Origin of the sequence: Arenibacter hampyeongensis, assembly GCF_002909255.1 — a bacterium.
Classification (GTDB): domain Bacteria; phylum Bacteroidota; class Bacteroidia; order Flavobacteriales; family Flavobacteriaceae; genus Arenibacter; species Arenibacter hampyeongensis.
The window spans coordinates 115,344-346,029 of sequence record NZ_PIOB01000005.1; the positions used below are offsets into that span (position 1 = coordinate 115,344).

Sequence of the window (230,686 nt, forward strand, 5' to 3'; positions counted from 1 at the left end):
GGCGGACTTACAAGAGTTGGACATTCCAACTGGGAATAAGAGACCAAGCCGAATAAGGCTAACGGTAGGTAAAATAATATTTTTAGCATTCCACATCGATCAAGTTATACAATATACTGGAAATACCTCATTTTGAAACCGATAATGCTTGTTATATTAAGGAAATATTTGCCTGTGGTCTTAATTTGGATTAATTCAACTTCTTTATGAATGAAGGTGTCGACTTTTTAAATTATCCTAAATACTTTAGGTATGGCTATGTGACCTTAACTTTTTAACAAAGAAAATTTACAAATGGTTTGGTCCACTTGCAACTAAGGATTTAGGTTTTGGCAATTAATTCTCTTTGGGTAGGCCCTTGAAATTTGAACTAGATATATAATTTGTTAATTTTGGCTATAAATAATTCCAAGGTATTAATGAATTTGAAATTTCAGGTTTTAATTTTTAGTTCAATCTTTTTTCTGGGCCTTCCCCAATTGAAGGCGCAGACCCAAGCTCTTGATACCATGAGTACAGGGAAAATGTTGGGCTATGATGGGGCGAGTGCCTTTGGAGGATTGAAACATGCCTACTCAAGACCATTTCATTGGGAAAAAGACGATTTTATAACCGCAGGGGCCATTATCTTGGGAACTGGGGCCTTGTATGCGTTTGACGAAGACAGCTCCGAGTGGTTTCGGAATCAGGAAGAGGACGTTCCAGGGATATTCAAGGAGACCGGTTATTACCTTGGAAAACCACTTTATAACTACTCCATCAATGGAGGGGTGTATTTAATTGGGCTTTTGACGAAGAATGAAAAATGGAGAAAAACAGGGGTACTCTTAATTTCCTCGGCCACCACGGTAGGATTAATTCAATCTGTGAGTAAAACCTTTGTTGGGCGGGCCAGGCCTATAGCCGATGTGGGAAAAGGAAGCTTTAAACCATTTAGCAATGAAGCTGCCTATCACAGCTTTCCATCGGGGCATACTATATTGGCCTTTACTACATTTTATGCCATAGGCAAGCAATTTAAAAATCCATGGGCCAAAGGTGGGTTTTACGCATTGGGGCTTCTTTCCCCGGTTACAAGGCTTTGGAGCGGCGCCCATTGGCTAACGGATGTGGCCTTGAGTGTGGCCGTAAGTGTTGTGGTGGTAGACTCAATAGATAAATACCTTAATAAGGAACGTTATCCTGGGATTATGTCAAAGGACAAGATAAGTTGGAGACTTCAAGTTGGACCGGGAACCATAGGCCTAAGAGGGACTTTTTAGTTTTTTAAAAAGTGTATTCTTTTTAATTAAAACATGGTGTTTGCTGGTTTTGTATATTACCATCTATTTCAACATCAACACTAATCCGCCAAGTAAGTAAGATGAAGCTTATAAAACAGTTTTTTTATAGTCTATCCTTTTTAGGGATAGTAATTTTAAGCGTAATGTGCAAGGACGAAAAGAAAAAGGAAGTAACCCAAAAGATTGAAAAAGTGAGCATTCAAAAAAGCGAATTTGGGACTGCGCCTGGTGGTGGGAAAGTGGACCGCTATACCCTTAAAAATAGTTCAGGGATGACCGTGGATATAATAACCTATGGTGGAATTATTACTTCCATCAAAGTTCCAAACAAGGAGGGTGTTTCAGAAGATGTGGTTTTAGGGTATAACAACTTAGATCAATATATAGAGAGTAGCCCGTATTTTGGTGCAATTATCGGCAGATATGGAAACAGGATAGCCAAAGGAAAATTTTCTTTGGACGGAATGGAATATAGTTTGGCCGTTAATAATGGAGAAAACCATTTGCATGGAGGAATTAAAGGTTTTGATAAAGTGGTTTGGAAGGCAATCGAGGAAACAGGCGAAAATTATGCTGCCTTAAAATTGGTGTATTTGAGCAGGGATATGGAAGAAGGCTATCCAGGCAATTTGAATATTACAGTTACTTACACGCTTAAGGAGGACAATTCTTTGGATATGGTCTATGAGGCAAGCACGGATAAAAAAACAATTGTAAACCTTACCAATCACAGTTATTTTAACCTTTCAGGGGATTTTTCCAAAACCGTTCTTGATCATGTGCTTAGTTTGAATGCCGACAATTATCTTCCGGTAGACAATACGTTAATCCCCACAGGGGAATTTGCTGATGTGGAAAACACTCCGTTCGATTTTAGAAAACCTACATCTATCGGAAGCAGGATAGAAGAGGACGATGATCAATTAAAGAAAGGCGGCGGTTATGATCACTGCTGGGTTTTAAATGGTCAGGACAAAGGACATCGATTGGTTGGAACAGCCTTTGATCCGGAAAGTGGCCGGGTTTTGGAAGTGTTCACGAGTGAACCGGGCGTACAGTTTTATTCGGGTAATTTTCTGGACGGTACCCTTCCTGCCAAGCATGGGGGAACCTATAAAAAAAGAAGTGGATTTTGTTTGGAGACACAGCACTATCCGGATTCACCAAATCAATTGGGTTTTCCATCGGTGGCACTAAATCCAGGAGAGAAGTATAATTCAAAAACAACCTATAAATTCTCTATTAAATAAGGGAAACATTGTTGTTAAGATTGTGGTTGTTTACCATTAAAACGTCACCTTCTTGAATTAGGAATCAATTTATTAAACAGGGAAATGCCTATAAATCTAAATTTATGGAAGCTTTGATAATCTCTTCTTGGTGTGGAGTAAGATAGTATGTGAAATATAGAAAAGTAAGGGGAAGTACATAAAACCCTACTCCCCCTTTAATAATTATTAATAGGTCCTTCTTTTAATTATTTTGTAGGTAATTAACGCTAGGGCTATAAGCAGACAAAACACAATAGAGATGAAGGGGTTATTGTCTATAAGCTTTACAACAGGGGCAACTATTTCCATAACATATAATGATTTCTTATTATCAAACTATTAGATCAACTATAAACGATTTTTTTACTTAGATATTTTATCTGTACAAAGGTTGCTCCAAAACTTCTTAAATAAATTTCAAAACAATCCCAATCTTTGTTAAAACTGACTCTTAAAGGGTTTTTGACGAAGTTTGGGAGTGGTGCGGGGAATAGTTATTAAGTCGCGTAAAATGCGGCTATTGCTTTTATAGCCCAAGAATAGGTTCATAAAAAAATTGGTGACTTTCGACTGGTCGGGCCTCAGTTCAGCAACCTATTTCTTTTGTCCTTTTTCATGACTTTGGTGACCAATTTAAATAGGCGCGATTTAAGTTCCCTGTAGTGAACCGAGTAGCTGTTCATTTCGGTATTCAATTCCCAATGGGTTTCCGTATATTCTTTTTCCAATTTCAACTGATCTATTTGATCCAGCATTATTTCCAATTGGTTTTCATGGGCCTGGACTTTTTTCATGAGTATGATTACCTCTTTTTCGGCAGTGGTTATGGCTCCAATAATTTCCTTGCTTTCGGTGAAAACTTCGGAATCCGTCAACTGTAAGGTATATGATTTCACCAAATCATTTAAGAACAGTTGTTCGTCCCTGATAAATTTTAATTCTGACATCCATTTCAGACTAGCCTCGTGCATTTCGTTGGGGTCAAGCCATTCTATCATTTTGTTTTTATTAATTGCAGCGCTCATAATTATGTGTTTTAAATTAATAAATGACTCTTTAGGTTTTGATATACCCAATATTTACAAGCTTAATTTTTAATTCTAAAAGCTGGTATTGGATAAAAAATGGTTGGTAGTTGCAAATTTTTATACCTGCAACCTTAAAGTTAAGAAATTGAAAAGCGCGGCTAAATGATATTGGTCATTTTTAGGATTGATATTATCTTTTTTTATTCTTAACTCTGGGCTTCCTTATTGCTCGTGTCTTCGAAAGGTTTTGGCTATTATTTACCTTGGTGGTGAACAATAAAAGAATGAAATTTTATTACTTTTTAAATTCACTTTCAAATCAAGAACTGTTGTTAATTAGTGGAAAATCAATAAATTAGATAAATTTTGAGAAGTATTAACAAATTCTTACCGTTTCGTATTTTACGGTAATGGGTAAGTATTTTTAATTTTGACGTACAAATTATAATAGATCATTTAATATGAAAATCTTGAAATTAACAACTGTACTATTTGTGATGTTGGTCTCGGTTTCAATAACATCGCAGACAAGAACGGATAAGCGGATTATTAGTGATGCTTCCAAGGCTAAAAAGTCCTTGTTAAAGGCTCATTCCGGACTGCAACAGCTATTTGACACCTCTGCAGGATATGTAATTTTCCCGAACGTAGGTAAAGGTGGTTTTGTTGTTGGGGCAGCCTCGGGTAATGGTGCGGTTTATGAGGGTGGTAAACTTATAGGTATGGCCGGACTTAAAAAGTTGAATGTCGGCTTTCAAGCAGGTGGTCAAGCGATAATTGAAATTATTTTTTTCGAGGACAGTGCTGCTTTAGACGAATTTAAGGAGGGTAATTTTAGCTTTGCGGCCGAAATTTCGGCGGTGGCCCTAAAGTCGGGAATTGGACTCAATGCCAAATACAAGGATGGGGTGGCAGTGTTTGTACTGCCCAAGGCGGGTCTTATGGCCGATGCCACTGTGGGAGGGCAGAAATTTAGTTTTCAGGCCTTTTAATGCACAGTAACCAAAGTGTTTTGTAATTGCAATTTATTAATTGGAATACTTAAATCAAAAACAGGATGAAATACCTTTCTAGATTTAAATTTCTCCCTTTTTATGCCATATCCTTACTGCCGATGTGGGCTCTTTATAAGGTCTCGGATATTATGTATTTTTTGGTATATCATGTAGTTGGCTACCGAAAAAAGGTAGTATTCAATAACTTAAGGAATTCTTTTCCCTCTAAGAGTGATGATGAAATAAAACAAATAGCCAAAGATTTTTACAGGCATTTCTGCGATATTGTTTTGGAATCCTTTAAAAGGTTGACAATAGGGGAGAAGGCCATAAAAAAGCGTTTGCTCATTAAAAATCCCGAGCTGATCCAGCAATATGTTAACGAGGATAGAAGTATTCTCATGTATACAGGCCATCAAGGCAATTGGGAATGGTTGGTTTTTTTGCCCTTGATGTTCCCCTATAGTTCAAATACGTTTTACAAGCCTATCAAAAACAAATATTTTGAGGAGTTATTCAAAAATATGCGGGAAAGGTTTGGTGTTAATTGTGTGGAATCGGACAGGGGATTTAGGACTATTATAGACAATCATCAAAGGAAGGTACTTACCTTGAATTGTATGATCGGTGATCAAAGTCCAACTAAAAAAAGTTCCAAATACTGGTATAATTTTCTAAATCAGGAAACCGCATTTTTTGTTGGAGCCGATAAGATTGCCAAAAAAACAGACCAGGTGGTACTATTTCCGTTCTTCAAAAAATTAAAAAGAGGATATTACGAATTGGAATTTCGGATTATTGAGGATCACCCACAAATAAGGAACAATTTTGAAATTTTGGAGAAATACGCCCAAGAATTGGAACAAGCCATTGTCAGTGCTCCCGAATTGTGGTTGTGGAGCCATAGACGGTGGAAGTTAAAAAGGGAAAACGAGCCCGTTTTACAGGAATTGGAACATATCCCTAATTAGGGGCCTACATAGTCTATGACCCGTTCTTTTTCGTTTCATTTTTTGACCCATATTAAACTGGATAACGACTGGGGCCATGGGTGAGCTGAAAACTCTATTTTTTACGACCCTTATGTTTTTTATCCTTAAATATCAGGCTAAATACATATCCAAAAACAAAACAGGATACCAATCCAAAAAAGGCGTACATTAAAAAGTTTATTGTGGTGTAGTTACTAATATAGTAGATTAATAGCCCACTGAATACAAATCCGATCAGCGTCCCTTTGGCATTTGCTTTTTTCGTCAACATACCCAAAAGGAACATACCGCCAAGGCCTCCCGTAAACAACCCTAGGTATCTGTAAAATTCATCCCATAAGGATTTTATGTTGGAACTCGCCATCCATAGTGCAAACAACACCCCTAAAATACCTGTGGTTATGGTAGCCACCCTTGCAATGCGTAGGAGGCGCAAATCGGCTATTTCGGGACGGAAGTGCTTGTAGAAGTCGCTGCAGAATGCCGTGGAAACCGAGTTTAAACTACTGCTGATGCTGGACATTGCCGCTGAAAAGATTCCTGCCACAAGCAGTCCTGACACTCCTAGAGGAAGCTCTTTAACAATGTACCACGGAAAAATGGAATCGTTGTTGGTGATGGATGGGGATAAGCGATCGGGCATCTCAGAATAAAATATAAATAATAAGGTTCCAATACCAAAGAATATTATGGTTGCCGGTAGGGTCATAATGGCGTTGGTGTAGACGGTTTTCTGTGAATCCTTGATATTTCTACTGGTCAAGTAGCGTTGAACAATGGTTTGGTCCGTTCCTTGGGTGACCAGAGCAGAAGCCAATCCTCCAATAAAAACCACCCAAAAAGTGGAGTCGGTAAAATTGAGTTGCATGTTCATAATGTTGAACTTATTTTTGTTTGATGCATAATCTATCATTTCACTGAAGTTAGCCTCTGTATGCAGCATAATCCAGATAATAGCCAAAACACTACCCCCCATTAAAACTATCACCTGCAGTACATCTGTCCAAATTACCGCTTCTATCCCTCCGAATGCAGTATATATTATGCAGAGTATACCCATTAATAAAATACAGGCCTCAACGGGTATTCCTGTAACTATGGATACAGCCAATGATGGCAGCAATAGGACAATCCCGATTCTGCCCAATTGAAACAATATAAAGGAAAGACTGCCCAATGCCCTGGCCGTGTAATTAAACCTATTCTCCAGAAATTCGTATGCTGTGGATATCCGTAGTTTGGCAAAATATGGAATAAATATATAGGCAATTACAGGGGTAATCAAAATGGCGGTCATATTGAGCATAAAATAGGACCAATCTGTAATAAAGGCTTTGGCCGGTATAGCCATAAAGGTTATTGCGCTCAGCAAGGTTCCAAAAACACTGAGTCCTGAAGCCCACCAGGGGATACGCCCACCTCCGGTAAAGTAGTCTTCAGTAGAGCGCTGTTTCCTGGAGAAATATAGCCCTATAAGGACGGATATGCACAAATATGCCGCCAATATCCCATAATTTAGCAGCCCAAAAGGATGTGCAGCTTCCGCAATTTTGAACGCTTGTACTTTCGGCGTGCGTATTCCGGGAGATATTTCACCTGAGACGATGATGAAATTGTCCTGGTCGCTGAAAGATAGGGCCGTAACCGGAATTTTAATGTCCAGACTATCATGGACGAACCATTTTTTGGTAATAGTGTTGTAGGCCAAAATGTCCCTGCTAAAACCGGGATGTGTATTTAATATATTATTTCTTGATCGAATTAAATTTTGCCTTATGGAATCATTGTTCTCTTTGGAAATTTGTAACCCATATTGCTCCAATTGATTGAAAAGTATTTCGTCAGAACCACCGTAAATCATTAAATGCATAGATCCCATGGCTTCGGCGGAGGCCCCCATCAATACCCTGGGCTTTTGGTCTATAAGTACTTCACCTTCTTCTTGCCAAGTATTGTTTTTGAGATTATAGGATAAATAGGTGCGGATTACTTCCGAAAGTTTTCCCTTAACTTCATTCCTTCCGCCAACCACAAATATCTTTTTAGCTTCAGTGGCTTCTTGGACCACTGCCGTATGAAGGCCCCTGGGGGGACCCGGGAAATCCGGAAGCCGTTCCCAGGAAGTTTTGGTTTTTAGATCCAGTCTTAGAAAAGCGTTGGTGCTCTTACCATTATTGATGCCCCCAATAACATAAACATAATCTCCGTTGATAACGGCGGCAGAGTTGGATAGAGGTTCTGGGAGGTCCGGGTAGTTTATTATGGATATGTCCGAGGTATTTTTGTCGTAACTCATAAGAAAAACAGCATTACTGGTTTCTTCATTATTGTTACCGCCAATGCACAGAATTCCATTGGGAAGATTTACCGATGCTCCGTAGGCTAAAGGGTAAGGCAGAGAAGTTTTTGCTAATTGCCATATGTCATCTTCGAGGATATATATGGCACTGCTCCATTTTTTTTGTCCACCTTCCCAGGGAAGGGCATCGGGGAAGTTGGCTCCTCCTGCTGCGATCACTACTCCATTATGCACGCCCCCCAACATCCCTGCGAAGCCGAAGGCCTTTGGCTGATCAGGTTCGGCCGGAAGATTGGGATAATCTTGAATGGAAAGCTTAAGGCTGTCTTGGGCAAAAGCTGGGAATGTGCCCAGGAGCACGATTATAATTATAAAAAGCTGTTTTAATATCCGCATGTTAGATATGTGTCTTGGTTGGGCCAATATACTTAAAATAATAGTATTATGTATGACATATTCACAAGATTTTAAATTTTAACAACTTTATTATTCGTGATGGTGGTATGGCTGTTAATATATGGTTACTCGTACATATCATCAACATCGATTTCATGGAGTTCCACTAAAAATTTGGCAATAGAAGCTGTCACTGCCTTATGGAAGTTGGCTCCATTTTCTGGGCTGGCCATTTTTGGATTTCCCACGCCGGTATCTTTGGTGACGGCCGTCCATTTACGTTGGGCGGAAACCCATCCCTCCTTTAATCCTTTTATTTTGAATGTTTTAGCGTTTCCATCTCCGGCTTCATTCAAGGGCAATACCAAATTTGGGGTTAAATGCATTACAACGGCGGTTTCCAATTCCCCGGCATGGTCCCCTGGTTCTTGAAAATAGTGGGAAGCCTTGGCGGCCTGCCACCAATTTAGGGAGCAAACGAAGACTGTAGGATGAATTATGCTCAGTTCCCTGATCATCTGTTTGAAATTATTGCCCCCATGTCCGTTTACGATGACCAATTTCCGAATATCATTGGCCTCCATAACCTGGACCAAATCTTTTAATACGGCCATTTGGGTACTTGGGTTCATATTTAAACATAGATCAACATCTATTTGTCCCGTATTTACACCAAAAGGGATGGTGGGCAGAACAATCACTTTAGCACCTTGGGTCCAGGCAATTTCGGCCGATGCCAAGGCGGCGTTCTCTGCCAGAATATTGTCGGTTCCATAAGGCATATGGTAATTGTGGGCCTCGGTGGCACCCCAAGGTAATATAGCAACGGTATACTTTTGCTCCTTTACAGTTTTCCAGTTGGTTTCTGCTAAAACGTAGGGTCTTGGACTTGTATTCATGTGTTTGTTTTTATCGTTTTTATTTGTTGAGACTAATTTAGGTAGCCGAATGCCTATATTTCTTGGTATTTGTGTTGTGAAATGTACTTCATATTTTTTAGTTATATGTATTACATAAAACATTTTGTATGTAATTAACTTAAAATAGTCGTAATATTGTCATAAATTACACAAAATTGGGCAACCTGCGAAGTCAATTAAATATGGTTGCAATTTAACTCTAATGTTAGTAAAGCATGAGTACATTTAAGAAGATCGAACCTTTGGAAAACCTGTCTTTGGTGGATAAGGCGGAAATTAGAATTCTTAAGTTTTTTAAGGAGAACAATTTAAAGCCTGGGGATGCCATTCCAAAGGAATTGGAATTTTCCGAAGCTTTTGAGGTTAGTAGAACAGTTGTGCGGGAAGCTCTCTTGCGTTTAAGAACGCTAGGGATTGTTGATTCCAAAAAGCATCGCGGCATGATTTTGACCCAGCCCGATATTATAAATAATTTTGAACGTATCCTTGACCCCACTTTACTCGGCGATGATACCCTTAGAAACTTATTTGAGATTCGATTGATAATGGAAATGGGAATTGCGGATTTTCTGTTTGAATACAAAACGCAAAAGGATATGGATGAATTGGAGCGAATTGTGACTTTGGAGGAAGAAACAAGTTATGAAAAGGATCGCTTTTCTTTGGACCGCGAAATCGCATTCCATGGCAAGCTTTATCAAATGTCCAACAACGCCACTGTACAAAGGTTTCAAAATCTGTTATTGCCCGTTTTCGAGTATGTGTATTTGGAAGAATCCAAGAAAAACAAAACTGATTATCAATATTCTTCCGGACAATTTGTTACACATAGAATGCTAATGGACAACTTAAGGGTAGGTACCCCCGAGACCTATAGGAGTGCCATGCGCCGTCATTTGGAACCCCATTTTGATCATGCGTTAAAAAACGGAAAGAAATAGTAGAAGCCAGGGCCCAGTAACATTAGGAGGAATAAAGCAAAGGAAAAAATTTTCCCTCCATCGTATTGCCTTTGGGTACTTTGGGAACCCCGGCCAAGAGCTCGTCGTCCGTATTGCTTATAGTGCCATCGGCAAATACGTTGAGTACAAATGCCCTTCTGCTTCTTTCCGATTTATTCTCGTAAGAACCATGCACCATTAAGGGATGATGAAAAGTGGCGAAACCCTTTTTCAATTCAATGGCCGTGGGCTTAAACTCTTTTTTTTGATCCTCATTAAGATATTTCATGAGGCCATCCATATCACCCGCAAGGGAAGGGGCATCCAAAAGCCCCCATTTATGGCTTTTGGGGATATAATGAAGGCAACCATTTTCCGTTGTGGCATCATCCAATCCTGTCCAGCAGGTAAGATGTTGCATGGCTATGGTTCTGGTCCAATAGGAATAGTCTTGGTGCCAAGCTACTACACCACCATGCCGGGCTGGTTTACAAAATAATTGGTCGTGCCAAAACCTAACGGATTTGGTGTTCAACAGCTGATGGGCCGCCATAGTAAAGGCAGGGTTCCAAAGAACGTCGTGAAATCCTGGAGTAATACGCCAATGTCCAAGGGAATGGAATAAAACCGAATTGGGGTCCTGGGATTCATTACTGTGGAATTCATAGAACAAATGATTCCCGGGATGATCCGGGTCCATTATTTCCGCCAATTCTTGGTTTAATTTATCAACCTGCCATTCCTCCAAGAGCTTTATGCCCGAGACATAGCCAAATTCATGAAAGTGCGCCAGCTGTTCATCGGATAATTTGTATTGCTCCCATTCTGCCTCCGATTTTGGCGGTTTGAACATATCCGAAACGGCGTGGTCAAAATTGGCTAGATCTCTATTAATGGACATAGGTCAGTTTGTTAATTAATACGGTCAAACAATATAAGTATCTACAATTCCATAGGGCGTAGTTTGTTATAAATGTATCCAATATTTTTCAATTGACAAGAACCCCTATTAGATCATCGTTATAATGGATGTATAATTTGTCTTAAAAAGCTATTCTTACTTTTTGTTTTTAGGTTTTCTGTATTTATCTTTTCCATCTGTCAGCCATTTTAGAGAAAAGCTTACGAAAGGATTTTTTTGGTAATCATCCTGTTCAAAAAACAGCCCAATGTCGCCATTTTTCATTATGGTCATGGACGAATAGGCCGATTCCCCTTTGTAAATGGTTTTTCCTTCGGACCAGGTTTTGCCCTCATCATAACTTATTCTAACGGTCATGTTAACGCGATCTTTTTCACTTTTGGCATTGGAAAACAACAATCTGTTTTTTCGGTAACCATCCTCGGTGGAGGTATAGCGGACTATACTGGCATTACAGCCTGGATCTATCAAGGCAGGTTCGGGTTGGGTTACCCAGCTTTTTCCTTCATCACTGGAAATATGTACATATCTTTTTCCCTCTTTATTGGCCCTGGCATTGATCATCCAATCCCCATTGGCCAACTCTATAATTTTGGATTCGTCCGCAGGACTTACGGGAGTGTCTATAAAAAACCAGGATTTTCCATGGTCCTTACTGCCAAAAACATGTAGTCCGCTATTTAGATTTACCATGCAATGGAGTAGGGTGCCAGATCGGGTCTGTATGCCTCGGCCAGAGGTTATAAACTTAAAATCGGTATGCCATTCTTTCTTGGCAATTTGAGGGGTAATATCTTCGGGTTGGCTCCAGGTCTTGCCGTTATCTGCACTTTTTACCATATGTAAATAGTACACGTCCTTTTCCTTATCCAGATCCATATAATTGTAAAAAAGAAAAATTTCATTGGTAATGGCATCTACGATCATAGAAGGATCCGAAGCTGATTTGCCTAACGGAAAATCCACAATTTTTTCAATTGCTGACCAGGTTTTGCCATTGTCGCTACTTCGCCTTATCACAATGTTGATATCCTTGCTCCATTTTAGGTCGCCACAGGAAGGTACCCGTTCGTCTATGGCGGCGATCAGGTCGCCATTTGGGGCGGTAGTCAAGGCAGGGATGCGATAACAGGAAACATCCTGGTTCATAGTGGTGTTGAACAGATCCTGATGGCTTATAACCCCATCGGCAATCTCGAAGCTTTCCTGTTGTGCAGTAACATTATAGGTTACGAGCAGAAGTGCTAAAAATGTATTTTTCATGTCTTATAAATTTACGATAATTTCTGTTTTATTATTCCTTTATTCTCCATTCTCTCAAAGGCTTTCCAACATTGGAGCATGGCTCTTGGCACATGAAAGCATCCCTTCCATTTGCCTCCTTTGAGGTTTAACAATACTTCCCCCCTTCGATTTAGATACCCAAACCATTCTCCGTGTTGTGGGTCTGAAAAATGCTGCCAGCTATAGTCGTGCACCTTGGTGTACCAAGCGGAAATTTCCGGGTTTTGGGTTTGTTCATAAGCCTTTGCAAGGGCTACCAAAGTCTCCAAATGCACCCACCATAATTTTTGGTCCCATTCCAATTGTTGGGGCGGATGACCCCTTGAATCCATAAAATAAAATATTCCGCCATATTCTTCATCCCAGCTGTATTCCAAAATTTTGATGATGGTCTCAGTAGCCTTATTTATTAACTCCCGGTCATTCCTTCTCACGGCAATATCGATCATAAACCACATGGCTTCTATGCCATGACCGGGATTCAGCAAACGGCCGTTAAAGCTGTCTTCCAAACTGCCATCTGGCTTTGTGAATTCGTAGATTATACCGGATTTCCCATCCAGAAATACTTCCATAACCTCTTGAACCGCAAAATCTATGGTTCGCTCCACTTCATTGGGTTCCAATATGTCTTCCAGCTCCAGAACCAAATTGGACAAGATCATGGGCAGGGCAAAACTTTTTAAAGGTCTGGCCAATGTTCCTTTTTCATATTTTCCCTTGGGGTTATCCTTTCTTTGAAGAATATTTAGATACGTTTTTTTGGCGAGTTCTTTATATTCCTGATCTTCTGCCGCTATTCCATATTGGGCAAAAGCCATGGCCGCAAAACAATCCGAAAAAATGTTATAGGGTTGTACCAAGGGTTGTCCGTTTGCGGTTAGGGAAAAATATACATTGCCTTGTGCATCCATTCCCTTATGTCTTATAAAATCGACCCCACTTTTGGCAATTTCCAACCAATTTTCCTTTGGTTCCACCTGGTTGTACAAGGTAGAGAACATCCACGCCTGTCTTCCTTGCAGCCACATAAATTTATCGGTGTCGTAAACCTTACCTTCCCTATCCAGACAGGTAAAATAGCCGCCGTTTGTACGATCAAGGGAATGCCTTTCCCAAAAGGGGATGATATTGTTCAATAAGGCATCTTTATAGAGTCTACTTTGTGGTATCATGAATTCCTATTATTAATAATTTTGAATGTATTTTTAGATTTTATTGGTTCATTTTAGTGCTGTAGCCATGGAGGAACTGAATTTTAAATCGTTAACCTCTTTGACGTTTCCTTTCGTCCTATTAATGGGGACACAACTAAACATCCATTTCCAGGAATTGCCTCCATGTGGAATCTTTAGAAGAATGTTGTTCCATCCTTTTTTTAAGGGAACTACTGTTGGTGTCCTATAAAAATAATCCTCGTCCACAAAGCCTATTTCAGGGGTTTCCACTCCTAAATTGGGTTGTTGCCAGATAGGAGGGGCCACTAGGGATCCATTGACCCATATTTTTGGATGTGTGTAATGCCATTCACCTAGGTTGGGGGTAGGACCGCCTCTTCTTCCGCCAGACCTGGACCAGCCCTGAAACCCGATCCAAAATTCCTGTTCACGGGCCTCGGGCGAATATATTTTGGTATGGGCATAGAAAGTACCACTTTTTTCTTCTGTCAAGGCAGGGAAGCCAAAGAAGTGCTTTAAATGAATGGTAGCACCAACATAGGGGCCGTTCCATGTAAACATTTTATCATTTATGGTGTAGGATTCCTTCAAAACCTTTTCCACTTCAAAAATTTTGCCTACCTCCCCCTTATGGTCAAACGGGCCTATAATTTTCCACTCTATATCCGTTTGTTTTACATAAGGAAATTCCTTTTCGTTAAAGTAGAGATCCCTGTGAAGCAGTACTTTTTCCTCAAAGGCTTGAAAAGCTTGTAGTTCAGGACTGTTTTTTTTCGGTAAATTGGCCCAGTATTCTGGATAGTTCTTGTCTTTTCCCTTCCAAACGGCATCAGAATAGAACAGTATGGAAGGATAAATTGGGTTCTGTCTTAGAATGTCCCGTTCTTGGTTTACATTGTTGTCCGGCCAGGTGCATAGAATGCCTCCCATAGCCAGTTCATCGCCTTGAGGTTGCCTACAGGGTTGCTGGAAAAATAATCTTGCCATGCCCGCAAAGGGATCCAAATGATTAATGTAGTTGGCCCGTGAATCTATAAAGCGATGTCCTTCCATAGGGCTATGTTGGGCCCATAGTTGATTTATGGAAGTTGAATCTTCCTCAATTTCTATACCTTCCTTCCAGACAATTATTTCCCGGCCCTGTTTCTTGATATGATCCATAAGGGTTAGGATCATCTGGTTGTCCACGTATTCTTCCTTGTTTCGCACTTCATCCGTACCCATATGGATATAGGGCATTGTATCTTCATTGCCTAGGGATATTAGTTCGTCAAAAAGATCCATAAGTATGGGCAAGACCCTTGGGTCTGCCATGGATTCCAAATCGAATGCCCTTCTAAAGGCTGCGGTATGGCCCGGGATGTCGAACTCGGGAATAAGGGTAATTTGCCTATCCGCACAGTATTCTAAAATCTCTTTGAACTCTTCCTGGGTATAGAATTTTCCTTTCCCCCGTGCCGTGGCCTTATCCGATTGTAATTCCGGATACTTTTTACTTTCCAAGCGCCATCCAGGGTCATCGGTTAAATGCCAGTGAAAAACGTTCATTTTATATTGGGCCAACACGTCTATCTGCTCCTTTAATTGCGCCACGGATTGAAAGTTTCTTCCCGTATCGTGCATAAAGCCACGGATCTTAAAGGCGGGCCAGTCCACTATTTTTATTTCTGGAAATGTACCAAGTCGGTTTTGTTTACGGAACAATTGCTTTAAGGTCTGAATTCCATAAAAAATGCCTTTTTCGGTTGTCGCCGAAAGGGTAATTGTACTGTCGATGTTCAATGAGTAGGCTTCCTCATTGTCTATTTGAGGAAGTGCTTTTCTGACCAATGTAATTTTTATACCCTGTTGATCCGGGCTTATATTGTTTTCTTTAAAAAAATCGGTCAGTAAATTTCCCTCCTTTTTAAATTCAGTATCGGCAATGGAGATATATTTAAAGGGCAATAAGTTTTTTCCAAAGGTAATTTCCTGGGGAGTAGGGATTAAGGGAAAGCTATTTTCTTGGGATAGGGCCATCTTTTGATCTTGCTGGCAACCTATGCCTATCCATAGCAAGGTCAGTGGTACAATCCTTATAAGGTCTTTAATTTTATAGTTCATCTTGATCATTTATATTGGAAAATGTTGAAGTTGGCCACCCTTCCCCGTTTATCAAATTAGCATTGGTATAGGGAGAATAACCATATTTAACATATCTTGGCTTTTTTACGTTATGGGACCATATCCTTAAAGTGCCATTTTTAATTTTACTTTGAGCAGGGAAGAAAATTTTATCCATTCCGGCAATTTGAATATCATTCACCTCTTTCTGGTCTTCAGTCCTTAACCCGTCCGAATTTGTAAAATGGACTTCCAAATAATCGCGTTCAACATTTACATAATCCAGTAATGGACCCGAAAATGTTATGTCTCGGTCGTAACTATTGGCCAGGGCAATTGATGCCAATCGTTGGCCAATGGCCCATTTTTCTTTGGGATGGACATCGGTTGGGTGCCCTAGGTCCGATGATACCGCCATTCCGGTGTAGGGAATAGATAAAAGCCTTCTTTGTGAGTCCCTAAAATGGCCCCAGCCAGATCTATTGAGACTGCTTAACTGGACAAAATTAAAAGCTAAGTTAGGTCTGCCCCAATGCGTTCGCCAGTCTTTTATCAATAACTTGAATAATCTGGAATGCAATCCCGGGCGTTCGGCATTGGATTCTCCTTGGTACCAAATAACTCCTTTTATGGTGTAGGATGTAATGGGCAGTATTCCAGCATCAAAAAGTAGGGTTGGATCAAAAGGATGCCTTGCTTTTATATGGTATTCGTCCATGTTTTCAAGGTTCCTCTCCTTTCTTTTGGAAACCCAGGGCTGTACCATGGGGTTCAGATGGGTGTCATTTAACAGATCAATAGTTTCATGGGTAGTTTCCATGGTTTTCCGACTAATCCAACTTTGGGTGGTGGACCCCCCTACGGCATTGCATATAATCCCAATGGGTACCTTTAATTCTTTTTGTAGATTGAATGCGAATGAGTAGCCGATGGCTGAAAAATTTTCCCGTACTTCCCCAGTTGAGTTGCTCCATCCCGAAAATTTAAAATAATCATGGGCATTGCACGAAAGAAGTTCTTCTTTGGTAAATTGATGATCCGAAGGAGATGCTTTGCCGTCCATGGAAAATAAGAATATGTTGGAATTTAGGGAATCCTTCAAAACCGTATCGGCATTATTCATATCCCTAACCCTAAAATCCATGTTCGATTGACCGGATGCCAACCAAACCTCCCCGATAAAAACCTTTTTAATGGTATGGCGGCCAGAAGTTTTTGTTTTGATAGATAGCTCGTGCGGTCCTCCGGCAGCCATAGCAGGAAACCCTATTTTCCATTGCCCATTTCTATGCACAATGGTCGAGATGGAACGATGGTTGAAAACCACGGAGACCGTATCATTGGCATTTGCGGAGCCTTTAATAACAATGGGTTCATTTCTTTGTAACACCATATTCTCCCCGTATAATGGGGGCAACTGCAATCCGCCGTAATCCCCACTAATAAATTGGTAGGTTTTTTGGGCAAGAATAGTGGCCCCTTTCCCTGTAGGATGGAGGTTGTCCGAGTATAATTCCGGAAATCGGTACAAAGGTTCGGATAAGTCTATAATGGCTACTTGAGCCTTTGTACCAATTTCCATTATTTTTGCCTGAACCTTCATATAGTTCTCCCGCATTCCTTCCTCGAACCAATGATGTCCGGAAAATGAGGGAGACATTTTACATATAACTACTTTTGGTTTAGACGGTAACGACCTATAGGCTTGAATCATTTCCAAATAATCCGAAACAAATTTGTCCTTGTGTTTGGGCCAATTGTTGTTTCCCTGGTCATTTAATCCCAAATGGATAAGGACCAGATCGGGCAAGAATATCATGGATTTGGCATATTCGGGAGTTAGCCAATATGGTTTATGCCCGTTTTTAAGAAGGGTAGCGCCAGGATGGCCAAAATTGCCTATTTCATATGAGGTTCCCAGTAATTTTTGTAATTGTGCCGGATAGGAGTTTAGGCTTCTATCCTTTATGGTCGTGCCATAGGTTACACTGTTGCCCACACAAGCTACTTTGATTTTTTGGGCCACCATTAGTTGTGAAAACAAGAATAATAATATGCATAATTTTTTAAACATCTAAATGGGAGAGGTTAATATTAAGGAATAGTATTGCCCACGGCCAAGCGGCTGGTATGGTCCATGATTCCCAAGGCATTCAAGGCCGATCTTGCTTCTTCCAATTCTTTTGGCGAAAGGGTTGCATGTGGAAATCTACTGGGGCCACAATCCACGCCCAAGACCTTCATAAAGGATTTGGCCGCCCCATTAAAACCACCTTTTGCATTTAGGGTATCCACGAACTTCATGGATTTTTCCTGAAGGGCCGCAGCCAACTTATGGTCGTTGTTTTGGAAGGCCTCTATGATGGATAAATACAAGGGCGCCAAATGGTTGTAGGTGCTACCTACCCAGCCTTCGGCTCCCAAAGGAAGACTCGCCAATAAGATTTCATCAAAACCAAACAGAATATTATAGGCGCCATTATCAAAATCCTTACAATATTTATAGTCTATCAGGTTATTGTTGGTAAACTTGATCCCTGCAAAGTTTGGAATTTCCTGGGAGGCCAATCCCAAAAATTCGTGCATGAGGAAATTGGCACCGGTCAATACCGGTATGTGATAGTAATAAAAGGGAGTGTTGGGAGCGCAACTCGCAATCTCTTTGCAGTACTCCAACAAACTTTTTAACGAACTAAGTCTAAAGTAATAAGGGGCCAATGCTGCTATGGCATCTACCTTTTGGGCAGAATGTGTTGCCAAGGCTTTGGCTTCCTTTAAACTATTATGTCCAACGTGGTTTACCAGAAAAAAGTCGTTTGGTTTGTTCGCGGCCCATTCAGTGATAATATCTTTCCTTTCTTTAGTGGTTAAAGAAACAAAATCGCCGGTGGATCCGTTTACAAAGGCCCCTTTGACCTTGTTGTTTTTCAAAAATTGGCCGTATTCGGAGATTATACCCAAATTTATTGAGGTATCCTTATGCATAGGTGCATAGGTAGCGGCTATTAATCCTTTCATTTATTTAGTTTTTATTATGTATTACAAAATACAATTACGCACAAAGATTTCATTCTCCCAAAATAAATTAATCAACACTTGGCATTTGGTTTAATCAATTTGGGTAATTTTTATTGGATGGTTTTAATTGTGGAATTAAAGCTTAAAAAGGATTCCAAAAAAAATGGAACCCTTTTTTCAGCAAACAACTCAATTCAAACTAACTCAATATTTTAATTGTATCCCGGAGTTTGTTCCAGTAAAGGGTTTCTTCCGATCATGTCCAAGGTTATAGGCAATAACAGTTTGTATTCGTCCCCTGGATTTAAGAAGTCTATATTATCCAAAACATAACTATCGCCGGCTCTTCTTAGATCCCACCATCTTTTGCCTTCGGCCAGAAACTCCTTATAGCGTTCTTCCAAGATGGCATTGGTGTTCTCGGTAGGTGTACCATTGCTATATCCATGTATAGCTCCAACATAATTAGCGCCATAAGCTCTTTGTCTGACAAGGTTTATTTCGGTTGAAGGGTCCTGGTTCAAATAGTTTTTTGCTTCCGCAATCATTAAAAGAACATCGGCATATCTATATAAGGGAACATCATTGTCTGAAATCCGTATGCTGCCATCTACAGTACCTGCAAACTTGTTGATTACCGAGCCAAAGTATTTGGAGGCATCATAAATTGGATATCCGAGTCCCCCATTGTCATCGGTATACAATCTGATAAAGGTAGCATTTTTTCTACTGTCCAAATTGTCGTCCGTTAGTAGTAATACTTCTTCCGACGGTCCATATCGGTTTCCGCCGTTTACCACAAAATCGGCCATGGAATTTCCATTGTTATCAAATTGCGGCTGTATTTCTGTACTCCTACCGGTTAAAAGGCTGTAGAAATTAGTAGACTGATCCTGTTCGTATTGTACGGCAAAAATAAATTCGGAATTGTTTTCATTCTCGGTAGACCAGAGATCCGAAAAGTTGGGTTCCAAGGAGACGCCCATACCGGCAATTTGTTGTAAGGCTCCAATAGCAGTATTATAATCTGCAGTGCCGCCTCCTAATAAGTTGCCCGACCAAATAAAAACATCGCCTTTTAAAGCCATGGTTGCAGCTTTTGACCAATACACTTTTTTGCCTTTCCAAAAGGAATTATCGGGGCCAAAGGCATCCAAGGAAGCCTGTAGGTCTGCTTTTATCAAAGTCATAACCTCAGATTGTGGGGCTCTTGGTTTGCTCAAGCCTTCTGGGTCCGTAGTGGCCAAAGGTTCCGTAGATATCGGTACATCTCCCCAAGTCTTCAATAAGGTATAGTAATATAGGGCACGTAGGCCGTAGGCTTGTCCGAGCATATGATTTCTTTCTGCATTGTCTTCAAATTCTATGGAAGGAACATTGATCAAAAAATCATTTACTTGATGGATTTTGGTGTACAAGCCGGCCCATCCACCAAATGGTGCAGTGGACTCCGTTATATTGGATTCGATCAATTCAAGATTTGCAGGGGATTCAAAGGTTTGTCCTCCCCAAACATCACTTCGTATTTCACCCAATAGCCACATAGTACTATTGGCACCTCTTAATGCACCGTATAGTCCCGTATGGGCAGCACGGGCACCGTTTTCACTATCCCAAAAACCGGATGAGGTAAGTTCACTGGGCGGGTTGAGTTCCAATTCATTGTCGCAGGCACTAAATAGGGCCAATGTTAGTATGATATATAAATATTTCATGTTGTTAAGTTTTAAAATGTTAGATTGAGACCAATGGTGATGGTTCTTGGTACTGGAAACTCTCCGGCCTGATAGCCTCCTTCCTCAGGAGTATCGCCGCTATAACTTTTAAAGTAATGTAAATTACTTCCCGTTAGGTACAGGCTTAGTTGACTTATTTTGTCGTTAAAGGCTTTTGTGGGAAGATCGTAGCTTAGGGTGACTTCCCTTAAGGCCAAATAATCTCCCTTTTCCCAAAAACGGCTGTTGACCGTAGCTTCATTTCCCCTGAAGATATTTCGTTGGGCATCTACAAAGACAAAACGGGGTATATCGGTATTGGTGTTTTCTGGAGTCCACGATTTTAGGATCAGGGCATCCTGATTTAGGTTTCCTTGGGTCTGTGCGAGACCTTTACCTCGAATATGGTTGTATATGATATGGCCAGTGGCAAAATCTGTTTTTACAAATAACCCGAAGTTTTTGTATTTAAAGTTTGAGGTAATTCCCCCGATGAAATCTGGAGTAGTCCTGCCAATGACCTTTTTGTCGAAACTATTAATAGTATTGTCATTATTGGTATCTACCCAGGCAACATCCCCAGGGTATCGTTGGGTGCCATTTGGCAATAAATCGTCCTGTCTTCCGGCATGGGCATCTACTGCAGCTTGATCGGCATAGATGTAATCCTGGACATAAGTAATTACCAAATCTTGACCAACCCTTTGTCCTTCCTGTAGGCCGCCTACCCATTCCAGCTCCCCGGTTTTGGGATTATTGATCTGTACCCCTCCCTGTCTGTTCAATTCATTGTCGTTTTCGGGAAGTGCTACCACAAAGTTTTTGCTATGGGATACGGTAGCTCCAATTTGCCATTGTGTATTTTCATTTCTGATGACATCGGCGTTTAATTGTAGCTCAAAACCTTTATTTCTTAAGGTACCGTTATTGGTTCTTATAGATCCATAACCGGTCCAGTAAGGAAGGGTAAGGTTAGATATCTTATTTTTTACATCCCTAATAAAATAATCTCCCAATACGCTTATGCGGTTGTTGAAAAAAGAAACATCCAAACCGGCATTGAAGGTGGTAGAACGCTCCCATTGAAGGTCCAAGGTAGGTAGGCCTGTATTGGCATATCCTGTTTGTCCATCATATATCCCTTGGTTGCCATAGGAACCATATACCACATAATTGGCCGATCGGGGGTTATTTTGATCTGGAGCCAAGGATTCCAAGTTTCCGTTTACCCCATAGCTCAATCTTGGTTTAAAGTTGGAGATTACCTTTGCAAGGGATGAATTGGCAAAGAAATTTTCATTGTGTGCGTTCCACCCCACGGATACACCAGGGAAGAACCCATATTTATTGTTCGCCAATTGGGAAGAACCGTCGTATCTATAGGTGAATCCGACTAAGTATTTATCGGCGAAATCATAGTTAAGGCGACCAAAGGTAGAAATAATCACGTTCTCAGTTTCAAAGCTGCTAGGAGTACCTACAGCTTCACTACCGGCATTCATCGTATAGATCAGATCGGTAGGGGAATTTTGGGTAGCTGCGGACAGACTAAAGAAGTTATCCTTGTAGTATTCGCCCCCTAACAACAAATTAAAACTGTGGTCATTTATTGCTTTGGTGTAATTTAAGGTACCGGTAAGTTGATTGCGTAGGGTTCTTCCCAAGCTTGCCGAGGCATTTCTGGTCGTGATCAGCGTATTTCCATTAAGGAAGGCCTTGTTAAACGCTTCATTGTGATTGTTAATGGTGAAATGGCTTCCTATTATAGAGGCTGTAAGATCCGAATATATCTTCCAATCCAATCCTACCGATGCGGACAAGCGCTGTTCCAGATTTTTTCGGATGAATTTGTCCTGATAGTATAGAGGGTTGCCAAATCCGCTATTGGTTCCCTGATTTAATTCTGTAGACAAACTACCATCTTCGTTGTTGTTGTAGGTCCTAGAGGTGGGAGCCTGACCAGCAAATCTTCTAAAAACCGTGTCATCACCACCCAAGGGACTTCGATTCAAATTGGAATGGGAATATAGGATGTTGGAATTCACCTTTAATTTCTCCGAAATATTGTATGAAGCGGTAAATTTTCCCGAATATCTCTTGAACCCTGAACCCAATATCAACCCTTCATTGTCCAAATAACCCAATCCCAAATAATAACTTCCCTTTTCATTGCCACCATCAAAAGAGAGGTAGTGGTCAATAGATTGGCTGCTTTGGTAAATATTATCGCTTACATCATTTTCCAAGAATAGAATCTCCCTACTTGGATCTAAAGGATCTGTTACGGTACCCCATCCTGGATAGTTGAGCAGATAACTATTGTTGTTATCCAAAAATTGGGTGGTAAAGGGGGAATTGGTGGTGTTGCCTCCAGTTCCAAAGGCGGTTGCCCCATCTATAAATGCTCCAAATCCAGTGGGTTGGTTGGTGGCTTCCCTATAATATTGAACTGCTTGCCTATTATACTTAATAAAGTCAGCAGCACCTATATAATCCGGAGTTTCCCGTTTTCTGTTAATACTGTATTTTTGTTTATAATTTATACTACTTTTTCCTATTTGGCCGGTCTTGGTAGTTACAAGGATAACCCCGTTGGCCGATCTGGCCCCATAGATTGCAGTGGCTGCGGCATCTTTTAGTACTTCTATGGATTCTATGTCGTCTGCATTAAGTGCATAGAAACTTCCGGGGATACCATCAATTAAAACAAGGGGAGAACCGGAACCGTCAAAATTGGTACCCCCACGTAGGATAATGGAAGGAGTGGATCCGGGCTGTCCGGTATTATTGGTTACCCTAAGTCCTGCAATGGTTCCTTGCAGGGCCGTTGCCGCATTGGATCTTGTGGACGTTTCCAATATGCGGGTGTCCAATTTGGCTACCGAAGTGGTCATTTTGGCCCTGGATTGGGATCCGTAGCCGGTAACGACCACTTCGTCCAGTAGGGCAGCGTCTTCTTGTAGGACTGCATTTATTGTGGATTGATCGCCTACGGTAATAGATTGTGATGTGAATCCTAAATAGCTAAATATTAGAACATCGCTTGTACTGGCCATAATGATGTAGTTGCCATCAAAATCACTTTGGGTCCCTGTTGAGGTCCCCTTGACCAAGACATTGGCTCCGGGTAGCGGTTGTCCGCTTCCGTCGGATATGGTTCCAGTTATTTCTTTTTGCTGGGCAAAGGTTAGGCCAAAGGTCAGTAAAAGAATAGAAGTGAATACCAAAGAAGGGGACTTGGTTGTTTTTTTGTTTTGAACGGACTTGGTAGTAGGTCCATTTCCTGTCCATGGTTTTTTAAGATGCTTCATAAAAAGGATGTGTTTGAGTTATCATATCTGTTAGATTTTGGGCAATATATAAATTTTATATTATTATGTTATACATAATGCATATAAAAATTACAATTTTAACATATATAAATGATTTTTATGCTATTCTATTTTAAAATATAATTTTTAGGCATAAATAATATATAATTATGTTTATGTAATAGAGGTCCTTGTTTTGCCAAGGTTGAGTTGGCTGGGTTTTGGGAGAGCAGGATAATTGTAATTTATAGGTGTCGTGGGGGTATTGAGTATACGCAGATTCTAAACCTTGGCATACTGCGGGGCAGGATAATGAGCATTCCCACAACCTTTTTTGTAGGTTTTACAACAAAAATATGGTCTAGAATAAAGAAGATTCTAGATTTATACCAAACCAAAATAAAAACCAACATTTATGAAAAAAGTACTTGTAACCCTTGTTTTTGCACTTTTGGGAATGGGATTGTTTGCCCAAAAGGGTTTGAAATTGGGAATTCACGGGGGGCTGCCCTTGGATGAATTTCAAGATGAGCTTAGCCTTGTTGCCGGAGTGGATCTGGGATATAGATGGGGATTGAGTGAAATTATAGACCTTGGGGTTATGGTAGGTTTTGTAAATGGTTTCCCGGAGAAATATGATCAGGAGCTCTTCGCTGAGGATTTGCCCAACATTCAATTTATGCCCCTTGCCGCCTCTGTTAGATTTTGGACATCCAATTCGTTCTCTCTAGGGGGTGATATTGGTCAGGCTATCGGAATAAACGATGGTAATGAAGGTGGATTGTACTATCGGCCAATAATAGCTTATTTAATGGGGGCCCAAACCGAAGTTAATTTATCTTATACCGGTATTGCCATGGATGGTGCCACGTGGTCGACCATTAACTTAGGGGTGCTCTATACTTTCGATTTTTAAAAGGTTCCTGGTTCTACCGGGGTTTATACCGTATAGTTACCCTTGTCCATATTGCTATTATTCCTTATCTAGTCAGCATTAGGTTGAATAGGACGACTTTGCTTTTCGTCGGCCTAGCTTTGCAACGGTCCTACCTATGTTAAGTTATGGTTACCGAGCTATAAAATGTCAATTGGTGCTGTCCAGGAATTTCAGCATATTAATTTCCTATGTATATGTTTATCTAAATACTTTGTAATCAGCTATATATATAAAAGAATTCTTTTGTTGTTTATAACTCTGGTCAAATTTATTTCTTCCTTTTACCTATATATGTTGCTCTGGAAAAGAATCCTGGATCAAAATAGAGAACCGGTTATTAAAATGTAAAGCCAAGGTAAAATCATAAAATCGCGCCATTTTCATAACGGCATTTATATAGTTTTGCCGCGTATAACCAATTCAATTAATTAATCGGTACTCTAAATTTAGGAGCAAAGTAAAGGACTGTAGTTTTTTTCCAAGGGAGGAAAGGAGTTAAATCAGCTTAATCACAACATGTTTTTGTGTCAGTAAGAAATTTCCTCCAAATCTATTGGTGTGCAAACCTTTGCATTGTTTTTTAACACCTTTCGATTCCGATATCGTTAATTATGTGTTAATTTGGTTAAGACAAAACTAATTTAAACCTTAAAAATATGAAGAAACTGAAATTTTTGATGTTTGTCTTTTTGATAGGCACATCCATGACAGCATTGGCACAGACCACGGTTAGTGGTACGGTGTCCGATGAACAGAATATTCCCTTGCCCGGTGCAACAGTGCTGGAAAAAGGAACTACTAATGGAACTACGGCTGATTTTGATGGTAATTTTACTATACAAGTATCGGACGAGAGCGCAATTCTCGTTATATCCTTTTTGGGATATGCAAGCAAAGAGTTTTCGCTTAACGGTCAAACCAATATAAGTGTAGCATTGCAGGAAGATTCATCCTTATTGGACGAGGTGGTCGTTGTAGGTTATGGAACCCAAAGAATTAAGGACGTAACTGGTGCGGTGAAACGGGTTACCAGCGAAGACTTTAATAAGGGAGTCGTTAATAATGCGGGCCAACTTATACAGGGTAAGGCTGCGGGTGTAAATGTTACCTCCTCAAGTGGTGAGCCTGGAAGTGGTCAGCGTATTGTGATCCGTGGACAAGGAACTATTCGTTCGGGATCTGGGCCATTATTTGTATTGGATGGATTTCCATTGGGCTTGGCAGGTACAGGTTCAGGGGAAAGCCCTTTGAATTTTATCAATCCAGATGATATAGAATCCATCGATGTATTGAAGGATGCCTCGGCAACTGCTATTTATGGTTCAAGAGGAGCCAACGGTGTTGTAATCATTACCACGAAAAATGGAAAGGCCGGTGTTTCAAAAATATCGCTTTCTACCAATGTAGGCGTCTCTACATTGGCTCGTAAACTGGATGTTTTCACCGCTGATGAATTCCGTAGGGAAGTGGCTGCAATTCCAGGGAGTGAGCTTATTGATGGAGGAGGTTCCACCGATTGGCAGGATGAATTGACCCGGGCTGCCATTACTCAAAACCACAACTTGGTTTTATCAGGGGGTACCGAAAAGGTCAATTACTATGCTTCCTTAGGTTTGCAAGATCAGGAAGGGATTGTTTATAACTCAGGTCTCAAAAGGACAAGTGCAAGGATTAATGTGACCCAAAAATTGTTGCAAGATCGATTGAAAATTGATTACAATTTAAATACTACAATTACCGAGCAATCCAGAAATAATAATCTGGGGTATTCTACCAACCCTACCTTTGATGCCTATACGGCTGATGGGGAAATTAACAACCCTCTTAATTGGAACAATCCATTGTTGTCCAATAAATATAACGGTGACTTTTCGGAATCTAGAAGGATTTTAATCAATATTGCACCTTCCTTTGAAATTTTGGATGGTCTGGTGTATAAATTAAACGTAGGTTATGAGAATAGATCATCGGATAGGGATCAACAAACGATTGCCAATAGTGATCGGAACGATTTAGGTTTTTTAAGACAGTCTTTTGGGAAGTATGAAAATAATCTAATTGAAAACTACTTGACCTATACCTTTGATGTTGGAGACCACAACCTAAGTATTTTAGGGGGTCATTCCTATCAAAAAACATTTTCAAGAAGTAGTAGTTGGTCTATTGATGAATTTCCGGCCGACACTGGTATAGATCCTCGTAACAACCCTGGTTTGGGTGGGGATACCAATATAGTTGACCATAGACCTTCGGGCAGTACATATGAAGACGAGTTGCAATCCTATTTTGGTAGGGCCAACTGGAGCTTTAAAGATCGTTACCTGTTTACTGCAACGGTTAGGGCCGATGGTTCCTCTAAATTCGGGGGAAACAACAAATATGGTGTGTTCTCTTCCTTTGCAGGGTCATGGAGAATCATAGAAGAGGACTTCATGGAGGGGTCTATTTTTAGCGATTTAAAATTAAGGGCGGGCTGGGGCCAGACCGGTAACCAGGAAATTCCCGGAAAAATCACAAAAGCCTCTTTTAGGGTTAGTAACTCCAGCAATGTGAGTTATCCAATTGATCAGAATGGTCCTTATCCCGTGGGATCCGAGTATACCCGTTTTGCCAACCCGGATATTCAATGGGAGGTTTCTACCCAATCCAATGTGGGTGTTGATTTTGGATTGTTCGATGGAAGTCTAACAGGTACCTTGGATTATTTTCATAAAGTATCCGATAATATCTTATTGGAGGTTACACCTGTAGATCCAATTGTACCGGCTCCTACTTATTGGACAAATGTTCCTGGCATGACAATTACCAACAAAGGGCTTGAAGTTGCGTTGGATTATTCCAAGCAGAACCCAGACGGTCTTTCCTACGGCTTTGGAGTAAATGCCACATTTATAGATAATTTAGTGGAAGATTCTCCTTTTACCATTGTAACAACTGGATCCGCTTCTGGTCAGGGGCTTACAGATGCTACCATTAACGGATTTGTTAGTGGAGAGGCTATCGGGGCCTTTTATATGCAGACATTCACAGGAATTGGTCCTGATGGTCTTTCGCAATTTGCGGACAATGACGGGGACGGTGAGATTACCGAAAAGGATAGAACCATTGTTGGAAGTGCTTTGCCCGACATGACCTATAATTTTTATCTAAACTTGAAGTACAGAAGGTTTGATCTTAATGCCAATTTTAACGGGGTATCCGGAAATGAAATATATGACCATACCGCTATGGGGAGTTTTTACAAAACCTTGTTGAGCAAATCTAACAACACAACAGCAGCTGCCATAGAGTATCCTGAAGAAAGTATCATAAATTCGGCAGCCGTTTCCACACGTTATTTAAAGGATGGTTCTTATTTGAGATTAAATAATTTAACCTTTGGATACTCTTTCGATACAAAATCCATGTCATGGGCTTCAAATTGGCTCCAGGAATTTAGATTGAGCTTTACTGGTCAAAATCTATTCGTTATTACGGATTATGACGGTTATGATCCAGAAGTGAATACGGATAGTTCTACCAATGGGATTCAATCCTTTGGTATTGATAAGTTCGCCTACCCTAAGGCAAGAACATTTGTTTTTGGTTTGAATGTATCCTTTTAATAAAAAATAAAAATAGATATGAAAAACAATATAAAATTAGCACTGTTGTTAGGCAGCATGTTACTGAATTGGAATTGTACGGATCTTGAGGAGAATATATTGGACGAATCTTTGAATCCCAGTACAGAAGGAATTGATGAAGCTGTGGCAGCTATTGCCCCGGTTTATGCAAATGCAAATAACAATATTTGGAGGCATACGAATTATTTTTCCATGCAGGAAATCTCTACGGATGAAGCTATATTGCCCTACAGGGGTGGTACCGATTGGGGTGATGGAGGTAAATTTTCGGATTTGTATCGTCATGCCATGACTCCTGGTAATCGTATTATGAGCGATGTATGGAACGGGGTTACCAGACATATAGCAAGATCGGTTAGTGCCATAAATGCTCTGGAACCTCTGGCAGAAACAAATCCCCAAGCAATTGTCTACTTAGCGGAAGCCAAGGCCATGAGGGCCCTGTTTAACCATATTTTATTGGACGCATTTGGTTTGGTATTCGTTAAGGATAATATTGATGATCAGTCAGTTATACTAAGAGGTAGTGAGGCAGTGGATTATTTAATAAGTGAATTGAAAGCAGCTGAACCCGATTTATCTACAACGACTGCCGTTGGACCGGGTAGAATGACAAAGACAGGTGTTCAGGCATTGTTGGCGAGAATATATCTGAATGCGGCGGTATATAGGGATCCTTATGGGACACCTAATTTTACTGCAGCAGATATGGATGCGGTTATCCAATATACCAACCAGGTAATTAATTCAGGCGAGCATGCTCTATCTGCAGAATATTTTGAGATTTTTGATGATGAAAACCATACCAATAAAGAGTTGATTTTTGCTATAGATCAACGTCCAGATTTGGATGGTCACAATCGTATGGCCTATTTCTCTATGTCTGGAGATTTTTACCCCTTGCCAGAATTTCCTAGTGCCAATGGTACCGATGCCGCGGCAATTACTCCAGATTTCTATCAGACCTGGGTAGATGCTTATGGTGATGTAGATCCGGCAGATGCAGATCCCAGATTCCATAAGGATAATTTGATCAATGAACCCGGATGTGTGAGTGCCGAAGATTTTGAAGTGGATAGGGGTATTTATAGAGGCCTATTGTATGGCTTACAACACGATCAGGGCGGAGATCCCTTTGAGCGATGCGATGGCGACAATTACGTAGTGGACTTGGTTGTAAACCGTAGGTCCGAGGTAGGTGATCCTGTTTTTCATTCCTTGGAAATCGACTTTACTACCAATAGTTCGCATAGTAATGGATATAGGGTATTGAAGTATGAGTTCAGTAAGACTTCGGACTCTGGAAGAAACAAAGGACAGGCAGATCTTGTAGTTTTGCGCTTGGCCGATATGTACCTGATGCGTGCGGAGGCAGCATTAAGAAAGGGAGATGCTGGTGCCGCTCTTGCCGATGTTAATTTTGTTAGGGCTTCTAGAACCGCTAGGCATACGGCTCCTGCACTTGATGAAATGAACCTGGATTTACTATATAGAGAGCGTGGATTTGAGTTTTATTGGGAATTCCAAAGACGTACGGATATGATTCGTTTTGGAAAATATGAGGACTCTTATACCGAAAAAACAAATTCAGATCCTCAGAAACGCCTTTTTCCAATACCACAAAGTGCTGTTGATGGAGCCTCTATCCTTGATGGGTACTTGGTTCAAAACGCAGGATACTAGGAAGATTAAAAGGAATTGACTTTTGAAAAGGGTGGGCAAATATTTGCCCACCCTTTTTTTTGGGCTTGCGGGCCGTTACCTCAAGTAGTTGTAGTGTATTTTGTTTACAAGTTCCAATTGCCTAATTTCGGAATATAATTGCCTAAATAATAATTAGTAGGTTCTAAGGGTCCACACCGTGTAATAAATTGGAAAATGAAAAGGGAAGTTAGGATTGTAAATAGGGACTTTTTATGAAGAAGGGCCGCGTTACCATTAAGGACATTGCACGGGAGCTCAATATAGCTCCCTCTACTGTTTCCAGAGCCTTGAACGATCATCCGGCCATAAAAAAAGAGACCAAGGATGCCGTTAAGGCACTTGCGGAAGCATTGGATTATCAACCCAATCTTTTAGCGTTGAACTTACTGCAAAAAAAATCCAATACCATTGGAGTGATAGTGCCAGAAATTACGGGCCATTTTTTTTCCGCAATAATTACTGGGATACAGGACGTAATTGTTGATTCCGAATACAATATTATGATCTGTTTGTCCAACGAATCCTATGAGGAAGAGTTGACCATTGTAAAGAGGTTATCAAAGATCCAGATAGATGGGGTCCTGGTATCTCCCTCCTCGGAGACCAAGAATTTTGATCATTTTCGAAGGCTTCAAAAAAGCGGTATCCCTGTGGTGGTTTTTGATAGGGACTGTCCTGGACTTGAGGCCGATAAGGTATTGGTAGATGACTATTTTGGGGCTTTTCAGGCTGTGGAATATTTAATCGGAACAGGTTGCAAGAACATTGCCCACCTTGGGGGGCCCTTAAACTTGAGCACTACCGATCATAGGTTGCAGGGTTATCTGGATGCCCTTGAAAAAAATAACATTGAGGTAAACAAGGAGTACATTGTTCACGTCCCTGGGTTTAACCACAAGGATGGAATTAAGCCCTCAAAAAAAATACTGGAACTTAAAAAACGTCCCGATGCTATTTTCGCCTACAACGATAATATCGCCATTTCGGCCATGCATGTCGCCAAAAAATTTGGTTTAAAAATTCCGGAGGATATCTCTATTATAGGATTTGATGATGAACCGCATTCCAATTTTATTACACCTTCTTTATCTACTGTTTGGCAACCCGTCTATAGTATGGGAATGCTCTCCGCTAGAATATTATTAAGTCATTTGAACGACAAGAATACCGCCTTAAAGTTTCGTAGGGAAGTCTTTAAACCAGAGCTGGTTATAAGGGCTTCTTCACGTTAATGTTAATTGGATATGACTGAAAAATGAAAATGTATTGCTTTACATTTGAAAGGTGTGTTCGGGATACATAAATATTTGTTCCTACATTTTGTGGATTAGAAGTGCCTCCTGTGCTATGCTACAATTCTAGCCTTTTATTAATTATTCTCTTTATTGCCGGCAATGGTATTGTCATGGATATTTATGGGAAACTAAAAAAACAACTTCCTAGACCAGAAGTTTTTGCTTTTCAAAGTAATACATGATGAAGTGTACTTACCAGCCTAGTCCAATATTTAGTAAAGCCTACCTTGTAATATATGATAATTGCAAATTATATCTTCTATACGCAGTATGAACTTCCATTGGATTGCCATTTTGTTATAAGGCATTCATTTTATTTTTAAAGGCCAATATGATTGTTTTCATAATGAAATGAAATTGGCCCCTAACTTTGTTCATAGTTGAACAAATTTATTTACAAAAACATTACTTGTCGGCAAAATACAGTTAACAAAAACTTATTAATATTGGCAGTACAGATTTCAAACAGAATTGAAAGCTATTTTTATATTATAAATATCAACCACCTAAAACCAATAAAAATGAAATCGAAGTACTTGAAAATTAGGATATATTTAATTCTATTGTTGATAGGTATTTTTTGTTCTTCCCATTTTGCTTATTCCCAGTCCCAGAACAAGGGATTTATTAAGGGCACTGTAAAAGATATGGAATCACAGAATCCATTGCCTGGTGCAAATATAAGAATAGTAGGCTCTTACATTGGTGCAACCACAAATTTTGACGGTGAGTATTCACTTGCAGTTAATTCAGGTAATTTTGAAATAGAAGTTAGCTATATAGGAGAAAAGACTAAAACTTTAAGCGTTGAGGTGGGAGCCGGGGAAACCAAAGTGGTCAATATTGAACTGGAAATGGAGGCAACCCAATTAAACGAAATAATTCTGGCAGGTTCCCTGGACGGACAAATGAAGGCGTTAAACCAGCAGAAATCTGCCGATAACCTTAAAAATGTTGTCTCTTCCGATCAAATGGGGAAATTTCCTGATCAGAATTCAGCGGAATCCCTTCAAAGGGTAACTGGAGTAAATCTTCAGCGCGATGAAGGGGATGGACGATTTATTCTAGTACGGGGATTGGCTCCACAATTCACCAATATTAGTATAAATGGGGAACAAATTCCTTCTCCGGAAGGGGATTCGCGCTTTGTGGCATTGGATGCCATACCCTCCAATCAGTTGGCCTCAATTGAAATTACAAAATCCATCACACCAGATATGGATGGAGATGCAGTGGGAGGTTCTGTCAACCTAAAAACTCCAACAGCCTATAAAAAGGAATTGGAGGTTTCAGGTTCCTTGGGAGGGGAATATAACAATTCTTCGGAGAAGACAACTGCACAAGGGAATATTACCTTGAGTAAACGAACCAACAATGACAAGTTTGGGATTATAGTTGGGGGTAGTTACGCGCCTAGCGAAAAATTTTCTGAGAGATATTCCTTTGATGGTTGGGATAAGGATAATCCGGAAGGATTGGATGAGGTGGAGATTACAAGTTATGAGGTTTCTAGAAAACGTATTGGGGCCAATGCCACTTTGGACTACAAATTCAATGATAAAAATCAGATATATTTTAGGACTTTGTACAGCGAATTAAGGGAGGTGGAACAAAGAAGAAGGCTTCTTCTGGAATCGGAAGAGGACGAGGATATATTGGAATATGGGGTTTCCAAGGAACTCAAATATCGTCCGGAGAACCAGGGGGTGTATAGCTTTAATCTTGGCGGAAATTACTCTGGGGCGAAGGTAATTTTGGATTATGAAATAGCATATTCCGAGGCATTTCAAAAAACTGAGGCAAACGAAAAATCGGTGTTTGAAAACGCAGAGGACGTTACATGGAGCCTTGACATCTCCGATCGTTATAGTCCAAAGCTCAATAGCTTCACCTACGATGCGCAAAATGCTCAGGTAGGCAATGCGGCCCTTTTAGGATTGGATGAGTGGGAAAATGAAGTGACTACTGCCAGGGACCATAATACTACCGCTAAAATAAATGCAGCTTTTCCTTTGAATATTTCTGAAAAGCAAGGCGAACTGAAAATAGGAGGTAAGCTTAGGTTCAAAGACAAAAATTTTGTTGTAGATAAATTTGAAAGTTATGGGTACGAGGGAGATGATGATCTTTTCTTAAGTGACTTTGCGGATAATCATGTGTATTCCGGGTTTATGGATGGAGAATTTAATCAGGATTTAGGACCTTTCACTGATAGAAATAAATTCAATTCATACTTTGATAGTAATATAGGGGACTTCGAAGCCGATTTTGCAAAGGCTGCCGAAGAAAAGGCCTTACAGGAATACCAGGCAACAGAAAATGTGTTTGCCGGATATGTTCAGGGCAAAATACAATTGAACAGACTTATGATACTAGCCGGGGTACGTTACGAAAAAACCAATTTTGATTATGCCTCTGGACAATGGGACGAAGATACTGAAGAAGCTGTGCCGGTAAGTGGGACCAATGATTATGGATTTCTTTTACCCATGTTTCACCTTAAATACAATATAAGCGATAACGACATTTTGCGTGCTTCCATTACAAAATCCTATTCCAGACCTAATTTCCAAGATCTTGTTCAAGGAGCAACTTTTAACGGAGAAGAAGCATCAATTTTTAATCCGGACCTTAAACCGGTAAGGGCTACGAACCTCGATATTTATGGAGAGCATTATTTTGGCACACTGGGACTACTGTCCGGAGGCGTTTTTTATAAAAAATTAAATGATTTCATTTATCAGCAAACTACAGATCAGACCTTTAGGGGCATACCGGACATAGAGGTTACCCAATCCGTTAATGGTGATGATGCCTCTTTACTAGGTTTTGAAATAGGATATCAACAGAATTTAAGTTTTTTGCCTGGCGTACTTAAAGGCCTCGTGGTTTATTTAAATTATACGCATACGACTTCCGAAGCCAATGTTGCCAATTTTGCACAAGGGGCAGATCTGAGCGAGATAGACTTGCCAGGGCAAGCGGATAATATTGGTAATGCTGCCCTTGCCTACAATATTGGAGGATTCAAGGCAAGATTGTCATTTAATTATAATGGATCCTATATCAATGAGTTTGATGGTGGAGATATAATTAATGTGGAAAGTAGACATCAGTGGGATTTTTCCATGAGCCAATCATTTAGTAAAAATAAACTGACAGCTTTTCTGGAGTTGGTAAACCTAACTGATGAGGACGAAAGGGAATTTTACAATACTAAAAATACACCTAGTTTTAGGACAAGATATGGATCTTGGGGCAGATTGGGTATAAGGTTTAATTTCTAATATATTCTCCGCCATTTTTAATTTATATTTTATGAAAAGCATTTGGAATAAGCTTACGCCGATATTTCTGCTATTACTTTTTGGGTTTAGTTGTAGCGCCACTAAGGTAGATGGGAATGATATGCCTTTGTGCGATAACTATAAAGTAACAGATAGTCTAGTGGTTATGAAGGATGCGTTACACTTCCTAGTGATTGGGGATTGGGGCCGAAAAGGCTATTATAACCAACAACATGTTGCAGATAGAATGGAAGAAGCTGCCAAAACACTGGACGCGGAATTTGTCATAGCCTTGGGCGATAACTTTTACCCTAATGGTGTGGCGAGTATAGACGACCCCAACTGGGTGGCTTCCTTTGAAAATATTTATAAAGGATACCATCTTGAAATTCCGTGGCATGTAGTTTTGGGCAATCACGATTATAGGGGAAACCCTCAGGCCCAAATAGACTACACATATAAAAGCCAACGGTGGAATATGCCATCACGTTATTATGACTACGGTTTTACTGATGAAGACACTGGTTTAAATGTTCATTTTCTATTTTTGGACACCTGTCCCTTTGAAAAGAAATATTATACTGAAGAGGCCTATGCTAATGTTAAGACCCAGGATTCCACACAACAGATAAAATGGATAGATAGTATTATTTCTTCTAAGCCAAAAGCAGATTGGACAATTTTTTCGGGCCATCATCCATTATATTCCGGAGGTAAACGGATTGAGGACACGGAACAAATAAGAAATTCACTGCAACCCATTTTGAAGAGAAGTAACGCAGATGTATATTTTGCAGGTCATGAGCACGATCTACAATATATTAAACCGCAAGGAAAGACCCATCATTTTATTTCAGGAGCAGGTTCTGAAGTCAGAAAAACAGGTATGATAGATGGCATATCAAAGTTTGCCGCTTCTGTTCAGGGGTTTATGGCGGTTTCTATAACTAAAAGTCAAATGTTGGTGCAGGTCATAAATTATAAAGGCAATGTAATCTACACCACGGAAATAAAAAAGGAGTGAAGTTTAATTAGTTTTGTCAGTGACCAAGAGGTTAGATGCATATCTAGCCTTTTTTCTTTACTTATTATTTATAAGGGTCGAATTATTTCATACTTTTCTAATCAACATAATATAAAATAAGAGGTAACAAACTAGCATGAAATTATTAATTATAGAAGACGAACAAGAAGTTCAGGATGACTTAATCGAATTCCTTAAAGGGGAAAATTTTTTATGCGAGGCGGTATCCACTGCCTCATTGGCCAAAGAAAAAGTATATATGCATGAATATGACGCGATTATTTTAGATATTGGCCTTCCAGATGGCTCTGGGCTTGAAGTTTTAGAATATCTAAAAAAATTAAACAAGGATACGGGTGTCATTATTCTAAGTGCCCATGGCGCCATAGATGACAAAATTTCTGCCTTAAATATTGGAGCTGATGATTATCTTACAAAACCATTCGATTTTAATGAGCTTAATGCCAGAATAAAATCAATAATTAGAAGAAAACAGTTTCATGGCAACAATACAATAGATTTTGGTGACATTAAAATAAATACTGTCTCTCATGAAGTTGTAGTAAACAATAAGAACATTACCCTAACCCAAAAAGAGTATCAAATGTTACTTTATTTTATAAGTAACGAAAACAGGGTCATAACCAAGGAATCAATAGTGGAGCATTTATGGGGGGATGATACTGATATGTTCGATTCTTTCGATTTCATTTATGGTCATATAAAAAATTTAAGAAAAAAAATAGTCAATGCAGGCGGTAACGATTATCTCTCAACCATTTATGGGGTGGGGTACAAATTCCAAAAAATTTGAAATTATTAGTCAAAACATCACTTTATTATGCCATGGCTTCGTTGCTTTTTTTTGCCGTTGCCGGTTTTATTATCCTCATTAATTTTAATAATGTCATTGATAATGATATCAATGATTTTCTAGTAAACAGGGAAGAAATTGCCACTACACAAATAGTCAATGATATTCCTATTGAAGCCTTGAACAACTATGAGCAAATAATTAAGATTTCAACGAACCAGGAAGAAATAGATAATTTAATGTTCACAGACACCATAGTCTATGATATTATTGATGATGAATTTCATGCCTATAGAAAATTAAATGTCATTCGCAAAATAGGAACAGCTTTTTATGACATCACCATCTTCAAGTCCTTAATAGAATCGAAACTTTTGGTGGTAGAGATATTAAAACCAATGTTATTGGTTTTTTTAGGGTTGCTTACCTTTCTTATACTTGGTAACCTTTTTATTTCAAGGGGTTTATGGCGGCCTTTTAAGGAAACACTTATCACCCTAAAGAATTATGAACTTGGAAGTACACGATCTATAAATTTCAGCAAGACGAATACGCAAGAATTCAATCAGCTTAATAGTATGTTAAATACTATGATTAAAAAAATTCATTATGATTATCTCAATCTCAAAGAGTTTACCGAGAATGCTGCACATGAGATCCAGACCCCATTGGCCATAATTCGCAATAAATGCGAAATGCTTTTACAGTCCGAAAAACTAACCGATGTTGAGTTGAAGCCTCTTAAATCTATTTACAATAGTTGCTTGCGGTTATCAAAAATAAACCGCGGTCTTACATTATTGGCTAAAATTGAATCTGGTGCTTATGATAATTCTGAGAAAATCGATATAACGGAAGTGGTAAAGAGCCAAGTTCAGCACTATATAGAAGTTATTGAGCTCAATGGGCTAATGATTAAAATGGATTTAAATCATCAAATGCACTTTGTCATCAACCCTGACCTTATAGAGATTTTAGTATCAAATTTAATAAGAAATGCCATTAAACATAATACTACAAATGGGAAAATACATATAATTACTTTGCAAAATTGTATTAGGTTTTCAAATAGCGGAAATCAATCTAAAATGGATACCGGTCAATTTAGAAGGTTTAATAGATCAAACAAAAATTCGTTGGGCTTAGGGCTGTCTATTATAAATAAAATTTGTTTGGCCTATAATATTCAGCTAAAATATAGCTATGAAAATGGACTACATAATTTTGACTTGAACTTTTGATTTTATAGACAGATTCTCTACAGAATTAACCCATAAGTTTACTAAACATAAAATATGAAGCAGTTAATTATAATAGTAATTATAGGGTTTATGGTTTGTTCATGTAACAAGGAAACTGTTCCAAGAGAGGTTCAACTCAAATTCTTGGAACTTGAACCGTCAGCTCACAATATTGAATGGAGTCTGAAAAGAGAACTATATAGGTTGCATTACACCTTGGACGGCTTCAATTACACTTCTTATTTTGATAAAGCGGGGAACTGGCTTGAAACTGAATTGGAAATTGATGAAAGTGAACTTCCAGTAGCCATATCCAATACGATAGCTGAAAAATTAAGTGATTACTCAATTATAGATATTGAGTTGGTGAAAACAGCGGATAATCAAATATTTTATGAAATAGATCTTAAAAAAGGAGATAAAATTTACGATATACTTTTTAACGATTCAGGAAAAATATTAAGAAAAAAGATTTAACATTATGAAGATTACAAACCCGGCAGCCAGTCTATTAGGTTTATTAGGCGTTATTTTAATTAGTGCTTGCGAGTCAAAACCAGCGATTTCAGAGAACGCCATAAAACCAAAAATCATAACACAGGTCACAAAACATGATACTGATGATGCGGCCATTTGGGTAAATGAGGAAGACCCATCACAAAGCTTAATACTAGGAACGGATAAAAATATGGACGGTGCCTTGTATGTTTACGATTTAAAAGGCAATATCATTGAAGATAAAACGGTTAGGGGTTTAAAACGTCCGAACAATGTGGACATTGAAGAATTTGAACTAGGTGAGGAGGAATTTTCCATTGCAGTTGTTACCGAACGCCTTACCAATAAAATAAGAATATTTAGGCTTCCAGAAATGACACCTTTGGACAATGGGGGCATTGAAGTTTTTGAAGGTGAAGAGCAAAGGGACCCTATGGGGGTTTCATTATATAAAAATCCGGAAGACAAGGTATATGCCTTTGTTGGAAGAAAGTCTGGGCCACTGGATGGGTATATTTGGCAATATGAATTAAAAGGAGATGAAAACGGAAATATCATTGCCGAAAAAGTACGGGCTTTTGGAAAATATAGTGGAAAAAAGGAAATTGAGGCCGTAGTAGTTGATGATGAATTGGGTTATGTTTATTATTCGGATGAAGGAGTAGGGGTTCGTAAATATTATGCCGATACGGACAAGGGTAATGAGGAGTTGGCACTTTTTGCGACAGAAGGTTTTACAGGAGACCATGAGGGGATTAGTATTTATACAACGGATATTGGCACTGGTTATATAATCGTTTCAGATCAACAAGCCAATAAATTTCAATTATTCTCCAGAGAAGGAAGTGTAGATAATCCACACCATCATGTATTGGTAAAATCTATCGATGTTTCAACAATGGAGAGTGATGGCTCAGAAGTTATAAACGCATCATTGGGCGATCTGTTTCCCAAGGGATTGTTTGTGGCTATGTCAGATGATAAAACCTTTCAATTATATGCTTGGGAAGATATTGCTGGTGACGATTTAATAATTGCACCAGATGGTCTGCCTCAGCATACCAAAAACGCTATACAACCTAAGTATATAACGGAAAAGGTTGTTTTTGATACGGATGATCCTGCTATCTGGGTAAATAAAAATGATCCAGCCCAGAGCTTAATAATTGGTACCGACAAAGAAGATGGTGGAGGTTTATACGTTTTTAATTTACAAGGAAAAATCATTAAAGACAAAAGTATTCCAGATCTTCAAAGGCCAAACAATGTAGATATTGCTTATGGGTACAATTTAAATGGTAAGCCTATTGATATTGCTGTAACGACGGAAAGAAGCAAAAATCAATTACGGATTTTTAGTGTGCCCGATATGAAACCCATAGATGGTGGTGGGATGGCTGTTTTTGAGGACAGAGAAAAGAAAGATCCAATGGGAGTTGCATTGTACAAAAATCCCAAAGATGGAATTGTATACGCTATTGTTGGCCCTAAAGATGGGCCGTCAAAGGGATATCTATGTCAGTACCGAATAGATAATGACGGTAAAGGCAAAGTGAAGCTGACTAAGATTAGAGATTTTGGAAACTATAGTGGAATAAAAGAAATTGAAGCTATTGTTGTTGATAATGAATTAGGCTATGTGTATTGTTCAGACGAAAATTTCGGGATTCGTAAATACCATGCAGATCCTGCCAAAGGGGATGAAGAATTGGCATTATTTGGAACAAAGGAATTTGGCAGGGATATCGAGGGTATTAGTATTTATAAGAAGGACAATGGAACAGGCTATATTTTAATATCTGACCAACAACAAAATACCTTTAATATATTTTCTAGAGAAGGTTCTGAAGGAAACCCGCATAATCACAAGTTTATTAAATCCGTAGAATTAATGACTCTTGAAAGCGATGGTTCAGAAGTAACTTCGGTTAGTTTGGGCGATGAATTCCCCAAAGGAATGTTCGTTGCAATGTCTACAGATAAAACATTTCATATATACGACTGGCGCGATATAGCTGGAGACGATTTAAAATAATCTAGTGTATTTAAATAATATTAAACCTCATTTAAACATGCGTGGTCTAACTAAACATTCCCTATTCATAATATTATGTTGCCTCATTTCAGTAAACAGTTTTTCGCAACAACCCCAAGCAAAAACAAAACTTGTTGTTGGCGTTATTGTGGATCAAATGAGAGCAGAGTATCTATACAGATTTCAAGATAAATTTTCCGATGATGGCTTTAAACGCTTAATGAATGATGGATTTGTTTGTAGAAATGCAAATTACAATTACATTCCCACTAAAACAGCCCCAGGACATGCATCAGTTTATACGGGTACTACCCCAAAGTACCATGGTATCATTGCAAATGAATGGTACGATCGAACTTTAAAAAAGGAAATTAATAATGTTGACGATTATAGCACGCAAACCGTAGGAGGAGAAGGGTCTAGTGGGCAACGTTCACCTCATAAAATGTTGTCGACAACAATTACCGATGAATTGCAATTATCAAATGATGGTAAGTCGAAGGTGATAAGCATTTCTTTAAAGGATAGAGGTGCCATTTTACCGGGCGGACATATGTCCGATGGGGCATATTGGTACGATGCTGAAAAGGGAAACTTCATAACAAGTACTTATTACAAGCAAGAACTTCCTGCATGGGTTGAAAAATTCAATAAAGAAGGGTATGTAAAATCATTGTTGAAAAATGGGTGGCATACTATACGGCCCATTGGCAGCTATACTGAAAGCACTATTGATGAGCAAGCCTATGAAAAAGTTTTTCATCATAAAAACAATGCCTCCTTCCCTTATGAATTTAAAAAACTATCCGATGAAGACCAATTCGATATTTTACAAGAGACTCCTTTTGGAAATACAATAGTAGCACTGATGGCTTATGCAGCTCTTGAAAATGAAAAATTAGGAAAAGGTGAGGAAACCGATTTTCTGGCAATTAGTTTTTCGAGTACTGATAAAATTGGGCATGCATTCGGTCCTCATTCCATAGAAATAGAAGACACTTATATACGATTAGATCAAGACATTGCTTCCTTATTACGTAAATTGGATGCACAAGTAGGCAAAGGAAATTACACTTTCTTTTTAACTGCGGATCATGCCGCGACAGATGTCCCGCAGTACTTGAAAAATAATAAAATTCCGGCTGGATATTTTGATAGCGATACAATTGTAAGCAGTTTAAATATGTATTTAGACGCTAGGTATAATGCAAAAGATTTGATAGAAAATATGTCTAATGGTCAGCTCTTTTTCGATAAGGAAAAAATAGAGGCGATGCAACTAAATTTCAATACTGTTTTGGAAGAAAGTAAACAAGAACTATTAAAAATAGAAGGTGTTTTTCAAGTATTGCTGCGTACTGATCTTGAAAAATTTGAATATACTCAATTTGAAATGGGCATGGTACAAAGAGGTTTTAATATAAAACGCTCCGGAGACATTGTTGTGTTGTTTAATCCTTCTTGGAGTAAATACAGAAAATATGGAACTGAACATGGAACAGGTTATAGCTATGACACCCATGTGCCATTGTTGTGGTTTGGAAATAAAATACCTAAAGGGTCCTCTACAAGGAAATATAGCATTACAGACATAGCACCATCGATTTCCATGCTCTTGGGAATAAAATTTCCGGGTGCCTGTATTGGTGTGCCTATCGAGGAGTTGTTTAAGGAGTAGGTAAATGGCTGTGTTAATTGTTCTTGTAAAGGGTAATTGACTTTAGCTTGGCTTAAAGGTTTTTTCTTTATGTATTTACCCAGAACCTCTTCAAGACGACTATGCACAATCTATAATCCCTTGATCAGGGAATTTTACACATAATGCAAACCTTTGCATGTTTTTTTAGCATTAATAGTTTTCTAAAGGGAGATTTTTATTGTTTATTTATAGTAGTATGATTCGTTTGCATTTTAAATATTTATATTCTCATGCACCTTTCGCCCAAGATATTTTATGATCAGTGTTATGGCAAATATGCCATAGCAGCGGTCAATGTTTTTACCATGGAACAGGTTCTCGGGCTTTTTAGTGCGGGAGAAAGGGCAAATGCCCCTTTTCTTGTCCAAATTACACCAGCGGCAAGGAATTATGCCCATCCCGAAATGCTCATTGGGATGATCCGTGCTGCTTCCAGAATATACCCCAAGGCAGTGTACTCCGTTCACATGGATCATGGGAACGAGGAACATGCCTTTAATGCAATACAATCCAACGATTATGACTCCATTATGATCGATGCCTCCCATGATAATTTTGATGGGAACGTAAAAAGGACCAAAGCAGTAGTGGAACAAGCGCACAAAAAAAATATTGTTGTAGAGGCAGAACTGGGAGTGCTGAGCGGTGTTGAAGATGATTTGTCCATAGACGAAAAACATGCCAAATATACCCAGCCCTCGGAAGTGCAGGAATTTGTGGAATTAACGGAATGTGATAGTTTGGCGGTAGCAGTAGGCACCAGTCATGGAGCTTATAAGTTTTCCGGCGGAAATGGTATTCAGTTTAAAATATTGGAGGAAATTCAGCGGAGATTGCCTAAATTCCCTATAGTGTTGCATGGCGGCTCTGCCGTTAATTTTGAGGAAATAGAACGGATCAATAAGGCAGGAGGGCATTTGAATGAAGGTGCCTCCGGGGTTTCGCCGGAAGAGATTGTGAAATCCATTGCCTATGGGGTGTGTAAGATCAATATAGCAACAGATACCAGACTATTGTGGACCAGGGTGCATAGGGAATTCTTCAGGGATACTCCAGAGCTTTTCGACCCCGTTATTCCAGGGAAGACCTATATGGGCGATTACGAAAAATTTATGCTGGAAAAGTTCGATCTATTGGGTGCCACCGGGAAAGTAAGCGACTTAAAATTTTAAAATTAAAAATTATGGAACATAATTCACATTTGCAGATAAAACCAAAATCCAAAACTGGAGTATATCATCAAATTACACCCGCATCGGCTAAATGGGAATATCTGAATTTTGGGACGAGATTAATGACCAAAGGTGAAACTTGGCAATACGATACCAAGGATAACGAAATGGTAATAGTGTTGTTAAGTGGCAATTTTAAAGTGGAAAGCGATAAAGGAAACTGGGAAACAAAAAATGGAAGAATAGACGTTTTTAGCGGGGTGGCACATACCCTTTACCTATCCCGAAATAGTAAATTTACGTTAACGGCTACTAGCAATACTTTGGATATAGGGTATGGTTGGTGCAAGGTCGAAGAAGATTTCCCTGCTAAATTCGTCACCCCAGAGGACACTCCCGTAGTTATTTTTGGCGGTGACAATGCTACCCGCCAGTTCAATGATCTGGTGCCACCGGGTTTTGGTTGTAGCAAAATAGTGGTGCGTGAAGTATATACGCCCTCTGGGAATTGGAGTTCCTTTCCGGCCCACAAACATGATGAACGCATTGTAGACGCTGAAGGTACCGTTTTGGAACCGATACAAGAAGAGACGTATTTCTATAAATTTCAAAAACCGGAGGCATATGCCATACAGCAGGTCTATACCAAGGACAGGTCCTTGGATGAGATAGTTAGGCCTAGACATAATGACGTGGTGATGATTCCCAAAGGTTTTCATCCTGTGGTAGCAGAACACGGATTTCATTGCTACTACCTTAATTTCTTGGCAGGAACGGACCAATGTTTGGCCAATACCACAGACCCGGACCATGAATGGATTTATGATTCCTGGACCTCAAAAGACAAAAGATTACCCTTGGTAACAGCGGAAATGAATAAACAACAATAGGAAATGAGCGATAAAAAGTTTGATGTAATCACGTTTGGGAGATCTAGTATTGACCTTTATTCACAGAATATAGGTTCGCCATTTAATGATATTAAGGGGTTTGATGCCTTTGTGGGGGGGTCTCCACTTAATATAGCTGTGGGATGTGCAAGATTGGGTGTAAATGCCAGCCTTTTGACCGCGGTTGGTAATGACAAAGTGGGAGAGTTTATACTAAATTTCTTAAATGGGGAAGGGGTAAATACCCATGCTATACCTGTAAAAAATGGGACTAGGAGTAGCGCGGTTGTTCTGGGAATAGAACCTCCGGATAAATTTCCCTTGGTGTATTACAGGGATAACGCGGCCGATAGTCAGGTGGATATCGATGACGTGGACAATGCCAATATTCCACACTACAAAATATTGTTGATCAATGGTACTGCCCTCAATATAGAACCTACCAGGAGTGCAACTTTTTATGCCACTGAAATCGCTAATAGAAATGATGTCGACGTAGTTCTCGATCTGGATTTTAGAGCGGACCAATGGCACGATTACAGGGCGTTTGGATTAACCGTTAGGGCTATTTTGCCCAGGGTTAAAATGGCCATTGGTACGGAAGAGGAAATTCTTGCCGCCACGCTGATCAATTCCTCGCAAGTAACCATTAAGGAACAACAGATTTCCGCCCCGGAAATTAAAGGTGATATAGAGGTGTCCATTAAGCAACTGCTTGCCTCGGGCATAGAGACACTTATAGTAAAACGGGGAGAGAAGGGTGCCAGTATATACCAAAAGGATGGTTCCAAAGAGGATGTTCCAGGGTTTCCAGTTGAGGTTTTAAATGTGCTGGGCGCAGGGGATGCCTTTGCCAGCGGATTTCTATACGGAATACTACAAGGGTGGGATTTAAAAAAGGCGTGCAGAATGGGCAATGCCAGTGGTGCGCAAGTGGTAACTAAAAAGGGTTGTGCCAACTTTATGCCCACCTTGGAAGAATCCATGGATTTTATAAATCAGAAGGGCGGATTTTAATTTTATAAGCGATGAAAACAAAAAGACTTACGGTGGCCCAGGCCACAATTGAATATCTTAAGAACCAATATGTAGAACGCGATGGCGTTCAGAACAAATTTTTTGCCGGTTGTTTCGGAATTTTAGGGCATGGGAACGTAGCGGGAATAGGACAGGCACTGCATCAGAATCTGGATTTTCCATATTATGTGGCCAGGAACGAGCAGGGAATGGTGCATGCTGCGGCGGCCTTTGCCAAAGTAAAAAATAGATTACAAACCTTTGTCTGTACTTCCTCTATAGGGCCCGGAGCTACCAATATGCTTACCGGCGCTGCGGCAGCCACTATTAATAGGATTCCTATCCTTTTGATTCCTGGTGACATATTTGCCACAAGACAGGTTGCGCCGGTATTGCAGCAATTGGAATCCAATGTTACCCAGGATATATCGGTCAATGATTGTTTTAAGCCCGTTTCCAAATATTGGGACAGAATAAATAGGCCGGAACAATTGATTACCTCCTTGCCCGAAGTAATGCGGGTACTAACTTCACAGGCAGAAACAGGAACTGTTACCTTGTGCATTCCACAGGATGTTCAGGCGGAAGCCTTTGATTTTCCAGTAGAAATGTTCCAAAAAAGAGTTTGGCATATAGGTAGGACCATGCCAGATCAAACGTTATTGGCAAGGGCAATTGGACAAATCAAAGAAAGTAAAAGACCAATGATCATTGCCGGGGGTGGTGCTATTTATAGCGATGCCACGGCAATTTTAAAAAAATTGGTCAATAGAACGGGGGTTCCCGTTGCGGAAACCTTTGCGGGAAAGGGCGCCTTGGATTACAACGAACCACAGAACCTGGGAGCAGCTGGTGTAACAGGAACACCTGGGGCCATAGAGATAGCAAAAGAGGCCGATCTGGTCATTGGGGTCGGCACAAGATATAGTGATTTTACTACCATATCCAAATCCGCATTTCAAGATCCCAATGTCCGTTTTATCAATATAAATATAACGGAATTCGATTCCTTTAAACATGGAGCACTTCCTTTGGTAGGGGATGCCAAGGCCATATTGGAAACTTTGGACAAAGAGCTGTCCAATTTTAAAGTAAGCGCGGATTATAGTGGGAAAGTAGAAAACTTTAATAAGAGTTGGGATCAATTTGTAGCGGATATCTATGCCGAAAAGAATGAAGTGCCCGCATTTCAAGGGGAAGTGATCGGAGCTGTAAATTCATTTTCGAACCCAGAGGATATAGTACTTTGCGCCGCAGGTAGCCTGCCCGGAGACCTTCATAAATTGTGGAGGACCAGAAACCCCAAGGGCTTCCATCTGGAATACGGGTATTCTTGCATGGGTTATGAGATAGCCGGTGGATTGGGTGCTAAAATGGCACGGCCCGAAAGTGAGATATATGTAATGGTGGGCGATGGTAGTTACCTAATGATGTCCCAAGAAATCGTGACCTCAATTCAAGAAAAACAGAAACTGACAATTATTTTATTGAACAACGATGGCTATTCCAGTATTGGAAGCTTGTCCAGTTCTCTTGGAAGCGAAGGTTTTGGAACCTATTATAGGTACAGAAATGAGGACACCGATCAATTGGACGGAGGATTATTGCCTATAGATTATGCGGCCAATGCCGCGAGTATGGGGGCACATGTGATTAAAGTGAAAAATGTAAAGGAATTAAATGCAGCCCTTGAAAAGGCAAAAACCATAGACAAGACCACGGTAATCTATATTGAGGTGGACCGTAAAAAAGCTGTCCCAGGATTTGCCTGGTGGGATGTAGCGGTAGCCGAAGTGTCAGAGAAAAGTGGCGTCAAAAAATCTTTGGAAACCTATAGGGAAAATAAGAAAACCCAAAAATATTATTTATAGACCATAACCAACCAGCCTTATGAATTCCGAACTCATTATTATTTTAACGTCTTTCCTTATTTTTACTGGAGGGGTTGCCTTTTTTACTTGGTACAGTCTTAGAAAAACCAATTTAACATCCTCCGACGGCTATTTCTTGGGAGGTAGAAGTTTAACTGGAATCGTAATTGCGGGTTCCATGTTGCTGACCAATATTTCCTCGGAACATCTTATTGGGATGAACGGCAATTCCTATGTCAATGGTTTTATTGTAATTGCCTGGGAGGTTACCTCTTCTATAGCCCTAGTAATTGCCGCCATTTTTTTTGTTCCCAAATATTTAAAAATGGGACTGACCACTATACCACAGTTTCTGGAAAGTAGATTTGATGGGTTAACAAGGACTATGGTAGCCGCCATTCTGATCTTTTCATTTGTGGTTACTTTGTTGCCTATTGTGTTGTATTCTGGTGCAATAGGTATCGAAAGTTTGTTTGGTGTTTCGGAGGCTCTTGGGGTGAGTAAATCCGAAGGGCTATGGATAACAGTAGTCATTATTGGGGTCATAGGGTCCATATACGCCATATTTGGAGGTTTAAAGGCCGTGGCCTATTCCGATACCATTAATGGATTTGGACTTTTATTGGGAGGTCTATTAATACCAATATTGGCGTTGATGGCCATAGGAGATAACAACATTTGGGACGGATTGGTAAAGGTATATGACTATGCCCCCGAGAAATTCAATGTGGTAGGGGCAAGGGACTCTGTATTGCCTTTTGAAGTTTTGTTTACGGGATTGATCATTAATCAGCTCTATTTCTGGGGAATGAACCAGACAATTATCCAAAGGGCTTTGGGGGCGAAAAATCTGAAGGAAGCCCAAAAGGGACTTTTAATAACCGGTCTTTTTAAGATCTTGATTCCCTTGATAATTGTGTTGCCCGGGGTAATTTGTTACTATTATTTTCAAGATACTTATTTTGACCAGCAAGACTCCGTGTACCCCCAATTGGTTAAAAAAGTCTTACCTGTTTGGTTGATAGGCTTTTTTGCAGCCGTAATCATGGGAGCGGTATTGAGCACTTTTAATTCTGTTTTAAATTCTGTTGCTACCTTATTTAGTATGGACATTTATAAGAAACATATAGCCAAAAATGTAAGTGACACCAAATTGGTGAAGATTGGAAAAATAACCTCTGCCATATTAGCCATTATGGCCATTTTTGCCGCTCCAATGGTGGCCAATGCCTCAGATGGACTGTACCAATTGTTGCAAGAACTGAACGGAATATTTTTTATTCCAATTGCCTCCATTTTATTGGCGGGTTTCTTTATGAAAAAAGTCTCGGCAATGGGTGCTAAAGTGGCCCTGATTTTCGGACTAAGTTTTTATGTTTTTATGACTTGGGGCTATACCAGTCATGGCATTCATTTCGTACATTTATGGGGGATAGAATTCTTGTTGAACGTGGCCATAATGTATTCTGTATCCTACTTCTATCCAAATGAGAACAAGTACGAAATTACGGATGTCGGAGCAGTAAATCTGACTACCTGGAAATATACCATACCCATGTCCATTGGGTTATGCGCTGTTACTATTTTAATCTATGTTTTGCTCTGGAACAATCAGTAGGAGCACTATAATCAAAAATATTAAATATTTAAAAAAATGGAAATTCTAAAAAATTATATCGATGGTGTTTGGACTCCAAGCACCTCAAAAGAAACAAAGGACATCGTAAACCCGGCCACGCAAGAGGTCTTGGCAAAGGTTCCCTATGGCAAGGGAACCCAAAAGGATGTTGATTTGGCTGTTGAGGCAGCATCAAAGGCTTATAAGGAATGGAGCAAAGTTCCTGTGTTAAAAAGGGTACAGGTGCTGTATCGCTTAAAAACACTCATGGAGGAAAATACCGAGATACTCGCTGAGATTATTACCAAAGAGTCCGGCAAAACTTACGGGGAATCCGTGGGGGAAATTCAGCGTGCTATAGAAAATATCGAAGTGGCATGCGGAACGCCCATGCTTATGGCAGGTGATGTTATTGAAGATATTGCTACGGGAATAGACGAAATGATGATAAGGCAACCCTTAGGTGTGGCAGCTTGTATAACTCCGTTCAACTTTCCCAGTATGATCGTTTTCTGGTTCTTGCCCTATGCAATTGCTACGGGTAACGCTTTTGTAGTAAAACCTTCCGAGAAGGTGCCTTTGACCATGATGAAGATATTTGAGTTTTTAGATCAATTGGATATTCCAAAGGGTCTTGTAAGCTTAGTTCACGGCGGTAAGGATTCCGTAGATGCCATTCTGGAACACCCTTCCATTAAAGCAGTGAGTTTTGTGGGGAGTACTCCGGTAGCTAGATATATCTATTCCAAGGGCACGGCCAATGGTAAGCGGGTTCAGGCGCAAGGGGGAGCCAAAAATCCAGTGGTGGTACTGCCAGATGCGGATATAGAAATGTCTGCCAAAATAATAGCGGACTCCGTTTATGGTTGTGCAGGACAAAGATGTTTGGCGGCTTCCACAATTATAACTGTAGATGATCAAAAAAGACAGATTAAGGATGCCCTTTACGAAACCGTTAAATCCAGAACTACAGGTTATGGTTTGGATAGGGAGATAAATATGGGACCGGTAATTACTCCTGAAAGTAAGGCAAGAATTACGGGATTGATCCAAAAAGGAATTGATGAAGGGGCCAAAGTGCTTTTGGACGGACGAAATGCTTCCATTTCGGGATATGAGAAAGGAAACTTCCTGAACCCTACTATTTTGGAGGACGTGGCCCTGGATAAGGAACTTATTGGAACTGAAATTTTTGGTCCCGTAATGAGTTTGATATCCATGAAGAATATAGATGATGCCCTGAAATTTGTAAATGGCGGGAATTATGGTAACATGGCTTGTTTATTTACCGGTAGTGGTGCCAATGCCAGAAGGTTTAGAAATGAGGCCGATGCTGGAAATATTGGTATAAATATAGGGGTTGCTGCCCCAATGGCCCAATTCCCGTTCAGTGGTTGGAAAGATAGCTTTTTTGGAGATTTGCACGGCCAAGGCAAGCATGCCATAGAATTCTTTACACAGACCAAGGTAATAATAGAAAGATGGCCGAACATTTGGTCAAGAAAATTTTAATCAGAAAAAGGAATGATGAAAATTGCTAATGCTCCTTGTTCATGGGGCGCCTTGGAATTTGACCTGGAAGAAAAATCCGAAGAGATTGGCTTTGAACAGGTATTGGATGAAATTAAGGAAACAGGATATATTGGCACTGAACTGGGCGATTGGGGATACATGCCCACCAACCCCGTCCAATTAAAAGCAGAATTGGATAACAGACACTTGGATCTGCTGGGAGCTTTTGTCCCAGTAGCTTTGGCCCAAGTGGACAATCATGACAAGGGTGTTGTATCTGCCTTAAAAGTGGCCGAGCTTATGTTCAACGCCGGTTATAAGAATTCTTTTATTGTATTGGCCGATGACAATGGATCGGTTCCTGAACGCACCAAAAATGCCGGAAGAATTAAACCCGCTATGGGGCTTACGGATGAACAATGGAAAGTTTATGCTGCCGGAGCTGAAAAGATTGCAAGGGCTGTGAAGGATGCGTATGGTATAAGAACAGTGTTCCACCATCATTGCGCGGGTTATGTAGAAACCCCTGGGGAAATAGACAAGCTTATGACTTTGACCGACCCGCAAATATTGGGATTGTGTTTGGATATGGGGCATTACGCCTTTGGTGGTGGAGATCCGGTCACTGCCCTAAAAAAGTTTGGGAATAGAATATGGCATGTTCATTTCAAGGATTATAGTCCCGAAGCGGCCCAGGCTTCGCAAAAGGTAAACGGGGATTACTTTGATGCCCTTAAAAGAGGGGTGTTTTGTGAACTGGGAAAAGGATCGGTAGATTTTCAATCCATTGTAAAAATATTGGAAGAAATGAAATACAACGATTGGATCGTTGTAGAACAGGATATTTTACCTGGTATGGGAAACCCAAAAATATGTGCACAGGCCAATAGGGATTATATAAAATCCTTGGGGCTTTAGTTAATTGAATTTTCAGAAAACGATCATTAAGAAATATAAAACGATGACAAAAGTTAGATTCGCCGTAGCAGGATTGGGAAGGATAGGAAAGATCCACTTGGAAAACTTACTTCAGATGGAACATGTGGAAGTAGTTGCAGTTATGGACCCAATGGAAGAATGTAGACAATATGCAAAGGCAAAGAACATACCCCATATCACAAATTCTTATGAAGAGCTGTTGGCTGTTGCCCCTTTCGATTCTGTTGTGATTTGTTCCCCAACGGATACCCATGCCGATTATGTTGAAATGGCAGCGAATGCTGGTATCCATGTTTTCTGTGAAAAACCTTTGGACCTTTCCATGCAACGGGTGGTTGAGGTGTTGAAAGTGGTAAAGAAGGCCAATATTAAGTTGATGTTAGGTTTTAACCGTAGGTTCGATAAAGAGTTTAGAAAGGTTCATGAACTAGTAAAACAGGGTGCCGTAGGTGAGCCCCACTTGGTAAAAATTACAAGCCGAGATCCGGGTGCACCACCTGTAAGCTATATTGAAAAATCAGGAGGACTCTTCCTGGATATGACCATTCACGATTTTGATATGGCCCGCTTTGTTGTAGGCAAGGAAGTAGAGGAGGTATATGCCAAGGGAGCTGTTTTGGTGGATGCCGCCATAGGTAAGGCAGGGGATATTGACACCGCAGTTGTTACCTTGACCTATACAGACGGTACTATGGCTGTTATAGACAACAGTAGGGAGGCCGCATATGGTTACGACCAAAGAATAGAAGTATTTGGATCTAAGGGAATGGCACAGGCAGATAACAATTATGAAAACTCGCATCGCCTTTATACAAATAAGGGAATCCAAGGGGCACTTCCCCTTCATTTCTTCCTGGAGAGATATGCTGAAGCGTATAAAACGGAAATGGCCAGCTATGTAATGAGTTTAAAAAATGGCGACGCCGTCCCTGTGGATGGAAATGATGGGTTGATGTCACTTCAAATTGGATTGGCGGCCATTAAGTCATTAAAGGAAAAAAGACCGGTGAAAATTGCCGAAATAGGCAATTAGATTCCCAAAAATTATGAAGGCCCAAAATCAATATCGATTTAAGATTTAAGGAAACCCAATCTTTGGTAAAATTATAATAATTTGTTAAATTGGGATGATATTAAAATTCCATCTATTTAAAATCTGCAATAAAAGTACGTAATATTGGATGTTTTTTTATGGAATTTATCAGAAGTAAAATTGATTGCACCTAATATATAATTATAGCTTTAATAGAACGGCGATGAGGAAAAATTAGTTGAATCCGTAGGCCACATGCCATTGTAAAAAGTACAATTGCCATGGTAGGTTAAAAGGTTTAGCCTAGAGTTTAAATCCATTGATAAGTTGAAAAAGAGTCAACCTAATGTCAACAATGATTTTTTTCTTTCCCTTTTGGAAAAGGGAGAGAAATGTGCATTTGAGACCTTGTTTAGACTTTACTACTCCAAACTTGTACAAATTGCCAAGGGATATTTAATTTACCACCAAGAGGCAGAAAGTATTGTCCAAAATGTATTTCTAAAAATTTGGGAAAATAAAGGGACACTTAAGGAAGTGACCAATATTAATAGTTACTTATATACCATGACCAAGAATTCATGCTTGGACCAATTAAGGCATGAAAAGGTTAAAAGAAATTTCTTAGATCAACGTTTTCGAATTAAGTCTGAAATTCAATACCAATTCATTCAAGATGACGCGGCCTCCCTTTTGCTGGAAAATGAACTGGAAAGCAAAATTATTCAGAGCATAGAATTGTTACCGGAAAAGTGTAAAAATATTTTCAAAAAAAGTAGATTCGAGGGGTTGAAGCATGGTGAAATAGCCTCGCAGATGGGCATTTCACATAAGACCGTAGACAACCATATTGCAAATGCCCTAAGGCATATGAAGCTTCATTTACGGGAGTTTATTACCATTTCCCAATAAATTTTTTAGTTAGTACTAGGTGTAAGTCCTTTTTGAATCGTCTTAATACTATACTTTGGATGATGATGGATAAAAAAATTTCCAATTACCTTAGGGGTACGGCTACTTCTACAGAAGTAGAGGAGGTTGAGGCTTGGATTACATCCAATGATCAAAATGCCAAGAAATTCTACTCTTTCAAAGCCAAATATATTGCTTCCACGATGGATGAAACGGAGGTAGATTTGAATTCTTTTTACCATACCAATATCAATTCCAAAAATTCAACTACCAAAAATAAAGGTCGCGTTCTATTTACTATTTTGAAATCCGCTGCTGTTTTGGCACTTCTCGTAGGGGTAACGTATATTTTTAAGGACAATATTAATGATTCGGGTTCTACTCCAATAATATCCAAAGATGCCATTACCCTGCAATTGAGCGATGGAACTGTAGAAATTATTTCAGAGGATGGGACGGCCAGAGTTGTGGATTCTGAAGGCAACGTGCTAGGGTCTCAGCGAGGGTCACAGTTGGTTTATAAAACGAACGAAACTTCAAAAGAAGAATTGATCTATAATACCCTCACTGTTCCTTATGGTAAAAGGTTTGATATAGTATTGTCCGATGGGACCCAAGTAATTCTAAACTCAGGAACATCCCTTAAGTATCCGGTACAATTTTTAGATGGGGATAACAGACAAGTTTTTCTAAATGGGGAAGCTTTTTTTACTGTTGCCAAAGACTTGGCGAGTCCATTTATAGTTAATACCAACGAACTTAACGTAAGGGTGATGGGGACTAAATTTAACTTGTCCTCCTATCCTGAGGATCAATTTATCAATACCACACTTGTTGAGGGATCTGTCTTGGTTTATAATAGTAATGGCACCTTTGATTCTTCCAAAGCTGCTCCATTGGAACCTGGGTATAAAGCGGAATGGAATAAATTCAATCAGCAAATTATGATTGAAGCGGCGGATATAGCAATGCATACCGATTGGCTGAATGGAAAAATTATATTGAGACATGTGCCCTTTAAGAACATAGTCAAAAAATTGGAACGACATTATAATGTGGAGATTACCAACAATAATCTAAAACTGGATGAGGAATTGTTTACGGCCAGTTTTGATATTGAAACCATTGATCAAGTTTTTAGAACTTTCAATGAGACCTACGAAATGGATTATAAGATCAACAACAGACAAATAGTTATTAACTAATAAACCAGCGGCCAATGAATTGAACCTTCTTAAATTTAAATAAATCACAGTATTAGCTTAAACGCTTAAATTATTATTTTAATCAGGGCATAAGGGCAAAAAAAAATCGGAAAGTGCGCCAACACTCCCCGATAGAACGTGATTAAATTAATTAACCACTAACACACTACAAAAATATGAAAAACCTAATTAAGCTGGAGAGGGAATCCTGTTTCCGGCTACAATATGATTTGAAAATGAAACTTACTACATTAGTTATATTAATTGTTTCGCTTTTTCAAATTCATGCAAACGAAACTTATGGTCAAAAGACCAAGATTACATTGAATCTCGAAAATGTAAGTATCGAAAATGTATTGAATAAAATTGAATCACTTACAGAATTCAAATTCATGTACAACGATAAGGAGGTAGATTATAAGAAAATTGTCTCTGTAAGTGCGGATAAGGAATTGGTAACTGCCATTTTGGAAAGGCTTTTTTCCAAGATGGATATTACTTACGAGGTATTGGACAAACAGATTGTTCTAAAACCTGAAAAAAATGATAGATCACAAATCAAAGATGTTGTAAAGAAGGTTGAAGTCTATCAGCAGTTCGTAGTAAATGGGAGTATTGTTGATGGTGAAGGGAATATGTTGCCGGGGGCAAACGTACTGGAAAAAGGAACTGCGAACGGAACCCAGTCCGATTTTGATGGTAATTTTACTATTGATGTAAATAGTCAAAATGCTGTTCTTGTGGTTTCCTATATTGGATATACAACTAAGGAAGTTTCCGTAAATGGGCAGGCGAATGTCTCCATAACTTTAGAGGAGAGTGCCACTGGCTTAAGCGAGGTAGTAGTTACCGCCTTAGGAATTAAACGGGAAAAGAAATCCTTGGGATACGCATCTCAGGAGCTGGATGCCGATCAGGTTTCCTCCTCAAAGGAACCAAATCTCTTAAATGGTATATCCGGTAAAGTTGCAGGATTACAGATTACCAACAGTCCTTCAGGACTTGGTGGTTCTGCCAGAGTATCAATACGAGGCGATGCCTCATTGAACATTAATGGTAACTCCCCATTGTTCATTGTGGATGGAACTCCGATAAGTAATTCAATTGTTGGATCTAGCGGCTCCGGTACCCAGGATGTGGATTATGGCAATGGAGCTTCAGAAATAAATCCTGAAAATATAGAATCGATCAACGTACTAAAAGGACCTGCCGCTGCGGCATTATACGGTGCTAGAGCAGCAAACGGTGCAATTATTATAACCACGAAGAAAGGAAATAGTAAAAAAGGTCAATTAGGTGTTTCCATTAATTCTGGTATTACAATGGAAAGTGTTTTGCTATTACCGGATTGGCAAAATGAGTATGGTCAGGGTAACAACCAACAATTTGCATTTGTAGATGGTAGTGGAAGTGGTATTGCGGATGGAGTGGATGAAAGTTGGGGCCCTAGACTCGATACAGGATTAATGATTCCTCAATTCGATTCGCCTAGAGCTGATGGTACAAGAGGAGGAGATTATTTGGTTAGCAACTCGCCAATTACTCCTACGCCTTGGGTTTCCATGCCTGATAATACGTTGGATTTCTTCAATACCGGTTATACGAAGACCAATAGCATTGCCATTTCTAAATCCGGCGACTTGGGAAATATTAGGTTTTCCTATCAAAATTTGGATCAAGAAGGTATTGTTCCCAACACGGATCTTACGAGAAATACCTTTAACCTAAGTACAGGGCTTAACCTGACCGATAAATTAACAATTAACACAAATGTTAATTACATTAAGGCGGATAGTGGTAACAGACCATCCTTGAGTTATGGTACCGAAAGCATCATGTATCTGTTTATTTGGTATGGTAGGCAATTGAACACCAATAGCATGCGCGATTATTGGATGCCTGGAAGAGAAGATTTACAGCAGTTTAACTATAACTACAATTATCACGACAACCCATTCTTTAATGTTTATGAGAATACAAATTCACAAAATAAGGATAGGGTATATGGTAATATCAGCGCCAATTATGCCATAAACGACAATTGGAATTTAATGGTAAGGACAGGTAGGGATTTCTACCGCGATTTAAGGACCAAGAAAAGAGCGTTTAGTACCCAACGTTTCCCCTTAGGGTATTATAGGGAGGACAATGTGTTTTTTGAAGAGTCCAATACAGACTTTCTTTTGTCTTATGATAAAACGTTCAACGAAAAATGGAACGTAAATATATCCGCCGGGGGAAACCAATTTCGGCAAAGACAGGATTATACACAAACGGTGGCCCCGCAATTGATCAACCCTGGAATCTATTCTTTTAATAATACAAGAAAGCCATTGGAAGTGAATACCAACAATCAACAGAAGAGAATTAATAGTCTCTACGGTTTTGCCAGGTTTGCTTATGACAATTTACTTTTCTTGGATATTACTGGTAGAAACGATTGGTCCAGTACTCTGCCTACGGATAACAATTCCTATTTTTATCCTTCTGCTACATTGAGCGCCATTGCGAGTGATATGTTTGAAATGCCATCATTCGTGTCCTTTGCAAAATTAAGGGCGGCATATGCCGAGGTTGGTAACGATACGGACCCTTATAAACTTTCAAGTTTTTTCACCAATGAAACACCCTTTGGGGATAATCCCATTTTAACGGAATCTTCATTGATTCCCAATGCCGTTTTGAAACCTGAGATTACCTCATCCTATGAAATTGGAGCCGATATTCGTTTGTTTCAAAGTAGGGTTAATTTGGACGCCACTTATTATGACGGTAGAACCAAAAACCAAATTATTCCTATCAGTACGGATATTTCCAGTGGATATACCAGTAAATTGATCAATGCCGGGGAAGTGAGGAATTATGGTTTTGAGGCAATTCTAAATGTTGTTCCGATAAAAACTGCTAATTTTAGTTGGAACACCATGTTCAACTATTCCCGAAATAGAAGTGAGGTTACCGATTTGGGAGGTATAGATTATACACTTACGGAGAGGAACAGTGTTTTTATTCAAGCCAGGGAAGGTGGATCTATAAGTGCTATTTACGGTAGGGGCTTTCAACGTGTTGAAGATCCCAATAGCCAATATTTCGGACAAAAAATAGTTAATTCAAATGGTATCCCTATTAGAACGGACGGGTTAGTGTACCAAGGGGATTATGCACCTGATTATACCCTCGGAATACTGAATAGTTTTAAATATAGGTCTTTGGATTTCGGTTTTATGTTCGATATTAGGCAGGGAGGAATAGTAGTATCCAGAACCAAGACTATTGGTTCAACTGCCGGGCAATTAAAAGAGACCTTGGAAGGAAGGGAAACTGGGATAGTGGCCGAAGGTGTTGTGGAAACCTCTCCTGGAGTGTATACTCCAAATACGACCAATGTGGATGTAAGGACCTACAACAACCGCTATTATGAAAGGGATAATGTGGAGGCTGCCAAATACGATGCTTCCTATACCAAATTGCGTGAAGTTTCTTTGGGCTACACAGTACCCGCAAGAATTATAGATAAACTGCCCATTAGCAAGGCAAGATTATCACTTACTGGTAGAAATTTGGTGCTTTGGACAGATAACCCGCATTTTGATCCGGAAACGGTGGCCGTTGCCGGTGGTACTTTACAGCCGGGTATAGAAAATATGTCTTATCCCAGTACTAAAACATACACGCTAAATTTACAAATCGATTTTTAATTGCATAAAAGATGAAAAACATACATATTTCAAAACAGGGTTTCTTCATGATGTTTCTTTTGGCGGCTTTTATGGGTTGTACGGAAGACTTCGAAGAAATAAATAAAAACCCGAATTTTCCTGAGCAAGCTTCTTCGGAATTGCTTTTGCCAGGGGTTTTAAGGCAAATGGCCTACAATTGGGGGAATCAAGGATGGGAAGAAGGCTTTACCGTAGTACAGTACGGAGCTCGACTTCAATTTACTTCAGGTGATAGATACAATTGGTCGCCTACAAGTGACCCTTACAATTCATGCTATGACGGTTTAAGGGATATTGAGAATATTATTCGCGATAACAAAGAGAATCCTGACCGTCAAAATTATTATGGCGTTGGGCTGATCGTAAAATCTTGGATCTATTCCTATTTAACGGATGCCTATGGAGATGTTCCATACACAGACGCCATAAAAGGAATTTCTGATGATAATATTACACCTGAATTTACACCACAACAGCAAATATACGATGGTATTTTGGCCGACTTAAAAGCTGCCAATGCAGCCTTGACTGGAGCAGATAATATATCGGGAGATATATTGTACGGTGGGGATGTGCTAAAATGGAGAAAATTTGCCAATTCGCTCCGACTTCGTTTGTTGATGAGGATCAGTGATGTTGATAATTCAAAGGCTGTTGCCGGCATGTCAGAGATTATGGGCGATTTAAGCACTTATCCCATATTTGGCAGCAATGCGGATGCAGCATTGTTACAATGGAATCCGGATAATCCTCAACCCAAATATGATACCCGTTCAGGGAGTTTTGATGAGGTTAGATTAAGTCTTACCTTGGAAACTAGACTCAAGGAGCTAAACGATAGAAGACTTATCGTTTTTGCACAACCCACTTCCAATTCGGGAAAAGGTATATATTCCGATAATATAGATGATTATGTAGGCATGCCAAATGGCTTGGACGATGAAGCGGCCTTAAGTTATAGTCCCTCTGGAAACCCCGATGAAGTTGGGTCTAATTTCATTTCCAGAATTGGGATTCTTTTAGGATGTAGGGCGTGTAATGTAGAGCTGGCTTCGGCAACGGCCTCCCAAACCATAATAATGGATTATTCTGAGCTTCAATATATTTTGGCTGAAGCAAGGGAAAGAAATTTCATTACCGTTGGTGATGCCGCAACTTACTATGAAAATGGTATTAGAGCCTCATTTTCCTATTATTTGGATAGGATCAATGCTGGTGGTTGGAATGAAATTGCTGCCGATCTACAAGCTTTTGACTTGGATGCTTATATAGCACAGACTACTGTGGCTTACTTGGGAACAGCGGGGGAAAAGTTGGAAAAGATTGCCTTGCAAAAATGGATCTCCTTATTCTATACCGGCTTTGAAGCTTGGTCGGATTGGAGACGTACCGGAATGCCGGAAGTTATTCCCGGTGTAGATGCAGGTAATGATAAATTGGTCCCAGTAAGGTTTCAATTTCCTAATGAGGTTAAATCAACAAATAATGCCAACTACCAACAAGCAGTCACAAGAATGGGAGGAGATGACTTAAATACCAGACTTTGGTGGGATGTTGCCAGTAATAATTAAATGTATAATTAAGTAAAGTTTATTATGAATCTTTTAGACCATAGGGATTCCTTCCCTATGGTCTTTTTCTTGAAAATATTAATCCTTATTGAAGTTTATGGGTCATATTTTCCCTATTTCATAGTTATCAACTTAGCAATTTATAAATAACCTAAACCAAGATCAATTGATATGAGCAAAGGCGTGAAGTACAAGAAAATGGACAAATCCTATTTTGAATCCAGGGAACTTAAACGCCATGCGGGTGTTTGGTCATTATGGGCCTTGGGGGTGGGTGCGGTGATATCTGGACATTTTTCCGGATGGAACTTGGGACTGGCTTCAGGAGGGTGGGGCGGTATGTTCGTTGCAACCTGTATTGTAGCCATAATGTATGTCGGGCTTACCCAGAGCGTAGCAGAAATGTCCCCTGCACTGCCACATACGGGAGGCGCGTATTCTTTTGCTAGATCTGCCATGGGACCCTGGGGTGGATTCTTTACAGGACTGGTGGAAAACTTGGAATTTATTCTTACACCCGCCGTTATTGTTTTTTTTCTCAGTAATTATATGCAGGGTATCTTTGAAACTGCGCCCGAAATGTTGCCTTTTTGGTGGTTCGGATTTTATACCATCTTTACCCTGTTGAATATAATAGGAGTGGAGCTTTCATTCAAATTCACTGTCACCCTCACTTTATTGGCTTTGGGTTGTTTGGGTATTTTTTGGGTATCATCTATCGGAAGTGCCGATTTTACTACCTATGCGTTAGATATTAAAGCAGGTGCTGATGGTTCTGCTGAGCATTTGCCCGGTGGAGGAGGTTCATTATTCCCCTTGGGATGGGAAGGAGCATTAAAAGCCATGCCCTTTGCGGTATGGTTATTTTTGGCCATTGAACAGTTGCCTTTGGCAGCCGAGGAGTCGGTAGATCCCAAAAAGGATATGCCAAAGGGATTGACCTATGGGATCATTACTCTGATTATTTCTGCTTTTTTAATCCTTTGGCTCAATGCTTCAATACCATTGGGGTCCTTTGCCCTATCCCAATCCGGAGAACCTTTATTGGACGGATTTAAAGTGCTGTACGGGGACAACATAGCCAAACTTTTAGCTTTGGTGGCTTCAATTGGACTTTTGGCCTCATTCCATACCATTATCTTCGCTTTTGGGAGACAGATCTATTCCCTATCTAGGGCAGGATATTTTCCTGTAATGCTTTCCCTTACCCATAATAAAAGAAAAACACCTTATACCGCATTAATTTTGGGATCGGTTATTGGTTTTGTGGTTTTAATGGTCACCAAATTTTTGGCGGGAAACGAAAGTGAGGTTTTTATTGGAGGAGCTTTGTTGAACATCGCTGTTTTTAGTGCCATGTTATCCTATATTTTACAATGCGGGTCCTTTTTGTTATTGCGAAAGAACAAGCCGGATCTGGAAAGACCCTATGTTAGTCCTTTTGGGAAATTCGGAGCTTGGACCACTATTTTGCTGGCCAGTGTGATTATCTATTTTCAGCTTCAGGATCAATCCTATAGAACGGCAGTTTTTATTTCCATAGGCTATTTGGTAATAGGATTGGTATATTTTGGACTTAAAGGAAGACATCGATTGATACTCTCCCCTGAGGAAGAATTTGCCTTGGAGCACGAAACAAAAAAAGCTCAAGTAAAAAACTAAATTTTATACCTCTAGATGGGCATTAATGAATATTTTTATAGAAGATACTCTTGTCGATATATGTATTGGAAACCTGGATTTGCAACAACTGGGATAATATAAATATACCAGTGTCCTAAAATCATACCTTAGAGTCTAATAATCAACCATATAGTAGTCAAGTAAAACTTTATTGTCCAAGACGTAAGTTTTATCCGGCCTATAGAAAACAATAATAATGAACCTATGAAATGAGCATAAACAAAATTAATTTTTTGCATACCAACCGAAATAACTAAATTTTTTTTATGCGAAAGCGTAGCGGTTGTTTTATGCATAAAATTATTATTACGCTTTTTTTCAGATTAATAAAAATTTTAAATAGATGAAAAAGGAAGATCCTATAATAACTCCGGAATCGGTTAAGAAATATATTAAGGAACATCAAATTGAAAATATAAAGTTGGCCGTAGTAGATGTAGATGGCGTGCTACGTGGGAAGTATGTAAATTCTAAAAAATTCCTTTCCGCTTTGGACAAGGGATTCGGATTTTGCAGTGTAATCTTTGGCTGGGACTCCAATGATGTTTTGTATAAGAATGATTCTTTCACCGGTTGGGCAGATGGTTTTACGGATGCCAATGCTACTATAGATGCCTCCAGTATGAGAGTTTTGCCAACGGAAGATTATAAATCGGTCATATTTTTGGTTGATTTTTCCGAGAGCAATGCTTCCAGTGTGTGCCCCAGATCTGTACTGCGTAAAACCTTGGATAGATTAGGGAATATAGGGTATACGGCAAGCGCATCTTTTGAGTTCGAATTTTTTCTGTTCAATGAGACACCGAAATCTATTCGCGATAAGAACTACCATAATTTGGAGCCTATGACGCCCGGTAATTTTGGATACTCCATATTGAGAAGCTCTACCCATGCCAATTTTTACCACGAAATAATGAGTCTTGCCCAGGAGATGGGCATGCCTTTGGAAGGTCTGCACACCGAGACCGGGGCAGGGGTGCTAGAAGGTGCTCTTGAATATTCCGAAGCGCTAAGGGCAGCCGATAATGGGGCTTTGTTTAAAAACTTTGTGAAAGTATGGGCACAACAGAACAGTTTAATGGCCTCTTTTATGGCCAAATGGTCTTCCAGTTATCCAGGACAATCCGGACATATCCACATTTCTTTGCAAAATAAGGATGGTTCATCTGCCTTTTATGATAAAAGCAAGGAACATGGAATGTCAGACGTTATGCGCTGGTTTATAGGAGGTCAACAAAAATTAATGCCCGAATTGCTGGCCATGGTGGCCTCTACCTGTAATAGTTATACGCGACTCATTCCTGGTTTTTGGGCTCCTACGGCTGCCTCATGGGGTATGGACAACAGAACTTGTGCCCTTAGGGCCATCCCTGGATCGGAAAAATCCCAAAGAGTGGAATACAGGGTGTCTGCAGCCGATATTAATCCATATTTGGCGCTGGCAGCGGCTATTGGTTCCGGAATTTGGGGCATAGAGAATAAAATTGAACCAACCAAAGCTGTGGATGGTAACGCCTATGATGTAGATTTTCCTCAGGAGCTTCAGTTGCCCAGGACCTTATCACATGCCGCCGAGAAATTTAAGAATTCAAAAATTGCACGAGACTTGTTTGGTGATATATTTGTGGATCATTATGCGTATACCCGACTATGGGAAGATCAACAACAACTGGGAGCCATAACAGACTGGCAATTAAAACGTTATTTTGAAATAATATAAAAATGATAAAAACCATATCACCTATAGACAACAGTATTTATTATACTGCTGAAGAACATGGCCCAAAGGACATTGAGCAGGCCTTAAGTTTAGCACAAAATGCTTTTTCATTGTGGTCCGATTTATCTATTGCAGAACGAGCAAAATATATCACATCTTTTGTAGAGGCTATTGTTCAGGATAAAAATGAAATTGCCCTCGAAATTACTTGGCAAATGGGTAGGCCATTGGGCCAATCGCCTGGGGAGATAAAGGGATTTGCAGACCGAGCCCATTATATGATCGGTGCTGCTGAAGAGGCTCTAACCGATTATAAGGTGGTAGATAGCGCGAATCCGGATAAAAGATGGGTAGAACGTGTACCCATTGGCGTAGTTGGCGTGCTAAGCCCTTGGAATTATCCTTTCCTGACCTCTGTAAATGCTATTGTTCCCGCTCTAATGGCAGGAAACGTGGTGGTGTTAAAGCATTCTTTTCAGACACCTTTGGTTGCGGAACGATATGCCAAGGCAGCTGTGAAGGCCGGCTTACCGAAGGGTGTTTTTCAAATATTACACCTGAATCATAAAAATGCGGCCCAATTAATTGCCGATACCAGAATTGATGGGGTGTACTTTACAGGTTCTGTACAAGGGGGAATAGCCGTTCAAAATTCATTGCTGAATAAGTTTATTCCCTGTGGTTTGGAACTGGGAGGGAAAGATCCCGCCTATGTAATGGCCGATGCCTCTTTGGACAACAGTGTAGAAAATTTGGTGGACGGGGCATTCTTTAATAGTGGGCAATCCTGCTGTGGTATAGAAAGGATTTATGTCCACGAATCCCTGTACGACAAGTTTGTTGATGGATTTGTAGCGTTGACAAAGCAATACAGCTTAGGAAATCCTTTGGATGCAGGGACCAATCTTGGACCAATGGTGAAGACAGATGCGGCTAATTACGTAAGGAAACAAATAGAACAGGCATTGGGTAAGGGGGCAAAGTCCTTGGTGGCCGAATCTCTGTTCGCAGCTTCCAAAAGAGATACTCCCTATTTATCCCCTCATGTGCTGGTGAATGTGGATCATAGCATGGACGTAATGAGCGAGGAAAGTTTTGGACCTGTTGTTGGAATAATGAAGGTAAAGAACGATGAAGAAGCATTGCGGTTAATGAATGATTCCCAATACGGACTTACCGCTTCCTTATGGGGCAATGACATGGATAGAGCCTTTAATCTGGGAAGGAAAATAGAAACTGGTACTGTGTTTATGAACCGCTGTGATTATTTGGATCCTGCCTTGGCTTGGACGGGTGTTAAAAATTCAGGAAAGGGCGTTACACTGTCAAAAATTGGCTATGACCATGTTACACGGGTAAAGTCGTTTAACTTTCGAAAAGGGAAATAAGATTTATAAATCAATTTATTGAATTAAAAAATAAGAATTAATGCAGTTAGCAAATACAAATTGGAATTATCCTACCACCATCTGGTTTGGAAATGGCAGAATAAACGAGATATCACAGGCTTGCAAAAAATTGGGGATCAAGAACCCTTTATTTGTTACCGATGAAGGTCTGGTAAAATTGGATATAGTAGAAAAAACTATAAATATTTTAAAAAAGGACGGATTAAAATTTACCGTGTACAGTGATGTACAGGGAAATCCTACTGAAAAAAATGTGGTCGATGGAGTAGCCCATTATTTAAAAAATAAACATGATGGAGTTATTGCCTTTGGTGGTGGTTCTGCCATAGATGCAGCCAAGACAATCGCATTTATGTCAGGACAGACAAAGTCTCTTTGGGATTTTGAAGATGTGGGCGACAATTGGAGTTATGCGGACCTCGCAGGTATTGCTCCCATTATTGCTGTCCCGACTACTGCCGGCACAGGGTCTGAGGTGGGTAGGGCATCGGTAATTTTGGATGAAAAATTACACACCAAGAAAATCATTTTTCACCCTAAAATGTTACCGGCTATAGTGATATCCGATCCTGAATTGACTTTGGGCTTGCCTCCCCATATTACTGCATGGACAGGGGTAGATGCTATGGTACATGCCATTGAGGCATATTGTGCTCCGGGATATCATCCGATGGCCGAGGGTATTGCTATTGAAGCCATCCGTATTATTGCCAAATATTTGCCGATTGCTGTTAAGGACGGAAAAAATTTGGAAGCTCGGGGACAAATGCTGGTAGCTGCTTCTATGGGAGCCACAGCCTTTCAGAAAGGATTGGGCTCCGTGCATTCCGTGGCCCATCAATTGGGAGCCATATACAATAAACAACACGGTTTACTAAATGCTATAATATTACCATATGCCTTAAAACAGAATAAGGCAGCTATTGAAGATAGAATGGTGCATTTAAGCAAAGTCCTTGGATTGGAAAAGTTAGGTACCGAGGCTATTATCGATTATATAATAGGGCTGAGAAAGGAATTGAACATTCCCCATACGCTAAAGGAAATAGATATTAATGCTGATAAGGCCAAGGAAATAGGTGAAATGGCCTTTAAAGACCCATCAACACCTTCCAACGCCAAACCTGTTAATGCAAAGGATTTGGAGCAACTTTTTAGAGCTGCTGTATCCGGTGAAATAAAAGGACTGTAAAGGTGAAATTATTAATAGTAGAAGGCAATAACGAACAAACACGCTTACTTAGGGGAACCTTTGGGATACCACCATATCATCTAATGTTCCAGGAAATGTTAAGGGGCCTGGTTCCAGGAGCAAAGACAGATTTTGCCTTTCCGGCAGATGTTGACAGTGAATTGCCCACTGATGCACAGTTGAAAAATTATGATGGTGTATTGTGGACCGGCAGCTCTCTTAGTGTCCTCGATGACATCCCTGACGTTCAACAGCAATTGAATTTTGCCGATGAGGTTTTTAAGAGCGGTGTACCATTTTACGGCAGCTGTTGGGGTATGCAGATAGCCACTGTAGTTGCTGGGGGCAAGGTGGCACTTAGCAAGAACGGTTTGGAGTTTGGTGTCTCCAAGCCCATTGAACTTACCGAACTTGGTAGGCAAAGTCCATTGTTCGCAGCCCGTAAATCTGCTTATTCTGCCCTGTGCATTCATTTTGATGAGGTGTCTGAAATTCCTAAAAATGCCCATGTTTTAGCCAGTAATTCCCATTCCAAAGTGCAGGCCATGACATTTGATTATAAAAAAGGTTCATTCTTTGGGGTGCAGTACCATCCAGAATTCAGTACCTCGGATATGGCCATGATAGCTTCATTTTTGTCGCAAAAACTGGTTGATAACCATGCTTTTAAATCCGTCACGGAAGTACACGAATTTTGTCTTTTATTGAGGGAGCAAAACGGATTTCCACCTGAAATTAGCGATTACCAACTCCATACCCAAGAAATAATGGCTTGGTTGAAACTTATTTCAAGCATGTAATTGGAATATACTAAATAACAGAATGAGGATGGGTCAAACTATGGGAACCATCCTCATTTTTTTTTTTATTGAAACCACAACGAAGGCTTTTAAATAATAATGTTCTCCTTTTTAGTTGTTTATAAAAGCGTTTGCATTGGGGCTTTTTCCCATTTCAAATTCAAGGACATTGCCGTTCATTATTTGGGTATAGGTGATAAAAGGTTCATCCAATATCTTCCCATCCAATTTTAAGGATTGAATGTACATATTCCCTTCTGATAGGTTATTGGCTTTTATTTTAAATGATTTTACTTCACCATTCTTGCGCAAGTTAAGGGTGAATTCTGGAAATTGCGGAGCCCCAATAGCAAATATTTCAGTTCCTGGAGTGACAGGGTAAAATCCCATTACACCAAAAACATACCAGGCGGACATTTGTCCACAATCATCGTTTCCGTTGATTCCCAAAGGGTGATTTCTATAATTAATGGTTGAGGTATGCTTACGAATAAGCTCTTGGGTTTTCCAAGGTTGCCCTGCATAGTTGAATAGGTAGGCATAATGATGCCCCGGCTCATTATCATGGCGGTAATGCTGTCCATCAAAATTTTCGTTTAATTTGGCGGCATACTTATCCTTTCCACCGAAGAGTTCAATGCTTCCTGGTATGTCGTGCATGGCTCCAAATAAATAGGTCCATCGTCCCCCTTCGGTAAAACCTTCCTGTACATTTTTGTCCCAATCACCATTGAATAGTCGCGCGTTAAGAAATCCGGTCTCCTTGTTGTAAAGGTTTTTGTAGTTTTTACTCCAACCCATTAATCGCTCATAATCTTCCATTTTGCCCAAATCTTTGGCCATTTGGGCAATGCTGTAATCGTCTATGCCAAACTCAATGGTCCTTGTAACGGATTCCCGTGTCTTATCTGCTGCTACATATCCTAAGGAATGATAGTAGGTTAGTCCGCCTCTTGCTTCATATAAAGTACCTTCATCCCGATCGCCCCAAGGCTTTTCGGTATCCCTATAAGGTGGGTGCATGGCATTTTTTCTCACAGCTTCATAGGCCAGATCCAGGTCGTAATCCCTGAAGCCCTTTATATAGGCATCTGCAATTACGGCGTCGGCATGGGTCCCCGTCATAATATTGGTATAGGTGGGATTGGGCCATTTTGGCAGCCACCCTCCCTCTTGGTACATCTGCAGCAAGGATTGTATCATGGGACTTACCCGTTCTGGATGTGTAAAATGTAGAAGGGGGTGTAGGGCCCTAAAAGTATCCCAAAGAGAATAATCGTTATAAGAAACCCCTTCATGGACCTTGTCATCGAACGGACTGTAATAACGGCCATACTCAGAAAACTCCCTTGGAAACAACATGGTGTGGAACAAGGCGGTGTAGAAAATACTTTTCTGATCTTCCGTTGCTCCATTTACTTTTATTCTGGAAAGATTTTCCTGCCAAATATCCCGAGTATTTTCCACTACTTTATTAAAGTCCCAATCCGGAATTTCCTTTGATAGGTTTTCACGGGCCTGTTCCAGGCTTATAAACGAAGTGGCAATTTTGACTTTTACTTTTTCATTCTTTTCTGTTTTGAAACTTATATATCCGCCCATTCTGGCTCCCGTCTGCTCCCTACCCATTTCTTTGATATCGGGCTCTGTCCTAAAGGAATTCCAAGTTCCAAAACGCTCAAAAGATTTGTCAAATTGAATTATAAAATAGCCTTTAAAGTTTTTGAGTTCCGGTCCTAAATGGGAAGACATCCGCTCAGGGTTATATCCAGCAATTTCCCTTTTATCTTCATCTATATTGATATAGCCGTGAAACGCCTTTTTGTTTTCCGTGATATTAATACCCTGTATAATGATATGGGATTCATCGGACTTCGGGAATGTGAATTGGAAGATGCCACATCGCGATGCAGCGGCTATTTCTCCTTTTATCCTTTGTCCTTTATCACCCATGGAAACACTGTAGTAATTGGGTTTGGAAATTTCATCCTTATGGGTAAATGGCAAGGCCCGATCTTTGGGGAGAAGCTTAAGCTTCCCCACTTGCGGCATTACCGATACATAGCCATAATCGCCCATCCAGACCGTAGGTTGGTGCGTTGCCATAAACCCTTGAACAGTATTGTCCTCATAGAAATAAGGCATTTCACTGATCTTATTTTCCCGGGTTTGGACTACAAAATTGGTCATGGCAAATGGCGTTCCCACGCATGGCATGGTGCCTCCTCCGTCCCTTCCATCCATGAAGCCAGAGGAAGGGGTTCCAATCAAAGGGTTCACATAGTCAACTTCTATTTTGTTTTGGGCGGACAGCACTGTTATCCACAATAAAAGTAAAAGGAAGGGGTGCAAGGATTTCTTATTCGTTTTCATATAATAGATAAATAAGCTTAAACTTTTGGGCAATCCTAAATATGAATTGCATAGGGTGCTAATCAAAAAAACAATAAAATATTGATAATGGGAAAGATATGGAAATTAATATTGTGCAAAGGTTTGCATTATTTGAGAAACTGTTGCAAAACGTTTTTATGATTTTATATATGAGAAAGAACGGGGAAAACATAAAGGAGTACCGTTCAGGAAACGTAGAATTTACAGATTTTATGCCAACTTAACCAGCTGTTCTTAAATATGTAGCATACCCTGTAAATAAGGGTTGCGTTTGGTGATTCTTGAAAATATGTAGGAAAGAACTCTAAAATTCATGAATTTTAGAGTTCTTTTTTCTTTAATCCGCAACTTTCCATTTTTCTTAGGATACATTTAACAATTGTATGCAATTGCTTTTAACTCGGCTTGGCATGCGAATTCAAAAAAACAATTAACTAACTAAAAATCATTTATTTATGAAGATTACACTATGTAAATGCCTATTGCTTGTGGGAACATTTTTATGTTTCGGGCTGGCAGAGGCACAAACGGTGACGGGGAGTGTTTCGGATCAATCCGGACCCTTGCCTGGGGCGAACGTATTGGTAAAAGGTACAACCAACGGAACGCAAACAGATTTTGACGGTAATTTCACATTGGAAAATGTGAATAGTAATGCCACTTTAGTTTTCAGTTATATAGGTTTCAAAACTTTGGAAATACCTGTAGGCGGAAAAACCACAATTAATGCTGTATTGGAAGAAGATGCCAGCGAATTGGAAGAAGTGGTGTTGATTGGTTACGGTAGTCAGAGGAAATCGGATTTAACAGGTTCGGTTGGACAAGTTGATACCGATCAGCTGAAAGAGCGCCCAGCTACATCGCTTAACCAGGCTTTATCTGGTAAGATTGCCGGTGTACAGGTAAACACCAATTCGGGTCGCCCGGGTGGTAAATCGAATATCAGGGTTAGGGGTTTTAGTTCCATAAACTCTTCCAACAACCCGCTATACGTGATAGATGGGGTGCAGTTACCCCAAGGTAATCAAGCTAACTTTAGTTCAGCTATAGATTACTTAAACCCTAATGATGTAGTATCTATTGAAGTGTTGAAGGATGCTTCCTCAACGGCGATATACGGTGCACGTGGTGCTAACGGTGTTATTTTGGTGACTACTAAAAGAGGTCGCGCTGGTCAGGGTAGGGTGACTTACGATGTTGACTATAGTGTAAACCAATATGGTCCAAACAGGGCTAAGGCATTAAATTCCGAACAGTATGCCATGATAGAGCAACTTTCTTGGGAAAACACACAAAAATTTGATCCTGCTGGCTGGGCTGCTGGGAACTATGCCCAGTATGAGCCTAGGCTTAAAAGAGCCAATCCCAATGTGGCTTATCTTTTCGATAGTGATGGTAAGGCAATCTATGATACCGATTGGTCCAAAGAGGTGGTACAACATAAATTATCACAAAACCATCAGTTGGGTTTCTCAGGGGGTAATGAAAGAACAACATATGCCATCTCACTTGGAATTAGGGATGATCAAGGTCTTTTCAAAAATACCTACCTCAAGCGTTATTCAGGAAGGTTTTCAATTGATGATCAAATAAAAACGTGGTTAAAGATCGGTGGTTCTTTGAGCTATAATAACCAAACTGAGAATTTGGCCGATACCAATGACCAAGTGCCACGTAGAATGGTTGAAGATTACCCTTTTTACCCTGCTCCTTTTCATACGGGCGGTCCATTGGAAGGTCTATATGCCAATAACAGGGATTATCCCTTTGCGGAGGGTACCCGAAATTCGGTGAACTGGCTTGACAATAATGAGTATATTTTAAATACTCAAACAACGGCAGGAAGTTTTTATACCAATCTTAACTTTACCAAGGAATTGGAAATGAGAACGGTTATTGGGACAAATGTACTTACCCAGGAGAACAATGAATTCCGAAATAGTGTTCTGGATAATAATGCGGTGGCCAGGGCACAATCTAGCAACGAAAAGCAGACATTCTGGTCAATTGAAAACTACTTGACCTATAATAAGAAAATCAATGAAAACAATTCATTGACGGCATTGTTGGGTTTATCTTGGCAACAGTCGAACCAATTCTTTGTCAACGCTGATTCTAGAAACTTTCCCACTGATTTCTTTCAATTCAACAACTTGGGTGCAGGATCTGATAATATAGCGGTACAATCCTTTGCAGACAGGGAAGCATTGAACTCCTATTTTGGAAGATTGAACTATAACCTAATGGGCAAATATTTGTTTACGGTTACCGGTAGGGCCGATGGTTCGTCGAAATTTGGTGATAACAATAAGTTTTCCTTTTTCCCCTCAGCAGCGGTTGCCTGGAGGATTTCGGACGAGGATTTTCTTGTAGATAACGCCCTAATTTCGAACTTAAAACTTAGAACAAGTTATGGGGTTACAGGTAACTCCGAAATACCACCTTATTCTTCCTTATCTCTATTAAGCTCCAATTATGCCGCAATATGGAACGATAGTCGTATTGGCGGAACTGGTTTGAATAGGTTGGCGAATCCGGATTTGAAATGGGAAAAGACCGCACAGTACGATGTTGGTTTGGAATTAGGCCTATTTGATAATAGAATTAGCTTGGAAGCGGATTATTACTACAGAAAAACCACCGATATGCTCTTGGATGCCCCTGTTCCACAATCTAGTGGGTATGCCACCATAAGAAGAAATGTGGGTTCCATGGAGAACAAGGGTCTTGAACTTGGGTTATCAACCAAGAATATAGTAACCGCTGATTTAACCTGGACTTCCTCCTTCAATATTTCTATGAACAGAAACAAAGTACTTTCCTTGGCCACACCCTCGGATATCTTTGGGGTAGGTGGACCTGGAATTACCAACGAAACCAGTATTATAAGGGTCGGTGAACCCGTAGGTGCCTTCTGGGGTCTAACCAGATTGGGTGTTTGGGGAACTGACGAAGCCGCTGAAGCGGCTAGTTTCGTAAGCTACCGAAACGGTCTTACTATTCTTCCTGGTGATATCAAATACAAGGATTTTAACGGCGACAAAATTATAAATGATGAGGATAGATCTATCATCGGTAATGGTTACCCAACAGCTTGGGGGTCATTTACAAATTACGTGTCCTATAAAAATATTGATTTCACCTTGGAACTTCAATATTCTTGGGGTAATGATGTAATGGATATGAACTTGCACTCCAGCGAGGACAGACAAGCGCTAGCCAATAGTTATACTACAGTCTTGGATGCTTGGACTCCTGATAATCAAGATACAATGATTGCCCAGGTAAGGGATACGCGTGCTGGTTATGTAACCAATGTGGATTCTCATTGGGTAAAGGATGGTTCCTTTGTTCGTGGTAAGAATATCATGCTAGGGTATACTTTTGATCAAAACTTGGTTGAACGTATGCATTTGAATAAATTGAGATTGTACGCTTCGGCACAAAATTTCTTTTTGTTGGTAAATGATGAACTACTTGGTGATCCCGAGGTAACTCCTATTCGTGGTGGTGAGGGTAACAATGTCTTCTCACAAGGAATGAAATGGCATGAATATCCAAAATCGACAACATTTGTAATTGGTCTGCAAGTCGGTCTGTAATTAATAAAATTTAAAATAAGATATTATGAAATTTGATATAACAAAACACATAGGAAAGTTTTACCTCTGTTCGCTAATGTTGCTGACAACGGTGGGTTGTTCCGATTTTTTGGATGAATCCGATCCATCAAACCTAACACCGGACAGCTTTTACACTACAGCCAAACATGCCGAATCGGCCATTGCTGCCGTTTATGCTGATGCTAGGTTCGTGGGAGACGGCGCGGGTATTTTCTCGTCCAATTGGCAATTATTGGAAGCAGTTACTGGAACTTCCACTACCCAAACGGCACAGAACTCGGATTTAAACAACTTGTATTCCTTATCCTACGATGCAAATACATTGCATATTCGTAATTGGTGGCGTGGAGCGTATAAAGTCATAGCCAACGCCAACTTAGTTCTTGAAAATGTACCTGGTATAGAAATGGACCCGGCACAAAAGAACAAAGTATTGGGAGAAGCGCGATTTTTTAGGGCTTGGGCTTACTTTTACGTTGTTAGACTTTGGGGAGATGTTCCTTTGATTACACTTCCACAAAGTGCCAATTCCGAAGACTTTAACCCTACCCGTAGCCCTCAGAAAGCGGTTTATGATCAAATTGTGGCTGATTTGGTAGAGGCGGAAGGAGCAGGATTGTCATGGACAGATACTAGTGGACGGGTATCCCAAGCTGCTGTCAAATCCTTATTGGCAAAGGTATATCTTACCATGGCCGGAAATCCCCTTAATGAAACCGCACGCTATGCCGATGCTGCCAGTAAGGCCAAGGAGGTTATAGACAATGCAGGACCAATAGATCTTTTTGATACTTATGCTGAGGTTCATGATGAAAGTCTGGGCAATATGGTAGAGCATATCTTTAGTCTTCAATATAATGATGAGGTAGCTGGGAACCCTATGGGCAACATGTTTCCTAATTTCCAACCGGTAACCTATCGGGGACCATCTGGAACAGGAAGTTCAGTGCCAGAAATTGAATTTTACAACTCATATGAGGCGGGAGATCTAAGAGCAGTGGATCGTGAGGGTTGGTTTTATAGCAGTTACTATACCAATGGTAGCGGAGCGCTTTTTGATTTGGGCGCACCTTATATCTTTAAGCATTTCAATGTTACTGCCAACGGTACGTTCGGTGTTCCTGGTACGGCTAAAGACAACTTAAATATGCCTATTATACGTTTTGCCGAAATATTGTTGATCTACGCAGAGGCATCCAATGAGGCAACAGGGCCCAACCAAGATGCAGTTGATGCTTTAACAAGGATAAGAGATCGAGCACAGTTGACAACTCCTGCCCTTGGTGCATTTACCCAAGCATCCTTAAGAGAGGCAGTTTGGAAAGAGAGATGGTACGAGCTTAGCTACGAACAAATTACTTGGTTCGACATGGTACGCCTTAGAAGAGTGCTTAACAGTGAAACGGGTGCCTTTGATAATTTTGTTGGGCATGTTAACCTGAGCTCTGATCAGGCGCTTCAAGATAAACATTTGTTGTTTCCACTTCCAGAACAGGAAATGATCAACAATCCAAATTTAACACCTCAAAACCCGGGGTATAATTAATAAAAGACCTATAAAATTAAATTCACAAGATTTTAAGGATATGAGTTTAGTTTGAGTAAATTGGTTTTTAGTAATTTGAAAAGGCAGTATCCAGTTCGGGGTACTGCCTTTTTGCTTTGATACACCTCATATAATATACCAATGTCAACCCTAGGAATAAGTTAGCCTAGTTTAGGTCAATTTCCTGACCATTTGCGGGCTTGCTAAGCGGTTAAAATGAGCAGGATCTGGGCAAAGTACACAGTGTGGGAATACCAGTATAAAAGTAAACAGTACCTCAAGTAATTTGAAAGGTAAAATGGAATTCTTAGCCTATCTTTTTTAAAGTATATGTAGTTGCCTTGGTTTTGTTCTTAATTTCAAAGGAGTTGTTAAGCTCATTGATAAAGTTTGAAGGTAGTATTCCCAATCTCTTTTTAAACGCAGCATTAAAAGTATTTAAGTTATTATATCCCAAAGAAAAGGCGATATAACTCAATTTGCTGTTCCTAAATTCAATATCCTTAAGTAATTTTGGTAGCAAATAGTTTATTCTTAATTCGTTGATATAGTTGTTGAAATTCGATTTTTTTTCCTGATTTATAACTTGGGAAAGGTATTTGGGATTGGTTTTTAATTGCTCAGAAAGCTGATGCAAATTACATTGTGGGTCTAAGTAAAAATTTTCCTTTTCCAGTTTCTCCAGTTTGGTCATAATAATATTCTTAATATCCTTGTCAATTCTGGGCTGTGTCTTGGGGATATCTGCACTTTTTCTTTCAAGGGACCATTGGGTCTCCATGTGTTGTATTCCATTTAGTTTCTCGCTCATACGCAGCTGTATTTCTGCAAGATCGATGGTTCTTTGAAGTAACAATTTATTTTTCTTTTTTACTTTGAGGTAGGAAAAAAGGGAAATACTGCTTATAACCAATAGTAAAACAAGAAAAATGATAATACCTTTAAATTGGGCTCTCTGGGCTACATTTTCCAATTCTAGGATTTTTTTCTTCTGCAATACTTCTTTTATTTTTCTTTTGGTCTCCAGAATAACAATTTTTTGCTCTTTTTCATTGGTAAAGAGAGAGTCGCTTATGGCTTGGTATAAGACTTTATAATCGTTGGACTTGGAAAGCTGGTTTGTTTTTGCGTATAGTTTACTTAAAACCAAGCTATTGCGTTTTATAACATCGAATGCATCTATGCTTTCTGCAGCTTCAATACTGTTTTCATAATTTAGAATTGCCTCGGCAGTGTCCTTGGTCTGCAAATACAATTCAGCTTGTACCGTTAAAGCTCTTGGGATTCTAAAACGATAATTATTTTCGAAATTAATTTCCAATGCCTGGGAGATATGGGTCAAAGCCTTATCATGCTCCCCTATGGACATATAAATATTTGCAATATTGCTGTGAACGGACGCAAGTATATAACTACCTGCGGGCGGGAGCTTTTTTTCTATCTCCAGAAAAAACGCATATACCTTTAAGGCGCCTTTTGGGTCATTTAAATTTGCAGTCATTTTAGCAATTTCATCTATTTTCGGATAGATGTATTCCGTTTTTTTGAGCTTAAGAATGTAATGGAGCCCTTTTAGACAATAACTTAAAGATTTTGAATAATGCTCTATTCTTAAGTAGTAATGTGATAAGGCCGCATTGGCCTTCATTAAAAGATAATCATTTTTGCTTTTTTCTGCATTGTCCAACAGTTTTAAACCCGTTTCAAGAGCATTGTCGTATTCCCCTCGTTCTGTGAAAATGTCAGATTTTAAGGTAGCTATATCCCCATATATTTCTGGATAGCTGGTAGTTCCCACCAATTTTTGAATCTCAAGCGCCATTTTCATGGACTCATCAAAATTGCCCTTTACAAATAAAAGATATGCCCTATTGTATTTGGCCTTTAGAACACCTTCCTTAAATGCAATTTTCTCTGAAAGCGCTATGGCCTGATCGTTATAATTGCTGGCCAATTCTGCAGATTTGTGAATATATGCCGTGTATAAATTTAATAGGGTGTTGACCTTATCCTTACCTTGTGTACGTCCTATTTTGGCTAGTAAAAATTCGATGTCCAAAAATTCTTCCTTAAAGTTGTCTTTATTTTTAATTAGGCTATGTACATCATCCAAATAAGAATCCACAGAATCTTTTTGGGTTTCATTGGCGCTTAAATGATTAAACAAGAATAAAATGGTCAACAGAAATGCAATCTTGGTTAAGTTATTCATGGTTTATTTTTTTAATACTTGTTGCCTTTGGGGGTTTTTGTATTTAAGGGTCCAAGGTTCGCAATTTTAGCTTTTGGTAATATAAAAGCTAAAATTGAATTGGGTCCTTAATCAAAAGGGCAATAAAATATTGATAAATATAAATATAGATAATTAAATATTAATGGAAATTTAAGAATAGGAGCGTATTGGTTGTGCAAAGGTTTGCATGAACACCTATTTAGCAAAGTATCGGTTTACTGTTCAACGGATATGGAAAGTTCTGTGGTTTGTTTTTGACTAGGCCTATTAAAGGAGTTGGCTAAAACTGGAGGAAACCAAAAAGAGCCTTGCCGGTATGGCAAAGCTCTTTTACGAGAACACTATATGAAAATGAAAAAATTACTTTATCTATTATTACATTGTAAATATACCCGGTTGTAGTGCGTCTGGAAAATTATTGTTGTGAAGTGGATTGATTTTGAGGTGTCTCCATTAAATTTTGATGTTTGGAGAATAATTCCTGCTTCAAATCTAAAAATATGCCGATATTTAATTTTTGAAATTCATGTTTCCCTTTTATACGGGAAATGATCATGTAGAATGTAATTTAAGATGTATGCATCAATTAGAGAGATTAGACGAGTTTAAAAAATCGGTACATAACAAGTTCAATATTTATAATAGCTTGTTCCTTAATTTGCCGTATCAAAATATTGAAAATGTAGGGATGCTTATTCCATTATTACTGGATCAGGCGGAAAAAGGGTTAAAATCCGGGAAGAATCCACAGGAAATTTTGGACGGTTTTTTTCAAAACTATGCAAAGATCGATTCTGAAAAAGACAGAATAGATTTTATGTTCCGGATTATTCAGTATGTGGAAAGACAGGTGGTGTTATATGACAGTGTTGAGGATGCAGCCTTTCCAAAGCTACAGAAACACAGTAGTTCGTTGACTATTGGTGATTATTTTCAGCTTGTCGACAAAAATAAAAGTTGGGACCAGATTTCAGAAAAATTGTCCACATTCAGTGCTCGTATAGTTTTGACGGCACATCCCACCCAATTTTACACTCCTGCTGTGCTAGATATCATTAGTAATTTAAGGAGTCTTATTTTGGAAAATAAAATTAATGATATTGATCTTGTGCTCCAACAATTGGGACTAACCTCTTTGATCAATGCCAAAAAGCCTACTCCCTTGGATGAAGCCAAAAATATAATATACATTTTAAGAAATGTATATTATGATGCTGTTGGTGACTTATATGCCTACATCAAGGATAATATTGGTGATATGGATTTTAATAATCACAATATCATGAAATTAGGGTTTTGGCCTGGTGGGGATAGGGATGGAAACCCTTTTGTGACATCCAGTATCACCAAGGATGTTGCCGACGAGCTGCGTATTACGCTAATGAAATGCTATTATCACGACGTAAAGAACTTGCAGCAAAAATTGACTTTTAGGGAGCTTCAGGATGTAATGGCCAATTTAAGGGAAAGGTTGTACAATACCATGTTCGACGCCAGCAAGGTGTTGCGTTACAATGAAATTATTGAGCCGCTTCTGGAAATGAGGTCGATATTGATTGATAAATACCATAAGCTATACCTAAAGGATTTAGATCATTTAATAGATAAGGTAAAGATATTCAGAACTCATTTTGCCACCTTGGATATTAGGCAAGACCACAGTGTCCACAAACAAGTGGTTGAAGCCATTCTTAAGGAGAACGGATATATTTCTGAAAACATTGATGAACTGGATAAGCAAGAATTAATAGATATTTTGCTTCATAAGGATATCAACCTACAAAAGCAGAAATTTGAGGAAGATATTGTCCAAGAAACCATTCAGAATATCTTACAGTTAAGGGGGATTCAGGAGAAAAATGGCGAAGAGGGATGCAACCGTTATGTTATCAGTAATTCCGAGAATATTTTTTCAGTTCTATTCGTATTCGGACTATTTAGATGGTGTGGTTGGAAATCGGATAAAATTACCTTCGACATAATTCCTTTGTTCGAGACTATGAAAGGAATGGAAAGTTCTGAAAATACCATGAATGAATTGTTTGATCTCCCTGCTTATATAAAGCATGTAGAACAACGCAGAAACAAACAAACCATAATGCTTGGTTTTTCAGATGGCACCAAGGATGGCGGATATGTAAAAGCCAATTGGGAAATTTTCAAGACGAAGGAAAAATTGTCTGCAGTATGTGATCAAAATAATATTAAGGCTATATTTTTTGACGGTCGTGGAGGACCACCGGCCCGTGGAGGAGGAAAGACCCATAGATTTTACGCCGCACAAACCAAAGACATCGCAAATAATGAAATACAATTAACCATCCAAGGGCAGACCATAACAAGTACCTATGGCACCAAAGAGCAGTTTATTCACAATTGCGAACAATTATTGACAGCAGGTCTTTCCAATAATTTGTTTGGTAAGGAAAATGTAATTTCCAAAGAGTCGAGACAATTATTGGAAGCGCTGTCCGATCTAAGCTTCGAAAAATATGATGACCTAAAGAATCATGATAAATTTATCCCGTATTTGGAAAATAAGAGTACTTTAAAGTATTATCAAAAAGCAAATATAGGCAGTAGACCAGGTAAAAGAGGTCATAAGAAAAAATTGGAACTTACAGATTTAAGGGCCATTTCATTTGTGGGGTCTTGGAGTCAGCTTAAACAGAATGTCCCTGGCTATTTCGGTATTGGAACTGCTATTAAGATTTTAAAAGATCAAGGGAGAATTGAGGATGTGAAAAAGTTATTCAAAGAAGTTCCATTGTTTAAGGCTCTGATGCTCAACAGTATGATGTCATTGGCCAAATGTTATTTTGAATTGACCAGCTATATGAAGGAAGATAAGGAATATGGCGATTTCTGGAAGATCCTATATGAGGAATATCTACTGTCCAAGGAAATGTTATTGCTTATTTCAGATTCCAAGATATTGATGGAAAAGGAATCAGTTTCTAGGGAGTCGGTTAAAATCAGGGAAAATATTGTGTTGCCATTATTGGTCATCCAGCAATTTGCCCTCCAACAAATGAGTAGGGACACCGAGTATAAGGATTTATATGAAAAAATAGTAATTAGGTCTTTATATGGTAATATAAATGCAAGTAGGAATTCTGCCTAATGTCATAAATAAAGGTATATAGGAGTGCATAGAAGGATATAAAAAAGGATAGCCTAACATGGTAGGAAATGCTGGGAGGTTTTTCAAATAACCTATCTTTTTTTGTGTCCTTTTCCCGCTTTTTATATGAGATGGGTAATTTCTTAAGTGAATATTGTTTTAAGCCAGATATACCTTGTCAATTTTGAAATCGTTTTAGTTAACGGTTTCTTTGTTTATATTTGGGGATATACTGGTTTCTCAAATACATTATGTCTATAGCGATCGGGAAAAAAGTCACGACTACTAGGTATTCCCCCCTCTCCTTTTAAGCGGCATATAATGGCGTGCAAACTGTGCGGCACAACTATGCTGGGTAATTTTGATTTAAGCGGGGTTAATTTTACCTGCTGGTCTTAAGCACTAAAATTTCGGATGCAATTAGGTGTATAGGAGGTTTAAGGAAATGATTACATTTAAAATAGGAGGATTATATGCCAATAAATAATAAGAATACCTTACAACATGAATTTGGCGATCTATTAAAAAAGGAAGGGGATTTTTTAAGTCCCAACCAAGAAAATTTTACGGATGGCATATGGTGTTGGAATTTAAAAAATCCAGAAAAGGGTGGTATTAGTTATAAATTGTCAGAATTACTCGGTTATACTTCAACATCAAAAAAGGTTATAGGGGTCAATTTTTTATCATTGATCAATATGAAGGATCTAGTTCTTATCCAAGACGCCTGTAAAAGGCATATTAACGATTCTGCAAAACACCCTTTAAATATTGATATAAGATTGAACCATTTAAAGGGTTATTCCCTGTGGTTCAATTTAAGAGGTAATTTGATATTGGACGAATCTGGGGATGCCCATGCACTTTTGGGGTCTGCCTTCAGTATTGAAAAATACAAAGAAAATGAAAGACAATTAACGGATTGGAAGGAACATTATAAAAATGTTGTAAAGGGGGCCAATATTGGGATATGGGAAGGTAATTTAAAAACCGGAAATATAGTTTGTAATGAAAGATGGGCCGAAATGTTCGGATATACATTGGCAGAGCTGGAACCATTAAACTATGGCACTTTTTTAAAGCTGGTCCACCCGGAGGATAATAAGTTGATAGATATTTCTTTGGAAAACCATGTTAAAGAAAGTGGTATATATGAGGTGGAATTTAGAATGCAACATAAAATGGGGCATTGGGTATGGGTCTTAAGCCGTGGAGAGATTTCCAAATACAATGCAGAGGGCATAGCCGAAATCGTATCAGGCATTCATTACGATATAAGTAGTCGTAAGGCCAATGAAATCTTGTTGGAAAAGTATAAAAATCTATTTGAACGGTCTAGTGAAGCTGCAAAAATTGGGTATTGGGAAGTGGACCAACAGGAAAATATTGTTTTTTGGAGTAAGGTCAATAAGCAAATACACGAGGTTTCGGAAGATTATACACCAACATTGGAAGCAGGCTTGGATTTTTATTTGAAGGGTGAAAATCGTGAACGTATAAAGAAGATTGTTTCTCAATCTCTCGAAAAACCTATTGAGTTTGATGAGCATTTGCAAATAAAGACGCAGAACGGTAACTTGAAATGGGTGAGGGTAATAGGTGTTTCCGAGCATATAGCCAATAAGTGTGTAAAGTTGTATGGACTCATACAGGACATTGATGAAATTAAAAAGGTACAATTGGAAATTAGGTTTAGGGAGGAGCAATTTAGGCAAACCTTTAACCACTCTGCAATGGGAATGGCTTTGATTGATGGTAAAAATAAATTGATAAAGGCCAACAAAAGATTTTGCCATATTTTCGGTTATACGGAGGCTGAATTACAGCGGATAGATCTTGAGCTTATTGCATATCCAGACGACTTAAAATTAAACAGAAGCTATATAAAAGAATTGTTTCTTGGTAGGCATAAATATATAAGGTTAGAACAAAGGTTTATACACAAAGAGGGATCTGTTATCTGGGCCAATATATCCATGTCCGCAATACATAATGACCAGGGGGACATTATTCATTTTGTATCCCAAGTACAAGATATAACAAAGCGTAAACAGAATGAAATTCTATTGGCCCATAACACGGACATAATGAAGCGCATTAATGAAGCTGCCAAAATTGGTATCTGGGAGCTGGATTTAGGAACCAATACTGTTTATTGGAGCCCTACCATAAAAAAAATGGTAAAGGTACCTGAGGATTATGTCCCTGCCTTAGAAGAAGTATATCCTTTTTTTCAGGAAGGGGAGCACAGGGAAGTCCTTATAGAGGCTATAAAAACGGCCACCGAAAAAGGCGAAGGTTTTGATCTTGAACTACAGGTAGTTTCTACGGATCAAACCGTATTTTGGTCCAGAACAATTGGGATTGCGGAAATGGTAAATGGGGTCTGTACAAGATTATATGGTTTTTTTCAGGATATTGATGAAAAGGCCAAGGCTACAAGAGAATTGGCGGTCAAAGAAGAGGAGTTCAGAAGGTCTTTTAAACATGCCGCAATTGGTATGTTGGTTATAGATTTGCAGGGAAGGTTGAGTAAGGCCAACCCTAGAATATGTGAAATATTGGGATATAGTGAGACCGAAGTTCTTGAAAAAACAATATTTGATTTGGCACATCAAGAGGATATGGGTAGACTTAAGGGCATGTTGGTGGAAATTGAATGTGGGGGACAAGTGTCGTTTAAGTTGGAGAAGCGTTGTGTGCATAAAAATGGGGACTATGTTTGGGTAAATGCAGCAATAGCCGCCGTTAAAAATGACGCTGGTAAGGTTACTCATTTGGTGGCTCAGATTCAGGATATTTCAGATAAAAAACAATTGACCGAAAATCTTACGGAGCATAACAACCGCCTGATCAATTTTGCCCATATTGTTTCGCATAATTTAAGATCACACACTAGCAATATTTCCATGTTGTTGGATTTGGCATTTCAAGAGGATCCCAATGTAATTAAAAATGAATACTACCGCAATATTAAGGTAGTTTCGGATAATATGAACGAAACTATTCACCAGTTGAGCGAGATTGTGGAGATAAATTCACAAGTGAGTTCAACCTTATCCTCTCAAAACTTATTAAAAAGGGTCCATAAGGCAATGAAAACCGTTGAACCTCTAGTTAAGAAAAACAAGGCGATAATCCATGTGGATGTGGCGGACAATATTAATGTATTGGCAGTACATGCCTATCTGGAGAGTATTATTCTAAACCTTATAACCAACGCTATAAAATATAGATCTCCCGAACGTTTGCCAGAATTGAAAATAGCCGGTGGGATAAATGGAGAATATGCTTTTTTAAGTTTTGAGGATAACGGACTTGGTATCGATTTGGAACGATACGGTTCAAGGCTTTTTGGGATGTACAAAACATTTCATAGTCACCCGGAAGCACGTGGCATCGGACTTTTTATCAGTAAGAATCAGATAGAAGCCATGGGTGGCAGGATCGAGGTAGAAAGTGAATTAAATAAAGGCACTAAATTCACGGCATATTTTAGATTCGTTTTATAAAATAGGGTCATTTTTATTATTTGCTGATAGCGATTCTGAAAGAGCATTAAAGCAGTTATGTTTACTATATAACAATTTGTTAATAATCATTAGAAGTTCTAATTAAGAAAAATAAATTATTTTAGTAAAGAACAAATCCTATAGGGTAACAAGAAATGAGTTTTTTAAGTGAATGATAAACAAGATATACAGGAATGAAGATTAATACAATATGCATAATTGATGATGACCCTATTTTTGTTTTTGGATCTAAGATACTTTTAAGGAATAATAATTTTGCCTCCGATTTTCTTGTTTGCCAAAATGGGCAGGAAGCTCTTGATGTAATTACACCTCTAATTGAATCTGAAGAGGGGTTGCCCGAGCTTATATTCTTGGATTTGAACATGCCTATAATGGACGGATGGGAGTTTTTGGACGAGTTTGCCAAATTACCCTTGGAAAAGAACATTAGGCTATATATTTTGAGTTCTTCCGTAGATTCTAGAGATATAGAGCGTGCCAAAAAATATGGAACTGTAAATGGTTTTATTGTCAAGCCCTTGACAGATGCTAAAATTAAGGAATTGGCCCAAGAAATTGATGGATAGAGTTCCTTCTTCCATCTGATATCTAGTTTTGATACACTATTCAAGGTATGCACGTTGTGTTTGTCGTTGACTTGGCTTTGGAACGGCATTTGTTAATTCATTAATATTCTCCAAATAAATAGAGTATTGTTCGGATAGCCTGTTTTTTGCCAAATATATATTAATCCATTAGTATTTTAATTGCCCCTGCATTATTTTAGTGGCCTTTTCAAGTTTAAAGAATACAAACTACTTTAATTAATGAGATTACTTTTTTGTTTTTTCCTTTTTCTTTCCTTTACCGTAATATCATGTAAACCATCCTTTGATGAACCTAGGATATCACTGGAGGATTACAGGGTTGAAGAAGGTTTTGAGTTGGAAATGGTGGCGTCCGAACCTCTTTTGACGGCACCGGTCGCTATAGATTTTGATTCTAAGGGCCGGATTTGGGTAGCTGAAATGGCCGGATTTATGGTCAATTTGGACGGCGATGGGGAAGACTTGCCAAGTGGATCTATTAAAATTCTCGAGGATCTTGACCAAGACGGAGTTATGGATCACGCCAAAATCTTTTTGGATAGTTTGGTGATGCCTAGAGCATTGGCACTGGTTTACGGTGGACTTTTGTATGCCGAATCGCCCAACCTATGGTTTGTTGAAATTGAGAATGATAAGCCTGAGAATAGGGTGCTGGTAGATTCACTTTATGCCACTGTGGGTAATCCGGAACATCAGCCCAATGGCTTAATGATGAATTTGGATAACTGGATCTACAATGCTAAATCCAATTTCAGGTATCAGCGTAAGAATGGGGTGTGGATAAAAGAACCTACTACCCAGAGAGGGCAATGGGGTATTTCCCATGATAATTTTGGAAGACTTTATTACAATAATAATTCCACTCAGTTGTTGGGAGATCATATATTACCAAATAGATTGGTCCGGAATAAGTATTTTGTTCCCAAAAAGGGAGTCGATGTGGCCTTGACCAAAGATCAACGTGTTTATCCACTTCATGCAGCCTCTGTAAACCGTGGATATGAAGAGGGGGTTTTGAACCAAGATAGTCTATTGGTAAATGTTACTGCTGCCTGTGGCCCATTGGTATATAGGGGAGGAATGTTTCCCGTTGGTTACGATCAAAATGTTTTTGTTTGCGTTCCAGAGGTCAATTTGATCAAAAGGAACATTCTGTCTTTTTATGGAGATCGGATTGAAGCCAAACAGGCGTGGCAGGGAAAGGAGTTTTTGGCTTCCACGGATGAAGGGTTCCGTCCGGTAAATCTAGCTAACGGACCCGATGGAAATATGTATGTTGTAGATATGCACCGCGGTGTAATACAACATTATGCATTTTTGAGCCCTTATTTGAAAAAAATATCAGCCCAGAAAAAATTGGACACTATATTGGATTATGGTAGGATTTTAAGGGTTCGAAGCAAAGACAAGCCAGCCAGGAGCATTCCTGATCTTGAGACTTTTTCAGGATCCCAGTTGGTTGAATCATTGAAGGATACCAACGGGTGGGTACGAGATCGTGCCCAACAATATTTGATACATAAAAATAATAGGGAAACCCTGCCAGAATTAAAGGAATTGGCTTTGGACAATAATAGTCCTTTGGCACAATTGCACGCACTCTATGTGTTAAAGGGACTAAATGCCCTATCTTTCGATTTCTTAATAGACATGATTCAAAATGCAGGTCCTGAGGCATCATCACATGCTATTGTCCTATTGGAGGATTTCGCTTCTGAAATTAATGTACCCAGAGCTAAGATACTTTTCAGTGAGGCGATGAATAGAAATGAGCCTATGCTTGATCTGTACCTTTCGTCAACATTGGGGATTTGGGCCAAATACGATCAGGAAGTATTTTTTCCTTTAATTTATAATTTGTCGAGTAAATACAGTGATAAGAAAATATATCAGGAAGCCATTGTCAGTGGATCGGAAGATGTTATAAACTCCCTTGATTCCCAACTTGGACAATTTGAAAGCCTTAAGAATTCTGACTTCGCCAGTCTAACAACTGAAAGTATGGAACGTAAGGTAAACGACAAGCCAAATTATATTTATTCTTCAAAAATTGCAAGGGCGGATTCCAGGACCAATGGGGCTATTCTGTTCCGACAAATATGTGCCTCCTGTCATTCGTCTAGCGGTGAGGGTATCCAAGGCTTGGCACCACCACTCTTGGGCTCCGAGTATATTTCCACCCATTTGGAACAATTGGGGCTTATTATTCTTCATGGCTTAAAAGGTCCTCTGACAATAAAAGGGGAATTGTATGATGAGAACCATCAAATGCCAGGCCTTAAGTACAATAAGAATCTTTCCGATAAGGATATCTCCGATATAATATCTTATGTGACCAATGCATTTTCTGTTAACCCCAAGGGTTTAAAACCTGAAAAAATAAAGGAACTTCGGGAGATCAAGTCAAAAGACGGGATGGAGTATACGGAAGAGGAATTGCATAAGCATATTGGAAAATAACCTTAGATAGTAGAAGGGCATTCAATGATAAAGTTCGTAGATTAAGAATTATATTAAATCAGGTACAAGGATGAAGACTTTTATAAATGATGATTTTCTATTGCAAAGCGACTTTGCAAAAACTTTATATCACAATTATGCAAGGGAGCTGCCGATAATCGACTACCACAATCATCTTCCTCCCCAAGAAATTGAAGAGAACCGGGTTTTTAAAAATATAAGTCAGGCCTGGCTGGCCGGTGATCATTATAAATGGCGTGCCATGCGCGCTTTTGGGATAAATGAGCATTATATAACTGGAGATGCCACAGACAAGGAAAAGTTTATTAAATGGGCGGAAACAGTACCGTACACGGTAAGAAATCCTTTGTACCATTGGACGCATCTTGAATTGCAACGTTATTTTGGGATTCAAGAGTTGTTGGGACCGGATAATGCAGAGGAAATTTACGATAGGGCATCGGCCATGTTACAACAACCTTCACATAACACCATAGCGCTTTTGAAGCAGCAAAAAGTGGAGTCATTGTGTACCACGGACGAGTCCGTGGATACCCTACAATTTCATAAAAGCATAAAGCAAAAAGGAATAACTCCAAAAGTTTTTCCAACCTTCCGTCCAGATAAGACATTTGCCATAGAACAGGGTGGGTCATATGTTGCCTATATGGAGAAATTAGGGGAAGCATCCAATATCAACATTACATCTTTTAATGATTTATTGGCTACTCTGGAAAATAGGATCAACTACTTCCATGAGCAGGGCGGTAGGCTGGCTGACCATGGTTTGGAGCAATTGTATTATTTCAAGGAAGGCACCTATGATGCTGAAAGCCTATTTAAAAAAGTTTTGGATGGTAAGTCGCTAACTGTGGAAGAAATACAATATTTTAAGTCCCAGGTATTGCTGTTTTTAGGAAGGTGCTATCATAAAAAAGGATGGGTGCAACAATTTCATATAGGAGCCATCCGCGATAATAACAAAAGGTTGTTGTCCAAATTAGGACCGGATACCGGGTTCGATTCTATTGGGGATTTTTCCCAGGCACGTGCATTGAGCGGTTTCTTAAATGAGTTGGACGGAACAGATCAATTGGCCAAAACGATAATCTACAATCTTAACCCCTCCGATAATGAAGTTATAGCTACAATGGTGGGTAACTTCAATGACGGCAGTGTACGTGGAAAGGTACAGTTTGGTTCAGGATGGTGGTTTTTAGATCAGAAGGACGGAATGGAAAAACAAATGAATGTACTTTCCAATATGGGGCTTTTAAGTTGTTTTGTGGGAATGTTGACCGATTCCAGGAGCTTTTTGTCTTTTCCTAGACATGAATACTTCAGAAGGATCTTATGTAACTTGATAGGAAATGATGTTGTAAATGGCGAGTTGCCGGCAGATGAAAAATTGTTGGGAAAGATTGTATCGGACATTTCCTATTACAACGCCAAAAACTTTTTCGATTTTAACAAATAGGACTTTTTAAAGTGGCTATTTAAGTCCATCACTTACTTATGGCAAGGAATAAAAAATGCGCATCTTTTTTTATGATGCGCATTTTTTACTGATGTTATTGAATTGATAAGGGGTCGGGTCAAGGTCTTCCAATAGGGCTATCGTCACATTTAAGATCGCCAACCACGTATTGCATACCATCTAAAAAGAACTGCAGCAATTCCGGATTGTCCATGCTCTGTGCGTTATGTGAAGGGGAGCTATAAAACACCCTGCCTTTGCCATGTCGTTTTATCCACGACACGTAGATAGTGTTGTCCGTGACTTCTTTTTTAACACCTTCCAGTTTATCTGCCTCAATGTACAATAGAGGTCTAAAATTATAATCCGAATAGGCATTGTTAAAGAAATAGGGTTCATCCGCGTGGGTAAATCCCTTCCCTTTAAAGGCCTGCACCATGGGATGATTGGGGCTGACCTCTTTAAGGTGCATTTCCTGTTGTTTTGGATGGTAGTCAAAGCTACCTCCTACCATCTTGCTGAATTCCTTGGAGTTGTTCTGAACCGTGATCGCCCCATGCATGATCATTAGACCTCCGCCTTTGGCCACATAAGCCATAAGATTTTTTTCATATTCGGCCGCCATTTTGGCAATGGTATTATCATCCAAGCTACTGTTCTTTTTTAGTAGGTCCCAGAACAAGTCCCGTTTAGGTCCGGCCGGATTGGAATTGTTTAAAATTATGGCATCGTATTGTTTTAGATTTTTTTTATTAAAACTATCTATGTCATGGGCAATGGTCACTTCAAATGCTCCCGATTTCCTCGCTAGGATTTTCAGCATTTCGTCGTTGTGTGGAATGGTCCAATGGTAGAATCCGGTATGCTGCGAAAAAACCAATATTTTTTTGGTTTCTGCCTCAACTCTTGGTGCGGAAGGAGCAAGCGATTCAATTTTGGCCAGCCATTGTTCGGTTATGGGAAATTCTTCGAGTCCTTGGGCGAAAATTGTTCCAACAAAAAGAAATGTCATTAGGGTGTAAACTGTTTTGTTCATCGTAAGTAATTATTTAAGTGTAGATTCTCTTTTTATTAAGTTATGTCTTAGGGTGATGGAATTTGCCGAATGGAGGTCGATACTTCCGTTCAACTGGCTAATGACACTTTGACCCGCCAAAACACCCATTTCGTAACCGGGGTAATTTATGGTGGTTAAAGTGGGAGTGATCAATTCGGAAATGGGGTCATTGTTAAAACCGACTATTTTTATGTCTTGGGGAATTTTATAATTCTCTTTTTTAAGTGCTTTCATGATATGGGCCGCAAAGTTATCGCTGGCTACGAAAAGTCCATCTATTGGTTTTTTAATATTCACAATGTGCTGTGTTACAGATTCCACATCATCAGGATTAAGATTGGTTTCCAAGAAATGGGTTTTGTTAAAATCCAATTGATGCTTCTCTAGAGCGTCCTTAAATCCCTGTAACCGCTCCGAGTATACATTACGTTTTAAGTTTCCTCCTATATAGAGAAGGTTTTTGCAACCTTGGGCTATTAGATGTTCGGTAGCTTCAAGCCCGGCCAATCTGTTGTCGATTATTAGATTGGAACAATTGGTTAGATCCTGCACCCTATCTATAAAGATTAGAGGTATTTTGTTTCTAATGTAATTAGCAAAATGATCAAAGTTGGAAGTGTCATATGCCAAGGACACCAAAAGGGCATCTACCCCGCTATCGTATAGGGTCTTGGCATTTATTATTTCCTTTTCAGTGGATTCCAAGGATTGACTTATAATTAAATTATAGCCTGCTTCGTTGGCTATTTTTTCAATACCAGCCAAAAGAGTGGACATGAAATTGGAATTTAGTTTTGGGACAATAACTCCTATAGTATTGGACTTTTGTTTGCTTAGGTTTACCGCAAATTTATTGGTTTTGTAGCCGAGTTCATTGGCCTTGGAAATTACGCGATCCTTGGTTTTTTGGCTTATGGATTGATGGTCGTTTAGACTCCTACTTACGGTTCCGGCAGAAACCCCTAGTGTTTTTGCTAAATCGTAAATTGTTATTCTCTTGTCCATATAAATATTGTTGCACAAACTCTGCAACAATATTACAAATAAAATTTAATTATCAAAGTGTATTTTGAGGTGAGTGATGAATAATGCGAATTTATTGGGATATCACGACAAATATTTAACAAAAATGATTTTTTTAGTTAAAAATTACCAACTTAACAACGCAATCGGTTGCGTAATAAAATGCAATTATTTAGATTTGTCCAGAATGTGATCATGATCTGGTTTTCCATTCGTGACAAAAATTCATTAACTAACCAACTTTAAACATTTATGTATGAGAAATTTATTTAAAAATGTGAGGTGCAGAGTGTTATTACTGCTTACACTTCTCTGTACACTATTTTCAATGAACGCTTATGGGCAAGATGGTTTTGGCGTTTCGGGCACCGTAGTAGATGAGTTTGGTGTTCCACTACCTGGAGCATCCATTATTGAAAAAGGAACAACCAATGGGGTGGTTTCGGATTTTGATGGAAATTTTAGTTTTGAGGTGGCCAGCCAAAATGCCACATTGACTATTAGTTATATTGGTTTTGAAGAGCAGCAAATACCAATTAATGGCAATGCTCTAATTGATGTTACTATGCAATCTACTGCATCTACCCTGGATGAGGTGGTATTGGTGGGTTATGGCGCAGTGAAAAAGAAGGATTTAACCGGGGCTATTTCACAAGTTGATGCGGCCGCACTTTCCGACCAATCTACCAACTCGGTGACCGATGTGTTGAGAGGGAATGTGGCTGGCCTTAGCATTGGGCTTTCTGCCTCTCCTAAAGGTACCAGTCAAATCCGAATCCGAGGGAATAACAGTCTTAGTGCAGGTTCAAGTCCATTGATAGTAGTGGACGGAATGATCTATAATGGGGACCTTTCGGATATTGCTCCCTCGGATATTGATAAGCTGGATGTAATGAAAGATGCCAGTTCTGCCGCCGTTTATGGAGCAAGGGGGGCAAGTGGTGTTATTTTGGTGACCACAAAAAGAGGAACCAGTGATAAGCCTACCATTAATATCAATACTAGTGTGGGAATGGCATCTGATGCCTATAAGGAGCGGCCATACGACGCACAAGGGTATGTAAACTGGAGAACTGAAGTATTCAAAAGTATCAATCCACAGAATACTATAGATAATCCGGGAAGATATAATGACCCCAATAACTTGCCATCTGGGGTAAGCTTGGATCAATGGTTGGCCTATGATGGATCTGCTGGTGACCCCACTAGGGCCTGGTTGAACAGAATAGGGTTTCAGGACGTAGAAATAGAAAATTATTTAGCTGGGAACAGTATCAATTGGTACGATAGGATAATGCAGAAAGGTTTTCGAAATGATATCAATACCAGTATCTCCGGACGAAATGGTGGATTGAATTATTATTGGTCCATTGGTAGAACCTCTAATGAGGGTATAATCAACGGTGAAAAATTTGAGGCATTGCGATCACGATTAAATTTGGATGCCAAGATTACCGATTGGCTGACTGTTGGGATGAATACTCAATTTGCAAAACGTAATGAAGGTTTTATAGCCGCAGACCGCGGTCAGATAGAAAGATCTTCACCCTGGGGTTCTGAATTTGATGATGATGGTAATATACGCCTAAGTCCTCAGGACGATAACGGCGCGGGTGCTGTTAACGCATTTTTGGCTCAGAAGTTTAATGATCGTATAGACTTGGACCATACCTTTAATTCTAGAGTGTATGCCAAATTAAAATTGCCATTGGGTTTCTCCTATGAAGTAGGGTATACCAATCGTTTGGAATTTCAAGAATATTACAATCATTCATCTGCAGCTAGCCCACAAAATGTAGTGGGTTCTGCTGAAAGACAGGTGACCAAGATTAATGAATGGCAGTTGGATAATATTTTGCGATGGGACAAAACTATAGATAAGCACTCCTTTAATTTAATGTTTTTGGTGTATGGGGAAAAGTATCAAAGCTATTTAACCCGTGCTAGGGCCAATACATTTGAACCTAGTGATGCCTTGGGCTATAGTGCATTGGAATTGGGTACTGTGCAAACAGTGGACAGTGAGGATGAAACAAGTACGGGCGATGCAGTTATGACGCGATTGAATTATAATTATGACTCCCGCTACCTTTTAACCATGACTATGCGTAGGGATGGTTACTCTGCCTTTGGAACCAACAATAAAAGAGCATATTTTCCTTCCATAGCAGGTGCTTGGACCATTTCCAATGAATCTTTTTTTAATTCGGAATTTGTTAATTTCCTAAAACTTAGATTGTCTTATGGGGAAAACGGGAATCGGGATATTGGTAGGTTTACCGCGCTATCAAGGCTTGGTGCCAATAAATATTTAAACGTTGATGCCGGGGGCAATGTTATTACTGTTCCTACATTCGACAATGGAACCCAGGAAAATACGGAACTGAGATGGGAGCGTACCAAAGCTACCAATTTAGGGTTGGATTTTAGTTTGGCCAACGGAGTGGTTGAAGGTTCTATTGAGGCTTACCAAAATATTACTAACGATCTAATTGTTACCAGGGAGTTGCCAAATATTATCGGTTTCAACAATGTAACTACCAATTTGGGGGAAATAGAGAACAAAGGTTTGGAATTCACATTGGCTACCCAAAATTATAATAGGGAGAATTTTCAATGGAATACCAGTTTTAACTTCTCTTTGAATCGAAATGAGATTAGGAAATTATATGGAGACCTTGATGAAAATGGAAAGGAATTGGATGACATAACCAATCAACGTTTCATAGGACAGGCCACTGACGTTATTTGGGGCCAGGAAGCCATAGGTATCTGGCAGACCAATGAAGCGGCCCAGGCTGCTGAGTATGGCGTTTTTCCAGGTGATTGGAAAATAAATGATGTGGATAACAGTGGGGATTTTACCGTGGATGATAATGTTTTTCAGGGACATAGATCACCACGCTTCAGTTGGGCTATGTCCAATAGATTCACGATGCTAAAGAATTTTGATTTTTCCTTTGAGGTTTATTCAAATTGGGGTCAAAAAAGGGTGTTTAATGAGGCGAAAAACAGAAACGGTTTTATAGATAGGACCAACTCCATCCAAACCCCATTCTGGACACCGGATAATCCAATTAACGATTATGCAAGATTGTTTTCAAGCGATGGTAGTTCCAATTTTGCCATTTGGAGAGATGCTTCATTTATTCGTTTAAGCAATATTACCATTGCTTATAGATTTCCAAAACCCCTTCTTGAAAAATTGTCTTTGCAGAGTCTTAGGTTATATGCCAACGCTAGAAATGTTGCGGTTTATGCACCTCATTGGGATTTTTACGATCCAGAGCCAACCAACATAGACGGAAGAAATTCCAATGGAAGTACAGATCCAAGTTTGCCTACACCTAGGTTTTTCACCTTTGGAATTGATTTAAGTCTTTAATAAAAAAATAATAACGATGAGAAATATTATATACAACTATAGAAAAGCCTTTTTAAGCTTTACCCTAATTGTGGCCTTGGCCTTCACGGGCTGTGAGGAAGAATTCTTGGATGCAGATCCACAATCGTTCTTTACTCCTAGTAATGCCTTAAATACACCGGAAGGATTAAATAGCCTTTTGTCACAGGCTATGAGGAATTTGAGGGCAGAGTTTTATGGGGATGGAGCGCCTATGATTACAGAGAATATCTTTTCTGAGGTTTCAGTAGAAGGAACAACGGATAAATCAGGACCTGCCCAGGATTTAAATCTATTGATTTTACCCGATGCAAACCTAAATAGTGCCAACTTTAATAGAATAGGCTGGTTTTGGGAAGAATTTTATAAAGGAATTAAATATGCCAATACCGTCATAGGAAGATTGGATGACGCAGAGTTTGAAAGTGATGCGCAAAAAAATGATATTTTGGGACGTGCCTTGTTTCATAGAGCTTACAGGTATTATAGGTTGACCCAGCAGTTTGGGGATGTCCCTTTAATATTGGAAGAGATTACCTCGGCACGCTTGGATTTTGTTACTACAGCCAGGGAGACCATCCTTAGAAAAGTTCAGGAAGACCTTAATTTGGCGGTTCCCATGGTGAATGTCGTGGCAAACAATGGCGATATAAATAGAGATGCGTTGTTGCATTTATTGACAAAAGTTAATCTTGCCTTGGGCGATTTTGATGAAGCTATAGCTTCCTCTTCCCAAATAATCAATGGGAGTACGCATTCCCTTACCACGGATAGGTTTGGGATTGATGCCGGCAACGCGGCCAAGGATGTTACCTGGGATTTACATCGTGTGGAAAACAAAAGTATTCCTGGCAATACTGAGGGGATACTGGTCGTAATAGATAGGTTGGGTTATGAGGACAATGGTGACTATGCAGGTGGTACCAGCATTCAAAGACAAGCAGTGCCCCTTTGGTGGCGCTTTATCAATACTCCGGATGGCCAGAATGGAATGTCCGATGCCCCTGGAATAGATATTGATCAAGTTACGGCAATAGGTAGGGGTATTGGTAGAAATAGGGGCACACATTACAGTACCAAGGAGATTTGGAAAGATGCAAATAATGACCAACGTCATAAGCTGGGTAACTGGTACGATATGGAAGATTTAGTGTACAATGCACCTAGTCTACAAAGTTCTGGAAACTCCTATTATGGAAAGAATTTGGAGCTTTATTTACCCAATGGTACTCCACTTTGTTCAGATACTATAAGAAATTGGTATGGTTTTCCACATTACAAATTTTTTGTTCCAGATCCATTAAATGTGAAGCCTTCAGGCGGTCATGGCGATTGGTATGTGTATAGGGTTGCTGAAACTTATTTGTTAAGGGCCGAGGCTTACTTCTGGAAAGGGAATTTAGGTGCTGCGGCAGAGGATATCAATGTTGTGAGAAGAAGGGCGGAGGCAGATGAAATTACGGCTGCCGATGTGGATATCGCTTATATCTTGGATGAGCGTGCAAGGGAATTGTATTATGAGGAAGGAAGAAAAACCGAGCTAACACGTATGGCCTATATTTTTGCTAAGACGGGTAAAGCAGCATACAATGGTAAGACCTATAGTTTGGATAATTTTTCAACCGATAATTTTTGGTATGACCGAATAATGGAAGTTACCGACTTTTACAATAAGGGTGTGAAAACTATTCACGGTGATGAATATACCATGAGCCCTTATCATGTGTTATGGCCAATTCCTGCTTCGGCAATTAATGCCAATACACAAGGGGTAATAAACCAAAACGAAGGATATCCCGGAGCGGAAAATAATATTCCACCCCTGACCACTATCCCTGAATAATAATAGAAGAATTGAGTTAATTAGTTTTTTGTAAATTCCATCCTTTAAACCTATTTAAATGAAGTATGTATTTCTTGGTTATGTTGTAATGTTCTTACTGTCTTGTAATCACAAAGAAGCATATAAGTTTAAAATAGCCGAGAAGGATGGAATTACTCAAGCCTCTCCAATTTCATTAAAAGTTGATTCTTTAGGGTTGGGAGATGTTGACGGCCAAAGTAATTTGGTATTGATGAATAATGGCAAACAGATCCCTTTTCAAATTGATAATGGTCTGAAAAGGCTATGGTTTGTTCATACGCCTAACAATAACGGTTCTTATGAAATAGTAAAGCAAGAGGTGAAAGCCAGTAGTTCGGAAGGAGTCAAAACGGATAAAAGTAATGGAAACCTTCAATTGTCAATAGGTTCCATTCCATTGCTGACCTATAGATATGGAATGACATATCCTCCAGAAGGTGTGGATTCCATCTTTCGAAAATCCGGATACCTCCATCCTTTGCTTTCTCCCTCGGGAGATACCCTTAGTCGAATTCAACCTCCAGACCATTACCATCATTATGGCATATGGGGGCCGTGGACACACACACAGATTGAAGGGGAACGGGTCGACTTTTGGAATTTGGTGGAGCGACAAGGGACGGTGCTTTTTAAGGATTTTAACGATATTTATTCTGGGGCCTTATATGGAGGTTTCAATGCCCGTCAAGAGCATATTAACTTAAAAGCTTCCAAGGATAATCAAGTAGCCCTGAACGAAGATTTGGATGTTAAGGTGTGGGACTTGGGTCGGCCAGATAGGTACATGGTAGATTATACTTCCAATTTTACCTCACCTTTGGAAAACGGTATTCTTTTTGAAGCCTATCGCTATGGGGGAGGTTTGGGAATGCGTTTTACGGAACGCTGGCATAAGGATAATTGTTCCGTGCTTACTTCGGAAGGCAACGATCGCCTCACCGCTGATGGCACCAACGCCCGCTGGTGTATGGTAACCGGGGAATCTGCAGATGGCAAGGGGACCAATGGTGTTTTGTTTTTAAGTTACCCTGAAAACAGGGCCCACCCAGAACCAATGCGTATATGGCCCATTGATGGAAATGGTGGCAGGGGGGATATGTTTTTCGAATTTTGCCCAATACGTCACGAGGAATGGAAAATTGAGCCTAATAAAGACTATCGTCTAAAATATAGGATGGTGGTTTTTGATGGCAAACTTACGGCTGAGGAAGCGGAATCGTATTGGAAGAGTTTTGCGCAGATGCCCGGAATTGTTAATAATTAAATTTGGGGACAGGGGAATTTGCCATTGTTTTCAATCAAATAATTTGTGAATTAAATTAAAATCAAAAAAAGATGCAAAGACGAAAATTCATTAATAACTCATTATTGACCACTGCGGCCGTAGTTGGATTTCCAACTATAGTTCCAGCAAGTGTATTTGGAAAGAACGCACCTAGCAATAAGATTAATATTGGGCAAATTGGTTGTGGACGTATTGCCCGCGACCATGATATTCATGATACCATCAGGTTCGACCAATCCCGTTATGTTGCCGTGTGCGATCTGGATTCCAATAGGGCTGCAGATGCCAAGGTTTTGGTGGATAAATTCTATAAAGAGAAAACGGGGAAGGATAAATACATGGATACCAAAATCTACGATGACTATCGCGAAATGTTACTCAATAAGGACATTGATGCCGTGGTTATAAGTACACCTGACCACTGGCATTCCCAGCCGGCAATGGAGGCAGCATTGGCAGGCAAGGATATATACCTTCAAAAACCTACATCGCTTACCATAAGGGAAGGTCAACAGTTGCGTGATGCCGTTCAGAAAACAGGCGTTATACTTCAAGTTGGAACACAGCAAAGGGCCATGCCCCAATTTAGAGTGGCGGCAGAGCTGGTCAGAAATGGTCGTATTGGTAAAATACATACCGTAAAGATCGGACTTCCAGGAGATCCAGCTGGGCCTGAAGCACCTGCTATGCCAATACCTGGTAATTTGAATTATGATATGTGGTTAGGATCTACTCCAGAGGTTCCATATACAGAGATTGGCGTGCACCCACAAACTGGTTACGGTAGACCGGGATGGCTTAGACTAAGAAGTTATGGGGCTGGTATGATTACAGGTTGGGGACAGCACCATTATGATTCTGCCGCATGGGGAATGGATACCGAATTAACTGGGCCGAAATCTGTAGAAGCCTTGGCGGAGTTTCCAAAATCGGGACTGTGGAACGTACATGGCGATTTCTTTGTAAAACACGAATATGACAACGGAATTACGGTCTACACCAGTGGCGGTTATACCAACGGAATACGTTATGAGGGTACGGAAGGATGGATCTTTGTGTCCCGTGGGGCTTATCAGGCTTCTGCTTCAGATCCAGTAGATCAGGAAAAGAGTAGTAAGGCCCTAAATGCTTCAGATCCCAAAATATTGGAATCGGTAATTGGCGAAAATGAGACCCATTTGGAGAAGATCGATGATCAGCACGGGAACTGGTTGGACTGCATCAAGACAAGAAAAGCCCCAATTTCGCCTATTGAGAAAGGGCATAAGGCTTGTGTAACTTGTTTGATAAGTGATATAGCCATGCAGTTTGATAGAAAATTGGAGTGGGACAACGAGAAGGAGATGTTTATTAATGATAATGAGGCAAATGCCATGCTGCATAGGGAACAGAGAAAGCCTTACGGCACGGACCATGTAAAAGTTTAAGAAACATATTGTATATTGAATGACGTAAAAATAATCCCTCCTTTGGTCAAAATAACTTGAACTAAGGAGGGGTTTGTCATTATTCACTAAAAAAATCCAATAGATGAAGTATAGTATATCCACTCTCATTTTAGTATTGTTCCTAGGTTGTGGTCAAAAAAAAGAAGAGGTGAAAGTAACTGCCGATAGTGCTCCTGACAAGGTAAGATTAATGACCTTGGACCCTGGGCATTTTCATGCGGCCTTGGTTCAAAAAACAATGTATAAGGCCGTTGACTCCACTATTTATGTTTTTGCACCCCAAGGGCCGGAGGTAAGTGATTTTTTAAGTAAAATTGAATCCTACAATTCCCGGTCCGAATCCCCCACCCAATGGAAGATTAATAATTATTTTGGGGATGATTATTTAGAAAAAATGATTGCCCAAAAACCTGGTAACGTCATGGTGGTGGCCGGTAAAAACTCCAAAAAGATAGATTATATTATGGCAGCGGTAAAAGCTGGGTTAAACGTTTATGCGGACAAGCCACTGGTGATTAACCCTGAAGGATTCCAGAAATTGGAAGAGGCTTTCAAAATTGCTGAAGACAATGGGGTCATGATTTATGATATTATGACCGAGCGTTTTGAAGTTACTACCGGAATGCAAAGGCAGTTTTCCATGTTGCCAGAGGTCTTTGGCCAAGTGCTGGAAGGTAATCCTGAGGAACCGGCAATAATTAAGGAAAGTGTACACCATTTTTTTAAGTATGTTTCTGGCCAGCCATTGGTAAGGCCGGCATGGTTTTTTGACGTAAATGAAGAGGGTGAGGGGATAGTAGATGTAACTACCCACTTGGTGGATTTGGTGCAATGGGAACTTTTTCCGGATCAGATTATTGACCGAACGGACATAGAAATGGTCAAGGCAAAGCGTTGGCCGACAGTTTTGACTTTGGAGGAATTTACTAGGGTTACAGGACTGGACAGTTTTCCCGACTATCTTAAAAAGGATATGGATGGCGATAAACTTAAGGTGTACTGCAATGGGGAAATGCTTTATAAAATTAAGGGGAAGTACGCCAAGGTGTCCGTGATTTGGAATTATGAAGCCCCTGAAGGCACCGGGGATACCCATTATAGCATTATGAGGGGGACTAAAAGTGATCTTATTATTAAACAAGGTAAGGAGGAAAATTTTAAGCCCACCTTGTATATCAGATCCAAGGGAGGGGAAAATTTTGATAATCTTATTTCCAATGCGCTTGCGCAGACTATAAGCACTAAATTTCCAGGAACGAAAGCTGAAAAGGAGTCAGAAAATATGTGGAAAATTAATATTCCCGATGAATTTAAAATTGGTCATGAGGCACATTTTGGCCAAGTAACCCAAAATTACTTGCGTTATCTGGAAGAAGGTAAATTGCCAAACTGGGAGATACCCAATATGATTACCAAATATTACACCACCATTGAAGGCTATAAGATGGCCAAAAAATAATGCGAAAGTATGTTTATTTACATTTTGTAAAAGGAATTATGGAAACTGGTTAAACTATGTAAACCTTTGCATTTATTACTTTCGGGGAGATCTTATTTAATTTACCCTTAATTGCTCCCTTATATTATCTTTGGGTTTCGTAAAATAGAATAATAAAATTTAAAATTGATGAGTAAACTTTTTTCGATTGAAAATAAAATATATGCCTTATCCGGTGCAACTGGAACATTAGGAGGGTCAATTGCCAAATATCTTGTGGAAAATGGAGCCAAAGTATTGCTCTTGGGCAGGTCCTTGGATAAACTGGAAGAAAAATGCAAAGAATTAAATGAAATTCGTCCGAATAGTGCTCATTTGTTTGTTCTTGATGTAATGGATGAAAGTCAATTAACCGAATTGAAGAACACTATAATCACCCAGTTTAAGAGGTTGGATGGTTTGGTGAATTTGGCAGGAGGTAACATTCCCGGTGCCACTTTGAAACCGGATCAAACAATCTACGATATTGAACTTGGGGATACCCAAAAGGTAGTGGACATAAATTTGTTCGGTACCGTAATTCCAACTATAGTGCTTAGTGAAATTATGGCAAAACAAGGTTTTGGATCTATTATAAATATATCTTCTATGGCCGCTAAACAGACCATTTCACGAGTATTGGGCTATTCCATGGCCAAGGCAGGAGTGGATATTTTTACCAAGTGGATGGCCAATGAACTGGCCTCTAAGTTTAGTGATAAGATAAGGGTGAATGCCATTGCCCCCGGATTTTTTATCGGAAATCAGAATAGAAGACTGTTGACCAATGAGGACGGGTCCTTTACGGACAGGGGAGAAAAGATCATTACCAATACTCCTATGGGTCGTTTTGGAGACGCCTCCGAACTTAACGGAATGGTACATTATCTGCTCAGTGACGCCTCTTCTTTTGTGACTGGTACCATTTATGATATCGACGGAGGTTTTAGTTCCTTCTCAGGGGTATGATTTTTGCATATTCAAAAATATGACAATATAATAATTCGACCGTAGATCAAGTTCTCCTATGTAGAGAAGCCTGCCCCGATTTTTTGCGGGGGTTAGGCTGTGTTTTCGGATCTGGAGGGATTGCCGTGAATATTAGAAGCGTTATGCTGAGCGTAGTCCAAATACTGTCGGGAAGTCCTTATTATTACAAAGAAATAACTTATTAATAACGCTGATAATTGAAATATTTAAAAAGAACACTAAGGTGGTTCGGGCCCAGTTTTGGAGTGAGCCTAAAGGATATCAAGGAACTAGGTGTTGCGGGCGTTGTAACTGCCTGCCACCAGGTACCCATTGGAGAGGTTTGGTCATCACAAGTAATAAGGGAACTTAAGCAAGAAATAGAGTCCAACGGCTTGGAGTGGTCCGTAGTTGAAAGCGTTAATATCCATAAGGCAATTAAATACGGGTTACCTGAACGGGACATCTATATTCGGAATTATATTGAGACCCTCCAAAATTTAGCAGAAAATAACATTAAGGTAGTCTGCTATAATTTTATGCAATTGATAGATTGGACCCGTACCCAATTGGATTATCTTCTTCCCACCGGGGCACTAAGCTTGTTGTACGACCCTGTGGCTATTGCCGCATTTGATTTGTATATCCTTCAAAGGGATAGGGCAGCTGAGGTTTATGGAGATGAATTGGTCAATAAGGCGGAACATTATTATAGGACACTGGACCAAGAGGGCCGTGAGCGCCTAAAAGGTGCTATTTTGGCAGGAATGCCCGGTTCCAAGGACGGTATTCCACTTTCCGATTTTAGGGCCACCTTAGAGGAGGTAAGTAAGATAGAAAAAGCCGTACTTAGAGAAAATTTGGCATATTTTTTAAAGGCTATTATTCCAGAAGCCGAAAAGCTGGGCGTAAAAATGGCCCTGCATCCCGATGACCCACCATTCCCTGTTTTTGGAATTCCTCGCATTGCCTCTACTTATGAGGATTTAAAATATATTTTGGATTGTGCTCCGTCTCCAAGCAACGGATTAACGTTTTGTTCGGGATCCTTGGGTGCGGTAGAATCCAATGATCTGCTTAAAATTATAGTGGATTTTGGATCCCAAATTCATTTTTTACATTTAAGAAATGTTTCAAGGGAAAAAGATGGTAGATTTTATGAAGCTGCCCATTTGGATGGGTCCATACCTATGCCCAAGATAATGCTGGAGATTGTTAAGGAACAACAAAGGAGGCATCAAAGTGGACTTGGAGAGGTGGCCATACCTATCAGGCCAGATCACGGACATGTTTTGTTGGATGATAAAAAAAGGAAAGATGAGTTTTACTCCGGGTATTCCTTAATTGGAAGGGCAATTGGCATGGCCGAGCTTCACGGATTGGAAAAGGGCATCAGGGAATTGCTCATAAAAACTACATAAAGAATATTTAAAAGGGAGAGTGGATAATTAAGGAAGACGCAATCGTATGGCCAGAATTATATGGAATAGTTGCTAAAGTTCAAAAAATGAGTATTTTTAAGTTTTGGAAAGAAAATATAAGAGACAATTGCGTTAACGTTAACGTTCAATTAATAAAATGTATATGCAAGTTTATAAATCCCTAATGAAAAATTTAGTTGTAGTGATTGGCGTTTTGGCATGTTTGGGCTTGTATTCTTGTTCAGATATTACTGATCACAAAACCTTATTCTTTGCCCACTCCCTGCCAATAACGCATCCGGTCCATAAAGGAATATTGGCCATGCAAGAGGCTCTTCATGAAAAATCGGGCGGAAAGTTGAAGATTAAAATATTTCCCGATGGCCAATTGGGTACAGAAAGGGAGGTCTTGGAATTATTGCAAATAGGCAGTGTGGCCATGACCAAGGTAAGTGCAGCATCCATGTCCAGTTTTTCACCGGAATATAGGGTTTTGGGAGTTCCTTACTTATTTAGGGACAGCGAACATATGTTCAATGTATTGGAAGGACCTATAGGAAAGGAACTTTTGGAAGGTGGCAGTGAATATTTGCTACGTGGCCTCTGTTTTTATGATGCCGGTAGTAGAAGCTTCTATACCTTGGATGGATTTATAAAGACGCCAGAGGATTTAAAGGGTAAAAAGATAAGGGTAATGAACGACCAAATGGCCGTTAATATGGTAAACGACCTAGGTGGGTCCGCTACCCCAATGGCCTATGGTGAACTATATACGGCTTTACAACAAAGGGTTGTAGATGGTGCGGAGAATAATGTTCCTTCCTTTGTAACTTCAAACCACTATGAGGTGTGCAAATTTTATACCCTAGACCAGCACAGTATGGTACCGGATGTTGTTGTGGTAGGTACCAAGTTTTGGGATACTTTGAGCGATGTAGAAAAAGGTTGGTTACAGGAAGCCGCAGACGATAGCGTAAAAAAACAAAAAATATATTGGCAGGAAACTGTGGAGGAAGGTATGGAAATTCTGGAAAAGGCCAATGTGCAAATCTACAATCCTGATAAAAGTCCCTTCGTAGAAAAGACCAAGTCTATTTTGGAGGATTTGAAGGAGGATCCCAAAATGAAAAAAATAATCGACCAAATTAACAATCAATAATGCAAACGACGTACAGAATATTGAATAAGGCCATTGAAGGATTGTTGGTACTTATATTTAGTTTATTGGTGCTCGATGTGGTATGGCAGGTAGTCTCTAGGTACTTAGTGGGTCAATCCAGCTCCTTTACTGAGGAATTTGCAAGATTTTCATTGATATGGCTAACCGTTTTGGGTGCTGCTTATATCAACGGACAAAAGGAAGGCCATCTTTCCATGGATTTTTTATTATCTAAACTTCCAGCAGACAAACAAAAAAAGAGACATAGAATAATACAGGTGGTTATGGCGGTTTTCGCTTTGGTCATCATGGTTATTGGAGGAGGAAACTTGGTTTATACTACCTTAAAGTTGGGGCAATTGTCGCCAGCTTTATTGGTTCCCTTGGGCTATGTTTACGCCATTGTACCTATTTGTGGTCTAATGATCATTTTCTTTTCCGTGTATCACATTAAAATAACCTTTAACGCCAACAACAATGAGTATTGAAACCATAAGTATCCTAGTATTGTTTATTAGTTTTATGGGCTTGTTGGCTTATGGTGTACCAGTGGCATATGCCATCGGAATATCTACAACCATTACCTTATTGATCAATATAGCCTATATGCCAGCTACTACCACTGTTAGTCAGAGAATGACAACGGGTATAGATAATTTTGCCTTATTGGCCATTCCATTCTTTATATTGGCCGGAGAAATAATGAACCGTGGAGGTATTGCAAACCGCTTGATCGACTTTGCAAAATCGCTTATTGGTAGTTTGCCAGGGGGCATGGCGTATGTAAATATTATCTCTGCCATGTTGTTCGGTGCCATATCAGGATCGGCCATAGCCGCTGCATCCGCCATAGGGAGTACCTTGACGGAAAAAATGGCGAAGGATGGATACCCTAGGGAATTTAGTGCCGCGGTAAATATAAGTGCATCAACGACAGGGCTTTTAATACCTCCAAGCAATGTTTTAATAATTTTCGCCTTGGCCAGTGGAGGAACCGCTTCTGTGGCCGCTTTGTTTATTGCGGGTTATATTCCGGGAATATTAGTGGGCTTGGCCATTATGTTGATGGTCTATTTTTATGCCAGGAAAAAAGGTTTGCCCAAGGAGGAAAGGGTGAGCTTTAAAAAACTGTTCATTGATTTTAAAAATGCTATCTTAAGTTTAACTTTATTGGTAATAGTAGTGGGCGGTATCGTTGCCGGAATTTTTACGGCTACGGAAGCAGCAGCCATTGCCGTAGTTTATGCTATTTTGTTGGGCTTTGTGAACAAGGAACTTAAGTTTGCCGATTTTAGGCCTATTCTTCTTCGAAGTGCCAAGACAACAGCTATTGTTATGTTTTTGATATCAACTTCCATGGCCATGTCCTGGTTGTTCTCTTTCGAATCCATTCCACAATCATTGACAGGCTTCCTATTGGAATCTGTAAAGAATCCCTTGTTGGTACTACTGTTTATTAATATTACGCTACTCGTTGTGGGTACCTTTATGGATATGACCCCGGCGGTACTTATTTTCACACCTATATTTTTGCCTGTAGTAATGGCATTGGGGATGCATCCGGTTCAATTTGGAATGGTAATCGTTCTCAATTTATGTATTGGGGTATGTACCCCGCCAGTAGGTACACTGCTATTTGTGGGTAGTGGTGTGGCCAAAGTACCGGTCACAAAAGTTATCAAGCCCTTATTGCCTTTATTGGCGGCAATGACGACCGTATTGTTGATCCTTACCTATGTGCCTGAACTATCATTATGGTTGCCTAGAGTATTTGGTTTGATCGAATAATAATCTCGATTTTAAATTTTATTAAAAGTCCCTTTTGCTTTAATGTAATAGGGACTTTTTTTTGATGTACTGCCTGTTTGATTTTTTTACTTCAGCTTTTTTATTTCCCTTAAGGATTCCCCATGTTTATAAATTGTTATGTCCTTTCTTTCTAAGTCCTCGTCCTAAGTAATTCAAGTTCAATCAAGTATTGTGAATCCTTGTTCCAGCTTGGATTCTAATTATTTTCCTTAACATAATCTTAATAAATTCATATTAATAAATTTAACTATTAGTAAAAATCAATTGTTTTATTTGTCAATAAAATTTACTTATATGAAATATTTTTATAAATTGCGATGAAAGTTTTCATATAAGTAAATTTATATTAAGATTTATTTAACTAAATAAACCAACAATGAACAAAAGAAAAACTAAATTATTGGGGCTGTTATTTTCCGTTGGAATAGCCCAGATCTTATCCGCCAACATGTTGAATTCGAACATTGAAGCGAAGGGAACTTCCTCACTATTTATTGAGGTAAGCGTACAACAACAAATCACCGGTACCGTTGTGGACGAAGATGGTTTGCCCTTGTCCGGGGCGTCCGTATTGGTAAAAGGAACTACCAATGGGGTGGTTGCCGATTTTGATGGAAATTTCAGTATAGAAGTAGCTTCTGGAAGTACACTGGTAATTTCTTACGTGGGTTTTGAGACCAAAGAGATTGTTTTAGGCCTTGAAAACAAACTGAAAATTGTCTTGACTGCTGGCAATGCCTTGGAGGAGGTCGTAGTAACTGCCTTGGGAATCAGGAAGGAAAAAAGGCGAGTGGGCTACGCCACCCAAGAAGTAACAGGTGAATCCCTGCAAAAGGCAATTGCACCGAATGTGGTGGAATCCTTAACAGGAAAAATTTCTGGTGTAACTGTAACAAGTAATGGTTCGGATTTCTTTTCCGATCCCCAGATATATTTAAGAGGTGAAAAGCCGTTGATAGTTGTAGACGGTGTACCTCAGCCAAACAGTGATTTTTGGAACCTTGCCTCGGATGATATTGAAAATATTACCGTTTTAAAAGGTGCGGCAGCTTCCGCGCTTTACGGTTCCTTGGGTGCAAATGGAGCTATTCAAATAACCATGAAATCAGGAAAGGGAGTAGATGGAACAGTGATTTCTTTTAATTCTTCAACTACTTTTCAAGGTGGATTTCTTAGGATACCTCATGGTCAAACACAATATGGACCTGGAAATACAGGAAGATATGAGTTTGGCACTGGCGCAGCCGGTGGTGGAGGTGTTAACGATTTTGATTACTCTGTTTGGGGTCCAAAATTTGACGGAAGGCTTGTTAAGCAATTCGATTCACCTATTGATCCAGAAACAGGTGAGCGAATACCTACACCATGGATTTCCAGGGGGGATGACAATTTGAAGAACTTTATGGAGGTGGGTATGGTTACCTCCAATAACGTAACCGTACAATCGAGTTCTGATAAAGGCAGTTTTGTAATTTCCAATAGCTATAAATACGCCAAAGCTTCAACACCAGGACAGCGTTTGGATATAAATACCTTTAGATTAAGAGGGAACCTGATTCTTTCTGATGCTGTTAACATAGATGGATCACTACAGTATAATTATCAATATTCGGACAATAGGATCAGGGGGACTTATGGGCCAACTTCACCAATTTACCTTTTAAGCATTTGGGGAGGTGCCAATTTTGATGTCCGTAATTTTGATGGTGATAATATTTGGCTTCCCGGTAAAGAAGGGATCAAACAAAATTTTGTGGAGAATTGGAGATATAATAATCCATATATCCTATCACATTATTGGAAAAAACCGTGGACAAAGAATGACATTCTAACCTATCTACAGGGAAATTTTAAACTTTCGGAAAAGGTAAGTGCATCTATTCGGTCAACCTTAAATTCGTATTCCCTGACCAATAATGAGGAAATTTCCAAGGACATATATAATTATGATATACCGGATAGAGGAGGTAGATTTAGATATAATGCTACGCGATATTTTGAGAACAATACGGATTTTTTGATTTCCTATAATGATGATTTTTTTGATGACGAAGTTCGTTTAAATGGAACTTTAGGGGGCAACCAGAGATATTTAAGGATAGAAAACGAGAGTGCGAGTACTACCCAATTAATTATTCCTGAAATTTTTACTTTGGACAATTCGGTTGACCAGGTAACTCCCACAAGTAGTAAAGAGTATAAAGGGGTATACAGTGCCTATGCTGCGATTGATTTTTCCTATAGAAATCAATTGTTTTTTGGGATGACGGGAAGGGTAGATAAATCTTCCACCCTACCATCCGCAAATGACACATTTTTCTATCCATCGGTATATATGAGTGCAGTACTTAGCGATATTTTTGAGTTACCAGAGCCCATTAGCTATTTAAAACTTAGATCAGCCTATGCTCAGGTAGGTGGAGATTTGGGTATTTATGAGGCTACTAATTCGTATAGTACCGGTAGACTTAGGGATTTGCCTACGGCCAGTTATCCCGGAACCTTGGAAAACCCTAATTTAAAGCCCTCATTTACAAATTCATTTGAATATGGATTTGAGATGAAGTTGTTCAAAGGCCGATTTGGTATTGATTTCTCTTATTACGAAAATGAATTTGGGCCACAAATTTATACACAGCCTTTTTCATCTTCTTCAGGATATGATGGTATCCGATTAAATGGTAGGACTACAGAACGAAGGGGAATGGATTTTAGCATCAATGCTATGCCAGTAAAGACCGATAATTTTAATTGGTCAATGATCGTTAATTTTGATAAATCTAAAGAGTACTTAATTTCTTTGCCTCCATTGCCTGATGGAACCCCGCAGGAAAATGAAGGTAGAACAAGAGTTGGCGCGCTTATAGGGGATTATTGGTATTCCGAATGGGAAAGGACGCCGGACGGTCAATTGATTATTAAGTCTAATGGTCTTCCTAAAATTACTGATTTCCCTGTAAATCAAGGAAATACACAGCCTGATTTTACGGCAAGTGTAAACAATTCACTAACCTACAAAAATCTATCGCTTAATTTTTTAATAGATGGTCGCTTTGGAGGGTCTACCTACGATCGATATGAAAGGGACTTATGGCGAGCTGGTGGTCATCCAGATGCAATTCACCCAGAAAGAGAGCTTTCAAATATTGCTTATGTCCATGGTGGGGATGCCAAGACCATGCAAATTGATGGTGTAGCCATTGTTTCAGGTGAGGCAACCTATGATCCTGATGGAAATATAGTAACGGACACCAGGATTTTTGAGCCAAGCACATATAAAGTGGACTATCAAACCTGGGCCGGAGGATATAAGGCTGCATGGCAGAATGTTTTAATAGAAAAGACCTTTGCCAAACTTAGGGAGGTATCATTGACCTATATGCTCCCATCCAAGTTGTTGGAAAAAACGTTTATAGATTCTGCTTCTATCTCCTTGATAGGAAGAAATCTTTTGTATTGGACCAAGGATGACACATTTGGAGATTTGGATACCTATACTGTAAGTACAGGCGATACCAATTTACAATTGCCTTCACAAAGATCTTACGGATTTAACTTAAACTTTCAATTCTAAAAATATTTAAGATGAAAAATATGTTAAGGAATACAATGCTATTAGTGCTGCTGGCTTTGGCAATCAATAGCTGTTTAAAATACGATGATTTACGGGAAAACCCCAATCAGCCCAATTCGGTTCCGCCGAGTTTAATATTCACCCAATTAACCCCTGGGGTAGAATCTTCTTTCAGGGATACTTATGAAAGAATGCAATATCACCTATGGATTGCAACCGATAATGTTTTTTCGCCAAATTTTTCTAGTGGTTTTGGAGGGTCATTTTCCTACGGAGACTTAAGGAACATAGATAAAATGATTGAAGAGGGAGAAAATGTCGGTGCCAACGAATATGCCATTTTGGGAAAATTTTATAAAGCATATACTTACCTTGAAATGACAAGGAGGATGGGAGATGTTCCACTGAGCGAAGCAGTGCAAGGGGTAGATAATCCCACTCCAAAATATGACTCCCAAAAGTCGGTTTACATTCAAAGTTTAAATTGGTTGGATGAAGCCAACCAAGAGTTGGGTGAGTTTATTACAAATAATCCTGGAGCCATATTGGAAGGGGACCTCTACTTTAATGGAAATCTAAAACAATGGCAAAGGTTGATCAATGCCTATACCATTAGGATATTGATTTCCTTAAGTAAAAGGGAAAGTGATGCTGATGTGAATGTTAAAGGGCGTTTTGCAAATATCATCAGTAATTCTGCACAATATCCGCTCTTAACAGGATTGGGGGACAATGCTCAATTCACTTATTCCAATGCGGATGGCTTCAGACAGACCTATAATCCTGACCAAGCCGTTTACAGGGATGCAGTGGTGTATGCCGGGACTTACATTGACATGCTTAAAAACTATGAAGATCCAAGGCTTATGAAAGTGGCAGACCCAACCAAAGATGCCTTGGACGCCAACCCGGATGAGGTGGCTGTGCGAGCGGATTTTAATTCTTATGCCGGTGCAGATATTTCTGCCAATGGAACTGAGAACTCCTCAAAAAAATTGGACGGTGATTTCTCATTTCCACATTTTGATAAATATTGGAACTATGTAGGTCAGCCAGGAATTTTCATGAGCTATTGGGAGCAGGAACTGCACATTGCAGAGGCGGCTCAGCGTGGTTGGATAACTGAAGATGCAGAAGCACACTATAATAATGGCGTTACGGCTTCCATGGAGTTTTATAGCGTGGATGCGGCTGAAATTTCAACCTATTTAACCTCAAAGCAACCTTATATAGCAGGGGCAGCAGGTTTGACCAGGATCTTGGAGCAGAAGTATTTGGCATTCGCCGAAAATTCCAATCAGGAATCCTTTTTTACTACTAGAAGAACTGGAGTGCCGACCTATATTTTTTCGGATGAAAATAGCATTACGAAGTATCCTGTACGTTGGACATATCCAACTTCCGAAGATTCAGATAATAGGGATAATTATCGGGCGGCACTTAGAGCGCAATTTGGTGCTGAGGTAGATGACAGGGATCAAGTAATCTGGCTACTTAAGGATTAATACATTTAAAATTTAATATAATGAAAAATATAAAGAACTTTAAGGTTGTTGCCAGTGCGCTTCAGTTTGTACTATTCATTTTGTTCATCGGTTGTACAGTAGACCGTGGAGAAGGATGGGCCGATGAAAGGTATTTGGAAGACTTCGAATTTTATGTATATCATACCAATCCATTAACTGGGGTGGAGTATACAGATGAGGAATTGGCAGAATTAACATATGACCCCAAGGAGAAAGAATCATACGCCGAAGGTCAGCCTGTAGATTTGGCGATAGTAACTTCTAAGTTGCCATCGGAAATTAAAGTGCTCTCCGGAACGGATTTGTCTGTGCTTGAAATTCTGACAGATTTTCCGTCTTTTGGGGATAAATTTAAATCCAAAAGCTTTACATCAAGTTTAGACGAGCTTAATCTATTGGAAATAGGGGATAAAACATCCCTTAAATTTGAAATTTTATATACTGATGGTTCTATTGGTGCTGTGGAATTTGAAATTAAAAAGGTAAAGTTTTTTGATCCAAATGCCATCATAGATACTTTTGTATATTTAAAGAAGAGTACGGGAGAAACTATTCCTTTGGCTATTGATGAAAATGTGACTTCAAGAGTAAAGGATGCTGCCTATGGCTCAATAGTAGAGTTTAATGGAGCGGATAACCAAGTAGAGATATTGGATGTTCCTGAATTGAGTTTTAGGCATGACAGTGATTATTCTATAGGGTTTTGGGTAAATACTACTTCTACCGATAGTGATCCGGTAATGATAGGAGATCAGGACTGGGGCAGCTCTTCCAATCCAGGATTGACCATAGCTTTCCGTGGAGACAATTGGCGTGTGGCAACGTCAGATGGTGTAACCAAAGCGGATACCAATTATGATGGCAGCTTTAATGATGGGGAATGGCATTATATAGTAACTACTTTTGATCGTGATGGTAGCATGACGCTGTATCAGGATGGTGCTTCAGTGGCCTCGGCAAGTATGACGGGAATTGGAAATACAGCTAGTGGAAATCCACTTCGTGTAGGACAGGATGGTACCGGTGCCTATGGCCAGTTCTTTGAAGGTAACATTGGAGAAATTACTATTTATGATTACGCTTTGTCTTCTCAGCAGGTTGCAGGTGTTTCTACACCCTTAACGGGCGTACAGTTGAAGACGCAGGATGGTGTTGTAAAGAATATAGCGGTAGCCAATGCTGGCGCTACCATTAGTAGCGAGAATGAAATGTCCACTTTCACCTTTGATGGTGTAGATCAGTTCGCAACAATTAGCGATGCAGATTTGGGCTTTAGACATGACAACGATTATTCAATTTCATTTTGGGTGAATACAACGTCTTCTGATAGTGACCCGGTTATGATTGGTGATCAAGACTGGGGCAGCTCATCCAATAAAGGGTTGACCATAGCCTTCCGTGGTAGCAACTGGCGTGTTGCCACTTCTGATGGAACGACCAAAGCAGATACGGATTTTAATGGCAACTTTAATGATGGTGATTGGCACCTGCTAACGGTAACCTTTGATAGGGATGCCAATATGACCTTGTATCAGGACGGTAAGGAAGTAGCCAGTGCAAGTATGGCGGCTGTTGGCAATACAGAAAGTGGTAATCCATTGCGCTTGGCCCAAGACGGGACAAGTAACTATGGTCAGTTTTTTGAAGGAAAGATTGCAGGTACGGTAATCTATGATTATGCACTTTCGGATATAGAAGTTGCGGCATTGTTTAATTAATCACAGTACAAACCTAGTTGTATAAAATTGAGTTGAGTTAGTTTTTTAATAAGGGAGGGGCTTTGAATGCTTCTCCCTTTTTAATTTTACGGTCTTTTTATTAAAATATATATTACTTGTGAAATGGGAATTATAAAAGTAAAATTATTGATGGGTTTAATGGCAATGTCAATATGGTCCTGTTCAGAAAATAATTCGTCAGAATTAAAAGTGGATGAGGAAGTGAAGACAGAGTCTAAAAAAGTATTGATTATTGGTATAGATGGCTGTAGGCCAGATGGCATAACAGCAGCCAATACCCCCAATTTGGATGCACTCATGGCTAATGGCACCTATTCTTTGGATGCCAGAAATACAGGAATTACATCAAGTGGGCCCGGATGGTCATCAATGTTGACAGGCGTGTGGCAGGACAAACATAAGGTTGTGGATAACTCCTTCTCAGGATCTGATTTTACCAGATACCCTCATTTTTTTAAGAGAATTGAAGAAAATAATCCCGATAATCGAACTGTATCCGTATCCCAGTGGCACCCAATTAACAACCAAATTGCTCAAGGTTCTGTAGATATTACCAGAAACACGGCAGATACGAGCGCGGATGTCAAAAATAAGGCAGTAGCAGAACTTGGTGTTGAGGACCTTAGGGCGCTATTTGTTCATTTTGATGATGTGGATCACGCCGGACACGGTTCAGGTTTCAGTCCCAATAATCCTGCTTATATTACTGCAATTGAAACGGTTGATGTAGCTATAGGGGAGTTGATTGTTGCTTTAAAAAATCGCCCAGAATATATCAAGGAAGATTGGATCGTGATAGTAAGCACTGATCATGGCGGTATTGGAACAAGCCATGGGGGAGATACAGATGAGGAACGCACTATCTTTATGATTGTTAGTGGGGACAATATTCCAAATAACGAAATTGCCAAAACAACATCAGCGGTCGAGATTCCTCCAGCAGAAAATTGTTTAAATAGTGATACGGAGCTTTATTTAGAATCCAATGGTAGTATTTCCATTCCGGATAATGTGGCCTATAGTTTTGGAGCTACCCAAGATTTTTCGATTGAATGCCGAATTCGTAGCAAAGTACCTTCTGATGTTGGAGTTATAGCCAAAAAGGATTGGGACAGTGGTATCTTGCCAGGGTATGTTTTTTCTTTTAAACCCGGCACCAAAAACTTTAAAGTAAATGTGGGGGATGGTACCAATAGGGTAGATGTTGAGGCTGGACAAATTACGGATAATGAATGGCATACCGTAAGTGCCACTTTTGATAGAGACGGTCTGTTAAAAGTATTTGTTGATGGTATTTTAAAGAATAGTGCAGATATGTCATCTATCGGAAATATAGACAATACGTTTCCTTTTACCATTGGCGCGGATGGCAATGATGCTTATAAGTATAATGGATACATTTCCGAAGTGAGGGTTTTTAACGGTTTGTTGGAAACCGAAACTATAGATGCCTGGAAATGTAAAATTTTGGATGACACACATCCAATGGTTACCGGTCTAAAGGGCCATTGGAAATTAACAGAAGGTTCTGGAGCATTAATAACCGATGCCAGTTCAACAGCGGCAAACGGAACTTTGGTTGGAGGGGAATGGAAAGACGCAACTGTTGCTTCCATTGAAACGGTAAATGATTATAAGGATACACCACGTACTGTTGACGTAGTAAAAACAGCCCTGACCCATTTGTGTATTAAAATTGAGGAAAATTGGGGTTTGGAAGGAATATCGCTTATCCAGGAATCATGTAAAAATTAACAATTTTAACATCAATAATTATCCTATATGTAAAATTTTTGTACTTTAGTGCAAAATAAATTTTCAACGCAAAGTTATTCTTAAACATGAACATTAACGACAGAAGTTACCCAAAGCAAAAGCAGACCATTATTGGAATATGTATGGATGGAACCTCTTATCCATATTATGAAGGAGCCAAAGAAGTGATGCCGAATTTGCAACGTTTTATAAAGGAAGGTTCTATGGGTATGGTGAAAAGTGTTATTCCGTCTTTTACCAACCCAAATAACATGGCTATTGTCACTGGGGTTACCCCAAAAGTAAACGGAATTTGTGGAAATTTTTATTGGGATACAGACCTGCAACAAGAGGTTATGATGAACGACCCAAAGTATTTAAAAGTACCTACTATCCTGTCTGAACTGAGTAAAAATGGGAGGAAAGTTGCAGTTGTGACCGCCAAGGATAAATTACGGAAGATGCTGGCCCATAATCTGGACGGGATATGTTTTTCTGCAGAATTTGCCAATCAGGCTACTTTGCAAGAAAACGGCATTGAAAATGTTGAGCAAGGATTAATGGGCAAGGAAAGACCTGGAATCTATGATCCCTATATTTCTGTTTATTGTATTGAGGCCGGAGCCAAGTTGTTGAAGAGGGAACATTTTGATGTAATGTATCTGACTACAACGGACTTTGTGCAACATAAATATGCACCTGGAAGTGCAGATGCGAACGATTTTTTATCAAAAATAGACCTTTGGCTCGGTGAGTTGGACAAGTTGGGAGCCATTATTGGGGTGACCGCCGACCATGGAATGCAGGCCAAGACCAATCCGGATGGCAGTCCAAAGGTTCAGTTTATAGAACAACTTCTGGATGCCCAAAAAATTAAGTCAAGGGTAATTTTACCTATAACAGATCCTTATGTAGTACATCACGGGGCCTTAGGTGGCTATGGTACGCTGTATTTGGAGGATAAATCACAGTTAAAGGCGGCCAAAGAATATTTGTTGTCCCTTGACGGAATTGAAAAGGTACTGACCAATAAGGAAGCTGTGGAAGAATTTGAATTACCAGGAGATCGAATAGGAGATTTGGTGGTATTGGCCGATTCTGCTACTACTATTGGCAGAACCCCCGATTGGCACGAACTGGACAAGGTGAAGGAAGGTTTGCGCTCGCATGGTGGAGAGCACTGTCAAGAGGTGCCTATGATATTCAATAAGAAATTGAACGCTGAATACAATGATAAATTGGCATCTGGTACCAGTAGAAACTTTGATCTGTTTCACTTTTTGAGTAACGGATTTTCTAATTAAACCACTTAAAACACTGTTATGATCGAATTTGGAAGTATAATCAATGGAAAACAGGTGAAAAGCGGTGAATGGATCGATATTTATAATCCATTTACCAAGAAACAGGTAGGAAGGGTGTCATCCATAGATACAAAAACCTTGGATAAGGTTTTAACGGATACCAAAAATTCCAAGATGACCCTTACGCGCTATGAGCGCTATGATATATTGAATAAAATTGCCAATGCCCTTGAAGAGCGGGTTGATGAGGTTAGCAAAATGATTACCGATGAAACGGGACTTTGTTTAAAAGATACCCGTTATGAAGCCAGTAGGGTTTCAGATGTGCTTCGTTTTTCTGCTATGAAGGCATTGGACGATGACTCCCAAGTGTTTCCTTGCGATGTTTCCAAAAACGGAAAGCCTAGAAGGATATATACTACTCGTGTTCCTTTGGGTCTAATTAGTTGTATTACCCCCTTTAATCACCCTATGAACCAAGTGGTTCACAAAATTGCTCCTGCCATTGCCACCAACAATACGGTAGTTTTGAAGCCTTCTGAGAAGACGCCTCTGTCGGCCTACTATTTCGCCCAATTGGCCTTGGATTGTGGTTTGCCCCCAAATATGTTGAACGTTATTAATGGTGCCGACGTGCAGGCAACCGCTGAAATGATGACCATTCATCCCGAAATTACTATGGTCTCCTTTACAGGAGGTAGTAGAGTGGGGAAAATAATAGCCTCCAAAGCTGGGTATAAAAAATTGGTTTTGGAACTTGGTGGAAGTTCAGCATTGTTAATTCTCGAAGATGCCGATATAGATGAGGCGGTAGAAGTGACCATGTCCGGAACTTTTAAGAATTCCGCCCAACGCTGTACGGCCATTAGAAGGATTTTAGTTCACGAAAGTATTGCGGACACCTATGCCACCAAATTGGCAACTCGAGTAAAAGCCTTAAAATATGGGGATCCCTATAATGCCGAAAACGATATGGGAACTGTTATTACTGAAGAATCTGCCATGGAAATGGAAGCACGTGTCCAAAATGCAATAGATAATGGGGCAGTATTATTGGCAGGACATAAGCGTGAAGGTGCCCTTTATGCCCCAACAGTTTTAGATCATGTGCAAAATGCCCACGAAGTAGTTGCTAAAGAGACCTTTGGTCCCGTTGCCCCAATTATTAGGTTCAAAACTTTGGATGAAGCTATTGATATCGCCAATGATACTCCATATGGTTTGTCCGGGGGTGTGGTAAGTAATCACTGGCCATCCATACAACGGGTAATTACCGAGTTGGATACGGGTACCGTTAATGTAAACGAAGCGCCCAGCTATCGCCTGGAATGGACTCCTTTTGGAGGAGTTAAGGATTCCGGCCTGGGGTATAAGGAAGGGGTAATAGAGACGATGAAAGGGTATACCTATGTTAAGACCTATTCCTTGCCTTGGGATATTGCCTAGGGATATATTTAAATTTTTCAATCATTATTTGAGTAAGTCTAAATCTTAATCGAAAAAAAATATTACATGCAAATAAAAAGAAATGTGTTGTTGAACCCTGGTCCTGCAACAACAACGGACTCCGTAAAATTGGCTCAGGCAGTTACCGATATTTGTCCTAGGGAAAAAGAGTTCGGCGATTTAATGGAATATTGTGCCACTGAAATCACCAAATTTGTAGGCGACCCCAAAGAGTACTCCACGGTTATGTTCGGGGGTTCGGGTACGGCAACCGTAGAGGCCATATTGAGTTCGGTAGTCCCTGAAAATGGTCGTATCCTTATCATAGACAACGGAGCCTATGGCAAGCGTATGTGTCAGATTACCAAGATTTATAAACTGGATACCGTGGTTTTTGAATCATCGTCCATAGCACCAATCGATTTAAAGGCCCTGGAGGAAGTAATTAAAAGCGAAAAAGGATTGACCCATTTGGCCATGATCCATCATGAAACCACTACTGGCCTGTTGAATGATATTTCGGCGGTGGGGAATTTATGTGCTACCTATAATATAAGCTTCATAGTGGACTCCATGAGCGGTTTTGCGGCAATACCTGTAGACATGAAAGCTATGAATATAGATTATTTGGCCGCTAGCTCCAACAAGAATATTCAGGGAATGGCAGGAATAGGATTTGCCATTTGTAGTAAAAAAGCTTTGTTGGAAACAGAATCCATTCCAATGCGGAACTTATATCTTAACCTGTATGCGCAATACGCCTATTTCGAAAAAACGCATCAAACAAGGTTTACCCCACCGGTACAAACATTTTATGCCTTAAAACAGGCCATAATAGAAACCAAGGAGGAAACTATTGAGAAACGATATGCCAGATATGCCAAATCTTGGGAAACATTACTGAGTGGAATAGGCGAAATGGGGTTGGAATATTTAATAGATAAGGAACATCATTCAAAAATAATCACCTCCATTATAGAACCTAAGAATGATAAATATGATTTTGAGGAAATGCACGATTTTTTCTTCGAAAGAGGATTTACCATATACCCAGGTAAGGTTAATAATTATGATACCTTCAGGATATCCAATATAGGGCAAATAGATTATACGGATATTCAAAATTTTCTAAAGGTCTTAAAGGAATACCTTGTACAAATAGGTTTTATAAAAACTTAATCTCCATTACAGATTATAGTTTGTTAAATGTCTACTATCCTTAATAAAGTTTAATTTAAGTGTAAAGTCCAACCATGAGTTTAACAGCTGATCAGAAGTATTGGAGGAAAAGAATATTTGTTCTCACTTGGCTCGCCTATGCGGGATTTTATTTCGGTAGAAAAAACTTGTCGGTCACCTGGAGCTCCATGGAAAAAGACTTGGGGCTGGACAACTCTGATTACGCTTCTATAATTTTTGTGTACAGTTTGATATATACCATTGGGCAATTTGTAAATGGGTACCTATCGGATACCTTTGGACCCAGAAAGGTGGTCACGTTTGGACTGTTTTTAGCCGCAATAGGAAACTTATTTCTAGGAATGACATTTTCCGCAGGGGTGATTGTTTTTCTGATAGCGGCAAATGGTTATGGCCAATCCACTGGATGGAGTGGGTTAATAAAGAACATGACCCCTTGGTTCAGAAGAACGGAACGGGGGATAGTTATGTCCTGGTGGTCCACTTGTTATGTTACTGGTGGCTTTCTGGCTACCATTTTTGCTACTTATGTTGCTTTCGATATGGAGTTCCTTTCGGAGCTGGGGTGGAAAAGAGGTTTTATTTTTCCTTCACTGATACTCTTTGTTATTGCCATCCTGTACCTCATGTTTACAAGAAACAATCCGGAAGATGTTGGCCTACCTCAGATAGTTGAAAATAAGTATGAATTTGAAGGGGGTGCCAAGGCAGAGAAGCTTAAAATATTGGGCCTGTTGCTAAGGAACAGTTCCCTTTGGGTCTATTCCAGTTGCTATATGATCCTTAAAATGACCAGATATGCATTTCTTTTCTGGTTGCCAGTATATTTGGAAAAGGCGTTGCATTATGATGTAAGTGATGCAGGTTATATGTCGTCGGTATATGAGTTGATAGGCTTTTTTGGGGTCATCCTAGCGGGTTATAGCTCGGATAAGATCTTTAAATCAAATCGATTTAGTACAGTTGCTATAATGATGATAGGGTTGGGTCTTGCCTGTTTAGTTCATCCCTATATGGTTCCTTACGGGAAAATAGCGACCATTATCAGTATCGCCCTTATTGGGATAGCCACTTACGGGCCGGATTCCTTGATCTGTACGGCTGGTTCTATGGATGTTGGTGGTACCAAAGGTGCTGCAATGGCTGCTGGTATCATTAATGGTATGGGGTCTGTGGGACAGATGTTCTCGGGCTTTATAGTAGTGGCAATTAACGAGTATTACGGGTGGGACAATCTATTTTACTTTTTTGTTGTAATGTCCTTCATCGGTGGGGGGTTGGCAGCTTTAAAGTGGAACCAGCAAAGTTCGGATTAGTTTAGGGTACGTTTAATATTTTGGATATCATTTGGTAATATTGATAATGTGACTGTCTATAATTTATTCGATGTATATCCAACACTCATGACTCCTATATTAAGGCATCAAGAATCATTTAATGCTGGAAGGGCGCAAATGGCCATATCCTCCGGTGTCAAATCTATTTTTTATTATGTTAAAAGCTAAACTTTTTAATTCCAAATTTCAAGTTTTTCACGGTGTGGGGAAACCTTTCAGTTTTGAGGGAAAAGCACAGGAAATTAAATTGAATACTGGTGAAGCGTTGGTGAAAATTGTTTTGGCTACCATTTGTGGGTCCGATCTGCATACCATTGAAGGGAAAAGAAAAGAAGATGTTCCCTGTATTCTTGGGCACGAGGCTGTTGGGGAGATTATTGACATAAGTGGCCGACCTGGTTTTAAAATCGGAGATAGGGTAACATGGACTATTGCCGATAGCTGTGGAAAATGTCCGGCCTGTAATGATTACGGACTTCCCGAAAAATGTAATGAACTTTTTAAATATGGCCATGCCTCAATGTCGGAGGGAAGTGGTCTAAATGGATGTTATTCAACTGTCATCCACATAAGAAAAGGGACTCACCTGGTAAAGGTTCCTGCAATGATAAATAACAGTATTGCTGCTCCCGCCAATTGTGCACTTGCTACTATGGTAAATGCTGTTTCACAAGCCAAAAAATTTCCTAAAAAAGTTGTTGTTCAGGGAGGTGGTCTATTGGGTGTTTATGCCTGTGCACTGCTCAAGGAAATGGGAGTTCCAAATATTTACTGTCTGGAGGTCAATGAAAATCGTTTTGATTTGATCAGAAAATTTGGGGCAATCCCCGTAGATGCCAGGGATACGCTTAAAGCAACTCAATGTATCTTGAACAAGATAGGAGACGGCGCCGATGTAATTTTTGAAGTTGCCGGTGTTAAGGAATTAATTCAACAAGGGGTTGAATTGTTACGCCCGGGAGGGGAATATATATTGGTGGGATTGGTACATCCCGATTCAGAATTAAGTATAACTGCAGAACAAATTATCAGGAAATGTATTAGTATAAAGGGCGTGCATAACTATGCCCCTTGGCATTTAGAGGAAGCTGTTGCCTTTTTAGATCGCAATTACATGAACTTTCCATTTGAGGAACTTGTGAGCCCTCCATTTGGTTTGGAGAATATCAGTGAGGCGATTGTGGAGGCAAAAAAACAAAATTGGTTCAGAGTCTCGTTAAATCCACAACTATAAATGGATTATTTTGGACGCAAAAATGAAAATTTTCGAAAATATCAATGGAAAATGCTCTTCGCCGTTATGTTCTGCTACCTGTTCTACTATACTGGTAGACAGAATTTTGGTTGGGCCATACAAGGTATATCAATAGAATTCAACGTTACAAAGCAATATATTGGATGGGCCGGCGCGGCCATGCTTTGGGCTTATGGAATAGGACAATTTATTAATGGCAATTTGGCCGATAAGTTTGGTGCCCGCCGCATGATGGTTATTGGGGGCGTTCTTTCGGTAATCATGAACTGGGCAACAAGTTTTGCTACCGCCTACTGGATGATAATAGTTTTTTGGGCTTTAAATGGTTTTTGTCAATCTTTGGGTTGGGCTCCAGGAAGTCGTCTTGTGGCAAATTGGTGGGGAGAAAGAGAAAGGGGTAAGGCATTTGGATTTTATGTGTTTGCGGCTGGCTGTTCGTCCATCCTAATTTATTTATTATCCATTATAATGTTGGATATCTACGAATTGGACTGGAGATGGCTTTTTAGATTGCCCGTACTATTGCTTTTTTTGGGATGTGCCGTTTTCTATTTTGTAGTGAGGAACAAACCGGAGGAACTTGGTTTTCCCGCTCTTCAGGAAGATACCGAATTAATCGGCATAAAGGAGGAAGAAACCTCGATTGAACGATACAAAGTGGTTTTGTTGAACAAAAAATTTATTTTGGCATGTATTTCCATTGGCTTTCAGAATATGGCAAGGTACGGTCTCTTGGTCTGGGTGCCTCTTTATTATTTGGGAACCACCTTGGATGAATCTACGAATTTATGGATTGCATTAGCGCTTCCTATTGGCATGGCTATGGGAACAATTTTCTTTGGCCAATTATCGGATCGTGTCTTTAAATCCAATAGATCAAAACCAATAGCTTTATCCATGGGTCTAGCCGGTTTGGTTATTTTATTGGTATACCTTATTCCAAAGGAAAACTTATTTGGCGGACTAATGTTAATGTTTGCGGCGGGGTTTTTAGTATATGGCCCTCAATCCTGTTATTGGCCGTTGAGCCCAGATCTGCTGGGCGTTAAGAGGTCCGGTACTGGAGTTGGGGTGATGAATACATTTGCTTATGGGTTTGCAGGAGCTGGGGAGCCTTTTATTGGATATCTAGTGGATGTAGGAGGTGAACAGAATATTGTTTTTGTGGCCACAGCTGTAATGTGCTTCATTAGTTCAGTAATTATTAGGTTCGTTAGACGCTAATTTGGTAATAATGTTTAGTAGTAGTGGAATCAAATTTTTAAATAAAATAATAGCAATATGGGAAAGAAGTATTTATTCGTTGTTTTAACAATAATGGTACTAATGGCTGGCTGTAAAGTCGAAGATAAAACCAAGGAATTTAATGTATTGACGAAACGTGTGGTTGTAATTGGGTTAGATGGTATTAGCGTTGATGGTTATAATACTGCAAAACATCCCAATTTGGATGCATTAATGGCAGATGGAGTATTGTCCTTGAATACAAGGAATGTAATGCCATCCGTAACATTGCCCAATTGGACTTCCCACCTTACAGGAAGTGGCCCTGAGCAGCATGGGGTATTAAGTAATGGCTGGGAATTGGATAAGGTAATCTTGCCGGCAGTAGAAACCGATAGCGAGGGTTATTATCCATCTATTTTTAAAATTTTGAAGGAGGGCGTGCCAAATGTAAAAACAGCTTTTTATTACAATTGGGCAGAATTGATCAATTCTTTTAATCCACGATATTTGGATGTTGTAAGTTTTGAAGAAAATGATGGATATCAAAATAATTATGGAAGGGCCTTAGACTTTATCAAAAGGAACAAGTCCAACCCTACTATGGTATTTCTTTATTCTGTGCATACAGATCACGCTGGCCACAATCATGGTTGGATGTCCCCGGAATATATTACATCTATTGAAGAAGTGGATGTCCATATCGGGGAATTTATAAATAAGCTTAAGGAAGAAGGACTTTATGAGGATACCCATTTTATGTTTTTTACGGATCACGGTGGAGTACCGGAGAGCGGCCATGGAGGTATAACACGCCAGGAATTGGAAGTGCCCTGGGCCATAACAGGTCCTGGAATAAGCAAGGGTCGAAGATTGAAGGAGCCCAATAATTCAGTAAATACAGCTATGACTATCTCGCATCTTTTTGGTTGTAGGAATGTTCCGCTTTCCTGGACAGGGGAAGTACCCATGTCCATTTTTGAATCCAATGAAAAGTAAATCGCATTTATAGTATCCTCCGCTATTGGAATATTATAAATTTTTAGTAGGTTAATTAAAATTAGAGTGCAATGAAAAGTGAGTCGATTCATGAGACTGATTTAGTAATAATTGGTGGTGGTATATTTGGTTGTGCAATTGCTTATTACTACAGTAAAAATAATCCAGGAAAGGAAGTAGTTCTGTTAGAACGCAACGAGCTTAACAATGCAGCTACCAGTAGAGCTGCTGCCTTAATGACCATGGTCCGGTCCAAAAGATCCTATATTCCATTAACCATTGAAACTTTTAAAGTGGCCAAGGAAATGGAAGTGGAACTTGGGGAAACATTGGATTTTAAGGTGGTTGGTATGATGCATGTAGCAGCCAGCGAAGCCAAGGTCAAGGATTTGGAGAACCTTATGATGATTGCCAAGGAATATAAACAAGAGGCTTACTATATTACCAAAGAGGAGGCACAACAAAAGGCCCCTTGGCTAAAGCTGGACGAGGCTTTGAAGATAGGTTTTGTACCCAATGAAGCCTATTGTGACCCTTATATGTTGGGGACATTCTTTGCTAGGTGCGCTAGAAAATATGGTGCAAAAATTCGACAAGGGGTTGAAGTCTTGGGTTTGATACATGAAGGCAAAAACGTTAAAGGGGTAAGGACCACTGAAGGGGAAATATATGCGGATACTGTGGTAGATGCCGCTGGGGTATGGGCTCCCATTCTCGCCAAGGAAATAGGGTCTGGACTTCCCATGGCACCAGTGAGAAGTCAATATTGGATTACCGAGCGCGCCGATATTTTTCCAACAGATTCTCCAATGGTACTGCTCCCAGATGCTCAGGCTTATGCCCGTCCTGAGGGAGGAAGTTTGCTTTTTGGGATTCGTGAAAAAAAGTCGTTAGTGGCATCCCCTAAAGAAGTTCCCAATGATATTACAGATTTTGTTTTTAGTGCAGATGAAGGTATGGACGATCTTTTTGAAAACGGTGAGCGACTAGCCCGTTTTTTTCCGGCCTTCTATGATATGGGGATTAAATATTACGTGGCTGGATTTTCGGGCTACACCCCGGATTCCCAATTGGTATTGGGAGCTGTTCCTGGATCAACAGGTTTTCTGGTGGCTTCTGGATGCTGCGGGGCGGGAATATCGGTCGCAGGAGGTGTAGGCTTGGGGATTGCGGAAATGGCAGCCGGTAGGTCCAATCCCTTGGATTTTTCAGAATTTGAAATTGCCAGGTTCGGGGAAATAGATCCCTTTGGGGAAGATTGGCTTAAAAAATGTGCTGATGCCAGATCTAATAAAGTAAGTGGTTAAATGACAAAAAAGATAAAATGCAAAATCTAAATAAAGGACGACGTAAATTTATTGCGAACATAAGTATGGGTTCTGCGGCCATAGGTCTAGGGACTGCAGGTGCATATGCTTTTGCACCCAAAAAGGAAGTGGGTATAAGTAAAGCTGTTAAGATTGGCTTTATAACAGATATACACCATGGATTTTGTGCAGACGGTTTGGAACGTTTGGAAGTTTTTATAAAGGAGGCCTCCTCCCGTAAATTGGATTTTATAATCCAAGGGGGCGATTTTTGTCACCCAACACCCGAGGCAAATGAATGTATAGATCTTTGGAACAGTTATAAGGGGGAGAAATACCATGTTTTGGGCAACCATGATATGGATAAGGGAAGCAAACAGGATGCCATGGATTTTTTTGGAATGAAGAATAATTACTATTCCTTTGATAAAGGAGACTTTCATTTCGTGGTAATGGACGGGAACTATATTATGAAGGATGGAAATTACGAGGATTATGGCCACGCCAATTTTTATATTGATCAGGCGAATAGAAGTTTGGTGAATCCAGAACAGATCGAATGGCTGAAACAGGATTTGGAAAAAACGGATAAGCAAACCATTATTATTTCCCATCAGGCCTTTGACGAAATTTGGGATGGTTGGTCGTCCCCAAGTAGGTTTGCCGTTAGAAAGGTAATAGATGATGCCAATAATAGAACGGATTACCAAAAAGTAATTGCCTGCTTTTGCGGACATCATCATGTGGACGACCACAGTTATATTAACAACGTTCATTATTTTCAGATGAACAGTGCTTCCTATTATTATGTTGGTGGCGACTACGGTTCAGATGGCAGTAGGGCTATGTATCAGGATTCCATTTTCGCTTTTTTGACACTAGATCCCTCTGGCCACATTTCAATTGAAGGAAGGGAAAGTCAATTTATGCATCCGACCCCTGCGGAAAAGAAACATCCAGACGCTCCAAGGCTCTCGGCCTCCATTAGTAATAGAAAATTAGATTTTAAAAATAAAAAGTAAAGAATGGTTCAAGTGTTTATAAATAATAACTGTAGTTTAATTAATTCGAATAACAAATTTACTGCCATAGAACGAAAGGAATCAATCCGCCTTATCCGGGTTTTAGTCAATCTCTTTAAAAGTGTACAGCGGTTGGGATTAAGAATTGCCCTGTCAATTATTACACTTATGATATTGGGTACAGCCCAGTCACAAGAACCAACTTTATATATGAATTTTGACGAACACGGATTTGAGGAGCAAATTGTTTCCAAAAATAATGCTGTTTATATGGTTGATCTTCAGCAAAACCAGTTTGCAGAGGGGCTAACAGGAAAGTCCCTGGACCTTTCCGCCAATGCCTCGCTGAGAAGGCCGGTACTATTGAAAGAAGGAGAGTTGCCCGATTTTAGTGAAAAGTCCTCCTTTTCAATTCAAATCTGGGTCAAAACCTTGCCCAAAGCACCCATGGGAACACCTATTGTTGGAAATAAAATTGCTGAAGATTTCACTAAAGAAGGATGGCAAATCTATACCAAAGAAAATGGGGCATGGGCATTGGTTCTAAATGATGGCAAGAATAGATTTGATTACCAGCCAACGGCCGAAAGGCAAAAGATTAATGACGGATTATGGCATCAAATCCTCTTTACGGTTGATAGGGACCGAAATGAGGTGTGGATTTATTTTGACGGGAATAATGTGGGCATCTATAATACCCCTGGCTTAGAGAGTTTGGAATCGGAATATTCGACCGTTATTGGCGGGTCGGATGAGAAATGGGAATACGGCTCCAACGGGCAATGGAATGCTTTTAATGGGTATTTGGATGAGATAAAAGTATGGAATACGGTCATAAATTCCGAAACAGTTAAGGAGTTGTATGCCCAATTTAATCCCATTACGGAAAAAAGTATAGAGGTCATGGGTCCCAGGCATTTAAAGGTTTTAACATGGAATATTTGGCATGGAGGACACCGTTATGGAAAGGAGGTAGGCTTGCAACGGGTAATAGAGACTATAAAGGCTACTAATGCAGACCTCATAGGCCTTATAGAAACGTATGGATCTGGTGAAGAAATAGCAGATGCCTTGGGGTATTATTTTTATCTAATAAGTTCCAACTTATCCATTATGAGTCGTTATCCGATTACAGAAACGATTACGGAGTTTAAACCTTTTAATTTTGGAGGGGTATTATTAAATATTGGTAGCTCAAAGGAATTGGTATTTTTTGATACCTGGTTGCATTATTTACCTGACTACAGTAATAGTATTATAAAAGAAAACAAAACCCCCAAGGCTTTAATCGCAGATGAGGAAGGGACGCGCCACGGAGAGATAAAGGAAATTTTAAGGAATATAACTCCATATCTAAAAAATTCTGATGAAACTCCAGTAATTATGGTCGGGGATTTTAATATGGGATCGCACCTTGATTGGACAAGGGCAACCAAGGATATACATTATGGAAAAATAGTGGAATGGCCTGAAAGTAAGGCAATGTTCCAAGCCGGTTTTAAGGATAGTTATCGTGAATTGCACATCAACCCCTTACTTGATCCAGGGTTTACATGGACCCCTAGGGCAGCGACCTCTTCTGATAAATATGGTCTTAGGGACAGAATAGATTACATATATTACAAAGGAAATGGGTTGCTTCCAATAGAATCGAAAGTCATCGATTATCACCCTATAATGTTTCCTTCGGACCATGCAGCGGTTTTAACAGTTTTTCAAATTAAATAATACGTTACAAATATGATAAAGTGTAGATTTTTATTGCCCATTTTATTGATAGCCCGATAACTGCTTTACGGATACCCCTTCAAATGGATCCCGTTAAAAAGAAAAAATCACCTATAAGGGGTCCAATCCAGGTTTTGGACCCCTTATAGGTGATAAATGTACAGAATAAGGAACCATTGAGCCACATTGCGATTAAACTTGGTTGGTGTCCTGGGGCCAATGATAGAAAGGCCTGGCGTGATTGATAAAGAGAAATTTTTTTTAGGCTGGTATAGCGCAAACCACTTCAAAATTATTGGGATTTACTTTCGTAAGCGATCTTCCTATTGGTAAAAAAATATCTGTAATGGGGAAATAACTAGTTGATGTTCCTAATTACTTTAAGGGCATCTTCTTTATGTTTCCAATTTGCCAAAAATAATTGCTTATTTTTGCATAATAACCCACATTGTGGCTAGTACTTTGCTAGTTAATGACCAACAGTAGCTAAATGGATGATATTCTTATAAATATTGGTAGGCAATTAAAATTGGCCCGTCAAAAAAGAGATTTAACCTTGCAACAAGTGGCGAAAAGAACCGGCGTTAGTGCTGGGCTTATTTCCAAGATAGAAAATTTAAGAACTACGCCATCCCTTCCCGTACTCTTAAAAATAATGCAGACACTTAGCATAGATTTATCGGAATTGGACTTGTCTTCCAACGTTTCAGGAGATTATATAGTGATTAAACATGGCATGGGGACCAAGGAAGAACGGGAAGATTCCGTTAATCTGGAATATACCCATTTGCTCTCAAGTACCTCTTCCGATAGTAGTATTAGAGTGTATATTGTTAATGTGTCCGCTGGAGCATATCGGAAACCAATTTCTACGAATGCCAATGAATTGATTTATGTTCTTAGCGGGAAGGTGAATTATTTGCTCAAAAAAGATAAGGTTCTTTTGGAAAAAGGGGATCTTTTGTATTTTGATGGATCCATTCCTCACGGGGTTTCCAATGAGTTCAATGAGGAGGCCATCATGTTAAAAATTTACTTTTTACACTAAATACCTTTAGTTCTTCATTGTTTTAAGGTGGGGATGATTATAATATCATTCCAAAAATTGATTGATTGTTTAATCTCGGACTGGGTCGTTCACAAGTCCGGATTTTTTAAACATGCCAAACCCACTGTTTGGCTCGTTATCTATTCCGTTACAGTTCAATTACAGCATTTTGTCAGGTTCCAAAACGGCTTTATTAATTGCTGTTGGCCAAAATCATAATTCCCCTCCATTATTATAAATGCTTGAATCCCAGCTATAGCAACGGCTGGCACTTGGGTATAAGTTTTAACTATGGTATTGCCATATCAACAGTTAAACTCTATATCAATAAGCCGGTAATCGCACGGTTATTGTGCCTAGTGGGTTGTAAATAAAGTATAACTTAAAAACAATACATGAAAGTATTAGTAATTGGGGCGGGGAACATGGGATTGACCTACGCGGAGGCCATGTCAAAATCAAAACTACTTAAAAAAAGAAATTTAATGATTTTGGACAGTTCCCAAGAGAAGACCTTGTCCTTAAAAAAGATTTTACATTTTGAAGTGCATGAAAATTTAGAGGATTGCGTACCTAAGGCAGATCTTATTTTTATTGCTGTTAAACCTTACCATAGTGAGGATTTATTGAGGAAGATGAAAAACCTTGTCAATGAAGGACAAATTGTGATTTCAATTATGGCAGGGGTAACCATAAGATCCATGCAAGATGGACTCGGGATTCAAAAGGTTGTCAGAGCTATGCCTAACTTACCCGCCCAAATTGGAAAAGGGGTTACGTCATATACGGCTTCGGATGAGGTATCGAGAATAGAATTATTGACCATAGAGAATTTATTGGACACTACTGGAAAATCAATTTTGGTCAGTTCCGAAAAGTTTATAGATGCCTCCACTGGAATATCTGGAAGTGGGCCTGCCTATGTTTTTTATTTTATGCAAAGCATGATGGAAGCTGCTTTAAAAATGGGGTTTTCGGCAAATGACAGCAAGATGTTGGTGAGTCATACATTTGAAGGGGCCGTAGATCTTTTTAATCAATCCGACCTTTCTCCCAATTCATGGATGGAAAAAGTGGCATCAAAAGGAGGAACAACTAGGGCGGCATTGGATTCTATGGAAGATAATAATGTAAAGGAACTTATAAAAGAAGCGGCCTATTCTGCTTTTAACCGGGCAGTGGAGCTGGGAAAGGAAAAATAAAATATGTATAAACAGAGAGTAGTTATAAAAGTTGGTACCAATGTAATGACCAATAAGGACAATAGGATTGTAAAGCCTGTTCTTGATCATTTGGTACAACAGATTGCAGAATTATACGAACGTGATATAATGTCGGTATTGGTCTCATCCGGATCGGTAATTGCGGGAATGGAAGTGATGGGCGAGAGCCAAATTACGGATAAGGCAACTCGACGACAGGTTTATTCGGCCATTGGGCAACCTAGGATGATGAGACACTATTACAACATATTTCAAGATTATGGAATGAAATGTGCCCAGGTATTGGCCACGAAACGCGACTTTAATCCTGGGAATCATCGCGATAATATGATTAATTGTTATGAAGGTTTGCTGGCTGAAGGAGTGGTGCCTATTGCCAATGAGGATGACGCCGTAACCCTTACCAATTCTATGTTTTCGGACAACGACGAGTTGGCCAGTTTGGTCGCGGAACTCACCAAGGCGGATAAATTGATTATACTCACGGATACGGAAGGTTTGTACACTGGCCATCCAGATGATAAGGATACTGAGGTCATTAAACATGTAAGCATTAACCAGAATGTGGAACAGTATATAAAGACAATAGATAAGGGTGAGGCAGAAGGTAGAGGCGGTATGGGCTCCAAACTTAATATCGCAAAACAAACCGCTTCTAAAAATATTCCGACGTATATAGCCAATGGAAAAAGAAAGAGGGTTATTTTGGATATTATTGAAGGAAAGAGTGTAGGAACCAAGATTTCGGTATAGCATTGGCAAACAAAAAATTTACAAATGAAATTATTACAAACAGATATTAAAAATAAGGTGTTGCAATCCATGATGGGCATTTTGGAAAGCAAAAAACCTGAAATTATAGCCGCTAATCAAAAAGACCTTGATCTTTTTGATCAAGAGGACAGGGCAATGTACGATCGTCTCATTGTAGATGGGAAAAAAGTGGACGGAATGATAGGCGCCATTGCAGAGGTCCTTCAACAGGAAGATCCAGTGGGTAAAACAAAATCGGAACAAGTACTTGAAAATGGATTGAAAATTGAAAATAAAACAGCACCTTTTGGAACCATAATGATCATTTATGAATCTAGACCGGATGTCACAATTGAAGCTGCTGTTTTGGCCTTTAAGGCCAATAATAAAATTTTGTTGAAAGGAGGAAAGGAAGCCGTTCACAGTAATGTTGTTTTGGAAAAATGCTGGCATCTGGCACTTGAAGAAAATGGTTTGGATGATGACTGGATTCAATTGCTTCACATGAATAGGGGAGAAACCCAGGAATTTTTAAGGAATCCGACCGAAAAGCTGGATCTAATAGTACCCCGAGGAGGGGAGCGATTGATCGCCTTTGTAAAGGAACATGCCAAATGTGCCGTATTGGTCAGTGGAAGGGGCAATAATTTCCTCTATGTTGATAAGGATGCGGATTGGACGCAAAGTTTGGAAGTAATCCTCAACGCTAAAACAGATAAAATTTCGGCATGCAACGCACTCGATAAAATTTTGGTCGATGTACATATCGATGATTATTCCGGTAAAATCAAAGAACTTAAATCCGTCCTAAGTAACAATGGTGTTGAGGTTTTGGTGGATAATAAGGTAGCAGAAGTACTATCAGATAGTTTTACTGTTACGAATGAAGCTATTTGGTATGAAGAATTCTTGGCAATGAAGTGTGTCATAGGGGCTGTTGAGAATTTGGACGGTGCCGTTCAAAAGATCAATAAATATTCTGGAGGGCATTCCGCCACCATAATGACCCAAAACCATGATATGGCCAAGGGGTTTATGGATCAGGTAGACAGCGCTGCTGTATATCACAATGCCTCTACCCGATTTACCGATGGTGGGCAAATGGGTGTTGGTGCCGAGCTGGCAATCAGTACCGATAAACTGCACCATAGGGGCCCATTGGGCTTGGAACAATTGGTTACCAACAAATATTATATCCATGGCAATGGGCAAGTAAGAGTGTAACCGAGAAACTATCTTTCCTGCGGGAGTCGAATATATGCGCGGCGGTCCTAAAGCAACAAATTGGTTTCTAGGGGCTGCCGTTTTTGATTCGCGAAAATAAATTTATAGGAAATATATCTGTTCGAGCCTACCCATTGGTAAACTCGAGCAGATTATGATGGCACTTTTAATTTCAGTCCTCTTGCGGAGGTGTTTCTTATTTTTCATTGGATAGTGAAAATGGAAAATCCTCGGAATTGGTTCCCCTAGTTTTATTGGGGGTTCCGGTCATGTCAAAATTCAAAATTGCTCCTTGTATCAGCTCTTTATGGCTTAACCAGTTTTTGGAATGGACCTTGCCGTTTATAGTCAGCGCATTTACATATTTATTGGATGTACTATTTTTAGGTGCGTTGATGCTGATTTCCTTGCCATCTTCCAAAATAAGCGTTGTTTTTTGGAACAAGGGGGTGCCCAAAACATATTGATCTGTTCCTGGGCAAACAGGATAGAATCCCAAGGCAGAAAATACGTACCAGGCCGAGGTTTGTCCATTATCCTCGTCCCCGCAATATCCATCTGGTTCCGCAGTATACATACGATCCATGGTTTCCCTTACCCAATATTGGGTCTTCCAAGCTTGTCCCGCAAAATTATACAAATAGGGCATATGCTGAATTGGTTGATTTCCATGTGCATATTGGCCCATATTGGCCACCTGCATTTCACGGATTTCATGAATTACCCCACCGTAGTAACTTTCATCAAAAATAGGTGGAAGCGAAAATACTTCATCCAATTTGTTGGCAAAGGCTTCATTTCCTCCCATTAAATCTGCCAATCCTTGAATGTCGTGAAAAACGGACCAGGTGTAGTGCCAACTATTCCCTTCGGTAAATGCATCTCCCCACTTAAATGGATTAAAAGGAGCCATAAATTCACCGTTCTCGTTTTTACCGCGCATCAATTTTGTTTCTGGGTCGAAAAGATTTTTATAGTTTAGACTTCTTTTTTTATAAAGGTTGATTTCCTTTTTTGGTTTGTTCAAGGCTTTTGCCAGTTGATAAATGGTGAAATCATCATAGGCATATTCCAAGGTCCTTGCTGCATTTTCGTTAATGCCTACATCATATGGTACATAGCCAATTTTGTTGTAGTAATCTACCCCAGCTCTGCCTACCGCGGTCAATGGTCCAGCATTATTGGCTCCATGGATCAACGCTTCGTATAAGGTGGCAATGTCATAGGTGTTGGTTTCCCCATTTTTTAAGTAGGCATCCGCTACAACGGAAGCAGAATTGTTGCCCACCATTACATTTCTTAGGCCTGGACTTCCCCATTCGGGTAACCAGCCACCTTCTTTATAAGCATTGGCAAGACCTTCCTGTATCTGGGAGTTAAGTTCGGGGTACATCAGGTTTAGAAAGGGGAAAAGGGCCCTAAAAGTGTCCCAAAATCCTGTATCAGTAAACATATAGCCGGGAAGTACTTTTCCATTATAGGGGCTGTAATGCACCACTTTTCCGTTAACGTCATATTCAAAGAACTTTCTTGGAAACAATAACGAACGATAAAGACAAGAATAGAAAGTCCTGAATTGGTCCACGTTACCACCTTCTACTTTTATTCTTCCCAGTTCCTTGTTCCAGGAAGCCCGACCTTTTTCTTTGATGGTGTTGAAATCATCGTTGCCAAGTTCCCTTAAATTCAACTCGGCTTGGTCATAACTTATAAAGGAAGAGGCTACTTTGGCAATAACAACTTCGCCTCTCTTTGTTTTGAAACCAACAATGCCACCTGCGTGGTCGGTTTCAATCTCCAGACCTTCCAATAGTTGCTCCCCACTAAAAGTCTTGGTGGTTTCAAAGTCCTTATCAAAGACCATCACAAAGTAATTTTTAAAATTATCTGGGACACCTCCACTGTTCTTGGTTGTATATCCTATTATTTTACGTTCGTCAGGAATAATTTTCACATAGGAACCCTTGTCCAAAGCATCTAGAACTATTTGGGAATGTTCATTTTCAGGAAAGGTAAACCTGAACATGGCAGCTCTTTCCGTGGGCGTTATTTCGGTGGTAATATCATGATCGGCCAAATAAACGCTATAGTAATAAGGCTTTACAATCTCTGATTTGTGCGAAAACCAACTAGCCCTATCGTCTTCAGTAAAGCGTAGTTTGCCGGTAAGTGGCATGATGGCGAACTGGCCGTAATCGTTCATCCATGGCGAGGGTTGATGGGTTTGTTTAAACCCTCTTAGTTTATCCGCTGCGTAGGTATATGCCCAGCCATCTCCCATTTTACCGGTTTGTGGCGTCCAAAAATTCATACCCCAGGGCATGGCTATAGCCGGGTAAGTGTTTCCGTTGGACATGCTTGGTTTGGAATCCGTTCCCACCAATGGGTTTACATAATCTACAGGTTCTTGTGCATTTGCGATCCAAGTAAACAGTAACACTAGGGATAACATTTGATTTTTAATACTGATTTGGTTGATCATATTTAATAAATTAGAATAGTGCTGGTGCCGGTCGCTAATTTCTTAATTGAAAGAAGCGTAATGACATCGTTTGAAGTTAGGGAAATCGAAATTAGCACTTTTAAACATGGCAATAAAAAAATGAACATAATATTCCATTGAATTAACAAAAAACACCCTGCTGTATTGGAAAATCTAACCAAAATGAAAGAGGGCCTAACATTTTGTGCCTTATCTTTGAATTGATTGGTTTTTTATTGGGAAAAACATAGTTGTAAAGTGCATAGTATAGTATAAAACAAGAGGCAATATGGAAAGGAATGAATTATACCCTGTTTTTTTAAAGGTATCCCAACTCAATATTTTGATTGTCGGGGGAGGTAATGTTGGTTTGGAAAAACTGACTTTTATGCTTAAATCCAGCCCCCATGCCCAAGTGGAAATGGTGGCGCCAGAATTTTTGCCTGAAACCTTGGAACTTGCCAAAAAACATCAGGTAAAAATAACCAAGGATAGGTACAGCAATAAACACCTGGAAGGTCGACATATGGTTATTGCCACCACGGATAAAGTTGCTGTAAACGAACAAGTGTATCACGATTGCCGGGAAAGGCATATCCTGGTGAATGTAGCGGATAATCCTCCTTTTTGCGATTTTTACATGGGCGGAATCGTTACCAAGGGCAATGTAAAAGTAGCTATTTCCACCAATGGTAAGTCGCCCACAACGGCCAAGCGCCTACGTCAATTTTTTGAAGACGTAATTCCAGAAAATATAGATGATCTGGTGCAGAATTTAAACGAATTCCGAAAAACCATAAAAGGCGACTTCGAGGAAAAGGTAGAAACATTGAACGAGTTTACCAAAGGACTGGTAAGCAAGAAAAAGGAATGAATTTACTGGTAGGTTGTGCTATAGTCGGGTTGGATTGGTTTGTGAATATTGACTTTGATTCCCTAATTCTACGAAAGCGTTTTCGGAAAGTTTCGTAATGTTACGAAAAGAATATAATAGATTGATTTTTAGCATATTACAATATAAAATCTCTAAATGTTTTTTTGGTCCCTACTTACGTTTTTTGTCTCCCTATAAGTCAAAATGCTAGCCGTGATATAGATTTTAATATATTTGATTATATCTTCTAGGATTTTCATATTGGTAATATATCCTATAAAATTTTGAGACATATGTATTATTTGGGTTTGGATATTGGCAGCTCTTCAATTAAGGTGGCCTTGGTGGAGGTGGCCTCAGGAAAAAGTGTTGGGGTGGTTCAGGAGCCGGAAACGGAAATGGAAATGATCGCCCTAAAAAATGGATGGGCAGAACAAGACCCTAAAGATTGGTGGGGATATGTATGTAGCGGCATAAAAAAAATTAAGCAAAAGTACGGTATAAAGGAGAATCAAATTAAGGGAGTTGGTATTGCCTACCAGATGCACGGTCTGGTATTGGTGGATAAGCAGGGTGAGCCCGTTCGGAAGTCTATTATTTGGTGCGATAGTCGTTCTGTTGAAATAGGTCGGGAAGCTTATGGCAAAATTGGTGAGGAAATATGTAAGGCCCATTTATTGAATTCCCCGGCAAACTTTACTGCCTCTAAATTAAAATGGGTAAAGGAAAACGAACCAGAACTCTACCAGTTGGCGGATAAATTAATGCTGCCAGGAGATTATATAGCCTATCGTTTTTCAAATGTTATCAATACCACTATTTCTGGATTATCAGAGGGTATTCTGTGGGATTTTAAGCAGGATTCGGTGGCCGATCTTTTATTGGAGCATTATGGTATTCCCAAGTCTTTTATTCCTGATATTGTAGATACGTTTGGCCTTCAATCCAAAATAGATAAACAAGGTGCAGAAGAAAGTGGCTTGGCACCGGGAACTCCTATACTTTATAGGGCGGGGGATCAACCCAATAATGCCTTGTCACTTAATGTGTTTAACCCAGGAGAGGTGGCGGCAACTGGTGGTACCTCAGGGGTGGTATACGCGGTTACTGAAAATCTCTCTGGTAAGGAGAGCACTAGGGTGAACAATTTTGCACACGTCAACTATACCCAAAAAAAACCAAGAGTGGGCAAATTATTGAATATCAATGGCGCTGGAATTCAATACCGTTGGCTGTTGAATAACTTGGATGTGGACTCCTATGAGGAAATGAATACTTTGGCTTCCGAAATTCCGGTAGGCTCGGACGGAGTGTGTCTAATACCTTTTGGCAACGGAGCGGAGCGCATGTTGAATAATAGGGAGGTAGGAACCAGACTGGTGAACGTCAATCTAAATAATCACAACAAGGCACATATCTGTAGGGCTGCTCTGGAAGGCATTGCCTTTTCCTTTGTCTATGGTATGGAGATCTTGAAATCGGACGGTATATCCATAGAGGTGATGCGTGCTGGAAACGACAATTTATTTCGGTCCGAAATTTTCTCCAATACCGTAGCAACCTTGGTATCACAGGAAATTGAAATTTACAATACTACAGGGGCAATTGGCGCTGCACGTGCCGCTGGAATTCAAGATGGGGGATTTGAAAAATTTGGAACTTATATAACCAATAACGACCATGTTAAGACATTTAAACCCTTGAAGGATAAAAGTGCTTTTCAAAAGGCATATGAAAATTGGAAAAAAGAATTGGAACTAATCATTAAATAATAAAAGCAAAGAGATGGCAATAATAGGAAACAAGGAATACTTTAAAGGTATAGGAGATATTAAATTTGAAGGAAAGGAATCTGATAATCCTTTGGCATTTAAATATTACAATCCAGATCAGGTAGTTGCTGGTAAAACGATGCGGGAACATTTTAGGTTCGCCATTGCCTATTGGCATACATTCTGCGGTCAGGGAGCAGATCCGTTTGGACCAGGTACCCAAAATTTTGCATGGGACCAGGCATCGGATCCAGTACAGGCAGCAAAAGATAAGGCGGATGCTGCATTTGAATTTATCAGCAAAATGGGCTTTGATTATTTTTGTTTCCATGATTTTGACCTTATTCAAGAGGGGGCTACTTTTGCTGAATCGGAAAAGCGTTTATCCATAATCACGGATTACCTAAAGGAGAAGAAAGCGGCTTCCGGCATTAAATTACTTTGGGGAACGGCCAATTGTTTTTCAAATCCGCGCTATATGAACGGGGCGGCAACCAACCCGGATTTTAATGTTGTGGCAAGAGCAGGGGGGCAGATAAAATTGGCCTTGGATGCCACCATAGCCCTAGGCGGCGAGAATTATGTTTTCTGGGGAGGAAGGGAAGGTTATATGTCCCTTCTAAATACTGATATGGGTCGCGAATTGGACCATATGGCCCAATTCTTGGGAATGGCAAGGGATTATGCAAGAGCCCAAGGTTTTAAAGGGACATTCTTTATAGAGCCCAAGCCTATGGAGCCTTCCAAACACCAATACGATTTTGATACTGCCACTGCCATAGGATTCTTACGTGAATATGGCTTGGAAAAGGATTTCAAAATAAATATAGAGGTAAATCACGCTACTTTGGCACAGCACACTTTTCAGCACGAATTGGCGGTTGCAGCCAAAGCTGGAATGTTGGGCAGTATAGATGCCAACAGAGGGGATTACCAAAATGGTTGGGATACCGACCAATTTCCTAACAATATTCAAGAAACTACCGAAGCCATGTTGGTCTTCTTAAAAGCTGGAGGACTGCAAGGTGGTGGAGTAAATTTTGATGCGAAAATAAGAAGAAACTCCACGGATTTGGACGATGTTTTCCATGCACATATTGGAGGTGCCGATACCTTTGCAAGGGCATTGATTACCGCCGATAAAATTATTTCTTCCTCTGCTTATGAAAAAATGTTGGCGGAAAGATATAGTTCTTTCGATTCTGGAAAAGGAAAGGACTTCGAGAACGGGAAACTTAATTTGGAGGCACTGTATAAAATGGCCCAAGAAAATGGAGAATTACAATTACAGAGTGGAAAGCAGGAGTTGTTCGAGAATATTATCAATCAATACATATAACAATATTAGCTAGTTCAACAAATATTATATTTGAAGTAAAAATATTATTTTGCCGATTTAGTCATTTAGTTAATTTTTGGCTCCTCCCTTTATTTAAAGGGAGGTGGATTCGCTTTGGCGAAGACGGAGGGATCAAGATGTTATATTTTAGTGGATAAACCTGTATTGAATTTAATGTTTAGGTTTAGTCGCTTTATCTCCCCGTCCAACGCGTTGGACACCCCTCTTTAGTAAAGAGGGGAGCTTTTATAAGAGCTAAATATGAAGAAGATGTGTATCCATAACAGGAAAGATCTAATTGAATCCAGAAAGGAGTTAAGAAAGAACCTTACGCCGGCAGAGGCATTCCTTTGGAAGCATATTAGGGCAAAACAATTTGATGATAAAAAATTTGTAAAGCAGCATAGTATTGGAAACTATATTGTAGATTTTTATTTGGCATCCGACAAATTGATCGTAGAGGTTGATGGGGCAGTACATCAAAATCCAACGGCTATGGAATATGATGAAAAAAGAACTTTATTTTTGAACGAATTAGGTTTTTCGGTCATTAGATTCGAGAATAAAATGGTGTTTGAAAACTTACCATCTGTTTTAACAGTAATAAGAGAGAATTTTAAAGAAAAATAGATATTGTAATATTTAAAAGAGACGATTTGCTTTGATGAATACACAGTTATTAACGGATCTAATTATTGCTTTAGTTTAAAAGGCATGACCCGATTTCTTTGATAGCATTACCATAATTCTGGCCATTTTTAAGATTTATGAAAAAAATAACCTTAAAGGAGATTGCCCAATTTTTTGATGTTTCCATTTCAACGGTTTCCAAGGCCATCAATGATAGCCATGAAATTAGCCAGGAGTTAAAGTTTAAGATTCAAACTTACGCCAAGCAACATAAATATAGGCCCAATAAGGTAGCCTTAAGTTTACTGCAAAAGAAGACAAAAACCATTGGGGTAGTGGTACCCAATATTCTCAATTATTTTTTTACGCAGGTGTTTTCAGGGATAGAAAAAGTAGCGAACGAACGTGGATATATTTTACTTAGCTGCATCAGTGATGAGTCCTATGAAAAGGAAGTGGCAACTTTAGAATTTCTAGGAGGGGGTACGGTTGATGGTCTAATAGTTTCCATGGCAGAGGAAACCCAGTTTAAGAATCAACTAGGTCATTTTCAGAATATATTGGATGAACATGTTCCCTTGGTTATGTTCGATAGGGTTTCTGATGAAATCTTATGTGATAAAGTTATAGTCGATGATTTTGAGGCTGGCTATAAAACCACCAAATACTTTTTAAACCTCGGTTGCAAAACGGTTGCATTGGTTACCGCAATTGATCATTCCAGCGTTGGTGGATTACGGGTAGCTGGATATAAGAAAGCCCTTGAAGAGGCCCATATTCCTTATGATGACAAATTAATACTAAGGCTTGGCAAGAAAGACGATCTGGAGGTCCTCTTGACCTTTATGTTGAATTATAAACCTATTGACGGTATAATGGCTTTGGATGAAATAACGGCCGTAGAGGTCCTGAGATTGATCAAGGCGAGGGGATATAGGGTGCCTGAAGACATTTCCGTTGTGGGATTTACGAATGGCAAATTGTCCCGTTACGTAACCCCTGCACTTACGGCGGTTAGTCAGCACGGGACCTTTATTGGCGAAACCGCAGCTAAAGTGCTCATTGAAAGGATTGAGAACAACAAAAACACCGATAATATTACAAAGATTATTAAAACCAGTTTAATAGTTAGGGATTCCACCAAGAGGGTTTAATTATTTCCTTAACCTAAAAAATATTAAGCTTTAGCTGTTAATCCCTTCTTAACCACTTGGGTCATATACCCTATTTCTTGAAGTGCCTTATTGGTAAAATCGAATAAACTAAGGCAGCGGTCCAAATTTTGGTTTTCGTAAGATACCTTGTAATAAATATTGTCGTTCAAGTAGTCTGTTAGGGCCCTTAATCCATGAATAAAAGGCATGAAAACTGCTCCCCAGGCCAATAGGTTTATTTCTTCCTTGTATAAAAAGGGGCCATTACATTCCAAGCCCTTTACGAAGGCTTCAAACAATGGCTTTTCAAAAGTAATTTTGCTATGATCCTTTTCATCTTCAGCTGCCGTATTGGCAACCGTTCTAATGGCATCACCAAAATCAAAATAAAAATACCCTTTCATAATAGTGTCAAGGTCTATTAGACAAAGGGCCTTATTTTCTACCTTGGAGAAAAGGATGTTGTTTAATTTGGTATCGTTGTGGCAAACTCGTACTGGCAACTTGGAATTGTCCAATACTTTTAGTTTTTCCAATGTTTCCTTGGCAAAAGCTATAGCGGTTTTGGAAGTTTCCAATTTTTCCTTTTTCGCGGATAATAGGGATTCGTCAAATTGATTTTGCCGCAATCGAAGATCATGGAACTGGGGGATGGTATCCACATAATTGTCCAATGGAGCGTTTGCCAACAGTTGGTGGAATTTTCCTACCACCTTACCGGCCTGAAATGCAATTTCAGTATCGGTGGCATTGTCATAGGCGGTGGTGTTGTTTATATAGGTCATCAACCTCCAATACCCTGTTTTTTCATGCTTGTAATAGGAATTTGCCCATTGGGTCTTTAATAGATCAATGGCAGTATAGTCTTGGTCCTGTAAATATTCGAAAGCGTTGGCAATATTGCCCATTAACCCGTGTACGTCCTTAAAAACATTATGGTTTACCCGCTGCAGAATATACAACGGGTAATTGTTGTCCAATACTAAATAGGTGTCGTTAATGTAGCCCTGATTAATTCCTTGGAACTGATAGGTTTTCTTTTCTATGGAGAAATTTTCCAAAAGCTCGTTGAGCTCAACTGATTTATTTGTAATCATTGATTAGCCATTCTAAGCATTCTCCCAAAGAGGTGAGGTATATTCTTTATCATCTGTCATACGCTGTAATTCGGAAACAGCTATTTCCTTATCGCTGGCGTAAGTAACTCCGAACCATTGACTGGCTGAAGGAATTACATCCACATCAATCAAATTGTGGTTTATCATTTCTTTTATAGCAAAAGGTAGATAAATTTCCCCTTTGGCAATATTGTCTTTATTGGCAATAAAACCTTTAAGATAATCTGTAATGAATGGAAAAATAGAAGGTTGGCAAACCCAAAAGTTCATGCTGACCAATTCTTCCCCAGTAAATTTGGTCCCGGAATCAGTATCTATGATCACATTGTCTTGGGCTTCTATTTTAGTATGTTCGTTTATGGAGGTTAGTTTGCCACCTTCGGATTTACATACTCCTCTTGAAACAGATCCGTGTTCGGATAAGGTATTTTTAAGGGTATAGGCGATTAGACCATAAGTCTCTTTCTTACCATTGTTTTTGATAAATTGTGCAGCACTTTCAAAGGCATTTTTTCCGTAATAATCATCCGCATTAATTATGGCAAAGGGTTTGTCAATTACATTTCTTGCCGTCCAAACAGCATGTGCCGTACCCCATGGTTTTGCCCTGTCTTCCGTAAAACTTACTCCTTCAGGAAGATCGGAGATTTCTTGGGCCAATACGTCCAATTTTACATTTTTCGGCAATCTACTGGATAAGTGATCCTTTAAGAAATCTACATTTTCCTTTTTTGTAATGGCAACGATATGATCAAAACCATTTTTGAGGGCATCATAGATGCCAAATTCCATTAGAAATTCGTTCTTTGGACCCAAATCATCGAATTGCTTAAGTTTTCCATATCTGCTACCGCTGCCGGCCGCCATTAAAAGTAACGTCATAATTGGTTGTTTTTAAGTTTACAAAAATATAGTTTTTATCATAAAGGGACTTCTAGAACGCTTTATTTAAAATATTAGTTTTGAATTGTATGGTTTTTAACGATTTTCCCCTTTCTTGTCTAATCTTTTTAATAATGGAAGCACAGTATTTAGGTTTTTAAATGGATTGAAAGACACACCGTAGATTTATTCCGGATTGCGAAACCTGATAAGTGTCATATTTTAATAGACCACATCATGGTATTTTTGTTGCAATCTCAAACAAAACTTCTTATGTCCAATTTGGTTCAAAAATATAATATCCCTGGCCCCCGTTATACCAGTTATCCCACCGTTCCCTATTGGGATTTGGAATCTTTTTCTGGCCAGCAATGGAAATCTACATTGATCAATAGTTTTAATAAAAGTAATGGGGATGAGGGTATAAGCCTATATATTCATTTACCTTTCTGTGAAAGCCTTTGTACATTTTGCGGCTGCCATAAAAGAATTACCAAGAGACATGAAGTTGAGAATCCTTATATAAGTAATGTTTTAAAGGAGTGGAAGCTTTATTGCGATTTGCTTGATGCTAAACCAAGAATAAAGGAACTTCATTTGGGAGGGGGAACACCGACATTTTTTTCCCCTGAAAATTTGACACGTCTTATCAATGGTATTTTTAAGTCTGCAACCCATGCGGAGAATTATGAATTTAGTTTTGAGGGACACCCAAACAATACTACTAAAGAACACTTGCAAGCCCTTTACAATGTAGGTTTTAGGAGAGTGAGTTATGGAGTTCAGGATTATAATAAAAAAGTTCAGCTCGCCATTCATAGGTTGCAACCTTTTGCCAACGTGAAAAATGTTACCGAATGGGCTCGGGAAATAGGATATACTTCGGTGGGGCATGATATTATTTTCGGATTACCTTTTCAGTCCATAGATGATGTTGCCGAAACAATTTTAAAGACCAAGGAGTTAATGCCCGATCGTTTGGCCTTCTATAGTTATGCACATGTTCCTTGGTTGAAAGGAAATGGACAAAGAGGGTATAAGGATTCTGATCTGCCCACGGCAGAGGTAAAGCGGGAGCAGTATGAAATGGGCAAGGCTTTGTTGGGAGAGGTTGGTTATTCCGAAATTGGAATGGATCATTTTTCGCTAAAGACAGATTCCCTATATAAAGCCATGGAAAACGGAACCTTACATAGGAATTTTATGGGGTATACAGCTTCTAAAACTCGTGTCATGATTGGTTTGGGAGTTTCCAGTATTAGTGATAGTTGGGATAGCTTTGCCCAAAATGTAAAAAACCTGGAAGAGTACAGCCATCTCGTTGAAAATAATATTATCCCCATCTATAGAGGACACATTTTAACAAAGGAAGACAGTATTATTCGCAAGCATATCTTAAATTTAATGTGCAGATTTAGAACTAGTTGGGAAAATCAGGAAGAAAGGTTCAATGAATTGGATGCTGTAAGGAACAAGCTAGGGGAAATGGCTTTGGATGGGTTGGTGGAAATAGCATCGGACAGCATTTGTGTTACCGAAAAGGGAAGGCCCTTCGTACGTAATGTGTGTATGGCATTCGATTTGTTCCTGCATCGTAAAGCACCTGACACTAGATTGTTTTCAATGACCATCTAAATGGGCCAAGGACCTAACTTGATAATCTAAGGACCGGGCTCATTATTTTATCCTTAGTTAAGAATATTACTAAATATAATCATATGAAAAAAATTATTGTACCCGTTGATTTTTCAGAACAATCCGAAAATGCCCTAAAAACAGCTGCGTCCATTGCAACAAAATACGGCTCCGAGATTTTCGTTCTGCATATGCTGGAATTGTCGGAAGCTCTTGTTTCCTCAAATGAGCAGGCGCATTACCAACAAGCTGTTTTTTTAATAAAACTGGCAGAAAAAAGGTTTGAAACATTTTTGGATAAACCATACTTAAAGGGCATCAAGACTACGCCAATTGTTAAACATCACAAGGTGTATAGTGAGGTGAATGCCATAGCAGAAAAGCACGGTGCCGATCTAATTGTAATGGGTTCTCAGGGGACGGATGGAATCAAAGAAATTTTTGTAGGTTCAAATGCCGAAAAAATGGTAAGGAATTCCAATATTCCGGTCCTGGTAATCAAGGATCATATCGAGGGTTTCGAGGTAAAGAGATTTGTGTTTGCCTGCGATTTTGAGGAAGAAAATCTAGATGCCTTTCACAGGGCAAAAAAATTGGCGGATAAGCTTGCTGCAGAATTGATTTTGGTAAATATTAATACTCCGGGGGATAACTTTTTGAGCACAAAAGATGCCTTTAAGAAAATTAATAAGTTTCTACATTTAGCGCAGGCGAGTTTGGAGGTCGAGATATATAATGACTATACTGTTGAAAGGGGAATACTTGGTTTTAGTGAAGGTAGGAATGCCGATTTAATTGGATTGCCCACACACGGCAGAAAAGGACTTTCCCACTTTCTTATGGGTAGTATAGGGGAGGATGTCACCAACCATTCCAAAATACCTGTTATTACTTTTAAAATTTAATTGCTTCAGGAAAACCATTAGGGTTGATGAAACCTTGAATCCAATTTATTTACCTTGGTTTTTTGATTCTTGTCGTGTTAAAATAGTGGTACGATGTATGGCTTAAATCGTTATATTTGAGGGACATGGGTTTGTCAACATTAGCTAATTCTGAAAAATCCTCGATATGAAAGTTTATGCCATCATTTTTTTTTCGGTTGTTTTTATTTCCAATACGGTTAGAGCGCAGGAAGATATTTTATTGAAGGATTACGATCCAGTATCCATTTACAATCTTCCCAAGACAAAAATTGCCAAAGCTAAATTTCCGGTGGTGGATTTTCATTCACATCCCAATCCCAAGTCCGAACAGGAAATAATGGAATGGGTAGAGACAATGGACAAATTTGGGGTTGCTAAATCCATTATACTTACCTATCAAACCGGTAAGTCCTTTGATAGTATTGTAAACCTTTATTCCAAATATGGAGACCGTTTTGAACTATGGTGCGGTTTCGATTTTACTGGGTACAATGAAAAGGGGTGGAGCAAACGCGCTGTAAAGGAATTGGAAAGATGCTATAAGATGGGAGCAAGGGGAGTTGGTGAGTTGGGCGATAAGGGACTTGGTTTCTTTTACTCCAAACCCACGCCAGCGTATGGAATGCATGCGGATGATGAGAGAATGAAACCACTCTGGGAAAAATGTGGTGAATTGGGTATGCCAGTGAGTATACATGTTGCAGATCCCATGTGGATGTACGAACCCATGGATGTTCATAATGATGGGCTGATGAACGCGTACAAATGGCGCATAGATACTAAAAAAGAGGGCTTGTTGACCCACGGAGAATTAATTACAACTTTGGAGAATGCTGTTAGAGAAAATCCAAAGACCACTTTTATAGCCTGTCACTTTGCGAATTGTAGCCATGATTTGGATATTCTTGGAAGGTTATTGGGTAAATATGATAATATGTATGCCGATATATCGGCCAGATTTGCGGAAACGGCCGCCGTTCCCCGTTATACAAAGCGTTTTTATGAAAAGTATCAGGATAAATTGGTATACGGTACGGATATGGGCAATGATCCAGAAATGTACGAATTAACATTTCGCATTTTGGAAAGTGAGGATGAGCATTTTTATGACAAGAATATTTCCTCCTATCATTGGTCGTTTAATGGTTTGGGACTTAGTGATGAAGTTTTGAAAAAGGTGTATAACGAAAATGCGAAAAAGATATTGGACTAGTCAGACATCATTAAGGCTACCTTCTATATTATTTCTTTAGCATGGGGAATAAAATTTTTATTTCCTCATCGGTGGGTTGTTTGCCGTACTCACATATTTCAAATCCTTCAATATGTTTGGCGTTGGAAGCTTTATTGCCATACCATTTTACAGCGCATTTCACGAGCACTTCATTGGGGGCATGAGATCTCCAATTGGCCAACATTTCCAGTCTGCCTTTATCATCCTCGGGCACTTTTTCCAAATTGCCGGCGGTCCAGGGAAGCCATTCGAAGAACTGTGATTTATGTGCTGACATGGCATAAATTTTTTGATCAAAAACATCATCAATTATTACCGCAATATCAGGTTCAAAAGGACTAGGTTTTTGAAAGCCATCTTCGGAGTATAGGAAGACTGGGTTTTTTTGAAGAGGTGCTACATCCGGGGCTACATTGGGAACAATGACCATATAGGCGGCATCTTGTACCAAAACACCCGTATACCTGTGGTCTGGATGGTAGTCATTGGGTCGGGGTGCAATGACCACGTTGGCGTTCCATTTTCTAATTTCCCGTATTACCTTTAGACGATTTTCCAATGTAGGCATTAATTCCCCATCATGGTTGTCCAATACCGTGTATTCCACCCCAAATCTTTTACCTGCTTCTTTAGCCTCTGCAATCCTTATTTTGGCAAGTTCCCCACCGCCCATGGCATAATGACCGGCGTCACCATTGGTCAGGGATACAAACTTCACATTATGGCCCATTTGGGCAAGTAAAATGGCCGTACCACCGGTATCAATATCACAATCGTCAGGATGGGCTCCAAAAACTATAACGTTTAACTTTTCACCTTGGGAAAATAAAAGGCTGGCATTTAAAATAAGAAAACAGATTAGTATAACATTTTTCATTGGTTGTTGATTAAAGGTTTGGTTGCAACAGTCCACTGTCCAGATTAACCCTAAGGGTCCAAGAAAAGGGGATTCCAGTACACTAGAAAATTACATTATTTTTACAAGTACTACAAATCTGATTTTCGTGTACAGGCAGAGGGGAGTTTAATGGCAATCCAAAGTGTTGGTAACTACCTCCATAACCGGTTCAGGAGAAATATAGGGAATTCCAAGTCCCATACCTCTTAATATAAACAATAGCCCAATTAGGATTACGAAAACCGGAATCAATCGTTGAACCGATTTTTTGGCGCTGCCTTTCAACATGCTGCCAAAGTAAACAGCAGTGGTCATCAAAGGGATCGTTCCCATTCCAAATAAGACCATGAAAAGTGCTCCAAGCCATGGGCTGGCCGTGGCAATACTTCCAAACAGGGCTATATAAACCAACCCACAGGGAAGCAGTCCATTAAGGAGGCCAATGGTTAAAAATGTATCGGGACTTTTCTTTTGCAATTCTTTTCCAAGTCGGTTTTTTAGGTTGGACAAGAGAGAGTATATAGGTTTGGAGAGGTTATATTTACTAAATGTTTTGTAGGGAATAAGAATTATAGATATCATTATGACCCCTATTATTATGGAAAGCCTTTGTTGCATTCCAAAGACATAAAGTCCTTTTCCCAAAAATCCAAAAACCAGACCAAGAATACCGTAGGAAGTAAGCCTGCCCAAATGGTAAAGCAAAACCTGCAGGAGTTTTTTGGTGGGTTTGTTATGGTCTACCGGTAGCATAAAGGCAATAGGGCCGCACATTCCAACACAGTGGAAGCTTCCTAATAGTCCCATAATTAAGGCAGATAACAACATAATTTTGTGTGGTTCTTTCGTTTCTTATTTATTGTCGCGATAGGTTATTTTTTTCTTGAACAAATAGACCTCGCCTTCGTATTCCCAATGTACTTTAATGTCCCAGCGACCATCCAACAAGCGATTGTCAGGTATGAGCAAATAGTCTTCGGATAAACTTACGGGTAAGTCAAAATCCAAGTGCTTGTTGGAAGGCCTGTACAGGGACACTGTGCCTTTAATATTTTCTAGTTTCAAGTTTTTTGGGAACACTAATCTTAAACCTTCTTCGGTTGTTTCCAATGTAAGGTCAACTTCTTTGGCATGGGCATTATTTTCGGCATCAATTTCCTTTTGATACCCCAATTCAGCGCTGTAGTAATTCTCGGTTACCAGATCATGATTGGCCTTATTGTCCATGCTCATACGGACAACAAAAAACAATATAAAACTTATAAATCCGATGAAGGCTAGTACAATTCCGGTTCCCCAATTAATTTTCATAGCTTTTAAATTTTGTTACGTTTTCCAATCCAATGGAAATTCAATTTATTTTATTGGTCTGCAACCTACTACTTTAATTTACTTATAGCTCCTAGGGGCTAAAAACCTTGCTGTGGCGGTTTCAATTAACGCTTCCCCACTATAGACCCCAATCCTTAATTTGTTTTTGTCACCTTCCAAGGTTGAATTATTTATTTCAACAAATAGGGTGCCTTCGGCCAACCCCTGTGCTGGTACGATAAAATGTTCATTCCTGACAAGGTTGATGGTTCCCTTGTGTGATAATAGCTTAAAACTCACGTCGTTAATTTCCTTGGTGGTTTTGTTTACCAATTTATAAGTGTAAACATTGCTAATAATATTGCCTTCCTTGTGCTCGTATAGTTGTCCGGGAAGTCTTAAGATATTAGCTTCTACTTCATTTCTCAAAAATAACATACCGATCAAGACCCCGGTCAGAATCACAAGTACTGCAGTGTACCCTTTTAATCTAGGGGTAAATTTAAACTTGGACTTTTTCTCTATATTGTCCTCACTGGCATAACGGATAAGTCCTTTGGGTAGGTTTACCTTTTCCATTATGGTATCGCATTCATCAATACATGCTGTACAATTTACGCATTCCAATTGTGTCCCATTTCTAATGTCAATACCAGTAGGGCAGACGTTTACACATTGAAAACAATCAATACAATCCCCATTTCCGAGTGCATTTCTATCCTCTCCTTTTCTAAACTTTTTTCGTCCGTTTTCCGCTTCTCCACGTTTATGGTCATAAGCCACAACAATGGATTTATTGTCGAGCAGTACGCCCTGCATCCTTCCGTAAGGGCAAGCTATGATACATACTTGTTCCCTGAACCATGCAAATACAAAGTAGAATACCGCAGTAAAAATTAAAAGTGATATCAGTGTACTTACATGTTGTAAGGGGCCATCAGTGATGTATTGCATAAGGCGGTCACTTCCTATCAAATAGGCTAAAAAAACATTGGCGATCAAAAAGGAAATAATGAAGAAAACAATTAATTTAAGGCCTCGTTTTCTAATTTTTTCGGCATTCCATGGCTGTTTGCTGAGACGTATCTGGGCACCTCGGTCTCCATCGATCCAAAATTCGATCCTTCTAAAGACCATTTCCATGAATATGGTTTGGGGGCACATCCAACCGCAGAAAATACGGCCAAAAGCAACGGTAAACAGCGCTATAAAAATTACCCCGATGATCATTGAAATTACAAAAAGATGAAAATCCTGGGGCCAAAAAGGAAATCCAAAAATGTTGAAACGCCTTTCAAGAACATTGAACATTAGGAACTGGTTGCCATTTATTTTTACAAAGGGTGCCAGAATAAGAAAGGCCAATAGGACATAACTTACATACTTGCGATATTCATAAAACTTGCCACTGGGTTTTTTTGGAAATATCCATGCCCTTTTCCCATCTTCATTTATAGTTCCTATGGAATCCCTAAAATTGTCCTGGTCCTGTACCATTTATATGTAATGCTTTATTGGAATTTTGGGTATGCGTTAAAATGTGCTCAATAATGTGTTTTAATAATTTACTCCCCGGTCCAGATTTCGCCTTCTGCCGCCTTTGGATTGGCAGGGACCTTGCCATTTATTTCACTGAGTATAAAGCTGGCCACCTGCGCTATTTCGACTGGTTTAAGGGTCTGTTTCCAAGCTATCATTCCCTTGCCGTCCCTACCGCCTTCAGAAATGGTATGGAAAACGTTTTTGATTCCACCTCCCAAGATCCAGTGTTCGTCCGTAAGATTCGGGCCTATGCCTCCACCGCCGTCCGGCATATGGCAGGCTACACAACTGGAACTATAGATAGTGGCCCCGGCCTTAATATCAGAGGCCTCGGTCAAAAGTTCCACGGTGTTGGCATCAACCAAGCCTTTGGCTGTTTTTTTATACTCTTCAATGGCAATCATGGCTTCTGCCACTTCCTGTTCATATTCCTCGTTCTGGGTGTAGTCATTGAATACGTGGAAACGAGCGAGGTAAACCACACCGAAAATTATGGTGGCATAGAACATGTACACCCACCAAGGTGGAAGATTGTTGTCCAGTTCACGGATACCGTCGTAATTGTGGTCAAGGATGATTTCCTTTTCTTCCTCTATAGGTTTGTTTCCGGTCATTTTTTCCCAGAATTCCTTACCCCATTTCCATTCCCATTGTTTCGATTTAGTTTCTAAATAGCGCTTTTGGGCTTCAGGGGATAATGTTTGGAACATTACGTTTTCCACTGATTTTAGAATCAATTCAATTCCAATCAATATGAACAGCACCATCAACATGAAAAGAAGGGTGATAGGGTATTCAATAAATGCTGGTTTGTCCCCGGAGTCAATAAAATACTCCATCAATCCGAAGATTAGGAAAAAGATTACGGGGACTCTTATCCACCAAGGTGACATATTTCTCATAATAATTCTTCTTTAGTTTGGTTTTCTATTTCTAATGGTATTTCGCTTACTTCCTTGATATGTTCTTTAGAGGCAGTAAATACCCACCAAAAAAGAATGGTAAAAAACAAAAAGAAGATAAGCAGTGATATCATGGGATAGGTGGCAACGCCCTCTATACTTTCCATATAACCTTTTACAAATTTTAGCATGACTTATTTGTTTTGTGAAATTATTTCGTCCGTTTCCTTTATTTTTATGTCCGTACCCAAACGTTGCAGATAGGCGATCATAGCTACAATTTCCCTATCCCTCATATCTATAAATTCTTCCCCGTTTTCGGCGGCATATTTTTTGTCCTCTTCATACCCTTTGGCAAAATCGGGGTCGGAATATAAATTCTTTTCTATTTTGGTAGCTTGGTCATCCATGGATTGTTGCGCATTTGCGATCTCCTCTTCGGAATATGGTACTCCCAAGGTAACCATGGTCTCCATTTTTGTCTGAATATTTCCTCTATCGTGTCTATTGTGCACCAACCATGAATAGGATGGCATAATAGAGCCGGAAGAGGTACTTTGTGGGTCGTACATGTGGTTCAAATGCCAGTTGTCCGAATATTTACCACCTATCCTCATAAGATCTGGACCTGTGCGTTTGCTTCCCCAAAGGAAAGGATGGTCATATACATATTCTCCAGCTTTGGAGTACTCGCCATAACGCTCTACCTCACTTCGGAAAGGCCTAATCATTTGGGAATGACAGCCAACACAGCCCTCCCGTATATAAAGATCTCTCCCCTCCAATTCTAGAGGTGTATAGGGTTTAACGCTTGTTATTGTCGGGATATTCGATTTTACCAGAATGGTGGGTACTATTTGTATAATTCCACCGATCAAAATGGCTATGGTAGCCAATATGGTCAATTGAATGGGTTTGCGCTCCAACCAAGTGTGGAAAGTTTCTCCGACCGTTCTTTTTTTGGATACAGTGGTCAAGGCAGCTGCCTCGGCCAATTCATCCTCTACTTCAGTTCCGTTCTTAATGGTAATTACCACATTGTAAATCATGACTATTGCACCAATAATGAACATGGTACCTCCAATGGCCCGCATCCAGTACATGGGGATAATTTCATTTACTGTCTCCAGAAAGTTGCCATAAGCCAGGGTACCATCCGGGTTAAACTCTTTCCACATTAAGGCCTGGGTAAAGCCGGCAACATACATTGGAAGGGCATAAAGTATTATTCCCAAGGTGCCGATCCAGAAATGAAAATTGGCCATGGGTATTGAGTGTAATCTTGTCTTGAACATTTTTGGAACCATCCAGTAGATCATCCCGAAAGTCAAGAATCCGTTCCAGGCCAAGGCGCCCACGTGCACGTGTGCAATGATCCAATCACTAAAATGCGCTATGGCATTTACATTTTTAAGGGAAAGCATTGGTCCTTCAAAAGTAGCCATACCGTAGCCCGTAATGGCAACTACCATGAATTTTAAAACCGGGTCTGTCCTTACCTTATCCCAAGCTCCACGCAAAGTCAATAATCCATTGATCATACCGCCCCAGGACGGTGCGATCAGCATTATAGAAAAGGCTACCCCCAAATTTTGGGCCCACTCAGGTAAAGTGGAATACAACAAGTGGTGCGGTCCGGCCCAGATGTAAATAAATATCAGGGACCAAAAATGTACAATGGATAATCTATAGGAGTATACAGGCCTATTGGCCGCTTTGGGCACAAAGTAATACATTAATCCCAAGAAAGGTGTGGTGAGGAAGAAGGCCACCGCATTGTGTCCATACCACCATTGCACCAAGGCATCCTGCACTCCTGCATATACCGAATAACTTTTTAAGGCACTAACGGGAAGGGCAAGACTATTAAAGATATGTAGTACTGCAACTGTTACAAATGTTGCCAGATAAAACCAAATGGCCACATATAAATGGCGCTGCCTTCTTTTTAACATTGTCCCGATTAGGTTCCAGCCAAAGGCTACCCAGACTACTGCAATGGCTAAATCTATTGGCCATTCCAGTTCCGCATATTCTTTGGATGAAGAGTATCCCAATGGCAGGGTAATAGCTGCTGCTACTATGATGGCTTGCCACCCCCAGAAATTAAAATTACTTAAGGCATCGCTGAACATTCTCGCCTTTAACAAACGCTGGGTAGAATAATAAACGCCGGCAAAAATGGCATTTCCCACAAAGGCAAAAATAACCGCGTTGGTGTGTAATGGCCTTAAACGGCCAAAACTCAACCAAGATATACCATCGGTTAAATTTGGAAAAAGAAACATAAAGGCAAGCAATAAACCTACCGACATACCCACAATTCCCCAAAACATAGTTGCATAAAGGAATTTTTTTACGATTTTGTTATCGTAATAAAACTGTTGTACTTCCATAATTACAATTTTTGACTTTCACTTTTTTGGTTAGATATTTTTTTGGTGTCCGCAGTAGTATCTTTTACGAGTTCATCCTCAAAAAGCATGCGAACGGATGGGGTATAGGAATCATCATATTGACCATTCTTTGTAGCAATAATAAAAGCCGCAAAAAATATGACGGCTACAACAATACTCAATGACAACAATAAATAAATTACACTCATACCTACCTGAATTTGGGTGTAAAACTAAACATGGGGATTATGGAATAATATGACATTTGTCAGCTTTTGATAAAATATTGTAAGTTCTGCTCCCAAGATTATGTTTATCCAGCCCCTCTTTTCAAATATCCAATTATTTATTGTGATTCGGGTTTGAAATCTTTAAAAATATAAAGGCTATATCTGTTCTATTCAAGAGTATGTTAGATGGCGAAGAATAGGGGTTAGTCAAAATTATTGTGTTTTATGCCCGAATTTTTCAATTTAAACAAGGATTTATGTGAAAGATTTTTAGTTTTGCCCAACTCTGTTGAGAATTCGGAAATCCTTACCCTATATTTTCAATCTAGAGTGAAATTATAAATTTTAACTTCATAGAATATGTTTAAAAAGGCAGGCTTTATTTTATTTTCGAGTTTGATTGTTTTAAGTTGTAAACATGAGGAGGCCCCATGTACTACAAGTACAGAGGCGATAAATTATCCATCATCGGATTCTTTGGCTCAGGTTTTAAATTGGCCAAAGGATTTAAAAATTACTGGATTTTCCGGTCCTGACTTAACTCCAAGTCCTGCCTGTATGGCTGTTGCTGCTACCGGAGAGGTCTTTGTGGGGGTAGATATGATGGGTTCCCTAGGCAAGGAAATAAACAAGGGGTTTATAAAGCGTTTGGTAGATTGTGATCACGATGGCATTATGGATTCGCACACTGTATTTGCGCAGGTAGATAATCCTCGTGGTATTTTGGCCATAGGTGACCAGGTTTTTGTGTTGCACACCACCTTTTCTCCTGACACAGGAAAGGCTTTTAATATGGATTTGGTGGTATTTGAAGATTTGGACAAAGATGGGGTGGCCGATGGTCCCTCCAAAGTTTTGATAAAGAACTTAAGCAATTCCAAATATCTACAAGAGAGAGGAACCGATCATGCCACCAATGGCATTCAGATGGGAATAGACGGATGGATATATATTGCCGTAGGTGATTTTGGTTTCCACAATGCTACCGATCGCGATGGAACACAATTGACCATGTTGGGCGGTGGAGTTGTTAGGGTACGTCCGGATGGAACCGAAATGGAAGTGTATACCCATGGGCTGCGGAATATTTACGACGTTGCCATTGACCCTTTCATGAATATCTACACTAGGGGCAACACCAACGATGGTGGTGGATGGAACATAAGATTCATCCATCAGATTCAATCCGGGGAATATGGATACCCAGTTCTCTTTAAACATTTTACCGAAGAGATTCTTCCTGCCTTGGTAGACGTAGGTGGAGGTTCGGGAACCGGATCACTCTATATGAACGACAACCGTTGGCCAGCAAAATACAATAATGTTCCATTGATGGCAGATTGGGGTAGAAACTACTTGTACTTTCATAGGCTTACTGAAAATAAAGCCAGTTTTATTCAGGATGAAGAGGAGTTTATACAACTGCCTCAAATAACCGATGTGGATGTGGATGGTGCTGGTGCCATGTATCTTTCAGCCTGGGATGGTGCCGGATATTCCGGAAGTCCCGATAAGGGTTATGTGGTCAGGGTTACACCTGAAAACTATAATTACGAGCCATTCCCCAATTTAGAGGATTTTTTCTGGACCGGTAGTTTGGTAGATTTGTTAAAGGCAGATAATGCCAAGACACGTCTAAGTGCCCAATACGAATTGATAAAAAGAGGAAAAGGGACAGATAAAGTATGGCAATTGGTGGAAGATAGTACTTTACCATTGGAAGTCCGCGCCGCTAGTATATTCACCTTTGCCCAATTGGCAGGTGCCGGTGGAATAGACCGCTTGGTGTCCTTGACAGAAGATCCACAAGTACAGGAATTTGCACTAAGAGCCCTAACGGACCGCTTGAATACTATTGAAAAAGTGCCTACAGAGCCTTTCTTAAATGCGTTGAAATCTAACTCTGACCGGGTAAAGGCAGCGGCAATTGTTGGTTTGGGAAGATTGGGCAAAAAGGAAGTAGCCAATGTTTTATTGGAAATACCGGTTCCAAATTCCTTTCAAGCCCCTGGAATGGGTACAGAAGGACCTCATGCAAAACCTAATGCGGAAATTATTGTTCCACATTTGGCTGTGAAAGCCTTGGTTAATTTAAATGCTGTGGATGCATGTGTAAGTGCCTTAAATACCGATAAAAAAGATTTGGCGTTGTGGGCATTGAGATATATGCATAGTCCTGGAGCTGTGGATGGATTGATAAAGGCTTATGAAAAAACAGATGATTCCGTTTACAAGAGTAAGATCATAAATACCTTGGCTCGCATTTATCACAAAGAGGCACCTTACGATACTTCGTGGTGGTGGAGTACGCGTCCGGATACCCATGGCCCGTACTATAAAACGGTAGAATGGGATTATACGCCTGTAATCCGTTCCTTTTTAAAAGGTGAATGGGAAAAAACATCAGAGGAAGAAAAGGAATTATATGCAGAACTGAACAGCAAGTACCGATTGGCAATTGATGATTTTGGTACTGTGGAAATAACCGCTCCCAAGGAAGATATGCCGGCAGTAGATCTTGAAAAGATCAAAAATAAAAAAGGACAGATTGGTGAGGCTTCCATTGAGGATATTATGATTGCACTTAAAAATATTAAGGGTGATCCAGAAAAAGGCAAGGAAATATTTAAAACACAGGCATGTTTTACCTGTCATAGCGTATCTTCAGGTGAAGTAATGAAAGGTCCGTTTATGGGGCAAATAGGTTCTATAATGAACAGGGAGCAGATCGCCGAATCTATTCTGAAACCAAATGCTTCCATTTCCCAAGGGTTTTCAACGGTACAGTTACAGACTAAAGGTGGGGATAATTATGTTGGGTTTGTAACTCAGGAATCCGCTACCGATCTTACCATAAGAAATATTGTTGGAACGGCAACCCAACTTAAGAAATCCGATATTGCTGAAAGAAAAGAACTCGAAACATCTATGATGCCATCTGGGCTGGTAAATGCCCTTAGCTATGAGGAAATGGCTTCGTTGGTAGCATACTTGGAGCAACAGAAATAAGTAAGGCGGCGTTCCTAGACCAATTGGCTTATTAAATAAGTAAAAGGCAACCCTTTAAAATCGGTTGCCTTTTTATTTGTTGAAGATTGTTCATAAACTATGTTCAGCCGACCACCGTTCAACTGTATGTTATTCTTTTCCTAGCTTACGTCCCAGTCTGTTGGTGGCAAGTGTAGTGAAAAGCACAATGCTGATTGAACTCAATGGCATCAGAATGGCTGCAATAACGGGCTCCAATTGTCCGGTTACCGCAAAATATAACCCCACTACATTGTATAATAAAGAAAGGACAAAACTTAGTTTTATGATCTTGATGGCTTTTCTTGAGGCTAGAATATACTGGTATAGGAATTTGAAATTTTTAGCATCCAGAATACCATCACAGGCGGGGGAAAAAACATTTACGTTTTCGGATATGGCTATACCTACATTGCTTTGCGCCAAAGCTCCTGCATCGTTTAGGCCATCACCTACCATCATTACTTTTTTATTTTGATCTTGGAGCGACTTTATGAAATGGAGCTTGCTGTCCGGTTTTTGATTAAAATATAAAGGAGTTCCTTCTGGCAATATTTTGGTAAGATTGGATTTTTCGCCAGCGTTGTCCCCTGATAGGATTGCCAATTCCAGATCTAAGGACATGGTTTGGAAGGTTTCCTCGACCCCATCCCGATAATGGTTCTGAAAAATAAAACATCCCTTGTATTGATCGTTGGAGCTAAGGTGTACCGAGGTGTTTTCGGTATTGTCTGTTTGCGTATTGCCGACAAAGGCGGCCGAACCAATTTTAACGCTATCCGTAATGGTTGAACCTTTGATTCCCTGTCCCAAATATTCTTCGTATTCTTCCAGAGGCACAATGTTTTGTTCCGCCAAAATATCATAAAGCTTTCTACTCAAAGGGTGATTGGATGAACGTAAGGTGTTTTTTAACAAAGACTCTTCTTCACTGGTCAGTTCCAGTCCTTCATAGTATACATGTCCCTTTTCGGCAGTAGTAATAGTGCCCGTTTTGTCGAAAATAGCGGTATCGATCTGCGCCAATTGTTCAATGGTCTGTGTATCCCTTAAATAAAATCTATTCCGCCCAAAAATCCGCAGCATATTGCCCAAGGTAAAAGGGGCGGCCAAAGCAATGGCGCAAGGGCATGCAATAATAAGTACTGCGGTAAAGACATTTACGGTTTTGCCGGGGTCTATCATTAACCATGTTAATGCCGAGACAAAGGCTATAGTCAAGACAGCAATCGTAAATCTTTTGCCTATACTATCGGTCAGGGTTTGAAAACTTCCCGATTTATCCTGTTGAAAAACGGCATTGCTCCAAAGCTGGGTGAGATAGCTTTGGGAAACAGATTTTAAGGTCTCAATTTCAATAGCACTGCTCAGCTGTCGTCCTCCTGCATAGACTTTATCACCTGATTTTTTGTCCACAGGTTCCGATTCGCCAGTAACAAAACTATAATCTATTCTTGCATTTCCATTGATCAAAATAGCATCCACAGGAATTAGTTCCCCACTTCTTATTAGGAGTCTATCTCCACTTTTTATGTCATAAACCTGAGTGTTCTCCTCGGTGTTTTTACTTGTAATTCTAGTCACCGCAATGGGGAAATAGGATTTATAATCACGTTCAAAAGAAAGGTAGGAATATGTTTTTTGCTGAAAGAATTTGCCTAAAAGTAAAAAGAATACCAATCCCGTTAGACTATCAAAAAAGCCAGATCCCCAATCGAAGATAATTTCGACGGTACTTCTTAGGAATAAAACCAAAATGCCCAGCGCAATGGGGATATCAATATTTAAAAATTTTGATCTTAAGCCCTTATAGGCTGAAATGAAATAATCCTGTGCGGCATAGAATACCACAGGTAGGGAAAAGGCGAACATTAGCCATCTAAAAACTCCCTTAAATTGTTCCAGCCAAAATTCCCCTACCTCAAAATATTCAGGAAAGGAAAGAAACATGACATTGCCAAAGGCAAATCCGGCAATACCCAATTTATAGGATAAACTACGGTCTATGCCTTTTTTCTTTTTGTCGTAGTCGTCTAAGGAAATGTAGGGTTCATATCCAATTCTGGACATTAAGAGCACCAATTCCTTAAGGGTAATCTTGTCGGAATTATAGGTTACCCTAACCGTCTTTTTAGGAAAGTCTACCTGGGAACTGTTGATGCCTGTATTTAATTTATTTAAATTTTCCAATATCCAAATACAGGAACTACAATGTATATGAGGTATATATAGATTTATAATTTGGGTGCCATTATCGTTGAACTCTATAAGTTTTTCTATAATGCTTTTGGATTCCAGAAAGTTGTACTTACCTTCAATTTCCTTTGGAGAGGCCCCCGCTGCGGATTGTAGGTCATAATAGTAGGATAAGTCGTTATTGGCAAAAATCTCATAGACTGTTTTGCAGCCAACACAACAGAAGTTTTTATCATTATGAATTATGGGAGTTCTCCCGCAATCGTCACCACAATGATAGCAAGTTGCTTTATCCATAGATTATTTGCTTAATACCTGGTTGCAAAGATGGCCAGGTTTGCCATTCCAAAACATGACAAATGTCAGTTTTTTCCCAAGATATAACCTTTAAATTTGTCACATCAGGTAATTATAATTATATGGGCAGATGTGAAAATTGTATAATTCGCCAATTCAACTCCTTACGTGCGATGAACAAGGAGGAGTTAAAGAGGGTTTCAGATACTAAAACTACCAAATTTTTAAAAAAAGGGGAAATCATCTTTGGGGAAGGAGATAAGCTCAATGGTGTATATTGTGTAAGGGACGGGGTTTCCAAGTTATCCAAATTAAGCCCCAATGGTAAAGATCAAATAGTAAAATTGGCAACTAAAGGTGCCGTTTTGGGTCAGCGTTCCGTAATTACCGAAGAAGTGGCCAATTTAAGTGCAATTGCAGTAAATGATATGGAGGTTTGTTTTGTTCCGAAGGACGCTATTTTGGATACCTTAAACAGCAATCCCAATTTTGCGGTAGAAGTTCTAAGACATATAGCCCACGATTTAAAGGAGGCAGATGATGTTATAGTCAATATGTCCCAAAAAACCGTGAAGCAACGGATAGCGGAAGCTTTTATTTATTTGGAGGAAAATTTTGGTGAGGATCAAAATGGCTATTTGGCCCTAACATTATCCAGGGAAGATATAGCCAATGTAGTTGGGACGGCCACAGAATCTGCAATCCGTATTATTTCTGAATTCAAAAAATTAGGATTGATAAAAGCATCTGGAAAAAAAGTGGCCATAGCCAATAGACAGGGACTTAATGATGTTGCAAAAGGGTCCTGATCCAATTAAACATATTTCTCAATGTTGTCATGATCGTCTTCTGCTTAACTAGAACCATCAAATATTCCAAGAAGAAACAATTGGATCAATCCCAAAAGTTGTGTGTAAATTAGAAATGATAGGATGAACTATCCTGGAGTTTGTGTTTTGTTCATTTTTTACATCGCCAAAAAAACGACCAGGGCCGAATAGCCAAGGTACGGTGTACCCTGGTTAGGAGGAGCCAGCTGTAGCCATGGCTAGGCTGATTTTAAATTTCTATAAATCCACGCACTTTCCACGGCCGCACCGTCTAGGCCGCTTTCACTTGGGTGAACATGGGCTAATGGACGCCTGCCTGCCTGAAGGTAGGGCTTCCATCTCCCAATGTGGAAACCACTTGAGTAAAATGAAAGAATAATTTAATAATTGGTCTTACTGCATTATTCCCACCAATTAAAGCTATTGATCAAAAACACGACCAATCAAATTAATCTTAATTTTCTATTAACCCAACTATAAACAATGATCTCAGTTCAGAGGTGTGAAAAAGGTTGAGTTCTTCCTTTATAGATTAAACACAATATTTGCATAAACACAACAATTGTTCTTGACCCGAACAATTTTCATTTTTATTATTTCTTTTTTATGCAGTAATTCCGCAGTAAGCCACTATTTAGCTCGGTTATATCTGCTTATTTTAACTATTCACTTTCATCATCAAAAGCTGATAAATGTCATAGTACAGGTTTTTAACTTCCTATAATTTTACGCTGTAGTTTTTGCCTCCTAATAGGCATTTATAAAATTTAGACCAGTTTGAAAAAGATATTATTACCTACAGATTTTTCCCCGAATGCTTGGAATGCAACCAAATATGCCATTTCACTTTATAAGCATCAGGAGTGCGAGTTCTATATTTTAAATACTTATACGCCCACCATTGCCCATAGTAGGTTTATGGCGACAGGGGCCGTTGGGAAAGCTTGTGAGGACGTGGTAAAGTCCAATTCGGAAAAAGGGTTGGAGCAGTTAATGGAGCAGATCCAGAAAAAGTATCACAATCCCAAACATAGATTTGTAACTATTTCCTCCTTTAGTCTCTTGGTAGATGAAATAAAGAATATCATAGAAACCCATCAAATAGATTTAGTGGTTACTGGAACCAAGGGCGCATCCGGATTGGAGGAGGTATTCATGGGAAGCAATACGGTAAGAATAATAAAATCGATAAAGAACTGCCCAGTTTTAGCCATTCCACAACATTTTAAATTTAGAACTCCTTCGGAAATCGCTTTCGCAACGGATTTTAACCGTTTTTATACTACTTCCGAACTTAGGCCTTTGTTGGAAATGGCAAAGTCCTTTAAGGCGGCCATTAGGATTGTACATGTACAATACGAGATTAAATCCCTTACAGAAGTACAGCAATTTAATTTAAATATGTTAAGGAAGTATTTAGGTGATGTAGAACATTATGTTCATACGATTTCAGAATTGAATTCCATTTCCCAGACTTTGGAAGTTTTTGCAAATGAATTGGACATTCATTTATTGGCAATGCTCAATTATCAGCACAGCTATATGGAGAAAATGACCCGAGAACCTGTAATTAAACGTTTGGCCTTTCACACCCAAATACCATTATTGGTAATACCGGAATTGGGGATGGGAACGCCCCCTAACAGTAAAAAAGGTAGGGAAGTGTCAACCTCTAACTAATTTCATGCTTTATCGGATGATCCCCATAAAAGTCCTCAAATGTCCTGTCCGTGGTATAGTTGTCCGTAAGCACCTTAAAAACCATGTATACAAGCATTATCTGCCCTAAAACAGTAATGTAAAAAATCCAATTAAAGGGAAAGTTCATTGCGGCCATGATGGTCAGGGAAATTAAAACCATCGTTGTGGCGGCCACCCAGAACATAGCTGTATTTCTCATCTTTTTATTACAAGTTATTTATAATCAAGAAGATTTGATGTTAAATGACTGCTAAATGTGGTGGGTAATTACTGATATTTTACGGATGAAAAAAGGTGTTCTTGGTTATGGCCGCGCATCATTGTTTTTGTAATTTGGATAATGAGGTATAAAATATAAGCTTTTGTTGATATGAAATATATTTTTGATATTTTAGTGAATTATAGATGAAATGAAGGTTTTGGAGAACAGACGGACTTATATTGGGCAGCCTAAAATACTTGTGGCAACAGATTGTATTGTTTTTGGTTTTGACGAGGGCATATTGAAGCTTTTGGTTTTTAGGAGAAGAATTGACCCTTTTAAGGGGGAATGGTCCTTGATAGGCAGTTTTGTGGATGAGGAGGAGAGTGTTTCCGAGGCTGCGAGGCGTGTGCTACTTCAGTTTACAGGCTTGGAAAATATTTTTTTGGAGGAGCTAAGGGTGTACAGTGATGTTGACAGGGATTCAGGTGCAAGATGTATTTCCATTGCCCAATACGCCCTCATAAGAATTAACGATTATGATAGGGAGCAGGTAGAATTGCATGGCGCCAAATGGTTTGCTTTGGAAGATATTCCGGATTTGGTCCTTGACCACAATATCATGATAACCGATGCCTTGGAGCGCCTAAAGCAGAAAACCACACGCAAACCTATTGGATTTGAACTCCTGCCGGAAAAATTCACCATTCCGCAGCTTCAGTCATTGTATGAGGCCATTTATCAGACCAAATTGGATGATCGCAATTTTAGGAAGAAATTATTGTCCTTCAATTTGCTGATAAAATTGGATGAAAAGGATAAATCCACCTCAAAAAAGGGAGCTTTTTTATATAGGTTCAATTATGAAAAATACCAGAAGTTGGAAGAATCAGGATTTAATTTTGTACTCTGACCAATTAAAATTAGGGCATGAACTGATTGTCCAAATAAGATCTTCCAAACAGTGAAAATCTAAAAACCTTTATTATCTTTGTGGAGTTGTGTTGTGTCTCAATGTAAATTGAGGCAAGGTTGTATTTGTCGAACCGTCCGGATGCAAATTTGGACCGGCAAGAACCGATGAAAGGCTTTCCATATTGGGAGGCTTTTTTTGTTTGCACCACCTTGGAGATGGCGCTTTTTTTTTGGTTCATTTTTCCCCATGGATTCCCTGGGGCAACAATATTTTTGGAACCATTTATATTTCACTTCTTTTGCCCATCGTTCATCTGCTCCTTAATTAAAACGGATAATTTTAGATACTCCTTATTTTATCGTATTTTTAGTAAGGTATCATTAATAAAGATAGAGTTATGCCCTTGTATCATAAATTAGGTAAAATTCCACCCAAAAGACATACCATTTTTAAGAAAAAGGACGGCAGTCTACATTATGAACAATTGTTCGGAACCATTGGCTTTGACGGTATGTCATCTCTTATGTACCATCTGCAAAGGCCTACCATGGTAAAGGAAGTGGTGAAGTCCTTTGACGTTTCCCCAAAAGCTATGGTATCCCATAATATAAAGTCTAGATTGTTAAAAGGTTTTGAAGTGAAGCCTGTTAACGATTATTTGGAAAGTAGAACAGTGATGCTGTTCAATTCCGATGTTCATGTCTCGCTTGCAGCACCCAAAAGATCCATGACGGATTATTTTTATAAAAATGCGGATGCAGATGAATTGTTGTTTATTCACAAGGGCAATGGAGTTTTGAAAACCATGTTGGGGGAAATTAAGTTCGAGTACGGGGATTATCTTATTATTCCCCGGGGAATGATATACCAGATTAGCTTTGATAGTGAGGAGAATAGGTTGTTGATTGCCGAATCATATCATCCTATTTACACGCCAAAAAGATACAGGAACTGGTTTGGACAGCATCTGGAACATTCTCCATTTTGTGAGCGGGATTTTAAACTGCCTCAGAATTTACAAACCCATGATGAGTTGGGCGATTTTGTGATCAAAGTAAAAAAACAGGGACAATTGCACCATTTGGTATATGCCTCCCACCCTTTTGACGTGATTGGTTGGGATGGGTACAATTATCCTTATGGCTTTTCCATACATAATTTTGAGCCCATCACAGGACGCGTGCACCAACCACCGCCAGTGCATCAGACTTTTGAAACCTCTGCCTTTGTGGTCTGTTCCTTCGTGCCGCGCTTGTACGACTATCACCCCCATTCCATACCGGCTCCATATAATCATTCCAATATAGATTCCGACGAGGTATTGTATTATGTGGATGGCGATTTCATGAGCCGTAAGAATATAGATAAGGGATATATTTCATTACATCCGGCTGGCATTCCCCACGGGCCACATCCAGGGACCTATGAAGCCAGTATTGGGAAATCCAAAACGGAGGAGTTGGCGGTAATGATAGATACGTTTAGGCCTTTGCAATTAACCAAGGCAGCTATGGATATTGACGATGGCAAATACTACCAATCATGGCTGGAATAATACCTATTAATCATTGAAATTAAATAAATTTTTAAAAATTCGGATGTTATTGGTAGTTGTGGATTACAAAATGAATTAAGGAAGCAGCCAATTTTGCCGTTTGTTGGTCAATGTCATAATTAGGATTCATTTCGGCAATATCCAGACTTATCAACTTTTTTGAATCAATTATTATTTTCAAGCATTCCAAAACCAATTCTGGGGAGAAACCCATTGGAGAAGCTGCACTTACACCTGGTGCGAAGGCCGAAGAAAACCCATCCATATCAATAGTTGTATAGATGTGGTCTACATCTGCCATAAAATCCTCTATTTCCTTCTTTATTTTATCGAAATATAAAAGATTGAACTGCTTTTTTTCTAAATAGGAGACCCCCAATTTCTTTGCTGTTTCAAATAAAATTTTGCTATTGGCATCCTCACGAATCCCCAGACACATATATTTGAATTCGGAATTGTCCAACTTACATTCTTGGGCAATTTGATAAAAGGGAGTTCCTGAATTGCCATTGGTTTCGTTTTGACGAAGATCAAAATGGGCATCAAAATTGATGATGCCAATGGTTTTTCCCTCGCCTTCCGTTGCAAGATATTTTTTTATTCCGTTGTAATGGCCAAAGGCAATATCATGTCCTCCTCCAATAAGAATTGGAAAAGTATTTTGCATCAATAATTGTGTCACGGTACGGGCCAAAACCGTTTGTGTTTTTTTTAAATCCCCGTCTTTGCAGTCAACGGTTCCTATATCAATTAATAAAGTGCCTTCAGACAGGTGATTGGGCAGCTTGGCAAGTTGCTTTCTGATCGAGTCTGGGCCCAACGCGGCACCAATTCGCCCTTCGTTCCTTTTAACCCCCTCATCGCAGGCGTATCCCAAAATTGCCCATGGCGGTGTATTATAAGTGGGAAATTTATCCGAATTAAGATCTACGAATACCACTTTTTCATGCAGGTATAGTTGGTGTCCGGTCTTGCGGCCTGTCCAGAGCAAAGGGTCGGTTTTGGAATAGGTGTGCATTCTAGTTCAATTTTATAGGTTGATGGCCCAATTAACCGATATATCTATCATAGGTCGATATCGCAAAAAAAAATAAAGCAATTGAATGGTGTGAAAACTCCTATATCAATATTAATGTTTTTCCAATTGATGCGAGCAAGTGTTGTCAAGTATTTTTTATGATACTTGGCACTTTTTTACTTCGCTTTTGGCGCATTTATAATGTCATATTGGATAGCTTGAAGTATAAGTTGGAATCCTAATATAATGGATAGGGTAACGATCATAATGGTACCTGTTGGGGCAAAAGTATTTATGTTGGCGTAATATATCCATTCTGAAATACCAAAAATAAGACCGAACATAAAAAGTGGGAATCCAAATAACAGATATACGGATCCAATATTAAAATCGTACAAAAAGTATTCTTTTACAATACGTTTTGTAAAAGTGCTGGTAAGCCTTGCTCCGAAGACAAAAGGCATTTTCCAAATTTTCATATTGGATTTTTCCTCCCCGTAAATGGCCGGCATCGGGATATCCTTTATGGCTGCTTTTTCAAAGTAGAATTGAGATAAAAGAGAGGTTTCAAAATAATATCGGTTGGCAAGTTTGCTGAAATCCAACTTTTTCAAAACATCGGTTTTGATGGCCAAAAATCCGTTGGTGGGATCAAAGTTGTGCCAATAACCCGTGGCTGATTTAATAAGGAATGATAGGCCTAAATTGCCAATTCTGCGTACAATGGGCATGGCTCTTAAGGCTTTTAGGTCCCTAAATCTATTGCCTTTGGAAACATCGCACTTATTGGCAATTAAAGGGTCCAGTAAATTGGGTATATAGCTAAGGTCCATCTGATCATCTGCATCTACCTTGATTATTATTTCTGCGCCAATTTCTATGGCCTCTTCAAAACCTCTTTTGGTAGCACCGCCTACCCCTAAGTTTATGGTATTTTCCAAAAAATATATGGTTGCCTTGGAAGGTACAAGTTTCTCCAAATCTTCCTTGGGTAATGGGGTAGGACTTTTATCGTCCACAATTATGACGTCCTGTATGTATTCCGGTAATTTTGATGTAACTAGTAAAATTTCATTGGAGGCATTGTAATAAGGAATTACAACTGCGATTCTATTTGAGCTATATTTCTGCATTTCCATGGCTGCCGTGTTAATTAGGATTCCCTGTTCGTAATAATTTTCCCTTTTATTATTTTATTTCCCTGCCTGTTTTTTGGCGAAACTTAAATTTCCCTTCGCCAACTTAGAGTCCGCATCTAATTTTAGTGCTTCATTGCATGCGTCTATTGCTTTTTGGTACTGGTATAGTTCGTTGTAGGCGGAACAAATGTTGTTATAGGCAATGGCGTTGGCTGCTATTGCGATTGATTTCCGCGCAGCCGCTATGCAGGTCTGATATTTTTCTTTCTTGTAGTATTCAAGACTAAGATTGATATAATAATTTGATACTTCCTTATCAGATAAATTGGCGGTGGCATTGGCGGTACTCTTCTTATTATCCATGGCATTTTTCAAATTGTTTTTCGCCAATTGATAGGAGGGATTTAACTCCAATGCCTTTTGGTAAGCCTCAATGGCCTGGTCATAATTCAGTAAATAATAATGGCCTATGCCTATATTGTTGTAGGCATCAGGGTATTCCGGTTTTAACTCCAATGCTTTACCGGCTGCTCTTATACAATCTTCGTAGTTGCTTTCGTTGAAATATTGCAAACTCAAATTTAAATATTTCTCTGGGCTTGGAGCATTGGCCACCTCTTCTTCCAGGGCCGTAAGAATGGATTTTGTGTTTAAGCCAATGTCCAAGTATTTTTTGGCTGTGTTATCCTCTGGCCATTTTGCCAAAACTTCATTGCTAAAGTTTTTCATTTTTTCCCAATCCATAAGCTTATGAAAAGATTTTAGGATATAGTCATGTGTGTCAAGATAATTGGGAGTAATGTTATTTACCTCAGAAAAATAATCTATTGCCTTTTTAAATTGGTCATTTTGAAATAAATACCGCCCATAGAAGTATTTGGTTTTATGATTTGAATCACTTAATGATAAGGCCTTATTAAAGTTTTTGTCTGCATTTTCCTTTTCGCCTATGGCATTTTTTAATATTCCCAGATTGGTATAAATGCTGGAATAATTAGGGGCATATTCCAAGGCTTTGTTGAAAGATATTTCGGCATTGGCATAATCTGCATCTGCCATGAGGGCAAGTCCGTAATTCATATGGCCACGGCCATTTTCAGGGCTTTTTATGGTAACATCTTTCCAAAGACTACGCTCGTCTTTCCATACTTTATTTCGCTGGTGAATACCATAGGCATTGGCGGCCAAGAAAAGGATGATGAACAGGGCCACTGAATACTGGCCAATAGGTGTGCCCAATATTTTCGGAAAATGGGTTTCAAGTATATATTTACTCCCGAAAACAAAGGCTATTGTTAGGCCCATATAGGGTATAAAACTTCGGTGGTCGTTTAATACTTCCGCAAAAGGAAGAACGGAAGAAGATGGTAGTAACGAGATGAAAAACCACAATATGCCAAATGAAAATAATTTGGTTTCCTTTTTATTGGATGCCCATAGGGCCAAGTAAGCCAAAAGAGCTATACATACTATCCCTATAATGGGCCTATAGTCCAAAATGGACTCAAAGGCCTTCCAATCACTGTCGGCGGAAAGGTTATATGGAATAAAATAGGTCAAAATATAGTGGCACATGACCAATGGTTGGGTAATCAAATAATTGTACCTATCAGGTCCACCAGTGGCAAAGGTGTCCGGTAACATACTGAAATAGAACAGTAAAAATGCCACGGTAAGTATAAAGGAAGGAAATACCTTGACAAAGGAGCGGATACATTTTTTAAACTCGGTTGCCCTATAGAAGTGCAAGAGGTCTACATCTTCCTCAAAAACCAAAAAATAAAGAAATAATAACGGCGAAAAAACCAAAGCCATTTCCTTGGAAAAGAAGCCAATAAATGGAAAAATGAGATAGAGATGCCATTTTCTCCATATTCCACCGCTTAAAAATGCCACAAATCCTAACAAAACATAAAATCCGGCAATAATTTCCGATCGCTGGATGATATAGTTTACCGTTTCCGCATTGGCACATAGCAAACCAAAGGCTGAGGCGACCAGTAGTCCCCAAAACTGGTTGAAATTGGAAAATTCCAGCCGATCCAATAGTTTTTTTATAAAAAGACAGAGCGCGGCACAGGTGAGTATGAAGAATATAAAAATATGTATATGGAATGCCAAAGGGTCCAAACCATTTCCCAGTTTAAAATCTATGGCGTTTTCAAGGGTGGTGTATGGCCGGTAGGTCTGATTGCTAGGGAGTGAACTAAAGGTGGTGGTATCCGTGAAAAATGCTTTTACGTCTACCTCTTTAATAGCATTGTTGTCTTCTATGGTATGGCTGTCGTCAAAATGAAAGCCATTTAAGAAATGATTGGAGTATGCCAGTACCAGCGCAAACAATAAAAGTGTACTTAACAAAATAAAGACCGGATCCTTAAAAGAGTTGAAGTTGTTGCTGTTAAAACCGGTAATCTTGTTTATAGCCTTAGTAAACTTTGGTATTGCTGCCATCATCTAGTTTGGTAATTTTTTTCTTGGTTCCGGCGGTGAAAGATCACAAACTTCCTAGCCGCTCCCTAATATTTAATAACAACCTAAATTAACCTCGGACCAATTCATATTTACTTTGTTTCCGTGGCGGAATTCTATTCCATTAATTTTCTTTACGATACTTTTTTAAAAACAAAACATCGGGTATCAGGGAATATTTGTAAAAATGGAAATAGAAAAAATATGCCAATTTTAGTTGCCAATCCCATTAGATACCCTTGCTTATTATCCTGTTCTATTCTATCTGATATTTCTGATAAATTGATTGTTTTCAATGGAAAGGACTCTAACTGTTCAAAATTGTTGTCCTTGGCCAGCGAAAACAAGGTACTTTTTGTAAAATAGCTCAAGTGAGGACTGTGAAAATTAAATTGCCACATTCTCTCCAAAATAGATTTTATGCCAAATCGATAGGCTATTTTTGAAATGAAATAAATTATTCCGTTTTGTTGAGGTAAATTAATGATCAACAGCCCATCGGATTTGAGCAAGTCATAATTAGCTTTCATTATTCCCTGTAAATCGGGTAAATGTTCCAAAACATCATTATAGGCGATAAAATCGTACCGTGGCTGTTCCGAAAGATCTTGGGGGAAAAAACCATTCTTCACTTGTAGATTTTCCTTTTGGTAGTGATCATTAAATCGGGTTTCAGGTTCAATTCCCTCACAGCTAATATCATGATCCCTACATACTTCCAGAAACCATCCATAACCCGGACCTACCTCCAAACCATGGACTTTGGTTTTGCCTTGCTTTTTGATGGAATTGATGATATGCTGAAAATTTTCCTTACGTAAGTTGATAAGTGCCTTCTCCCTAGTTTCCTCGTTTAAATCGGAAATTAAAGTTTCATTGAAGGTTGCATCGGGACAAAATTGAAAACCACAATTTGAACATTGATGTACATTAAATTTTAGTCGGTATTGTAATTTGGTTTTGGGACTGTTACAAATTGGACAGGGAATCATTACTCTTGTTATGGTTTTATTATTGATTATTTGTTCCAACAAAAGGAGAAACAATCTCTAATGAAATACAGCATAAGGACTGTTTCGTCCATAAAAATATATTTTTCCAAGTAAAATATAAAATTTCGGAAAGATTTTTGCTTTAATTGTTGTGACCAGATTCGTTGCCACGCTGGTGTAGCATGCACAATCCAAATATGCCATGGTCAAATGCCCTAAAGTGTAATTGATCAAGAGAACAAATTTTCCAACAATTCATCTTTCACCAAATTGGGCAAGGTTACCTTTAATTCGGGAGTACGTGCCATTTCCCGTTTTATGGCAAAAAGTGCTTCTCTGTTTCTTGCCCAACCTCTTCTGGATATACCGTTGTTAACATCGTAAAAGAGCATACTTTTTAAACGCCTGTAGGCATCTTCGGAACCGTCCAAAACTAATCCAAAACCTCCATTGATGACCTCGCCCCAACCTACTCCACCACCGTTGTGGATAGATACCCAAGTGGCACCTCTAAAACTATCCCCAATTACATTTTGGATTGCCATATCTGCCGTAAATCTGCTTCCGTCATAGATATTGCTGGTCTCCCTAAAGGGGGAATCTGTACCGCCCACGTCATGGTGATCCCTTCCCAAAACAATAGGTGAGGTTATTTCGCCCGACTTGATGGCTTTGTTGAAGGCTTCGGCAATTTTGGTCCGTCCTTCTGCATCCGCGTATAGTATACGGGCTTGTGAGCCAACCACCAAATTATTGGATCCCGCTTCACGTATCCATTTTATGTTGTCCTGCATTTGCTGTCGAATCTCTGGAGGAGCCGAAATCAGCATTTTTTCCATTGTACGCAACGCAATATGATCTGATTTTTGTAAGTCTATGGGGTCCCCGGAGGTACAAACCCATCTAAAGGGTCCGAATCCATAATCAAAACACATGGGGCCTAGGATGTCTTGGACATAGGAGGAATATCTAAAATCCTTGCCATTACTTGCCATAATATCCGCACCCGCTCTGGATGCCTCCAATAAAAAAGCATTGCCATAATCAAAAAAATAAGTGCCTTTGGCCGTGTGTTTGTTAATTGCCGCCACTTGTCTTTTTAATGAGCCTTGTACCTTTTTTTTAAATTCTTCGGGTTTTACCCGCATAAGAAGATTGGATTCTTCAAAAGTAAGTCCTACAGGATAATAGCCCCCGGACCACGGATTATGAAGGGAGGTCTGGTCTGATCCAAGATGGATAAATATGTTTTCCTGATCAAACTTTTCCCATACTTCTACAATGTTGCCGATATAGGCCAAGGAAACCGTTTCATTCCGTTCTATGGCCTGTTTTGCTCTTTTTGTTAATTGGTCCAGACCTTCCAAGAGTTCGTTTACCCAACCTTGTTGGTATCTTTTTTCTGCGGCCGCTTTATTTATTTCGGCGCAAATGGTAATACAACCGGCAATATTTCCGGCTTTGGGTTGGGCCCCGCTCATACCGCCCAATCCAGAAGTGAGGAATACTTTGCCTTTGGCAGATTCGTCATTTTTCAGGACTTTCCTAAAGGCGTTCAAAACGGTTATAGCAGTACCATGGACTATTCCTTGGGGACCAATATACATGTAAGAACCTGCGGTCATTTGCCCGTATTGGGTAACGCCTAGGGCATTATATTTCTCCAAGTCTTCTTGTTTGGAGTAGTTGGGAACCATCATTCCATTGGTGACCACTACTCGTGGTGCATCTTTGGATGAAGGGAAAAGACCCATGGGATGCCCAGAGTAAATATGCAAGGTTTGTTCGGCAGTCATTGTTGCCAAATACTGCATCGTAATTAGATACTGCGCCCAATTCTGAAAAACTGCCCCATTGCCACCATAGGTTATGAGCTCATCGGGATGTTGTGCTACTTTGGGATCCAAATTGTTTTGGATCATTAGCATAATACTGGCCGCCTGTGCGGTATTTGCCGGATATGCGTCTATGGGTCGCGCGTGCAGTGGGTAATTTGGTTTAAAGCGGTACATGTATATTCTTCCCAGTGTATTCAATTCCTCTGCAAATTCCTTACCTAAGGTTTCGTGCCAATCTGCAGGGAAATATCGCAAAGCATTCCTGATGGCCAGTTTTTTTTCTTCCATGGAAAGGATGTCCCTTCGTTTGGGAGCCCTATTTGTATTCTCTGTGTAGGTTTTTTTTACTGGTAATTCTTTTGGAATACCTTGTAATATATGAGCTTTGAAATTCTCGGTCGTCATCGTTCCATTCATTTGTTAAGAGTTTATACATCTACAGCCAATCGTCCTTTCTTCCAAACCAAGGAAGGCATTAACATACCTTGTTGGTACAGTATTTCTTTATAATCGCCGGTTGGAAATGCGATTAGGTCGGCCATAAGTCCGGTTTCAATTTTGCCGCGATCTTTTAAATCCAAAGCGGCCGCAGCTCTAAACGTAATCCCTGCCAGCACTTCTGCATTGGTCAATTTTTCAAAGGTGCCCAGAATGGCAGCCTGGACCAACAGATTACCCATGGGTGCCGATCCTGGGTTCCAGTCACTGGCAATTGCCACTGCAGCACCTGCATCCAAGAGTTTGCGAGCAGGGGTAAAGTTACATCCTAAGCCGATCGAAGCTCCTGGCAAGGCCGTGGCAACGGTATTGCTTTTTGCCAACATTTGAATTTCTTTTTCCCCGCTGGCTTCCAGGTGGTCTGCACTGAGCGCATTATATTGTACCGCTACGGCACTACCCCCGGTAGAAAATTGATCCGCATGAACGGTGATATCGAATCCCATTTCTTTGGCCCTATCAAAATAAAGGCTTATTGAGGACGGGGAAAAGGCGCCTTCCTCTATAAAGGCATCTATCCTATGTGTTAACTTTTCTTTTTTTAAAATCGGAAATAGTGTTGTGCTTATCTCCAGTAGATAGTCGTCTGCTGTGCCATTATAATCTTTTGGAACCATATGGGCTGCCAAACAGGTAGATATCAGGTCCGATTGACATTCTTCCCTTGCCGAGGCCATGGCTCTGAGCATTTTTAATTCCTCCTGTACCGAAAGTCCGTAGCCACTTTTCACTTCTATGGTAGTCACCCCATTGTTCATATGTCTTTCTGCTCTTTCCTTAATTGCGTTGACAAGTTCAAGTGTGCTGCCTTTTCTGGTTTGGGTAACCGTGTCCCAGATTCCGCCTCCGGACTTGGCAATTTCGAGATATGTTTTACCCGAATTGCGAAGGGCATAGTCATTGGCCCGGCTGCCACTGAAGCAAATGTGGGTATGGGCATCAATTAATCCAGGAATGCATACCATATCTGAAAGGATAAGTAAATTCTCAACATTTAAGTTATTCGCTTCTTCTGATATTTGCGCATAGGGTCCTACGGCATGTACTATTTCATCGACCATTATAATGCCCCCATTTTCAACAATAGTTAATTGTTGATCCAATAATGCACCTTTAATGGGCAATCCGCCCATTGTCAAGATTTGCTTAAAAGGTCCTATGAGGGTGTATTTTTTCATTTTGTCTTAATTATAAAGTCCAATGGCCAAGGTCTCCTACCTGCAATCTAATATTCTTCAAATTGCATTTCAAACGGACTGTTCATTTTCAGTTTGTACCGTTTCATGGTTTTTTCCACGGTCCTGATAATGCTACGGTCCTTGATCATATCTATTCCTTTTTCAATATCCTCTGAAAAAACCCTGTCCTTATGGGCAAAGGCCACTTTTTTACGAATCTCCTTATGGACTTCGTCCAATAGTACTCCGGATTTCATAGGTTTTCTAAATTCAAAGGCCTGTGCTGCAGTAAGGAGTTCTATAGCCAATATTTTTTCGACGTTTTCAAGTACCTGCAGGGCTTTTCTGCCACTGATAGACCCCATACTTACATGGTCTTCCTGTCCTAAGGAAGTGGGGATGCTATCGGCACTGGCGGGGAAACACAAACCTTTATTTTCACTGGCCAAAGCCGCCGTGGTATATTGTAGGATCATATATCCCGAATTAATTCCGGTATCCTTCATCAATAGTTTGGGCACTCCCGGACTGTTGCCTTCCAAAGCTAAATAAATGCGGCGGTCAGAGATATTTCCCAACTCAGAGGCGGCCAGGCAGGCATAATCCAAAGCCATGGCCAAAGGCTGTCCGTGAAAATTACCTCCACTTATCGTTAATTCCTCATTTATGATTATTGGGTTGTCCGTAACTGAATTTAACTCAATCTCCAATAGTTCCCTTAAATGTAACCAAGCATTTCTGGAAGCACCGTGTACTTGAGGGATGCACCTAAGCGAATAAGGGTCTTGTACCCGTTCACAATCAATATGGTCTTGCATTATTTCAGAGTCTTCCAATAAGAAGCGGATTCTTGTCGCCACATGACTATTTCCTTTAAATGGTCGTAGTTCATGCAGTTCCTTAAAAAAGGGTTTTACACTTCCTTGAAGCCCTTCGATCATCATGGCCCCAATTATATCGGCATGGGTAAGGCAAGCCTGCATTTTGTCCACAACCTTTACGGCATGGGCAGCAATAAACTGGGTGCCGTTTATTAAGGCCAGACCCTCTTTAGGCCCCAAATCAAGAGCCTCAAGGCCCAATTCTTCTAAGAGTTGTGCCGTGTGGATCACTTTTTCCTTATAGGTCACTTTCCCTAAACCGATCAGCGGTAAAAATAAATGGGATAAGGGGGCAAGGTCACCTGATGCGCCCACCGAACCTTGTGAGGGCACTATGGGAATAGCGTCATTATCTATATGCCATAGTATTCGGTCCAAGGTAGTTTCCGCTATGCCAGAATAACCTTGGGCCAAGGAATGGACCTTTAAAATGAGCATTAATTTGGCTATTTCGGTCTCAATAGGAGTGCCTACACCTACGCTGTGACTTTGAAGGATATTGGTCTGAAGAATTTTGGTTTCTGCTTTGGAAATTTTTATGGTACATAAAGGGCCAAAGCCTGTGTTGATGCCGTAAACAGGTTGGCCTTGTTCAACTATATGTGCCACGGCTTTATAACTGGCTATAATTTTTTTCCTCGCATTTTTTGCAATTCTTCCCTTGATCACTCCCTTGGCAATATCCAAGGCCTTACCTGCAGTTAGATGATCTTCACCGAAAAAAAATATTTTTTTTGAAGTAGGCATGGGATTATTTTTATTAATATAAATTTATTGATTAAGTTTGATAATCACCAATACCATTAATTTACATACTTAATAACCATGGGTTATCAATTAGAACTCCGACATTTCAAATATTTCTTAGCTGTTGCCGAAGAGTTGCATTACAGAAAGGCAGCTGAAAAATTATGTATTTCCCAACCAGGCTTAAGTAGACAGATAAAGCAAATGGAAGAGATATTGAACGTAAAGCTATTTATTCGGAGTAAAAAAAAAGTGGCCCTTACCGCTGCGGGAGAATATCTGAAAAGTGAAATTGAGTTCATCTTAAATCATTTGGAAGTTACCAAAAAGCAGTTGAGGCACATTCGGGATGGCAATTTTGGGGAAGTCCGAATTGGCTTTTTGGGTTCGGCCATGCAAGAGGTAATTCCTAATTTGTTGGTTAAGCTAAAGGAAAAATTCCCTGGAATAAAGACCAATTTGGAAGAATTGTCCAACAATGCCCAGGTCAATGCCATTTTGAAGGATAAGTTGGATATGGGATTTGTGCGGTTGTCCCGGGTACCGGAAGGACTTAATATACAACCAGTCTTTAACGATACGTTTTCTGTAGTGTTGCCGGAATTATATCCACTATTGACAAGAGAATTTAGGGATGTAGGTCAATTGGCGGAAGAGAATTTTATTTTGTTTGCCCAAGATTATAGTCCCTTGTATTTTGATACGGTAATGAGCATATGCGAAGACGCTGGTTTTACACCTAATGTATCCCATAAATCTGTACATGCCCATACTATTTTTAAATTGGTGGAGAATAATTTAGGTATTGCCATTGTGCCCACTTCCTTGCAATACGGCTTTCAAATGAAGGTTAAATTTATAGAATTAAAGAACATTCCACAAAAAGCTATACTTTCTGTTTGCTGGAAGGAGGACAATAGGAACCCTGCCTTGAGACATTGTATTAATTTGTTGTTAAACGAGTCATAGAGGAGCCTTTAATAACTTTAGTTTGTAATAAAATAATTTAAAAGAATATGATTTTTGATATTATAAAGTCGCGCCGCTCAGTTTTCCCGGCACAATATAATGACAAGCCCATTGGTAAGGAATCAATTGAGAAGGTCTTGGAGGCTGCCAACTTTGCGCCTACCCATAAAAAAACGGAACCTTGGCGTTTCCGGGTGCTACAAGGGGAGACTAAAGAAAAATTGGGGTTGTTCCTTTCTTTAAAATACATGGAAACCGATCCCAGACCAAAGCAATTCAAGGTAGAAAAGTTGATACAAAATCCAAAAAAGGCTGCGGTCGTAATTGCCATTTGTATGCAACGTGATCCCCAAGAGAGTTTGCCCGAGTGGGAAGAGGTGGCAGCAACGGCCATGGCAGTACAGAATATGTGGCTCTGTTGTACCGAGATGGGCATAGGGAGCTATTGGAGCTCTCCCGGCCTTATTAAATATATGGACGATTTTTTTGAGTTGAACCAGGGCGAAGTATGTCTGGGCTTTTTCTATATGGGCTATTATGATGAAGATATACCTGAGGTTACCAAAGGCCCGTGGCAAGAGAAGGTTACCTGGATGTAGAAATGCCGGTCAATTAAAAAAGGGAAATAAGTCCGATTTATATTCCCAGGCTTTATGTATAAATAGGCCTAAATAGATTATAGTGACCATAAATTTTAGGAAGGTCCCGGTTAAAAAGCCTAAAAAAGAACCAAAGGCGGCCTTTAAGGCCGTTTTTTGGTCTGCTTTATTCATAAGCTCGCCCACCAATGCCCCTAAAAAGGGCCAAACGATGATGCCTAAAAAACCTAGAACAGGAAATATTAAGGAAATCACTAGTCCAATGGTAGTGCCTATCATGCCCCATTTGCTTCCCCCAAATTTTTTGGTTCCCCAAACCGGAATAATATAATCCAAAGTAAATACTATGGCGGCAATGGCCAGGGTAATCCCCAAAAAGACCCAATCATCAGGAATGGCTTTGGTAAGATAGAGTAGGAGTAGGCCTGCCCAGCTTATTGGGGTTCCCGGAAGTACGGGAAGAAAACTACCCAATACGCCAACAAACATTAAAAGTAGTCCAACAATCAACAATGCAATATCCATACTATTCTTTTCAATTCCCTGTTTGACGAAGATAGGGAGGATTTGTTACATGGTTGGGGATAGGATCGGGTTAATCACTTCGACATGAGTTGCTTTTTCGGGATGACGAGAAGTCGCACGGGTTTTAATTTCGGTATCCTATATTTCATGTTCTTAGTTGTAGTTACATCGCGGATAACTTTCAAAACTTCGTTGAGCTACCTGTGTGATTTCTCCTTAGCAGTCGAAATGACCGTAGTGGTCACTTCAACAGAGTCCCTGTTATGGATTTAAAAATAAAAACTAAATTTGGGTAACACCAATCCGAGCTTTTAATTGTTCTACAAGCATTTTGTATATATAACCACTAATGAACATCGAACAACGCTATATGTAGGGATGACAAACGATATTCAGCGTAGGTTGTCCCAGCATTATTTTGATAGTCAAAATTCCAAGAAATCATTTGCGGGTAAATATAGCTGTATTTATTTGGTGTATTATGAAGGTTTTGAAAACCCAAAAGATGCCATTGCGAGGGAAAAGGAAATTAAAAAGTGGCGAAGGGAAAAGAAGAATTCTCTTATTTCAGCTTTTAATCCTAAATGGGAAACCTTGAGTAATCACATTATTTAATTGAATACCAATAATGCATCTTGAGTTTGTCATTACAATCAAATATTCTAAATGAGCTGATAGTCACTTCGACATGAGTTGTTTTTCGGCAACGATTGAGAAGTCGCACAAGCTTGGTTTTGGTTAGGTATATTTCAAATTTTGCTTGTATTTGAGAAGTTGAGTGCATAATTGATGTTCAGGTTGCGCCACTAGTGAGATTTCTCCTTAACGGTCGAAATGACTGGGGTTGTCACTTCGAGAGAGTCCCATTTTGGGGACGACGAGAAGTCGCACATACAATGGTTTTAATCAATGCACATTTTTTATAGTTCAATGCTGAAAATTTATGCACACAATTGATGTTTTGGTTTAGCTACTTGTGTGATTTCTCACATACGTTCGAAATGACTTCAAGCTTCACTTCGACAGAGTCCCATTTTGGGGACGACGAGAAGTCTCACAGGCTGGGTTTTGGTTAGGTTATATTTCAAATTTTGTTTGTATTTGAGAAGTTGAGTACAAAATTGAGGTTTAGGTTGCGCCGCTAGTGCGATTTCTCCTCCCAAGCGGTCGTTCGAAATGACTGCAGGCTTCGCTTGGACGGATTCCCCTTGTTGGTACTCACACAAGCTTAAGGGTACTAGAGCTTCAAATCATTTTTTTAACTAAAAAATTAGTTCAAACTAAATATTTAGTTATATTTGTTATAGTGTTCAACTAAAAAGTTAGTTAAATGAAACAATTAACCAAAGCAGAGGAAGAGGTAATGCAGGTTCTATGGCAGTTGCAGAAATGCAATGTAGCCGCAATCATAGACGAATTGCCGGCACCCAAACCGGCGTATAACACAGTTTCTACCATTGTCCGTATTTTGGAAAGTAAGGGTTTTGTAAACCATGAGCAGGAGGGCAGGGGCTATCTATATTTTCCATTGATAAAAAAATCGGATTACGGCAATCAGTCCATCAACAAGTTGGTAGATGGTTATTTTCAGGGCTCTTTTAAAAGTATGGTCTCCTTCTTTATGAAAAAGAACGATATGAGCCTCTCGGAATTGGAATCCATACTCAAGGACATTAAAAAGGAGAAGGAATGATACAGTATATATTAGAATGCATGGCATTCCAGCTATTGTTTTTGATCGTTTATGATCTGTTCCTAAAACGGGAGACCTTTTTTCAATGGAACAGGGTATACCTGATAGGGACTTTTTTACTTTCCTTGTTCTTGCCCTGGATCAAGATCGAGGCTTTTAGGACTACAGTATCCTCTGAATATTATATATATCCCGAGTATTTATGGGGAACGGATATGTCCGAAGGGGTGGTTGTTACTCCTGAAAATTCTCCTTATTTTGATCTTTCTGCAACCGAAATAATATTTTATGGAGGAATGTTAATTGCAGCCTTGCTGTTTGCTTACAAATTGTTCCAAATAAACCGACTAAAACGTCAAGGTGAAATCCGTTATTTTAAGGACTTTACTAGGGTAGTGGTAAGAAACAGCAATATCGCCTTTTCTTTTTTTAGATCTATTTTCTTAGGGGACCAGGTGTTGGAAAAGGAACATCAAAGCATTATTCAGCACGAGCTGGTGCATATAGAGCAAAGGCATAGTTGGGATCTGTTGTTCTTTGAGCTGATGCGTATTCTAGGCTGGTTCAACCCCTTGGTCTACGTATATCAAAATAGGGTTTCCGAATTGCACGAGTTCATCGCCGATGCAAAAGTGGCCAAGACCCATAAGGCGGAGCAGTATCAATTATTGTTGTCGCAGGTCTTTCAGACCCAACATATTTCTTTCATCAATCAATTTTTTAAATCATCATTAATCAAAAAACGAATCGTCATGTTACAAAAATCAAGATCTAAGAAAGTTTGGCAGTTAAAGTATTTATTGTTGGTGCCCTTGGTCGTGGGGATGCTGGTCTATACTTCCTTGGAAGCGCAGGAGTCAAGCCCCGTGGAATCTGAACAAACAGCGAATGATAAGGCCCTGATTCAGAAAATGGAGTTAAAAATCCAAAATGAAATTGAGGTTAAGGGTTCAGCAGAGGTAGTGTTTAAGGCTTTTATAAAAGGAGGAAGAACTTACGCTGATAGTCTGATTCCTAACAAGGAAGATTTTTTTGAAAGACAGTTGATTATGAAAAAATATTATGCCGAAATGTATAAAATGATGGATGGCAACATTAGGGATATAGCAAGCACAATGCCACCTCCTTCTACGGAATTATATGAGTCATTTGTAGGCAAGAGAAAAGCCTTTCATTTGTTGGATAAAAATTTGAATGCCTCCATAGCTGCCTATGACACGAATGTAATGCTGATAGATAATAGAGACAGAATTACCGATGATTATTATGTTTTTGAAGTAAAGAACACTAATGATTTAACTTGGGTTGAGCTAAGGGCATTAAACGGCAAATTGGAAGAAGTTTTTGAAAGTGGTACTAGCAATTACGAGAGTCTAATTATAACAGATGGTTTATATGATTTTCTTGTTTTTAATACCGCCAAAAATGATAAAATCAGCGGATTAAACATTCCAGCCCCTAAACAAGATGATGTTGATGTTCCTTTTTCTCAAGCAGAAAAGGTTCCAATTTTTCCCGGTTGTGAAGACACGGATAATAAAAGGGCCTGTTTTCAACAACAAATGCAGAAACATATAAGTAAGAATTTTAGATACCCCCAGGAAGCTCAGGAAAAAGGGATACAAGGTAAGGTGAATATTATGTTTGTTATTCTAAAAGATGGAAGTATTGGCAACCTTCGCATGCGCTCTCCGGATAAGATTTTGGAAGGCGAGGCGGCCCGTATTATTTCCTTACTGCCAAAAATGGCCCCTGGGGAGCACGGAGGAAAAAAGGTTAGAGTAGCTTATTCCACCTCTATCACATTTAAACTACAAGGAACAGGCGAAGGGGAAGTAACGTGGAAAGAAAATCAAGACGGATCGCTAGATGTGCCCTTTGCGGTAATAGAGGTAGTACCTGTTTTTCCAGGTTGTGAGGATGCAAAGGATAAAAGGGATTGTTTTAATGCCATGTTGCAAAAACATATTGGAAAGAATTTTAGATATCCAGAAGAAGCCCAGGAAAAGGGTCTTCAAGGGCGAGTAAATTTGATGTTTATTATTCAGGAAGATGGAAGCATAGGCAACGTTCGAATGCGTGGACCCGATAAAATTTTAGAAGATGAAGCGGCCCGTATTATCTCTTTGTTACCTCAAATGACCCCAGGGGAACAAAATGGGAAAAAAGCACGAGTACCTTTTTCCATCCCAATTACCTTCAAACTTCAAGGGCCTGAAGAAAATGATTTATCACAATCGTCAGAATTAACGTCAGTTTCGAATACGATGTCCGTTATGGCATATGTTAAAAAGGTTGGTGGTAAAGAGTATCTTCGATGTATGGTCACGGATGGGACCAAAGGGTTGCCAGGGGTAAATGTTTCCGTACAAGGAAAAAATGAGGTTCTGGTTACAGACTTTGATGGGATAATTGAGATTGAAGCCCAGAAAGGAGATGTCTTAACTTTTCAATTCAAAGGATTGCCCACAACTATGCTTGTCGTTACGGATCAACAGAAATACCAAATTACCAATGAATAGCAACTATGGTTCGTCTAATGAGTAAAATCCCCATGTTTGCACAAAGATATTTTCGGGAAACTATAACCAAGATGTTAAATTATCTCAGCGGACAATATTAAAATTGGAATCACAAATAATTTATCATTTTTTGAATAAAATATATCTAATTTTTCTAGCACTTTTTATGGGAATGAGCAATGCCCAATCTACTCATATGGCAGTTGCAGACAGTATTTATGCTATCGGTAACTACACCTTGGCCATAAATGAATATGCCAAGGAAAGCTCTTACAACGCCCAATTGCAAATTGCCAGGGCCTACAATGCCATTGGGAATTACGACAAGGCACTGGCCCAGTATGAGAACATAGTTCAGAAAAATAAATCCCAAGAATTGGCCAAGTATGAGCTTGGAAGGCTTTATATAAAACTCAAGAAACATGATCTTGCAAAGGAAGTTTTTACTCAATTGACCGCAAGAAATACTATAAATCCTGAATACTTCTACTATCTGGGGGAGTCCTTAAAGGAGCTAAATCTTCTTTCCGGGAGTATTGCTGCCTACAAGCATTCGGTAGAGATCGATAGCACCCATTTGCGCAGTTTGTTTCAATTGGGGAAATATTACGTTTTACAAAGGGAGCGGGACTCGGTATTGAAATATGTTGACAAAGGGTTGTATTTTTATGAAAATGATGTAAGCCTAATCAATCTAAAGGCCCTTGCGAACTACAATGACAATTTATTGTGGCTTGCTTTACCTTTATTTGAAAGGTTGGTTGAATTGGGAGAGCATAAGGAATATATTTATGAGAAAATGGGGACTTCTTATTTTGCTATGGGAAAGTACGGGAAGGCAAAGGAGGCCTATGAAAATCTTTTAACTTTTGATGAGGAGAATCCTGTTGCACTTTTTGGTCTTGGAAATGCCTATGCCAAATTGCAGGAACTGGATAGTGCCAAAATCTACATTAAAAAATCCATAGAAGTACAGAAGGTGGTTTTGGACAAGGAATACAATGCCTTGGCCAGATTGGCAATGGAACAAAATGACTTAAAATTGGCAATCGAATATTATAAAAAGGCTTTTAGGGAGGACCCAGCCGGATATTTATATAAATATGAAGTTTGCATATTAACAGATGAGTACTACAAAAACCCAAAAATGTCCCTAAAATGCTATGTGGAATATCAAGAGAAATTTGGTCGAAAAAAAGATTATTTCTCAGAATTTACTTCCAAAAGGATATTGAAATTAAAGGAGGAAATTCATATGGATACCCCTTAAATTGATCAAAAAATTGTAATTTCCGCCCAGAATCTGGCATACATGAGGAAAGTTGCGGTTTTGGCTTGTTTTTGTCTTTTTACCTCTTGCGACTGGTTTACTTCCAATGAAGAAAAAACCCAAGAATTGGTAAATGAGGAAATGCGCAATATAAATTTTAATGAGGTTGATCGCTACCCATTATTTGACAATTGCGATGAAATGTTGGGCAAGGAAGAGCAATTGGACTGTTTTCAGAATACCCTTTTGTCTCAATATACCGAGACCTTGGAGGATTTTGAGTTTCAATTTGTTTCCGATATCAACACCTCTATATACGTGGACTTTTTGGTGGACTACAAAGGGGAAATATCCGTCTTGGAAGTGCAGCGCAACGAGGATATTGAAAATCAGATACCAGAATTTCGCAGTATCATCACCCAAAGCCTAAAAGGACTGCCCCCATTATCGCCCGCCTTAAAACGAGGGGTGCCCGTTTCCTCAAAATTTAGGATCCCCATTATTGTGAATTCTAAATAATCAACGGTATAAACCTAAAATAATTCCTGCATTGACAAATGAAAAGATAATATTGGGTATTGATCCTGGAACCACCATTATGGGCTTCGGCCTAATTAAGGTGGTGAATAAAAAGATGGAGTTTCTGCAAATGAATGAGCTTCTACTTAAAAAATATGATGACCCCTATACCAAGCTAAAACTCATTTTTGAACGCACCATAGAGCTCATCGACACCTACCACCCGGACGAAATTGCCATTGAGGCACCTTTTTTTGGAAAGAACGTTCAATCCATGCTCAAATTGGGAAGGGCCCAAGGGGTTGCCATGGCCGCAGGCTTATCCCGCCAAATTCCTATTACGGAATACCTTCCAAAAAAGATTAAAATGGCCATTACAGGGAATGGTAACGCCAGTAAGGAACAGGTGGCCAAAATGCTTCAAAGCGTATTGGGCTTAAAATCGCTCCCCAAAAACCTTGACAGTACGGATGGCTTGGCGGCTGCCGTATGTCATTTTTATAACGAGGGCCGAATAGAAGTCGGTAAAGGCTATAGCGGCTGGGACGCTTTTGTGAAACAGAACGGTGACAAAATCAATAAGCAATAATCAATTAGCAATTACCAATAATTTATTTATGGGTACTGATAGTAATCCTTTAGCAGAGAAGTCCTATACTTTTGCATTGAAAGTAGTAATGTTATATAAGGAAATCATTAGAAATGAAAAGGAGTTTGTATTATCCAAACAATTGTTAAGGGCAGGAACATCAATTGGGGCAAATGTATCCGAAGCGAATGGTGCAATTTCAAAAGCGGATTTTCCGCTAAAATTTCTGTTGCGTATAAGGAGAGCCTAGAAACAAAATATTGGTTGCACCTTTTAAAAGATTCAGATTATATTTCTTCAATTGAAGCAAATAAGTTAATAGCGGAGGCAGATGAACTATCTAAAATTATGTTTTCCATTCTAAAGACTACAAGGATAAACAAGGCAAAATGATTCTTAATTCACAATGTTTATTGCTAATTGATAATTGTTCACTGATAAAATGAGCGGCATCTACATACATATTCCTTTTTGCAAGCAGGCTTGCCATTATTGCGATTTTCATTTTTCCACCAATATGGGGAAGAAGGAGGCTATGATATTGGCACTGATAAAGGAATTGGAGCTTAGAAAAGAAGATTTTAAGGATGAGGTGGTGCAGACCATTTACTTTGGGGGCGGAACTCCATCGGTTTTGGATACTTCCGAAATCGACCGGATAATTGGCACAATCTATTGTAATTATACCGTGGTAAGTGCACCCGAAATAACTTTGGAGGCCAATCCAGATGATCTGTCCAAGGAAAAGATAGAAGAATTGGGGAGATCTCCGATCAACAGGCTAAGTATAGGCATTCAATCTTTTTATGGGGAAGACCTGAAAATGATGAACAGGGCACACAATGCCCAAGAGGCTGCAGCATGTATTGCTCTGGCAAAGCTGTATTTTGATAATATTTCCATCGATCTTATTTATGGCATTCCCGGACTGACCAATGAAAGGTGGATTTCCAATATAGAAAAGGCCTTGGCTTTTGGAGTACCGCACATTTCTAGCTATGCCCTTACCGTAGAGCCTAAAACAGCCTTGAAATCATTCATAGATAAAGGGCTCATCCCCCCCGTGGACGATGAATTGGCAGAAGCCCATTTCCATATTTTGGTTCGGAAATTGACTGAAGCCGGATTTGTAAATTATGAGATTTCCAATTTTGGGAAACCCGGATATTTTTCACACAATAACACCGCCTATTGGCAAGGAAAAAAATATTTGGGCATAGGTCCGTCTGCACATTCCTATGATGGAATTCGTAGAGGATGGAATATAAACAACAATGCCAAATACATAAAAGCGATTACTGAAAATCAACTGCCCATAGAAACTGAGGTGTTGTCCAAAACAGATCGATACAACGAATATGTCATGACCGGTTTGCGAACCATTTGGGGTGTGTCCTTGGAGCGAATAAAAACCGAGTTTGGACAGAAGTTTTATACCTATTTGACACAACAGGCTCAAAAAAAAATGGAGGAAGGACTTCTTTACATTGAGAAGGATCATTTATTGGTCTCGAAAAAAGGGAAATTTTTGAGTGATGGGATTGCCGCCGATTTATTTTTGGTTAACTTGTCCTGAGCATGATTAACAAGTTCAGCGTACATGAAAACCATTATAAAACACAACACCAAAAATTACACTATAGATCTTTCCAAGCCCTTGGACATCTCTATTCCCATTACGGGTAAAAGTTCCAATGTAAATGCATGGTATGTAGATCCTCCAAAAATTGAGCCCCATAGCGAGGGAGAATTTATTGGCAAGGTCACTGAAGGTGCCTCGACCAATTTCAACGATATTAGTTTTAATCCGCATGCACATGGTACCCACACCGAATGTATTGGCCATATTACAGATGAGTTTTATTCCGTGAACAATAGTTTGTCCAAATTCTTCTTTATGGCTGAGGTAGTAACCATAGCCCCGGAAAAAATAAAAGGAGATTTTGTAATCTCCAAAAAGCAATTGCAATATGCCTTGGGTAATAAAAATAGGGAGGCTGTAATCATTAGGACCATTCCCAACCTAAAGGACAAAATGACCCGACAGTATGCCAATACCAATCCCCCATACCTGTTGGAATCCGCCGCCCAATTGTTGGTAGAAAAAGGAGTGGAGCATTTGTTGGTGGACCTGCCTTCAGTGGATAAGGAAAAGGATGACGGAGCGCTTTTAGCACATAAAACTTTTTGGAATTACGACGGAAAACGGCGTTTGCAGGCAACGATAACCGAGTTTGTTTTTGTAGCCAATTCCATTACGGACGGGAAATATTTTTTGAATCTTCAGATGGCTGCATTTGAAAATGATGCCAGTCCCAGTAGACCTGTTCTATATTTAATAGAGGAATGATGCACAGTAGGATGCAATTGCTTTTAAAAGGGGAAGAATTACTAATGTTTCTTCTGGGAATTTATCTTTTTAGTTTGTTGGATTATAGCTGGTGGTGGTTTGCTGGTCTAATTTTGGTGCCCGATATTGGGATGCTTGGCTATCTTATAGGAAATAAGATTGGTGCCATTGGGTATAATATATTCCATCATAAGGGTTTGGCCATCGCTATTTATTTTCTCGGGATTTATCTTTCATTACCTTTGTGTCAGTTAATAGGGATTATCCTGTTTTCCCATGCTTCCATGGATAGGATATTTGGTTATGGACTTAAATATAACAAGGGTTTTAAATACACCCATTTAGGACAAATAGGTAAGGAGGATGAGTGATATATTGGAACTTTTTTTGGGCCTTATTCTAGGGGCTATTGCTATGTACTGGGTGTTTTCTTTTTTTCGAAAAAAACGAAGCAAGGAACTCACCGAACATCAGTCCACTATTCTGTTGGACAAGATAAAGAGCGTTTGTAAATTAATAACGGTAGAGGGCGACTTTGCTGAAATCTATAGGTATGAAAACACCAAGGAACGCTTTCTGAGTTTGGTAAGCAGTAAGAAGAAGGCCTTGATTATCATAAACGCCAAGGCGCATATTGGTTTTGACCTAAAGAAGTTGCAAATGCATGCCGATAACGATAAGAAGAAAATTATCCTTACCAATTTTCCACAGGCTGAAATTTTATCCATTGCCCCTGAACTACAATTTTACGATATACAGAACGGACTTTTCAATTCTTTTACACCAACTGATCTTACTTCCTTGAATATGGAGGCAAAGCAACATATAAGGGATAAAATTCCCCAAAGTGGTCTAATGGATACGGCTAATAAAGAGGCCTTGGAAGCTGTACTGTTAATAGAGAAAATTGTGGAAACCATTGGCTGGAAACTGGACTATTCTGCCTTGGAAATGGGCAGTCGAAAAAAGCCGTTTTTAGATCAATAATTTCCTTTTGTCCAAAGGTCCCGAATTGGATAATTGTTTTTTATTTTAGCGGATTAAGTGCCAATCTTATAGGTGGAGGCTTGGGGCAGATTTAAAGAATAACCTAATTATGAGAACTATAATTTATACTGTAATATTTTTAACGATGACCTTATACAGCTATGGTCAAAACAACGAAAACATGAAGAACTTTGATTCCAACTATGTGCATACCGTTTATTTTTGGTTAAAGAACCCGGATAGTGTTGAAGATAGAAAAGCATTTGAGACATCGATCCTAAAATTTATGCGAGATTCCAAATACGCCAAGACCAACTTTGTGGGTGTTCCCCCCACGGCAACGCGTGATGTTGTGGACGGATCCTTTACCTATTCCTTGGTGGTGTCTTTTGAATCCGCAGATGCTCAGCAGAAGTACCAAACAGAAGAGGCCCACAACTTGTTTGTTGCTGAATCCAGTAATTTATGGACCAAGGTTATTGTGTACGATTCCTTGGGTATTTAAGGTAGTTTATGGTTACCTATAGGGAGGCGAGTCCCCTGGATTATAAAAAAATCGCTGAATTGCATGTTAAAAGTTGGCAACAGCATTACAGGGGCGATTTTAGCGATCATTTTTTGGACGTGGAAGCAGCTTCGGAGAGAGAAGGTGTATGGAAACATAGACTAACCAGTCCATCTCCCGATCAATATGTTTTGGTCGCCCAACAGGAAGGGGAAATCTGTGGATTTGCCTGTGCCTTCAAGGAAGAAGATGTTTTATACGGAACCCTCTTGGATAATTTGCATGTTTCTGGCTTGGTAAAAGGCCATGGAATAGGTAAACAACTAATGAAATTAGTGGCTCGCGAAGTTTTAAGAAATGATCCCAATGCCAAAATGTATCTGTGGGTGCTGGAGAACAATGTAGGTGCTATAGGCTTCTATGAGCGTTTAGGGGGAGTAAATTTGGAAACGGTGGTGGGAAATGATATAGGCGACAAAGAAGTGCAGAAATGCCGGATGGTGTGGGACTCCCTTGAGCGGTTGGCAAAGGATGATGGACATATAATAATATAGCTATGAACATTGAGGAATTTAGAGAGTATTGTATCAATAAAAAAGGTGTTACCGAAGAATTTCCTTTTGATGCCTCAACCTTGGTATTCAAACTGATGGGGAAAATGTTTGCCCTTGTTCCCTTGGAAAGGATACCGTCCCAGGCCAATTTAAAATGCGATCCTGAAAGAGCCATTGATCTGCGTGAAACCTATGACGGTAAAATCATTCCAGGATACCACATGAGCAAAGTACATTGGAACACTTTTTATTTGGAAGGGCTGGCTCCAGCTTTGGTCCGGGAATTAATAGACCATTCCTATGAATTGGTTGTGGCCGGATTGACCAAGAAAGTGCAAGCCGAACTTAAGGCCTTAAATTAATAATATTCGAATTATTTATATTTCAAATTCCTAAATGGAACACTTAAAAGTATCTTACAAAAAAAGAGTTGAAGCTCACAAAGAGTTATTGGGCACGGTAAAGCAGCGACTTTCCCTTTCAAGTGCTGTTCGATTGATTCTTTTCGTTATTGCCTTTACCTTGGCCTACCTTGTTTTTAGTGACACAAAATTGGTCCTTGGGATAGTTATCGTTACTATTGGCATATTCTTATATTTGGTTTCCAGGCATACGGACTTACAGTATGAAAGGGATAAGTTGTTGGCGTTGATCAAAATAAACGAAACTGAAATTAAGGTGCTGGAACGCAATTTTCACCATCTTCCCGATGGTTCTCAATACAAGAATCCTACACATTATTTTGCCCAGGATATCGACCTGTTTGGGAAAGGTTCGTTTTATCAGTATAGCAATCGCACAGCATTGAACCAAGGCAGTGATATTTTGGTTGAAATGCTCTTGTCCAATAATATCGATGGTATTGAATCCAAGCAAAAAGCGATTGAGGAGCTTGCTCAAATGCCCGATTGGAGACAGCAGTTTTCGGCTACGGCGATCTTGGTAAAAACGGATACCACCACCAAGACCATAGTTAAATGGCTCAAAGGATATAAGGCATATGTGCCCAAGGCAATGCGTTTTCTGCCCAATCTATTTTCCCTGGTTTCCGTGATTTTAATTGGGGGCTACTTGCTGGGGATTTTACCAGGTTTCCCCATTTTTATTATTCTTTTGCTCGGTTTGTTGATCAGTGGCTTTTTCCTGAAAAAGACTTCAATTTTGGCCTCAGATGCCAATAAGGTACAAAGCACCTTTCAACAATATCAAAAGTTGATTTTAAAAATAGAAGAGGAAGAATTTACTTCTGACCTTTTAAAAGAGAAAAGGAATAGCGTTGTTTCCAAAGAACAGCTGGCGTCAAAGGTGTTAAAGGAGTTCTCGGAAATACTTAGTGCTTTGGATCAACGGAACAATATGTTTTTTGCCTTGCTTGGAAATGGGTTTTTTCTTTGGGATTTGCGTCAAGCATACAGGATAGAGAAATGGATAGGCAAACATGGCTTTAAAGTTGAAAATTGGTTCCATACCATTGCTATTTTTGATGCCTATAATAGTTTGGGAAATTTTGCACATAACCACCCATCCTATACTTATCCTAAGTTGGTGGAAAACAAAATAGTACTGAGCTCGGTAAGGGCATCACATCCTTTGTTGGATCCTAAAAAGGCGGTGCCGAATGACATAAACATTCTTAAGGAACAGTTCTTTATTGTTACAGGGGCCAATATGGCGGGGAAAAGTACCTTTTTAAGAACAGTTTCCCTTCAGATTGTCATGGCCAATATTGGCCTTCCTGTATGTGCATCTGCAGCCGAGTACTCACCGATCAAACTAATTACCAGCATGCGCACTACCGATTCCCTTACAGATGATGAATCGTATTTCTTTTCGGAACTAAAGCGGTTAAAGTTTATTGTGGATGAAATTCAGAACGACAAATATTTTATTGTTTTGGATGAAATCTTAAAAGGGACCAATAGTTTGGACAAGGCTATAGGATCCAGGAAGTTTGTTGAAAGATTAGTGGCTTCAAAGTCCACCGGAATTATAGCTACCCATGACCTTAGTTTGTGTGAAGCTTCAGAAGAGCTGCCACAGATTAAAAACTACTATTTTGATGCTGAAATTATAGACAACGAACTTCATTTTGATTATACCTTCAAAACAGGAATCTGTAAAAATATGAATGCTTCCTTCTTGTTGAAAAAGATGGAAATAGTGGAATAGTCCATTTCGGAGGATGATGGGGGCGAGGATATTTACATAGCTCTCGTAGTTAATATTGGCTAAGGCCTTTTGAATAAAGAACAATAATGGATTCTCTAACACAGATAGTACTGGGTGCCGCGGTAGGAGAAGCGGTTTTAGGCAAAAAAGTCGGTAATAAGGCTATGTTGTATGGAGCCATTGCGGGCACCATTCCAGACCTCGACGTTTTGGCCAATTATGTTACGGATAGTGTAACGGCCATAGAATGGCACAGAGGTGTTAGTCACTCTATTTTCTTTTCGGTAGTATTTGCCCCAATTTTCGGGTGGCTGATCTTTAAATTGGAGAAAAATGGCCCGGCCACATGGAAAGACTGGTCCTGGTTAATGTTTTGGGGGCTCTTTACACATCCCATATTGGATGCTTTTACCACTTGGGGAACCCAACTATTTTGGCCATTTGACTTGAGGTTGGCTTTTCAGAATATATTTGTCATTGATCCTTTATACACCCTGCCCTTTTTGGCATTTCTCATAATGGCTCTGAGACAAAAGCGCGACTCGCCTATTCGTGGTCGTTATAATACTATAGGGTTGATAGTTAGCAGTGCCTATTTAGGACTGACAATAATACTCAAGGGAATTGCCTTTAAAAAGATTACGGAAAGTCTGGACAAGCAAGGAATAGCTTATCAGGAAATGGATGTTAGGCCGTCTCCCTTTAATACTATTCTATGGTCCGCCAATGTGGATGCAGGTGACGCTTACCTAATTGGGAACTACTCTTTTTTTGATGATAAGCCCGTACAATTCAGTAGATACCCTAAAAACCATGAATTGTTGGGTGACCTGGCAGGGAAAGATAAGGTGGTACGGCTCAAGAAAATTACGGAAGGATGGTTTACCGTTAATGAGGTAAACGGACAATTATTTTTTAATGACCTGCGATTTGGATTGATGAGTTTGGACCCCAATGAGCAGCAATTTGCCTTTAATTATAAGTTGGTGCCCAAGGATGGTGGTGATCTGTTGGTAGAGGAGACCCCTAAATTAAAACGGGATGCCAAAAAACTCATGACAGCCCTTTGGGGAAGGATGTGGGGGAATTAATCGGGTAATGCTTCGGACACCTAGAGCGCTGTCGAAAGGTTGTCGAGTTGCCGTTCTATTATTGTTGTATTGAGAAGTTAAGGTATTGCTGTCATAGAGGTTTCGACTGCGCTCAACCAGACAGCCAAGGTGATTGTTCCCCATTGATTGGCACCAAGCGGCAGGTGAATTCCCATTTTTTTATTTTTTGAAAGCTAAGCCTAGTGAGTTAAAGGCATGATCACATTACAAACTCTTTACTTGTACCTCATGAAAAGCATTGGCCTGTAACTTCAACAATTCTTCGGCCTTCTGTTTTTTGTATTTGTAAATTTCTTCTTCCTCGGCTATTTCACCGTAAATTTTATAGTTTAACAGCGTATCTGTTTCCAATACCTTTTCCCGTTGACTTACTTTTTGAGTGACCCAGGTCCGAACGGCACTTTCTTCATCTTCCAATTTGTAATCATAAGATCCTTTTGGGGATAATAACTTTGCGATTATAGGTGAAGTTTCTATAGCCAAGAACAAAAGAAATATAAAAAATGAGGGCAGCCAGGGTAGTTTGTCCAAGGCATTAATGCGTGCCATAAGTCCATCGAAACCATCAATGATTGGTTGTGTATATGTTATTTGATCAGCATATTCCAAATCCAAGGCCGCTATCTGTGTTTCTAGAGCTGTTATTTTATCAGCGTTGGTTTGTTTTAAGGACTGTAGTTCTGTCAGTGCAGCGTCGTGTTTATCCCGTTTTTCCTTGTACACCGGGCCTTTGCCCAATAATTTGGTGCCTGCCGTACCTTCTGCTTCGGAAATATAGGTGTCGTAAAGGGCATTGGTTTCGGCTTCTTTAGTTGCTATTTCATTTTTTAGGCCTAAAATATCGACATTCAATTTTTCAATTTTTGGGGTGTATTGGGTAGCGATTTGCTCTTTATTGGCAAGCGTCATCGTATTTTTTTCCTCCAAGAGTACTTGATTGATTTCCTTTTCAAAAATTTTCATTTCCAGTGGTTTGGAAATAACAATGGCGATGATGACGGCCAAAATTATTCTAGGGGTGGCCTGTAAAAATTCACTTTTAAAGCTATTGGTCTTCTTTATGGTAGAGACAATAAATCGGTCCAGATTAAAAATGAGTAGTCCCCAAATAAGTCCAAAAAAAATAGAGGTGTAGACATTATCGAAAACAGTGAAAAGGGCATAGGCACTGGCTATAAAGGCCATTACCGCGGTAAAGAAGACAGTAGCTCCAACCCCGGCATATTTGTTTTGCTCACCCTTAGAGCAGGTTTTTAGAATATCGGCATCTGCTCCGGAGCAGAGAATAAAAAATTGCTGTAACATAGTGTTCTGATTTTTGATTGATGTTCCATATCAAATGGCAACAAAAAATAGGCTAATCGTTGGGTTTATAAAAAGCTTTTTTTTGGAAACATTCGATACCAGTTAGAACGTAGCGGGGCGTGAATTGTTACATAATAAATCATAAAAAATATAATAATTGCTTTTAATTTCTGACGAACCACTTAATTGTGTTAAACAGAGGGGATAACTGATAGTCTTTGTTTAGGCTGACTTATATCATGTTTTTTGTAAGGAAAGATGGCGATATTTATAGTGTTGGTTGTTTAAATTAATGGCACCATTGAATTTGATTTCAAATACTGTTTATTAAACATGTGAACTCCATTTTTTAGCCAACGGACTATTAATTAATAAAAAAAATATATTATAGTATGAAAAGAAGAGAGCCGGTATCAAAAATTATGACAACAGATTTGATTACAATTAATCACACCAATAGTTTATTGGATGCGGAAAAATTGTTTGAAAAGCACAAGATTCGCCATATCCCTGTTGTAAGCAATAAAAAGATTATTGGAATATTAAGTTTAACGGATTTATTGCGGATCAGTTTTGTAGATACTTATGGAGAGGATGATTCACATGTAGACACCGCAGTCTATAATATGTTGAACATTGAACAAGTGATGGTAAAAAATCCAGTGCATATTTCCCCGACATTGAGTATCAAGGAGGTAACGGAAATATTAGCCAAAAAGGAATTTCACGCTTTACCAGTTGTTGAAAATGGAGACTTGGTAGGGATTGTAACCACCACCGATTTATTGAATTACTTATTGGAACAATATTAGAATAACTTAAAGACATGAGGTCTGGAATCTTTATTTAGGATTTTTGGGCCTCTTGGCTTTTTTGTGTCCTGTTCTCAATCCTGCAAGGTTTTCAAAACCTTGTAGGTATTCTTGTATGTCGGCTCTGCCGGATTTTGTTTCTAATCCTGCAAGGTTTTTAAAACCTTGTAGGTATGGTGTTAGGTCATGATAGTTTGTCTGGTTTTTTCTGTTGGGCCTGCTTCTAATCCTGCAAGGATTGTCCAACCTTGTAGGGATCTCGGTTGTGTGATGGTTTTAGTCCTACAAGGTTTTTAAAACCATGCAGGACTGCTTTATGATTGATAGGCCATGGGAGCTCCTTCTCCATGTAGGGGAAGGTGGCATCCCGATCTTTTTGTCGGGATGGCGGAAGGGGAAGTGAGAATCCTGGCGCTATTGTGCTGTGGCTATTAGTGCAATATCTATTTTAAGCGCTTTCTACCCGCCCCGCCTCCTTTCCCGACTCGCTGTCGGTAAAGAATCCACCCCTCCCTGTCCAGGGTGGGGAGCTACTTTCGGCAGGTAAACCAAACAGAATAGATACCCTTCATATTCGAGAAAGAAACTATTCTATTTGAGTATTTCAAAAACCGAGTGTCATCATTAATTGATTTTTGCGTTAGTTGCGGCAGCCTCATTTTTTTGCTTTTTATCGGCCTGTCCCTAATCCTGCAAGGTTTTCAAAACCTTGTAGGTATTCTTGTATGTCGGCTCTGCCGGATTTTGTTTCTAATCCTGCAAGGGTTTTAAAACCTTGTAGGTATGGTGTTAGGTCATGATAGTTTGTCTGGTTTTTTCTGATGGGCTTGCTTCTAATCCTGCAAGGTTTGTCCAGCCTTGTAGGGATCTCAGTTGTGTGATGGTTTTAGTCCTATAAGGTTTTTATAACCTTGTAGGACTGCTTTATGATTGATAGGACAAGGGAGCTCTTTCCCCATGTAGGGGAAGGTGGCATCCCGACCTTTTTGTCGGGATGGCGGAAGGGGTAGTGAGTATCCTGGCGCTATTGTGCTGTGGCTATTAGTGCAATATCTATTTTAAGCGCTTTCTACCCGCCCCGTCTCCTTTCCCGACTCGCTGTCGGTAAAGTATCCACCCCTCCCTGTCCAGGGTGGGGAGCTACTTTCGGCAGGTAAACCAAACAGAATAGATGCCCCCAATATTCGAGAAAGAAACTATACTATTTGAGTATTGCAAAAACCCAGTGTCATCATTAATTGATTTTTGCGTTAGTTGCGGCAGCCTCATTTTTTTTGCTTTTTATCGGCCTGTCCCTAATCCTGCAAGGTTTTCAAAACCTTGTAGGTATTCTTGTATGTCGGCTCTGCCGGATTTTGTTTCTAATCCTGCAAGGTTTTTATAACCTTTTAGGTATGTTGTTAGTTCATGATAGTTTGTCTGGTTTTTTCTTTTGGGCCTGCTTCTAATCCTGAAAGGATTGTCCAACCTTGTAAGTAACTCGGTTGAGTGATGGTTTTAGTCCTACAAGGTTTTTAAAACCTTGCAGGACTGCCATAAGTCTGATCAATTAACAACCACCTAGTCTTACGATAGGGTAATCGCTTACATCAATGCTAGGATCTTTACTCTTTCTCACTAATTCGATTGCTTCATCCGTCTTGTATTGATGGGGGCCAATATAAAAGGTGGCTCCTTTTTCGGCCAATTCCTTTATATATTCCACTGGATCTGTATTTTTCTGAGGCGGTGGTTGAGGTACAGTGTACAAATGTCCATAATATACAGAAGGCTCTTTTGCAGTCTTTATTTTTTGATGGGTGCTACCTTTTAAGGTTGGTGATGGCATATTATCTTCTTCCACTTTTTCATCTTGTTCACTCGTGTTATTTTCAATCTCCTTTAAGTTGGCTTTTTTGGGTTCAATTTTTCGCTCTTCTTTTTTAGTGGTTGATTTAGTACGTGTGGGTTTCATAAGGTCTTCTTTTATGGCTAGTTCGACATAACCGTTATATAAGACCATAGTTTCTTCGTACAATGTTTGAAGATTAACGAGGGTTCCTTCCCCTTTTTTTGTAAAGGCTACAGTTGCTTTGCTATAGGCATTGGCTTTTTTGTCGAATTTTTTAAATGCCTCCAGTAATACCTTTGAATGCTTTTCTTCATTGGGAAGGGCATAAGGTGGGGGTGGAGGAGGAATAGCTTGACTTGGCTCAATTGAGCGTTCAGGGGCTGAGGGTATTGGTGGTGGTGGTGGTGGACATTCAGGAAAGGGCTGTGCCTCCTTTTTTTGCGAATCCGTCATTCGCCCGTATATACCTTCCAAGGTTTTTAAATCTTTTAGAGGAACAACCCTTTTTTCTTGGGGTTGGGCGTTATATTTTTTTGCCAACTTATTATACTCTTCCACATCCTCTGGAGAAGCTCCCTGTTGATTTTTACCTGATTGTAAGCTATGGGTCTTCTTTACAGGTAGAGACTTAAGTGGCAGAATGTTGTATTTATTCATTTCTTCCGAGGAAAACCTACTATGTAATTGGTCTAGTCTAACCTTTAAAATCCTTAATTCAGAATTGTCCAATGCACCTTGCTTTTGGAACAACTTTAGTTCTTCGGTATATCGATTTAAGAGACTATTGTATTCCTTAATATTATGTTTGGAATACGTTTCCTCAAATCCATTTTTTGTATATAAATGATTCTGATAAGGTTGAGGAAATTTAGTGCTTCTTGCATTATTATATACAAAACTAGAGGTGAAATGGATGATATCATCTAACTTGTATTGGTTTAAAACAGTGTTTGATACATGTAGCCCATCAATCCAAATGGCAAATTTATTATTGTCCTTCCATGATTCGAATTGAGATATACTAGGTTTAATTGATTTTGTTTTGGAAATATTGAGGTTGGGTATCCTAACAATATCGCGATAGTCATTGACTAAACCCCGTTGTTCATCCGTCATTAATTCATAGATTGCCTCTATGCGTTGATGTTCTTTTAATTTAACAATTACGTTATCAGTTGTTGGTAGGTTGTCAATGTAACTGCGATATTCGCGCATCATTGATTCCGAAGCCCCAATTATACTATCTTCTTGAATCGGAGATTTTATTGTTTCTGTAGGCACTATTTTTTCAAGGATTTCTTTAGTGCTAAAACTGTAAAGCAACAGTGCAACTAATGGAATTAGCAATAAACCTTTGAGCCAAATGGCTTTTTGTGATGTTTTTGTTTTCATGATGACGATTCGTTTTTTGATTGATGAATAATGAATTGCATTTGCCAATGGTGGTACTACGGCATTTGATGAGAATGCCAATACCAAGTTTTGATAGTTGGGAACACTTGCCCCGTTTTTTAGTACGGCCTGGTCCGCTAAAAATTCGTGGTTGAGTTTTACCAAATGTTTTGCCCAGTAAACCAAAGGATGAAACCAGAATACAATTTGAAGCAGTTCCAACAGTAGGATATCAAAACTATGTTTTTGTATGGCATGGGTTTCCTCATGCCAAAAAACTTCTTGAGGAATGTTTTGTTCTTTATAATTCTTTTTGTTGAAGAAAATATAGCTAAAAAATGTGTGCGGGGCAATAAGTTCTTGGAGCAACACATGATGGATACGTCCCAATTTTTGTTTTGGATTATTTTTAATACTCTTAAGCAAAGATCTTAGGTTACCAAAAAACTTGAGACCAAAAAGAATTACACCCAAACTATATAGGCCCCACAACAAAATGGGGAGGATATTGGTTTCAGCCCGTGGAAGTGACTCAAGATAGATACCGCTGGGTTCAGGGTGTTGATTAAATAATATGGGTTCCATGGCAACCGTAACGTATTGCGTGAATGTTACTAGGGGGATACCAATCGAAATTATAAATGCAGATAAGAGGTAAAATCTTTTAAAATGGTGAATGTGGACCTGTTCCAGTACCAATTTGTAAAACAGAAGGAGGATGGCCAGGCAAGCACTAAATTTTAAAAGATAGATCAACATGGCTATTTATTTTTAATTTCTGTATCGATCAAGTTTCTTAATTCTTCCAATTCTTCCTTGCTAAGATCGGTTTCTTGGGCAAAAAAGGAGGCAAATTGTGCGGTGCTATCATTAAAAAAGGTTTTAATGAGTCCGTTCAAATGTTTGGAGAAATAGTCCTTTTTCTTTACCAGAGGAAAATATTCCCTGGCATTATTCAATAGGGTATAACCCACGAAGCCTTTGTCCGTCATTCGCTTTAACAAGGTAGCTACCGTTGTAGTGGCGGGTTTGGGTTCTGGGTAGGCATCCAATAGGTCCTTCATAAAAGCTTTGTTCAGCTTCCAGAGGTGATTCATTAATTCTTCTTCGGTTTTTGAGAGTTTCATATTCAATTAATCCATGTGTTCTACAAACATAGAACAAAAAATATTATTCTACAAATGTAGAGGTGTTAATTTTTGAGGTCTACTAAGGTGTAAAAGTGGTGAGTATTAAAAAAGATGGCTTGGGTCATCAAGTGGTTTTGTGGTTATGAGTTAAAGACCGTTTATTGGCCACCAATTAATGTCCATACAATAATATACTGTGGTTGTGCTGGCATTGTTTATTGCCAATTGAATTTGCGTTAGCTATTGCAGCGACATCCTTTTTTGACTTATGTCAGGCCCCAAAAAGCAGTCCTGCAAGGCCTCCAAAACCTTGCAGGATTAGAACCAAAACCTTGCAGGACAATGGACAGGCCAGGGTGTAGCCAAAAAAGATACAGCGGAAAGAGCGACCCGTTAGGGGAACGCCCAAAAACATGATTCTTGCTTATTCTGATAATTTCGTAAAGTATTGATAAAAATAGGGAATGGTCTCTATGCCCTTTAGGTAATTCCAAACACCAAAATGCTCGTTGGGCGAATGTATGGCATCACTGTCCAGGCCGAATCCCATGAGGATGGTCTTGCTTTTCAATTCTTTCTCGAAAAGGGAAACAATGGGGATACTGCCCCCACTTCTTTGCGGTATTGGGGTCTTGCCAAAGGTAGTTTCGTAGGCTTTGGAAGCGGCTTTATAGGCGTTATTGTCGATTGGTGTTACATATCCTTGTCCGCCGTGATGTGGGGTAACCTTAACAGTGACACCGTCTGTGGCCAGACTTTCGAAATGGGTCTTGAACAATTCAGTTATTTCTTTCCAATCCTGATGTGGTACCAAGCGCATAGAAATTTTGGCAAAGGCCTTACTGGCAATAACGGTTTTTGCTCCCGCTCCGGTATAGCCTCCCCAAATTCCGTTTACGTCCAAGGTAGGTCTAATGGAGTTGCGTTCGTTGGTGGTATAACCCTTTTCACCATATACTGCATTTATATCCAAGGCTTTTTTGTAGTTCTCCAAGCTAAAAGGGGCCTTGGCCATTTCGGCACGTTCTTCTTTGGAAATGTCTTCCACCTTGTCATAGAATCCAGGGATGGTGATATGGTTGTTTTCATTGTGAAGTGCAGCAATCATTTTGGTCAAAACATTGATTGGATTGGCCACCGCGCCACCATACAGACCAGAATGCAAATCCCTGTTGGGTCCGGTTACTTCAACTTCCACATAGCTAAGTCCCCGTAAACCTGTGGTAATAGAGGGAACATTATTGGCAATCATGCCTGTATCCGAAATTAAAATGATATCATTGGCCAACTTTTCTTTGTTTTCGGCTACAAAAGTGCCCAAATTCTCGCTTCCGACTTCCTCTTCCCCTTCGATCATAAATTTTACGTTGCAGGGCAATTGGTTGGTTTTTACCATAAATTCCAAGGCCTTTACGTGCATATACATTTGTCCCTTGTCATCGCAGGCGCCCCTTGCAAAAATGGCACCTTCGGGGTGCAGGGCGGTGGGTTTTATAACGGGTTCAAATGGAGGGGAGTTCCAAAGGTCTATGGGATCGGCCGGTTGAACGTCATAATGGCCATAAACCAATATGGTAGGTAATTCTGGGTTAATTATTTTTTCCCCGTAAACTATGGGGTATCCATTGGTTTCACAAATCTCTGCGGTGTCGCAGCCAGCTTCCAAAAGTGAGGCCTTTACGGCTTCCGAAGCATTGATAACATCTTGGGAATAAGCCGGGTCGGCGCTAACCGAAGGTATCTTTAAGAGTTGTATCAATTCATTAATAAAACGTTCCTTGTTTTTAGCTAGGTACTCCGAAATATCGTGCATAAAATGTTTTAATTGAAGGCTAAATTTACAAAAAAGAACTTTTTAATGCCTAAGTATTTTAAAATTGAAAAATTACTTTATATTTGCATCCCGATAATAATTGGGTTAAATGCAGGCGTGGTGGAATTGGTAGACACGCTAGACTTAGGATCTAGTGCCGTGAGGTGTGAGAGTTCGAGTCTCTCCGCCTGTACAACAAGGGAAAGCCGACTTTTAGGAGTCGGCTTTTTTAGTTCTGGGTAACACATAGGTAACACAAATTAGTTTTTTTTGGATAGTAATATTAAATGATATTATTTGATGTCATGTGATTCCAAAATGAATAAATTTTATCGAAAATGAGTTAATACCCAAATCTTACCCGAAAACTTTGCGCATGGATCCTGATTCGATTTTATAGTATTCGGGCAGATAAACGTTAAATAAAATCGAATTAGGGCGCAACCTACTTTTGATCTGGATTTACTTCTTTTTTGGACCACTCCAAGAACGTCTTATAGGCCTCTGGATGTTCTCCAAAGTACCCCTTCAATTCGGTTGAAATATACGCACTTCCCTCTTCGAAGGCGTTCTCCCTTTCTTCCTCGAACTGTGCCACCTGGTAGCCCAAATAGCCAGAAACGGACAGGGATATGATAAGAACCAAATTGACCATGAACAAGAGCCATTCGGGGATTATTTGTGACTTCTTCAATTGTTCCTCTATTTGGATGGTTCTTACATCCTGCTTTTTAAAATGATCTTCCTGCGTTTTGTTGAGTTCCTTCAGCTCATTTCTAATCGAGGAAATTTCCTTAACCGTTTCGGAACTGGTGAGTTCCTTGCTCAGCGTATCCAGTGTCGCCAACATCCGTCTTAACCCTTCCAGTTCGTCGGTCAACAGTTCCGTAATCTCGTCCAGCTTTGCCATATTATTTTCGTTTTAGTATTAATATCCTATCTCGAATCCCGCACTTTTTTGGATAGCCTGTTTGATGACCTGTTTCGCCAATCTTAGCGCTATATTGCCACTGAGCTGTGTGGCCTTTCCCATGAGGCTGACGGTATTGTCCTTGTTTTTGACTATGCCCCTTCCTGCATGTTCCCCGATCCCCATTACCAATCTACTGCCCGACATAGAGCGGTGCACCTCGCTCCCCTTCAGACTTTGCCCCTTGTATTCAAACCGGAACCCTTGTAGTTGGTTGGACTTGTTGATGCTGGGGACTACCTTTACATTATTTTCTTTCATCAATTTAATGTACCGGTCCAGCTCCTGTGGACGTTGTTCGGTCATTACTTTGTCATGGACCTGTTTGATCTCCTGTCTTATATTCCTGACCTGCTCCAATCTTTCCAATTGTACTTCCCGTACCGTGGTGAGCCCCATTTTCTCCGCCACCCGTTCCGCTGCCTGCTGGCTCCTTTTTCCTATAAAACTGTCGTTATAGGCCTTGCCATTGAAATCGATTCGGTTCACGTATACATGGACATGGGTATGTTGTTGGTCCCTATGTACAAAGCCGATGGCCTGATGCTCCAGCAATTTCATTTCCTTGAGGAACTTTTCCGTAATCTCTTTTAGGGCCTTGGCGTTCAGTTCCTTTCCGTCCTCGATGGTCGGGCTGAGGACAAAGCTCAAGGTATTGTTCGTGCACCTGGCATTCTGCCCTTGGATGATCTTGAATTCCTCCGTAATCTGTTCGGGGTTTTCCCCGGCCAGATGCTGGGAGAATATCACCTCGGCATCCTTCTCTTGGTTCCAGCCATAGGACATGGAAGCCCCGGTGTGCGATATGGATTTGCCCTTGCCTATCATTTTTTGAAATTATAAAGGTGGTCCCGTATTTCTTCGGCCAGTTTTGTGACCTCTTCTGCAAGTTTGGGATTTCGTTTTCGGAACATGTTCCCGATCAGTTTAAAGTTGGTCGCATACTTGATCAGCATCTTATAGATATCTATCTGTTCCTCCGTCAACCGCTCGATGATCTTGTCCCCGAAAGCGGCACGACGGCAATATTCGCTTACGCTCAGACCGCTCTTTTTGGCCTTGATCCTTAGCAGTTTCTTCTCGAATAGGGAACAGCGGAATTTGATATAGGTCCTTTTCATTTTTTACTTCTTTGCGACCTTCGGGAGCAAAGCAAGATCGTCTTTGTGGCAACAAAGACACATCTTGAATTCCTTCCCCGATGGGTCATAGTTTTTCCGACATCCACCATGCGTTCACATCCTTAAAATCCTTGTACAAGTTTGACATGTCCCTGCATTTTGGGCTCTGTTCCAGCAATATTTCCACTGCTCTTTTACCGGCTTTGTCATTGTCCAGGTATAGCTGTACAGATTCATAGCTTTCCAATAGTCCAAACGCTTTTTCTACAAAGGCCAGGGAGTTCAATATCAGAAGGTCGTTCCCCTCTCTTGGTTCTTTGTCCCGTTCCAAAAGGCTCAACATGTCGAACATACCCTCGGTGATGACAAGACCACGGTTACCATAATTGATGTATGTCATATCCTTTGGGGAACTGGAGTTCTTATAATATTTGTTCCTTAGCTCCCATCCATGGGAATCGTTCTGTAACCCGATGGAGAAGTACGTTTTATCCCTCAAACTATAGTGGACCTCCCTGCAGAGTGTCTTGGCCATTATTAGGGAAATCCCTCTTATCTCCACATACTCCTGGAGGGCAAGATGGCGCAGTTCCATTACATCCCTAATTTTGATCCCATCCTCGTCAAATCCTTTAAAAAGTTGCTGGTGAAAAGAAAAAGAGATCTGGCCGTTTTCCAACCAGTCCAAGGTTTCCCTTACCGATGTTCCGTTCAGAAGACATACCAGGTCGATCACGTTGCCCCCTTTCCCCGCCCCATGGTCGTACCATCTGTTCAATAGCCTGGAAACCTTGAAAGAGGCTTGGGTTTCTGACCTGAAAGGACTCAGGAACCAAGCTTCTTTCTCCGTTGATCTGATAGGAAAGTGCCCGAGTTTTGCCAGCGCTTTCTCGATAGGAAAGGCTCGGGCTCTTTCGCACGATAGTTTATGGGATCTTTTTCTTTTCATTAGCAATACTTTTTAACCATTTTTTTGATGTTTTGATGACAATCCGTCCCAAAGCCCCTATCCACGGTGCTTTTCCGGTCATCAAAACATTCATCGATTCATCACTATTATGGTTTTAGGTTTTCCTGGTCGTCATCACTTTTTATTTTGATGAACAAATGATGATATAATGATGAGCGCACCTACATCGACGGGCATTGACCTCACATCAATCTGTCATCGATTCATCAAAATTTTCCAGCAGAAAGGATTTCTCCACCGTAAAATAGCGTCCCTTGGCTTCCATCAAATGCATGGTGGCATCCTGCCAGATAACTAATTTATAGTAGCTGAGGGTATTGTCCTTGTTCTCCAGTTTCCAATCTTTCTTCAGCATTCGCCTTAAATGGGTAATATCGGTCTTTAAGCGTGTACGGCACAATAGCTGGAGGGCATCCAAGGGACATATGTTTATTTCCGTAATATCAAAATGCTCCATGGCTCCCAGTAACAATGAGGCCAATTCCTTTTCCACCCGGTTACGGTTGTGCCTCACCAGATTCTTCAGGGCAGGTGTTTTGATCTGCCCAGGAGAGAACCACATGCGGGTGATATGCCGTGTGGTCAGAGTACGACCCTTCAGAAAATATAGGAAAGCGGGTATTTCTTCAATAAGGGCTTCCAAAAAATGGGTATTCTCTTTCTGCAGATGGGGTATCTTCAATACCCAGAACCTGGTCTCGTTCCCATCTATCTTAATAAAGTTGTTCTCATTGTTGCTGCAAAGGATAAACTTGCCAAAGAATTCCACTTCCCTTTTGTCCTTCCCCTTGGCCTCCAACTTGTTGATATTGGTGGTGCTCAGGTATTTGATCCGTTCGGTAAGCTCTTCCTTATTGAACAGCACTTCATCGATACAGATTAGCAGTTTGTTGGCCCAGTCGGCATTGAACTGGCTACCAAAGCTGTCATTGGTCAGGTAGGTAAGGTTGTTCTCAAAAATAGCCTTTAGCCATTTCAAAAAGGTACTCTTCCCTGTGGATCGCTCCTTGGAGACCAGGCACAGTATGGGCAACATCTGTACCGGTTTGGTGTATAGCAATTGAAAATAGTCCAGTCCCAGCTCATAGTGGCCCCCGAAAATATGCCGGATAAATCCCAGGGAGGTCGAGACGTCCCCCTCTTTCGGTTCTTTGCCCAAGGGGGAATAGGTATTATAAAAATTTTGGTATTCCTGTTTGAAATCGATGTGGTTCGGTATACAGGTGAACCCATCGTATTTGGGTACCTTGCTAAGGTAATCCTTGCCATGGTCCTGTTTAATGGTATGCTCGTTCCACGGTACCAAGTGCTCATTAAAATGTCCGGAAATGGTCGGTGCCCGTACCAGCTTGTAAAAAGTGGTACCGACCCTTAAATAGGGTATAGTTTCCATAGGCCAAGGTTTTGATGTTGAAATTATAGCCTTCGACCAGGTACAGAATTATTGGCTATACCCTCAATCTCCCCATTTGATTCCTGTTCTTTTTGTAACAGCCACTTGTTTAGCATATCGATATCGAAGAAAATCAATTTGCCATTAGGTTTGCTATAAGGAATTTCTCCCCTTGAGGTAAGTTTATAGAGATAACTTCTGGAAATACCTGTGTAGTCGCAAGCTTCTTCCATGGTGAGTACTTTTTTGGTACCCAATAATAGACTTTCAATTCTATCTAGTTTTTCTTCCAATTTAATTTTGTCCATTTTATTTGATTTTAAGATTAAAAATGAACAAAAGCGCTTTTGTTTTCCCACAGCTATGTGGTAGGTATAAAGGTATGGAAATAGGCAAGGAAAGAATAGGGGAAACAAAATAAGTTATTCACAACTAATTGAAGAACAGCAAATTACATCAAATTAACACAAATAATATTACCTCGTGTCCCAAATAATTTTATTTGATGTCATATGATATCAAATGATGTCTAAAAAAATCACCGTACAAACGACCATTTATTTGAATATCCGTAGTTATTAACAATTAAATTTTAGGGAGCAGTCGAAAAAGACTTTTAATAGGGCAAATTTTGTGTCTCTACAAGGCTCTAATTTCATATTGCGATAATGTTTTTTATAAAATAATCTTCTTGGAATTAACATTCTTAGGTATAATATTTAATAGGAACTTTTACCAGGGAGGAATAAGACAGAAAGATACGGTCCCAGTAATCTGGATTTTGAAGCTTTAAATAAGCAATGTAGCATAAGGATTAGCGGTCTAAGGGTAAAAAGGGGCCGAAAATTAGGCCTTGGTTATTGTTATTAAAACCGTCCTATTTTAATTTACCTTTTTTGACCCTTGGAATAAGTCAAACATAAAAATATTAGAGAATTAAAAGTCTTGACCAAGTGAATCTTCAACACCTGATAAACCTGGACATATTGCATGTTACCAGATTAATTTAAATTTTGGGTGCTGGCCTATACTAATGTAGAATGGAGTTTACTGGGGTCTTAAATTCCCAGAATTGTGGTTGGGCATAGCAATTTAATATATAAGCAGAACAAGATATTTCCCTTTGAAAAGAGAAATGTAACCACTATTTGGTAACACTGGACATATTCCTATTGATTAAAACAATACTTTTTATAAATAAATGTTGGAATTTCTTTGTCACTATTTTTTTGGATTCTATATTTGCTTCTTATTTTAAATTAATCTAAATAAGAATAGAATGAAAATTGTGACCTGGGCAGCAGCCCTTTTTTTATCTTTTAACGCATATTCACAAACCAGCATTAAAGGAAAGATTACCGATGAATCCAATCAACCTCTCACCGGCGCAACCGTATATATTGAGGAATTGAAGAAAGGCACCATGACCGACCTAAATGGGGAATATGAAATTACGGACATCAAGGAAGGCTCTTGGACAATTGTCCTGAGAATGCTGGGTTATAAACTGCAAACTAAAAAAATCACCATTGGCCCGGACACTTCGATGACCTTTCACGTGGTTTTAAAAGAAGATTTAAACAGTTTGGATGAAGTCGTGGTTTCCGCTAGCAGGCATTCCGAATATCTTTCTGAAATTCCTGCTTCGGTTACCGTTGTAGGCCTTGCCAAATTGGAGGAGTTCACACAATCTACCTCGAACATCAGCGAAATTCTGGAATTTACAGTCCCGGGACTTGCTGTTTCTACCGGTACCTTTTCCAATTGGGGACAAACCCTAAGAGGGCGTTCACTATTGGTCATGGTCGACGGCATCCCACAATCTACCCCTTTAAGAAACGGACAATTGGGAGTGAAATCCGTAAATCCCAATGACATCAGCCGTGTAGAGGTAATTAAAGGGGCCACGTCCATCTTCGGTAATGGGGGCAATGGTGGTTTTATCAACTATATTACCAAAAATCCAGCTACCGATAAAAAAATTGAGGGGACTACCAATATCTGGGGCTCAATCAATTTGGCCAAAACAAATGACGCCTTGGGCTGGGGCATACATCAGTCCCTTAAGGGAAACCTGAATAGATTCAGTTACTACATCAGCGGTAGTTTGGAACAAACAGGTAATAAATACGATGCAGATGGAGTTCCTGTTCTCCCGACCTACGGTTTTGACAACACTGACATCTACAGCACATTTGGAAAATTGGAATATTTACTATCAGACAGGCAAAAACTGACCCTTAGTGGTAATATCTACCATTCCGCTCAAGATAGCCCCTTCATTCCGGTAGCGGCAGAGGTAGAAGTCTTTAATGAGGATGGGGATTATTCCCTTGTTCCAGGTTACGGCGTAAAGGGGACCATTGTCGGGGAAGAACCTACTGGGACGACCTTGGTAAATGGACAATTAAAATATAGTCTCAACAATATATTCAAGGGAACTACCAATTTTGAAACGGACCTTTATTATCAAAACACTGAGAACGTATTTTTCTATTCCGACAAATTTGAAAATGGCGGACAATCCGTAATAAATGCCAAAAAATATGGTATCAGACCCAACTTCAATACCAGTTTTGGTTCATATGGCCCAACAAATATATCCTTGACCTATGGGGTAGACCTTTTAAAGGACAAAACAAATCAAGGGCTTTTGGATGGGAGATTGTGGGTGCCAAATATTGAATTGATCAACTGGGCACCCTACGCGCAATCTACCATAAAACTTAACAACCAATGGGTTCTTAAAGCAGGTTTGCGATATGACCATATGAATATGGATATCGTAGATTACAATACCCTTCCCTATTCCGCTAAAAGCGATGGCAATTTCAGTCCATCCGTAGCTGTGGAAGGAGGAAAACTTAATTTCAACAATCTGGCCTTTAACTTAGGGGTTCGGTATATAGAGCACCAAGAATTTACCCCTTACATAAGCTATTCCCAAGGATTTTCAATTGCTGATTTAGGCTCAATACTAAGGTCTGCCGTAGCCGAGAACATTAATGATATCCAGCTGGAACCCGCGGTCACCAATAATTATGAATTTGGGTTCATATCCAAATTCAATAACTTTCAGCTGGAGGCAGTGGGCTATTACAGTACTTCCAATCTGGGCACAGGCGTTGTATTTGTGGATGAGATCAATTCTTTTGTACCCTCAAAACAACCACAACGAATTTATGGAGGTGAGATATCCGTGGATTATTATAGTTGGGATAAAAAATGGCAAATAGGAACCTCATATTCTTACGTAGAGGGGCTGACCCATAGTGTCGGTGACGAAAATAACTTGACATATTTGGGAGGTGATGTTATAGCCGCTCCAAAATGGACTACATATATTAACTGGCAGCCCACAGAAAAATTAAACACATCGCTTAGAATGACCAATCTGGGTGATAGAAACCGATTCGACCCCTTTATCGATGCCAACGATACTTGGGCCTATAGACATACACAGTTCCCTGTGAGTGGTTATACTATACTGAATCTTTCTATGGCCTATCAATTAAAATCGAACCTATCCCTTTCCTTAGGGGTCAACAATATATTGAACGAATATTATCTACCTGCCCGATCTCAGTGGGCCTCACCTTTAAAAACCTTTACAGGGGTAGGAGAGGGAGCCAACGCAAAACTGGGACTCCGGTACAATTTTTAAACCATGGACCCCGTGTTTGACTATTCTCAAACATGGGGCCTATTTTAAACAATAACTTCTTTGATTATTTTTAACAGGCTTATCAGGAATTTACATCTTTGGCTGGGTCTAACATGTGGCCTGATCGCGTCGATCTCCGGGTTGACCGGTTCGCTATATATTTGGCAGCCCGAAATAACAACTTTACTCAATCCCGAGCTATTGACAATCGGGCAAAATAACCCTTTACCCGATACTAGACTGTACACAACGGTCTACAATCTAATGGAACAACACGGGGATAGTCTAGCCAAAATAAACCTGCCCTATCGGGAGCAACAGACTATTTCCCTTGTCTACAAGAATGGTGAGACCCAATATTATCATCCCATTTCTGGCTTTATTTTGGGTAAAAAATCAAGTTCCATTGAATTTTTTGAAAATTTATTGAACTTTCACCGCACCTTAGGGATTCCGAAAATTGGAAAATATATTACTGGAGGCAGTACCATATTATTTTTTCTATTATTGTTAAGTTCTGGTGCCTATTTGTGGTGGAAAACCTATAGTACTAATTTTACAAAGGGATTCAAAATAAAATGGAAAGCTAAGAAAAAGAAATTGAATTATGACCTTCATAAGGTTTTGGGAGCGAGCTTTTTTATCCCTCTTATGGTCATAGCTTTTACCGGTGCCTATTTTACATATAGTACTTACTACAAAACGGTACTTAGCATATTCGATGATTCCAAAAAAACCAAGTTGGACCTAGAAGAGCAGACCATTAGTAGCGCCAAACCCTATCAAGATTACTTGCGTAATCCGGACAAGGAATACGACCTTCGTGCTGTCATCCTTCCCAAAAATATCCAGGACGAATATCATTTTAGATATATTCAGGATAGGTTCCTAATGGAAGGGCCAAGAAAAACCAAGGAATTGAAAATTGATCCAAAAGGAACTATTACTAGCCTGACGGATTTTCAAACAGATTCCAATAGTAATCGGATCGTTGCCCAATTCTATCCTGTTCATATAGGTGAAATTGCGGGTTTATGGGGTAGGATCCTGGTTTTTATTTCTGGTCTAATTCCAATAACTCTGTTTATAACTGGTCTCAAGTTATATCTCTTAAAAACAAAAAGGCGATTGAAGACACCTCGTGATTAAATTATTATTAATTATTTAGTCCTTTAAAACCCGAAGACATTTTGTACTCACAACCTAATCAATAATTACAAAACGATAAAATGACTAGATCAATATTATCAGATAACTCATTGATTTAATTTGAATTAGTTACACCTATTATCCATTTAGTTGCGCCCGTTGGGTTTTCTTCATAACGCTTATCTATCTGAACGCTAAAGAAATCCTATAGGATCCTTGCGCAGTAAAGTTATGGATAGTCCATAGAATACCTTTAGATTAGCTTATATATCCAATTAAGCTAATCTAAAGGATTTTGGAGGTCAAGATCATATTATTTAAATAATATATTAACTATAACAAATCCATGTCCCTAAGTAGCCTAATTTCAGTCAATAACAACCTTTCAATTGGCTAATTTTTTGTATCTTATATAGAAATTTGAAAAGATGGACAGAAAAGCTTTTATTCAAAAAACAATGGGGGCCATGCTTATTGCTTTACCCGCTTATTCGCTGATCGGCTGTTCTAGTTCGGACAATGATTCGGATACGAATCCCGATCCAAACCCAGACCCAGACCCACAAGGTAACTGTTTGGCTAACGGAACCAAAAGTACTATTGCCACTAATCACGGACACAGTTTAACTGTATCAACAGCCGATATACAGGCTGGCGCACAGAAAATTTATTCTATTCAGGGAAGTTCAGGTCATAATCATGAAGTAACCCTGACTGCGGCAAATTTTAATTCATTAAAAAGTAACAGTTCAATATCTGTTGATTCTACCTCAGGAGACGGACACACGCATTCAGTTACAGTATCATGTGCGTGAGACAAATATGAATAGGCTTATTTTATGCAAACATTAGCCCTTGTGACAACTAAGGGCTATTGTTATTGATAAATGTTTAGCAAAATTGTTGCCGATTTGGAAAACTAGACAATTTATATCGCAATTATGGCCTATCCGTCTTTTTTATCTGAAATGCCCGAGATATATTAAATCCGAAATGAATATCACCCTTAAAAAAATCACCTCCAGTCTCCGCTACAAAACCCTTTTCTATCATGGAAACAGAATTGGTTAGTATAAGCTGGAAAATATGGCCCCCGGTTTCAATATCTACTCCAAATGCAAGCGAATTTTTAACATTTACAGACTCGAATGAATTTAAATTGTAAAAGTATTCACCATTGAGAGAGACCCGTTTACTAATTTTAACACGCGTACCAAGGCCTATTGAAATAATATCATTTGGGTCTACAGATTCTGGAACGGTATTAAAATGGATAAATGTTGGGGCCAATTGAACCGAAAGGCTGGGGCCGAATTTACGAGCAATCAAAAGCTGTCCTGTATAAGTCAACCGATCACTGAAAGAAGGCTTGTCATCCGGCTCATAATCTTTTATGGTTTTTTGTGTAGCACTTCCAAAAACTGTGATTCCAAAAGGAAATGGGTTTTGTCCGGTTTTTTGCTGTAATAATCTGTATTTCCCATAGACATCGAATGTTTTTTCAAAAGAACTCCTGCCAAATGCCGCAGTAAGTCTGTCGTTAATTGCATATTCAAGACCAAACCTTATATTGGAGTCATCCAATCCAAATAATTGGTCGAACCCTGAGTTAACACGACCAAATCGATGTGAAATCAAAAATTCAAGCACACCTTCTTTTCTGGTTTCCACAGAATGACCATTCAATAACCTAGTACCATTAAAAGTACTAGCAACCAAAAGGGTTGTATCCGATGCCTCTCGGTCTAGAATATCTCCCAAATCCTGGGCAACGCCATTAAAGGCACAAAGTATAAATACTATACATGATAAAGCTTTTTTCATCTCTTCAAATTTATGTATTGTTATTGGCGACATATTATTCGCTAATAAACATCTAGTTTGATATCAATTTTAAGATTGACTCTATTTACATTACTTATATGGTTTATGGCGAAGTTCAAAATTAACTTTAATGGTTTTAGCGATGTTGTTTTCCACTATAGCTGGAATTTTTATGTCAAAGTCTGCAACTTCCACAGAAAAATCACCCTTAAGTATAATCTCATCTTTAATAATTTCGACATTGACCTTTGTACTAATTTCCTTATCACGGCCATGGACATTAAGTGTTCCAACGATTTCCGTTTCCCCCTTTAATTCGTCCAACTCATTGAATTTCATAATTTTCCCCGTAAAAGTTGCTTTAGGATACTTATAGGACTCCACGTAATTTTCATTAAAGTGTTCCTGCATCAATGCTTTTTTGAACATAAATGACCTCATGAGGAGCTGAATGGCAATCTCACCTGTATCACTATCCACAATACTTAAGACCTGATTATTATCCGCTTTTATATCTTCCACTACGGAATGAGAAAAAAATGAAACATAACCATCCTTTGTAAGAAATTTTCCTTGGGCGGATACGCAATTCAAAACTAATAAATTGATAATTATTATATAAATTTCCTTCATATTTTTACTCAACTAAGATACATCTAACCATAATAACATCCAGCAAATATCCTGTACACTTGCCTTTCACCTTTACCACTTGGCCATTTTTTAGTTTTAAAACATTTGTATTTTCCTCTGGCAAAAAATGACACATTACACTTGAGTCCGAATCAGATGATTTTAGCGTTATTACACTATTGCCCTTAATTGTTGATATTTTGTGTATTTGCCCTTGAACCTCAATAATACGCTCTGAATATTTTTTTTCTGCCTCTATACCTTGCTCTTTATATTCCTCAATAAGTTGTTGAGCCGTTAAACTGTAATCGGGCTTCGATTTTTCAATATTGGCATGGGGCTTATTATAATAAATAATAGAAAAAACCAAACCAATAATGACCAATAAGAACAAGCTAAGGATGATGTTAAATCTTTTACCTGACATTCCTTCCAAACTTTAATTATTCAATGCGCCTTGATCTACCCAGCAACCTATGGCAGTTATCTGCTCATTGGTAAGACTTCCGGTTTTTGGCATTCGTCTACTCAAAGTTACTTCTTTGACAAGTTCAGCAATTCCCTTTACACCATTGTATGTTCTTAAATCGGGGGCAAAGGGCTCATTTCCATCACCATTATGACAAGGCATGCAATTATTATCGATCAACGGCCTTATAAAATCATTGTATGAAACTTCGATATCACAATTATTGATGCCACCATCCACGGTTTCTTCCTCATAATTGTATTCGCAAGATGCTAAAATACCTGCCGAGAAGATAACAAAGCTTACTAATAATATTTTTTTCATCTGTTTAATTTAAGTTTTTTTGATAGACCTGTCTACATTTAGGCAAGTGTAATTCACGAATCTGCTTTCTACGAATCATCCAAACTTATCATGGGTTATTTCAAATGGTATAACCACCCCTAAGAAAAAAATTGGCTTACATTATGGTGCAAGGGCTGTATTTACGTTAGCGATAGGCCATACCCCCGCAGAAGGAAAACTTACACCTTTATTATCACCACGTTCACTGTCCTGCCCAAAGTAATACAAAGGCCATCCTTTGTAAGTGATCTGTGTTCTTCCATATACGTCAATCGAACCAAAGTCAGACGCTTCCAAAATACTTGGGATACTGGCCAAATCTATTTCCGCTATGGGCCAGACCGAATCGTTGGAAAAATCGGGATTTGTAAAACTATTGGTATCCTTGGTATCATTGATAAAAATGTATAGGGTATTGCCGTTGGTATCGGTTATGTACGAGGTAAGTCCGTCCCCTTCCGAATAGTCATCCAAATAATTCTTCCCGTCATGCCCGATTAATTGAGCACGGCCGTACATTAAGGAATAGTCCGGCTTTGCAACATACCAGACATTATTGAAGGCATCCCCATTGGTGTCACCAGCTTCAGCATCACTGGAGTAATAATATAACGGCCATCCTTTGTAAGTAGTTTGTTTTGAACCGTCCGTGCGATCAATGGTAGCAAAATCCATCTCATCCAATCCGGTATCCAGTGTAAGACCCTCCACATAAAAGATAGGCCACACATCCAAACATCCCCCCAGACAAACTGAAGTGTCCTGTGTATCCCTTGAAAAGAAATAAAGTGTTGCACCATTGGAATCGGTCAATATTTTACCAAAGGAGGCATTTTCGGCTATTTTTACAGTATTTTCAACAGGTTGTGGTTCCGGGGCCATTGGAGTATCAACATTGGCAATTGGCCAAATGCCAGGGGATGGAAAACTTATTCCCTTATTGTCCCCACGTCCAGTATCCTGACCAAAGTAGTACAATGGCCATCCTTTATAGGTAATCTGAGTTTTTCCAAATACGTCGATCGAACCGAAATCGGACTTTTCCAAAATACTGGGAACATTCTCCATCGAAATTTCCGCGACGGGCCAGACTGCATCATTAGAAAAATCGGGATTTGTGAAACTATTGGTGTCCTTGGAATCGTTTATAAAGATATATAATGTTCTTCCTTTAATATCGGTAAGGTAAAAGGTATTCCCATCACCTTCTGTATAATCATCCAGATAATTTTTCCCATCATGCCCAACCAGTTGTGACTGTACGTACATGAGGGAATAATCTGGTTTGGCAACGAACCATACATTGTTAAATGCGTCTCCTTTAGTCTCGCCCACATTACCATCTCCTGAATAAAAGTAAAGAGGCCATCCTTTATAAGTTGTTTGCTTTGCCCCGTCAACACGAGTAATGGTTGCAAAATCCGACAAATTCAAACCAGCATCTACCGTTATTTTTTCTGAATAGAAAACTGGCCAAACTCCCAAGCAGCCACCAGAACATTCCGAGGTTTCTTTGGTGTCCCTGGAAAAAAAGTAAAGGGTAGCACCATTGGAATCCGTCAATATTTTACCAAATGAAGCGTTATTGGCCAATTTTACAGTATTTACAATTGGTTCCGGCTCATTTGGATCAGTGTCTCCATCATCATTATTACTGCATCCAATATACATTAAGCTAATGATGAACCATAAGAAATGCATTTTTTTCATAATTTGTGATGTGTTAAGATTAATTTAGATCTAAATTAACCTTACTGCCCCTACAATTTCAAATAAAACTGTGTGAAGGGGGAAAAATTGAGTTTGAAACGGAAAAATTAACTCTAAAAGTTCGCCCTACTTTTGAAAAAAGACAATCTTCATTTATTTACGTTACTTGCCATTTCACTTATAGTGTTCATAATAGGTTATTTTGCTATGGCCTATATGCTTAGGGAAAGTGCCAGCCAAATTCTTGCTGTTCAGATTGAATCCAGTAAACGCGAAGCAAAGGAATTGGCAGGACTGATTTCATCACAATTGGATAATGGGATTGAGCGGCAAACTGTGATAAATAATTTCCAAAGAATTATTGAAGGAACCAATCTGGAAACCGGTTTTGTATGTATGTTGGACTGGTCAGGCGTAGAAATTTGTCATCCAGATCCACAAAAAATAGGTAAAAAAAATAATCCAGATGTATCTTATACTAGAGCTTTGGACAGTGAAATAAATCCAGGTGAATTTTACGATCTTATTAGCAATAAAAAACAAAATAATCAAAAGTGGGACACTTCAATTGGAAATTTTAATTCTGAAATTATTTATCTGTTTCCAGTAAAAAATTCTGATTGGATATTGGCGGCACATGCTAATCTGGATAAAATTGAGGAACAACTAGAAGGTCTTAGGCTAAATTTTTTACTGATTTATTTACTTTCTAGTTCTGTAATGTCCTTGTTAGCTTTGCTTATGGTTCGCTTTTTAGGAAGTTATTATGAAAAGGCATTGGAATTGAAAAATGAAAAATTGGCAGAAGAGGTATTAAGTCTTTCAAAATTGAATTCAGATCTGTATCATCTAAAAAATCAACTGAACAAAACAGACGTAAAAGACGATAAAAATATTGATGGCGAGGATAATGGCAAAATAAAGAACCGTTTGCTAACCTACTCTAAAGACAAACTCATTTCGGTAAGAGTTGATGAAATTGCTTTCATTAATACTGAGAATTCATTAACCACAATAACCTGCTTGGATGGTCAAAAACATTCAAGCAATTCTAGTTTAGATGAATTGATGGGCAGTTTGGATCCTTTGTATTTTTTTAGGGCCAATAGGCAATTTATAATTTCGGTAAAGGGAATTTATGAAATCTTTAGATATGGCAACAATCAGCTTAAGATAAAATTAAACCCTGCATCCAGCAAGACTATTGTTATAAGTAAGAATAAGGTTTCTGAATTTAAAAAATGGCTTAACTACTGATTTAATTTGTAGCGAGTATTGTTATTTTCGTATTAATTTTTCCTATTTCCTTTTTTAGAATATTTATTTAGGTCTTTTTAATTCCAAGAAAATCCTTAATTATAATTGCAAATAGAGATTTCTACAACTTTAATTCTTTATTTGGAAATTATTGCAAGAATTGTTTTTTTACTTCTTGGACACACGCACTTTTAGTCGTAAAAGACGTTATTCAGTTAATTTGAAAAGGTATATGATTATTGTACCAATGAGTGAAACTATACCTTTGTTCTAATTCAAAAGTAAACCCTCATAAACACATTTGGAGTAATACCCAATGAATTCTGTTCAACTTCTTCCGTGGTTCCGAGTGCCTTTATCCTATAAAAAGTATTGATGGTATTTTCATTATCCAATAGGTTCAAAATGGACACTCCGAAGTTAACCTTGTTAGTGCCTTTCAATATAAATCGATAAAGGGCTGATACATCAACACGCATGTAATCCTCAAGTCTTTCTTCATTTACAGGTCCGTAGTTGATAACGCCACCTATAATTTCATCACTTGGAACAGGTCTGGTTATGGGTTTGCCAGTGCGCAAATTCAAACCTGCGGAAAATAGAAAATGTGAAGAGGAGTAAGTAGATCCTAAAGTGATACTATTTACGACTTCCAAATTATTCGGAAAGCTGGTATCCGATAATGTCTCGAACGTATAATCGCTTGAAAGATAGGAATAGCTTAGCCAGGTATTGACGTTTTTGAATTGCTTCCTGATCAATACATCCATACCAGTGGCATCATAGCTTCCTTTGGCCGCCTCAAACTCATATTGATTCTGAAAGCCTTGACTTGCTGTTGTTATGCCATTCACATTTTTAAAATATCCTACCAAATTTATGAGCCATCCGTTGTCGCCATAACTCAATCCAGCGGATAGTTGCTTGCTTGTAATAACAGGAATATCGATATCATTCGACAATCGCCACCTACGCTTTTCGATGCCCAGAAAATCATTTTGAAAATTAATGATCTGTGAAATGTTCTGATGTTTGAACTCCCCCAGTATCTCAAGGTTGAACGAATTCAAAAAACGTTGGTTAAAACTAAGGCGAGGCTCCACTAAATGCTTATTAAACTTGTCTAGATAGTTGTAACGTACTCCGGCATTGAACGTGGTCATTCTGTCATTCGAAATATAACCCAGTTGTGAAAACCCGGCATGTGTTCGAAGTACTTCACCTTCCAACCTTATAAAACGAGGATCATCGATATCATCAAGGTTTGTCACTTTTGTTTCTACATACTGATAGCCTCCCTTTATCAGCCATTGTTCGGAAAGTTGGTACAAACCTTCTAATTTCGCACTTGTTTCCGAAACCGAATTTTTTTGTAAAAATCGTTGATCATCTAAAATATTGGCATTGATGGCTTTTAAAGTATAATCCGTTTCATAGATATGTAAACTGGTGCTTAAGCGGTCGCTCCATAAGCGATGGTATCGCAACCCACCTGCGATGCTGTTTTGGGCCACACTGCTCCTCCTTGATTCTTCAATGCTGCCTATGGTGGCATTTTCCTTGAAGACCAGTTCATTATTGGCATTGATGAAGTTCACTTGTATCTCATCTTTCTCTGAAGGTTTATACAACCAGCGTAATGAGTGGTCATAAAAATCAAATTCAAAATCGGAATTGACCACTTCGCCAGCATTTGATTCTACCTCGGTATCTTGTGAAATTCGGTCGAAATAAGCAGTATAGGTCGGCGATTCTACAAAGTTGCTTATGGCCTTTCTTGCGGCCACCTGAATAGAAGATTTTTGGCCCAAAGGCACATCGGCAAATGCATTGGCGTCTATAAAGTTGAGCGCCACATTACCTTGAAATTTTGTAGTGATTTCGGTATCGGTTTCCATAGTAATGGTGCCTGAAACCCCATCGGTATAACTCACAGGTGTTCCGTTTTTTCGTAATTTGACCTTTTGTGTTATCTGTGGATTATACATGGAGATAAGCCCAAAAAAATGGCCCGATTGATACATTTTTATCCCATCCCAAAGGATTAGGTTCTGATCGTTGGTACCGCCCCTAATATTGATGTCTGATACCGTTTCATTGATGCTTTGAATTCCCGGAAAGGCCTGAACGGATTGTAGCACATCGGTCTCGATAAGCCCAGGTAGAATACTGAATCTATCAAAGTCTATTTTAAAGGAACCGTCGTTCAGCTTGTCGATACCCCTTATTAAAAAATCGGATAGGACAACTTCAGCCAACTGTTGTTCATCAGGCACTAAATAGATTGTGCCGCAAGTATATTCCTTAAAATATTGATAGCTTCGGTCTATCGTCTTATAACCAATATGTCGGATGTTGATGACATCATTTTTAGTGTTTGGTTTTAGTTCAAAGTATCCGTTTTCATCGGTAATCGTTGAATTTTTGCTTCCTTGGACAGTGGTGTTGGCAAGCGGTTCTTGGGTGTTTTTGTCCTTTAGATACCCGCAAAGTTGTAGATCAGGCTTTTTGACGGAAATGATTTTATCATCAAGAACAGCGAAAACAAGCCTTGTTCTTTCATGTAAATAATGTAGAGACTCATTAAAAGACAGCTCTTTAGAGGGCGGAACTGTGTATGTTTTATCTACGGTTTCAGATGCATAATTGAACTGATAGCCAAAACGGGCTTGTAATTCATTTAAAACCTCAATGAGTGGCTTGGCCAAAGGTATATCTTGTGCAGATATTACGGCCAAATTACAGAAGAAAAGTATGATTATATGTAAATGGATGCGTTTCACTAGAGCAATATCCTTTGGTTGTAATTTTTTTGGTTTATGTTTTATTCAGAATGAACCTAAATTTACGCGGACTTTTTAATACAGTCAAAAAAAGTAATACGAATGGCATAATGATAGGGTTTAAGAGGAAAAATCATCCCTGAACATGTGGCGGAAGCACGTGACTTAGAGAATAAAAAGATTGAATTATTTGTCCGATATATATATAGTAACCGAGGCGCCCGTCTCAATACGAAACTCTAAATCCAATGGCTCGCTGATAGATTTTAAGGCATTTTCCAGGCTATTGTGTACAAACCCACCCGTGAAAAGACGATCTTCACCTACATTTTCCATTTGAACTTTCACATCATATTGTCGCTCTAGTTCTGCAATGACCTCTGTTAAAGGTACCCGCTCGAAGCTACTGACATTCTTGGTCCATTGCGGATTTTGATATATGGTTTTGCCCAGGGTAAGTGTATCTCGGTAATATCGATAGCGGTCCCCTGTCCTGAGCTGCTCCGACGAATTAGCCGATGTAACCTTTACAATACCCTCAAAGCACTCGACCTCGAAATAGTTGCCACGTTGCTTTACATTGAACTGGGTTCCTACAACGCTGACGACTCCTTCAGTGGTAACCACATCGAACTTGGCACCTTTGGCAACTTTGAAAAATGCCTCACCTCGTAACTTCACTTCTCTTTTTTCATGCCATTCATTCTTGGAATAACTTAGTTCAGAAAAGGCGTTTACCACCACGGTAGAAGCATCTGGTAATTCTATGGTGGTTTTTTCACCAGCAAGGGTCTGCACCTCAATATCCCTATTAAAGAGGAATAAATAGGAAATTGCCAGGCCTACAACAAAAACACTAGCAATTCGCAGAAAGGGTCGTACCCAATTCAATTTTCTAACAGGTGCGCTATTTTTTTCAAGACGTGTACTGAAGGTTTCGAAATCATCCATAACAGAAAACTCGGAGGCCTTGAAATATTTTGAGTTTTCGACAATCCCCGTGAGTTGCGAATAGTCCTCCAATTGCTTGAACGCCTCCATTTCCTGATCGGAAAGCTCGTCAGTCAACCATTTTTGTATCAAATATTCCTTATCCATAATTCGGGCTTCTTATTCTATAACAACTAAGGTTTCTTTTTTCCTGATTATTTTAACTTAAAGTTTTCCAATTCCTTTTTTAGGATGCTAAAAGCCGTATAAATGCGATACTCAACAACCTTTCGGGTAACTCCTAACATTTCGGCGATTTCTTCGTGCTTCTTGCCTTCCGCCTTATTGAGCATAAAAGCCACCCGTTGTTCCTGCGAAAGATTTTCAAGAGCCTTTTGATATTTTTGAAAATACTCCTCTTTTTCCATGAGAAATTCAGGAGTTTCATTACTATATTGAGCCGGTTGTATTTTTTGATATTGTAAGACTATCTTCTGATGTTTGACCTCATTGAGCATCATATTATTGGCTACCGTGTATAGATAAGATTTTGCTTTTCCCAAAGTGACCTTTTTGCAATTTTCCCAAAGTTTTATAAAAGCTTCTTGTGCCTTATCGGCAGGATTCAAACGTGTGCCATATTTATAGTACAAGTAGTCGTGTAGATTTTTTGAATATTTGTTATAAATGCCGGAAAAGATTTGTTGTTGGCAAATATCCTCATGTAATTCTTTTGACAAGATTTTGAAATTTAGTGCAGATAAATGTATTAAAAAAAAATTCGAAAAATATTCAGGAGTTTCCAGGAGTTAATTGTTTTAGTATCGAATCCCGTTGATAGAATAATTCATTTAACATGCAAGAGTCCCTAAAATTAATAGCTTTCATACTTTCTTTAGTCTTGATGAACCTCAGTTGTAGACAAGAAGAATTTCTATATGAACCACCTCTAGACCAACCGAACTTGGGTAATTCCATGGTTGCGGATTTACTTGAACGTATAGCTTTGAAAGATGGTTCGGGCGATAATATTGTTGACAGATCGAATTGTTTTACGGTTCAATTACCTGTTACGGTAAATGTCAATGGTTCTGATTTACAAGTCGATTCCGAAAATGATTTTGCCAACATAGAGGCCATTTTCGATACATCAGACGATGATACCGATGTGCTCGAAATCCAATTCCCCATTACAATCATCTTGAGCGATTTTTCGGAAGTTGCTATTGTGGACCAAACGGCATTTGATAATTATTCATCCAATTGTAACGGAGAGAATGTTCCAGATGATGATATCGAGTGCTTGGATGTTGAATATCCGATTACTGCATCAATTTTCAATCAAACCACAGAGGTTTTTGACCATTTATCCATTACTAGCGATTTGCAACTCTATAACTTTATTGATGACCTGAGGCCTGATGACGTTGTTAACATGGCCTTTCCTATAAATGTCATCCTAGCAGATGGTAGGGTGATTAGCATAGGTAATCTAATTGCTTTGGAACAAGTCATAGATGACGCAAAGGATAACTGTGACGAGGATGATGATTACGACTTTAACGATGACGACTGCGACAATTGCACTACGAACCAGCTTGCTGATCTATTAACAGGTTGCAGCGATTGGACGGTGGATAAGCTTGAACGCAACGATCAAGACCTAGAAGACAATTATGCGGCATATCAATTCAATTTCGCCGCAGATGGAACATTGACTGCAGCAGACAATAGTAATTCCTTTTCAGGTACTTGGGAAAGTGCTGGAACTGGCAGCAGTATTGCCTTTACCATTAATATTCCAAATCTAAGTGACTTTAATGCCATATGGAACCTTCATGAAATAGAACAAAACGGTGGCGAGAACAAAGTTGACCTTCGATTGGGAGATGACCGTTTGCGTTTCGAGAGCAATTGTACCGATAATGCGGGCAACGGAAACGGAAATACTGGAACGCTTGCAACCATTTTGGACGATGGTCTTTGGGTAGTAGGCTCTTATACCGAAGACGCCGATGATCAAACGAGTAATTACAACGGTTATACCTTCAACTTTAACAGTGACGGTACTGTGGAAGCTGATAATGGGACTACTACGAATGGAACGTGGGCACCACAAAATTCAGATAGCGAACTCGTCTTGAATTTTGGAGTCATGGCACCATTGGATGAATTCGACGATACCTAGGATGTGATTTCCGTGGCTGACACCCAAGTTGAGCTACGCGACATTAGCGGCGGTAACGGTGGAACAGATAAATTAATCCTTAAAAAACAATAGAATAATAACCTTTAAAATAATTATTATGAAAAAGAACATATTTATTTACGGACTATTATTGGTGTCGGTACTTTTTACTGGATGTACCAAAGATGCTGATGATAACAACAATTTTGCTCAGCTACGGGCTGATATTGAAACGATAACCAACAATGTTACTGTAGGTTCATGGACCATAACCAACTTTATCGATTCAGGCAAAAATGAGACTGGTAATTTCACAGGCTATGGATTTTCGTTCAATTCAGATGGAAGCTTGGTAGCGGAGAACGGGAGCAATACCGAAACGGGTACTTGGTCAATTAACATCGACAGTAACACTAATGATGATTCAAACAATGATAATTCGACTGACGATAGTTCAAGCGACGACAACTCGAACGATGACTGCAACAATTGCAGTGTTTCGCAATTGACAGATGTGTTAACTGCATGTTCCGACTGGTATGTTGATAAACTAGAGGTGAATGACAATGATTTGGAGGATAATTTGAGTGGATACAGTTTTAATTTTTCTTCGGATGGAAGTATTGGCGTGTCTTCTAACGGAAATACCTACACGGGTTTGTGGACGGCATCAGGAAGCGGTAATTCTATTCAGGTTGTACTGACGATTTCAGATTTGAGTGATTTAGAGGCTACTTGGACCCTTCATGAAATTGAATTGGAGAATGGCGAATCTAAGGTGGATCTACGTGTCGGTGGTGATGACCGTCTACGCTTTAAGAACAATTGTACCATCGGAAATTTTTCAGGGGGTTCTTCCTCCGGCGAAATCGATTTTAATATTTTCTTTGCCTCTCCCGCAGACTTTGCCGAACTTTCGGAAGATTGGGATATCATTTCGCACTCATCAACAAAAATAGAACTCAAGCATGTGAGTGGTGGTAATGGTGGTACTGACCTGTTGACCTTAGAAAAGAACTAGACCTGCCTAGTGGCAAACCAAGATAAGTAGGGTAATCCTTCCTTTTAGTGCCAGTATTGAAACCATCCAGTTTCTTTTATAAAAGTTTCCAGCTAAAAAAAGGAAGGTTTTTGATGAACTGCCTCAAGGCAAATTGAGGCAGTTTTATTCATTGAGATGGGTTAGTGCCCTGCATTTTTTTTTAAATCAATTAATAAATCATCCAATTCTTGCCTCGAAAATAAGTTTCCTTGTCTTACCAACATGAAAATATCGCTGGTCGCTTCTATGTTCATAATTGGATTCGAGTTCAATAGTAACAAATCCGCTTGCTTTCCAGGTGCGATGGATCCGTATCTATCCAAAATTCCAAAAAATTTTGGTCCGTTTATAACAGATGTTTGTAGGGCTTCCAAAGGACTTAATCCACCATCAACATATATTTTTAACTCTTCGTGTAACGCAAAACCGGGGTAAATATAGGAGTTCAAAAACCCGGCATCGGTCCCGGCAATGATATCCATTCCCGAAGATTTGATGATTGGAATCAAGGACACCAATTTGTTATATCGTTTCTTTCTTTCTTCAATTTCTTTTTCATTGGCTTTATTGGCTCTTTGTACCCTCCAATCATAGGTTTTTATCAGCCCCTTTCCCAAATATTTTAACTGTTCATCTCCTTTGTGGTCGTCCTTGTCCAAATAAGAGATAATCCGATTTCCGATTAATGTTGGCACAACGGCGGTTTTATTATTCTTGAGTTCTTCATAAACAGAAAGCGCATATTGGTCATCGAAGGAATCGTACAGTTCTCGATTAGCCGATGCATAGTCCAACTCCTTTGCGACGACCTTTTTTATAATGGAAGTTTCTTCTGGAGAACCCGCTTTCAGTAAATACGACATGTGTTCTACAGTACTCATTCCATGTTTGGCAAGATCCGTTGCCTTTAGGCTAAATGGAATATGGGCAGATACTTTGAATCCACGTTGGTGCGCCTTTTTTACAGCGGTCTCGAAAAGTTCGGGCGAAAGGGCATTATCTGTGATCTTTACAAAATCAGCTCTTACTTTTTCTAGAGAATCCAAGGCAAGTTCAAGTTCGGTCTCATCGGCAACCTCTTGATCACCAGGCCAAATGGAATTGATTCCTTCTATTTTCGGTCCGGATGAAAAAATATTGGGTCCCAGAAGTACGCCCTTTTCGATTTCAGCTTTCCATTCAAAAACGGAAGGACTAATATCAGCGGAACAATCTCGAACAGTCGTTACCCCATTGGCAATATAAAGTGGCAGCAAGTTCTTATTTTCAGAAATCAAAGTGTCTCCGCCTCCAAAATGTACGTGCATATCCCAAAGACCCGGGATAACAAATTTGCCCCTGCCATCTATTTTCTTCTTAGTAGTCCAGGTTTTAGCACTAGCGTCATCCATGATGTTTGCAATAGAATCCGCAATTATGGCGATACTCTGATTTTCCTTCAAGTTTCCTGAATAGGTATCAACAATAGTTGCGTATTGAATGACAAGATCGTAGTTGACTTTTTTTCTTGAATTGCAGGAAATAAGGAACGAGACAAACAGCCCCGATAATAAGTAGGTAGTATATTTCATTTTGTTCATTTATAGCGAAATTAACTAATTTGCCAAGATAGGACAGGTCAACGTTGGAAATTTCAAAAGTAATGTTACCTAGCTATTTGGCATAATATGTATAAGCACACCTCCTAGGTTAGAAAATTTGGTTATCAAGGTATCTTTGAGTTTATGCGCAATATCGTAGCCTTCTTTTACCGAAATATCAGCATTGACAATTGCATGCAAATCGACTTGGTACTTTGACCCATTATTATCAAATTCTATAATCAATTATTTCGAAAAATTAATGATTGCATCTAAAGCTTCGTCTGCATTTTTGTGAATAAAATTACCTTGATAGCCAATTGTTGTGCTCAGATGAGTATGTCTATATAATTTTTGAAGCATTTGCGGTGAAACCTTATCGCCAGCAATGTTACCAAAACTGTGTCTAGCAATGTGATTGGTGATTTTCTTATCTATTTCAGCAAGTCCTGCAATTGTTTTTAAATTGGCATTGTGCCTTTTTATGGAAGATTTAATTCTAGTGTATATAGACTTCGAATCCTTAATTGGTAAATTACTTAAATCTGGAAATATATAATCCGATTTAAGTCTTTTGTCAATACTATAGTAGTCGAGAATTTCTATCACGGGATTTGGTAGTTTTAAGGAATCTGCCTTATCATTTTTACTCATTTTGTAATATAATCGATCTCCAATAATGTCCTTCCATTCCATCCTTAAAACGTCTGAAATTCTTATTCCTGCAAGATAGAATGAAAATAGGAATACATTTCTAGTGTGCCATATGGAGGTACCAATATCTAAATCCAGTTCTTCTATTTTACGAATCTCGTTTTCATCTAAACCTATTTTAATGGTCTGCGGGTATTTTATTTTTATTTTGTCTTTCCCGAATGGATAAAATTGTCGATCCACTATCTTTTTACTTACTGCAATGTTGAAAAGTAATCGTATCATCACCAACACGTTCATTGTAGAACGCTCCGATAAGCCGGCAGTATTGCGAAGATAAATTTTCATTTTTTTGAGAAGATGTTCATCTATTTCTTCAAATGTCAGGTTTCGATTTTTAACAAATTTCTTTATACTGTTAATTTTACTCCTATCGGATATTGCTCTGTTGTGTTTGTTGGCATTGATCAAATCTTCAATATGCTCGTCGGCAAGTTCAAAAAAAGTCAGTTTTTTGGTATTCTTTCTTATTGCATCTATTATCCCTTTAGCGGTATAATTCTGTCTTGAAGCTTCCAGATCAAAAATGATATCTTCAATTTCATCGTATTTCTTCCTAATAAGCCTATTTAACTGTTTGTATTTTGGATGTGAGGTTTTGACTTTTTCACCACGTTCATCCCAAAACTCCGGTTTTAGTTTCTGGCCAAGATGGTAATAACTCCGTTTTCGATTTACGGTGAGGCGCAGAGCTAAGCGAAAATCTTTCTTACCTGTTGTGTCGGTTTTAGTGTGTAAAACTGTTTTTAGAGTTGCCATAATCCGAAAAGTTTTTATAAAGATAAACAATCGGGGTAACACATGGGTAACACATTTTATGATATCATATGGATACAATTGATATCCAATGAAATTGTAAATATTTTATAATCAGATATTTAATTTCTTTTGTTATCTTATGTTTGACTAAAAAGTTAGGCTTAGGATCTAGTGCCGTGAGGTGTGAGAGTTCGAGTCTCTCCGCCTGTACTGAGTAAAAAGCTCTTCAGAAATGAGGAGCTTTTTTTGTGGTCGATGGTTTTGAAACGGGAGAGACGAGAAGCCTGTCCCGCCATGAGCGGGAAGTCTCGGAGTTTATCCTGAGCGCAGCCGAAGGGCCTGTACTGAGTAAAAAGCTCTTCAGAAATGAGGAGCTTTTTTTGTGGTCGATGGTTTTGAAACGGGAGAGACAAGAAGCCTGTCCCGCCACGGGCGGGAAGTCTCGGAGTTTATCCTGAGCGCAGCCGAATGGCCTGTACTTAGTGAAAAGCTCTTCAGAAATGAGGGGCTTTTTTTGTGGTCGATAGTTTTGAAATAGTAGAGGCCAGAAGCCTGTCCCGCCATGGGCTGGAAGTCTCGGAGATTATCTGAGCATTTGAACGGATCAATCTTAAAAGTTGCGCCTGCAAACATAATAGTAAGATTAAACTATCTCAAAGATCGTTTTCTGTTCATTTTTTTGCATGGCCCAAAAAACGCTAGGTTGATTTTAAACTTCTTATTAATTAAGCATGTATATTAGACTTCAACAATACAATACTGTTTCTTATTTTTGTTGTTAACCTAACATGCCTTCCTATGAAAGTCCGTGAACGTTTTATTCTTATCTCAACCATAATTGTCATCGCCATCATTTGCATGTCTCTTTTCTGGCCTCGTATTTTATGGAGTTTCATATTGGTAGGGCCTTTGGTATTGATGGGTGTTTTTGACATCTTTCAAAAACGCCATACCATAAGGCGTAACTTCCCGTTGATCGGTAGGTTTCGGTATGTATTGGAATCCATACGGCCAGAGATCATGCAATATTTCGTGGAGACCGATACCGAAGGAAGGCCCTTGAACCGTATTTTAAGGTCGGTGATCTACCGAAGGGCGAAGGGCGAGACAGATACCGAACCTTTTGGTACACAGATGGATCTGTACCACTCGGGATATGAATGGATGGAACATTCGATGTACGCAAAGCACAATCCAAAGGATATTGGGGAGTTTCCCAGGTTGCTGATCGGAGGCAAGGATTGTAAACAACCCTACTCTTCAAGCCTGTTGAATATTTCGGCCATGAGTTTCGGTTCTTTGAGCAACAATGCCATTATGGCCCTAAATAAGGGTGCCGAAATGGGGAATTTTGCTCACAATACTGGCGAAGGGGGAATCAGCGATCATCATCTGAAATACGGTGGCGACCTTATTTGGCAAATTGGTACCGGGTATTTCGGCTGTAGAAATGACGATGGCACTTTTAATGAAAGAACGTTTCGTGAAAATGCCCTACGACCCTCGGTAAAAATGATAGAGATTAAACTGTCGCAAGGGGCGAAACCCGGTCACGGGGGAATTTTGCCTGCCATAAAGAATACAGAGGAAATCGCCAAGATCAGGCATATAAAACCTGGTATTGCCGTTCATTCCCCTCCGTCGCATTCGGCTTTTTCCGACCCTATTCAATTCATGTATTTTATTAAAAAACTGCGCGACCTGTCCGATGGAAAACCGGTCGGGTTTAAATTGTGCATAGGTAGGAAACAGGAATTCATGGATTTCTGCGAGGCCATGATCTTTACAGGCATAACTCCAGATTTTATTACTGTTGATGGGGGAGAAGGTGGCACTGGTGCCGCCCCTGTAGAATTTTCGAATACAATGGGAATGCCCTTGCGTGAAGGGTTGATTTTTGTACACGATACCTTGGTAGGTTTCGGATTGAAAAAAGATATAAAAGTAATCGTGGCAGGAAAGATCATAACCGGATTTCATATGGCACGGGCATTGGCACTGGGAGCCGATGGTTGCAACAGTGCCCGTGCCATGATGTTGTCCATCGGGTGTATCCAGGCCTTGCAATGCAACATGAATACTTGCCCTACAGGGATTGCCACACAGAACAGGTCGCTTGTTAAAGGGCTAGTGGTGGATGACAAAGCGCCAAGGGCGAAAAATTATCATGAAGCCACTATTCATAGTTTTCTGGAATTGATTGCAGCAGCAGGATTGGATGGTCCAGCGGATTTAAGGCGCGAACATATTAGCAAGAGGGTGGGGATGTACATTGTGAAGACCTATGATGAAATTTACCCTTATATGGAGGAAGGTTGCCTATTGGATATTGCGGACATTCCCAAAAACTATCAAAGATATTTTCAATTGACAAGGATAATGAAGTAATGCGTCTTGTAAGTTAACCTATATATGTCCAGCCTTATAAAAACTGTTTAGCCGTTTAATATTTTTAAATGTGTTATAGGCTGGTCATGTTTTATTCAGCCGCAGTTACTCTACTATCAACACTAAGGTAAATTATCAAGCAACTTTTAAGCACATCCTAACAGATGATACCTTGGAAATCTCCTGAAAATGGTCTGGATTTTATGCCTTGGAGCCTGGTAGATACCACTTTGGCAGAAATATTAAGATTATGCGGGATAAAAAATATAACTTTCCGGATAAGATGACATGGAATTATGATTTTCCGGAAGGCTCCATACATGTGCATGAAGTGAAAAAATACCTAGAGCTCTGTTAGAATGTATTGCGCTAAATAAATTCTATTTCCTTTAAAAAATGAAAAAAATATTCGAATTTATTGGCCCTGGCTTTATTACGGCAGCCATGGTTTTGGGTCCTGGCAGTTTGGCTGTGGCATCCAAGATCGGTGCGAACTACGAATATCAACTGCTGTGGATGGTACCGTTGTGCGTTTTGTTCATGGGTGCGTTTACAGTTGTTTCCACAAGAATAGGAATTTCATCTGAGATTTCATTGCTGCAACAGATACGCCTTAAATACAGTAGTTGGGTTGCAGTTGTGGTCGGGGTCGGACTCTTTTTGGTAGCAGCTTCGTTCCAAGCTGGAAATTCCATTGGTGCGGGAATGGTCTTTAGTGAGACCTTGTCCATGTCATCAACCCCATGGATCATTGGAATATCGGCCATTGCTATTTTCTTGCTGTTTTTTAAGACCTTTTATAGGATTCTTGAAAAAGTAATGATCGGTATGGTCATTTTAATGTTGGTATCCTTTGTACTTACCTTGATCATTTCTAATCCGGATCTTTCAAGATTGGGAAAACAATTTATTTTTGAAATTCCGACCGGTTCCGAAATGCTCGCTTTAGCATTGGTGGCATCCAGTTTTTCCATTGCCGGGGCCTTTTACCAATCTTATCTGGTACAGGAAAAAGGATGGACAAAAGTCAAATCAAGATCCCACGAAAGGGAAGGTATTACTGGGATTGTTTTATTGGGAGTAATTACTTCTACCGTACTCTTGGTTGGTGCATCCGTTTTATTTCCCAAGGGTATAGCGGTCAATAGCGCCACGGAAATGGGAATGGCATTGGAACCGATTTTTGGGTCCAATGCCTCCAATGCCTTTATGTTGGGGCTTTTTGCAGCCTCCTTTTCTTCCTTATTGGGTAATGCCACCTTGGGTGGCGTTTTAATATCCGATGCGCTGGGGTTTGGGATGAAACTCGAATCGATAAAAGTGCGTGCGATGGTTATGTTGGTCATTGTAATCGGTGCTGCGGTCGCGATTGTCTTCGGCAATTTACCAATTGAACTTATTATTGTGGCTCAGGGCCTTACCGTTATCGTATCACCCTTGATCGGGCTGTTGTTGCTTTTGATCGCCTTTGTAAAATCGGCAAAAAAAGAGATGGAATTGGGCATTGTCCTAAAGGTTTTGCTGATTATAGGTTGGTTGATTTTATTATTTTTGGCCTTGGCCAATGGGTATAACCTTTTTATGAAATAGCCTATGCAAACTGTAGAAGAACTTGAGCTTAGATTATCGGAACCCTCGGAAAGACTGATCAAGGATGTTGCGAAGATCCAAGGTGATATTATGATTTTGGGTCTGGGAGGAAAAATGGGTCCAAGTTTGGCTAAATTGCTGAAAAGGGCCCTAGATAAGTCCGGGACATCAAAAAAAGTAATGGGGGCCTCGCGGTTTTCAGACGCAGGAATGTACAACGAACTTTCCGATTTCGGAATAGAATGTTATAAGGTAGATTTATTGAACGATGCCGCGTTAAATGGCCTGCCCCATTCCGAAAATGTCATCTATATGGCAGGTAATAAGTTCGGGACTGCCGGCAACGAGCATTTTACCTGGGCGATGAACGCCTATCTTCCGGGAAGGGTGTCGGAGAAATACAAACACTCCAATATCGTTGTGTTTTCAACTGGAAACATTTATCCCTTTATGCCCATCGAAAGCGGTGGCGCAACGGAAAACATAAGACCTTCGCCGATCGGGGAGTATGCCCAGTCCTGTTTAGGTAGGGAGAGGGTGTTCGAGCATTTTTCGGTAAGGAACGGCACCAAAATGTTAATGTACCGTTTGAACTATGCTCTGGATTTAAGATACGGTGTGCTTTTGGAGGTCGCCAAAAAAGTGATTTCCGAAAAGCCCATCGATTTGAGCATGGGTCATGTCAATGTTATCTGGCAGGGCGATGCCAACGAGTATGCCATCAGAAGCCTATTGCATTGCGAATCCCCGGTCAATAAATTAAATATTACTGGTCCGGAAAACATATCGGTGAAATGGCTTGCCGAACAATTCGGCGAACATTTCGAAAAAAAACCGATTTTTGAGAACCAGCCAGCCGAAACGGCCTTGTTGAACAATGCTTCGCGCTCGTTCGAACTTTTCGGAAAGCCTTTCGTTACCCTAAACGAAATGATTATGATGACGGTAAAATGGATAAAAATTGGAGGAAAGGAAATTGGCAAACCCACCCATTTTCAAGAGCGAAAAGGGAATTTCTAAACTTTATTGCTCTAAAGGAACTCAAAACAATGAAAGATTTGGATCCAAAAATAAAGGAATTATTAGATGAAGGAACAGTGATTCCGGCCCATCCTTTGGCCCTTACCAACGACCGTAAGTTGGATGAAGCTCGGCAACGCCTTTTGACTCGATATTATATAGCTTCCGGTGCAGGTGGCATAGCCATTGGCGTACATACCACCCAATTCCAGATACGCGATCCTGAAATTGGATTGTACCGAAGGGTGTTGGATTTGGCGATTGAAGAAATCGACAAGGCGAATCTAACCCAACCCTTCATAAAGGTAGCCGGGGTAAGTGGCAATACCGAACAAGCAATCAAGGAAGCCAAAATATGTGCTAAATTGGGGTATGACATTGTGCTGGTCAGTACAAACGGATTGGGCGATTGGCCCGAAGAGGCACTTTTGGAACGTACCCGAAAGATTGCCGAGGTCATTCCCGTATTCGGCTTTTACCTTCAGCCGGCGGTAGGAGGGAAGGTGTTGAGTTTTGATTTTTGGAAGGCTTTTGCCGAAATAAAGAATGTTCACGCCATAAAAATGGCCCCATTCAACCGTTATCAGACCTTGGAAGTGGTCAGGGCGGTCTGTGAATCGTCGCGATGCGATGACATCGCCCTTTATACGGGCAACGATGATAATATAGTCAATGATCTATTGACCACCTATAAGTTCAGTGTCAATAATAAACCTGTAACCAAAGAGATAGTTGGTGGATTGCTCGGTCATTGGGCCGTCTGGACAAGTAAGGCCGTTGAACTGCTCGACAAGATAAAACAAGTAAAAAAGAGTGGAAGTAACTTGCCAAAGGAACTATTGACCTTGAACTTGGCCGTAACCGATTCAAATGCCGCTTTTTTCGATGCCGCCAATAATTTTCATGGATGTATCGCGGGCATTCACGAGGTATTGTACCGACAAGGAATTTTAAAGGGCATATGGTGCCTGGATGAAAATGAAGGCCTTTCCCTAGGACAAAAGGAGGAAATTGATCGCGTTTACCGTGATTACCCAGAACTGAATGATGATGAGTTTATAAGGGTTAATATTGAGAAATGGATGGAGGATTAGTTGTATTGTTTCAACTTTTAAATTTCAGTATAGTTAGAATCAAAATAAAAAATAGCGTTTATGAAAAAACTAAATAAAACCGACAGAAGAGCTTTCGTAAAGACCTCGGCCAAAACGCTAGCAGCCGGTATGGTCTTCAGCCACTTACCGATATTTTCAAGTGCCAACGTAATGGGGCAGGAGATAATTAAATTGGGATTGGTAGGTTGTGGTGGCCGAGGAACCGGAGCTATTTTTCAGGCCTTGACCGCTTCAAAATCCGTACAACTGGTGGCTATGGGTGATGTTTTCAAGCATGAGCTCGATAATAGCCTTCAACAGGTAACCACCAAATTTGCCGATCAGGTAGCTGTACCGAAAGAGCGTCAATTTTTGGGGTTGGATGCTTTTGAGAAGGTTATTGCGGAGTGTGATGCCGTCATCTTGGCCACCCCGCCGGGATTTCGTCCCCAACATTTTCAACATGCCATAGATGCAGGAAAGCATGTGTTTTTGGAAAAACCGTTGGCAGTAGATGGCCCTGGCTATCGTAAAATAATCGAAACGGGAAAAAAGGCGGCAGACAAAAAGCTAAATGTTGTTGTAGGTCTGCAGTTCCGGTACGAAATTGCCATGAACGAAATGGTAGCAAAAATACATTCAGGGGAAATCGGAGACGTGCTTTCTGCCGATGTGTATTATAATGTGGGCAAAGCCACCGTACACCCTCGAAAGGAAGGCCAGACAGAGCTGGAGTACCAGATCAGTAACTGGCATTATTTTAATTGGCTTTGGGGAGGGCAGTTGGCTGGGCAGGCCATACACCAGATCGATGTAATCAACTGGATAAAACAGGGTTACCCCATAAAAGCAAGTGGAATGGGAGGAAGGGCAATGCTGGAAGGCCCAGATCATGGGGAAATATTTGATCATCATTATGTGGAGTTTGAATATGCCGATGGCTCTAAATTACACGTACAATGTCGACAAATGGACAATTGCGCCAATCGAATGGGGTTCAATGTTCAAGGTACCAAAGCTAGGGCCGATGAGCGTTATCAGTTTCTCGATAATCGGGGAAATGCGCTTTGGCGATACCGTGATAGGGACGACCCTTCGTCTTCACAGATTGAACAAGATGTGTTTATCGGCGCGATATTGGGATCCAAACCTTATGTGAACAACGTTGAATTCGGTGCCGAAAGCAGCATGACCACGATTATGGGCCGTATGGCAATAGAGTCCGGCCAAATCATAGAATTGGATAAGGCCAAGGCCTCCGATCTCGGTATCGTCCCAGATCCAATGTCATGGGATATGAGAATGTCCAATGCACCCTTGGAAGATGGTAATTATGCCATACCAAAGCCGGGCGTGAGGGTGCTGTAGAATGAAAGGATTTGTTTATTGTAGTGCCGAAGAAATCAATAATTTCTAATCAGATATTAAACTTCATTTTGAAGCATCTACTGAAAGAAGCGGCGGGGATATTAGTGTCATATGCGTTAATCCTAATGGTAGAATCATTAAGGGCATTACTTAAAATTAATCATCCGCCCATTGAGATACTTTTTGAATTGATTTGTAGGCATCAGGCCTATCCAAATTCATATAAAGTTCTTCGATCCACTCGTAGGTTTTAGGCCGATTGCCGATAACAACCAATTCATTGGGAAATTGCAAACCAGCCACTTGCGGTAGATCGGTCACTCTCAAACAATTGAGCATTTCTATGGCTTCGCCCTTGCCAGTTGGGTCGCTGGGCACATTCTGGGTCGCTGGGGGGTCTTTAAGCAAAAGTGATTTTATGTTACCGTCCAACATGGCGACATATGGGGCAATAGCCGCCATTTCGTCCTGCGCTAGAATACTAATGTTGTTGGTATCCACACCTGGGATGCTTCGCAAGGCTTCCAAACAGCGAAGCACGTCATAGACACGCATTGATGCGATGGTTCTTCCCGTCCAAGCTGCTGCCCTCCGGATATGCCATTGTTGTGATGCGGACCAGCCCGTGT

169 protein-coding genes, 1 tRNA gene and 1 pseudogene (2 of these 171 only partly in view) are annotated in these 230,686 nt (G+C 39.6%); 112 read left to right on the forward strand and 59 right to left on the reverse strand.

All coding sequences use genetic code 11. The features are described 5' to 3' along the window. Positions 1-89, reverse strand: partial view of a T9SS type B sorting domain-containing protein gene (locus CWD91_RS13745; RefSeq protein WP_103441537.1) — the beginning only. 760 nt of this gene lie to the left of the window's left edge; 89 of the gene's 849 nt are visible here — the first part of the coding sequence; its start codon is at positions 87-89; its stop codon lies beyond the left edge, outside the window. 330 nt (positions 90-419) lie between these two features. Here CWD91_RS13745 and CWD91_RS13750 point away from each other — a divergent pair, with 330 nt between their 5' ends. Continuing rightward, the gene (locus CWD91_RS13750) at positions 420-1,262 is read left to right on the forward strand and encodes a phosphatase PAP2 family protein (protein WP_103441747.1); all 843 of its coding nucleotides are present in this window, start codon (positions 420-422) and stop codon (positions 1,260-1,262) included. 101 nt (positions 1,263-1,363) lie between these two features. Then, the gene (locus CWD91_RS13755; RefSeq protein ID WP_103441538.1) at positions 1,364-2,533 is read left to right on the forward strand and encodes an aldose epimerase family protein; all 1,170 of its coding nucleotides are present in this window, start codon (positions 1,364-1,366) and stop codon (positions 2,531-2,533) included. 602 nt (positions 2,534-3,135) lie between these two features. On the opposite strand, the gene CWD91_RS13760 is transcribed toward CWD91_RS13755, so the two are convergent. Further along, positions 3,136-3,579: a hypothetical protein gene (locus tag CWD91_RS13760; protein ID WP_103441539.1), complete on the reverse strand. Its 444-nt coding sequence runs from the start codon at positions 3,577-3,579 to the stop codon at positions 3,136-3,138. Between the two features lie 464 nt (positions 3,580-4,043). Between CWD91_RS13760 and CWD91_RS13765 the strand changes: the two genes are divergently transcribed. Next, entirely contained in the window at positions 4,044-4,574 is a 531-nt protein-coding gene (locus CWD91_RS13765; protein WP_103441540.1) for a lipid-binding SYLF domain-containing protein, read from the forward strand. 65 nt (positions 4,575-4,639) lie between these two features. After that, positions 4,640-5,548, forward strand: a complete 909-nt coding sequence (locus CWD91_RS13770; RefSeq protein ID WP_103441541.1) for a lysophospholipid acyltransferase family protein — start codon at positions 4,640-4,642, stop codon at positions 5,546-5,548. 94 nt (positions 5,549-5,642) lie between these two features. Here the strand turns inward: CWD91_RS13770 and CWD91_RS13775 are convergent, their stop codons facing one another. Both CWD91_RS13775 and CWD91_RS13780 read right to left on the reverse strand, forming a co-directional pair. Continuing rightward, the gene (locus CWD91_RS13775) at positions 5,643-8,264 is read right to left on the reverse strand and encodes a sodium:solute symporter family transporter (RefSeq protein ID WP_103441542.1); all 2,622 of its coding nucleotides are present in this window, start codon (positions 8,262-8,264) and stop codon (positions 5,643-5,645) included. A gap of 125 nt (positions 8,265-8,389) precedes the next feature. Next, a complete protein-coding gene (locus CWD91_RS13780) occupies positions 8,390-9,163 on the reverse strand; it encodes a creatininase family protein (protein ID WP_103441543.1) in 774 nt (257 codons plus the stop codon). 236 nt (positions 9,164-9,399) lie between these two features. Between CWD91_RS13780 and CWD91_RS13785 the strand changes: the two genes are divergently transcribed. Continuing rightward, complete coding sequence (locus tag CWD91_RS13785; RefSeq protein WP_103441544.1) at positions 9,400-10,125, forward strand: FadR/GntR family transcriptional regulator; 726 nt, start codon at positions 9,400-9,402, stop codon at positions 10,123-10,125. A 22-nt stretch (positions 10,126-10,147) separates the two neighbouring features. Here CWD91_RS13785 and CWD91_RS13790 read toward each other — a convergent pair whose 3' ends face one another. The 8 genes from CWD91_RS13790 to CWD91_RS13825 form a co-directional block, all read right to left on the reverse strand. Beyond that, positions 10,148-11,026: a phytanoyl-CoA dioxygenase family protein gene (locus CWD91_RS13790; RefSeq protein WP_103441545.1), complete on the reverse strand. Its 879-nt coding sequence runs from the start codon at positions 11,024-11,026 to the stop codon at positions 10,148-10,150. A 156-nt stretch (positions 11,027-11,182) separates the two neighbouring features. Next, entirely contained in the window at positions 11,183-12,310 is a 1,128-nt protein-coding gene (locus tag CWD91_RS13795; protein ID WP_103441546.1) for a sialidase family protein, read from the reverse strand. An 11-nt stretch (positions 12,311-12,321) separates the two neighbouring features. Beyond that, positions 12,322-13,506: an AGE family epimerase/isomerase gene (locus CWD91_RS13800; protein ID WP_103441547.1), complete on the reverse strand. Its 1,185-nt coding sequence runs from the start codon at positions 13,504-13,506 to the stop codon at positions 12,322-12,324. Positions 13,507-13,554: 48 nt separating this feature from the next. Beyond that, positions 13,555-15,612, reverse strand: coding sequence for a family 20 glycosylhydrolase (locus CWD91_RS13805; RefSeq protein WP_192877673.1), 2,058 nt, complete (start codon positions 15,610-15,612; stop codon positions 13,555-13,557). After that, positions 15,602-17,686 (reverse strand): sialate O-acetylesterase, encoded by a 2,085-nt coding sequence (locus tag CWD91_RS13810; RefSeq protein ID WP_103441549.1) that lies wholly within the window; start codon positions 17,684-17,686, stop codon positions 15,602-15,604. Before CWD91_RS13810 ends, CWD91_RS13805 begins: the two co-directional genes overlap by 11 nt. Positions 17,687-17,706: 20 nt before the next feature. Next, positions 17,707-18,630, reverse strand: a complete 924-nt coding sequence (locus CWD91_RS13815; protein WP_103441550.1) for a dihydrodipicolinate synthase family protein — start codon at positions 18,628-18,630, stop codon at positions 17,707-17,709. A gap of 212 nt (positions 18,631-18,842) precedes the next feature. Next, entirely contained in the window at positions 18,843-20,345 is a 1,503-nt protein-coding gene (locus CWD91_RS13820) for a RagB/SusD family nutrient uptake outer membrane protein (RefSeq protein WP_103441551.1), read from the reverse strand. 11 nt (positions 20,346-20,356) lie between these two features. Further along, a complete protein-coding gene (locus CWD91_RS13825) occupies positions 20,357-23,656 on the reverse strand; it encodes a SusC/RagA family TonB-linked outer membrane protein (protein WP_103441552.1) in 3,300 nt (1,099 codons plus the stop codon). 415 nt (positions 23,657-24,071) lie between these two features. Between CWD91_RS13825 and CWD91_RS13830 the strand changes: the two genes are divergently transcribed. The 28 genes from CWD91_RS13830 (at position 24,072) to CWD91_RS13965 (ending at position 66,079) form a co-directional block, all read left to right on the forward strand. After that, positions 24,072-24,572 carry a hypothetical protein gene (locus CWD91_RS13830; protein ID WP_103441553.1) on the forward strand — a complete coding sequence of 167 codons (501 nt, stop codon included), beginning with the start codon at positions 24,072-24,074 and terminating at the stop codon, positions 24,570-24,572. 677 nt (positions 24,573-25,249) lie between these two features. Then, complete coding sequence (locus CWD91_RS13835; RefSeq protein ID WP_103441554.1) at positions 25,250-28,198, forward strand: SusC/RagA family TonB-linked outer membrane protein; 2,949 nt, start codon at positions 25,250-25,252, stop codon at positions 28,196-28,198. 18 nt (positions 28,199-28,216) lie between these two features. Then, entirely contained in the window at positions 28,217-29,902 is a 1,686-nt protein-coding gene (locus CWD91_RS13840) for a RagB/SusD family nutrient uptake outer membrane protein (RefSeq protein ID WP_093978242.1), read from the forward strand. A 233-nt stretch (positions 29,903-30,135) separates the two neighbouring features. Then, on the forward strand, positions 30,136-31,155 hold the full coding sequence (locus CWD91_RS13845) for a LacI family DNA-binding transcriptional regulator (protein WP_103441555.1): 1,020 nt from the start codon (positions 30,136-30,138) through the stop codon (positions 31,153-31,155). Between the two features lie 584 nt (positions 31,156-31,739). Further along, positions 31,740-34,505, forward strand: coding sequence for a TonB-dependent receptor (locus tag CWD91_RS13850; RefSeq protein WP_157943791.1), 2,766 nt, complete (start codon positions 31,740-31,742; stop codon positions 34,503-34,505). A 31-nt stretch (positions 34,506-34,536) separates the two neighbouring features. Further along, entirely contained in the window at positions 34,537-35,529 is a 993-nt protein-coding gene (locus CWD91_RS13855) for a purple acid phosphatase family protein (protein ID WP_103441557.1), read from the forward strand. Positions 35,530-35,665: 136 nt separating this feature from the next. Beyond that, entirely contained in the window at positions 35,666-36,343 is a 678-nt protein-coding gene (locus tag CWD91_RS13860; protein ID WP_103441558.1) for a response regulator transcription factor, read from the forward strand. After that, entirely contained in the window at positions 36,340-37,584 is a 1,245-nt protein-coding gene (locus tag CWD91_RS13865) for a sensor histidine kinase (protein WP_157943792.1), read from the forward strand. The genes CWD91_RS13860 and CWD91_RS13865 overlap by 4 nt, the downstream gene beginning before the upstream one ends. Positions 37,585-37,638: 54 nt before the next feature. Continuing rightward, on the forward strand, positions 37,639-38,061 hold the full coding sequence (locus CWD91_RS13870) for a PepSY-like domain-containing protein (RefSeq protein ID WP_103441560.1): 423 nt from the start codon (positions 37,639-37,641) through the stop codon (positions 38,059-38,061). Between the two features lie 4 nt (positions 38,062-38,065). Continuing rightward, a complete protein-coding gene (locus CWD91_RS22975; protein WP_239985783.1) occupies positions 38,066-40,117 on the forward strand; it encodes a phytase in 2,052 nt (683 codons plus the stop codon). 37 nt (positions 40,118-40,154) lie between these two features. Further along, the gene (gene pafA, locus CWD91_RS13880; RefSeq protein WP_103441561.1) at positions 40,155-41,795 is read left to right on the forward strand and encodes an alkaline phosphatase PafA; all 1,641 of its coding nucleotides are present in this window, start codon (positions 40,155-40,157) and stop codon (positions 41,793-41,795) included. A gap of 251 nt (positions 41,796-42,046) precedes the next feature. Next, positions 42,047-42,988, forward strand: coding sequence for a class II fructose-bisphosphate aldolase (locus tag CWD91_RS13885; RefSeq protein WP_103441562.1), 942 nt, complete (start codon positions 42,047-42,049; stop codon positions 42,986-42,988). 11 nt (positions 42,989-42,999) lie between these two features. After that, positions 43,000-43,878, forward strand: coding sequence for a 5-deoxy-glucuronate isomerase (gene iolB / locus CWD91_RS13890; protein WP_103441563.1), 879 nt, complete (start codon positions 43,000-43,002; stop codon positions 43,876-43,878). A 3-nt stretch (positions 43,879-43,881) separates the two neighbouring features. Beyond that, the gene (gene iolC / locus CWD91_RS13895; protein WP_103441564.1) at positions 43,882-44,895 is read left to right on the forward strand and encodes a 5-dehydro-2-deoxygluconokinase; all 1,014 of its coding nucleotides are present in this window, start codon (positions 43,882-43,884) and stop codon (positions 44,893-44,895) included. A gap of 11 nt (positions 44,896-44,906) precedes the next feature. After that, positions 44,907-46,766 (forward strand): 3D-(3,5/4)-trihydroxycyclohexane-1,2-dione acylhydrolase (decyclizing), encoded by a 1,860-nt coding sequence (iolD, locus tag CWD91_RS13900; RefSeq protein ID WP_103441565.1) that lies wholly within the window; start codon positions 44,907-44,909, stop codon positions 46,764-46,766. 19 nt (positions 46,767-46,785) lie between these two features. After that, entirely contained in the window at positions 46,786-48,384 is a 1,599-nt protein-coding gene (locus tag CWD91_RS13905; protein WP_239985785.1) for a solute:sodium symporter family transporter, read from the forward strand. A 36-nt stretch (positions 48,385-48,420) separates the two neighbouring features. Further along, positions 48,421-49,896 (forward strand): CoA-acylating methylmalonate-semialdehyde dehydrogenase, encoded by a 1,476-nt coding sequence (locus tag CWD91_RS13910; RefSeq protein ID WP_103441566.1) that lies wholly within the window; start codon positions 48,421-48,423, stop codon positions 49,894-49,896. A gap of 12 nt (positions 49,897-49,908) precedes the next feature. Continuing rightward, the gene (locus CWD91_RS13915) at positions 49,909-50,814 is read left to right on the forward strand and encodes a sugar phosphate isomerase/epimerase family protein (protein WP_103441567.1); all 906 of its coding nucleotides are present in this window, start codon (positions 49,909-49,911) and stop codon (positions 50,812-50,814) included. Between the two features lie 43 nt (positions 50,815-50,857). After that, the gene (gene iolG, locus CWD91_RS13920; protein ID WP_103441568.1) at positions 50,858-51,868 is read left to right on the forward strand and encodes an inositol 2-dehydrogenase; all 1,011 of its coding nucleotides are present in this window, start codon (positions 50,858-50,860) and stop codon (positions 51,866-51,868) included. 327 nt (positions 51,869-52,195) lie between these two features. Further along, entirely contained in the window at positions 52,196-52,780 is a 585-nt protein-coding gene (locus tag CWD91_RS13925; protein WP_239985787.1) for an RNA polymerase sigma-70 factor, read from the forward strand. Positions 52,781-52,839: 59 nt separating this feature from the next. After that, positions 52,840-53,985, forward strand: coding sequence for a FecR family protein (locus tag CWD91_RS13930; RefSeq protein WP_103441569.1), 1,146 nt, complete (start codon positions 52,840-52,842; stop codon positions 53,983-53,985). A gap of 236 nt (positions 53,986-54,221) precedes the next feature. Further along, positions 54,222-57,683: a SusC/RagA family TonB-linked outer membrane protein gene (locus CWD91_RS13935; protein WP_239985789.1), complete on the forward strand. Its 3,462-nt coding sequence runs from the start codon at positions 54,222-54,224 to the stop codon at positions 57,681-57,683. Positions 57,684-57,694: 11 nt separating this feature from the next. After that, positions 57,695-59,275 (forward strand): SusD/RagB family nutrient-binding outer membrane lipoprotein, encoded by a 1,581-nt coding sequence (locus tag CWD91_RS13940; RefSeq protein WP_205164641.1) that lies wholly within the window; start codon positions 57,695-57,697, stop codon positions 59,273-59,275. 171 nt (positions 59,276-59,446) lie between these two features. After that, complete coding sequence (locus CWD91_RS13945) at positions 59,447-60,937, forward strand: amino acid permease (protein WP_103441570.1); 1,491 nt, start codon at positions 59,447-59,449, stop codon at positions 60,935-60,937. 364 nt (positions 60,938-61,301) lie between these two features. Then, on the forward strand, positions 61,302-62,678 hold the full coding sequence (locus CWD91_RS13950; protein ID WP_103441571.1) for a glutamine synthetase family protein: 1,377 nt from the start codon (positions 61,302-61,304) through the stop codon (positions 62,676-62,678). 2 nt (positions 62,679-62,680) lie between these two features. Further along, positions 62,681-64,066, forward strand: coding sequence for an aldehyde dehydrogenase family protein (locus CWD91_RS13955; protein WP_103441572.1), 1,386 nt, complete (start codon positions 62,681-62,683; stop codon positions 64,064-64,066). Between the two features lie 40 nt (positions 64,067-64,106). Then, positions 64,107-65,279, forward strand: coding sequence for an iron-containing alcohol dehydrogenase (locus tag CWD91_RS13960; protein WP_103441573.1), 1,173 nt, complete (start codon positions 64,107-64,109; stop codon positions 65,277-65,279). Between the two features lie 2 nt (positions 65,280-65,281). Further along, positions 65,282-66,079, forward strand: coding sequence for a type 1 glutamine amidotransferase (locus CWD91_RS13965; protein WP_157943795.1), 798 nt, complete (start codon positions 65,282-65,284; stop codon positions 66,077-66,079). Between the two features lie 111 nt (positions 66,080-66,190). On the opposite strand, the gene CWD91_RS13970 is transcribed toward CWD91_RS13965, so the two are convergent. Beyond that, positions 66,191-68,452: a GH92 family glycosyl hydrolase gene (locus CWD91_RS13970; protein ID WP_103441575.1), complete on the reverse strand. Its 2,262-nt coding sequence runs from the start codon at positions 68,450-68,452 to the stop codon at positions 66,191-66,193. 476 nt (positions 68,453-68,928) lie between these two features. Between CWD91_RS13970 and CWD91_RS13975 the strand changes: the two genes are divergently transcribed. Both CWD91_RS13975 and CWD91_RS13980 read left to right on the forward strand, forming a co-directional pair. Further along, a complete protein-coding gene (locus CWD91_RS13975) occupies positions 68,929-72,075 on the forward strand; it encodes a SusC/RagA family TonB-linked outer membrane protein (protein WP_103441576.1) in 3,147 nt (1,048 codons plus the stop codon). Positions 72,076-72,100: 25 nt separating this feature from the next. Further along, positions 72,101-73,642 carry a RagB/SusD family nutrient uptake outer membrane protein gene (locus CWD91_RS13980; RefSeq protein WP_103441577.1) on the forward strand — a complete coding sequence of 514 codons (1,542 nt, stop codon included), beginning with the start codon at positions 72,101-72,103 and terminating at the stop codon, positions 73,640-73,642. 307 nt (positions 73,643-73,949) lie between these two features. Here the strand turns inward: CWD91_RS13980 and CWD91_RS13985 are convergent, their stop codons facing one another. Continuing rightward, entirely contained in the window at positions 73,950-75,854 is a 1,905-nt protein-coding gene (locus tag CWD91_RS13985; RefSeq protein WP_103441578.1) for a helix-turn-helix domain-containing protein, read from the reverse strand. Between the two features lie 598 nt (positions 75,855-76,452). On the opposite strand from CWD91_RS13985, the gene CWD91_RS13990 reads away from it, so the two are divergent. From CWD91_RS13990 to uxaC, 5 genes are all read left to right on the forward strand, one after another. Continuing rightward, positions 76,453-78,999: a phosphoenolpyruvate carboxylase gene (locus CWD91_RS13990; protein ID WP_103441579.1), complete on the forward strand. Its 2,547-nt coding sequence runs from the start codon at positions 76,453-76,455 to the stop codon at positions 78,997-78,999. A gap of 473 nt (positions 79,000-79,472) precedes the next feature. Further along, positions 79,473-82,511, forward strand: coding sequence for a PAS domain S-box protein (locus CWD91_RS13995; protein ID WP_103441580.1), 3,039 nt, complete (start codon positions 79,473-79,475; stop codon positions 82,509-82,511). A gap of 194 nt (positions 82,512-82,705) precedes the next feature. Continuing rightward, a complete protein-coding gene (locus CWD91_RS14000; protein WP_103441581.1) occupies positions 82,706-83,101 on the forward strand; it encodes a response regulator in 396 nt (131 codons plus the stop codon). Positions 83,102-83,341: 240 nt separating this feature from the next. After that, complete coding sequence (locus tag CWD91_RS14005) at positions 83,342-85,582, forward strand: DUF7133 domain-containing protein (protein WP_103441582.1); 2,241 nt, start codon at positions 83,342-83,344, stop codon at positions 85,580-85,582. A 70-nt stretch (positions 85,583-85,652) separates the two neighbouring features. Then, positions 85,653-87,059: a glucuronate isomerase gene (gene uxaC / locus CWD91_RS14010; protein ID WP_103441583.1), complete on the forward strand. Its 1,407-nt coding sequence runs from the start codon at positions 85,653-85,655 to the stop codon at positions 87,057-87,059. A 118-nt stretch (positions 87,060-87,177) separates the two neighbouring features. On the opposite strand, the gene CWD91_RS14015 is transcribed toward uxaC, so the two are convergent. Further along, positions 87,178-88,095: a ThuA domain-containing protein gene (locus CWD91_RS14015; protein ID WP_103441584.1), complete on the reverse strand. Its 918-nt coding sequence runs from the start codon at positions 88,093-88,095 to the stop codon at positions 87,178-87,180. A gap of 9 nt (positions 88,096-88,104) precedes the next feature. Beyond that, positions 88,105-89,121 (reverse strand): LacI family DNA-binding transcriptional regulator, encoded by a 1,017-nt coding sequence (locus CWD91_RS14020; protein WP_103441585.1) that lies wholly within the window; start codon positions 89,119-89,121, stop codon positions 88,105-88,107. A 274-nt stretch (positions 89,122-89,395) separates the two neighbouring features. Here CWD91_RS14020 and CWD91_RS14025 point away from each other — a divergent pair, with 274 nt between their 5' ends. From CWD91_RS14025 to CWD91_RS14160, 28 genes are all read left to right on the forward strand, one after another. After that, positions 89,396-92,524 (forward strand): SusC/RagA family TonB-linked outer membrane protein, encoded by a 3,129-nt coding sequence (locus CWD91_RS14025; protein ID WP_103441586.1) that lies wholly within the window; start codon positions 89,396-89,398, stop codon positions 92,522-92,524. A gap of 16 nt (positions 92,525-92,540) precedes the next feature. Next, positions 92,541-94,385, forward strand: a complete 1,845-nt coding sequence (locus CWD91_RS14030; RefSeq protein WP_103441587.1) for a RagB/SusD family nutrient uptake outer membrane protein — start codon at positions 92,541-92,543, stop codon at positions 94,383-94,385. Positions 94,386-94,443: 58 nt separating this feature from the next. After that, complete coding sequence (locus CWD91_RS14035) at positions 94,444-95,670, forward strand: DUF6807 domain-containing protein (RefSeq protein WP_103441588.1); 1,227 nt, start codon at positions 94,444-94,446, stop codon at positions 95,668-95,670. Positions 95,671-95,741: 71 nt separating this feature from the next. Continuing rightward, a complete protein-coding gene (locus CWD91_RS14040) occupies positions 95,742-97,118 on the forward strand; it encodes a Gfo/Idh/MocA family protein (protein ID WP_103441589.1) in 1,377 nt (458 codons plus the stop codon). Between the two features lie 103 nt (positions 97,119-97,221). Then, positions 97,222-98,598 carry a putative oxidoreductase C-terminal domain-containing protein gene (locus CWD91_RS14045; protein WP_103441590.1) on the forward strand — a complete coding sequence of 459 codons (1,377 nt, stop codon included), beginning with the start codon at positions 97,222-97,224 and terminating at the stop codon, positions 98,596-98,598. A gap of 168 nt (positions 98,599-98,766) precedes the next feature. Then, a complete protein-coding gene (locus CWD91_RS14050; protein ID WP_103441591.1) occupies positions 98,767-99,585 on the forward strand; it encodes an SDR family oxidoreductase in 819 nt (272 codons plus the stop codon). Positions 99,586-99,803: 218 nt separating this feature from the next. After that, positions 99,804-101,006, forward strand: a complete 1,203-nt coding sequence (uxuA, locus tag CWD91_RS14055) for a mannonate dehydratase (RefSeq protein WP_103441592.1) — start codon at positions 99,804-99,806, stop codon at positions 101,004-101,006. A gap of 184 nt (positions 101,007-101,190) precedes the next feature. Next, entirely contained in the window at positions 101,191-102,165 is a 975-nt protein-coding gene (locus tag CWD91_RS14060; protein ID WP_103441753.1) for a TRAP transporter substrate-binding protein, read from the forward strand. Beyond that, on the forward strand, positions 102,165-102,653 hold the full coding sequence (locus tag CWD91_RS14065; protein WP_103441593.1) for a TRAP transporter small permease: 489 nt from the start codon (positions 102,165-102,167) through the stop codon (positions 102,651-102,653). The genes CWD91_RS14060 and CWD91_RS14065 overlap by 1 nt, the downstream gene beginning before the upstream one ends. Next, on the forward strand, positions 102,643-103,953 hold the full coding sequence (locus CWD91_RS14070; protein WP_192877674.1) for a TRAP transporter large permease: 1,311 nt from the start codon (positions 102,643-102,645) through the stop codon (positions 103,951-103,953). The genes CWD91_RS14065 and CWD91_RS14070 overlap by 11 nt, the downstream gene beginning before the upstream one ends. A gap of 397 nt (positions 103,954-104,350) precedes the next feature. Next, positions 104,351-107,548: a SusC/RagA family TonB-linked outer membrane protein gene (locus CWD91_RS14075; RefSeq protein WP_103441594.1), complete on the forward strand. Its 3,198-nt coding sequence runs from the start codon at positions 104,351-104,353 to the stop codon at positions 107,546-107,548. An 11-nt stretch (positions 107,549-107,559) separates the two neighbouring features. Then, positions 107,560-109,053, forward strand: coding sequence for a SusD/RagB family nutrient-binding outer membrane lipoprotein (locus tag CWD91_RS14080; protein WP_103441595.1), 1,494 nt, complete (start codon positions 107,560-107,562; stop codon positions 109,051-109,053). Positions 109,054-109,073: 20 nt separating this feature from the next. Further along, the gene (locus CWD91_RS14085; protein ID WP_103441596.1) at positions 109,074-110,792 is read left to right on the forward strand and encodes a LamG domain-containing protein; all 1,719 of its coding nucleotides are present in this window, start codon (positions 109,074-109,076) and stop codon (positions 110,790-110,792) included. Positions 110,793-110,915: 123 nt separating this feature from the next. Continuing rightward, positions 110,916-112,568 (forward strand): alkaline phosphatase family protein, encoded by a 1,653-nt coding sequence (locus CWD91_RS14090; protein ID WP_103441597.1) that lies wholly within the window; start codon positions 110,916-110,918, stop codon positions 112,566-112,568. A gap of 86 nt (positions 112,569-112,654) precedes the next feature. Beyond that, positions 112,655-113,872 carry a phosphonoacetate hydrolase gene (gene phnA / locus CWD91_RS14095; protein WP_103441598.1) on the forward strand — a complete coding sequence of 406 codons (1,218 nt, stop codon included), beginning with the start codon at positions 112,655-112,657 and terminating at the stop codon, positions 113,870-113,872. 18 nt (positions 113,873-113,890) lie between these two features. Then, on the forward strand, positions 113,891-115,318 hold the full coding sequence (locus tag CWD91_RS14100; protein ID WP_103441599.1) for an aldehyde dehydrogenase family protein: 1,428 nt from the start codon (positions 113,891-113,893) through the stop codon (positions 115,316-115,318). 66 nt (positions 115,319-115,384) lie between these two features. Beyond that, complete coding sequence (locus CWD91_RS14105; protein WP_103441600.1) at positions 115,385-116,497, forward strand: 2-aminoethylphosphonate aminotransferase; 1,113 nt, start codon at positions 115,385-115,387, stop codon at positions 116,495-116,497. A 74-nt stretch (positions 116,498-116,571) separates the two neighbouring features. Further along, positions 116,572-117,834: an MFS transporter gene (locus tag CWD91_RS14110; RefSeq protein WP_103441601.1), complete on the forward strand. Its 1,263-nt coding sequence runs from the start codon at positions 116,572-116,574 to the stop codon at positions 117,832-117,834. A gap of 175 nt (positions 117,835-118,009) precedes the next feature. Continuing rightward, positions 118,010-119,089 carry a zinc-binding dehydrogenase gene (locus tag CWD91_RS14115; RefSeq protein ID WP_192877675.1) on the forward strand — a complete coding sequence of 360 codons (1,080 nt, stop codon included), beginning with the start codon at positions 118,010-118,012 and terminating at the stop codon, positions 119,087-119,089. Then, positions 119,090-120,334, forward strand: a complete 1,245-nt coding sequence (locus CWD91_RS14120) for an MFS transporter (RefSeq protein WP_103441603.1) — start codon at positions 119,090-119,092, stop codon at positions 120,332-120,334. 57 nt (positions 120,335-120,391) lie between these two features. Further along, the gene (locus CWD91_RS14125; protein WP_103441604.1) at positions 120,392-121,333 is read left to right on the forward strand and encodes an alkaline phosphatase family protein; all 942 of its coding nucleotides are present in this window, start codon (positions 120,392-120,394) and stop codon (positions 121,331-121,333) included. A gap of 71 nt (positions 121,334-121,404) precedes the next feature. Then, a complete protein-coding gene (locus tag CWD91_RS14130) occupies positions 121,405-122,640 on the forward strand; it encodes an NAD(P)/FAD-dependent oxidoreductase (RefSeq protein ID WP_103441605.1) in 1,236 nt (411 codons plus the stop codon). Between the two features lie 17 nt (positions 122,641-122,657). Continuing rightward, on the forward strand, positions 122,658-123,662 hold the full coding sequence (locus CWD91_RS14135) for a metallophosphoesterase family protein (protein ID WP_103441606.1): 1,005 nt from the start codon (positions 122,658-122,660) through the stop codon (positions 123,660-123,662). 168 nt (positions 123,663-123,830) lie between these two features. Continuing rightward, a complete protein-coding gene (locus tag CWD91_RS14140) occupies positions 123,831-125,390 on the forward strand; it encodes an endonuclease/exonuclease/phosphatase family protein (RefSeq protein ID WP_192877676.1) in 1,560 nt (519 codons plus the stop codon). A 490-nt stretch (positions 125,391-125,880) separates the two neighbouring features. After that, on the forward strand, positions 125,881-126,438 hold the full coding sequence (locus CWD91_RS14145) for a helix-turn-helix domain-containing protein (protein WP_103441608.1): 558 nt from the start codon (positions 125,881-125,883) through the stop codon (positions 126,436-126,438). A 395-nt stretch (positions 126,439-126,833) separates the two neighbouring features. After that, positions 126,834-127,640 carry a pyrroline-5-carboxylate reductase gene (proC, locus tag CWD91_RS14150; RefSeq protein WP_103441609.1) on the forward strand — a complete coding sequence of 269 codons (807 nt, stop codon included), beginning with the start codon at positions 126,834-126,836 and terminating at the stop codon, positions 127,638-127,640. A gap of 3 nt (positions 127,641-127,643) precedes the next feature. Continuing rightward, entirely contained in the window at positions 127,644-128,414 is a 771-nt protein-coding gene (gene proB / locus CWD91_RS14155) for a glutamate 5-kinase (RefSeq protein WP_103441610.1), read from the forward strand. A gap of 24 nt (positions 128,415-128,438) precedes the next feature. Further along, on the forward strand, positions 128,439-129,638 hold the full coding sequence (locus CWD91_RS14160) for a glutamate-5-semialdehyde dehydrogenase (protein WP_103441611.1): 1,200 nt from the start codon (positions 128,439-128,441) through the stop codon (positions 129,636-129,638). Between the two features lie 196 nt (positions 129,639-129,834). Here the strand turns inward: CWD91_RS14160 and CWD91_RS14165 are convergent, their stop codons facing one another. Beyond that, positions 129,835-132,090 (reverse strand): GH92 family glycosyl hydrolase, encoded by a 2,256-nt coding sequence (locus CWD91_RS14165; RefSeq protein WP_239985799.1) that lies wholly within the window; start codon positions 132,088-132,090, stop codon positions 129,835-129,837. A gap of 319 nt (positions 132,091-132,409) precedes the next feature. Here CWD91_RS14165 and CWD91_RS14170 point away from each other — a divergent pair, with 319 nt between their 5' ends. From CWD91_RS14170 to CWD91_RS14190, 5 genes are all read left to right on the forward strand, one after another. Then, a complete protein-coding gene (locus tag CWD91_RS14170; protein WP_103441613.1) occupies positions 132,410-132,994 on the forward strand; it encodes a precorrin-2 dehydrogenase/sirohydrochlorin ferrochelatase family protein in 585 nt (194 codons plus the stop codon). A gap of 293 nt (positions 132,995-133,287) precedes the next feature. After that, positions 133,288-134,766, forward strand: coding sequence for a xylulokinase (locus CWD91_RS14175; protein WP_103441614.1), 1,479 nt, complete (start codon positions 133,288-133,290; stop codon positions 134,764-134,766). A 13-nt stretch (positions 134,767-134,779) separates the two neighbouring features. Next, positions 134,780-136,105, forward strand: coding sequence for a xylose isomerase (gene xylA / locus CWD91_RS14180; protein WP_103441615.1), 1,326 nt, complete (start codon positions 134,780-134,782; stop codon positions 136,103-136,105). Positions 136,106-136,366: 261 nt separating this feature from the next. Then, on the forward strand, positions 136,367-136,735 hold the full coding sequence (locus CWD91_RS14185; protein ID WP_103441616.1) for an endonuclease domain-containing protein: 369 nt from the start codon (positions 136,367-136,369) through the stop codon (positions 136,733-136,735). A gap of 137 nt (positions 136,736-136,872) precedes the next feature. Continuing rightward, positions 136,873-137,889: a LacI family DNA-binding transcriptional regulator gene (locus CWD91_RS14190; RefSeq protein WP_103441617.1), complete on the forward strand. Its 1,017-nt coding sequence runs from the start codon at positions 136,873-136,875 to the stop codon at positions 137,887-137,889. 23 nt (positions 137,890-137,912) lie between these two features. Here CWD91_RS14190 and CWD91_RS14195 read toward each other — a convergent pair whose 3' ends face one another. Then, positions 137,913-138,986 carry a phosphotransferase enzyme family protein gene (locus tag CWD91_RS14195; RefSeq protein WP_103441618.1) on the reverse strand — a complete coding sequence of 358 codons (1,074 nt, stop codon included), beginning with the start codon at positions 138,984-138,986 and terminating at the stop codon, positions 137,913-137,915. 12 nt (positions 138,987-138,998) lie between these two features. Then, positions 138,999-139,889: a nucleotidyltransferase family protein gene (locus CWD91_RS14200; protein WP_239985791.1), complete on the reverse strand. Its 891-nt coding sequence runs from the start codon at positions 139,887-139,889 to the stop codon at positions 138,999-139,001. Positions 139,890-140,162: 273 nt separating this feature from the next. Here CWD91_RS14200 and hemN point away from each other — a divergent pair, with 273 nt between their 5' ends. The 3 genes from hemN (at position 140,163) to CWD91_RS14215 (ending at position 143,663) form a co-directional block, all read left to right on the forward strand. After that, on the forward strand, positions 140,163-141,524 hold the full coding sequence (gene hemN / locus CWD91_RS14205) for an oxygen-independent coproporphyrinogen III oxidase (protein ID WP_103441756.1): 1,362 nt from the start codon (positions 140,163-140,165) through the stop codon (positions 141,522-141,524). 83 nt (positions 141,525-141,607) lie between these two features. Next, complete coding sequence (locus tag CWD91_RS14210; RefSeq protein ID WP_103441619.1) at positions 141,608-142,429, forward strand: universal stress protein; 822 nt, start codon at positions 141,608-141,610, stop codon at positions 142,427-142,429. A 166-nt stretch (positions 142,430-142,595) separates the two neighbouring features. Further along, positions 142,596-143,663 carry an amidohydrolase family protein gene (locus CWD91_RS14215; RefSeq protein ID WP_103441620.1) on the forward strand — a complete coding sequence of 356 codons (1,068 nt, stop codon included), beginning with the start codon at positions 142,596-142,598 and terminating at the stop codon, positions 143,661-143,663. Positions 143,664-143,691: 28 nt separating this feature from the next. On the opposite strand, the gene CWD91_RS14220 is transcribed toward CWD91_RS14215, so the two are convergent. The 8 genes from CWD91_RS14220 to ccoS form a co-directional block, all read right to left on the reverse strand. Then, positions 143,692-144,561 (reverse strand): PIG-L deacetylase family protein, encoded by an 870-nt coding sequence (locus CWD91_RS14220; RefSeq protein ID WP_103441621.1) that lies wholly within the window; start codon positions 144,559-144,561, stop codon positions 143,692-143,694. Between the two features lie 147 nt (positions 144,562-144,708). Then, positions 144,709-145,410 carry a sulfite exporter TauE/SafE family protein gene (locus CWD91_RS14225; RefSeq protein ID WP_103441622.1) on the reverse strand — a complete coding sequence of 234 codons (702 nt, stop codon included), beginning with the start codon at positions 145,408-145,410 and terminating at the stop codon, positions 144,709-144,711. Between the two features lie 24 nt (positions 145,411-145,434). Continuing rightward, positions 145,435-145,893: a FixH family protein gene (locus tag CWD91_RS14230; RefSeq protein ID WP_103441623.1), complete on the reverse strand. Its 459-nt coding sequence runs from the start codon at positions 145,891-145,893 to the stop codon at positions 145,435-145,437. 78 nt (positions 145,894-145,971) lie between these two features. After that, positions 145,972-147,390: a cytochrome c oxidase accessory protein CcoG gene (ccoG, locus tag CWD91_RS14235; RefSeq protein ID WP_103441624.1), complete on the reverse strand. Its 1,419-nt coding sequence runs from the start codon at positions 147,388-147,390 to the stop codon at positions 145,972-145,974. A 68-nt stretch (positions 147,391-147,458) separates the two neighbouring features. Then, the gene (locus tag CWD91_RS14240; RefSeq protein WP_103441625.1) at positions 147,459-148,337 is read right to left on the reverse strand and encodes a cbb3-type cytochrome c oxidase N-terminal domain-containing protein; all 879 of its coding nucleotides are present in this window, start codon (positions 148,335-148,337) and stop codon (positions 147,459-147,461) included. Continuing rightward, complete coding sequence (locus CWD91_RS14245) at positions 148,334-148,528, reverse strand: CcoQ/FixQ family Cbb3-type cytochrome c oxidase assembly chaperone (RefSeq protein ID WP_103441626.1); 195 nt, start codon at positions 148,526-148,528, stop codon at positions 148,334-148,336. The genes CWD91_RS14240 and CWD91_RS14245 overlap by 4 nt, the downstream gene beginning before the upstream one ends. Before the next feature lie 3 nt (positions 148,529-148,531). Further along, the gene (gene ccoN / locus CWD91_RS14250) at positions 148,532-150,733 is read right to left on the reverse strand and encodes a cytochrome-c oxidase, cbb3-type subunit I (RefSeq protein ID WP_103441627.1); all 2,202 of its coding nucleotides are present in this window, start codon (positions 150,731-150,733) and stop codon (positions 148,532-148,534) included. A gap of 2 nt (positions 150,734-150,735) precedes the next feature. Beyond that, positions 150,736-150,942 carry a cbb3-type cytochrome oxidase assembly protein CcoS gene (ccoS, locus tag CWD91_RS14255; RefSeq protein WP_103441628.1) on the reverse strand — a complete coding sequence of 69 codons (207 nt, stop codon included), beginning with the start codon at positions 150,940-150,942 and terminating at the stop codon, positions 150,736-150,738. Positions 150,943-151,323: 381 nt separating this feature from the next. Between ccoS and CWD91_RS14260 the strand changes: the two genes are divergently transcribed. After that, a complete protein-coding gene (locus CWD91_RS14260; RefSeq protein WP_103441629.1) occupies positions 151,324-153,972 on the forward strand; it encodes a DUF7133 domain-containing protein in 2,649 nt (882 codons plus the stop codon). A gap of 129 nt (positions 153,973-154,101) precedes the next feature. Here CWD91_RS14260 and CWD91_RS14265 read toward each other — a convergent pair whose 3' ends face one another. Then, positions 154,102-156,483, reverse strand: coding sequence for a heavy metal translocating P-type ATPase (locus CWD91_RS14265; RefSeq protein ID WP_103441630.1), 2,382 nt, complete (start codon positions 156,481-156,483; stop codon positions 154,102-154,104). A 173-nt stretch (positions 156,484-156,656) separates the two neighbouring features. Between CWD91_RS14265 and CWD91_RS14270 the strand changes: the two genes are divergently transcribed. Both CWD91_RS14270 and CWD91_RS14275 read left to right on the forward strand, forming a co-directional pair. After that, entirely contained in the window at positions 156,657-157,292 is a 636-nt protein-coding gene (locus CWD91_RS14270; RefSeq protein ID WP_103441631.1) for a Crp/Fnr family transcriptional regulator, read from the forward strand. 798 nt (positions 157,293-158,090) lie between these two features. After that, positions 158,091-158,993 (forward strand): universal stress protein, encoded by a 903-nt coding sequence (locus CWD91_RS14275; protein ID WP_103441632.1) that lies wholly within the window; start codon positions 158,091-158,093, stop codon positions 158,991-158,993. Here the strand turns inward: CWD91_RS14275 and CWD91_RS14280 are convergent. After that, positions 158,986-159,213 carry a hypothetical protein gene (locus CWD91_RS14280; RefSeq protein WP_103441633.1) on the reverse strand — a complete coding sequence of 76 codons (228 nt, stop codon included), beginning with the start codon at positions 159,211-159,213 and terminating at the stop codon, positions 158,986-158,988. The two genes, CWD91_RS14275 and CWD91_RS14280, sit on opposite strands and share 8 nt — an antisense overlap. A 211-nt stretch (positions 159,214-159,424) precedes the next feature. Here CWD91_RS14280 and CWD91_RS14285 point away from each other — a divergent pair, with 211 nt between their 5' ends. Together CWD91_RS14285 and CWD91_RS14295 are read left to right on the forward strand one after the other, a co-directional pair. Beyond that, positions 159,425-160,129: an NUDIX hydrolase gene (locus CWD91_RS14285; RefSeq protein ID WP_103441634.1), complete on the forward strand. Its 705-nt coding sequence runs from the start codon at positions 159,425-159,427 to the stop codon at positions 160,127-160,129. Between the two features lie 400 nt (positions 160,130-160,529). Then, a complete protein-coding gene (locus CWD91_RS14295; protein ID WP_103441636.1) occupies positions 160,530-161,687 on the forward strand; it encodes a homogentisate 1,2-dioxygenase in 1,158 nt (385 codons plus the stop codon). A gap of 46 nt (positions 161,688-161,733) precedes the next feature. On the opposite strand, the gene hutG is transcribed toward CWD91_RS14295, so the two are convergent. From hutG to hutH, 7 genes are all read right to left on the reverse strand, one after another. Beyond that, positions 161,734-162,705, reverse strand: a complete 972-nt coding sequence (hutG, locus tag CWD91_RS14300; RefSeq protein ID WP_103441637.1) for a formimidoylglutamase — start codon at positions 162,703-162,705, stop codon at positions 161,734-161,736. Positions 162,706-162,881: 176 nt separating this feature from the next. Then, positions 162,882-163,844, reverse strand: a complete 963-nt coding sequence (locus CWD91_RS14305) for a glycosyltransferase family 2 protein (protein WP_103441638.1) — start codon at positions 163,842-163,844, stop codon at positions 162,882-162,884. Positions 163,845-163,898: 54 nt separating this feature from the next. Continuing rightward, positions 163,899-166,301, reverse strand: a complete 2,403-nt coding sequence (locus CWD91_RS14310; protein WP_103441639.1) for a tetratricopeptide repeat protein — start codon at positions 166,299-166,301, stop codon at positions 163,899-163,901. 149 nt (positions 166,302-166,450) lie between these two features. Beyond that, positions 166,451-167,308, reverse strand: a complete 858-nt coding sequence (locus tag CWD91_RS14315; RefSeq protein ID WP_157943796.1) for a class I SAM-dependent methyltransferase — start codon at positions 167,306-167,308, stop codon at positions 166,451-166,453. A gap of 230 nt (positions 167,309-167,538) precedes the next feature. Next, positions 167,539-169,563 carry a urocanate hydratase gene (locus CWD91_RS14320; protein ID WP_103441641.1) on the reverse strand — a complete coding sequence of 675 codons (2,025 nt, stop codon included), beginning with the start codon at positions 169,561-169,563 and terminating at the stop codon, positions 167,539-167,541. 11 nt (positions 169,564-169,574) lie between these two features. Next, a complete protein-coding gene (gene hutI / locus CWD91_RS14325) occupies positions 169,575-170,822 on the reverse strand; it encodes an imidazolonepropionase (RefSeq protein WP_103441642.1) in 1,248 nt (415 codons plus the stop codon). A 47-nt stretch (positions 170,823-170,869) separates the two neighbouring features. Then, positions 170,870-172,450, reverse strand: a complete 1,581-nt coding sequence (gene hutH / locus CWD91_RS14330; RefSeq protein ID WP_103441643.1) for a histidine ammonia-lyase — start codon at positions 172,448-172,450, stop codon at positions 170,870-170,872. A gap of 78 nt (positions 172,451-172,528) precedes the next feature. On the opposite strand from hutH, the gene CWD91_RS14335 reads away from it, so the two are divergent. Both CWD91_RS14335 and CWD91_RS14340 read left to right on the forward strand, forming a co-directional pair. Continuing rightward, positions 172,529-173,419, forward strand: a complete 891-nt coding sequence (locus CWD91_RS14335; RefSeq protein WP_103441644.1) for a LysR family transcriptional regulator — start codon at positions 172,529-172,531, stop codon at positions 173,417-173,419. A gap of 47 nt (positions 173,420-173,466) precedes the next feature. Beyond that, entirely contained in the window at positions 173,467-174,018 is a 552-nt protein-coding gene (locus tag CWD91_RS14340) for a nitroreductase family protein (protein WP_103441645.1), read from the forward strand. Between the two features lie 9 nt (positions 174,019-174,027). Here CWD91_RS14340 and CWD91_RS14345 read toward each other — a convergent pair whose 3' ends face one another. After that, complete coding sequence (locus CWD91_RS14345; protein WP_103441646.1) at positions 174,028-174,543, reverse strand: DUF456 domain-containing protein; 516 nt, start codon at positions 174,541-174,543, stop codon at positions 174,028-174,030. Between the two features lie 315 nt (positions 174,544-174,858). Between CWD91_RS14345 and CWD91_RS14350 the strand changes: the two genes are divergently transcribed. The 16 genes and pseudogenes from CWD91_RS14350 (at position 174,859) to CWD91_RS14435 (ending at position 188,792) form a co-directional block, all read left to right on the forward strand. Next, entirely contained in the window at positions 174,859-175,158 is a 300-nt protein-coding gene (locus tag CWD91_RS14350; RefSeq protein WP_103441647.1) for a GIY-YIG nuclease family protein, read from the forward strand. Between the two features lie 715 nt (positions 175,159-175,873). Next, the gene (locus CWD91_RS14360; protein ID WP_103441649.1) at positions 175,874-176,236 is read left to right on the forward strand and encodes a BlaI/MecI/CopY family transcriptional regulator; all 363 of its coding nucleotides are present in this window, start codon (positions 175,874-175,876) and stop codon (positions 176,234-176,236) included. Further along, the gene (locus CWD91_RS22980; protein ID WP_239985793.1) at positions 176,233-178,758 is read left to right on the forward strand and encodes a M56 family metallopeptidase; all 2,526 of its coding nucleotides are present in this window, start codon (positions 176,233-176,235) and stop codon (positions 178,756-178,758) included. The genes CWD91_RS14360 and CWD91_RS22980 overlap by 4 nt, the downstream gene beginning before the upstream one ends. Positions 178,759-178,888: 130 nt before the next feature. Next, entirely contained in the window at positions 178,889-180,028 is a 1,140-nt protein-coding gene (locus tag CWD91_RS14375; RefSeq protein WP_157943797.1) for a tetratricopeptide repeat protein, read from the forward strand. A 42-nt stretch (positions 180,029-180,070) separates the two neighbouring features. Continuing rightward, positions 180,071-180,547: a hypothetical protein gene (locus CWD91_RS14380; protein WP_103441651.1), complete on the forward strand. Its 477-nt coding sequence runs from the start codon at positions 180,071-180,073 to the stop codon at positions 180,545-180,547. A 31-nt stretch (positions 180,548-180,578) separates the two neighbouring features. Then, positions 180,579-181,136 (forward strand): crossover junction endodeoxyribonuclease RuvC, encoded by a 558-nt coding sequence (gene ruvC, locus CWD91_RS14385; protein ID WP_103441652.1) that lies wholly within the window; start codon positions 180,579-180,581, stop codon positions 181,134-181,136. A gap of 88 nt (positions 181,137-181,224) precedes the next feature. Continuing rightward, positions 181,225-181,529, forward strand: a pseudogene (locus tag CWD91_RS14390) (four helix bundle protein). Between the two features lie 49 nt (positions 181,530-181,578). Beyond that, positions 181,579-182,712 carry a radical SAM family heme chaperone HemW gene (gene hemW / locus CWD91_RS14395; protein WP_103441653.1) on the forward strand — a complete coding sequence of 378 codons (1,134 nt, stop codon included), beginning with the start codon at positions 181,579-181,581 and terminating at the stop codon, positions 182,710-182,712. 24 nt (positions 182,713-182,736) lie between these two features. Next, entirely contained in the window at positions 182,737-183,486 is a 750-nt protein-coding gene (locus CWD91_RS14400; RefSeq protein ID WP_103441654.1) for a cyclase family protein, read from the forward strand. An 11-nt stretch (positions 183,487-183,497) separates the two neighbouring features. Then, positions 183,498-183,857: a DUF4260 domain-containing protein gene (locus CWD91_RS14405; protein ID WP_103441655.1), complete on the forward strand. Its 360-nt coding sequence runs from the start codon at positions 183,498-183,500 to the stop codon at positions 183,855-183,857. Beyond that, positions 183,850-184,473, forward strand: a complete 624-nt coding sequence (locus tag CWD91_RS14410; protein ID WP_103441656.1) for a DUF4230 domain-containing protein — start codon at positions 183,850-183,852, stop codon at positions 184,471-184,473. Before CWD91_RS14405 ends, CWD91_RS14410 begins: the two co-directional genes overlap by 8 nt. A 109-nt stretch (positions 184,474-184,582) precedes the next feature. Further along, a complete protein-coding gene (locus CWD91_RS14415) occupies positions 184,583-184,978 on the forward strand; it encodes a Dabb family protein (RefSeq protein WP_103441657.1) in 396 nt (131 codons plus the stop codon). 8 nt (positions 184,979-184,986) lie between these two features. Next, the gene (locus CWD91_RS14420; RefSeq protein WP_103441658.1) at positions 184,987-185,532 is read left to right on the forward strand and encodes a GNAT family N-acetyltransferase; all 546 of its coding nucleotides are present in this window, start codon (positions 184,987-184,989) and stop codon (positions 185,530-185,532) included. Positions 185,533-185,534: 2 nt separating this feature from the next. Next, the gene (locus CWD91_RS14425) at positions 185,535-185,894 is read left to right on the forward strand and encodes an MmcQ/YjbR family DNA-binding protein (protein ID WP_103441659.1); all 360 of its coding nucleotides are present in this window, start codon (positions 185,535-185,537) and stop codon (positions 185,892-185,894) included. A 34-nt stretch (positions 185,895-185,928) separates the two neighbouring features. After that, the gene (locus tag CWD91_RS14430; protein ID WP_103441660.1) at positions 185,929-187,701 is read left to right on the forward strand and encodes a MutS-related protein; all 1,773 of its coding nucleotides are present in this window, start codon (positions 185,929-185,931) and stop codon (positions 187,699-187,701) included. Between the two features lie 86 nt (positions 187,702-187,787). Next, entirely contained in the window at positions 187,788-188,792 is a 1,005-nt protein-coding gene (locus CWD91_RS14435; protein WP_103441661.1) for a metal-dependent hydrolase, read from the forward strand. 225 nt (positions 188,793-189,017) lie between these two features. Here CWD91_RS14435 and CWD91_RS14440 read toward each other — a convergent pair whose 3' ends face one another. Then, on the reverse strand, positions 189,018-190,118 hold the full coding sequence (locus CWD91_RS14440) for a DUF4407 domain-containing protein (protein ID WP_103441662.1): 1,101 nt from the start codon (positions 190,116-190,118) through the stop codon (positions 189,018-189,020). 392 nt (positions 190,119-190,510) lie between these two features. Between CWD91_RS14440 and CWD91_RS14445 the strand changes: the two genes are divergently transcribed. Then, positions 190,511-190,930, forward strand: coding sequence for a CBS domain-containing protein (locus tag CWD91_RS14445; protein WP_103441663.1), 420 nt, complete (start codon positions 190,511-190,513; stop codon positions 190,928-190,930). A 1,549-nt stretch (positions 190,931-192,479) separates the two neighbouring features. Here the strand turns inward: CWD91_RS14445 and CWD91_RS14460 are convergent. From CWD91_RS14460 to CWD91_RS14470, 3 genes are all read right to left on the reverse strand, one after another. Further along, complete coding sequence (locus CWD91_RS14460; protein ID WP_192877677.1) at positions 192,480-194,738, reverse strand: M56 family metallopeptidase; 2,259 nt, start codon at positions 194,736-194,738, stop codon at positions 192,480-192,482. A 176-nt stretch (positions 194,739-194,914) separates the two neighbouring features. Further along, positions 194,915-195,280 carry a BlaI/MecI/CopY family transcriptional regulator gene (locus CWD91_RS14465; RefSeq protein WP_103441667.1) on the reverse strand — a complete coding sequence of 122 codons (366 nt, stop codon included), beginning with the start codon at positions 195,278-195,280 and terminating at the stop codon, positions 194,915-194,917. A 427-nt stretch (positions 195,281-195,707) separates the two neighbouring features. Next, on the reverse strand, positions 195,708-197,096 hold the full coding sequence (locus tag CWD91_RS14470; RefSeq protein ID WP_103441668.1) for a dipeptidase: 1,389 nt from the start codon (positions 197,094-197,096) through the stop codon (positions 195,708-195,710). Between the two features lie 111 nt (positions 197,097-197,207). On the opposite strand from CWD91_RS14470, the gene CWD91_RS14475 reads away from it, so the two are divergent. Beyond that, positions 197,208-197,289, forward strand: a tRNA-Leu gene (locus CWD91_RS14475). A gap of 252 nt (positions 197,290-197,541) precedes the next feature. Here CWD91_RS14475 and CWD91_RS14480 read toward each other — a convergent pair. From CWD91_RS14480 to CWD91_RS14505, 6 genes are all read right to left on the reverse strand, one after another. Beyond that, positions 197,542-198,006, reverse strand: a complete 465-nt coding sequence (locus tag CWD91_RS14480) for a DUF6730 family protein (RefSeq protein WP_103441669.1) — start codon at positions 198,004-198,006, stop codon at positions 197,542-197,544. An 18-nt stretch (positions 198,007-198,024) separates the two neighbouring features. After that, complete coding sequence (locus CWD91_RS14485; protein ID WP_103441670.1) at positions 198,025-198,894, reverse strand: relaxase/mobilization nuclease domain-containing protein; 870 nt, start codon at positions 198,892-198,894, stop codon at positions 198,025-198,027. Then, positions 198,891-199,187 carry a mobilization protein MbpA gene (mbpA, locus tag CWD91_RS14490; RefSeq protein WP_103441671.1) on the reverse strand — a complete coding sequence of 99 codons (297 nt, stop codon included), beginning with the start codon at positions 199,185-199,187 and terminating at the stop codon, positions 198,891-198,893. The genes CWD91_RS14485 and mbpA overlap by 4 nt, the downstream gene beginning before the upstream one ends. Before the next feature lie 85 nt (positions 199,188-199,272). Beyond that, positions 199,273-200,136, reverse strand: a complete 864-nt coding sequence (locus tag CWD91_RS14495) for a toprim domain-containing protein (protein ID WP_103441672.1) — start codon at positions 200,134-200,136, stop codon at positions 199,273-199,275. Between the two features lie 208 nt (positions 200,137-200,344). Next, positions 200,345-201,550 (reverse strand): primase-helicase family protein, encoded by a 1,206-nt coding sequence (locus CWD91_RS14500; RefSeq protein WP_103441673.1) that lies wholly within the window; start codon positions 201,548-201,550, stop codon positions 200,345-200,347. 23 nt (positions 201,551-201,573) lie between these two features. Next, on the reverse strand, positions 201,574-201,858 hold the full coding sequence (locus CWD91_RS14505) for a helix-turn-helix transcriptional regulator (RefSeq protein WP_103441674.1): 285 nt from the start codon (positions 201,856-201,858) through the stop codon (positions 201,574-201,576). Positions 201,859-202,829: 971 nt separating this feature from the next. Between CWD91_RS14505 and CWD91_RS14510 the strand changes: the two genes are divergently transcribed. From CWD91_RS14510 to CWD91_RS14520, 3 genes are all read left to right on the forward strand, one after another. Then, the gene (locus CWD91_RS14510) at positions 202,830-205,214 is read left to right on the forward strand and encodes a TonB-dependent receptor (RefSeq protein ID WP_103441675.1); all 2,385 of its coding nucleotides are present in this window, start codon (positions 202,830-202,832) and stop codon (positions 205,212-205,214) included. A gap of 60 nt (positions 205,215-205,274) precedes the next feature. Beyond that, the gene (locus tag CWD91_RS14515; RefSeq protein WP_103441676.1) at positions 205,275-206,363 is read left to right on the forward strand and encodes a PepSY-associated TM helix domain-containing protein; all 1,089 of its coding nucleotides are present in this window, start codon (positions 205,275-205,277) and stop codon (positions 206,361-206,363) included. Positions 206,364-206,791: 428 nt separating this feature from the next. Further along, positions 206,792-207,178, forward strand: a complete 387-nt coding sequence (locus CWD91_RS14520) for a hypothetical protein (protein ID WP_103441677.1) — start codon at positions 206,792-206,794, stop codon at positions 207,176-207,178. A 124-nt stretch (positions 207,179-207,302) separates the two neighbouring features. Here CWD91_RS14520 and CWD91_RS14525 read toward each other — a convergent pair whose 3' ends face one another. The 5 genes from CWD91_RS14525 to CWD91_RS14545 form a co-directional block, all read right to left on the reverse strand. Continuing rightward, on the reverse strand, positions 207,303-208,187 hold the full coding sequence (locus CWD91_RS14525) for a DUF5777 family beta-barrel protein (protein WP_103441678.1): 885 nt from the start codon (positions 208,185-208,187) through the stop codon (positions 207,303-207,305). Between the two features lie 90 nt (positions 208,188-208,277). Further along, on the reverse strand, positions 208,278-208,781 hold the full coding sequence (locus CWD91_RS14530) for a YceI family protein (RefSeq protein WP_239985795.1): 504 nt from the start codon (positions 208,779-208,781) through the stop codon (positions 208,278-208,280). A 43-nt stretch (positions 208,782-208,824) separates the two neighbouring features. Then, positions 208,825-209,247: an OB-fold protein gene (locus tag CWD91_RS14535; RefSeq protein ID WP_103441680.1), complete on the reverse strand. Its 423-nt coding sequence runs from the start codon at positions 209,245-209,247 to the stop codon at positions 208,825-208,827. A gap of 12 nt (positions 209,248-209,259) precedes the next feature. After that, positions 209,260-209,613, reverse strand: a complete 354-nt coding sequence (locus tag CWD91_RS14540; RefSeq protein ID WP_103441681.1) for a c-type cytochrome — start codon at positions 209,611-209,613, stop codon at positions 209,260-209,262. Between the two features lie 141 nt (positions 209,614-209,754). Then, the gene (locus CWD91_RS14545; protein WP_103441682.1) at positions 209,755-211,344 is read right to left on the reverse strand and encodes a hypothetical protein; all 1,590 of its coding nucleotides are present in this window, start codon (positions 211,342-211,344) and stop codon (positions 209,755-209,757) included. Between the two features lie 132 nt (positions 211,345-211,476). Between CWD91_RS14545 and CWD91_RS14550 the strand changes: the two genes are divergently transcribed. Next, complete coding sequence (locus CWD91_RS14550; protein ID WP_157943800.1) at positions 211,477-212,601, forward strand: LytTR family transcriptional regulator DNA-binding domain-containing protein; 1,125 nt, start codon at positions 211,477-211,479, stop codon at positions 212,599-212,601. A gap of 275 nt (positions 212,602-212,876) precedes the next feature. Here CWD91_RS14550 and CWD91_RS14555 read toward each other — a convergent pair whose 3' ends face one another. From CWD91_RS14555 to CWD91_RS14565, 3 genes are all read right to left on the reverse strand, one after another. After that, on the reverse strand, positions 212,877-215,384 hold the full coding sequence (locus CWD91_RS14555; protein WP_157943802.1) for a TonB-dependent receptor: 2,508 nt from the start codon (positions 215,382-215,384) through the stop codon (positions 212,877-212,879). A 186-nt stretch (positions 215,385-215,570) separates the two neighbouring features. Next, complete coding sequence (locus CWD91_RS14560) at positions 215,571-216,482, reverse strand: FecR family protein (protein ID WP_103441685.1); 912 nt, start codon at positions 216,480-216,482, stop codon at positions 215,571-215,573. Between the two features lie 47 nt (positions 216,483-216,529). Continuing rightward, complete coding sequence (locus tag CWD91_RS14565; RefSeq protein WP_103441686.1) at positions 216,530-217,054, reverse strand: RNA polymerase sigma factor; 525 nt, start codon at positions 217,052-217,054, stop codon at positions 216,530-216,532. Between the two features lie 116 nt (positions 217,055-217,170). Between CWD91_RS14565 and CWD91_RS14570 the strand changes: the two genes are divergently transcribed. Both CWD91_RS14570 and CWD91_RS14575 read left to right on the forward strand, forming a co-directional pair. Further along, positions 217,171-218,502 carry a hypothetical protein gene (locus tag CWD91_RS14570; RefSeq protein ID WP_192877678.1) on the forward strand — a complete coding sequence of 444 codons (1,332 nt, stop codon included), beginning with the start codon at positions 217,171-217,173 and terminating at the stop codon, positions 218,500-218,502. A gap of 118 nt (positions 218,503-218,620) precedes the next feature. Beyond that, complete coding sequence (locus CWD91_RS14575; protein WP_103441687.1) at positions 218,621-219,523, forward strand: hypothetical protein; 903 nt, start codon at positions 218,621-218,623, stop codon at positions 219,521-219,523. 161 nt (positions 219,524-219,684) lie between these two features. Here the strand turns inward: CWD91_RS14575 and CWD91_RS14580 are convergent, their stop codons facing one another. The 3 genes from CWD91_RS14580 to CWD91_RS14590 all read right to left on the reverse strand — a co-directional run bounded on the left by CWD91_RS14580 (position 219,685) and on the right by CWD91_RS14590 (position 222,597). Next, on the reverse strand, positions 219,685-221,124 hold the full coding sequence (locus tag CWD91_RS14580; protein ID WP_103441688.1) for an amidohydrolase family protein: 1,440 nt from the start codon (positions 221,122-221,124) through the stop codon (positions 219,685-219,687). Positions 221,125-221,193: 69 nt separating this feature from the next. Then, positions 221,194-221,370, reverse strand: coding sequence for a cation transporter dimerization domain-containing protein (locus tag CWD91_RS14585; protein ID WP_103441689.1), 177 nt, complete (start codon positions 221,368-221,370; stop codon positions 221,194-221,196). Continuing rightward, on the reverse strand, positions 221,371-222,597 hold the full coding sequence (locus CWD91_RS14590) for a site-specific integrase (protein WP_103441690.1): 1,227 nt from the start codon (positions 222,595-222,597) through the stop codon (positions 221,371-221,373). Positions 222,598-223,395: 798 nt separating this feature from the next. Here CWD91_RS14590 and CWD91_RS14595 point away from each other — a divergent pair. From CWD91_RS14595 to CWD91_RS14615, 5 genes are all read left to right on the forward strand, one after another. Further along, positions 223,396-224,985 carry an FMN-binding glutamate synthase family protein gene (locus CWD91_RS14595; RefSeq protein WP_103441691.1) on the forward strand — a complete coding sequence of 530 codons (1,590 nt, stop codon included), beginning with the start codon at positions 223,396-223,398 and terminating at the stop codon, positions 224,983-224,985. A 396-nt stretch (positions 224,986-225,381) separates the two neighbouring features. Beyond that, complete coding sequence (locus CWD91_RS14600) at positions 225,382-226,575, forward strand: Nramp family divalent metal transporter (RefSeq protein WP_103441692.1); 1,194 nt, start codon at positions 225,382-225,384, stop codon at positions 226,573-226,575. 3 nt (positions 226,576-226,578) lie between these two features. Beyond that, positions 226,579-227,595, forward strand: coding sequence for an NAD-dependent epimerase/dehydratase family protein (locus CWD91_RS14605; protein ID WP_103441693.1), 1,017 nt, complete (start codon positions 226,579-226,581; stop codon positions 227,593-227,595). Between the two features lie 29 nt (positions 227,596-227,624). Then, positions 227,625-228,689 (forward strand): dihydrodipicolinate synthase family protein, encoded by a 1,065-nt coding sequence (locus tag CWD91_RS14610; RefSeq protein ID WP_103441694.1) that lies wholly within the window; start codon positions 227,625-227,627, stop codon positions 228,687-228,689. A gap of 60 nt (positions 228,690-228,749) precedes the next feature. Then, a complete protein-coding gene (locus CWD91_RS14615; protein WP_103441695.1) occupies positions 228,750-230,057 on the forward strand; it encodes a Gfo/Idh/MocA family protein in 1,308 nt (435 codons plus the stop codon). 156 nt (positions 230,058-230,213) lie between these two features. Here CWD91_RS14615 and CWD91_RS14620 read toward each other — a convergent pair whose 3' ends face one another. Continuing rightward, positions 230,214-230,686 carry the 3' end of an alpha/beta hydrolase family protein gene (locus CWD91_RS14620; protein ID WP_103441696.1) on the reverse strand. The gene runs 1,579 nt beyond the window's last position, so only the last 473 of its 2,052 coding nucleotides appear in the window; its start codon lies beyond the right edge, outside the window; it ends in the stop codon at positions 230,214-230,216.

Bases quoted from the DNA above. Each gene is read 5' to 3' on its own strand.
- CWD91_RS13750 (WP_103441747.1), top strand. From the start codon at position 420: ATGAATTTGAAATTTCAGGTTTTAATTTTTAGTTCAATCTTTTTTCTG.
- CWD91_RS13755 (WP_103441538.1), top strand. From the start codon at position 1,364: ATGAAGCTTATAAAACAGTTTTTTTATAGTCTATCCTTTTTAGGGATA.
- CWD91_RS13760 (WP_103441539.1), bottom strand. From the start codon at position 3,579: ATGAGCGCTGCAATTAATAAAAACAAAATGATAGAATGGCTTGACCCC.
- CWD91_RS13765 (WP_103441540.1), top strand. From the start codon at position 4,044: ATGAAAATCTTGAAATTAACAACTGTACTATTTGTGATGTTGGTCTCG.
- CWD91_RS13770 (WP_103441541.1), top strand. From the start codon at position 4,640: ATGAAATACCTTTCTAGATTTAAATTTCTCCCTTTTTATGCCATATCC.
- CWD91_RS13775 (WP_103441542.1), bottom strand. From the start codon at position 8,264: ATGCGGATATTAAAACAGCTTTTTATAATTATAATCGTGCTCCTGGGC.
- CWD91_RS13780 (WP_103441543.1), bottom strand. From the start codon at position 9,163: ATGAATACAAGTCCAAGACCCTACGTTTTAGCAGAAACCAACTGGAAA.
- CWD91_RS13785 (WP_103441544.1), top strand. From the start codon at position 9,400: ATGAGTACATTTAAGAAGATCGAACCTTTGGAAAACCTGTCTTTGGTG.
- CWD91_RS13790 (WP_103441545.1), bottom strand. From the start codon at position 11,026: ATGTCCATTAATAGAGATCTAGCCAATTTTGACCACGCCGTTTCGGAT.
- CWD91_RS13795 (WP_103441546.1), bottom strand. From the start codon at position 12,310: ATGAAAAATACATTTTTAGCACTTCTGCTCGTAACCTATAATGTTACT.
- CWD91_RS13800 (WP_103441547.1), bottom strand. From the start codon at position 13,506: ATGATACCACAAAGTAGACTCTATAAAGATGCCTTATTGAACAATATC.
- CWD91_RS13805 (WP_192877673.1), bottom strand. From the start codon at position 15,612: ATGAACTATAAAATTAAAGACCTTATAAGGATTGTACCACTGACCTTG.
- CWD91_RS13810 (WP_103441549.1), bottom strand. From the start codon at position 17,686: ATGTTTAAAAAATTATGCATATTATTATTCTTGTTTTCACAACTAATG.
- CWD91_RS13815 (WP_103441550.1), bottom strand. From the start codon at position 18,630: ATGAAAGGATTAATAGCCGCTACCTATGCACCTATGCATAAGGATACC.
- CWD91_RS13820 (WP_103441551.1), bottom strand. From the start codon at position 20,345: ATGAAATATTTATATATCATACTAACATTGGCCCTATTTAGTGCCTGC.
- CWD91_RS13825 (WP_103441552.1), bottom strand. From the start codon at position 23,656: ATGAAGCATCTTAAAAAACCATGGACAGGAAATGGACCTACTACCAAG.
- CWD91_RS13830 (WP_103441553.1), top strand. From the start codon at position 24,072: ATGAAAAAAGTACTTGTAACCCTTGTTTTTGCACTTTTGGGAATGGGA.
- CWD91_RS13835 (WP_103441554.1), top strand. From the start codon at position 25,250: ATGAAGAAACTGAAATTTTTGATGTTTGTCTTTTTGATAGGCACATCC.
- CWD91_RS13840 (WP_093978242.1), top strand. From the start codon at position 28,217: ATGAAAAACAATATAAAATTAGCACTGTTGTTAGGCAGCATGTTACTG.
- CWD91_RS13845 (WP_103441555.1), top strand. From the start codon at position 30,136: ATGAAGAAGGGCCGCGTTACCATTAAGGACATTGCACGGGAGCTCAAT.
- CWD91_RS13850 (WP_157943791.1), top strand. From the start codon at position 31,740: ATGAAATCGAAGTACTTGAAAATTAGGATATATTTAATTCTATTGTTG.
- CWD91_RS13855 (WP_103441557.1), top strand. From the start codon at position 34,537: ATGAAAAGCATTTGGAATAAGCTTACGCCGATATTTCTGCTATTACTT.
- CWD91_RS13860 (WP_103441558.1), top strand. From the start codon at position 35,666: ATGAAATTATTAATTATAGAAGACGAACAAGAAGTTCAGGATGACTTA.
- CWD91_RS13870 (WP_103441560.1), top strand. From the start codon at position 37,639: ATGAAGCAGTTAATTATAATAGTAATTATAGGGTTTATGGTTTGTTCA.
- CWD91_RS22975 (WP_239985783.1), top strand. From the start codon at position 38,066: ATGAAGATTACAAACCCGGCAGCCAGTCTATTAGGTTTATTAGGCGTT.
- pafA (WP_103441561.1), top strand. From the start codon at position 40,155: ATGCGTGGTCTAACTAAACATTCCCTATTCATAATATTATGTTGCCTC.
- CWD91_RS13885 (WP_103441562.1), top strand. From the start codon at position 42,047: ATGCACCTTTCGCCCAAGATATTTTATGATCAGTGTTATGGCAAATAT.
- iolB (WP_103441563.1), top strand. From the start codon at position 43,000: ATGGAACATAATTCACATTTGCAGATAAAACCAAAATCCAAAACTGGA.
- iolC (WP_103441564.1), top strand. From the start codon at position 43,882: ATGAGCGATAAAAAGTTTGATGTAATCACGTTTGGGAGATCTAGTATT.
- iolD (WP_103441565.1), top strand. From the start codon at position 44,907: ATGAAAACAAAAAGACTTACGGTGGCCCAGGCCACAATTGAATATCTT.
- CWD91_RS13905 (WP_239985785.1), top strand. From the start codon at position 46,786: ATGAATTCCGAACTCATTATTATTTTAACGTCTTTCCTTATTTTTACT.
- CWD91_RS13910 (WP_103441566.1), top strand. From the start codon at position 48,421: ATGGAAATTCTAAAAAATTATATCGATGGTGTTTGGACTCCAAGCACC.
- CWD91_RS13915 (WP_103441567.1), top strand. From the start codon at position 49,909: ATGATGAAAATTGCTAATGCTCCTTGTTCATGGGGCGCCTTGGAATTT.
- iolG (WP_103441568.1), top strand. From the start codon at position 50,858: ATGACAAAAGTTAGATTCGCCGTAGCAGGATTGGGAAGGATAGGAAAG.
- CWD91_RS13930 (WP_103441569.1), top strand. From the start codon at position 52,840: ATGATGATGGATAAAAAAATTTCCAATTACCTTAGGGGTACGGCTACT.
- CWD91_RS13935 (WP_239985789.1), top strand. From the start codon at position 54,222: ATGAAACTTACTACATTAGTTATATTAATTGTTTCGCTTTTTCAAATT.
- CWD91_RS13940 (WP_205164641.1), top strand. From the start codon at position 57,695: ATGAAAAACATACATATTTCAAAACAGGGTTTCTTCATGATGTTTCTT.
- CWD91_RS13945 (WP_103441570.1), top strand. From the start codon at position 59,447: ATGAGCAAAGGCGTGAAGTACAAGAAAATGGACAAATCCTATTTTGAA.
- CWD91_RS13950 (WP_103441571.1), top strand. From the start codon at position 61,302: ATGAAAAAGGAAGATCCTATAATAACTCCGGAATCGGTTAAGAAATAT.
- CWD91_RS13955 (WP_103441572.1), top strand. From the start codon at position 62,681: ATGATAAAAACCATATCACCTATAGACAACAGTATTTATTATACTGCT.
- CWD91_RS13960 (WP_103441573.1), top strand. From the start codon at position 64,107: ATGCAGTTAGCAAATACAAATTGGAATTATCCTACCACCATCTGGTTT.
- CWD91_RS13970 (WP_103441575.1), bottom strand. From the start codon at position 68,452: ATGAAAACGAATAAGAAATCCTTGCACCCCTTCCTTTTACTTTTATTG.
- CWD91_RS13975 (WP_103441576.1), top strand. From the start codon at position 68,929: ATGAAGATTACACTATGTAAATGCCTATTGCTTGTGGGAACATTTTTA.
- CWD91_RS13980 (WP_103441577.1), top strand. From the start codon at position 72,101: ATGAAATTTGATATAACAAAACACATAGGAAAGTTTTACCTCTGTTCG.
- CWD91_RS13985 (WP_103441578.1), bottom strand. From the start codon at position 75,854: ATGAATAACTTAACCAAGATTGCATTTCTGTTGACCATTTTATTCTTG.
- CWD91_RS13990 (WP_103441579.1), top strand. From the start codon at position 76,453: ATGCATCAATTAGAGAGATTAGACGAGTTTAAAAAATCGGTACATAAC.
- CWD91_RS13995 (WP_103441580.1), top strand. From the start codon at position 79,473: ATGCCAATAAATAATAAGAATACCTTACAACATGAATTTGGCGATCTA.
- CWD91_RS14000 (WP_103441581.1), top strand. From the start codon at position 82,706: ATGAAGATTAATACAATATGCATAATTGATGATGACCCTATTTTTGTT.
- CWD91_RS14005 (WP_103441582.1), top strand. From the start codon at position 83,342: ATGAGATTACTTTTTTGTTTTTTCCTTTTTCTTTCCTTTACCGTAATA.
- uxaC (WP_103441583.1), top strand. From the start codon at position 85,653: ATGAAGACTTTTATAAATGATGATTTTCTATTGCAAAGCGACTTTGCA.
- CWD91_RS14015 (WP_103441584.1), bottom strand. From the start codon at position 88,095: ATGAACAAAACAGTTTACACCCTAATGACATTTCTTTTTGTTGGAACA.
- CWD91_RS14020 (WP_103441585.1), bottom strand. From the start codon at position 89,121: ATGGACAAGAGAATAACAATTTACGATTTAGCAAAAACACTAGGGGTT.
- CWD91_RS14025 (WP_103441586.1), top strand. From the start codon at position 89,396: ATGAGAAATTTATTTAAAAATGTGAGGTGCAGAGTGTTATTACTGCTT.
- CWD91_RS14030 (WP_103441587.1), top strand. From the start codon at position 92,541: ATGAGAAATATTATATACAACTATAGAAAAGCCTTTTTAAGCTTTACC.
- CWD91_RS14035 (WP_103441588.1), top strand. From the start codon at position 94,444: ATGAAGTATGTATTTCTTGGTTATGTTGTAATGTTCTTACTGTCTTGT.
- CWD91_RS14040 (WP_103441589.1), top strand. From the start codon at position 95,742: ATGCAAAGACGAAAATTCATTAATAACTCATTATTGACCACTGCGGCC.
- CWD91_RS14045 (WP_103441590.1), top strand. From the start codon at position 97,222: ATGAAGTATAGTATATCCACTCTCATTTTAGTATTGTTCCTAGGTTGT.
- CWD91_RS14050 (WP_103441591.1), top strand. From the start codon at position 98,767: ATGAGTAAACTTTTTTCGATTGAAAATAAAATATATGCCTTATCCGGT.
- CWD91_RS14060 (WP_103441753.1), top strand. From the start codon at position 101,191: ATGAAAAATTTAGTTGTAGTGATTGGCGTTTTGGCATGTTTGGGCTTG.
- CWD91_RS14065 (WP_103441593.1), top strand. From the start codon at position 102,165: ATGCAAACGACGTACAGAATATTGAATAAGGCCATTGAAGGATTGTTG.
- CWD91_RS14070 (WP_192877674.1), top strand. From the start codon at position 102,643: ATGAGTATTGAAACCATAAGTATCCTAGTATTGTTTATTAGTTTTATG.
- CWD91_RS14075 (WP_103441594.1), top strand. From the start codon at position 104,351: ATGAACAAAAGAAAAACTAAATTATTGGGGCTGTTATTTTCCGTTGGA.
- CWD91_RS14080 (WP_103441595.1), top strand. From the start codon at position 107,560: ATGAAAAATATGTTAAGGAATACAATGCTATTAGTGCTGCTGGCTTTG.
- CWD91_RS14085 (WP_103441596.1), top strand. From the start codon at position 109,074: ATGAAAAATATAAAGAACTTTAAGGTTGTTGCCAGTGCGCTTCAGTTT.
- CWD91_RS14090 (WP_103441597.1), top strand. From the start codon at position 110,916: ATGGGAATTATAAAAGTAAAATTATTGATGGGTTTAATGGCAATGTCA.
- phnA (WP_103441598.1), top strand. From the start codon at position 112,655: ATGAACATTAACGACAGAAGTTACCCAAAGCAAAAGCAGACCATTATT.
- CWD91_RS14100 (WP_103441599.1), top strand. From the start codon at position 113,891: ATGATCGAATTTGGAAGTATAATCAATGGAAAACAGGTGAAAAGCGGT.
- CWD91_RS14105 (WP_103441600.1), top strand. From the start codon at position 115,385: ATGCAAATAAAAAGAAATGTGTTGTTGAACCCTGGTCCTGCAACAACA.
- CWD91_RS14110 (WP_103441601.1), top strand. From the start codon at position 116,572: ATGAGTTTAACAGCTGATCAGAAGTATTGGAGGAAAAGAATATTTGTT.
- CWD91_RS14115 (WP_192877675.1), top strand. From the start codon at position 118,010: ATGTTAAAAGCTAAACTTTTTAATTCCAAATTTCAAGTTTTTCACGGT.
- CWD91_RS14120 (WP_103441603.1), top strand. From the start codon at position 119,090: ATGGATTATTTTGGACGCAAAAATGAAAATTTTCGAAAATATCAATGG.
- CWD91_RS14125 (WP_103441604.1), top strand. From the start codon at position 120,392: ATGGGAAAGAAGTATTTATTCGTTGTTTTAACAATAATGGTACTAATG.
- CWD91_RS14130 (WP_103441605.1), top strand. From the start codon at position 121,405: ATGAAAAGTGAGTCGATTCATGAGACTGATTTAGTAATAATTGGTGGT.
- CWD91_RS14135 (WP_103441606.1), top strand. From the start codon at position 122,658: ATGCAAAATCTAAATAAAGGACGACGTAAATTTATTGCGAACATAAGT.
- CWD91_RS14140 (WP_192877676.1), top strand. From the start codon at position 123,831: ATGATATTGGGTACAGCCCAGTCACAAGAACCAACTTTATATATGAAT.
- CWD91_RS14145 (WP_103441608.1), top strand. From the start codon at position 125,881: ATGGATGATATTCTTATAAATATTGGTAGGCAATTAAAATTGGCCCGT.
- proC (WP_103441609.1), top strand. From the start codon at position 126,834: ATGAAAGTATTAGTAATTGGGGCGGGGAACATGGGATTGACCTACGCG.
- proB (WP_103441610.1), top strand. From the start codon at position 127,644: ATGTATAAACAGAGAGTAGTTATAAAAGTTGGTACCAATGTAATGACC.
- CWD91_RS14160 (WP_103441611.1), top strand. From the start codon at position 128,439: ATGAAATTATTACAAACAGATATTAAAAATAAGGTGTTGCAATCCATG.
- CWD91_RS14165 (WP_239985799.1), bottom strand. From the start codon at position 132,090: ATGTTATCCCTAGTGTTACTGTTTACTTGGATCGCAAATGCACAAGAA.
- CWD91_RS14170 (WP_103441613.1), top strand. From the start codon at position 132,410: ATGGAAAGGAATGAATTATACCCTGTTTTTTTAAAGGTATCCCAACTC.
- CWD91_RS14175 (WP_103441614.1), top strand. From the start codon at position 133,288: ATGTATTATTTGGGTTTGGATATTGGCAGCTCTTCAATTAAGGTGGCC.
- xylA (WP_103441615.1), top strand. From the start codon at position 134,780: ATGGCAATAATAGGAAACAAGGAATACTTTAAAGGTATAGGAGATATT.
- CWD91_RS14185 (WP_103441616.1), top strand. From the start codon at position 136,367: ATGAAGAAGATGTGTATCCATAACAGGAAAGATCTAATTGAATCCAGA.
- CWD91_RS14190 (WP_103441617.1), top strand. From the start codon at position 136,873: ATGAAAAAAATAACCTTAAAGGAGATTGCCCAATTTTTTGATGTTTCC.
- CWD91_RS14195 (WP_103441618.1), bottom strand. From the start codon at position 138,986: ATGATTACAAATAAATCAGTTGAGCTCAACGAGCTTTTGGAAAATTTC.
- CWD91_RS14200 (WP_239985791.1), bottom strand. From the start codon at position 139,889: ATGACGTTACTTTTAATGGCGGCCGGCAGCGGTAGCAGATATGGAAAA.
- hemN (WP_103441756.1), top strand. From the start codon at position 140,163: ATGTCCAATTTGGTTCAAAAATATAATATCCCTGGCCCCCGTTATACC.
- CWD91_RS14210 (WP_103441619.1), top strand. From the start codon at position 141,608: ATGAAAAAAATTATTGTACCCGTTGATTTTTCAGAACAATCCGAAAAT.
- CWD91_RS14215 (WP_103441620.1), top strand. From the start codon at position 142,596: ATGAAAGTTTATGCCATCATTTTTTTTTCGGTTGTTTTTATTTCCAAT.
- CWD91_RS14220 (WP_103441621.1), bottom strand. From the start codon at position 144,561: ATGAAAAATGTTATACTAATCTGTTTTCTTATTTTAAATGCCAGCCTT.
- CWD91_RS14225 (WP_103441622.1), bottom strand. From the start codon at position 145,410: ATGTTGTTATCTGCCTTAATTATGGGACTATTAGGAAGCTTCCACTGT.
- CWD91_RS14230 (WP_103441623.1), bottom strand. From the start codon at position 145,893: ATGAAAATTAATTGGGGAACCGGAATTGTACTAGCCTTCATCGGATTT.
- ccoG (WP_103441624.1), bottom strand. From the start codon at position 147,390: ATGGTACAGGACCAGGACAATTTTAGGGATTCCATAGGAACTATAAAT.
- CWD91_RS14240 (WP_103441625.1), bottom strand. From the start codon at position 148,337: ATGAGAAATATGTCACCTTGGTGGATAAGAGTCCCCGTAATCTTTTTC.
- CWD91_RS14245 (WP_103441626.1), bottom strand. From the start codon at position 148,528: ATGCTAAAATTTGTAAAAGGTTATATGGAAAGTATAGAGGGCGTTGCC.
- ccoN (WP_103441627.1), bottom strand. From the start codon at position 150,733: ATGGAAGTACAACAGTTTTATTACGATAACAAAATCGTAAAAAAATTC.
- ccoS (WP_103441628.1), bottom strand. From the start codon at position 150,942: ATGAGTGTAATTTATTTATTGTTGTCATTGAGTATTGTTGTAGCCGTC.
- CWD91_RS14260 (WP_103441629.1), top strand. From the start codon at position 151,324: ATGTTTAAAAAGGCAGGCTTTATTTTATTTTCGAGTTTGATTGTTTTA.
- CWD91_RS14265 (WP_103441630.1), bottom strand. From the start codon at position 156,483: ATGGATAAAGCAACTTGCTATCATTGTGGTGACGATTGCGGGAGAACT.
- CWD91_RS14270 (WP_103441631.1), top strand. From the start codon at position 156,657: ATGAACAAGGAGGAGTTAAAGAGGGTTTCAGATACTAAAACTACCAAA.
- CWD91_RS14280 (WP_103441633.1), bottom strand. From the start codon at position 159,213: ATGAGAAATACAGCTATGTTCTGGGTGGCCGCCACAACGATGGTTTTA.
- CWD91_RS14285 (WP_103441634.1), top strand. From the start codon at position 159,425: ATGAAGGTTTTGGAGAACAGACGGACTTATATTGGGCAGCCTAAAATA.
- CWD91_RS14295 (WP_103441636.1), top strand. From the start codon at position 160,530: ATGCCCTTGTATCATAAATTAGGTAAAATTCCACCCAAAAGACATACC.
- hutG (WP_103441637.1), bottom strand. From the start codon at position 162,705: ATGCACACCTATTCCAAAACCGACCCTTTGCTCTGGACAGGCCGCAAG.
- CWD91_RS14305 (WP_103441638.1), bottom strand. From the start codon at position 163,844: ATGGAAATGCAGAAATATAGCTCAAATAGAATCGCAGTTGTAATTCCT.
- CWD91_RS14310 (WP_103441639.1), bottom strand. From the start codon at position 166,301: ATGATGGCAGCAATACCAAAGTTTACTAAGGCTATAAACAAGATTACC.
- CWD91_RS14315 (WP_157943796.1), bottom strand. From the start codon at position 167,308: ATGATTCCCTGTCCAATTTGTAACAGTCCCAAAACCAAATTACAATAC.
- CWD91_RS14320 (WP_103441641.1), bottom strand. From the start codon at position 169,563: ATGAATGGAACGATGACGACCGAGAATTTCAAAGCTCATATATTACAA.
- hutI (WP_103441642.1), bottom strand. From the start codon at position 170,822: ATGAAAAAATACACCCTCATAGGACCTTTTAAGCAAATCTTGACAATG.
- hutH (WP_103441643.1), bottom strand. From the start codon at position 172,450: ATGCCTACTTCAAAAAAAATATTTTTTTTCGGTGAAGATCATCTAACT.
- CWD91_RS14335 (WP_103441644.1), top strand. From the start codon at position 172,529: ATGGGTTATCAATTAGAACTCCGACATTTCAAATATTTCTTAGCTGTT.
- CWD91_RS14340 (WP_103441645.1), top strand. From the start codon at position 173,467: ATGATTTTTGATATTATAAAGTCGCGCCGCTCAGTTTTCCCGGCACAA.
- CWD91_RS14345 (WP_103441646.1), bottom strand. From the start codon at position 174,543: ATGGATATTGCATTGTTGATTGTTGGACTACTTTTAATGTTTGTTGGC.
- CWD91_RS14360 (WP_103441649.1), top strand. From the start codon at position 175,874: ATGAAACAATTAACCAAAGCAGAGGAAGAGGTAATGCAGGTTCTATGG.
- CWD91_RS22980 (WP_239985793.1), top strand. From the start codon at position 176,233: ATGATACAGTATATATTAGAATGCATGGCATTCCAGCTATTGTTTTTG.
- CWD91_RS14380 (WP_103441651.1), top strand. From the start codon at position 180,071: ATGAGGAAAGTTGCGGTTTTGGCTTGTTTTTGTCTTTTTACCTCTTGC.
- hemW (WP_103441653.1), top strand. From the start codon at position 181,579: ATGAGCGGCATCTACATACATATTCCTTTTTGCAAGCAGGCTTGCCAT.
- CWD91_RS14400 (WP_103441654.1), top strand. From the start codon at position 182,737: ATGAAAACCATTATAAAACACAACACCAAAAATTACACTATAGATCTT.
- CWD91_RS14405 (WP_103441655.1), top strand. From the start codon at position 183,498: ATGCAATTGCTTTTAAAAGGGGAAGAATTACTAATGTTTCTTCTGGGA.
- CWD91_RS14410 (WP_103441656.1), top strand. From the start codon at position 183,850: ATGAGTGATATATTGGAACTTTTTTTGGGCCTTATTCTAGGGGCTATT.
- CWD91_RS14415 (WP_103441657.1), top strand. From the start codon at position 184,583: ATGAGAACTATAATTTATACTGTAATATTTTTAACGATGACCTTATAC.
- CWD91_RS14420 (WP_103441658.1), top strand. From the start codon at position 184,987: ATGGTTACCTATAGGGAGGCGAGTCCCCTGGATTATAAAAAAATCGCT.
- CWD91_RS14425 (WP_103441659.1), top strand. From the start codon at position 185,535: ATGAACATTGAGGAATTTAGAGAGTATTGTATCAATAAAAAAGGTGTT.
- CWD91_RS14430 (WP_103441660.1), top strand. From the start codon at position 185,929: ATGGAACACTTAAAAGTATCTTACAAAAAAAGAGTTGAAGCTCACAAA.
- CWD91_RS14435 (WP_103441661.1), top strand. From the start codon at position 187,788: ATGGATTCTCTAACACAGATAGTACTGGGTGCCGCGGTAGGAGAAGCG.
- CWD91_RS14440 (WP_103441662.1), bottom strand. From the start codon at position 190,118: ATGTTACAGCAATTTTTTATTCTCTGCTCCGGAGCAGATGCCGATATT.
- CWD91_RS14445 (WP_103441663.1), top strand. From the start codon at position 190,511: ATGAAAAGAAGAGAGCCGGTATCAAAAATTATGACAACAGATTTGATT.
- CWD91_RS14460 (WP_192877677.1), bottom strand. From the start codon at position 194,738: ATGGAACCCATATTATTTAATCAACACCCTGAACCCAGCGGTATCTAT.
- CWD91_RS14465 (WP_103441667.1), bottom strand. From the start codon at position 195,280: ATGAAACTCTCAAAAACCGAAGAAGAATTAATGAATCACCTCTGGAAG.
- CWD91_RS14470 (WP_103441668.1), bottom strand. From the start codon at position 197,096: ATGCACGATATTTCGGAGTACCTAGCTAAAAACAAGGAACGTTTTATT.
- CWD91_RS14480 (WP_103441669.1), bottom strand. From the start codon at position 198,006: ATGGCAAAGCTGGACGAGATTACGGAACTGTTGACCGACGAACTGGAA.
- CWD91_RS14485 (WP_103441670.1), bottom strand. From the start codon at position 198,894: ATGATAGGCAAGGGCAAATCCATATCGCACACCGGGGCTTCCATGTCC.
- mbpA (WP_103441671.1), bottom strand. From the start codon at position 199,187: ATGAAAAGGACCTATATCAAATTCCGCTGTTCCCTATTCGAGAAGAAA.
- CWD91_RS14495 (WP_103441672.1), bottom strand. From the start codon at position 200,136: ATGAAAAGAAAAAGATCCCATAAACTATCGTGCGAAAGAGCCCGAGCC.
- CWD91_RS14500 (WP_103441673.1), bottom strand. From the start codon at position 201,550: ATGGAAACTATACCCTATTTAAGGGTCGGTACCACTTTTTACAAGCTG.
- CWD91_RS14505 (WP_103441674.1), bottom strand. From the start codon at position 201,858: ATGGACAAAATTAAATTGGAAGAAAAACTAGATAGAATTGAAAGTCTA.
- CWD91_RS14510 (WP_103441675.1), top strand. From the start codon at position 202,830: ATGAAAATTGTGACCTGGGCAGCAGCCCTTTTTTTATCTTTTAACGCA.
- CWD91_RS14520 (WP_103441677.1), top strand. From the start codon at position 206,792: ATGGACAGAAAAGCTTTTATTCAAAAAACAATGGGGGCCATGCTTATT.
- CWD91_RS14525 (WP_103441678.1), bottom strand. From the start codon at position 208,187: ATGAAAAAAGCTTTATCATGTATAGTATTTATACTTTGTGCCTTTAAT.
- CWD91_RS14535 (WP_103441680.1), bottom strand. From the start codon at position 209,247: ATGTCAGGTAAAAGATTTAACATCATCCTTAGCTTGTTCTTATTGGTC.
- CWD91_RS14540 (WP_103441681.1), bottom strand. From the start codon at position 209,613: ATGAAAAAAATATTATTAGTAAGCTTTGTTATCTTCTCGGCAGGTATT.
- CWD91_RS14545 (WP_103441682.1), bottom strand. From the start codon at position 211,344: ATGAAAAAAATGCATTTCTTATGGTTCATCATTAGCTTAATGTATATT.
- CWD91_RS14560 (WP_103441685.1), bottom strand. From the start codon at position 216,482: ATGGATAAGGAATATTTGATACAAAAATGGTTGACTGACGAGCTTTCC.
- CWD91_RS14570 (WP_192877678.1), top strand. From the start codon at position 217,171: ATGCAAGAGTCCCTAAAATTAATAGCTTTCATACTTTCTTTAGTCTTG.
- CWD91_RS14575 (WP_103441687.1), top strand. From the start codon at position 218,621: ATGAAAAAGAACATATTTATTTACGGACTATTATTGGTGTCGGTACTT.
- CWD91_RS14580 (WP_103441688.1), bottom strand. From the start codon at position 221,124: ATGAACAAAATGAAATATACTACCTACTTATTATCGGGGCTGTTTGTC.
- CWD91_RS14590 (WP_103441690.1), bottom strand. From the start codon at position 222,597: ATGGCAACTCTAAAAACAGTTTTACACACTAAAACCGACACAACAGGT.
- CWD91_RS14595 (WP_103441691.1), top strand. From the start codon at position 223,396: ATGAAAGTCCGTGAACGTTTTATTCTTATCTCAACCATAATTGTCATC.
- CWD91_RS14600 (WP_103441692.1), top strand. From the start codon at position 225,382: ATGAAAAAAATATTCGAATTTATTGGCCCTGGCTTTATTACGGCAGCC.
- CWD91_RS14605 (WP_103441693.1), top strand. From the start codon at position 226,579: ATGCAAACTGTAGAAGAACTTGAGCTTAGATTATCGGAACCCTCGGAA.
- CWD91_RS14610 (WP_103441694.1), top strand. From the start codon at position 227,625: ATGAAAGATTTGGATCCAAAAATAAAGGAATTATTAGATGAAGGAACA.
- CWD91_RS14615 (WP_103441695.1), top strand. From the start codon at position 228,750: ATGAAAAAACTAAATAAAACCGACAGAAGAGCTTTCGTAAAGACCTCG.